Source organism: Burkholderia sp. Ax-1724, assembly GCF_011752995.1.
Classification (GTDB): Bacteria; Pseudomonadota; Gammaproteobacteria; order Burkholderiales; family Burkholderiaceae; genus Paraburkholderia.
The window spans coordinates 57,672-288,357 of record NZ_VWWL01000006.1; the positions used below are offsets into that span (position 1 = coordinate 57,672).

General features: G+C 65.4%; 191 protein-coding genes, 4 pseudogenes and 2 riboswitches (1 of these 197 running past the window's edge). Of the genes and pseudogenes, 71 read left to right on the forward strand and 124 right to left on the reverse strand.

All coding sequences use genetic code 11. The features are described from left to right. From F3J19_RS09330 to F3J19_RS09420, 19 genes and pseudogenes are all read right to left on the reverse strand, one after another. On the reverse strand, positions 1-32 hold the start of the coding sequence (locus F3J19_RS09330) for an altronate dehydratase family protein (RefSeq protein WP_167040025.1). It extends 1,516 nt beyond the left edge of the window; 32 of the gene's 1,548 nt are visible here — the first part of the coding sequence; its start codon is at positions 30-32; the stop codon falls past the left edge of the window. A 332-nt stretch (positions 33-364) separates the two neighbouring features. Beyond that, the gene (gene otnK, locus F3J19_RS09335) at positions 365-1,681 is read right to left on the reverse strand and encodes a 3-oxo-tetronate kinase (protein ID WP_167040027.1); all 1,317 of its coding nucleotides are present in this window, start codon (positions 1,679-1,681) and stop codon (positions 365-367) included. A gap of 91 nt (positions 1,682-1,772) precedes the next feature. Beyond that, a complete protein-coding gene (locus tag F3J19_RS09340) occupies positions 1,773-2,960 on the reverse strand; it encodes a porin (RefSeq protein WP_167040029.1) in 1,188 nt (395 codons plus the stop codon). Positions 2,961-3,154: 194 nt separating this feature from the next. Next, positions 3,155-3,436, reverse strand: a complete 282-nt coding sequence (locus F3J19_RS09345; RefSeq protein WP_167040031.1) for a putative quinol monooxygenase — start codon at positions 3,434-3,436, stop codon at positions 3,155-3,157. 12 nt (positions 3,437-3,448) lie between these two features. Continuing rightward, a complete protein-coding gene (locus F3J19_RS09350; protein ID WP_167040033.1) occupies positions 3,449-4,534 on the reverse strand; it encodes a Gfo/Idh/MocA family oxidoreductase in 1,086 nt (361 codons plus the stop codon). Between the two features lie 13 nt (positions 4,535-4,547). After that, positions 4,548-5,651, reverse strand: a complete 1,104-nt coding sequence (locus F3J19_RS09355) for an isocitrate/isopropylmalate dehydrogenase family protein (protein ID WP_167040035.1) — start codon at positions 5,649-5,651, stop codon at positions 4,548-4,550. After that, positions 5,648-6,715: a hypothetical protein gene (locus F3J19_RS09360; RefSeq protein ID WP_167040037.1), complete on the reverse strand. Its 1,068-nt coding sequence runs from the start codon at positions 6,713-6,715 to the stop codon at positions 5,648-5,650. Before F3J19_RS09360 ends, F3J19_RS09355 begins: the two co-directional genes overlap by 4 nt. Before the next feature lie 129 nt (positions 6,716-6,844). Further along, positions 6,845-7,534 (reverse strand): GntR family transcriptional regulator, encoded by a 690-nt coding sequence (locus F3J19_RS09365; protein WP_167040039.1) that lies wholly within the window; start codon positions 7,532-7,534, stop codon positions 6,845-6,847. After that, positions 7,531-8,496, reverse strand: coding sequence for an SMP-30/gluconolactonase/LRE family protein (locus tag F3J19_RS09370; protein WP_167040041.1), 966 nt, complete (start codon positions 8,494-8,496; stop codon positions 7,531-7,533). Before F3J19_RS09370 ends, F3J19_RS09365 begins: the two co-directional genes overlap by 4 nt. A gap of 104 nt (positions 8,497-8,600) precedes the next feature. Then, positions 8,601-9,677 carry a sn-glycerol-3-phosphate ABC transporter ATP-binding protein UgpC gene (gene ugpC / locus F3J19_RS09375; protein WP_167040043.1) on the reverse strand — a complete coding sequence of 359 codons (1,077 nt, stop codon included), beginning with the start codon at positions 9,675-9,677 and terminating at the stop codon, positions 8,601-8,603. A gap of 24 nt (positions 9,678-9,701) precedes the next feature. Further along, a complete protein-coding gene (locus F3J19_RS09380) occupies positions 9,702-10,598 on the reverse strand; it encodes a carbohydrate ABC transporter permease (protein WP_167040045.1) in 897 nt (298 codons plus the stop codon). Between the two features lie 7 nt (positions 10,599-10,605). Then, on the reverse strand, positions 10,606-11,478 hold the full coding sequence (locus tag F3J19_RS09385; RefSeq protein WP_167040047.1) for a sugar ABC transporter permease: 873 nt from the start codon (positions 11,476-11,478) through the stop codon (positions 10,606-10,608). Positions 11,479-11,514: 36 nt separating this feature from the next. Continuing rightward, the gene (locus F3J19_RS09390) at positions 11,515-12,879 is read right to left on the reverse strand and encodes an extracellular solute-binding protein (protein WP_167040049.1); all 1,365 of its coding nucleotides are present in this window, start codon (positions 12,877-12,879) and stop codon (positions 11,515-11,517) included. A gap of 168 nt (positions 12,880-13,047) precedes the next feature. Further along, positions 13,048-13,146: pseudogene (locus F3J19_RS32370) on the reverse strand (IS5/IS1182 family transposase); the annotation flags it as partial. A 219-nt stretch (positions 13,147-13,365) separates the two neighbouring features. After that, positions 13,366-13,797, reverse strand: coding sequence for a RidA family protein (locus tag F3J19_RS09400; protein ID WP_167040053.1), 432 nt, complete (start codon positions 13,795-13,797; stop codon positions 13,366-13,368). Between the two features lie 66 nt (positions 13,798-13,863). Continuing rightward, entirely contained in the window at positions 13,864-14,640 is a 777-nt protein-coding gene (benD, locus tag F3J19_RS09405) for a benzoate diol dehydrogenase BenD (protein WP_167040055.1), read from the reverse strand. Next, entirely contained in the window at positions 14,637-15,656 is a 1,020-nt protein-coding gene (benC, locus tag F3J19_RS09410) for a benzoate 1,2-dioxygenase electron transfer component BenC (protein ID WP_167040058.1), read from the reverse strand. Before benC ends, benD begins: the two co-directional genes overlap by 4 nt. A gap of 38 nt (positions 15,657-15,694) precedes the next feature. Beyond that, complete coding sequence (gene benB / locus F3J19_RS09415; RefSeq protein ID WP_167040060.1) at positions 15,695-16,183, reverse strand: benzoate 1,2-dioxygenase small subunit; 489 nt, start codon at positions 16,181-16,183, stop codon at positions 15,695-15,697. Further along, the gene (locus F3J19_RS09420; RefSeq protein WP_167040062.1) at positions 16,180-17,538 is read right to left on the reverse strand and encodes a Rieske 2Fe-2S domain-containing protein; all 1,359 of its coding nucleotides are present in this window, start codon (positions 17,536-17,538) and stop codon (positions 16,180-16,182) included. Before F3J19_RS09420 ends, benB begins: the two co-directional genes overlap by 4 nt. A 330-nt stretch (positions 17,539-17,868) precedes the next feature. Here F3J19_RS09420 and F3J19_RS09425 point away from each other — a divergent pair, with 330 nt between their 5' ends. Next, positions 17,869-18,804 carry a LysR family transcriptional regulator gene (locus tag F3J19_RS09425; protein ID WP_167040064.1) on the forward strand — a complete coding sequence of 312 codons (936 nt, stop codon included), beginning with the start codon at positions 17,869-17,871 and terminating at the stop codon, positions 18,802-18,804. Positions 18,805-18,843: 39 nt separating this feature from the next. On the opposite strand, the gene F3J19_RS09430 is transcribed toward F3J19_RS09425, so the two are convergent. After that, complete coding sequence (locus tag F3J19_RS09430; protein ID WP_167040066.1) at positions 18,844-19,167, reverse strand: multidrug efflux SMR transporter; 324 nt, start codon at positions 19,165-19,167, stop codon at positions 18,844-18,846. Between the two features lie 4 nt (positions 19,168-19,171). Continuing rightward, a complete protein-coding gene (locus tag F3J19_RS09435; protein WP_167040068.1) occupies positions 19,172-19,840 on the reverse strand; it encodes a glutathione S-transferase N-terminal domain-containing protein in 669 nt (222 codons plus the stop codon). Positions 19,841-20,270: 430 nt separating this feature from the next. On the opposite strand from F3J19_RS09435, the gene F3J19_RS09440 reads away from it, so the two are divergent. Further along, positions 20,271-21,089 carry a hypothetical protein gene (locus F3J19_RS09440; protein WP_240158857.1) on the forward strand — a complete coding sequence of 273 codons (819 nt, stop codon included), beginning with the start codon at positions 20,271-20,273 and terminating at the stop codon, positions 21,087-21,089. Between the two features lie 13 nt (positions 21,090-21,102). Here F3J19_RS09440 and F3J19_RS09445 read toward each other — a convergent pair whose 3' ends face one another. Next, a complete protein-coding gene (locus F3J19_RS09445) occupies positions 21,103-21,555 on the reverse strand; it encodes a MarR family transcriptional regulator (protein ID WP_167040072.1) in 453 nt (150 codons plus the stop codon). Positions 21,556-21,722: 167 nt separating this feature from the next. On the opposite strand from F3J19_RS09445, the gene aceE reads away from it, so the two are divergent. Both aceE and F3J19_RS09455 read left to right on the forward strand, forming a co-directional pair. Continuing rightward, positions 21,723-24,407 (forward strand): pyruvate dehydrogenase (acetyl-transferring), homodimeric type, encoded by a 2,685-nt coding sequence (gene aceE / locus F3J19_RS09450; RefSeq protein WP_167040074.1) that lies wholly within the window; start codon positions 21,723-21,725, stop codon positions 24,405-24,407. Between the two features lie 61 nt (positions 24,408-24,468). Then, positions 24,469-25,092, forward strand: coding sequence for an NAD(P)H-dependent oxidoreductase (locus F3J19_RS09455; protein ID WP_167040075.1), 624 nt, complete (start codon positions 24,469-24,471; stop codon positions 25,090-25,092). 24 nt (positions 25,093-25,116) lie between these two features. Here F3J19_RS09455 and glcC read toward each other — a convergent pair whose 3' ends face one another. After that, the gene (gene glcC, locus F3J19_RS09460; RefSeq protein WP_167040077.1) at positions 25,117-25,902 is read right to left on the reverse strand and encodes a transcriptional regulator GlcC; all 786 of its coding nucleotides are present in this window, start codon (positions 25,900-25,902) and stop codon (positions 25,117-25,119) included. 229 nt (positions 25,903-26,131) lie between these two features. On the opposite strand from glcC, the gene glcD reads away from it, so the two are divergent. From glcD to F3J19_RS09480, 4 genes are read left to right on the forward strand one after another with little or no spacing between them, the layout of a single operon-like run. Then, complete coding sequence (gene glcD / locus F3J19_RS09465; RefSeq protein ID WP_167040079.1) at positions 26,132-27,628, forward strand: glycolate oxidase subunit GlcD; 1,497 nt, start codon at positions 26,132-26,134, stop codon at positions 27,626-27,628. Then, entirely contained in the window at positions 27,628-28,743 is a 1,116-nt protein-coding gene (gene glcE, locus F3J19_RS09470) for a glycolate oxidase subunit GlcE (RefSeq protein ID WP_167040081.1), read from the forward strand. The genes glcD and glcE overlap by 1 nt, the downstream gene beginning before the upstream one ends. An 11-nt stretch (positions 28,744-28,754) precedes the next feature. Continuing rightward, a complete protein-coding gene (gene glcF, locus F3J19_RS09475; protein WP_167040083.1) occupies positions 28,755-29,972 on the forward strand; it encodes a glycolate oxidase subunit GlcF in 1,218 nt (405 codons plus the stop codon). Between the two features lie 18 nt (positions 29,973-29,990). Next, on the forward strand, positions 29,991-30,392 hold the full coding sequence (locus F3J19_RS09480) for a heme-binding protein (RefSeq protein WP_167040085.1): 402 nt from the start codon (positions 29,991-29,993) through the stop codon (positions 30,390-30,392). Between the two features lie 156 nt (positions 30,393-30,548). On the opposite strand, the gene F3J19_RS09485 is transcribed toward F3J19_RS09480, so the two are convergent. After that, the gene (locus tag F3J19_RS09485; protein WP_167040087.1) at positions 30,549-31,151 is read right to left on the reverse strand and encodes a TetR/AcrR family transcriptional regulator; all 603 of its coding nucleotides are present in this window, start codon (positions 31,149-31,151) and stop codon (positions 30,549-30,551) included. Between the two features lie 437 nt (positions 31,152-31,588). Between F3J19_RS09485 and F3J19_RS09490 the strand changes: the two genes are divergently transcribed. The 7 genes from F3J19_RS09490 (at position 31,589) to F3J19_RS09520 (ending at position 39,156) form a co-directional block, all read left to right on the forward strand. After that, on the forward strand, positions 31,589-32,347 hold the full coding sequence (locus F3J19_RS09490) for an enoyl-CoA hydratase/isomerase family protein (protein WP_167040089.1): 759 nt from the start codon (positions 31,589-31,591) through the stop codon (positions 32,345-32,347). Positions 32,348-32,421: 74 nt separating this feature from the next. Beyond that, positions 32,422-33,765 (forward strand): MFS transporter, encoded by a 1,344-nt coding sequence (locus F3J19_RS09495; protein WP_167040091.1) that lies wholly within the window; start codon positions 32,422-32,424, stop codon positions 33,763-33,765. A gap of 216 nt (positions 33,766-33,981) precedes the next feature. Further along, positions 33,982-35,586: a CoA-transferase gene (locus F3J19_RS09500; RefSeq protein WP_167040093.1), complete on the forward strand. Its 1,605-nt coding sequence runs from the start codon at positions 33,982-33,984 to the stop codon at positions 35,584-35,586. Continuing rightward, on the forward strand, positions 35,583-36,440 hold the full coding sequence (locus tag F3J19_RS09505; protein ID WP_345891016.1) for a shikimate dehydrogenase: 858 nt from the start codon (positions 35,583-35,585) through the stop codon (positions 36,438-36,440). Before F3J19_RS09500 ends, F3J19_RS09505 begins: the two co-directional genes overlap by 4 nt. A 40-nt stretch (positions 36,441-36,480) precedes the next feature. Beyond that, on the forward strand, positions 36,481-37,644 hold the full coding sequence (locus F3J19_RS09510) for a dihydrodipicolinate synthase family protein (RefSeq protein WP_167040095.1): 1,164 nt from the start codon (positions 36,481-36,483) through the stop codon (positions 37,642-37,644). 37 nt (positions 37,645-37,681) lie between these two features. Beyond that, a complete protein-coding gene (locus F3J19_RS09515; protein ID WP_167040097.1) occupies positions 37,682-38,560 on the forward strand; it encodes a sugar phosphate isomerase/epimerase family protein in 879 nt (292 codons plus the stop codon). Between the two features lie 86 nt (positions 38,561-38,646). Beyond that, entirely contained in the window at positions 38,647-39,156 is a 510-nt protein-coding gene (locus F3J19_RS09520; protein ID WP_167040099.1) for a MaoC/PaaZ C-terminal domain-containing protein, read from the forward strand. Positions 39,157-39,183: 27 nt separating this feature from the next. Here F3J19_RS09520 and F3J19_RS09525 read toward each other — a convergent pair whose 3' ends face one another. Together F3J19_RS09525 and F3J19_RS09530 are read right to left on the reverse strand one after the other, a co-directional pair. Beyond that, entirely contained in the window at positions 39,184-39,621 is a 438-nt protein-coding gene (locus F3J19_RS09525; RefSeq protein ID WP_167040101.1) for a MarR family transcriptional regulator, read from the reverse strand. Between the two features lie 20 nt (positions 39,622-39,641). Beyond that, positions 39,642-41,537, reverse strand: coding sequence for an FAD-binding monooxygenase (locus tag F3J19_RS09530; RefSeq protein ID WP_167040103.1), 1,896 nt, complete (start codon positions 41,535-41,537; stop codon positions 39,642-39,644). 583 nt (positions 41,538-42,120) lie between these two features. On the opposite strand from F3J19_RS09530, the gene F3J19_RS09535 reads away from it, so the two are divergent. The 8 genes from F3J19_RS09535 (at position 42,121) to F3J19_RS09570 (ending at position 54,732) form a co-directional block, all read left to right on the forward strand. Continuing rightward, positions 42,121-43,356: an MFS transporter gene (locus F3J19_RS09535; protein ID WP_167040105.1), complete on the forward strand. Its 1,236-nt coding sequence runs from the start codon at positions 42,121-42,123 to the stop codon at positions 43,354-43,356. Between the two features lie 407 nt (positions 43,357-43,763). Then, positions 43,764-44,636 carry a TetR/AcrR family transcriptional regulator gene (locus F3J19_RS09540; protein ID WP_167040107.1) on the forward strand — a complete coding sequence of 291 codons (873 nt, stop codon included), beginning with the start codon at positions 43,764-43,766 and terminating at the stop codon, positions 44,634-44,636. Between the two features lie 455 nt (positions 44,637-45,091). Then, positions 45,092-47,590, forward strand: coding sequence for an acyl-CoA dehydrogenase (locus F3J19_RS09545; protein WP_167040109.1), 2,499 nt, complete (start codon positions 45,092-45,094; stop codon positions 47,588-47,590). 159 nt (positions 47,591-47,749) lie between these two features. Then, positions 47,750-49,297 carry a 3-oxoacyl-ACP reductase gene (locus F3J19_RS09550; RefSeq protein ID WP_167040111.1) on the forward strand — a complete coding sequence of 516 codons (1,548 nt, stop codon included), beginning with the start codon at positions 47,750-47,752 and terminating at the stop codon, positions 49,295-49,297. 49 nt (positions 49,298-49,346) lie between these two features. Next, a complete protein-coding gene (locus tag F3J19_RS09555; RefSeq protein ID WP_167040113.1) occupies positions 49,347-50,309 on the forward strand; it encodes a MaoC/PaaZ C-terminal domain-containing protein in 963 nt (320 codons plus the stop codon). 84 nt (positions 50,310-50,393) lie between these two features. Further along, positions 50,394-51,695, forward strand: coding sequence for an acetyl-CoA C-acetyltransferase (locus F3J19_RS09560; protein ID WP_167040115.1), 1,302 nt, complete (start codon positions 50,394-50,396; stop codon positions 51,693-51,695). Between the two features lie 53 nt (positions 51,696-51,748). Continuing rightward, the gene (locus tag F3J19_RS09565) at positions 51,749-53,542 is read left to right on the forward strand and encodes an AMP-binding protein (protein ID WP_167040457.1); all 1,794 of its coding nucleotides are present in this window, start codon (positions 51,749-51,751) and stop codon (positions 53,540-53,542) included. Positions 53,543-53,655: 113 nt separating this feature from the next. Further along, a complete protein-coding gene (locus F3J19_RS09570) occupies positions 53,656-54,732 on the forward strand; it encodes a DUF1571 domain-containing protein (RefSeq protein ID WP_240158859.1) in 1,077 nt (358 codons plus the stop codon). Between the two features lie 184 nt (positions 54,733-54,916). Here the strand turns inward: F3J19_RS09570 and F3J19_RS09575 are convergent, their stop codons facing one another. The 5 genes from F3J19_RS09575 to F3J19_RS09595 all read right to left on the reverse strand — a co-directional run bounded on the left by F3J19_RS09575 (position 54,917) and on the right by F3J19_RS09595 (position 58,800). Further along, a complete protein-coding gene (locus tag F3J19_RS09575) occupies positions 54,917-55,339 on the reverse strand; it encodes a hypothetical protein (protein WP_167040116.1) in 423 nt (140 codons plus the stop codon). A gap of 70 nt (positions 55,340-55,409) precedes the next feature. Beyond that, positions 55,410-56,987: an FAD-binding oxidoreductase gene (locus F3J19_RS09580; protein WP_167040118.1), complete on the reverse strand. Its 1,578-nt coding sequence runs from the start codon at positions 56,985-56,987 to the stop codon at positions 55,410-55,412. Positions 56,988-57,131: 144 nt separating this feature from the next. Continuing rightward, positions 57,132-58,082 carry an anti-sigma factor gene (locus F3J19_RS09585; protein WP_167040120.1) on the reverse strand — a complete coding sequence of 317 codons (951 nt, stop codon included), beginning with the start codon at positions 58,080-58,082 and terminating at the stop codon, positions 57,132-57,134. After that, positions 58,082-58,633 (reverse strand): sigma-70 family RNA polymerase sigma factor, encoded by a 552-nt coding sequence (locus F3J19_RS09590; protein WP_167040122.1) that lies wholly within the window; start codon positions 58,631-58,633, stop codon positions 58,082-58,084. The genes F3J19_RS09585 and F3J19_RS09590 overlap by 1 nt, the downstream gene beginning before the upstream one ends. Positions 58,634-58,647: 14 nt before the next feature. After that, a complete protein-coding gene (locus F3J19_RS09595; protein ID WP_167039957.1) occupies positions 58,648-58,800 on the reverse strand; it encodes a hypothetical protein in 153 nt (50 codons plus the stop codon). A gap of 413 nt (positions 58,801-59,213) precedes the next feature. On the opposite strand from F3J19_RS09595, the gene hfq reads away from it, so the two are divergent. Beyond that, the gene (hfq, locus tag F3J19_RS09600) at positions 59,214-59,687 is read left to right on the forward strand and encodes an RNA chaperone Hfq (protein ID WP_167040124.1); all 474 of its coding nucleotides are present in this window, start codon (positions 59,214-59,216) and stop codon (positions 59,685-59,687) included. A 20-nt stretch (positions 59,688-59,707) separates the two neighbouring features. On the opposite strand, the gene F3J19_RS09605 is transcribed toward hfq, so the two are convergent. Further along, positions 59,708-59,935 carry a hypothetical protein gene (locus F3J19_RS09605; RefSeq protein WP_167040126.1) on the reverse strand — a complete coding sequence of 76 codons (228 nt, stop codon included), beginning with the start codon at positions 59,933-59,935 and terminating at the stop codon, positions 59,708-59,710. A 227-nt stretch (positions 59,936-60,162) separates the two neighbouring features. Here F3J19_RS09605 and F3J19_RS09610 point away from each other — a divergent pair, with 227 nt between their 5' ends. Further along, positions 60,163-60,366, forward strand: coding sequence for a hypothetical protein (locus F3J19_RS09610; protein ID WP_167040128.1), 204 nt, complete (start codon positions 60,163-60,165; stop codon positions 60,364-60,366). A gap of 279 nt (positions 60,367-60,645) precedes the next feature. Here F3J19_RS09610 and F3J19_RS09615 read toward each other — a convergent pair whose 3' ends face one another. The 14 genes from F3J19_RS09615 to F3J19_RS09680 form a co-directional block, all read right to left on the reverse strand. Then, complete coding sequence (locus tag F3J19_RS09615) at positions 60,646-61,365, reverse strand: DUF2968 domain-containing protein (RefSeq protein ID WP_167040130.1); 720 nt, start codon at positions 61,363-61,365, stop codon at positions 60,646-60,648. Positions 61,366-61,412: 47 nt separating this feature from the next. Then, the gene (locus tag F3J19_RS09620) at positions 61,413-62,804 is read right to left on the reverse strand and encodes a sigma-54 dependent transcriptional regulator (protein WP_167040132.1); all 1,392 of its coding nucleotides are present in this window, start codon (positions 62,802-62,804) and stop codon (positions 61,413-61,415) included. 10 nt (positions 62,805-62,814) lie between these two features. Continuing rightward, on the reverse strand, positions 62,815-64,656 hold the full coding sequence (locus F3J19_RS09625) for a TadG family pilus assembly protein (RefSeq protein ID WP_240158860.1): 1,842 nt from the start codon (positions 64,654-64,656) through the stop codon (positions 62,815-62,817). Position 64,657: 1 nt separating this feature from the next. Next, complete coding sequence (locus tag F3J19_RS09630) at positions 64,658-65,095, reverse strand: DUF3613 domain-containing protein (protein ID WP_167040134.1); 438 nt, start codon at positions 65,093-65,095, stop codon at positions 64,658-64,660. 34 nt (positions 65,096-65,129) lie between these two features. Then, the gene (locus tag F3J19_RS09635; RefSeq protein ID WP_240158861.1) at positions 65,130-66,119 is read right to left on the reverse strand and encodes a pilus assembly protein; all 990 of its coding nucleotides are present in this window, start codon (positions 66,117-66,119) and stop codon (positions 65,130-65,132) included. A 17-nt stretch (positions 66,120-66,136) separates the two neighbouring features. Further along, positions 66,137-67,150, reverse strand: a complete 1,014-nt coding sequence (locus tag F3J19_RS09640) for a type II secretion system F family protein (protein ID WP_167040136.1) — start codon at positions 67,148-67,150, stop codon at positions 66,137-66,139. Between the two features lie 2 nt (positions 67,151-67,152). Further along, positions 67,153-68,199, reverse strand: a complete 1,047-nt coding sequence (locus F3J19_RS09645; protein WP_167040138.1) for a type II secretion system F family protein — start codon at positions 68,197-68,199, stop codon at positions 67,153-67,155. After that, on the reverse strand, positions 68,192-69,592 hold the full coding sequence (locus F3J19_RS09650; protein WP_167040140.1) for a CpaF family protein: 1,401 nt from the start codon (positions 69,590-69,592) through the stop codon (positions 68,192-68,194). The genes F3J19_RS09645 and F3J19_RS09650 overlap by 8 nt, the downstream gene beginning before the upstream one ends. A gap of 3 nt (positions 69,593-69,595) precedes the next feature. After that, a complete protein-coding gene (locus F3J19_RS09655) occupies positions 69,596-70,837 on the reverse strand; it encodes a fimbrial protein (RefSeq protein ID WP_167040142.1) in 1,242 nt (413 codons plus the stop codon). Positions 70,838-70,960: 123 nt separating this feature from the next. Then, positions 70,961-72,397 carry a type II and III secretion system protein family protein gene (locus F3J19_RS09660; RefSeq protein WP_240158862.1) on the reverse strand — a complete coding sequence of 479 codons (1,437 nt, stop codon included), beginning with the start codon at positions 72,395-72,397 and terminating at the stop codon, positions 70,961-70,963. A 41-nt stretch (positions 72,398-72,438) separates the two neighbouring features. Then, complete coding sequence (cpaB, locus tag F3J19_RS09665; RefSeq protein WP_167040144.1) at positions 72,439-73,374, reverse strand: Flp pilus assembly protein CpaB; 936 nt, start codon at positions 73,372-73,374, stop codon at positions 72,439-72,441. A gap of 112 nt (positions 73,375-73,486) precedes the next feature. Further along, positions 73,487-73,948 carry a TadE/TadG family type IV pilus assembly protein gene (locus F3J19_RS09670; RefSeq protein WP_167040146.1) on the reverse strand — a complete coding sequence of 154 codons (462 nt, stop codon included), beginning with the start codon at positions 73,946-73,948 and terminating at the stop codon, positions 73,487-73,489. A gap of 44 nt (positions 73,949-73,992) precedes the next feature. Beyond that, positions 73,993-74,490, reverse strand: a complete 498-nt coding sequence (locus tag F3J19_RS09675) for a prepilin peptidase (protein WP_167040148.1) — start codon at positions 74,488-74,490, stop codon at positions 73,993-73,995. 135 nt (positions 74,491-74,625) lie between these two features. Further along, positions 74,626-74,805, reverse strand: coding sequence for a Flp family type IVb pilin (locus F3J19_RS09680; RefSeq protein WP_167040150.1), 180 nt, complete (start codon positions 74,803-74,805; stop codon positions 74,626-74,628). A 656-nt stretch (positions 74,806-75,461) separates the two neighbouring features. Between F3J19_RS09680 and F3J19_RS09685 the strand changes: the two genes are divergently transcribed. The 4 genes from F3J19_RS09685 (at position 75,462) to F3J19_RS09700 (ending at position 81,570) form a co-directional block, all read left to right on the forward strand. Next, positions 75,462-77,015 carry a collagen-like triple helix repeat-containing protein gene (locus tag F3J19_RS09685; RefSeq protein WP_167040151.1) on the forward strand — a complete coding sequence of 518 codons (1,554 nt, stop codon included), beginning with the start codon at positions 75,462-75,464 and terminating at the stop codon, positions 77,013-77,015. 390 nt (positions 77,016-77,405) lie between these two features. Beyond that, a complete protein-coding gene (locus F3J19_RS09690; RefSeq protein WP_167040153.1) occupies positions 77,406-78,797 on the forward strand; it encodes a collagen-like triple helix repeat-containing protein in 1,392 nt (463 codons plus the stop codon). Between the two features lie 367 nt (positions 78,798-79,164). After that, positions 79,165-80,871 carry a ShlB/FhaC/HecB family hemolysin secretion/activation protein gene (locus tag F3J19_RS09695; protein ID WP_167040155.1) on the forward strand — a complete coding sequence of 569 codons (1,707 nt, stop codon included), beginning with the start codon at positions 79,165-79,167 and terminating at the stop codon, positions 80,869-80,871. 213 nt (positions 80,872-81,084) lie between these two features. Further along, on the forward strand, positions 81,085-81,570 hold the full coding sequence (locus tag F3J19_RS09700; protein ID WP_167040157.1) for a DUF2147 domain-containing protein: 486 nt from the start codon (positions 81,085-81,087) through the stop codon (positions 81,568-81,570). 171 nt (positions 81,571-81,741) lie between these two features. On the opposite strand, the gene F3J19_RS09705 is transcribed toward F3J19_RS09700, so the two are convergent. From F3J19_RS09705 to typA, 6 genes are all read right to left on the reverse strand, one after another. After that, positions 81,742-82,200: a transposase gene (locus F3J19_RS09705; RefSeq protein WP_167040159.1), complete on the reverse strand. Its 459-nt coding sequence runs from the start codon at positions 82,198-82,200 to the stop codon at positions 81,742-81,744. A gap of 120 nt (positions 82,201-82,320) precedes the next feature. Then, a complete protein-coding gene (gene zapE / locus F3J19_RS09710) occupies positions 82,321-83,418 on the reverse strand; it encodes a cell division protein ZapE (RefSeq protein WP_167040161.1) in 1,098 nt (365 codons plus the stop codon). An 89-nt stretch (positions 83,419-83,507) separates the two neighbouring features. After that, on the reverse strand, positions 83,508-84,938 hold the full coding sequence (lpdA, locus tag F3J19_RS09715; RefSeq protein WP_167040163.1) for a dihydrolipoyl dehydrogenase: 1,431 nt from the start codon (positions 84,936-84,938) through the stop codon (positions 83,508-83,510). A gap of 135 nt (positions 84,939-85,073) precedes the next feature. Beyond that, positions 85,074-86,342 (reverse strand): 2-oxoglutarate dehydrogenase complex dihydrolipoyllysine-residue succinyltransferase, encoded by a 1,269-nt coding sequence (gene odhB, locus F3J19_RS09720; RefSeq protein WP_167040165.1) that lies wholly within the window; start codon positions 86,340-86,342, stop codon positions 85,074-85,076. 158 nt (positions 86,343-86,500) lie between these two features. Then, a complete protein-coding gene (locus F3J19_RS09725) occupies positions 86,501-89,362 on the reverse strand; it encodes a 2-oxoglutarate dehydrogenase E1 component (protein WP_167040167.1) in 2,862 nt (953 codons plus the stop codon). Between the two features lie 280 nt (positions 89,363-89,642). Further along, the gene (gene typA / locus F3J19_RS09730; RefSeq protein WP_167040169.1) at positions 89,643-91,469 is read right to left on the reverse strand and encodes a translational GTPase TypA; all 1,827 of its coding nucleotides are present in this window, start codon (positions 91,467-91,469) and stop codon (positions 89,643-89,645) included. 343 nt (positions 91,470-91,812) lie between these two features. On the opposite strand from typA, the gene F3J19_RS09735 reads away from it, so the two are divergent. The 4 genes from F3J19_RS09735 (at position 91,813) to F3J19_RS09750 (ending at position 96,832) form a co-directional block, all read left to right on the forward strand. Next, positions 91,813-92,328 carry a MarR family transcriptional regulator gene (locus F3J19_RS09735; RefSeq protein WP_167040171.1) on the forward strand — a complete coding sequence of 172 codons (516 nt, stop codon included), beginning with the start codon at positions 91,813-91,815 and terminating at the stop codon, positions 92,326-92,328. A 49-nt stretch (positions 92,329-92,377) separates the two neighbouring features. After that, positions 92,378-93,892: an efflux transporter outer membrane subunit gene (locus F3J19_RS09740; protein WP_167040173.1), complete on the forward strand. Its 1,515-nt coding sequence runs from the start codon at positions 92,378-92,380 to the stop codon at positions 93,890-93,892. Positions 93,893-93,982: 90 nt separating this feature from the next. Beyond that, a complete protein-coding gene (locus F3J19_RS09745) occupies positions 93,983-95,224 on the forward strand; it encodes an EmrA/EmrK family multidrug efflux transporter periplasmic adaptor subunit (protein ID WP_167040175.1) in 1,242 nt (413 codons plus the stop codon). A gap of 45 nt (positions 95,225-95,269) precedes the next feature. Further along, a complete protein-coding gene (locus tag F3J19_RS09750; protein WP_167040177.1) occupies positions 95,270-96,832 on the forward strand; it encodes a DHA2 family efflux MFS transporter permease subunit in 1,563 nt (520 codons plus the stop codon). Positions 96,833-96,972: 140 nt separating this feature from the next. Here F3J19_RS09750 and truB read toward each other — a convergent pair whose 3' ends face one another. The 9 genes from truB to F3J19_RS09795 all read right to left on the reverse strand — a co-directional run bounded on the left by truB (position 96,973) and on the right by F3J19_RS09795 (position 109,832). Beyond that, entirely contained in the window at positions 96,973-97,908 is a 936-nt protein-coding gene (truB, locus tag F3J19_RS09755) for a tRNA pseudouridine(55) synthase TruB (protein ID WP_167040179.1), read from the reverse strand. Between the two features lie 75 nt (positions 97,909-97,983). Continuing rightward, positions 97,984-98,349, reverse strand: coding sequence for a 30S ribosome-binding factor RbfA (gene rbfA, locus F3J19_RS09760; protein WP_167040181.1), 366 nt, complete (start codon positions 98,347-98,349; stop codon positions 97,984-97,986). Between the two features lie 125 nt (positions 98,350-98,474). Continuing rightward, positions 98,475-101,396, reverse strand: coding sequence for a translation initiation factor IF-2 (infB, locus tag F3J19_RS09765; protein WP_167040183.1), 2,922 nt, complete (start codon positions 101,394-101,396; stop codon positions 98,475-98,477). Positions 101,397-101,490: 94 nt separating this feature from the next. After that, positions 101,491-102,966: a transcription termination factor NusA gene (nusA, locus tag F3J19_RS09770; RefSeq protein ID WP_167040185.1), complete on the reverse strand. Its 1,476-nt coding sequence runs from the start codon at positions 102,964-102,966 to the stop codon at positions 101,491-101,493. Beyond that, the gene (rimP, locus tag F3J19_RS09775) at positions 102,963-103,421 is read right to left on the reverse strand and encodes a ribosome maturation factor RimP (protein ID WP_006052964.1); all 459 of its coding nucleotides are present in this window, start codon (positions 103,419-103,421) and stop codon (positions 102,963-102,965) included. The genes nusA and rimP overlap by 4 nt, the downstream gene beginning before the upstream one ends. Positions 103,422-104,075: 654 nt before the next feature. Next, complete coding sequence (gene rluB / locus F3J19_RS09780) at positions 104,076-105,860, reverse strand: 23S rRNA pseudouridine(2605) synthase RluB (protein WP_167040187.1); 1,785 nt, start codon at positions 105,858-105,860, stop codon at positions 104,076-104,078. A gap of 64 nt (positions 105,861-105,924) precedes the next feature. Then, a complete protein-coding gene (gene scpB / locus F3J19_RS09785; RefSeq protein ID WP_167040189.1) occupies positions 105,925-107,073 on the reverse strand; it encodes an SMC-Scp complex subunit ScpB in 1,149 nt (382 codons plus the stop codon). Positions 107,074-107,606: 533 nt separating this feature from the next. Beyond that, the gene (locus tag F3J19_RS09790; RefSeq protein WP_167040191.1) at positions 107,607-108,806 is read right to left on the reverse strand and encodes a pyridoxal phosphate-dependent aminotransferase; all 1,200 of its coding nucleotides are present in this window, start codon (positions 108,804-108,806) and stop codon (positions 107,607-107,609) included. 123 nt (positions 108,807-108,929) lie between these two features. Further along, a complete protein-coding gene (locus tag F3J19_RS09795) occupies positions 108,930-109,832 on the reverse strand; it encodes a LysR family transcriptional regulator (RefSeq protein ID WP_167040193.1) in 903 nt (300 codons plus the stop codon). 406 nt (positions 109,833-110,238) lie between these two features. Here F3J19_RS09795 and F3J19_RS09800 point away from each other — a divergent pair, with 406 nt between their 5' ends. Beyond that, positions 110,239-110,640: a transposase gene (locus F3J19_RS09800; RefSeq protein WP_167040195.1), complete on the forward strand. Its 402-nt coding sequence runs from the start codon at positions 110,239-110,241 to the stop codon at positions 110,638-110,640. A 381-nt stretch (positions 110,641-111,021) separates the two neighbouring features. Beyond that, the gene (locus F3J19_RS09805; protein WP_167040197.1) at positions 111,022-111,276 is read left to right on the forward strand and encodes a hypothetical protein; all 255 of its coding nucleotides are present in this window, start codon (positions 111,022-111,024) and stop codon (positions 111,274-111,276) included. A gap of 369 nt (positions 111,277-111,645) precedes the next feature. Here F3J19_RS09805 and F3J19_RS09810 read toward each other — a convergent pair whose 3' ends face one another. Next, the gene (locus F3J19_RS09810) at positions 111,646-111,969 is read right to left on the reverse strand and encodes a hypothetical protein (protein ID WP_167040199.1); all 324 of its coding nucleotides are present in this window, start codon (positions 111,967-111,969) and stop codon (positions 111,646-111,648) included. Between the two features lie 267 nt (positions 111,970-112,236). Between F3J19_RS09810 and F3J19_RS09815 the strand changes: the two genes are divergently transcribed. The 3 genes from F3J19_RS09815 (at position 112,237) to F3J19_RS09825 (ending at position 114,137) form a co-directional block, all read left to right on the forward strand. Further along, positions 112,237-112,956 (forward strand): YdcF family protein, encoded by a 720-nt coding sequence (locus F3J19_RS09815; RefSeq protein ID WP_240158863.1) that lies wholly within the window; start codon positions 112,237-112,239, stop codon positions 112,954-112,956. Between the two features lie 265 nt (positions 112,957-113,221). Continuing rightward, positions 113,222-113,464: a hypothetical protein gene (locus F3J19_RS09820; RefSeq protein WP_167040203.1), complete on the forward strand. Its 243-nt coding sequence runs from the start codon at positions 113,222-113,224 to the stop codon at positions 113,462-113,464. 415 nt (positions 113,465-113,879) lie between these two features. Beyond that, on the forward strand, positions 113,880-114,137 hold the full coding sequence (locus F3J19_RS09825) for a hypothetical protein (protein WP_008923870.1): 258 nt from the start codon (positions 113,880-113,882) through the stop codon (positions 114,135-114,137). A gap of 191 nt (positions 114,138-114,328) precedes the next feature. Here F3J19_RS09825 and F3J19_RS09830 read toward each other — a convergent pair whose 3' ends face one another. Then, positions 114,329-114,619, reverse strand: coding sequence for a putative quinol monooxygenase (locus tag F3J19_RS09830; RefSeq protein ID WP_167040205.1), 291 nt, complete (start codon positions 114,617-114,619; stop codon positions 114,329-114,331). Positions 114,620-115,184: 565 nt separating this feature from the next. On the opposite strand from F3J19_RS09830, the gene F3J19_RS09835 reads away from it, so the two are divergent. Further along, positions 115,185-116,507, forward strand: a complete 1,323-nt coding sequence (locus F3J19_RS09835) for an EAL domain-containing protein (protein ID WP_240158864.1) — start codon at positions 115,185-115,187, stop codon at positions 116,505-116,507. Between the two features lie 74 nt (positions 116,508-116,581). On the opposite strand, the gene arfB is transcribed toward F3J19_RS09835, so the two are convergent. Next, positions 116,582-116,986, reverse strand: coding sequence for an alternative ribosome rescue aminoacyl-tRNA hydrolase ArfB (gene arfB / locus F3J19_RS09840; protein ID WP_167040207.1), 405 nt, complete (start codon positions 116,984-116,986; stop codon positions 116,582-116,584). Positions 116,987-117,203: 217 nt separating this feature from the next. Here arfB and F3J19_RS09845 point away from each other — a divergent pair, with 217 nt between their 5' ends. Then, positions 117,204-117,845, forward strand: coding sequence for a VC0807 family protein (locus F3J19_RS09845; protein ID WP_167040209.1), 642 nt, complete (start codon positions 117,204-117,206; stop codon positions 117,843-117,845). A gap of 97 nt (positions 117,846-117,942) precedes the next feature. On the opposite strand, the gene F3J19_RS09850 is transcribed toward F3J19_RS09845, so the two are convergent. The 7 genes from F3J19_RS09850 to F3J19_RS09880 form a co-directional block, all read right to left on the reverse strand. Further along, on the reverse strand, positions 117,943-120,135 hold the full coding sequence (locus F3J19_RS09850) for an AAA family ATPase (protein WP_167040217.1): 2,193 nt from the start codon (positions 120,133-120,135) through the stop codon (positions 117,943-117,945). After that, positions 120,132-123,860, reverse strand: coding sequence for an exodeoxyribonuclease V subunit beta (gene recB / locus F3J19_RS09855; protein ID WP_167040219.1), 3,729 nt, complete (start codon positions 123,858-123,860; stop codon positions 120,132-120,134). The genes F3J19_RS09850 and recB overlap by 4 nt, the downstream gene beginning before the upstream one ends. After that, positions 123,857-127,261: an exodeoxyribonuclease V subunit gamma gene (recC, locus tag F3J19_RS09860; RefSeq protein ID WP_167040221.1), complete on the reverse strand. Its 3,405-nt coding sequence runs from the start codon at positions 127,259-127,261 to the stop codon at positions 123,857-123,859. Before recC ends, recB begins: the two co-directional genes overlap by 4 nt. A gap of 202 nt (positions 127,262-127,463) precedes the next feature. Beyond that, positions 127,464-127,838, reverse strand: coding sequence for a hypothetical protein (locus F3J19_RS09865; protein WP_167040223.1), 375 nt, complete (start codon positions 127,836-127,838; stop codon positions 127,464-127,466). Continuing rightward, positions 127,820-128,041, reverse strand: coding sequence for a hypothetical protein (locus tag F3J19_RS09870; RefSeq protein ID WP_167040225.1), 222 nt, complete (start codon positions 128,039-128,041; stop codon positions 127,820-127,822). The genes F3J19_RS09865 and F3J19_RS09870 overlap by 19 nt, the downstream gene beginning before the upstream one ends. After that, entirely contained in the window at positions 128,028-128,552 is a 525-nt protein-coding gene (locus F3J19_RS09875; RefSeq protein WP_345891017.1) for a DUF4279 domain-containing protein, read from the reverse strand. The genes F3J19_RS09870 and F3J19_RS09875 overlap by 14 nt, the downstream gene beginning before the upstream one ends. After that, positions 128,455-128,670, reverse strand: coding sequence for a hypothetical protein (locus tag F3J19_RS09880; RefSeq protein WP_167040229.1), 216 nt, complete (start codon positions 128,668-128,670; stop codon positions 128,455-128,457). The genes F3J19_RS09875 and F3J19_RS09880 overlap by 98 nt, the downstream gene beginning before the upstream one ends. 120 nt (positions 128,671-128,790) lie before the next feature. Here F3J19_RS09880 and F3J19_RS32580 point away from each other — a divergent pair, with 120 nt between their 5' ends. After that, positions 128,791-129,105, forward strand: a complete 315-nt coding sequence (locus tag F3J19_RS32580) for a D-Ala-D-Ala carboxypeptidase family metallohydrolase (RefSeq protein ID WP_345891018.1) — start codon at positions 128,791-128,793, stop codon at positions 129,103-129,105. Positions 129,106-129,245: 140 nt separating this feature from the next. Here F3J19_RS32580 and F3J19_RS09890 read toward each other — a convergent pair whose 3' ends face one another. The 4 genes from F3J19_RS09890 to F3J19_RS09905 all read right to left on the reverse strand — a co-directional run bounded on the left by F3J19_RS09890 (position 129,246) and on the right by F3J19_RS09905 (position 130,778). After that, entirely contained in the window at positions 129,246-129,500 is a 255-nt protein-coding gene (locus F3J19_RS09890) for a hypothetical protein (protein ID WP_167040231.1), read from the reverse strand. Further along, positions 129,497-129,988: a hypothetical protein gene (locus F3J19_RS09895; protein ID WP_240158865.1), complete on the reverse strand. Its 492-nt coding sequence runs from the start codon at positions 129,986-129,988 to the stop codon at positions 129,497-129,499. The genes F3J19_RS09890 and F3J19_RS09895 overlap by 4 nt, the downstream gene beginning before the upstream one ends. Before the next feature lie 16 nt (positions 129,989-130,004). Then, positions 130,005-130,199 (reverse strand): hypothetical protein, encoded by a 195-nt coding sequence (locus F3J19_RS09900; protein ID WP_167040233.1) that lies wholly within the window; start codon positions 130,197-130,199, stop codon positions 130,005-130,007. A gap of 186 nt (positions 130,200-130,385) precedes the next feature. Continuing rightward, entirely contained in the window at positions 130,386-130,778 is a 393-nt protein-coding gene (locus tag F3J19_RS09905; protein WP_167040235.1) for an Arm DNA-binding domain-containing protein, read from the reverse strand. Positions 130,779-130,909: 131 nt separating this feature from the next. Here F3J19_RS09905 and F3J19_RS09910 point away from each other — a divergent pair, with 131 nt between their 5' ends. Beyond that, on the forward strand, positions 130,910-133,456 hold the full coding sequence (locus F3J19_RS09910) for an FUSC family protein (RefSeq protein ID WP_167040237.1): 2,547 nt from the start codon (positions 130,910-130,912) through the stop codon (positions 133,454-133,456). A 58-nt stretch (positions 133,457-133,514) separates the two neighbouring features. Here the strand turns inward: F3J19_RS09910 and F3J19_RS09915 are convergent, their stop codons facing one another. Next, on the reverse strand, positions 133,515-133,727 hold the full coding sequence (locus F3J19_RS09915; protein WP_167040239.1) for a hypothetical protein: 213 nt from the start codon (positions 133,725-133,727) through the stop codon (positions 133,515-133,517). Positions 133,728-134,072: 345 nt separating this feature from the next. Here F3J19_RS09915 and F3J19_RS09920 point away from each other — a divergent pair. Together F3J19_RS09920 and F3J19_RS33060 are read left to right on the forward strand one after the other, a co-directional pair. Further along, positions 134,073-134,592 (forward strand): annotated as a pseudogene (locus F3J19_RS09920) (DUF2778 domain-containing protein). 100 nt (positions 134,593-134,692) lie between these two features. Then, on the forward strand, positions 134,693-134,833 hold the full coding sequence (locus F3J19_RS33060) for a hypothetical protein (RefSeq protein WP_345891019.1): 141 nt from the start codon (positions 134,693-134,695) through the stop codon (positions 134,831-134,833). Positions 134,834-134,878: 45 nt separating this feature from the next. On the opposite strand, the gene F3J19_RS09930 is transcribed toward F3J19_RS33060, so the two are convergent. Then, complete coding sequence (locus F3J19_RS09930; protein ID WP_167040243.1) at positions 134,879-135,361, reverse strand: Lrp/AsnC family transcriptional regulator; 483 nt, start codon at positions 135,359-135,361, stop codon at positions 134,879-134,881. A gap of 296 nt (positions 135,362-135,657) precedes the next feature. Here F3J19_RS09930 and F3J19_RS09935 point away from each other — a divergent pair, with 296 nt between their 5' ends. Further along, positions 135,658-136,167 (forward strand): cysteine dioxygenase family protein, encoded by a 510-nt coding sequence (locus F3J19_RS09935; protein WP_240158879.1) that lies wholly within the window; start codon positions 135,658-135,660, stop codon positions 136,165-136,167. A gap of 176 nt (positions 136,168-136,343) precedes the next feature. Here F3J19_RS09935 and F3J19_RS09940 read toward each other — a convergent pair whose 3' ends face one another. The 4 genes from F3J19_RS09940 to F3J19_RS09955 form a co-directional block, all read right to left on the reverse strand. Then, a complete protein-coding gene (locus F3J19_RS09940; RefSeq protein ID WP_167040247.1) occupies positions 136,344-139,004 on the reverse strand; it encodes a mechanosensitive ion channel domain-containing protein in 2,661 nt (886 codons plus the stop codon). Between the two features lie 110 nt (positions 139,005-139,114). Then, positions 139,115-139,762: an NAD(P)H-binding protein gene (locus F3J19_RS09945; protein WP_167040248.1), complete on the reverse strand. Its 648-nt coding sequence runs from the start codon at positions 139,760-139,762 to the stop codon at positions 139,115-139,117. A 207-nt stretch (positions 139,763-139,969) separates the two neighbouring features. Next, complete coding sequence (locus F3J19_RS09950; protein WP_167040250.1) at positions 139,970-140,425, reverse strand: Rrf2 family transcriptional regulator; 456 nt, start codon at positions 140,423-140,425, stop codon at positions 139,970-139,972. A 97-nt stretch (positions 140,426-140,522) separates the two neighbouring features. Further along, positions 140,523-140,999: a hypothetical protein gene (locus F3J19_RS09955; RefSeq protein WP_205192732.1), complete on the reverse strand. Its 477-nt coding sequence runs from the start codon at positions 140,997-140,999 to the stop codon at positions 140,523-140,525. Between the two features lie 256 nt (positions 141,000-141,255). Between F3J19_RS09955 and F3J19_RS09960 the strand changes: the two genes are divergently transcribed. Next, entirely contained in the window at positions 141,256-141,837 is a 582-nt protein-coding gene (locus F3J19_RS09960) for a DJ-1/PfpI family protein (protein ID WP_167040252.1), read from the forward strand. A 169-nt stretch (positions 141,838-142,006) separates the two neighbouring features. Next, the gene (locus F3J19_RS09965) at positions 142,007-142,333 is read left to right on the forward strand and encodes a hypothetical protein (protein WP_167040254.1); all 327 of its coding nucleotides are present in this window, start codon (positions 142,007-142,009) and stop codon (positions 142,331-142,333) included. Between the two features lie 126 nt (positions 142,334-142,459). On the opposite strand, the gene F3J19_RS09970 is transcribed toward F3J19_RS09965, so the two are convergent. Next, the gene (locus tag F3J19_RS09970; protein WP_167040256.1) at positions 142,460-144,226 is read right to left on the reverse strand and encodes a sensor histidine kinase; all 1,767 of its coding nucleotides are present in this window, start codon (positions 144,224-144,226) and stop codon (positions 142,460-142,462) included. A gap of 447 nt (positions 144,227-144,673) precedes the next feature. Here F3J19_RS09970 and F3J19_RS09975 point away from each other — a divergent pair, with 447 nt between their 5' ends. From F3J19_RS09975 to F3J19_RS10005, 7 genes are all read left to right on the forward strand, one after another. After that, on the forward strand, positions 144,674-145,861 hold the full coding sequence (locus tag F3J19_RS09975) for an ammonium transporter (protein WP_167040258.1): 1,188 nt from the start codon (positions 144,674-144,676) through the stop codon (positions 145,859-145,861). A gap of 39 nt (positions 145,862-145,900) precedes the next feature. Next, a riboswitch (Fluoride riboswitch) is annotated at positions 145,901-145,962 on the forward strand. A 75-nt stretch (positions 145,963-146,037) separates the two neighbouring features. After that, positions 146,038-146,418, forward strand: a complete 381-nt coding sequence (gene crcB, locus F3J19_RS09980; RefSeq protein ID WP_167040260.1) for a fluoride efflux transporter CrcB — start codon at positions 146,038-146,040, stop codon at positions 146,416-146,418. Positions 146,419-146,573: 155 nt separating this feature from the next. Next, a riboswitch (cobalamin riboswitch) is annotated at positions 146,574-146,712 on the forward strand. Positions 146,713-146,745: 33 nt separating this feature from the next. After that, positions 146,746-147,807 (forward strand): HoxN/HupN/NixA family nickel/cobalt transporter, encoded by a 1,062-nt coding sequence (locus tag F3J19_RS09985; RefSeq protein ID WP_167040262.1) that lies wholly within the window; start codon positions 146,746-146,748, stop codon positions 147,805-147,807. Positions 147,808-148,271: 464 nt separating this feature from the next. Then, a complete protein-coding gene (locus F3J19_RS09990) occupies positions 148,272-149,108 on the forward strand; it encodes an IclR family transcriptional regulator (RefSeq protein WP_167040264.1) in 837 nt (278 codons plus the stop codon). A 456-nt stretch (positions 149,109-149,564) separates the two neighbouring features. Next, entirely contained in the window at positions 149,565-150,953 is a 1,389-nt protein-coding gene (locus F3J19_RS09995; RefSeq protein ID WP_167040266.1) for an MdtA/MuxA family multidrug efflux RND transporter periplasmic adaptor subunit, read from the forward strand. Between the two features lie 24 nt (positions 150,954-150,977). Continuing rightward, positions 150,978-154,112: an MdtB/MuxB family multidrug efflux RND transporter permease subunit gene (locus F3J19_RS10000; RefSeq protein WP_167040268.1), complete on the forward strand. Its 3,135-nt coding sequence runs from the start codon at positions 150,978-150,980 to the stop codon at positions 154,110-154,112. A 3-nt stretch (positions 154,113-154,115) separates the two neighbouring features. Beyond that, entirely contained in the window at positions 154,116-157,454 is a 3,339-nt protein-coding gene (locus F3J19_RS10005; RefSeq protein WP_167040270.1) for an efflux RND transporter permease subunit, read from the forward strand. 213 nt (positions 157,455-157,667) lie between these two features. Here F3J19_RS10005 and F3J19_RS10010 read toward each other — a convergent pair whose 3' ends face one another. From F3J19_RS10010 to F3J19_RS10020, 3 genes are all read right to left on the reverse strand, one after another. Further along, the gene (locus tag F3J19_RS10010) at positions 157,668-158,132 is read right to left on the reverse strand and encodes a hypothetical protein (protein WP_167040272.1); all 465 of its coding nucleotides are present in this window, start codon (positions 158,130-158,132) and stop codon (positions 157,668-157,670) included. Between the two features lie 215 nt (positions 158,133-158,347). Next, the gene (locus F3J19_RS10015) at positions 158,348-158,911 is read right to left on the reverse strand and encodes a peroxiredoxin (protein ID WP_167040274.1); all 564 of its coding nucleotides are present in this window, start codon (positions 158,909-158,911) and stop codon (positions 158,348-158,350) included. A gap of 194 nt (positions 158,912-159,105) precedes the next feature. Beyond that, positions 159,106-160,389 (reverse strand): EAL domain-containing protein, encoded by a 1,284-nt coding sequence (locus tag F3J19_RS10020; protein ID WP_240158881.1) that lies wholly within the window; start codon positions 160,387-160,389, stop codon positions 159,106-159,108. A 421-nt stretch (positions 160,390-160,810) separates the two neighbouring features. Between F3J19_RS10020 and F3J19_RS10025 the strand changes: the two genes are divergently transcribed. Beyond that, complete coding sequence (locus F3J19_RS10025) at positions 160,811-162,625, forward strand: sensor domain-containing phosphodiesterase (protein ID WP_167040278.1); 1,815 nt, start codon at positions 160,811-160,813, stop codon at positions 162,623-162,625. A gap of 101 nt (positions 162,626-162,726) precedes the next feature. Next, entirely contained in the window at positions 162,727-164,184 is a 1,458-nt protein-coding gene (locus F3J19_RS10030) for an HDOD domain-containing protein (protein WP_167040280.1), read from the forward strand. Between the two features lie 98 nt (positions 164,185-164,282). Here F3J19_RS10030 and F3J19_RS10035 read toward each other — a convergent pair whose 3' ends face one another. The 12 genes from F3J19_RS10035 to hisQ form a co-directional block, all read right to left on the reverse strand. Beyond that, a complete protein-coding gene (locus F3J19_RS10035) occupies positions 164,283-165,668 on the reverse strand; it encodes an EAL domain-containing protein (RefSeq protein ID WP_167040282.1) in 1,386 nt (461 codons plus the stop codon). 367 nt (positions 165,669-166,035) lie between these two features. Continuing rightward, the gene (locus F3J19_RS10040) at positions 166,036-166,830 is read right to left on the reverse strand and encodes an ABC transporter substrate-binding protein (protein WP_167040284.1); all 795 of its coding nucleotides are present in this window, start codon (positions 166,828-166,830) and stop codon (positions 166,036-166,038) included. A gap of 139 nt (positions 166,831-166,969) precedes the next feature. Beyond that, positions 166,970-168,136 carry a succinylglutamate desuccinylase gene (gene astE, locus F3J19_RS10045; RefSeq protein ID WP_240158867.1) on the reverse strand — a complete coding sequence of 389 codons (1,167 nt, stop codon included), beginning with the start codon at positions 168,134-168,136 and terminating at the stop codon, positions 166,970-166,972. Beyond that, entirely contained in the window at positions 168,120-169,460 is a 1,341-nt protein-coding gene (gene astB / locus F3J19_RS10050) for an N-succinylarginine dihydrolase (protein ID WP_167040470.1), read from the reverse strand. The genes astE and astB overlap by 17 nt, the downstream gene beginning before the upstream one ends. 12 nt (positions 169,461-169,472) lie before the next feature. Next, the gene (gene astD / locus F3J19_RS10055; RefSeq protein ID WP_167040286.1) at positions 169,473-170,936 is read right to left on the reverse strand and encodes a succinylglutamate-semialdehyde dehydrogenase; all 1,464 of its coding nucleotides are present in this window, start codon (positions 170,934-170,936) and stop codon (positions 169,473-169,475) included. 2 nt (positions 170,937-170,938) lie between these two features. Further along, positions 170,939-171,976 carry an arginine N-succinyltransferase gene (gene astA / locus F3J19_RS10060; RefSeq protein WP_167040288.1) on the reverse strand — a complete coding sequence of 346 codons (1,038 nt, stop codon included), beginning with the start codon at positions 171,974-171,976 and terminating at the stop codon, positions 170,939-170,941. Continuing rightward, positions 171,973-173,025 carry an arginine/ornithine succinyltransferase subunit alpha gene (aruF, locus tag F3J19_RS10065; RefSeq protein ID WP_167040474.1) on the reverse strand — a complete coding sequence of 351 codons (1,053 nt, stop codon included), beginning with the start codon at positions 173,023-173,025 and terminating at the stop codon, positions 171,973-171,975. Before aruF ends, astA begins: the two co-directional genes overlap by 4 nt. Positions 173,026-173,128: 103 nt before the next feature. Then, on the reverse strand, positions 173,129-174,361 hold the full coding sequence (locus tag F3J19_RS10070) for an aspartate aminotransferase family protein (protein ID WP_167040290.1): 1,233 nt from the start codon (positions 174,359-174,361) through the stop codon (positions 173,129-173,131). Between the two features lie 163 nt (positions 174,362-174,524). After that, complete coding sequence (locus tag F3J19_RS10075; protein ID WP_167040292.1) at positions 174,525-175,571, reverse strand: GlxA family transcriptional regulator; 1,047 nt, start codon at positions 175,569-175,571, stop codon at positions 174,525-174,527. 28 nt (positions 175,572-175,599) lie between these two features. Continuing rightward, entirely contained in the window at positions 175,600-176,391 is a 792-nt protein-coding gene (locus F3J19_RS10080) for an ABC transporter ATP-binding protein (RefSeq protein ID WP_167040293.1), read from the reverse strand. A 91-nt stretch (positions 176,392-176,482) separates the two neighbouring features. After that, positions 176,483-177,196 carry an ABC transporter permease gene (locus F3J19_RS10085; RefSeq protein ID WP_167040295.1) on the reverse strand — a complete coding sequence of 238 codons (714 nt, stop codon included), beginning with the start codon at positions 177,194-177,196 and terminating at the stop codon, positions 176,483-176,485. Between the two features lie 5 nt (positions 177,197-177,201). Further along, positions 177,202-177,891 (reverse strand): histidine ABC transporter permease HisQ, encoded by a 690-nt coding sequence (gene hisQ, locus F3J19_RS10090; protein WP_167040298.1) that lies wholly within the window; start codon positions 177,889-177,891, stop codon positions 177,202-177,204. 459 nt (positions 177,892-178,350) lie between these two features. Between hisQ and F3J19_RS10095 the strand changes: the two genes are divergently transcribed. Next, complete coding sequence (locus F3J19_RS10095; protein ID WP_167040300.1) at positions 178,351-178,689, forward strand: helix-turn-helix transcriptional regulator; 339 nt, start codon at positions 178,351-178,353, stop codon at positions 178,687-178,689. Further along, positions 178,679-179,959: a HipA domain-containing protein gene (locus tag F3J19_RS10100; protein ID WP_167040302.1), complete on the forward strand. Its 1,281-nt coding sequence runs from the start codon at positions 178,679-178,681 to the stop codon at positions 179,957-179,959. Before F3J19_RS10095 ends, F3J19_RS10100 begins: the two co-directional genes overlap by 11 nt. Before the next feature lie 23 nt (positions 179,960-179,982). On the opposite strand, the gene F3J19_RS10105 is transcribed toward F3J19_RS10100, so the two are convergent. The 3 genes from F3J19_RS10105 to F3J19_RS10115 form a co-directional block, all read right to left on the reverse strand. Continuing rightward, a complete protein-coding gene (locus F3J19_RS10105) occupies positions 179,983-180,936 on the reverse strand; it encodes a patatin-like phospholipase family protein (protein WP_167040305.1) in 954 nt (317 codons plus the stop codon). A gap of 37 nt (positions 180,937-180,973) precedes the next feature. Next, positions 180,974-181,525: a hypothetical protein gene (locus tag F3J19_RS10110; protein ID WP_167040307.1), complete on the reverse strand. Its 552-nt coding sequence runs from the start codon at positions 181,523-181,525 to the stop codon at positions 180,974-180,976. Between the two features lie 614 nt (positions 181,526-182,139). Further along, entirely contained in the window at positions 182,140-183,741 is a 1,602-nt protein-coding gene (locus F3J19_RS10115) for a rhodanese homology domain-containing protein (RefSeq protein WP_167040309.1), read from the reverse strand. A 473-nt stretch (positions 183,742-184,214) separates the two neighbouring features. On the opposite strand from F3J19_RS10115, the gene F3J19_RS10120 reads away from it, so the two are divergent. Further along, a complete protein-coding gene (locus F3J19_RS10120) occupies positions 184,215-185,210 on the forward strand; it encodes an LLM class flavin-dependent oxidoreductase (protein WP_167040311.1) in 996 nt (331 codons plus the stop codon). 151 nt (positions 185,211-185,361) lie between these two features. Here F3J19_RS10120 and F3J19_RS10125 read toward each other — a convergent pair whose 3' ends face one another. Beyond that, a complete protein-coding gene (locus tag F3J19_RS10125; protein WP_167040313.1) occupies positions 185,362-186,480 on the reverse strand; it encodes an alpha/beta hydrolase in 1,119 nt (372 codons plus the stop codon). Positions 186,481-187,092: 612 nt separating this feature from the next. On the opposite strand from F3J19_RS10125, the gene glgC reads away from it, so the two are divergent. From glgC to F3J19_RS10145, 4 genes are all read left to right on the forward strand, one after another. Further along, entirely contained in the window at positions 187,093-188,358 is a 1,266-nt protein-coding gene (gene glgC / locus F3J19_RS10130; protein WP_167040315.1) for a glucose-1-phosphate adenylyltransferase, read from the forward strand. A gap of 84 nt (positions 188,359-188,442) precedes the next feature. Then, the gene (glgA, locus tag F3J19_RS10135) at positions 188,443-189,903 is read left to right on the forward strand and encodes a glycogen synthase GlgA (RefSeq protein ID WP_167040316.1); all 1,461 of its coding nucleotides are present in this window, start codon (positions 188,443-188,445) and stop codon (positions 189,901-189,903) included. Between the two features lie 326 nt (positions 189,904-190,229). Further along, positions 190,230-191,096, forward strand: a complete 867-nt coding sequence (gene pdxY / locus F3J19_RS10140) for a pyridoxal kinase PdxY (RefSeq protein ID WP_167040317.1) — start codon at positions 190,230-190,232, stop codon at positions 191,094-191,096. 227 nt (positions 191,097-191,323) lie between these two features. Continuing rightward, positions 191,324-191,785: a hypothetical protein gene (locus F3J19_RS10145; RefSeq protein ID WP_167040318.1), complete on the forward strand. Its 462-nt coding sequence runs from the start codon at positions 191,324-191,326 to the stop codon at positions 191,783-191,785. Positions 191,786-191,845: 60 nt separating this feature from the next. Here the strand turns inward: F3J19_RS10145 and F3J19_RS10150 are convergent, their stop codons facing one another. After that, entirely contained in the window at positions 191,846-193,717 is a 1,872-nt protein-coding gene (locus F3J19_RS10150; RefSeq protein WP_240158868.1) for a DUF3857 and transglutaminase domain-containing protein, read from the reverse strand. A 28-nt stretch (positions 193,718-193,745) separates the two neighbouring features. Beyond that, the gene (locus tag F3J19_RS10155; RefSeq protein ID WP_167040476.1) at positions 193,746-194,420 is read right to left on the reverse strand and encodes a hypothetical protein; all 675 of its coding nucleotides are present in this window, start codon (positions 194,418-194,420) and stop codon (positions 193,746-193,748) included. 323 nt (positions 194,421-194,743) lie between these two features. Between F3J19_RS10155 and F3J19_RS10160 the strand changes: the two genes are divergently transcribed. Continuing rightward, positions 194,744-194,881 carry a hypothetical protein gene (locus F3J19_RS10160; RefSeq protein ID WP_167040322.1) on the forward strand — a complete coding sequence of 46 codons (138 nt, stop codon included), beginning with the start codon at positions 194,744-194,746 and terminating at the stop codon, positions 194,879-194,881. 249 nt (positions 194,882-195,130) lie between these two features. On the opposite strand, the gene F3J19_RS10165 is transcribed toward F3J19_RS10160, so the two are convergent. The 7 genes from F3J19_RS10165 to F3J19_RS10195 form a co-directional block, all read right to left on the reverse strand. Then, positions 195,131-196,528: a formimidoylglutamate deiminase gene (locus tag F3J19_RS10165; RefSeq protein ID WP_167040324.1), complete on the reverse strand. Its 1,398-nt coding sequence runs from the start codon at positions 196,526-196,528 to the stop codon at positions 195,131-195,133. A 16-nt stretch (positions 196,529-196,544) separates the two neighbouring features. Then, the gene (gene hutI, locus F3J19_RS10170; protein ID WP_167040326.1) at positions 196,545-197,774 is read right to left on the reverse strand and encodes an imidazolonepropionase; all 1,230 of its coding nucleotides are present in this window, start codon (positions 197,772-197,774) and stop codon (positions 196,545-196,547) included. A 130-nt stretch (positions 197,775-197,904) separates the two neighbouring features. Then, positions 197,905-198,585, reverse strand: coding sequence for a HutD family protein (locus tag F3J19_RS10175; protein ID WP_167040328.1), 681 nt, complete (start codon positions 198,583-198,585; stop codon positions 197,905-197,907). A 1-nt stretch (position 198,586) separates the two neighbouring features. Then, on the reverse strand, positions 198,587-200,275 hold the full coding sequence (gene hutU / locus F3J19_RS10180; protein ID WP_167040330.1) for a urocanate hydratase: 1,689 nt from the start codon (positions 200,273-200,275) through the stop codon (positions 198,587-198,589). Positions 200,276-200,341: 66 nt separating this feature from the next. Beyond that, positions 200,342-201,037: a histidine utilization repressor gene (gene hutC, locus F3J19_RS10185; RefSeq protein ID WP_167040332.1), complete on the reverse strand. Its 696-nt coding sequence runs from the start codon at positions 201,035-201,037 to the stop codon at positions 200,342-200,344. 59 nt (positions 201,038-201,096) lie between these two features. Beyond that, on the reverse strand, positions 201,097-202,617 hold the full coding sequence (hutH, locus tag F3J19_RS10190) for a histidine ammonia-lyase (RefSeq protein WP_167040334.1): 1,521 nt from the start codon (positions 202,615-202,617) through the stop codon (positions 201,097-201,099). Positions 202,618-202,728: 111 nt separating this feature from the next. After that, complete coding sequence (locus tag F3J19_RS10195) at positions 202,729-203,652, reverse strand: LysR family transcriptional regulator (RefSeq protein WP_167040336.1); 924 nt, start codon at positions 203,650-203,652, stop codon at positions 202,729-202,731. Positions 203,653-203,757: 105 nt separating this feature from the next. Here F3J19_RS10195 and F3J19_RS10200 point away from each other — a divergent pair, with 105 nt between their 5' ends. Together F3J19_RS10200 and F3J19_RS10205 are read left to right on the forward strand one after the other, a co-directional pair. Beyond that, entirely contained in the window at positions 203,758-204,660 is a 903-nt protein-coding gene (locus F3J19_RS10200) for an NAD-dependent epimerase/dehydratase family protein (RefSeq protein ID WP_167040337.1), read from the forward strand. Positions 204,661-204,814: 154 nt separating this feature from the next. Next, complete coding sequence (locus tag F3J19_RS10205) at positions 204,815-204,997, forward strand: hypothetical protein (RefSeq protein WP_167040339.1); 183 nt, start codon at positions 204,815-204,817, stop codon at positions 204,995-204,997. Positions 204,998-205,141: 144 nt separating this feature from the next. Here the strand turns inward: F3J19_RS10205 and F3J19_RS10210 are convergent, their stop codons facing one another. Next, positions 205,142-205,879, reverse strand: coding sequence for a thioredoxin family protein (locus F3J19_RS10210; RefSeq protein WP_167040341.1), 738 nt, complete (start codon positions 205,877-205,879; stop codon positions 205,142-205,144). Positions 205,880-206,149: 270 nt separating this feature from the next. Next, positions 206,150-207,544, reverse strand: coding sequence for an NCS2 family permease (locus tag F3J19_RS10215; protein ID WP_205192734.1), 1,395 nt, complete (start codon positions 207,542-207,544; stop codon positions 206,150-206,152). 422 nt (positions 207,545-207,966) lie between these two features. Between F3J19_RS10215 and F3J19_RS10220 the strand changes: the two genes are divergently transcribed. Continuing rightward, positions 207,967-209,067: a PRC-barrel domain-containing protein gene (locus tag F3J19_RS10220; RefSeq protein ID WP_167040345.1), complete on the forward strand. Its 1,101-nt coding sequence runs from the start codon at positions 207,967-207,969 to the stop codon at positions 209,065-209,067. Further along, positions 209,064-210,332, forward strand: coding sequence for an MFS transporter (locus F3J19_RS10225; protein ID WP_167040347.1), 1,269 nt, complete (start codon positions 209,064-209,066; stop codon positions 210,330-210,332). The genes F3J19_RS10220 and F3J19_RS10225 overlap by 4 nt, the downstream gene beginning before the upstream one ends. Before the next feature lie 81 nt (positions 210,333-210,413). On the opposite strand, the gene F3J19_RS10230 is transcribed toward F3J19_RS10225, so the two are convergent. Then, positions 210,414-211,307: a LysR family transcriptional regulator ArgP gene (locus F3J19_RS10230; RefSeq protein ID WP_167040349.1), complete on the reverse strand. Its 894-nt coding sequence runs from the start codon at positions 211,305-211,307 to the stop codon at positions 210,414-210,416. 114 nt (positions 211,308-211,421) lie between these two features. On the opposite strand from F3J19_RS10230, the gene F3J19_RS10235 reads away from it, so the two are divergent. Continuing rightward, entirely contained in the window at positions 211,422-212,051 is a 630-nt protein-coding gene (locus F3J19_RS10235) for a LysE/ArgO family amino acid transporter (RefSeq protein WP_167040351.1), read from the forward strand. Positions 212,052-212,143: 92 nt separating this feature from the next. Here F3J19_RS10235 and rfbC read toward each other — a convergent pair whose 3' ends face one another. The 5 genes from rfbC to F3J19_RS10260 form a co-directional block, all read right to left on the reverse strand. Next, a complete protein-coding gene (gene rfbC / locus F3J19_RS10240; protein WP_167040478.1) occupies positions 212,144-212,695 on the reverse strand; it encodes a dTDP-4-dehydrorhamnose 3,5-epimerase in 552 nt (183 codons plus the stop codon). Positions 212,696-212,801: 106 nt separating this feature from the next. Then, a complete protein-coding gene (locus F3J19_RS10245; RefSeq protein ID WP_167040353.1) occupies positions 212,802-213,794 on the reverse strand; it encodes a helix-turn-helix domain-containing protein in 993 nt (330 codons plus the stop codon). A gap of 834 nt (positions 213,795-214,628) precedes the next feature. Beyond that, the gene (uvrA, locus tag F3J19_RS10250; RefSeq protein WP_167040480.1) at positions 214,629-220,514 is read right to left on the reverse strand and encodes an excinuclease ABC subunit UvrA; all 5,886 of its coding nucleotides are present in this window, start codon (positions 220,512-220,514) and stop codon (positions 214,629-214,631) included. Positions 220,515-220,960: 446 nt separating this feature from the next. Beyond that, entirely contained in the window at positions 220,961-221,878 is a 918-nt protein-coding gene (locus F3J19_RS10255; RefSeq protein WP_167040355.1) for a LysR family transcriptional regulator, read from the reverse strand. A gap of 50 nt (positions 221,879-221,928) precedes the next feature. Next, positions 221,929-222,819, reverse strand: coding sequence for a LysR family transcriptional regulator (locus F3J19_RS10260; RefSeq protein WP_167040357.1), 891 nt, complete (start codon positions 222,817-222,819; stop codon positions 221,929-221,931). Between the two features lie 121 nt (positions 222,820-222,940). Between F3J19_RS10260 and F3J19_RS10265 the strand changes: the two genes are divergently transcribed. Beyond that, positions 222,941-223,684 (forward strand): SDR family oxidoreductase, encoded by a 744-nt coding sequence (locus F3J19_RS10265; protein WP_167040359.1) that lies wholly within the window; start codon positions 222,941-222,943, stop codon positions 223,682-223,684. A gap of 76 nt (positions 223,685-223,760) precedes the next feature. Here the strand turns inward: F3J19_RS10265 and F3J19_RS10270 are convergent, their stop codons facing one another. The 4 genes and pseudogenes from F3J19_RS10270 to F3J19_RS32590 all read right to left on the reverse strand — a co-directional run. After that, positions 223,761-224,786, reverse strand: coding sequence for an aldo/keto reductase (locus tag F3J19_RS10270; protein WP_167040361.1), 1,026 nt, complete (start codon positions 224,784-224,786; stop codon positions 223,761-223,763). Between the two features lie 90 nt (positions 224,787-224,876). Then, the gene (locus F3J19_RS10275; protein WP_240158884.1) at positions 224,877-226,352 is read right to left on the reverse strand and encodes a tetratricopeptide repeat-containing glycosyltransferase family protein; all 1,476 of its coding nucleotides are present in this window, start codon (positions 226,350-226,352) and stop codon (positions 224,877-224,879) included. Then, a pseudogene (locus F3J19_RS32585) lies at positions 226,237-226,479 on the reverse strand (hypothetical protein); the annotation flags it as partial. The gene F3J19_RS10275 and the pseudogene F3J19_RS32585, both read right to left, overlap by 116 nt. Next, a pseudogene (locus F3J19_RS32590) lies at positions 226,437-226,625 on the reverse strand (tetratricopeptide repeat protein); the annotation flags it as partial. The pseudogenes F3J19_RS32590 and F3J19_RS32585, both read right to left, overlap by 43 nt. A 212-nt stretch (positions 226,626-226,837) precedes the next feature. Here F3J19_RS32590 and F3J19_RS10280 point away from each other — a divergent pair. Further along, positions 226,838-227,827: a chemotaxis protein gene (locus F3J19_RS10280; protein WP_167040365.1), complete on the forward strand. Its 990-nt coding sequence runs from the start codon at positions 226,838-226,840 to the stop codon at positions 227,825-227,827. 39 nt (positions 227,828-227,866) lie between these two features. Here the strand turns inward: F3J19_RS10280 and F3J19_RS10285 are convergent, their stop codons facing one another. Beyond that, positions 227,867-228,985, reverse strand: a complete 1,119-nt coding sequence (locus F3J19_RS10285) for an asparaginase (RefSeq protein WP_167040367.1) — start codon at positions 228,983-228,985, stop codon at positions 227,867-227,869. A gap of 142 nt (positions 228,986-229,127) precedes the next feature. Further along, positions 229,128-230,381 carry an MFS transporter gene (locus tag F3J19_RS10290; RefSeq protein WP_167040369.1) on the reverse strand — a complete coding sequence of 418 codons (1,254 nt, stop codon included), beginning with the start codon at positions 230,379-230,381 and terminating at the stop codon, positions 229,128-229,130. Positions 230,382-230,686 lie beyond the last annotated feature (305 nt).

Here is a 230,686-nt window from a genome sequence, read left to right on the forward strand (position 1 = left end):
CCGGCGACGGTCTTGTTCGAAGTGGAGATCATGGTCGGGGCAATCGGGAAGGAAGCGACGCGCGGGCGACGAGAGGATTGATGTTCGTCGCCCATGTTCGTCGCAATGGGCGATTAAAGAAAGTACGCTTTGCCTTCTTCAAAGCATAAAATTTTTATCGATGAGTTGCCGTTACCTGTGGCGCTTTGTCCGTGGGGTTGGACAGGGTGGTGTTGTCGAAGCGGCGTGGGCGTGCCATCAAGAAACTCTCTCCTCTCGGGACATCGGAAAAAGCTCTTTCGTCAGGCTGACGGGTGATGATACCCGTGGTATTGGCAGAAGAAGGTTGCTGGTCACGCCAATGCGGCCAATACCATTGCCGCATTCATGAAGCGTCTCCAGCCAGATAACGCAACGCCTTCGCAAAAAAGTCGACGCTGCCGAAATTCCCCGACTTGAGTGCGAGGGCAAGCGGATCGGCACCGACCGTCGCGGTCGCGGGCACGCCCGGATCGATCTGCCTGCCGATACGCAGCATCTGCACGCCGAGCGCCTGCACCACGGCACCAGACGTCTCGCCGCCCGCAACGACGAACCGGCGCACGCCGACGTCATGCAACCCGCGGGCAATCGCAGCGAGCGTACGTTCGACCAGATGCCCCGCTTCCATCACGCCCAACGCGCCTTGTGTTGCCTTCACTTCGTCGGGAGAAGCCGTTGCGTAGATCAACACCGGCTGAGGCTGGGCCGCGAGTATATGCTCGCGTGCAAACGCCAGCGCCTTATCGACGACGGACTCCCCGCGCGCGACGGCCATCGGATCAATACGGAATGCGGGCCGTGACTCGCGCCACGCGGCAACCTGTGCGTTCGTCGCCTTCGATGCGCTGCCCGCCAGAACAACGGCAGCGCCCTCGATAAGCGGCAATGCGGCTGCGTCCCCTGCGGCTTCGAGCAAACCCGCGCGGCGGAAATTCGCGGGCAGGCCGAGAGCAACACCCGAGCCGCCCGTAATCAGCGGCAGGTCCGCGCAGGCTTCGCCGAGCGTATGGAGATCGGCGTCCGATACCGCATCGGCAATCGCCATGCGTACGCCGTCGCGTTTGAGCGCCGCGATTGCCGCGCGCACCGCGTCGGCACCTTTCGCCACCGCGTCGTAACGCACGAGCCCGACCTTGTGCTTCGCCTGCGCCTGCAACACGCGTACGAGATTCGCGTCGGTCATGGGCGTGAGCGGATGGTTCTCCATGCCGGACTCGTTCAGCAGCACGTCGCCAACGAACAGATGTCCGCGATAAATCGTGCGGCCATTCTCCGGAAACGCGGGACATGCAATGGCAAACGGCGCTTCTCCATGCACAGACAGCGCATCGAGCAGCGCTTCGGCTACGGGACCGATGTTGCCCGTATCCGTCGAATCGAACGTGGAGCAATACTTGAAGAAGAACTGGCCACACCCTTGCGCCCGCAGCCATTCGAGCGCAGCGAGCGACTGCGCGAGCGCATCGCCGGCGGATACCGCGCGTGACTTGAGCGCCACGACCAGCGCGTCTGCTTCAATGTGCATGCCGGCGGCAGGCACACCGATCGTCTGCACCGTGCGCATGCCGCCGCGCACGAGCATGTTCGCAAGGTCCGTCGCGCCGGTGAAATCATCGGCAATACAGCCAAGCAGCGGTCCCGGTCGACTTTCAGTTGCCATCGTTGATCTCTATTGAATAAAGGGAATAGGTTGCCGTTCTCGCAAAGCCGGCGCTGGCTCAGCGGCGCCGATTCGTGCCTGTCCGCGCCTTTCAGAAGCGCTGCGTAAGCCCCATCGTGACAAGCGTCTGCGAACCCGTGGACGACTGGGTCGTCCCCTGGATAGCGGCTACCGCACGACCGCCCGTGGAATCCGTTCCGCTCGCGTTCTGGTGAACGAGTATCGCGTAGAGCGACGTACGCTTCGAAAGGCTGTACACGGCACCGACGTTTTCCTGCTGATAACGCGCACTGCCCAAACCGCTCGCGCCGCTGTTATGCGTATAGGCATAGGAGACGCCGAGCAGCAGAGCCGGTGTCACCTGGTACTTGAAGTTCACTTCGCCGATATTGAATATGGCATTGCCGTGGTAGCCGCTTGCGGCGGTGTTCAAACCGGCCACACTCACGCTGCCGAGATCGCGAAACTGGGTATTGCTATACACGGCGCCAAGCGTCGCGGAACCGATCGTATAACTGGCCCCCGCGGACAATATCCGCTGGGACGCGGCGGATGCATAGCCGCTAAAAATCGGGCTCGATATATTGTTTCCGGTTTTACTGTCGTTCGCCTTGTTTCCCCATAGCGAATAGTTCGGATCGTTGACATACAGATAACCGACCGCCACTCGCAACGACGCGTTCGTATACGACGCGCTCAGGTCCCAGATCTGGTTGCGGGAGAAATCGCCCGCCACGCCGCCGGGACTATAGACACCGCCGAAGCTGAAGCCGTTGTAGTTCCTGCTCAGAAACTTGATGGCGTTGTTGATGCGGCTATTGTTGTCGAGATTGTCGACGTCGCCCGGATGGGCGCCGTATTGCGCCCCAGGTGCCGCCCAGTCCTGCCCCGACTCGATCGGCCCAACAGCAATCGACGCACTGGAATACTGACGTCCGAACAGAACAGTTCCGTAATTCGAGTCGATACCCACGAATGCCTGCCGACCGAACAATGTCCCGTTCTGCCCCATGGTGCCGTTCACGAGGCTATACCCCGATTCGAGTGTGAACAGGGTCTTCAGTCCGCCACCGAGATCCTCGACGCCACGGAACCCCCATCGTCCTGCACCATAGTTCCCGCTCGTCAGCGAATACAGCGTTGATCCTTTCGAGTTCGAAACATAGGTCAGCCCCGCGTCCGCAATGCCGTAGAGCGTGACGCTGCTTTGCGCGAAAGCACCGCCCGACGAGATTGCGATGACGAGAGGAAGAAGTCTCCAATATTGTCTTTTTTTCATTTGCTTTGCGTTTCCGCTATTTCAGCTGGTTCACAGACAGAAAAATATCCTGATTCATTAAAAATCAAGACTCCAAAATACTTATTACGAGTAGCAATCCTATTCAATAGACATGCGATTGCCTGGCAGGCGCAGAACCCAGGTCAATATCAGTTGCGTGGAACTTCTACGGCGAAATCAGGCCGGACCGGCCATCAATCGCAAAGATGGAACCTGTTGACGACCTTCGAGGTAATCCAGTCCCTCGTTGCTTCGTCGAACCGGCGATAGTGTTCCATGCGAAGATGCGCTTCGAAATCGGCTTCGCTTTCATAGAGCTCGTAAAGGAAAACCGAGCATGTGTCGTCGACCGAAACAGCCACATCGAATCGGTGGCAACCCGGTTCGAGATCACGCGATTGCCGAGCGTTGAGCAGCATTTCGCGCAAAAACTCCGCGTGATGCATCTCTTTCACACTCAATGAAACTGTAATCACATACATCGCTCATTACCCGAAAAGAGAGGTGGACGCCAAATCCCGGCTCGGCCGGAACGTCGCCATGTCGACGCGACAGCCGTTTAGATGCGAGTGGTACACCGCCTCCTGAACCAGAAGATTGGCAAGGTAGTCCGATGCGGTATTTTCAGGTCGATGCCCCTTCTCGAGTGCATCGATGACATGTGCCTGCAGACGGCCGCATGCCCCTCCACCAAATTCGACCTCCGAGCCTCGATCATAGACGTGCTCGACCTCGGTCTGACCATGCGGCTTGAACCATAACCTCGCGTAGCCGTCCAACCGAAGCACTCCCGCGGAACCCTCCAGCCACATTTCCCCCAAGGTTCGCCGAGGGTTTTCGCAGACATGATCCACCAGACGGTTGCCGTCGAACTGTCCGATCGTGTTGTCCGGAAACTCCAGACAGATGATCGCGGCATCTTCCCCCTTGATAACCGGATTCAGACGCCTCAATCTGGCGTACACACCGGAGACTTCACCGAACAGGAAGCGGAACGTATCGATGAAATGCACGGCCGTTTCCTTGACCATGAACCGGGGCATCTGCTGAAAGTACGGTTGCCGCGCCATGTAGGCTATCGATCCTTGCCCGTCCCCGGGACGCAGGCGGAAATTCACGCTGTAGGGCTGGCCCAACATGCCTTGATCCAGAAGACGCTTTACTTCGCGGAACCACGGCATGAACCGGAAATTCTCGTGCACGACGACAGGTACACCGGCGCCCTGAGCCCGCTCGGCCATGTGCTCCGCCTGCCAGAAGTCGGTGCAGAACGGCTTCTGGCAGATCGTCGCCAGTCGGCGCTCCAGCGTCGCATCGAGTATCGCCGCGTGACTCGTGGGCGCCGTCACGATGTCGACGAGATCGGGGCGCGCTTTGTCCAGCAGTTCATCAATGCTCCCGAAGGTCTGCGCCACGTTATATCGCGCAGCCATCGCTTCGGCCTTTGCTGTGTCCATGTCGCAAATGCCGACGACTTCAACATTCGGGAGTGCGGTCCATCCAGCGAGATGAAACTGGCTGAAATAGCCTGCGCCGATAACGGCGACGCGCCAGGACGGTTTGGAGACTGACATGTCGGACCTGGCGTTACGCGGTGAGGAATGAAACGACTTCATCCGTGATCGCTTTCGTACCGTGCGAGCCACCGAATTCAAACGGCAGAATCTTTCCGCCCAAGAAAGTCTTTTCTACCGCGGCCTCGATAAGCGCCGCGCCATCGGCAAGACGTTGATCGCCCTGGCGGACTGCGAGCCACTGCAGCATCATGGCTGCGGAGAGAATCATGGCGGTGGGGTTCGCCTTCCCCTGCCCGGCGATGTCGGGTGCGGTGCCGTGAGCCGGCTGGAACAGGCCGTGTTTGTCGCCGATGTCCGCCGACGGCGCCATTCCCATTCCGCCGACCAGTCCCGCAATGAGGTCGGACAGAATGTCGCCGAACATGTTCTCGGTCACCAGAACATCGAACGTCCAGGGCTTCAGGACCAGATTCAACGCGACCGCATCGACGTAGGCGCTATCAGTGGCAACCCCGGCATGTCGCGCCGCAACGCTCTCGAAGACTTCGCGGAAGAACGCCATGGACTCGAATACATTGGCTTTGTCGACGTTGGTCACGCGCGAGGCGCGGCCGTTCTGCGCGGCCCGTTGTTCAGCCAGCGCAAAGGCGAATTCGCAGATTCGCTCCGTACCCTGGCGGGTAATCCGCATCGTGTCGAACACTTCGACTTTCTGGCCGTTCTCGTCCCGCTTCACGTCTCCCCGGCCGCGAGCATAGAAAAGGCCTTCGGTGTTTTCACGCACGAGAACCAGATCTATCTCGCGGCTCCTCGGATGAGCGAGGGGCAGCGGCAACCCGCCGAACGTTTTGACGGGCCGCACGCCCGCATAAAGATCGAAATGAAATCGAAGATCGAGCTGAGGAATAACTTCGGTGCCATCCTTGCCGCGAACGTGGGGCAAACCCATTGCACCGAAAAGAATGGCGTCGGCCCGATCGCAAACGGCGAGTGTTTCGTCGGGGAGCGCGACACCGCTCGCCAGGTAGTGCTGGGCTCCTGCCGGCTGGCTGTCCAGTTCGAACGCGACGCCGATTTTCTTGCCCACTTCGCCAAGGACATGGCACGCGGCTGCCATGACCTCTTCACCGATTCCGTCGCCCGGCAAAATGGCGATATGCCGACTGTTGCTCATGCCTTGCCTCCCGTGATTTCCTTGAGCTTCGAGAAAAAGCCCTTCTTGCGTTCGGAACCGATACGCCAGTCGACCGGCAACGACTGGAAGCCGCACGCCATCGATTCACGCGCGCCGCGGTAGTCGAAGAACCCCCAGCCGGCGTAACCTTCGACTGCCGCGACGAGATGGTTGTCGGGCTTGTCGAAATCGAAGTGATCGTCTTCGTTATAGAAAATCGGCTGGCCGCGATAAGCGGGCGAAGCCTTTGTACGCAGAAGCTGAAGGCGAATTCCATCGGGATTCGACTGTTGCCAGCCTTCCAGACCGGTGACGTGATTGCCGTGAACCAGAAGGAAATCGCTCGCACCGATGATGTTGTCCGCCACCGTATGGGGATTGAGGATGCTGGCGCTGACGAGCAGCCGTTTGGCCGGTGTGTTGAATTTTCCTTCGGAACGGCTCTTTGCCCGCTCGATCAGTTCGTGACAGCGAGCGACTTCGATAACAGGCTGATGGAACACCTTGTTGTCGATCTCGTTGCCGATTTCCAGCAGCACGTGATTGGCTGTGTGTTTTGCGAGCCAGTCGACCGTGTTATCGACAGCCCGCACGACAGCCGCTTCGTCGGCGAACAGACGGGTGGATGCGCCGTAAAAAAGACCCAGCACGACGACCATGCCGAGCTCGTCGGTCGCCTGGAGTACTTTCTCGAGACGCTTCATCCAGGGCTCTTTCAGCGAGCCGTCGGACTCGAAGGCCGAAATGATCCAGGGCTGAATCGGCGAGTATCCACGAGGACTGCCGCCCTGCAGGTTGATACATACGGCGTCGAGACCGTGCGTCTTGTAGTCGGCCAGCGCAGCACAGAATTCAGCGGTATTGCGATCCGGGTCCCACGGTCCGTCCGCGTAAGCCCACACGCCACGGGTCGTGGGGTTCTCGTCATCGGCAATCGCATTCGCCATGCGGCTGTTGAACAGCAAGCCTTCGATCCTGTTGCCGTTCCAGCTTCTGCCTTCCCATGTCGGGCGGCCGTTGATATGAAATTGATTTCCGGAAATGGAAACCACTGTCTTTCCCATTTTGTACTCCTTATAGTATTGACGATACCGATGCGCTTACGTCGTGATCCGACTGGCACAGTCATGACAATGGTGCGGCTGTCGAGCTAATCCCGTGTTCTGTGTTCGACAGCCGCCGTTATTCGGCTGTTACATGTGCTGGAACTTGTAGCGGTCGAAAATTTCCAGCAATTCCTTGCTCGCCCGGCGGCGATGCAACAGATTGTCGCGCGCCGCCCCTTCCGCATCGCCGTGGCGGATTTTCTCAACCAACGCCATATGTTCGTGCGTCGACGCGGTCGGGAACGGGCGTAGCCTGAGCGAAAAAAGCCGCGCCCGATGCGAGCGATCCCAGTAGTGAAAAACCGCTTCCGCGAGGAGCTTGTTTCCGGCGAGGGTCACGAGATACATGTGAAACTTTTCGTCGGCACGCGCCCAAGAATCGAGGTCGTTCTTCTCTAGTGCCTTCGCCATATCCGACGTCGCATCGATGAGAGGCTTCAACTCCTCCTCGGTGGGCCGCCGCCGCGTCAACATCTCGACCGCCGTGCTTTCGAGAGAGCCCAGAATTTCATAGATCTCGCGCATCATGACCGGCGACACCGGCAAAACGCGCATGCCACGACGCGGGACGACCTCGACGAGCCCTTCGTTGTGGAGACGCATCAGCGCCTCTCGCACGGGGGTGCGGCTCATACCGAGTTCCTGCGCGATCTCCTGCTCCATCGCGTTGTAGCCCGGCGTCCAGACGTTGTCGAGAATCCGGCGACGAATGGCCTTATAGGCACTGTCGGAAAGAGAGCCTGCTTCCTGATCCTGATCGACTGGGGAAGTACTCATGCAAAACTCCAATGAACGGGAGGGACGCCCGCGACAGGCATGCGGATCGTCGCGAGAGAGTCCCCGAGCAGACAACCCAGAAAACCTGTCTGCAGATCGTGCCCGCCGAATGCGAGGCTCGATATATTGCGAAGTACTTTGCTCCTGACGTTGTCGAGGTGGGGCCGATCCATACGCGAGTTGACGAATGCTTCTTCCACCCAGCCGAGATGCGAAGGCTCACAATCTTCCAGGTAGATTTCGCTGCGCCCGTTCCGGTCGACCCGCAGCACGCGATTGCTCACGATACTGGTAATCCAGAAGTTACCCTCGACGTCCTGCGCCAAACCGTCGGGATAAGTCCCCGCGCCAAATTCGGCGAATACTTCCTTCTGTCCAAGCGATCCATCTTCGGCAACGCGGAATCTCGAGAGCTTTCGGCCGAAGGTTTCGTTGACGTACAGATAATGATGGGTCGCGTCCAGCACGCACTCGTTGGTGTAACCCAAACCGTCCGCAACGATACGCGCTCCGCGCTCATCGATCAGCACCACGAAACCATCGGCAACATCGGGCCGATAGCCGGCCGCTCGCGGCACCTTGCGGGTACTGACCGTGACCCAAAGCCGTCCGAGATGATCGGCGACGACGAAGTTGGTCGGCGGAAGATCAAGCCCGTCGACTGTGCGAAGAACCGTACTGACGCTACCGTCGCGCTGCAATCTGAACAGACCGCCGCGCTCGGCCCCGAGATGGGCAATCAGGAAACTGCCGTCACGCTGAAGCGCAATCCCGTTCGGCTTTAATGTCTCGCCGTCTACAGCGTGACCCAGATAGGTGACCTGCTGCCCCGACGGACGGATTTCGGTGACGCCGCCACGCCAGTCCGCCACGAACAGCGCACCGGATTCGGTCGCAAGAACGCACTCAGGGCGCTGTAAGTCCTGCCCCGTAAAAGCGATTGCGCTAACGTCGCCACTCATCGATTGCTCCATGACCCTTCAATGCCAGATTGTATTCGTTAATGCATACGTTGAGATCAAGGTTAACCCTGAACCATTTCTCGCGTATTCCCCGCGCACTCGCCTCAATCCGCATTGAGGCGCTCTCCGCTATGGCTGTCGAAAATATGCAGCTGGTTGGAAGGCATCGCGATCTGCAGTGCCTGACCGACCGTGAAATCCAGCGCACCGTCGACGACGGCCGTGATCCGTTCGGATGCGACGTTCAGCAGCAAATGCGTTTGCGCACCGGTCGGCTCGATGATCTCCACGGTTGCCGCCATGCGATTCTCACTGCGCTCCAACGACAACGCCTCCGGCCGGATGCCGACCGTTACCGCCTGCCCTTCGCTCACACTCGCGGCAGGAAGCACAGCCCTTCCGCCTCCGGCGAAACGCGCCGCGAATCCATCGGCGATCTTCTCTACCGTCGCTTCGAGAAGGTTCATGGCAGGCGACCCGATAAAAGTCGCGACGAAGCGATTCGCGGGCCGTCGATAAAGCTCCATCGGAGAGCCCTGCTGAGCGATGCGGCCGCCGTTCAGCACGACGATCCGGTCGGCAAGCGTCATCGCCTCGATCTGGTCATGTGTGACGTAAATCGACGTGGTCCGCATTTTCTGATGCAAAGCCTTGATTTCCGCGCGCATCTGCACGCGAAGCTTTGCATCGAGATTGGACAGAGGCTCGTCGAAAAGAAACGCTTCCGGCTGACGCACAACGGCACGCCCCATGGCCACGCGCTGACGCTGACCACCCGAGAGTTGCGCGGGCCGCCGCTCGAGCAGCGCCGTCAGATCCATCATGCGCGCCGCCTCGGTGACACGCTCCTTGATACGCGCCTTCGACTCCCCTGCAAGCTTCAGGTTAAAGCTCATGTTCTCCGCCACGTTCATGTGCGGATAAAGCGCATACGACTGGAACACCATGGCGATATTGCGATCACGCGCGCTCAGTCGGGACACCGATTTGCCGCTGATCCTGACATCGCCCGAGGTAGCCTCTTCGAGCCCTGCGATGATTCGCAGAAGCGTCGACTTCCCGCAGCCGGACGGACCGACCAGCGCCACGAATTCTCCATCGGCAATATCAATGTCGATGTTCTGAATGACCTTCACGGACTCGAACGTCTTTTCCAGATTTTTTAGGGCGATTGCTCCCATCTCTCTCTCCAGTATGCGTCGGGTTCAGCCTTTAACGGCGCCGGCGGTGATACCCGTGGTCAATTGCTTCTTGAGCAGCAGATACCCCACGACCATGGGGGCAACCGCGAAGACGATGGAAGCCGCCATCATTCCGTAGTCCACCGAGTACTCCGTCTTTGCAAATGCCAGCGCGACGGACAGCGTACGGTTCTGCGCATCGGGCAACAGAAGAAGCGCCGTCATGTAATCGTTCCAGATTGAAACAAACGCGAGAATCATGATGGTGGCGATGCCGTTCCGGCTAAGCGGCAGAATGACCCTTGAAAAAAGCGCCCATACGCTCGCACCGTCGACCGTGGCCGCCTCGTCGATTTCCGCGGGAATCGCACGCATGAAACCCGTCAGGATGAAAATCGACACCGGAATCTGCTCGGTCGCATAGACAAGGGCAATGCCATACTTCGTTCCCATGAGCCCGAGTTTCGTGAAAAGCACATAGGTCATGGGCAGAACCGAAACATTCGGAACAAGTACCGCCACCGTAAAGAACAGCAGGATGTACTCCGCGAACTTGAACTTGAACCGCGTCAGGGCGAACGACAAAGGAACCACGACAACGAGAAGCAAGCCGAGGCTGACCGCCGTGATCGACACCGAGTTCCAGAAGCTCAAAGGGATATTGGTGCTGGTAAATAGCCGCTCGTAATTGCTGAAGTCGAGGTGCCGCGGCAACAGGGAGATCGACGTCAGGATCGAGTTGCTCGATCTGAACGAATTCCCGATGACCCAGATCAGCGGAAACAGCGTCAGCACGGCGTGCAGACAGAGCACGCCATAGACCAGAACCAACGAAACCGGAGAATGTTCCCTGACCCGACGCTCCGCCGGCGATTCATTCAAGGACGGGCGTCCCATGAGTGCCTTGATACGAACTTGCATTCTGACCTCAGTAACTGGAAGGTGCCATGACCTTGCGGGTCGCGAGCGTGGCGCACAAACCGATCAGGAAAATCGACGTTGCGATAGCAGTGCCGTAACCGAATTCCAGACTGCCGAAAATCGTCTGATACATCCACGTCGCGGGAACCTGCGTGGCGGTACCGGGTCCGCCGCGCGTCATCACGAACACGTAGTCGAACGACTTCAGCGCGCCCGATATCGCCAGTACGATGCAAACCTGCAATGCGGGCATGATGCTCGGCACCGTGATGCTCCTGAACAGGCGGAAACCGCGGGCTCCGTCGATCTTCGCCGCATCGTACAGATCCGGCGATACGCCGTGCATGGCCGCGAGGAGAATGACGAAGAAGTAGCCGATGGTGTGCCAGATCGGCACGGCGATAACGGCGAACAACGCAGTGTGACTATTGGAAAGCCAGCTGGTGGCCAGCTTGCCGAGCCCCACTCCTCTCAGCACTTCATTGATCAGCCCGGCGTCCTTGTCGTACAGCAACGTGAACAGCAGACTGATGGCCGCCGACGAAATAACCACCGGAATGAAGAACGCGGTCTCGAAGAACCCATGCCCTCGCAGCTTGCCGCGCAACAGGCTCGCCAGAACCAGCGCGATGCCAACCTTGAACACGATCGCAAGCACGGCCCATAGGCCAATACGGTAGAGCCCGGCCATGTATACGCCGTCGGTAAAAAGACGCGCATAGTTGGCAAGCCCGACGAATGCGGGATGACCGAAGAAGTTCCACGAAGTGAAGCTGAAAAAGATCGTCTGCGCAAATGGAAGAACGAAGAAAATTCCATATAGAAGAAGCGCAGGAATGATATACAGGACTACTTCCCATCTAAATTTCAATGAACCCATGCTCAATTCCTTCCTGGATCGTATGATGACGCCCAATCAGCTCCGCATGATTTCCGCGAACTTTGCCACGTACTCCTGCGGGGTGTACTTTCCTTCGATAAATTCCGACATCAGCGGTTCGTAGCGCGTGCGCTGCGCGGGCTTCATCAGCTTCGGCACCCATTTGTTGCCGGGAGCCGCAAGCGCCGCTTTCAGGGTTTCGACGGATAGCTGCCCTACCGCCGCGGGATCGACCTCGAGGTCGAGCTGCGGCATCTGTACCTTGGCGGTTTCGGTGAAATAGCGCGCGGTTTGCCGATTCGTCATCCGGCGAATGAATTCCTGTATGTACGGTCTGCGCGCCGCATCGGCATATTGCTTCGAACTCGCGTACCAGAGCGAAGTGAGATCGCGCTCGACCCGGAAGTCGTGCTGTACGCCATCGGGAATCGCCGGAAAGTTCAGTACCTGAAGGTCGCCCGCGATCTTCGGATCGATCTCGAAGAGACGGAACGACGCATCGATCAGGAACGCCGCTTTTTCGGTGTTGGTGTACTTCGCATAGACCAGATCGCTGGACAGGGTAATGCCGTCGCTTGGAATGTTCCCGCCAAGCAGTTGCTGCACGAGGGTCGATGCCCGGACCATATCGGGTGAATCGGCCGGCTCCAGGCCGCCGTGTATCCTGACCGCCCGCTCGTTGCCGAGACAGCGGCTCATGACGTAGTTGTAGACCCGCGCGGCCATACTGTCGTTGCCGTTATTGATCGACCACGGTATCTCTCCGGCGGCACGCAATCTGGGTCCTGCTGCGACCAGTTCGTCCCAGGTCGTCGGAACCGGGACTTTCGCCCGGTCGAGAATCTTTCTGTTGACGAGCAGCCAGATATAGAACATCTGGGCGGGAATGCCGTATACGACGCCCTTTCGCGTTGCCGTGTCCCACGAGCTGTCGTCGAAAAGACCCTTGAAAAAGGGATCGTTCTGGCTCCATGCGGTCAGGTCTGCCAGTCGTCCTGCCTCGGCGATCTGGTCGAGCCCATAACTCGGATCGAGCCGCCAGAAAGTAAACACGTCGGGTAACCGGTCGCTCAGCGCATCGAGCTTGATCTTTGTCTGATGATCGAATCCCGGCGTCGCTTCGTGAATAAGCTTGATGTTCGGATAGTCGCGCTGAAATTCATTCAGTACTTTCGTGAAAGGCTTTGCCAACGGCTCGGCGCCCGCATAAGTGGTCGCGACGCGCATCGAAAAGCCCGGACCATCCGAAGGCGGCGGTGCATAGGGCGACGCCGCCAAAGCCGTCTTCGCAGTCAGTCCTCCGCTAGCGATACTTATGGCCAACGCCGCAAGATGCCGCAACGCGTCACGCCTCGGCATCGCACGGTCGAGCTGAATCAGTGCACGTGTTGAACGGCTCACGATTTTCGTCTCCATCAGAAGTCTTATGCTTCGCTTCAAGTATGCACGATATTATTCGTTAACGTATACGTTGTGCGTCAGGATAAACCCCAGGACGGGCGACACGACCGGCATCTCAATCAAGGGACATAACCGCGCTCTGCCACGGACGACGGGCGTCCCGCCCGGAAAGCGGGAACGGATAATGGCGGTGGGAAGTTTGAGCCGTGCGATGTGAATGCCGAGCCGGCGTTGGAAGCGAATGCGCAGCTTGTCGAAGCCGGCAAACCGCGCATGGGGCGCTCGACTAAGGGGGGACTTGAAGCAGCCCGTTTCGCGACCATATCTGCCCGCGAAACGGGCAATGCTGAAATGGGAGTCTGGAGAAAACCGGCGTCGATGATGGAAGCGACCGGCTATATTCCGCCCGCTGAAACCGGGTAAAACTATTACGGGTAACTGAGCAATATCGCCGAATACCCGTATGCAACCTGAAACAGCGAACCTCTACGACTCCCGGTTCGGTACATGAATGAAATCCGACTCGGGCAGCACGGCAACCGCCTTGATCTCGACGATATACCCAGGCGCGCCACCAAGCATATGCGCCCCTACTGCCGTCCAGGCGGGAAGCGGATCGGTGTCGAGATAGCGATCGCGCACCTGCATGAACAAAGGCAGATCACGCATATCGGTATGAAACGTGGTCAAGTCCACGACATCTCGCAGCGATGCGCCGGCAGCAGCCAATACCGTCTTGAGATTGTCGAATGCCTGCACGATTTGCGCTTCGCGCCCTTCGACGAGCTGCATATTCCTGTCACGGCCAATCTGGCCCGACACGTAAATCGTATTGCCAACCTTGACCGCGGGTGCATAGCGAATCTTCTCGTACACTGCTTCCATTCCTTCGGGAACAATGGCCTTACGATCATTCATCAACGTCTCCTCAAACAGCCTCAAATGCTGCACCCTATCCGAATGTTGCCGCAAGCAAGTCATGGGTCAGCCGGTATCTCCGCCTGCAACCGGCAACACCGTGCCCGTGATATAACCCGCTTCATCCGACGCGAGAAACAGGATCGGCGCAACCTGCTCGTCGATACTGCCGTAGCGCTTCAGAAAGGTCGACCCGGTCACCTGCCGCACCGCTTCGCTCATCCAGACCCTTTCCTGTTCGCTGTCTCCTGCGGCGTTGCGCGGAACGCGTCGAGGTGGCGCATCGGTGCCGCCCGGTGCCGTGGCAACGACGCGAATGTTGTGCTCCGCGTACTCCATCGCCAGCGATTGCGTGATCGCGTTGACCCCGCCCTTGGCCGCCGAATACGGCACACGCCGGATACCGCGCGTCGCATTCGACGATACGTTGACGATGGTTCCGCCGCCTCGCGCGAGCAGATGAGGCAGTACTGCATGACAGGTGTACAGCGTCGGCATCAGCGAGCGGCGGATTTCCGCATCGATCTGCGCGGGCTCGAACTCAGCGAACGGACGCATGCGAATGGCGCCGCCGACACCGTTGATGAGGATGTCGATACCGCCGAACTTTTGCGCGGCGTAGGCCATCGACGCCTGAGCGCCCTCGTACGTTTCGAGGTCCGCAACGAAACCCGCCGTATCCGCACGGCCTGCTTCGGCGGCCACCTCGGCCACGAAGTCGGCGCGATCGACGAACAGCACACGGGCACCCTCGGCCGCCGCGCGCAGCGCCACGCCGCGGCCGATCCCTTGCGCCGCGCCGGTGACGACCATGACCTTGCCTGTGAATCGTTGCATGTTCATGCCTTTGGCGCCGCGTTGGGAGTGAACTTCTCGTAGTGGAAGCTGTTGGGCTTCACGCCGTTGTCGTCGAAATACTTGCGCACTGCGTCGACCATCGGCGGCGGGCCGCACAGGTACACGTCGACGTCGCCGTCGTTCAAGGACTCGGCCGGCATATGCTGCGTGACCCAGCCCTTGCGCGAATGACTGGACTCCGCGTCGGCGACGACCGTGGCGAAACTGAAATTCGGCAGCTTCGTCTGATACGCCTCGATCGCCTCGACCAGCACGAGATCGAGGTCGCGGGTCACGCCGTAAATCAGATGCACCTTCTGCTGCGAGTTCGTACGCGCCAAGACTTCGAGCATCGACAGGAACGGCGCGAGGCCCGTGCCGCCCGCGAGAAACAGCAATGGCCGCTGCACGTCGCGCAAATAGAAGCTGCCGAGCGGACCGGTCAAATCCAGTTTCGTGCCCGGCTCCGCGACTTCGAGCCAGGTACTCATGACGCCGCCCGGAATCTTCTTGATCAGGAAACTGATCTTCGCTTCGCCCGGCGCCGACGAGAAAGAGTACGAACGATGCTGGCCGCTGCCGGGCACGTCGATATTCACATACTGGCCCGGCAGGAACACGGGAGCGGCCGCGTCCACCTCCAGTTCGAGCACGACGGCTGCGTCGTTATGCTGCTCGATCTTCGCCACGGTCGCGGCCAATTTGCTTTGCCCGGTCTTGCACACGGAAGACGATGCCGGCACAGCAATCACGCAATCGCTTTGCGGAATCATCTGGCAAGTCAGAACGAGCCCACCGTCCTTTTCGTCTTCGGTCAGTGCGTCTTCGATGTAATCGTCGCCGAGGTCGTAACTGCCGCTTTCGGCGCGGCACTTGCAGGTGCCGCACACGCCGTCGGAACAATCCATCGGCAGATTGATCTTCGCGCGGAAGGCGGCATCGAGTACTTTCTCGCCCGCCTTGCATTCGATGAAACGGGTCACGCCGTCTTCGAAATTCAGTGCAATATTGAAGTTGGACATGGATCCTCCTGATCCCATGTTGATTCTGACGCCCGACATCAAACGTGATAGACGTCGAGTACCTGCCGGATATAGTCGTTCTTCAGCACGATCTTCTTGTTCGAAATCAGCAGGTCGTCGCCGGCCTCGCGCAAGGTGACGAACATCGTGCCGAAAATATGATCCGTGGACTTGTAGCGGTGACTCAGCGTGTGGAAGTTGTAGCGCACGTCCACTTCGTCGCCGCGCTCGGCCAGGACCTCCACGTTGGTGACGTTGTGCGCCGTACGCGGCTCCGGCGTCGAGGCACCGCTGCGCTCCGTCTTGATGCGGAATACGCGATCTTCGAGGCCACCCCGGTCCGGGTAGTACATCAACGAGATCTGGCTTTGCGGGTCGTCGGTGATCCGGTCATCGTCGTCCCAGGACGGCATCCAGTAGGTGACGTCCTCCGTATAACAGGCCAGCCACTCGTCCCACTGGCGATCGTCGAGCAGACGCGCTTCACGGTAGAGCACGCCGCAAATCTTCTGGTAGTCGAAGCTCATGCCACGGTCTCCTTGCCTTCCTTCTTCAGCGCATCGCGCATCACCTGCACCCAGTACTCGTGCTGGCACACGAACAGGCCTTCGTCTTCGCTGCGTTCGCCCGAAATGCGCGGCTTCAGACCCATCCGGCTCGCATTCTCGTCCGGCCCCTCGATCCACAGCGGCGCGCCGCGCGAAAGGTCGTTCCACATCGCCGTGATGCCGGCATAGCCCGCCTGGCAGGCGCGGAACTCTTCGAGATCGTCGGCAGTACCCATGCCCGACACGTTGAAGAAGTCTTCGTACTGGCGGATGCGAATGGCGCGATCCTCCGCGCTTTCGCCCTTCGGCGCGAAACAGAAGATGCTGACTTCGGTCTTGTCCACGCTGAGCGGACGAACCACGCGAATCTGCGTGCTGAACTGGTCCATCAGAAACACGTTCGGATACAGGCACAGGTTGCGCGTCTGATTGACGATGAAGTCCGCCTGCGTTTCGCCGACACGGTCCTTGATTTCTTCGCGATGCTTGTACACTGGCCGCACTTCCGGATTCATCGTCCGGGTCCACAACAGGATGTGGCCGTGGTCGAAACCGTAGACGCCCGCGACCGACTTGCTCCAGCTATTCGCATCGACGGCCTGCGTGCCGTCTTCCTTGCGCCGTCCCATCGTCGCCGCGTAGTTCCAGTGCACGGTGCTGACGTGATAGCCGTCGCAGCCGTTCTCCATCTGCATTTTCCAGTTGCCGTCGTAGACATACGTGGAATTGCCGCGCAGTACTTCAAGCCCGTTCGGACTCTGGTCGACGATCTGGTCGATGATGACGCGCGATTCGCCGAGGTACTCTTCGAGCGGCAACACGTCCGCATTGAGACTGCCGAACAGAAAGCCGCGATAGCTCTGGAAGCGCGCCACTTTACGCAGATCGTGCGAGCCGTTCGTGTTGAACTGCACCGGATACTCGGTGGTCTTCTCGTCCTTTACCTTGAGCAGCTTGCCCGTATTCGAGAACGTCCAGCCGTGGAACGGGCAAGTGAAGCTGCCCTTGTTGCCATGCTTGCGGCGGCACAGCATCGCCCCCTTGTGCGCGCAGGCGTTGATGACCGCATTCAATTGCCCCGTCTTGTCGCGAGTAATGACAATAGGCTGGCGGCCGATCCACGTGGTGTAGTAGTCGTTGTTGTCCGGAATCTGGCTCTCGTGCGCGAGGTACACCCAGTTGTTCTCGAAGATGTGCTTCATCTCGAGTTCGAACAGATCGGCATGGGTGAAGATATCGCGCCGGCAACGGAATATGCCGGCCTCCTTATCATCCTGCACCGCGGTGGCGAGCAGTTGATCCAGTTCATTGGCTTTGTCGACGATGGTGGACATGATTTCCTCTCCCTATGCGCGCTTCGACACGGCTTTCGGCAGGACCTGCGCTTTCTTGCCCGGGACTGCTTTGACGCTCATGATGACTGTCTCCGTTGGGTATCTGGGGAAATTGCCTGGTGCGGGTCCGCCCTGGCATGGCGAAAGATGCACTTCAGTTCATTTGATGGTTTTATACAGGTCACGCATTTCGACCGTCCAATACTTTCCCCATCCTCTTTGATACCTATAGAATATAAAGAGCGTGCAATCCACAATTTATATGGATTTTTTGCGACGCAATATACCTAAACATGCATCGAAAAATAGTTCATCTTTGAGGTAGCCATCATGGATCTGCGTCAGCTTCGCTACTTCGTCGCCGTGGCCCGCGAGCGCAATTTCACCCGCGCGGCCGAGCAGCTTCACATTGCTCAACCGCCGCTGAGCCGGCAGATTCAGTTGCTCGAAGAAGAGGTCGGCGTCCCCCTGCTGATTCGCAATACCCGCCCCGTGCGGATGACCGACGCGGGCCGTCTGTTTTACGAGCAGGCCATGCAGGTTCTTGCGCGAATAGATCAGATGAAAGCCGCCGCGAGGCGCGTGGGACTCCATCAGCGCAGCGTGTTGTCGATCGGATTCGTCGGTTCGGTTCTGTACGCGGGATTGCCGACGCTGATGCGCAAGCTGCGCGCGCATGCACCCGAACTGGACATTCAGATGGTCGAATTGATGTCGATGCAACAGATCGAGGCGCTGAAAGAAGGCCGTATCGACATCGGCTTCGGCCGCGTGCACCACGGCGATCCGAATATCGCCGCGATCGTCCTGCGCGAAGAGCGCCTTGCCGCGGTCGTGCCGGCCGGCTCGCCGATGGCGAGAGAATCGACGCCATTGCCCATCGAACAGCTGGCAGGACAAAAGTTGATTGTTTACCCCAAGGAGCCGCGCCCCAGCTTTGCCGATCAGGTCCTGAACGTCCTGTACGGCCACGGCGTGGAAGTGGGCGAGGTGCTGGAAGTGCGCGAGATCCAGACCGCACTGGGACTCGTCGCGGCCGAATTCGGCGTGTGCATCGTGCCCTCGTCGGCACGGCAATCGCGGCAGGACGTGCACTACCGGGTGCTGGACAGCGACCGCGCAACGTCGCCGGTCATTTTCAATCACCGTATCAACGACAATTCGATCTATATCGGCCTCGTCAAACGATTGATCGAAGAAATGTATGCGGAAAATCCATCGTGGCTGCACGCGCATAACCTGACAAGATTCGAGCCGCGCCAATAACCCGACGTCAGGAACGATGTTGCGCACAACGTCATTGCCTTACCCGGGCGCCTCGGCGAAGCGCAATCCGATGATGCCGATCAGCGCGAGGCCGAGAAAGAACAACCGCATCCAGCCCGTTCCTTCATGAAAGCAGACCATGCCGATCACCACGAGTCCGATCGTGCCTATGCCGGTCCAGATCGCATAAGCCGTGCCGATTGGCAAAGACGCAAGCGAGCGCGCCAATAGATAGATGCTGAGCAGTCCCGCGACTATCGCGAGAATACTCGGCACGGGCCGTGTCCAGCCGGCGTTCAGCTTGAGCGACACGCCCATCGCGATCTCCAGCATCGCGGCGAGAAACAGCGTTGCCCACGCCATACCGCTACTCCCGTGTCTCACCGGATTGCCCGTCGGCAGCCGGCGACAGCACCCTGTTCGCGGCGAGTCCTTCGATGACCGCCGGACGAGCCTCGATCACCGTCAGCCAACGCGCTACGTGCGGAAATGCCGACACGTCCAGCTCCAGTTCGCCGAAAGTGCGCAACCAGCTGAACGCGGCGATATCAGCAATCGTGTATTCGGGCAAGGCGAGGAATGCCGACTCGCCCAGGCGTCGATTCACGACGCCGTAAAGCCGCAACGCTTCCTTGCGATAGCGCGCGATCGCCTCATCGTTGGCAGTCTCGGCCCTATGCAGAAACCACCATAGCTGGCCGAGCATCGGACCGATGCTGCCGATCTGGAAATGCAGCCACTGCTGGACCGTGCTTTGCTCCCGTTGCCGGCCAGGCCATAGGCACCCGGTCTTCGACGAAAGATAGGTCAGGATCGCGCCGGACTCGAAGATCGTCAAGCCGGCTTCATGATCGACCACGGCGGGAATCTTCCCGTTCGGGTTGATCGCCAGATAGTCGGGACGGTGCTGATCGCCTCCCGACAGATCGAGATTCACCTGCCGGTAGGCGATGCCGGCTTCTTTCAGGAAGATGCTGATTTTCTGCCCGTTGGGCGTGTCCGCGGTGTAAAGCGTCATAGCGTCGGCGTTTGACATAGGGTTCCTTGCGGCCTCCATATTTTTGCAATTACAATAATTGCAATTGCAATCGTATGGCTGAAGATCGCTTTTGGCAAGCCGTCCAACAACCGTAGGTATCCGTATGACTTCAGCGCCACTGCGCCCTCCCGTTTTTTCAAACGCAACACGCGGTGCGGCACGTGCCTGTCTCGCTGCGTTCGACGCCATGGAGCGCAGCGTCCCACGCCATGCCACTTCTCCGCGACACGCCATCGATGCCATTGCGGATAGTCTCGGCGGCAACGGTTCGGTATCGCATCGAATCTCGATCGTCAGAGCGAACCGGCAGCGAGATTCGCACGGGGCGCTCCCCAGCGCATGGCCGCTCTGGTTTCAAAGCGGGCGTCATGCGTTCGAAAAGCCGCTGCTGTATCTATTCGGATCGGAAACACTCGACCGGCTGCGGATGCTGTCGTTCGAATCGGCGGGACGGGGCATTCTGTGCAACGATGCCGAAACGCGGCCATCGATCTGGTGCAAGGGCGTGCAACCCGCACTGCCGCTCTGGCTCGCCTCGCATCCGGACTGCACGCCGTACGACCCCGCTTCCGCCGATGAAGCACGCGCCATCCTGCGCTCGGCGCTGCAAGCGCTTTACGTGGACCATCAAGCCGGCTTCTACTATCTGGCGACGCATGACGATACGTGCGCCGACACCGGCCCCTTGCATCGTGCCGATGCGCAAGGCGCAATCAAGGGGATGTATCGGCTCAGGCTCACGCCCGAGGTAAGCACAGTGAGCACGGCAAGCACGAATGGAAATAGAAAAACGCCGCCGCAAATCCGCCTATGCGGCGCGGGCAAGGCGCTACAGCGCGTGCTCCATGCGGCACGCCTGCTCTCGCAGGATTGGGGAGTCGCGGCGGAAGTCTGGAGTTGTCCCAGCTATACGCGCCTTGCCCGCGAGGGACGCGCCGCCGCGCGATGGAACATGCTTCATCCGCAATCGCGGCCACGACGGCCTCATATCGCCCGATGCCTCGGCGACAGCACGGCGCCGGTGATCGCCGTCACCGGCTACGCACAGCATATTGCCGAGCAGATCGCTCCATTTGCACCCGGGCGATTCGTGGCGCTCGGCGCAACGCCGCAGCGCGGCACGGCCTACGCGGATTTCCCCGGTGCGCCATGGATCACCCTGATTGCCCTGAAAGCACTCGTCGACGAAGGCGCATTGTCCGCGCAAACGTTGGAAGCCGCGCTGCGCACTTATGCGCTGACCTAGCCGCGCCCTGCCCTTATTTGCCCGGCGCCGCTTCGCGCGCGGCCGCGCCGGCCTGATCGAGCGCGCTCGCGAACACGCGCTGTTCGTCCGCATCGAACTGGGCGAGAAACAACTCGGCCACCGCGGATTCGTAGACCTTCCACATTTTTTTGCGCAGCGCGCGCCCCTTGCTGGTAATCGACGCGTAGGCGGCCCGTCCGTCCTCGGCGGAACGGGCACGGGTAACGAGCCCTTCTTCCTCCAGGCGGTCAACCAGTCTCGTCAGGTTGTAGCGCTCGATCGCCAGCACGTCCGCCAGTTCGTGCATGCGCCGCGTGCCGCCGGGGCCGCTTTCCAGCCCCCACAGCAGGTCATACCACGCATAAGCGGGCAAGCCGCTCTCGGCCAGCCGCCGCTCGACCTCGCGAATCATCAAACGGTGCGCGCGGACGAATGAGAACCACAGGTCGGGCTCGTTTCTGGACATATCGGAAAACTCCATGAGGTAATTGCAGTTGCAATTCTACTCTACGGAGCTACAATGGCCGCCTTAACGATTGCAATTGCAATCGTAATGCGCTGTTTTTCGTGGACACCTTTTTTGCCGCGGTTCGTGCAAGCGATGCACCCGCCACTCATTCTGGAGATGTGCCAATGAATTCCGTCTTTGAATCCGTCGATGTCGATCCGCAGGAAACACGAGAATGGCTGGAAGCGATGGAAGCGGTCGTGGCCGTGGAAGGACGTCCACGCGCGCATTACCTGATCGATCGACTGGTCGACCGGGATGCTGCCCGACATGGCGATATGCATGGCCGCGTGACGAGCGCCTACGTCAACACGATCGGACTCGAACGGCAACCCGCCTACCCCGGCGACCTGAGACTCGAACGCCGCCTGAATGCCTATATCCGCTGGAATGCGATGATCATGGTTTTGCGCGCAGGCAAGCATTCGAATGTGGGCGGCCATATCGCGACGTACGCGTCCGCCGCGGTGCTCTACGACGTCGGGTTCGACCATTTCTTTCGCGGCCGCACCGGGAACTTCGCCGGAGACCTGGTCTATATTCAGGGGCATTCCGCACCGGGCATCTATGGCCGCGCCTACCTCGAAGGCCGCATAACGGAAGCGCAACTGGACAACTTCCGCCGCGAAGCGGGCCGCAATGGCCTCTCCTCTTATCCGCATCCACGCCTGATGCCAGATTTCTGGCAATTCCCCACGGTGTCCATGGGGCTCGGGCCGCTCACGGCGGCCTATCAGGCGCGCTTCATGCGCTACCTCGAATACCGTGGGCTCAAGGAACATCAGGGCCGTAAAGTGTGGGCCTTTCTCGGCGATGGCGAAATGGACCAGCCGGAATCGCTCGCGGCGATTTCGCTCGGCGGCCGCGAGCGGCTCGACAATCTGATCTTCGTGGTCAACTGCAACCTGCAACGTCTGGACGGCCCGGTGCGCGGCAACAGCAAGGTCATCCAGGAACTGGAAGGCACCTTCCGCGCGGCCGGCTGGAACGTCATCAAGGTCATCTGGGGAAGCGGATGGGACGCGCTGCTGCAACGCGATCACACCGGCCTGCTGCGCCGGCGCATGATGGAATGCGTGGACGGCGATTATCAAACCTTCAAGTCGCAGAACGGCGCTTATGTGCGCGAACATTTCTTCGGTAAGTATCCCGAACTGCTCGAACTGGTGGCCGATCTGTCCGACGACGAAATCTGGAAACTGGCGCGCGGCGGTCATGATCCGGAAAAGGTTCACGCGGCGTATGCGCAGGCCATGCGCACCGAGGGCCGGCCAACCGTCGTTCTCGCCAAGACGGTCAAAGGTTTCGGCATGGGCGAAGCCGGCGAAGGCCAGAACATCAACCATCAATTGAAGAAAATGAGCGCCGATGCGGTACGCGCTTTTCGCGATCGCTTCGATCTGCCGGTCAGCGACGCACAGCTCGACGAGATGCCCTATCTGAAGCCCGAGCCGAATAGCGACGAAGCACGCTATTTCGCGGCGTGCCGCACGCGGCTCGGCGGTCACGTTCCGGCCCGCTTCGCCGATGTTCCGCCATTGCCGATTCCGCCGCTCGAGGCATTCGCCGCGCAGCTGAAGGACAGCGGCGAACGGGGTGCGTCCACCACGATGGTTTTCGTGCGCATTCTGAGTACGCTGCTGAAGGACCCGAACCTGGGCAAGCTGGTCGTGCCGATCGTGCCGGACGAATCGCGCACCTTCGGCATGGAAGGGCTATTCCGTCAGATCGGCATTCATTCGCCGGTCGGGCAACTCTATACGCCGCAGGACGCGGGCCAGCTGAGTTACTACAAGGAAGCGAAGGACGGCCAGATTCTGCAGGAAGGGATCAACGAATCCGGTGCGTTCGCGTCGTGGATCGCCGCCGGCACCGCCTATGCCAATCATGCGTTGCCGACGATCCCGTTCTATATTTTCTATTCGATGTTCGGCTTGCAGCGCATTGGCGATCTCGCCTGGGCGGCAGGCGACGCACGCACGCGCGGGTTCCTGCTCGGCGCGACTTCCGGGCGCACCACGCTGATGGGCGAAGGCCTGCAACACGACGACGGTCACAGTCACGTGCTGTCATCGGTCATTCCCAATTGCGTCTCGTACGATCCGACCTTTTCGTATGAACTGGCCGTCATCGTTCAGGACGGCTTGCGCCGGATGTACGCGCAACAGGAAGACGTGTACTACTACATCACGCTGCTCAACGAGAACTACCCTCACCCGGCGCTGCCGCCCGATGCCGAAGCCAGCATTCTCAAGGGGCTATACAGGCTGCCCGGTGTGGCACCGGACGAAGCTCGCGACGATGCGCAGCGTCCTCATGTACAACTGATGGGCAGCGGCGCCATTCTGCGCGAAGTGATCGCCGCGGGTGAATTGCTGAAGCAGGACTTCGCGGTTTCCAGCGACATCTGGAGTGCCACGAGCCTGACCGAACTGCGCCGCGACGGTCTCGCCGCCGAGCGCTGGAACATCCTGCATCCACAGGACGAGCCGCGCATTCCGTACGTTCGGCAATGCCTACAGGGCCGGCCGGGTCCGGTCGTCGTGGCGACCGACTACATGAAGATCGTCGGCGACCAGATCCGCCCGTTCGTCGACGATCGCCGCTTCATCGCGCTCGGCACCGATGGATTCGGCCGCTCCGATACGCGGGAGTCGCTACGCAGGTTTTTCGAAGTGGACCGGCATTTCATCGTGCTCACAGCACTGAAAGCGCTCGCGGACGAAGGCACCATTGCGCGCCGGACAGTCAGCGAGGCGATTGCGCGCTACGGTATCGATATCGACAAGATGGACCCGGCCACGGTTTGAGTACCGGCGGCAGCATTCACCGGATACCTGACTAATCGCAATCCCATCTGGACCTGGCATCATGCGTCTATTGAATATCGTGTGTTCTCCTCGTGGCGACGCGTCAGCCTCGATCACCATCGCGAATGCGTTTCTCGACGCGTATCGCCAGCATTGCACGTCGATCGAGGTCGACACGTTGAACGTCTGGGAAGAAGACCTGCCCGACTTCGACAGCGAGGGCATTGGCGCGAAATATAAAGGGGTATCGAAAGAACCCTTGAACAGCGTCGAATCGTCGATCTGGAATCGCATACAGTCGCTCGTCAAGCGTTTCCAGGAAGCTGACCGGATCGTTCTCGGCGTGCCGATGTGGAATTTCGGCTACCCGTACAAGCTGAAACAACTGATCGATCTCGTCAGCCAGCGCAATATGCTGTTCACCTTCAATGGGAGCGCATACGGTCCGATGCTGAAGATTCCGCGCGCCCTCGTCATTCATGTGCGTGGACAGAGCCGCGAGGCAAGTGCCGGCAGCGGCCATCCCGGGTTTGAACATCAGGCCGACTATCTCGACTTCTGGCTCAAGTTCATTGGCGTGGCCGACGTTAAAAGCCTCATGGTGGAGCACACCTGGCATGCCGACCCTCGGCAGGCGATCGAGCAGGGAAAAGCCCGGGCGCTCGCCATGGCGGCGGATTTCTAGGTATCTCCAGGCATAAGCGGACGCTCAACTCCACCCTTCGAGCCGCAACGTCGCCCGCACCAGCCTCTGCTCTTCCTGCTCGATTTCACGCAGGCTCGCACAGACCCTGTCGATATGATCGGCGGCGGCCTTTCGCGCCTGCTCCGGCAGCTTGCCGACCACCGCGTTGTAAAGCCGCGCATGCTGACGATCGATCACCCGTTTGTGCTGTTCGCGGTGGTAAAGGTTATTGACCGACGCGAACACGGAACTGAGCAGCAGATCGGTCAATGATTGCAGGGTGTGGACCAGCACCGGATTGTGCGAAGCCTCGCAAATCGCCAGATGAAACGCGTGATCGAGGCGCGCGTGGACCGACGGATCAGCCTCGGTCTCCTGTGCCTCGATCATCTCCTGATAGCGCCGCGTAATCAGCACATGGTCAGCCGGCGTGCCGCGCAGTGCCGCCAGCCGCGCCGATTCCGCTTCCAGCATGCCGCGCACCTCGAACAGGTCGTAGAGCGTGCGCGGCTGCGAGCCGAGCAGGTGCATGAGCGGCGAGGTCTCCGTGTGCCCGGTCAGACTGGCGACATACGACCCGCGCCCATGCGAGGTCTCGATGATGCCGCGCGCGCGCAGCAGCTTGAGCCCTTCGCGCAGCGCCGTGCGCGACACGCCGAGCTTCTCGACAAGCCGCCGCTCCGAGGGCAGCGACTGCCCCGCTTTGAGCACGCCGTCGACGATCAGCCGTTCGATGCGTTCCGCCACGACGTCCGCGACCTGGCGGGCGGGGGCGACATCGGCGTTCTCGCGGGTATTCGTATCGTGCATTTTCAAGTGGTACGACCAGTTAGGACAAGGGCATGAATCAAATCGTTATCCAGCAGGATATCGCACGATATTAAAGCCAGTGCGGAAATTGCTCTGCGAAGCCCGATAAAAAACTGGTACGACCACTCGACCAGCTTATCGACAGACGCCGGCGGCGCGGCAACAATTCCGCCTGCAACGCCTGCCGGCCGGTCGCCCCGATCCGTCGCGCGAGGGCGAGGAGACATTCATGAGCTATCGCTATGACGAAGCGATCGACGGCCCGCTCGTTACGCACGACCGTGCCGCCGTCGTCGCGGAACTGCGCGCGCGCGTGCCTGGCCTGACGATCCTGCACGAAGCCGAGGAGCTGCGTCCGTTCGAATGCGACGGGCTCTCGGCCTATCGCACGACCCCGCTACTCGTCGCGCTGCCCGAAACCGTCGAGCAGATCGAAACGCTGCTGCGCTATGCGCACGAGGCGCGCATTCCCGTGGTGGCGCGCGGCGCCGGCACCGGTCTGTCGGGCGGCGCGCTGCCGCTCGAAAAAGGCATTCTGCTCGTGATGGCGCGCATGAACCGCATCGTCGCGATCGATCCCGAGGCCGGCATCGCGCGCGTTCAGCCGGGCGTGCGCAATCTCGCGATCTCGCAGGCCGCCGCGCCATACGGGCTTTACTATGCGCCCGATCCCTCGTCGCAGATCGCCTGCTCGATCGGCGGCAACGTCGCCGAGAACGCCGGCGGCGTGCACTGCCTCAAATACGGCCTGACGGTCCACAACATCCTCAAGCTCGAAGTCCTCACCATCGAGGGCGAACGCGTCACGCTCGGATCGGACGCGCTCGATTCGCCCGGCTTCGATCTGCTCGCGCTCTTCACCGGTTCGGAAGGCATGCTCGGCATCGTCGTCGAAGTCACGGTGAAGCTGCTCACCAAACCGCAGAGCGCCCGCGTGCTGCTCGCGAGCTTCGACGACGTCGAGCGGGCCGGCTCGGCGGTGGCCGAGATCATCGGCGCGGGGATCATTCCGGGCGGCCTGGAGATGATGGACAACCTCGCCATTCGCGCCGCCGAAGACTTTATCCACGCGGGCTATCCCGTGGATGCGGCAGCCATCCTGCTGTGCGAGGTGGACGGCGCCGAAAGCGACGTCCACGAGGATTGCGAGCGGGTGGAAGCGCTGCTGCGCGCGGCCGGCGCCACCGACGTGCGGCTCGCCCGCGACGAAGCCGAGCGCCAGAAATTCTGGGCTGGCCGCAAGAACGCGTTCCCGGCGGTCGGCCGCATCTCGCCCGACTACTACTGCATGGATGGCACGATCCCACGCCGCGAACTGCCGGGCGTGCTGGCCGGCATCGAGCGCCTGTCGCAGCAATACGGGCTGCGCGTCGCCAACGTTTTCCACGCGGGCGACGGCAATCTGCATCCGCTGATCCTGTTCGATGCGAACGCGGGCGAGACCGAGCGCGCCGAAGCGCTCGGCGGCGCGATCCTGGAGCTGTGCGTGAAGGTCGGCGGCAGCATCACAGGGGAACATGGCGTGGGCCGCGAGAAGATCAATCAGATGTGCGCGCAGTTCAATGCCGATGAATTGACCTTGTTTCATGCCCTGAAAGCCGCGTTCGATCCGCAAGGTCTGCTCAACCCCGGCAAGAACATCCCGACCCTGCACCGCTGCGCCGAATTCGGCGCGATGCACGTTCACCACGGCGCGTTGCCGTTCCCCGAACTGGAGCGATTCTGATGCGAGACGATCCGATCCCGCTGGACGACAGCCAGCGTCTCGTCGACGAAGTCGCTCGCGCCATCTCGACGCATACGCCGCTGAGCGTGCGCGGCGGCAACACCAAGGCGTTACTCGGCCGCGGTGTGCCTGATGGTGCACCCGACGGCGCACCCAACGGCGCGCGCGAACTCGACACGCGCAGCCACAGCGGCATCGTCCGCTACGAGCCGACCGAACTCGTTATCACGGCGCGTTGCGGCACCTCCGTCGCGGCGCTCTCGGCCGCACTCGATGCCGCCGGTCAGATGCTGCCCTGCGAGCCGCCCGAATTCGACGGCCGCGCGACGCTCGGCGGCGCGGTCGCGAGCGGGCTGTCGGGACCGCGCCGGCCGTGGGCAGGCTCCGTGCGCGACTTCGTGCTCGGTTGCCGCCTGATCACCGGCGAGGCGAAGCATCTGCGCTTCGGCGGCGAAGTGATGAAGAACGTCGCCGGTTACGACATGGCGCGGCTCGCGGCCGGCAGCTACGGATGCCTCGGCGTGATGACCGAGGTGTCGCTAAAGGTACTGCCCAAACCGCGCGCGACGCGCAGCGTCGTCCTTGAGATGAGCGCCGACAAAGCCATGACGGCGCTGACGAACTGGCGCCGCGGCGCGCTTCCCGTCACCGGCGCCTGTTACGAGGATGGCCTGTTGCACGTGCGGCTCGAAGGCGGCGAAGGCTCCGTGGAATCGGCCATCGGCCACATCGGCGGCGCGGACCTCGACATGGCGTTCTGGACCGACCTGCGCGAACACCGCCTGCCTTTCTTCGCCGATGCGCGTCCGCTCTGGCGTCTGTCGCTGCCGGTCGCCGCGCCGCTCATGGCACTGCCCGGTGACGTCATGCTCGACTGGGGCGGCGCGCAGCGCTGGCTCAAGAGCCATGCCGACGTTTCGTCGATACAGGCAATCGCCGCGGCCGCCGGCGGTCACGCGACTCGCTACAGCGCGGACGCAACGCCGGACCCGCGCGGCGCGGCAAGCCCGTTCATGCCGCTCACCGCGCCGCTGCTGCGCCTGCATCGCGCATTGAAGGCGCGGCTCGATCCGCATGGCCTGTTCAACCCCGGCCGCCTGTACGCCGACTTCTGACGCGAGACACCATGCAAACCAACCTCAGCGAACAGGCCCGAACTCTCGCGCGCGCCGACGAAGCGGAATCGATCCTGCGCAGTTGCGTCCATTGCGGCTTCTGCAACGCGACCTGCCCGACCTATCAGGTCCTCGGCAACGAGCTCGACGGCCCGCGCGGCCGCATTTATCTGATCAAGCAACTGCTCGAAGGCGAGGACGTCGGCGCGAAAACCCAGCAGCATCTCGACCGCTGCCTGAGTTGCCGCAATTGCGAAACGACCTGCCCTTCCGGCGTCACCTATCACGCGCTGCTCGATATCGGCCGCGCCGAACTCGAGCGACGGGTCGCGCGGCCGGCCGGCGAGCGCATGCTGCGCGAAGGTCTGCGACAGGTTATCCCGCGCCCAATGGTATTCAAGACGCTGCTGACAGCGGGCCGTCTCGCGCGGCCCTTCCTGCCCACATCGCTGCGGCAGAAAATCCCCGTCGACAAGGTCGCGGCCAAGCCGCGCCCGCCGGCAAGACACAGCCGTCGCATGCTGATACTCGAAGGCTGCGTGCAGCCCGCCTTGTCGCCGAACACGAACGCCGCGACGGCGCGCGTGCTCGACCGGCTCGGCATCAGCGTGATCGCGGCATCGCAGGCCGGCTGTTGCGGCGCGACCGACTACCACCTGAACGCGCAGGATGCGGGCCTCGCGCGCGCACGCCGCAATATCGACGCATGGTGGCCGGCCATCGAGGCGGGCGCCGAAGCGATCGTGCTGACCGCGAGCGGCTGCGGTGCATTCGTGAAGGAATACGGGCATCTGCTGCGCGACGATCCGCACTACGCGGCCAAGGCCGCGCGCACGAGCGAACTGGCCCGCGATCTCGTCGAAGTGCTCCGCGGCGAACCGCTCGACGCGTTGCAAACCGGCGAGCGCAAGCGCATCGCCTTTCATTGCCCGTGTACGCTGCAGCATGCGCAGAAGCTCGGCGGTGCGGTCGAGGCGATCCTGACGCGGCTCGGCTACGACCTGACCGACGTTCCCGACGCGCATCTATGCTGCGGCTCGGCGGGCACCTATTCGATCACGCAGCCGGAACTGGCGGCAACGCTGCGCGAGCGCAAGCTCGACGCGCTCGAAAGCGGCCAGCCCGACCTCATTGCGACGGCCAACATCGGCTGTCAGACTCACCTCGCCGGTGCCAATCGCACGCGCGTGCAGCACTGGATCGAACTTATCGAAGACGCGCTTCAATAACTCCGGGAATCGACCGACATGCAAACCAAATCTGTACTCACCCTCGCGGAAACCACGCGCATTCTCGACGCCGCTCGCGCCGAGGCGGAAAAAAACCACTGGCCCGTCGCCATCGCGGTGGTCGACGACGGCGGCCATCTGCTCGGCCTGCTGCGTCTGGATAACTGCGCGCCGATCGGCGCCGAGATGGCAATCGGCAAGGCGTGCACCTCGGCCTTGGGACGTCGCGAGTCGCGCCTCTACGAAGAAATGATCAATGGCGGCCGCACCGCTTTCGTGAGCGCACCGCTCGTCGCGACGCTGGAAGGCGGTGTTCCGCTTACCGTCGATGGGCAGGTGGTGGGCGCCGTCGGTGTGTCCGGCGTGAAGCCGGGTGAAGATGCGCAGGTCGCGAAAGCGGGAGCGCAGGCGCTGGCGTGAGGGAGTCAGTGTGTTCCCGATGTCCACGACGTCGGGTTCATCGAAGATCGCGCGACGTTGCATAGCTGCGGCCAATCCATCGCGAACTGACCGCAGCACCGCGTGCCGGACGACTCGGCACGCATTAGAAGTACCTCAATCAGGACCTCCGTCCTCTCAGCCTGAATTGCGCGTGTATTTCGTCAACACGACGCGCGAAAACGCATTCATGAATTGCTCGACCCGTTCGAATCCCCCCGCGTCCTGTGCGAATACCGAAAGGCTGTCGGCAAGATGAGTCAATAGAAGAATCAGGTCCTCCTTCGGCGTATCGCGTTTCAACTCACCGCTGCGGATCGCGAATCCGACCGCTGTCTCGATTGCGCCGTGAATTTCGGTCGTGAACCTGACGAGGGTCGCGCGCGCTTCGCCGCTGAGCACATCGCTTTCGAGCCGTAGACGTCCGATCAGACTCCAGGGATGATGGGTCTTTCCGCCCGGGTTGTATTTCCTGTACAGATTGCGGTTATAGGCGATCTCTCCCTGCACCTTTTCCTGTAGCGACTTCGTTTCATCGAGCCAGATGCTCTTTTGCCCGTGGATTGCCGCGTCGACATAATCCTTGACGACTTCTTCAACGAGACTGTTCTTGTTGCCGAAGTGATAGTGGATATTGGTCGTCGTGATACCTAACTGTTTGGCGATCACGCCGAACGTGGTCTTGTGATAACCGTGTGCAATGAGCAGCTTCTTTGCCAGTTCTTTAATGCTGTCGTACATCGAAGGCTTTTTGGGCCCGGAAGTTGTCTTGTCGTTCTGACTCAACGTCTCACCTCGGCGAAAAACGGTGTGATGAGAGCGGCCTCATGCGGAACACAGCAGCAGGCGTGACTCGTGTAATTGCGGGCAGCCGGCGCACAACGGTCCGGCACGATTGATGGCGCCGATTCTACACGACTCCCCCGCGCCCCAGCAGCGAAGCAGTCCATCCCCGAGCCCGGCCAGCCGGCCGGCAAAACACTTTCCCCACTTCCCGGCTCCCGTCGCAGACCCATTGCGGACGGCGCCAGGCGCTAGCCATGACGCTAGCAAAAATCCCCGTTGCCTGTCTCAAACAAAGCTGGTATCTTCACGAAAAAATACTTACTAGTAAGTAAGTATTTGGGTCGCGATCGAGGGAAACCGCGCTGCATGCAGCAGCAGAATCAGGAGACACAATGCAGGAGCACGTTCTACTCAGGCGCCACGGAGCCGTGGCCGAAATCGTCATCAACCGGCCGGAAAAAATGAATGCGATGACGCCGGAAATGACGCAAACGCTGGTTGGAATCAGGGAGGAACTGGAGCGGGATAACGACGTACGCGTCGTGCTGTTGCGCGGCGAAGGCGAACGCGCCTTCAGTGCCGGCAGCGATCTCCATACGTTGAAGACGTATCGGACTGCGTGGGAATTCCGCCGGCGCACGGACTACGCGATGGTCATTCGCGAATTCACCAAGCCGGTCGTCGCGGCGCTCAAAGGATGGGTGCTGGGCGGCGGACTCGAAATGATGCTGGGCGCCGACATCCGCGTGGCGGGACAAAGCGCGAAGTTCGGCGCGCCGGAAGTCTTGCGCGGCTGGGTCGGCGGCGGCGGCGCATCGCAAATGCTGCCGCGTCTGGTTGGCTACGGCCAGGCCATGCGGCTGCTGCTCACCGGCGACTCGATCGACGCACACGAGGCGCACAGCATCGGTCTGGTGGAGATCGTGGTCGAAGACACGGCCGTGGTCGATACCGCGATGGCGCTGTGCCGGAAGATGGCCGAATTCAGCCCGATTGCGACGCAGTCGGTCAAGGCGGCCGTGCGCGCGGCGCTGTCGATGTCCGTCGATCAGGGCATCCGCTACGAGAACGAGTTGACGTCGCTGTGCTTCGCCTCGGGCAACTACGAAGAAGGAGCCAACGCGTTCGGCGAGCGGCCGAAGCGTTCCTAGCGGGCAAACAGTGCGCCGCGCCGCCTCTCGGTGCGCCGCGGAACATCATTGACAAGAGAAACGGAGACAGCGCTATGCAGCATGCACATGCGCAGCAGGTTAGCCGAAAAAACATCCGACGTGCGGTATTCGCGTCGACGCTCGGCACCATCATCGAGTGGTATGACTACGGCCTCTACGCCGCGGCGTCGGGGCTCATCATCAACAAGCTTTTCTTTCCGCAACTGTCGCAACTGGCCGGCGTGCTCGCGGCCTTCGCTACGTTTGCCGTGGGCTTCGTGATCCGCCCTGTCGGCGGCATCGTGATCTCGCATATCGGCGACAAGTACGGGCGCAAACCGGCACTCGTGTTCTGCGTGACGATCATGGGCGCGGCGACCGTGGGCCTCGGCCTGCTGCCGACCTATCAGCAGGTGGGCATGCTCGCCCCGGCTCTGCTGGTGCTGCTGCGGTTGATGCAGGGCTTCGGCGCGGGCGCGGAACTGGCCGGCGCGATCACGTTGATCGCGGAGTACACGCCGCCGTCACGGCGCGCGTTCTTTACCTCGATTCCCAATGCCGCCACGAACTTCGGCGTGCTGATAGCGATCACGACGTTCCTCGTGATTTCATCGGTGCCCGAAAACATCCTGTATTCGTGGGCATGGCGCGTGCCGTTCCTGATTTCGCTGGTGCTGTTCGGAGTGGCGATCTATATCCGCTCGAAGCTCGACGAAACGCCCGAATATATCGCGGCGATGGAAAAGGCCAGTGAACGCGCGAGGAAGGAGAAAGTGCCCGTGGCCGAACTCTTCCGCAATAGCCGGCGCGAGGTTCTGTGCGGCTTCCTCGCGATGGGCGGCCATCAGGCGCTCAGCTATGTGCTGAACACGTTTGCCCTGAGCTACATGACCAACACGCTCGGGATGGCGAAGTCCGACAGTCTCATCGCCCTGATCATCGCGCTGGCTTTTTCGCTGCTGTGCGCGCCGGTGGGCGGCATGCTGGCCGACCGCTACGGCAGCGGCAACGTGTTCGCGGCCGGCGCACTGATCGCGCTGAGCCTCGTTTGGCCGCTCTTCCACATGATCGACTCGAAGGACGTCGTGCTCGCGACCATCGCGATGAGCGCGGTCTACGGCATCAGTTGGGGCTGCACCTGCGGCGCGCAGGGCTCCTTCCTGTCGAACCTGTTCCCGACGCAATACCGCTTCTCCGGCATCGCAATGTGCCGCGAGCTGTCGGGCGCAATCATTGGCGGCCCGACGCCGTTCATCGCCACGGCGCTCGTTGCGTACGCGAACGGCAAGCCGACCGGCGTGATGCTGTTCCTCGCCGTTTTCTGTCTGCTCACGCTGATCGCCGCGCTGTGGGGCAAGCGTCTGTCGCGTCATCAGGATGAACAGCAGGTGCTCCGGGAGTCGGGCTCGACGGCCTGATCCGTTGCGCCGCGAACACGCGGCCACGCGGTTCCCGGCGCAACGTCCGATCCAGGGCAGTTGTCGCTGCCCGGCGCGGAGGCCATTTTGAACGGCCCTTACCAAAGTAAGTTTTTGCGGTCCCGGCAGCGCTTCCTGCGAGGCGCTGCGGTTCGATACGAGGCACGGCGCGCGGCGCCCTGCGTGACCAGAACGCGACCCTACGGAGTAGAAGACATGCAGATTCTGAGCGCCGACGAAGCAGCCGGCATGCTGAAAGATGGCGATACCCTGATGATCGGCGGATCGGGCAGCGGCCATGCCGTGCCCGAAGCGCTGATCGAGGCGCTGGAGCGGCGCTTTCTCGCGCAAGGCGAGCCGCGCCGGCTCACCTCGGTACACCCGGTCGGACTCGGCGACCGCGGCGAACGGGGCGCTTCGCGACTCGCGCATGCCGGGCTGCTCAAGCGCGTCGTCTGCGGCACGCTCGTCGATTCACCGCCGCTTGCGCAGATGGCGCTGAACCAGGAGATCGAGGCGTGGACCTTGCCGCAAGGCGCGCTCTCGCAACTGACACGCGAAATCGCCGCGGGCCGTCCGGGCCTGATCAGCCACGTCGGCCTGCACACGTTCGTGGACCCGCGCAACGACGGCGGCCGGCAAGGTGCCGCCAGCGACGATACGCTCGTCAGCCTGATCGAGATCGAGGGACGCGAATGGCTTTTCTATAAACCGTTCGACATCGACGTGGCCTTTCTGCGCGGCACGACCGCCGACGAAGACGGCAACATTTCGATGGAGCAGGAAGCGATTTTCGGCGACATGCTGTCGATGGCACAGGCCACGAAGCGCAACGGCGGGCTTGTGATCGTGCAGGTCAAGCGGCTCGCGAAACGCGGCACCCTGCCGGCCAAGACGGTGAAGATCCCCGGCATGCTCGTCGATGTGGTCGTGGTCGAGGCCGATCAGCCGGTCACGTATCAGACGGCCTACGATCCGGCGTTCTCGGGCGAGATGCGCATTCCGCTCGGCGGTTTTCCACGTTTGCCGCTCGACGAACGCAAGATCATCGCGCGCCGGCTGGCGATGGAACTGCGCGTCGGCGCGGTATGCAACGTGGGCTCCGGCGTCTGCACCGGCATCGGACTCGTCGCGGCCGAGGAAGACGTGCTGCATCACATCGTGCTGACCAACGAACAGGGGCTGATCGGCGGTGCGCCGGCGGCCGGCCTCGATGCGGGCGCCGCGCGCAACTACAGCGCGATCATCGACATGCCGTACCAGTTCGACTTCTACGACGGCGGCGGAATCGACATCGCCTTTCTTTCGGCAGTCGAAATCGACTCGCAGGGCAGCGTCAACATCAGCCGGTTCGCGAACAAGCTGATCGGCGTGGGCGGCTTCATCAACATCAGCCAGAACGCACGCAAGATGGTGTTCGGCGGCACGTTCACAGCCGGCGGTCTCCAGGTGGCCTGCGAAGACGGCAAGCTGCGCATCCTGCGCGAAGGCGCGCACCGCAAGTTCGTGCCGAAGCTGCAGCAGGTGTCGTATAACGGACCGTTCGCCCGCGAGCGCAATCAGACGACACTGTTCGTCACCGAACGCGCCGTGTTCCGTACTATCGACGGCGGCCTGGAACTCATCGAGATCGCGCCGGGTATCGATCTGGAGCGTGACATCCTCACGCACATGGCATTCCGCCCCGCCATTTCGCCGGACCTCAAGCTGATGGACGAGCGTCTGTTCCGCCCGGAGCCGATGGGACTCGACGCCGCGATGTCGGAACAGGCGTGGCCGGAACATCCGCGCCTCGCCGCGCGCCGGGAGAACCGCTTGTGAGCGGCGCGACGCAGGCATCGCGCATCGACGGCTCGACGCGTCTGTTCGGCATTCTCGGCAGCCCGGTCACCCAGGTGAAGACGCCACAGCTCATGAACGCGCTTTTCGCCGCGGGCGGCATCAACGCCGTCTGTCTGCCGTTCGAAGCACCGGTTGCATCGTTCGCGCAGGTCGTGGTCGGTCTGAAATCGCTGGCCAATCTCGATGGCCTCGTCGTGACCGTGCCGCACAAGGTCAGCGCGATGGCGCTGGTCGATGCGGTATCGGCAACGGCGGCGCAGGTCGGCGCGATCAACGTGATGCGGCGGCAGCCGGACGGTAGCTGGTTCGGCGATATGTTCGACGGCACGGGGCTCGTCATTGGACTCGAGCGGATCGGTTTTGCGCTGCGCGGCAAGCGCGTCAAGCAGCTCGGTGCGGGCGGCTCGGGGGCGGCCGTCGCGTTCGCCCTTGCCGGTGCGGGTGTCGCGAGCCTCGCGCTGAGCGATCCCAACCGCGCGTTGCCCGATGAACTCGCCGGCCGCCTGAACCGCTTCCACCCCGCGTGTCAGGTCAGCGTCGATATCGATCCGGCCGACGTATCGGGCATCGATCTGCTGATCAACTGCTCGCCCGTGGGCATGCGGCCCGGCGACGGCATGCCCGCGTCATTCGGCGCGTTCCCTGCGTCGCTGCAGGTCGTGGACATCATCATGACGCCCGCCGTGACGCCGTTGCTCGCGCACGCGCAACAATGCGGCTGTCGAGCGACCAATGGGCGTCCGATGATCGAGGGACAACTGGCCGCATTCGCCACGTTCTTCGGCATCGACGTGCCCGCTTCATTTTCGTGTTTCTCCGACACACCCGCGTAAAGCCCGCCGCTTGCACGCTCCCAATCCATTCCTGATCATCATGCACATCGTTCTTCCTACATCCTCAGGCCGGCTCGAATCCTATACGCTCCAGGGCCAGCCGCTAGCGGTCAAACCCGCGACGGCGCCGTTCAGCCGGATTGCCTATTCCGCCGCGCACGTCGTCGCCGATCCGCTTCGAAGTGGCGAGCTGAACCAGCCGTGCGCGATCGACTGGACACGCACGATCGAATATCGCCGCTATCTGATCGGCCAGGGACTCGGCATCGCCGAGGCGATGGATACGGCCCAGCGCGGCATGGGCCTTACGTGGGAAACGGCGCTCGAACTGGTCGAGCGCACGATGAACGAAACCCGCGACCTGCCGGGCGCACTCATCGCGTCAGGCTGCGGCACAGACCATCTGCCCGCGCATCTTGCGACGTCGTGCGACGACGTGATTCGCGCCTATGCCACGCAGCTCGATGCAATCCAGCGCACCGGTAGCCGGGTGATCCTGATGGCGAGCCGCGCGCTCGCCCGCGTTGCGCGGCACCGCGACGATTACGCGCGGGTCTATCGCGAAGTGCTGGCCATGTGCGACCAGCCGGTGATACTGCACTGGCTCGGCGACATGTTCGATCCGGAACTGAAGGGCTACTGGGGCAGCGACGATCTCGACGAAGCCGCCGACGTATGCCTTGGCATCATCGCGCAGAACGCGCACAAGATAGACGGCATCAAAATTTCGCTGCTCGACGACAGCAAGGAAATTGCGTTCCGCCGCCGGCTGCCCAACGGCGTCAGGATGTACACCGGCGACGACTTCAACTATCCGGCGCTGATCAAGGGCGACGAACAGGGCTTCTCGCATGCGCTGCTCGGCATCTTCGATGCGATCGCACCCGCCGCGTCGCAGGCACTCGCCGCGCTGGCCGCAGGCGACGTGGCCCGTTACGACAGCCTGCTCGCCCCCACCGTCGCCCTATCGCGCCACATCTTCAGGATGCCGACGCAATACTACAAGACCGGCGTCGTCTTCCTCGCCTACCTGAACGGCTTCCAGCCGCATTTCTTCATGCTCGGCGGCCATCACGGCGCACGTCCGCCGCGCTATCTCGCGGACGTGTTCCGTTTCGCGGACACCGCGAATCTGCTGCGCGATCCGGAGCTGGCCGTCGAGCGCATGCGGCGCGTCATGGAAACGCTGGGCTGCGGCAATTGATGCGGCCACTGAAGCGGCAACCAGGGAGAAACGACGCATGGAATCGCTGAACAACCAGCTACACCGTTGTTCCATCAATACCGCGACGCTCGGGCATCGCGAGCCGATCGCGCTCACGCTGGACCGGATCGCCCGCGCGGGCTTCGGTGGCGTAGCGCCGTGGCGGCAGGAAGTCGAAGCGGCCGGCGCCCCGGCCGTCGCGCGCCAGCTTCGCGCCTTGCAACTGAGTGTGAGCGGCTATTGCCGCTCGGCCTATCTGACAGGCGCCACGCCGGCGGAGCGCCGCGCGGCTATCGAAAGCAACCGGCGCGCGTTGCACGATGCGGCGGAACTCGACGCACGATGCTTCGTGATGGTCGTGGGCGGCGTGAATGGAACAGGACCGGCGAATAGCGCCGGCACGGCACCGCGCGATCTTGCGGGAGCGCGCCAGCAGGTCGCAGACGGCATCGCGGAACTGTACGGCGAGGCACGCAAGCTGCGCGTGCCGCTCGCCATCGAGACTTTGCATCCGATGTATGCGGCGGACCGCTCGGTGGTCAACACGATCGCGCAGGCGCTCGCTCTGTGCGAGTCCATCGCGCCCGACGATCCGGCGCTACTCGGCGTCGCCATCGATGTCTACCACTGCTGGTGGGACCCGCTGCTGTCCGAATCGATCGCGGCGGCCGGACGCGCGCGGCGGATACTCGGGTATCACGTCTGCGACTGGCTCGCCGATACGCGGGACATGTTGATGGACCGCGGCATGATGGGCGACGGTGTCGTCGATCTGGCGGGTTTTCGTCGGCAGATCGAGGAAGCCGGCTACGACGGCATGGTGGAAGTGGAGATTTTTTCGCGCGATCGCTGGTGGACGGTCGAACCGGACAGCGTGCTCTCGACCTGCGCACAACGGCTGCAATCGGTGTGCTGATGTTTGCCGACGCTTGCTGTTACCCATCCACACTTCGCCGGCGGAGTGCCGCGCGGCGATGAAGGAACACAACAAGGAGAGACGACATGGTTACGGAAACCCATGAAACAACAACGCCGGCTCGTGAAGGGCGGCGACTGCAACCCGGCACCTACGCCGCGCAAGACATCCGGATTGGCGATCATTTCCTGACGTCGGGCATCACGGTCACGGAAACGCACGTCGTCAACTTCGCGGGCGTGTCGGGCGACCTCTACGACATCCATCTCGACGATGTCGCGGCACAGGAAGCCGGCTTTTCCGGCCGGATCGCGCATGGACTGCTCGGCCTGTCGTTGGCCGACGGCCTGAAGACACGTTGCCCCGTGCGGCTGATGGGCATCGCAACGCTCGGCTGGAACTGGGCGTTTCGCGCGCCGCTGCTGATAGGCGATCGCATTCACGTGGAAGTCGAAGTAAAAGCTCTGCGTCCGACCCGACGCGACGATCGCTCCATTGCGACGTTGTATCTGAAGGTGCTCAACCAGCGCGGCGAGACGGTGCAGGACGGCGAGACGCTGCTGATGATGAAGCAGGAGCCTGCTTTTGACCGGTAGGCAAGGGACATTGGCCTCGCCCCGCCCCTACCCCTTCGGCGGCAACAACGCCGACAACAGCCGCCGCAACTCCTCGCACTCCCGTTGCGTCAGCCTTGCGGTCAACACACGCTCGAGTTCCTCGACACGCGGCCGCAAGGCCGCAAGCTGCTTGTTGCCGGCCGTGGTCAGCGATAGCAGATAACTGCGCTTGTCGGCGGGATCGTCGGATCGCTTGACGAGCCCATTGCGCACCATGCGCGCCACGAGATCGGCAATCGTCGAGCGATCCACGTCGAGCCCTTCGCCGAGTTGCCGTTGATTGACGCCGGGCGTGTGCCGCAGGATTTCGAGCGCCGCGTACTGGACGCTCGTGATCTCGGTGGAAACTTCGCTGAGCCATACCGCCGCATGGCGTTGCTGGGCGCGGCGGACGAGGCTGCCCGTAAACTTCGAGAGCGCGTCGGGGTCGTGTTGGGTCGGCAATTTGGCAGTATCGGCGTGGTTTAGCGCAGGCGGAAAATCGGCCCGAAGAAGGCGTTCAGTTCCGCATAGGCATTCAGAGGAAGCACATGGGCGACGTATTGATCCGGACGGACCACGACGAGCGCGCCCCGTTCGCGATCGATACCGCGTTCGTCGAAGATATCAGTTGCCGCATCGCTCGTAAATGCCTTCTCATAGTCGACGAGACCATAGCGTCCCTTGCGCGGCAATAGCAACGCCGGCAGGTCTTCGAGACGAACGTCGCGATGCGGTTGCTGCAGCACCGCGCGCAGATCGAACACGCTGTCCACGTCGGCGCCTTCCGGCGTGGCGAGCCGCAACACCGAATCGGGTGACGTGGCAAGATGCTCGCACAGCGCGTGCAGCGCGCTGCGATTCGCATCCGCGAACGCATACAGGCGCCAGCGGCCGTCCGCGCGCGCCGCATGGCCGAGATGGACGGGCTTCGCATCGGCGAGCCGCACGACCGGCGACGAGTGAAAGCGCGTGCCGATCGAAAAGCCCTTCGCGAGCGCCTGATGCGTTGCCTCGCCGGTCAGCATGGCTGGCCGGTAACGGGTCGCGACACCCGCCGTATAGCGGCCGGCGCGCACGAAATACGCCTGCAATTCCGCGGGATCGACGCCGCCGGCTTCGGGCCGGTTGGGATCTTTCGGCGGCGCGGCCATCATCGCCGACCATTCCTTGTCGAAATCGATCAGCTCCTGCGCGATCGGCTGACGCTCGTCGGAATACGTGCGCAACAGCTCGACGCCGCTGCGACCTTCCAGCACCGCCGCAAGCTTCCAGCCCAGATTGAAGCCGTCCTGCATCGACACGTTCATGCCCTGCCCGGCCTTCGCGCTATGCGTGTGGCAGGCATCGCCGGCGATGAACACGCGCGGCTCGCGCGCTGTGCCTTCACTAGTCAACGCATCGTCGAAGCGGTCCGTCAGGCGCTGCCCCACCTCGTACACCGAGAACCATGCGACCTCCTTCACGTCGAGCGAATACGGATGCAGGATTTGCCGGGCCGTCTCGATGATGCGCTCGACGTTGGCCTGCTTGATGCTGTCGCGATTCTCCGGCGTGACTTCGCCGAGATCGACGTAGAAGCGGATCAGATACCCGCCTTCGCGCGGAATGAGCAGCAGATTGCCCTTGCCGGCGGACTGGATCGCGGCTTTCAGGCGAATGTCCGGGAAGTCGGTCACGGCGAGCGCGTCCATCACGCCCCAGGCATGATTGGCCGCGTCGCCGCGCAGCGTTTGTCCGATGGCCGTGCGCACGCGGCTGCGAGCGCCGTCGCAACCCACCACATAGCGCGCGCGCACCGTTATCGTCGCGTCGCCTTGCGCCGCATCGGTATGGCGCAACGTCACGCGCACCGGATAGTCGTGCGCATCGTCGCGTTGCACGTCGACGACTTCGAGACCGTAGTCCGGCTCGAGCCGCTGCGCGGAACGGCGCATCGAATCGAGCAGATAGTCCATCACGCGAGCCTGATTGACGATCACGTGCGGGAATTCCGACAGACCTGTTTCGGTATCCTGAACACGACCGGTACGCCTGATCGCGTTCCGATCATTCACGTCCGGACGCCAGAACACCGTTTCGTTGACCCAGTAGGCTTCGCGCAACAGGCGATCGCTGAGCCCGAATGCCTCGAACATTTCGACGGTACGGCAAGCGATGCCGTCCGCCTGCCCCATCTGCAACGCTTCGCCGCGACGCTCGACGATGCGTGTGCTGATCGACGGGAACTGCGACAGTTGCGCCGCCAGCACGAGCCCCGCGGGACCGCTGCCGACGATCAGCACGTCGACCGTCTCGGGCATGCCGGCGCGAGGCGCGCCTTGCGCGGCGGGTTCGATGGTCGGGTCGCCGACGCGAAAACCGTTGAGATGAAATTGCATGACTGTCTTCCTCCATTCCGTGTGGGTGGCACTGTGAAGACGAATATACTCCGTACACCAACTATTTTCCAAGCACTTCATGCACTCACTGATGTTTACCCTGGAATCTGGCATCGGAACCGGCCTGATGTGCGGCTTTCGCTCCGCAAGTCCCGCTTTGCCGCGCGACGGTTTTTGTCGCGATGGCCGGCAATCGGGCCATCACGCCTCGTGTCTTTGCATGCCGGTCTATCGGCACGCTCGCGCATGTCGGGCTATATGACTTCGAGTGAAGCAAGCCTGTCACCCCCTGTTTCATGGCTCTGCCTGAAGCCTAATAGGCACCCGATTGACATTACAAATAACAAACAATATTTATAACATCTTCAATACGATAATTACGATTAACCAACATAAAGCATGCATTGCAGATTCAGCATGAAATTTGCTCTCCGGATTAACACGGATAAAAGGGGCTTGAATCATGCAAGCGCTTAACGCTCGGCGTACACTCGCCGCAAGCGCTTGCAGCAAGGCGCAACGAGTACTGAAGCACCCGTCGTCAAAGGCGGGTTTCTGAAGACAGAAAAGAGGAGAACAATCAATGAGCTGGACTCGGGAACAGAGAAACGTCACGATTGCCGCCTATCTGGGCTGGACATTGGACGCATTCGATTTCTTTCTGATGGTGTTCGTGCTGAAAGATATCGCGCAGGAATTCAGCACCGATATTCCATCGGTCGCGTTTGCCATCATGCTGACCCTGATGATGCGTCCGCTCGGCGCATTGATTTTCGGCTGGCTCGCCGACAAATACGGCCGCCGTCCCACGCTGATGGTCAACATCGCGTGCTTCTCGCTGCTGGAGTTGCTGTCCGGCCTCTCGCCGAACCTGATGACGCTGCTCGTGCTGCGCGCGCTGTTCGGTATCGCGATGGGCGGCGAATGGGGCGTCGGCGGTGCGCTGACGATGGAAACCGTGCCGCCGAAATCGCGCGGCATCGTCTCGGGCCTGTTGCAGGCCGGCTACCCGAGCGGCTATCTGCTCGCCTCGATCGTGTTCGGCGTGTTCTATCAATACATCGGCTGGCGCGGCATGTTCTTCGTCGGCGTGCTGCCCGCACTGCTCGTGCTCTACGTCCGCGCGCACGTGCCGGAGTCGCCCGCCTTCAAGACGCTCGAAAAGAAGGCGCGCCCCGGCCTCGTCGCAACGCTCAAGCAGAACGTCGGCCTGTCGATCTACGCGATCATCCTGATGACCGCGTTCAACTTCTTCTCGCACGGCTCGCAGGATCTCTATCCGACCTTCCTGCGCGTGCAGCACCAGTTCGATGCGCATACGGTGTCGTGGATCACGATCACGCTGAACATCGGCGCGATCTGCGGCGGGCTGTTCTTCGGCTGGATATCGGAGAAGATCGGCCGCAAGCGCGCGATCTTCATCGCCTCGCTGATCGCCTTGCCGGTACTGCCGCTGTGGGCCTTCTCGAGCACGCCGATGCTGCTCGCGCTCGGCGCGTTCCTGATGCAGATCTCGGTGCAAGGCGCATGGGGCGTGATCCCGGTGCACCTGAACGAAATCTCGCCCGATGAGATTCGCGCGACCTTCCCCGGCCTCATGTATCAGCTCGGCAACCTGATCTCGTCGGTCAACGGTCCGCTGCAATCGAAGATCGCGGAGATTCACGGCAACAACTACGCGCTCGTGATGGCGGTCGTGATCGGCATCGTCGCAGTCGTAATCTGCGTGCTGATTCCGTTCAGCCGCGAGCGGCGCGGCATCGACATGACGCAGTCCGCGCGCGAAGTCGGCGCGCCTGCCACGGGAGGCGCCGTGTAGGCCGGCTCGCCCGCCGACCGCTTCAAATGCTTCAAGCGTTCGAACTAAACAGCTACTGCACCGGCGCGTTATAGGGCACAATAGCTGCAAAGGCGGTTCGAACCGCCACGACGCCAATGCGCGTCAGGCGCCTCGGGTTATCAGGATCGAGGCGCGGGGCCAGATACATCGCAGAGCAATACGAGGCCGTTCCGATTTCGTCGGAACGGCCTTTTTATTTTCCGCGCGATCTGACGCACCGCGCACAGGAAAGGCGACCCTCGTCAGGTCTTCTAGAGGAGTTAGTCGAACGGGACCCCTTGATCGCAGCCGTCATCCTTCTTTATCCTGAAAAAAACGATTGTTTCAAATGGCGATTTGAATCGCTTGTTTGCGAGCCGGCAGCCCCGGCAACTGGGAGACGCAACATGGCAGTTCGCACAACAGGCCGGCATGCCGGCGATACCAAGTCACGCATTCTCGACGCCGCGGAGACGCTCTTCATCGAATGCGGCTACGAGGCGATGTCGCTGCGGCAGATCACTTCGCGCGCCGAAGTCAATCTCGCGGCGGTCAACTATCACTTCGGCACCAAGGAGTCGCTGATCCACTCGATGCTGTCGCGCCGTCTCGATCAGCTCAACCAGGAGCGGCTCAAGCTGCTCGACCGCTTCGACGCCATGCTCGGCGCGCGGCTGACCTGCGAGCACGTGCTCGGCGCGATGTTCATTCCGGCGCTGCGGCTCTCGCGCGATCCGCGCATTGGCGGCAAGGCGTTCCTGCGCCTGCTCGGCCGCGCCTATACCGATCCGTCGTCGTTCATCCGCGATTTTCTGAACCAGCATTACGAGCCGGTGGCAGTGCGCTTTTTCGATGCGTTCCAGCGCGCGCTGCCGCATCTGCCGCGCGAGGAACTCGGCTGGCGGCTGCACTTCGCGATCGGCGCGCTGTCGGGCGTGCTCGCCGGCACCGATACCGACAGCCTGATTTCCGAGTTCTCGCAGGGCAAGTCGATGAACGATCTGCAGCTGATCGCGCGCCTTGCCTCGCTGATGGTCGCTGCGCTCAAGGCGCCGCTGCCGGACAGCTCTCAACTGGCGACGTTCGCCGCGGTGCTCGGCGATGCAACCGATGGCGCTCAGGAAGCGGCCAGCCGTGAGATGGTGCCGTCCGCGTCGCGCGAAAGCGCCGCATCGGCACAACCCGCTTATAGCGATACGGATGGTGGCGAACGCCGCGGCGGCGGTGGCATCGAAGCAGCGTCCGCATCGTTCGAGCACGTGTTGCACGGCACGGCTTGAGCATGCCTCGCCCGGGACGGCGCCCGCATAGGCCGTCCCCAGCGGGAAGCCTGCAGAATATGGCAAGCAGCCCGAAACATCGGGCCGACGGCAGGCAACGAAGAAGCAACGTACAAGTAACAAACCGGCAAAGGACAGGCGCCAGGCAACAAACAAGCAGGCAGCCCTCGGACAGCACGCAACCCGTACCGCACACGAGCCATGAAACCCGAAAACCTCGCCTATCCGGGCCGTACCTCTACGTTGCGCCGCTGAGCCGCACCGCGCTGTCGAGCCGATAGAAACATCGGCATCGGCGCGAGAACAGCGACAACGCCGCGAACCCAGCGCCGCATCAGAGGCGCGCTTCGCAGGTGGCGCCGCTTGCATCGTCATCAGAAAGAACAATGGAACGCGAACCGTCCGCGCCACGCGGAGGCGTTCGCTCGCGCTGTCAAAACCCAGGAGGAAACGTCATGCCGTGGTTCATCCTTGCGCTCGCCATCGTTGCGCTCGCGCTCGTCTACGTTCGGGCACGCGCCTCCTGGTGGCTCGCGGCCATGATCGTCTGGGTCGCGGCCGCGCATCTGGGCGGCGCGGCGGGTCCGGCGCTCACGACGTTCCTCGCGATCGTGTGCGTGCTCCCCGCCTTCGTGCTGACGTTCAGGCCGCTGCGCCGCGCATGGATCGCGAAACCGGTGCTCGACGCGTTCCGCAAGATCCTGCCGCAGATGTCGCCGACCGAGCGCGACGCGATCGAAGCCGGCACGGTCTGGTGGGATGCCGAACTGTTCTCGGGGCGCCCGCACTGGGACACGCTGCTCGGCTACGGTCCGGCGACGCTGACGCCCGAGGAGCAGGCGTTTCTCGACGTCGAATGCGAACAGCTCTGCGATCTCGCGAACGACTGGGACACCACGATGGTGTGGCAGGACCTCTCGCCGCAAGCGTGGCAGTTCGTGAAACAGCACGGCTTTCTCGGCATGATCATTCCGAAGCAGTACGGCGGCAAGCAGTTCTCCGCGTACGCGCATTCGCAGGTCATCATGAAGCTCGCGACGCGCTGCTCGGCCGCGGCCGTCTCGGTGATGGTGCCGAACTCGCTCGGCCCCGCCGAACTGCTGATGCACTACGGCACCGAGGCGCAGAAGAACCACTATCTGCCGCGTCTCGCGCGCGGCGAGGACATCCCCTGCTTCGCGCTGACGAGCCCCTACGCCGGTTCCGACGCGGCCGCGATTCCCGATGTCGGCATCGTCTGCAAGGGCCTGCACGAGGGCCGCGAGACGCTCGGCTTTCGCGTCACGTGGGACAAGCGCTACATCACGCTCGGGCCGATCGCGACCGTGCTCGGCCTTGCGTTCCGCGCGCTCGACCCCGACCATCTGCTCGGCGCTGACGACGAGCCCGGCATCACCTGCGCGCTGATTCCGACCGACCACCCCGGCGTCGAAATCGGCCGGCGGCACTGGCCGTTGAACGCGGTGTTCCAGAACGGTCCGAACTCGGGCAAGGACGTGTTCATTCCGCTCGACTGGGTGATCGGCGGACGCGCCCAGGTCGGCAACGGCTGGCGCATGCTGATGGAGTGCCTCGCGGCGGGCCGCGCGATCTCGCTGCCGTCGTCGAATGTCGGGATGGCGAAGATCGCCGTGCGCGGCACCGGCGCGTATGCCGCGATTCGCCGCCAGTTCCGCACCGCCGTCGGCAAGTTCGAGGGCGTGCAGGAAGCGCTCGGCCGCATGGGCGGCAACCTCTACGTGATGGATGCCGCGCGCCGCCTGTCCGCGCATGCGGTCGATCTCGGCGAGAAGCCTTCGGTCATTTCGGCGATCGCCAAGTATCACATCACCGAGCGTGCCCGCAAGGTCATCAACGACGGCATGGACGTGGCCGCCGGCAAGGGCATCTGCATGGGGCCGTCGAACTTTCTCGCGCGCGCCTATCAGCAGGTGCCGATCGCGATCACGGTCGAAGGCGCCAACATTCTGACGCGCTGCCTGATCATCTTCGGCCAGGGCGCGATCCGCTGCCATCCGTACGTGCTCAAGGAAATGAACGCGACGCGCGAGCCCGATCACGCGAAGGCGCTGCGCGATTTCGATGCCGCATTCTTCGGTCACCTGAGCTTCATGCTGTCGAACCTCGTGCGCAGTCTCGTGGATGGGCTCACGGGCGGCGCGCTGATCGGCAAGCCGCGCGCCGCCTATGCGCCGCTGCACGCGTATTACCGCGCGGCGACACGTCTCGCGACGGTGTTCGCGCTGCTCGCCGACGTGTCGATGTTCGTGCTCGGCGGCGACCTGAAACGCCGCGAGCGCATCTCGGGGCGCCTCGGCGATGTGCTCTCGCAGCTCTACCTGATCTCGGCAACGTTAAAGCGCTTCGAGGACGAAGGCCGCCAGCCCGATGACCTGCCGCTCGTGCGCTGGGGCGTCGAGGACGCGCTGTACCAGGCCCAGCATGCGCTCGACGGCGTGCTCGCGAACTATCCGAACCGCCTCGCCGCGACGCTCGTGCGCGGGCTCGCGTTCCCGTTCGGCCTGCCGCACCGCGAGCCGTCGGACCGGCTCGGCAGCGAGATCGCCGAGCTGATGCAGACGCCGGGCGCCGCGCGCGAGCGGCTCGTCGCCGGTTCGTACGTGCCGCACCCGGACGTCGATGCGCTCGGCTATGGCGAACTCGTGTTCGCGCTGAATCCGCGCTTCACGCAGATCGACCAGAAGCTGCGCGAGGCGGTCAAACAGGGCTCGCTCGAACCGATGCCGCAAAGTCTCGCGCAACTCGGCGCATGGACCGACACGGCAGAGCGGCAAGGCCTGATCGACGCCGACGAGCGCCGCGTGCTCGACGACTACGCGCGCTATGGCGCGCACGTCGTGAAGGTCGACGATTTTCCCGCCGACTTCGATATGCTCGCGAGTCTGCAAAAGCGCAAGGAAGCGCTCGAGCAGGCGTTGGAGGTGGCGGCTTGAGTGGCGCAGCCCAACCGGCACGCGAACGCGCAAAAAAATCCGCGCCGCATCACGGCAAAGCGCCCCCGGCGCCCCCAACTCAAGGCAAACTGGCACACGTCCGGCGTCCCCGCCACGGGGTTTCCCGGGGCGCGTCCAGCGGAGCAAGCTACGACATGAATGACTCCCTACCTGAAGTTCGTCAACTCGCCGTTCGGCGCGCGCCTCGCGCGTTCGCTCGGTTTGCCGAAGCCCGAGGTGCTGCGGCGCTATCGCGCGGACCGGCCCGAGTTCGACGGCCTGATTGCGATCGGCGCGGGCCGCGAGCCGCACCTGTTCGATGCGCTCGCGAGGCTCGTCGCGAGTATCGGCATGACGAGCGTCGCGCACGCAAGCGCCGGGCTCTGGGTGCCGCTCGCCAACCGCCACGGCCTGATGACCGGGCGCTTCGAGCCGGCCGAAGCGGGCTCGGCCGGCAAGCTCGCCGCGCTGCTGTTCGACGCGAGCGGCATCGAGGACAGCAGCCAGCTCGAACCGCTGCACCGCTTCTTTCACGACACGCTGCGCTCGCTCGGCAAATGCGGACGCATCGTCGTGCTGGGCCGGCCGCCCGAAGCCTGCGCGAATCCGCGTCAATGGACCGCGCAGCGCGCGCTCGAAGGCCTGACGCGCTCGCTCGGCAAGGAAGCGCGGCGCGGCATCACCGCGAATCTCGTGTATGTCGCGCAAGGCGTGGAAAACGCCCAAGGCGCAGCAAGCGGTATCGACGCGACGCTGCGCTTCTTTCTGTCGCCGCGCTCGGCGTATGTGTCGGGCCAGGTCGTGCGCATCGAGGCGAGCGATACCAGCGGCAAAACCGGCGTGAACAGCATGAGCGGCCTGCACGATTCGGGCAACTCGCTCGACGTAACCAACGCAACCAACGCAGCGAATACAGCCCACGCAGGCAGCCCCCACGACGCCAACCCCACGACGCCCGCCGCCTTCGACTGGCGGCAACCGCTTGCCGGCCGCCGCGCGCTCGTCACCGGCGCCGCGCGCGGCATCGGCGCGGCCATTGCGAGCGTGCTCGCGGCCGAAGGCGCGCACGTGATCGGCCTCGACATGCCGTCCGCGCGCGACGCGCTCGACGCGACGCTGCGCCCGCTCAACGGCACCGCACTGACGTTCGACATCGCCGAGCCCGAAGCGCCCGCCCAGCTCGCCGCCGCGCTCGACGAGCAAGGCGTCGACATCGTCGTGCACAACGCCGGCATCACCAAGGACAAGACCCTCGCGAAGATGACCGAAGCCGCATGGCAGAGCGTGATCGACATCAACCTGAGCGCGCAGGAGCGCATCGACGACGCGCTGCTCGCGGGCGGCATCCTGCGCGACGGCGGGCGCATTATCGCGGTGTCGTCGATCAGCGGCATCGCCGGCAATCTCGGCCAGACCAATTACGCGACCTCGAAGGCCGGCGTGATCGGCCGCGTCGCCAGCATGGCGGCGCCGCTACGCGCGCGCGGCATCACGATCAACGCGGTCGCGCCCGGCTTTATCGAAACGCAGATGACCGCGAAAATTCCGCTCGCGATCCGCGAGGCCGGCCGCCGCATGAACTCGATGAGCCAAGGCGGCCAGCCCGTCGACGTCGCGCAGACCATCGCATGGCTCGCGCATCCGGGCTCGGCGGGCGTGACGGGCCAGGTCGTGCGCGTCTGCGGCCAGAGCCTGATCGGAGCGTGAAAGTGGCGTACGGAATGGGACTACGCAGCATGAACCCTGGAGCATGAGCATGCGCGAGCCGGATGATCCGTTCGGGAACCGTCATGCCGCGTCCACGCCGGGCGACGGCGCGCGGCCGAAAACCGTGGTCGTCGACACCCTGCCTTCGACGGCGAAGCTCCATGCGCGCGCGCTGTCGGGCATCGTCAAGCGCGGCCGCGGCACACAACCCGGGCAGGCGCCGCAACTGCCGGCGCTGCGGCTCGTGCGCCCCGCCGTCGCGCTCGCCCCCGGCCCGGCGTGGCGCTATGCGCGCGTGTGCGGCTTCATCCCCGAGCATGGCGTGCCGCTCACCTATCCGCATCTGCTCGCGTTTCCGCTGCATCTGCTGATGCTGACCGACCCGGCGTTTCCGTGGTCCGCGCTCGGGCTCGTGCATCTGGCCAATCATGTGCGGCTGCGCCGGCCGCTCGCGTACAAGGACCTGCTGCGCATCGAGGTCGAATTCGGCGCGCTGCTGCGCCACGACAAAGGCCAGGCGTTCGTGGTGCGCACGCGCATCTACCGGCGCGGCGAAGCGGTCTGGGACGGCGACAGTGTCTATCTGAAGCGCGCGGCGTCCGCCGCGGTGTCCACCATCGGCAGCCCGCTCGAAGCGCTGACGCTCGGCCCCGAGCCGCTGCAACGCATCGCGCGCTGGCAACTCGCGCCGCAACTCGGCCGCGACTACGCGAGCGTATCCGGCGACTACAACCCGATCCACCTGAGCGCGCTATCGGCGAAGGTCTTCGGTTTTCCGCGCGCAATCGCGCATGGCATGTGGACGCTCGCGCGCGCCGCGTCGTCATTGCAGCCGCCGAAGCCGCTCGCCGAGGCGATGCTCGCCGCCGAATTCAAGGTGCCGATGCTGCTGCCCGGCGAGGCGTCGTTGTGGAGCGCGTCGCCGTCGCTGATCGAGCGCGATCTCGAAGTGCGCGACATCGCCGGCGACAAGCCGCATTTGCGTGCGCGCATGCAGTGGCGGCTGCAATGAGCCGGGCCCCCGCCATGCGCGTCATTTCAATCGTTCGCCTCATCCGATAACCGAATCGTCGGCCATAACCGCAAGGAGCCGAGCATGCCCCACCCGCCACCCGCCGTGCGCCGCGTCGCCATCGTCGGCGGCAACCGGATTCCGTTTGCCCGCTCGAACACCGCCTACGCGAACGCCTCGAACCAGGACATGCTGACCTTCACGCTGCAAGGCCTGATCGACCGCTACGACCTGCACGGCGTGCGTCTCGGCGAGGTGGCGGCGGGCGCGGTCATCAAGCATTCGCGCGATTTCAACCTGACACGCGAGTCCGTGCTCTCGACCACGCTGGCGAAAGAGACGCCCGCCTACGACGTGCAGCAGGCCTGCGGCACCGGCCTCGAAGCCGCGATCCTCGTCGCCAACAAGATCGCGCTCGGGCAGATCGAGGCGGGCATCGCGGGCGGGGTCGATACCACGTCCGACGCGCCGATCGGCGTCAACGAGCGCATGCGCAAGATCCTGCTCGAAGCGAATCGCGGCAGGAGCACCGGGCAGCGCGTGAGCGCGCTCGCGAAGCTGCGGCCCGGCATGTTCTTCAAGCCGCTCCTGCCGCGCAACGGCGAGCCGCGCACGGGGCTGTCGATGGGCGAGCACTGCGAGCTGATGGCCAAGCGCTGGAACATCTCGCGCGAGGCACAGGACGTGCTCGCCTGCGAGAGCCACCGCAAGCTCGCGGATGCGTATGCGCGCGGCTTCGTCAACGATCTGATGACGCCGTACAAGGGCCTCGCGCGCGACAACACTCTGCGCGCCGACCTCACACTCGAAAAGCTCGCGAACCTGAAGCCCGTGTTCGATCGCGATGCCGGCACGCTGACGGCCGGCAACTCGACGCCGCTGACCGACGGCGCCTCGGCCGTGCTGCTCGCGAGCGAGGCGTGGGCGGCCGAGCGCGGCTTGCCGGTGCTCGCGTACCTGAGCTGGTCGGAGACGGCCGCCGTCGACTTTTTCGACCAACAGGAAGGCCTGCTGATGGCGCCCGCGTACGCGGTGCCGCGCATGCTCGCGCGCGCCGGCCTCGCGTTGCAGGACTTCGACTTCTACGAAATCCACGAAGCATTCGCCGCCCAGGTGTTGTGCACGCTCGCGGCATGGCAGGATGACGAATATTGCCGCACGCAGCTTGGCCTCGCCGGTGCGCTCGGTGCGATCGATCGCACGCGGCTCAACGTGAACGGCGGCTCGCTCGCGACCGGCCATCCGTTCGCGGCGACGGGCGGGCGCATCGTCGCCGCGCTCGCAAAGCTGCTTGCGCAACTCGACAAGCCGGCCGGCAGCGCGCGCGGGCTGATCTCGATCTGCGCGGCGGGCGGCCAGGGCGTGGTCGCCATCGTGGAACGCTAACGCTACCGCCAGCACTCATACCGATCGACAGGAGACGACCGATGACCGAGCCGATGCCCCAGCCTATCCAGGCCCCGCCCCCGGCCGCTGCCGGGTCCGACGGGTCCGCCTCAGCGGCCGGGTCCACGCCGCCGCGCGCGCCGAATACCGACGGCATCTGGTACGCCTCGTATCCCGCGGACGTGCCGCATGACATCGACGTCACGCAATACGAGTCGGTCGGCCAGTTCTTCGACGAATGCATCGCGCAGTTCCGCGAGCGCGTCGCCTATGTGAGCGTCGGCGCGGAGCTGACCTACGGCGAACTGGGCCGCAAGGCGACCGCGTTCGCCGCGTATCTGCAAAGCGTCGGCGTGCAGCCGGGCGAGCGCGTCGCGATCATGCTGCCGAACACGTTCCAGTATCCGGTTGCGCTGTTCGGCACGATCAAGGCCGGCGCGGTGGTCGTCAACGTCAATCCGCTCTACACGGTGCGCGAACTCGCGCATCAGCTGAAGGACAGCGGCGCGCAGACGATCGTCGTCTTCGAGAATTTCGCGAAGACGCTCGAAGACGCGCTGCCGGGCACGAAGGTGCGCAACGTCATCGTGACCGGGCTCGGCGATCTGCTCGCGGACGGCCTCAACCTCAAGGGCCGTCTGCTCAATTTCATGCTGCGTCACGTCAAGAAGATGGTGCCCGCCTACTCGCTGCCGCAGGCGGTGCCGCTGCTGCAGGCGCTCGCGGCCGGCTATGCGCGCACGCTCGCGCCGGTGCGCGCAAGCCACGACGACATCGCGTTCCTGCAATACACGGGCGGCACCACCGGTGTTGCGAAAGGCGCGATGCTCACGCACCGCAATATCGTCGCCAATCTGCTGCAGGCGAAGGCGTGGGCCGCGGGGCAGTTGAGCGGCGAAGTCGAAACGGTGCTGACGCCGCTGCCGCTCTATCACATCTACTCGCTGACCGTGAACGCGCTGATCTTCATGGGACTCGGCGGACGCAACATCCTGATTGCGAATCCGCGCGACATGAAGCGCGTGATGATGATCATCCGTCACGAGAAGTTCACCGGCATGACCGCGGTCAACACGCTCTACAACGCGTTTCTCGACAACGAGGCATTCCGCAACCGCGACTTCTCGGACCTCAAGCTCGCGATGGCGGGCGGCATGGCGACGCAGAAGGCGGTCGCCGAACGCTTCAAGGCCGTGACCGGCAAGCCGATCGTCGAGGGCTACGGGCTCACCGAATGCTCGCCGATCGTCTCGATGAACCCGGTCGATCTGACCCACCTGCGCGACTTCGAAGGCTCGATCGGGCTGCCGGCGCCGTCCACCCAGGTGCGCTTTCGCCGCGACGACGGCAGTTGGGCCCACATCGGCGAGGCGGGCGAGCTATGCGTGCAGGGCCCGCAGGTGATGAAGGGTTACTGGAATCGTCCCGAGGAAACCGCGAAGGTGCTCGACGACGACGGCTGGCTCGCGACCGGCGACATCGGCGTGATGGATTCGCGCGGCTTTATCCGCCTGATCGACCGCAAGAAGGACATGATTCTCGTGTCGGGCTTCAACGTCTATCCGAACGAAATCGAGGACGTGATCGCCGCGCATCCGGAAGTGCGCGAAGTCGCGGCGATCGGCGTGCCCGATCCGGCGCAGGGCGAACGCGTGAAGGTGTTCATCGTGCGGCGCAATCAGACCCTGACCGCGGAACAGGTGATCGCCTATTGCCGCAAGAACCTGACCGGCTACAAGGTGCCGAAGCTCGTCGAGTTCCGCGACGAACTGCCGCAAACCAATGTCGGCAAGATTCTGCGCCGCGCATTGCGCGACGAGGAACTCGCGAAGCAGAAGTCGGCCTGACGGGAATATCCGCCGCGCGTGTTCGTTCATCATGACGGCCATGCGCCGGCGTCGTTGTATCGCTGTGTTGCTGTGTTGCCGCGTGGTTGCCCGCGCCATTTCTGGAGGGATTCATGAAACACGGCATATCCGCCCGTTCGCGCCGCCAGCGGGTTGCGTCGCGCATTGCCGCGAGTTCGCCGCACGACAGCGCGTACCCGCGTGAAGTACCGGCATATGGGCTCAGGGGCCGTCGGTTGATCGCCGCGCTGAAGCATTCGCTGCTCGCCTCGTTGCCTCGCGCGACGCTCGCCGCGGCCGCCCTGCTCGCACCGTTCACACCGTCCACGATACCCGCCGCGTTCGCGCAAAACGACGACCATCCGCCGCCGCTCGACAGCGCGAGCGCCGGCACCGTCAAGCCGCCCACCACGCCGCTCGCGCGGGTCGGCAAGCTCACGCTCGACAGGCAGGTCAAATGGCTGCGCGCCGCGCAGCAAAGCGGCGCACTCGAAAAGCTCGACGACGCGCAACTGATCGCGCTGTTCCAGTCGCTCGATCCGCTCGCGTTGCCGCGCTACATCAAGGAAGGACCGAACGGCTATCCGTCGTACGAGTTCGCGATGTCGCGCTCGGAGCGCATTCACGGCCAGTGGCCCGACAAGCCCGATCACATGCTGGTGCGGCTCGCGCACGATCCACTGCGGATCTACGCGAAGTGGCTGCCCGACGGCGCGCACGCGGGCCAGGAAATCATCTACGACGAATCGAAACGGACCGACGAAATGTACGGCCATCTCGGCGGCATCATGAACGTGCTGCCGGTGTGGACCTCGCTGACGGGCGCGCTCGCGCGCTCGCAATCGAACCACGAGGTGCGCGATCTCGGCACCGAGTACATCGCGGACCAGTACCTCGACGAAGGCCGGAAATACGCCGAGGCCGGCGTGCCCCGCTCGGCGCAGATCGACGTGAAGACGATCGACGGCGTGCGCGTCGTCACGTTCACGTTCGAAACGCCGACCGGCCAGCCGCAGTTCTATGCGAAGAAGGAAACGCTCGGGCTCGATCTGCGGCATCCGTTCTTCCGCACCGTCGAGTCTTACGACAACGAGGGCAAACTGTTCGAGCGGATCGTGTTCGAAAACATTACGCCGCAGACGTTCGACGATTCGACTTTTGATCCGAAGAACAAGGCTTATCGGTTTTAGCGGGTGGTGTGTGTCGAGGTCGGGGCCGTATCGATGCGGTGCGGTGCAGTGCTCATGTCCGGGCCGTGCTTGCTCGATGCCTGCTCGATACTTGCTCGATGCTTGCTCGATGCTTGTTCGGCCTCTGTCCGGCAGGTACCCGATGTTCGGCGGACAGGCGGCCAATCCGCGCGAGCGGCACGGCTCACGCATGGCGCGGCGTCAGCGCGAACGCCACATAGGCCGCTTGCGCGGGCTGCCCGACTCGCGGCTCATGACTGTGTTCCACGAAGCGTCCCGTGCGGATCGCGAGATGCCGCAGGACGAAGTAGTCGGAGGCACGCGTGAAGCCGATCAGCGACGGCGTCGCGCGCGAGGCCACGTCGCCCAGCCAGGGTGCCAGCGTGGTAAACCAGAGCGCGCCGGCATCGTCGCCGGTCTCGAAGACCGGCAGTTGCAGATGCGCGGCATAGCGCGCGAACGATGCGCCGCACACGAGCGTGGAATCGACGATCGCCAGCGTATGCATATCGTTGCCGCGTGCGACGGCCTGCGCGAACCACGGCCATGCGCCGCCGGCCATCGTCGACAGCCATGCACCCGTGAGCATGAAAGTGCGTCGGTCCATCTTGCCTCACGCCATCACATACCGCTCACGCGCTCGCACTCGTGCGCAGTCGCGCTCATTTACCGCACCGTCACGTATATCCCCGCCGGTCGCGCCACCCGGCCGGCCAGATTCCCTGCTTGCCCGGCGCGAGAATGCCGTTCGGATCGAGCGTGTCCTTGATCGTCTCCGCGAGCCGCAGCAATGCGCCGTCGTTGAAGCCGTACTGAGCCGCCGCGAAATCCATATACGCGAGATGCGCGCGATATTCGCCATAACCGGCCGCGCGCGCATCGCTCATCAGCGAGCGCAGCAATTCGCCGGCCCGCTCGACCTGGCTCGCGTCGTCGCGATCGAAAATCGCCGCGAAAATGTGATGCAGATGCCGCGCGCCCGCCGTAAAGCCGCCGTAGTAGTCGAAGCCGTATTCGGCGGCGCGCGTCTTCACCATCGTGTACTGGCGCAGCGCATCGCGCCCCGTCGCCGGACAGATCGGCGCGAAGTCGACGTGCGCGCCCGCGCCGCCGCGCCAGTCGAGCATGCGAAACGCGGTCATCGCGGGAATGCCGGCCATGTTGCGGTCGCCGCCGCCCGCCGGTTGCGCGTCGCCGGCATAGCGCGCCGCCGACAGGCGCGCCTCGGGCACCCGCGCGAACGCACGCTCGATCGACGCATAACGCGCATCGATCAGCTCGGGCGTGCCGTATAGCGCGAAATGCAGGTTCCAGCGCCCGACGCCGAGCGTGTCGAGCATCGCGGTCAGCGCGCTCTCGGGCATCGCGCCCGCGCCGTCGTACCACGGCCGCCGTGCCGACAGACCCGCCGCGCGGCGCAAACCGCCCTCGATCACCGCGTGATTGCGGATCGTTCCGTCAAGCCGCAGCGGCCGCAGAATCTCGACGATCGCTTCCAGATCGGCCTCGTGGCGAAACTGGATTTCGCCCAGCAGATACGCGGGCGGCGCGGGCATCAGCCACACACCGAGCTTCGTGACGATGCCGTAGTTCGACTGCATGAACATCGCGTCGAACGAGGGCCCGTAGCCCGGCTGATACAACTGCCACGCGGTGCCGATCTCGATGCCGCCCATGCCGGTGCGCAGCACGTCGCCGTTGGCGAGCACGACTTCCATGCCGCATTGCGCGGCTGCGTGATCGCCGTAGTCGGTGTAGCCGAAGCCGCGCTCGAGCGTATTGCCGACCACGCTGCCCCAGCCGGCCGCGGGCGGGTCGATCCACAGCCTGTAACCCTTTTCTCGCAGATGCGCGTACAGATCGAAGTAGCTGACGCCCGGCTCGACGAGCGCATAGGCGAGCGTCTCGTTGACGTCGAGGATGCGGTTCATCCGCTGCAGATCGAGCACGACCGAGCCGGCAAGGCGCGGCGCCGCGCCGCCATACGCGAAATTGCGTCCGGTCGACACGGTCCACAGCGGAATGCGATATCGATTCGCGATGCGCAGCAGCGCGCGAATTTCGTCGACCGAAGCCGGCAGCAGCGCGGCGCTCGCGGCGAAGGCGGCGCGCTCGCCGGGCGCGAACGGATCGAGATAGGCGGCGAGCCCGGCGTCGGACGTCACGACCTGCGCATCGCCGACGACCGCGCGCCAGGCGGCCAGCGCATGCTCGAACTGCGCGGCGGACACATTGGGCGGCAAGGTCTGGGGCACCGCGTCTCCTCATCCTCAAGATGCGAACGGCGGCGTGCGGGGTTCAACGCACCGCCGCGTCATCGCTGTACCGCGTACGCCACGGCAACCCGCGCCCGACACAGCACCACCATGCGACAGCGCCATGCAGCGCCTGCGCCGCCGCTACTGCTCGCCGCTCCAGGTCTCCGGCTTGCCGCCGAGCGCGCTGCATACGTCGATGGCGATCGTGCGCAGCTTGCCTTCCGCGATCGCGCCGGAGAGCGCGTAGCCCATGCCGTCGTTGACCCAGTAGAAGGTGCGCCGGTTGCCGTCGCGCAACAGCCGGAACGCGGTCTCGTTGCGCGCGATGCCGGTCACGTAGAGCGTGAGGCGCGCGCCGCCCGCGTTCTCGTACATGAACTGCGCGGCCGGCCCCGCCTCGCCGGGCAACAGCCGCCCGCCCACCAGCGCGTAACCGTACTCCTGCAGCGACGGCACCGAAAGCGGCCGGTTCAGCCGCTTCGACAGCCAGTTGATCAGATGCTCCTCTTCGCTCGCGGCGACCTCGACCGGATGACGCCGCTCCGGCGAATACACCGCATACGCGACGTCCGCGCGCTGCGCGAAGCCCGCCGGCTGGCCGCTCAACCTGTCCCATGCGTTGCCCCAGATACCGCCCCAGACGCCGCCCCACGCGTTGCCGGTCAGACGCGGCGCGAGCGGCCCCAACGCCAGCGCGAGCCCGGCACCGACGGCAAGCCAGCAGGCCGCGAGGCCCGCGCGCTGCCACCACGGCCGCGTACGCCGCAACACGATGAAGGCGGGCTCGTCCGCTACGCTACGGCGATTGTCCGCGTGATGCTTCGCGGCGCCGGCCGCGCTATGGCCTGTCTCGCCGGCCTCGCTTGCCTCGCCACCATCGTCCGCCGCGCGCCGCGGCGCGCCGCACAGTGCGCGCAACGCGGCGTTCTGCGCGCGCCATGCGCTCACGCGCGCGGCGGCCTGCGGATGCCGGCCCAGTTGCGTATCGAGCGCGGCGCGCTGCGCGTCCGGCAATTCGCCATCCACATACGCCGACAGCGTGCGCAGATCGAGCCCTTCGGGCAGGCCGGAACCGTAGTCGTCGTTGTTCATTATGGATTTCTCACCACTTTCAGCGGCGCCACGTTACGCGCCGCCGGTGCCGAACCCTGGCTCGGTCCCTCGGCGGGCCCTTGCGCGAGCAGCGCGCGCAGATGCTCGCGCGCCCGCGAAAGCCGCGACATCACCGTGCCGATCGGCACGCCCAACGCCGCCGCTGCCTCCTGATAAGTCAGTTCCTCGACGCCCACCAGCAGCAGCACCTCGCGCTGTTCGAGCGACAGGCCATACAGCGCGCGCTGCACGTCGCGCAGCACGAGACCGTCGACTTCGCCCTGCGGCGCTTCGAGATTGCGCCACGGCGCGCTTTCGTCGTCGACGGCGATCTCGCGACGGCCGCGCAACTGATCGATGTAGAGATGCCGCAGGATCGTCAGCAGCCATGCCCGCATGTTGCTGTTCGGCCGGAACGCCGACCAGCGCGCAAGCGCGCGCTCCGCCGTATCCTGCACGAGATCGTCGGCCCAGGCGTAGTCGCCCGTCAGCGCGCGCGCATAGCGGCGCAACTGCGGGAGCCACGCGATCACTTCCGCTTCGAACGTCACCCGGCGCGCGGCGCTCAGTAGCCGCCGCCGCTGCTATTGCTGTTGCTGCTCGAGCCCGACGCGGCGTTGTCGGTCGTCGCGGCGCAGGCGCCGCTCGCGAGCGTGCCGAAGGCGAGCGCGAGCAGCACGAAGAGCGAGGACAGAATACGGGATGCTTTCATCATCATGAGTCTCCTGACGATCGATCGCGCGAGCCGATCCGCGCACGCGATCCGGGCGGGCGGCCGCGGAGTGCGGCGTTGCCCTACACGACTGAACGCCGATGGCGCGCGGTTTATTCCACCGCGCGGCGGCGTCGGCGAACGCCGCGTTTCGGTGCGGGCCTGCCGCTTCGATGCGCGGCGATCCGGCGCGCCTCTTCCTTTTCCGCCAGGCGTGCCGGCCATGCCTGGAGAGGCAGCGAGAAGGCGCCATTGCCCAGCAGATTCGTAACTCAACGTTACAGTGCGCCGTTATCGGATGCTTATGTGCCCACAAGCCGTTATAGTGGATAAAGTTCGCCCCCGGCGCGTTCAGCCCTCGAATAGAGCAGAAAGGGTAGAATCGCGGCGAACAACCGTTTATCTAACCCGAATTGTCCATGGCTTCTGCAGAATCGCATCCGCAAAACGACTTCATGAACGCTGCGCGCAAGGAACGAAAGCGCGTCGAGATCTATCTGGTCAACGGCATTCGCCTGACCGGGTGCATCGAGTCGTTCGATCAGTATCTGGTGATGCTGCGCACGCCCGTCGGCCTGCAAGGCATCTACAAGCGCGCGATCTCCACGATCCAGCTCGACACCGGCACGCGTCCGGCGCCGCGCACGGGGCGCCCCTCGCACGGCGAGCACACCGGCGGGCGCGGCCCGCATGGCTCGCGCGAGCATCGTGAGCCGCGCGAGTCGTATGGCGCGCCGGCCTCCTCCGAGCGCCCCGTCGGCGAACGCAGCAGTTCGGACGGCCCGGTGGTCGTCACGCGTCGGCGCCGTCTGTTCGGCACCGGCGGCGGCGAAGGCGGCAATCACGGTGGCAACCATGGCGGCGCGGGCGGTGCCGGCAACGGCAACGAATAAGCGCGCGTCACAGCGCCCGGCTAGTCCGCGGACGGGCCGAGCCGCTGCAGAATTTTCTCCAGCCGCATCACCTGCTGATCCGTCAGCTCGAATCCTCCTTTGACCCCTAGCACGCGACGTCGCCAGTACACGGCGTCGAGCATGCGCAGCGCCGGTTGCTTCGTCGCCCAATTCAGGTGCTCCAGTTCCGCTTCCACGACGTGCGAGGCGAAGAAACGCCGCGCACAGGCAGGTTTTTTCCCGTTCATTTGATTCGCTGTCTTGTCGTTGAGTGAGGTCCGCGCGTCGTCGGCAGGACGCCGCGCGAAGACGCACGGAGAACGAATCGCCGCGGGCCGCTTTCAAACGGCGCGCCTATGCCGTTGGGTCTATGCCGTTGGGTCTATGCCGTTGGGTCTATGCCATCCGGCCGAGGTTCGGTCACGGCCGCCATGCGCTATGCTGAATAGTCGACTCTCTACTTGCGGAGCACGTCATGACCAGCAGGAACCAGCATGCCACTCACCCCGCGCGCACGCGGCGCGCACCGGCCAGTTCCGTCGCGAGTTCCATCGATAGCCGACTCGACGAAGCGCTGATGGAAAGTTTTCCCGCGAGCGACCCGATCGCCGTCGACATGGCGGAGCCGCATCGCGAACGGACGCGCAAACCACGGCCCGATAGCAGGAAGCGGCATTGATGCGAATAGCGGTATGAATGACGCGGCGATGAAACCTGCGCGGGTTTCTTTCGCTCTTTGCGTTTTGCGCGACGGGGACAACACAGCCTGCGTACGCCGTTGTGGACTGCGCAGGAATGCGAGATCGAGATGGAATCGAAGTGGGATTGAAATACCGCGAATCAGACCGCGGCGACACTGCCGCGAATCTAGCGCCATCACCCGCCGATGAACCGGGCGGCGCCGTCCTCCGCGCCCTGCCCGCCCCATCCGGCGATGACGATGTTCACGCCAGCGCGCTCAGTGCGGCGGCAAACCGCTTTCCAGCTCGCGCTGAAGTTCGCGCACCTGGCGCTGCGCGGCACGCAACTGGTCCTGTGCGGCCTGCTTCTGCTGTGCCAGCGCGGTGGCCTCGGCACGCTTCTGCTGCTGCTGGCTCGCAACGATGCTCTGCTGCTGACGCGCCACGTCGAGGTCGGCCTGCAGGCGGTTCGCGCGGTCCTGCGACAACGCGATCATGCGCTGCGTGAACGCCTTTTGCGCTTCGAGCTGCGTGCGGCGAATTTCGACATCGGAGAGCTGCACGGTCTGCCGCACGAAATCCTTGTAGATGAGTTCGGCGCGCGTCACGTCCTGCGTCTTGATCACGCGCCAGAAATTCTTCTGCTGGAACAGCGCGACGTAGTAAGTCATTTCCTTGCCGTAGAACAGCAGGCTCGCGCCGTACGTACCGTTGTAGGTGGTGCGTAATTCAGTCAGGTCCGAGCCGCGGATCATCTGCTGCAATTCCGCCACGTTGCCCGCAGCCGATTGCCGGTTTTCGTCCGGCGTCAATGCGGTGGTGTCCGCCTGTCCGGCTTGCGACGTATCCGGCAACGCGGCGCTCGTACCCGGCTGGGACACGACCGCGCTGCTTGCGCCACTGCTCTGCAGAGCCTGCGCATTCACGCCTTGCGCGGCGCCGCCCAACACGATGAATGCCGCCAGAGCCATCTCCCGCAGCGTCGACTTTCGGTCCATGTAGTTCCCGCTTCAACAGTTTTTGTTTTAGTGCAAACGGCGCATTATTACTCACTTTCGCGGGTTTCGGGCTCTTCGTCGAAAATTTGGTACTTGCGCATTTTTTCCCACAAAACCTTGCGGCTAATACCGAGATAAAGCGCCGTATCCTGACGCCGCCAGCTGTTCGCGTCGAGTGCGGCCAGCACGCGATTGCGCTCCGCCATGTCCCATTTGCTGCGGTCGACGAGCACCTCGGCTGCGCTCTCCACCGGCACCGGCTGGCTCGTGCGCGCGAGCGCGAGCAGACGCTGCAAACGCGCCGCATCCCACGCGCCGATCTGGCGCACCGTCACGCCGATCCGCTCGGCGAGGTTGCGCAGCTCGCGCACGTTGCCGGGGAAATAGGTGTCGGCCACCGCATCGGCGAGCCAGTACGGCAGATCGGGCAGCGCGGCGAGCCGCTCGGCGCCGACCACCTGCGCGATGAATGCCTTGAAGATCGCGATCTTGTCGACCGCGCCGCGCTCCTCGAGCGACGGAATCTTCAGCTCGATCACCGCGAGCCGATAGTAGAGATCGGCGCGGAACGTGCCTTCCTTGACCAGTTGCGGCAGGTTCTTGTTGGTCGCCGCGACGAGCCGGAAATCGAGCTTGACGGGGTTCGCCGAGCCGATGCGCGTCACCGCGCTGTCTTCGAGCACGCGCAGCAGCTTGACCTGCTGATAAAGCGGCAGATCGCCGATTTCGTCGAGAAACAGCGTGCCGCCGTCGGCCTGCTCGAAGTAACCCTTGTGCGCGACCACCGCGCCCGTGAACGACCCTTTGGAGTGGCCGAAAAACAGCGATTCGAACAGGCCGTCCGGAATCGCGCCGCAGTTCACCGCGATGAACGGGCCCTGGCCGTAGCGGCCGTGTTTTTCGTGCAGCAGTTGCGCGATGCGTTCCTTGCCGACGCCGGTCTCGCCGTGCACGAGCACGCTCGTGTCGCAATCGGCGAAGGTGTCGACTTCGTGCAGCAGCGCCTGCATGCACTCGGAGTTCGCGATCATCGCGTCGGACTCGTGCGTCTTCGCGCTGTGCGCGCGCATCTGCAGCACGAGCTTGGTGACCATGCCGCGCAATTCGGCGCAGGTGAAATCGAGCGGCAGGATGTGCGAGTACTCGGACGGATAGGCGGCCGGGTCGTGCTCGCGCGGCGCCGCGCCGACCCACACGACCGGGATGCCGTGCGCGGCCTGCCAGTCGCGCACGATCAGCGCGCCGCTGTCGATCACCGACACGCTGATGATCGCGAGCGACGGCCGCAGCGCGGTGCGCTCGGGCGAAATCGCGATATCGTCGGCGCGGATCACTTCGACGTCGAAGCTTGCCATGCAGCGCGCCACACGGTCGACGATATCGGCCTTGCCCTCCCAGACGTAAATATCGAGTTCCTCGATTTTTGTGGTGGTTCTCATCTTGGATAGGCTATTGGACCAGTTGCGGAACGCCGCACGTCAGCGATGTGTTATGGACCGTGGCGGCGCCGAGTTGGACGCCGAGCAGAGTCAGCGTCGGCACAATCAGGGTGTCGAGGAGACTGAAGACCGAACTCAGAACCGGACTCAGCGTAGTCGTCACCAGCGCGAGAACCGGATCCAGGATATACCCGATAAGCGCGCTAAGGGTTGGGTCAAGCAAATAAATCGACAACGCGCCAGGCAACTGCGAGAACAAGGTGCCGGTCAACGACGCGAGATCGCTGCCGACCGCGTTGGAGTCCGCGCCCTGAACTCCGTTGAAACTACCTGAAGAACCATTGAACACCAGCGTCGTCGGCTGAGGCGGGGATAACGACAAAAATCCGAGTCGTTTCAATTTGACGCTGATGACCGGGTTCGGGCCCGTCAGAATCGTGGTGGCGGAAGCTACATTGGCGGATTGAGTACATGCCGCATCACCCGCCACACAAACCGATGCGATGCCCGGTGTCGCCAGGATCGTAGCCTGGGTCGCCGCCTTGGTGCTTTCGCAATCGACGGAGCTCAAATCCGCCTTGCCCGGTGCGACCTGCAACGTCACCACCACCGGTGTACTGAGCACCGAAATCGTTGCAATGCCCAGATACAACGTCGGCAACGGCTGCAAAGTAAGGCTCAGGTTGATCGCTGCCGTGCGCGCCTCGGTTCGATAAACTCCGGGGCTGATAGTCCCGCCCTCTCCCATCGCCAGTACCGGCGGATTAACGACCTGCAACGAAACCGCGGCGATACCCGGAAGCCCCGCCGAGACGTTGAGCACTGGCCCCGGCGTGCCGTCCGGATTGCTCTGCGAAAGCTGCGCGGCGACCATCAGCGCATCGAACGCATTGATCGTCGCGGTCGCCGCCGAGTTCGGATTAGCCAACCCAAGCGCCAGCAACCCTGGGGCTGTCGTGCCGCCGTCACCGATCGTAATGTTCTGCCCGCCCGGCACGACGACCTCCAACGCTTGCAGAATGTTCGCGTTGACCGTATCGCCACCGGCCTGCAGGGCCTTGACCATCGCCACCATCAGATCGTGAAAGCTCACGTTGGTATTGAGCAGCCCCTGCATCGATGCTGCCCCGAGCGCTGCGCGCAGATCGTCGAGCTTGATATTCGCGCTCGCGAGACTCTGCGTGTCGGCAACACTCAGCGAAACACTGCTCTTCAGCAGTCCGCCGAGAATCGCATCGAGCAGCGCCGACTGCTGCGTATTCAGCGTTGCAACCGCCGTACCGAGCGAAAAGCTATCGATGTTCGTCGCCATCGCCGTCGACGTCGCCGTCACGTTGATCGGCGAACCGACGAGGAAAAACATCGGCAGCTTCTGCGTCACCTGCACCTGCACCGCATTGAGCGGATTGCCGTTCGAGTTGTTCGAGCCGAAATAGGTCTTGCTGCTCGTGTCCCAGCGGCCGCAGGTCGGGCTCAGCGTATAGGTCTGACCGTCGGCGTTAAAGCCGTTGCTCGAGGCATTCGAGAACGCGGTACTCTGCGCGGCCGTACAGCCGCCCTGCGAGCCGATCACCTGGGCAGCCGCCATTGCCGACATATCGGCCGTGCGCTGCAACTCGCGGCGCACGAAATACACGTTGCCGACGTCGATCGCGCCGAGCGCCGCGAGCGTCAAACCGAGCGCAATCGCCGCGACCATCGCGACCGAACCACGCTGACGGCGCATGCTGCCCGCGCGTCGCACCCGCGCGAGCCAGCGCACGCGCGGGCGGTGCGCGTCACCGGCTGCAGGGGCGTCATGCGCCGCGTCCACCGCGGGCTCGCGCGACGTCTGGACCGAAGCCTTGCTCATATCAGTTCCAGCCGCCCGAGCCCGAACCGGAGCCGCCGTTCGAGCCGCCGCCCGAACCACCCGAGCCGCTACTGGAGCCGAGCGTCGAGCCATACCACTCGGGAATCTTGTTGTTGAACGAATTCAGATAACGCTTGTACGCGAGCCCGGCTTCGGCGCCGAGCATCGGCAGCGCCGGTGCGGCCTGTTCGTTGCTGCGTTGCATGTCGACCCATGCGAGCGTCGAGTGGCCGACCTCGCTCGCACGCACCTTGGGCTGTGCGGCCTGCACCGCCGGCATCGGCCCGGCGGTCGGCGAGCCGGTCTGCGCGCTCGCCGGTTCGTTCGTCTGCGCGACAGCCGAAGCGGCACCGAACACCGTCATCGCGAACACGCCCGCGATGGCCCCCACGCAGCGCACCGATACGCGCCAACCCCGAGTTTCCGTTCTGTTTGTCATCTTCACTCCCTGAATCCGTGACGAGCGGGCGCGCTTACTGCGCGAACCGCTGCAACAGGCGCGGCGCGGGTTCGATGCCCATGCTCGCGACCGTGCGTGCATCCGCGGCCGGCGGCTGCGTCTGCCCCTGCTCTTTGGCCTGCTTCTGTGCCTCGCCCTGCTTCTGTGCCTCGCCCTGCTTCTGTGCCTCGCCCTGCCTCGACGCCGCGCCTTGCTGTGCCTGTGCCTGTGCCTGTGCCTGTGCCTGTGCCTGTGCCTGTGCCTGTGCCGCCTGCATGCGCGCACGCTCCGCCACGGCCACCTTCGCCGCATCGCCACGCAGCGCCGCGCGCACGTCCGGCGCGAACTGCTGCTGGTTCATCACCGCGAGCGCCTGCGCGTCGCCGCCGCTGACGAGCAGATACAGCACCACGTTGGCGACGATCTTCGGGTTCTTCTGATCGAGCTCGGCCGCCTTCATGAGCGGCACGCGCGCGCCCTCGACGTCGCCCTCGCGCAGCAGCGCATAGCCGAGGTCCGACAGGGTCGTGGCATCGGTCGGCGCAAGCAGCGCCGCCTGCTGCAACTGCTGCGCGGCGCGTCCGAATTCGCCGGCCGCGCCCTCGATCAGGCCCAGCCCGCGATAGCCGCGCGCCGCCAACGGCGTCTTCAGCAACTGTCCGTACACGGCCGCCGCGGCGGGCGCCTGGTCGGTCATGCGCAGCGCGTCGGCGCGCAGCAGGATCGTCTCGGGGCTCGTGCCGTACTGCTTTTCGTAGGCGTCGATATGCGCGAGCGATGCGAAGTACAGCCCCTGCGCCTGCATCTGGTCGATCAGGCCGAGGTACATGCCCGGCGTGTCGGGCGCCGGGTCCTTGTTGAGCTGCTGCGTCATCATCGCGCGCTCCGCCTGCGCGCCGACGCCGTAGCCGAGCGGCTCCTTCGACGCGCACGCGCCGAGCAGCGCCAGCACCGCGAGCGCCGCCGCTGCCGCAGCGGTACGCGCATGCCGCTTAGGGTTGTGCCGGGAAAAACGCTGAGTCATGGCCGATCCTTAGTGCCTTAGTGCCTGGCCGAGCGGAACGAATGCTGGACCGCCAGCACCCCCGGCCCGGCGGTCACGATCATCAGCGCGGGCAGCAGCGTGACGATCATCACCCCGGTCATCTTCACGGCGAGCCGGCCGATGCGTTCGCGCAGCATCGCGCGGCGCGCCTCGCGCAGACGGTCGCCGAACTGCTTGAGCGGTTCCTGCACCGCGCCGCCGTGCCGGTCCACCTGCACGAGCAGGCGCACCACCGCGCGCAGGTCCTCGTTGTCGTAGCTCGACGACAGCCGGTTCAGCGACTGCTCGCGCGTGCGGCCGGTCGCGAACTGGCGCTGCGCGATTTCGAGTTCGCCCGCGAGCACCGGCAACATGCCGCGAAAATCGTTGACCACCACCTGCAGCGCCTGATCGAGCGACAACCCCACGCCTTGCAGCAGGCGCAGCAGATCGACGAGCAGCGGCAATTCGTTGACCACGCCGGCGCGCCGCTTGCTCGCACGCCGGCCCAGCACGAACTTCGGCAGCATGAAGCCCAGCATCGCCGCGATAACGACGAGCGCGAGGTAACGGATGCCCGCGACGTGTCCGCGCGCCAGCACGCCGGCCAGCAGCGGCAGCACGATGCCGGCCGCGAGACGCGCAATCAGGAACAGGCCGCGCGTGCGCGTGTCGACGAAACCGCATTGTTCGAGCAGCCGGCGATCTTCCTCGGCGACGATCTGGCGGCCGAACGGCGTATCGAGCCAGCGCGCGCCGGTATGCGCGAAACGTTCGAGCAGCCCCTTGAAGCCGGCCGGCCGGGTGTTGCGCGGCGCCGGTTTCGCGTTCTGCGCGGCGGGCGTGGCGTCGCCGGCGCGCGCGGCCGCGGCGAGCGCCGCGCTTTGCAGCGCGCGCTGATCGAGCGCCTGTCTGAGCGTGCGCTCGCTGCGCCGCGCCGCCGCCACGCGCGCCAGCACGAGGCCCGCGAGCAGCAGCATGGCGAAGGCGGCGAAAGCCAGCGCGAGAACGGCAAGGTGTCGGGCTTGCATGGTCAGTCCTTCAGGCTCGCAAGCCGGTAAAGCAGATACGCGCCGACCAGCTGCAACGCGAACGCGAGATAGACGAGCTGCCGTCCGAACGGGTCGAACCACATCGACGCGAAATACTTCGGATTGGACATGATCAGGAAACCGCCGATGCCGATCGGCAGCATCGCGAGCACCCACGAGGACAGCCGCGTTTCCGAGGACATCGCGACGAGTTCGCGCTCGGCCTGTTCGAGATCGCGCATGAACGAGGACATGCGATCGAGCATCACGTCGGCACGGCCGCCGTACTTGACCGACAGACGCAGCACCGCGCCGACCAGTTCGAGTTCGCGCACGCCGTAGATCACCGCGACCTGCGAGAGCGCGCGATCGATCTCGATGCCGGTACGCAGCATCCGCGAGACATAGTCGAGACATTCGCGCATCGGCGCCTCGGTGTTTTGCAGCGCGGCCTGGAATGCGGCGGGCACGCTGTTGCCGAGCGTGATGAGCCGCACGATGCCGTCGAGAAAGAGCGGCAGCTGCCGCACGATCAGCTGGCGACGCTTGTTCGCGCGCATCGACAGCAGGAAATAGAAGAACATCGCGCACACGACGAGCGCGGCGCACACCGCGAGCAGGCCGCCGACGATGGCCGCCCACCCGCACAGCAGCAGCACGAGCACGCAGCAGATCGCGAGCGGCACTTTGGCGTCGGCGAGGCCCGCGCGCGTGAGCGCGTATTGCACGACGAAACGCACGCGCGCGCGCTGATACTGCCAGTGCGCCCGCCAGTCCGCGTTGGCGGGCGGCGCCTGCGGCGCGATCAGCGTCGCCTGGGTACGCGCGGCCGCCGTACGCGCTGCCGCCTGCGCGCCACTGCCGCCGGCGGCGCCTCCCATACCACCCGCCGACGCGCCGGCCGGCATCGCCGCCGACGCCATGCGGCTGTCGATATAACGTTCGACGCTCACCTGGCCTTTGCGTTGCGTGCCGCGCTGCCACAGCAGCAACGCCAGCGCCGCGCAGACGAGCGCGAGCGCCACGAAGACCAGTACCGCGCTAGACATTGAAGCCTCCGCCGAAGCCGCCGCCGTTGCCGCCGCCTCCGAAGCCACCGCCAAAACCGCCGCCGCCGAAGCCCGCATTGCCGAAGCCCTGCGCCTGCTCGCCGCCGCCGAGCACCTGGCGGAAGCGCGCGAGCTTCGGCGAATGCGGATGAATGCCGAGCGACACCCAGTTGTCGAGCTCCTCGCCCTCGGGCGTCACGATCGGCTCGTAGCGATACAGCTCCTGGGTCGCGATGATGTTGTCGGAGAGTCCCGTGACCTCGGTGACCGACAGGATGCGGCGGCGTCCGTTGGAGAGCCGACCGATCTGCACGATGAAGTCGATCGCGTTGGCGATCTGGCGGCGCAGGCTCGACTCGGTGCCCTGGAAGCCCGCGAAGCCCGCCAGCATCTCAAGGCGGTACAGACACTCGCGCGGCGAGCTCGCGTGCACGGTGCCCATCGAGCCGTCGTGGCCGGTGTTCATCGCCTGCAGCATTTCGAGCACTTCGCCGCCGCGCACTTCGCCGACGATGATGCGGTCCGGGCGCATGCGCAGCGTATTGCGCAGCAGGTCGCGAATCGTCACGACGCCCGCGCCGTCGAAGCCGCCCGGGCGGCTTTCGAGCCGCACCACGTGCGGGTGGTTCAGCGACAGTTCGGCCGTGTCCTCGATGGTCACGACGCGCTCCGGCTCGGGGATGTGAAACGCCAGCGCGTTGAGCAGCGAGGTCTTGCCCGAACTCGTGCCGCCCGCGACCAGCACGTTGCAGCGCGCGGCCACCGCCGCTTCGAGCAGCGCGCCGATCTCGGCGTTATAGGTGCCGTTGCCGAGCAGATCGTCGGGCCGCATCGGGTCCTTGCGGAACTTGCGGATCGACACGATCGGCCCGTCGATCGAGAGCGGCTCGATCACCACGTTCACGCGGCCGCCGTTCGGCAGACGCGCGTCGACCATCGGGTTCGATTCGTCGAGACGCCGGCCGATCGGCGCGAGAATGCGCCGCACGATCCGCAGCAGATGCGCGTTGTCGGCAAAGCGCACCTGGATGCGCGTGAGGATGCCGTGACGCGACACGTACACGTCGTTGTAGCCGTTGATCAGGATGTCTTCCACGGCCGGGTCGGCGAGCAGGTCCTCGATCGGCCCGAAGCCCGCGAGTTCCTTGGTCAGCGCCTCGGCAATCAGCCGCACTTCGCTCTCGTTGATCGGAATCCGGCGCAGCCTGACGAAGCTGTCCATCTCCAGATCGACGAACTGGTTGATCGCGTTACGCGACCAGCGGCCGAACTCGGAGCCGAGTTCCTCGATGCGCGTGAGCAGATGCTCGTGCGCCGCGTTCTTGATGTCCTGGAACTGCTGGCTATGCGCGAACGCAGGCGCGTCGTCGGCAAACTGGATCTCTTTTGCCATCGTTTATGACCGCTTTTGAGTAGTGGGAATGAAGCGCCTGAGCGCGCCGAGCGCCGACTTGCCGCGCGCCGGCGCCGCGCTGTGCTGCGCGCCGCCGAGCCGCTCGACGAGCGGTTCGAGCGCGCGCACGTAGGCGTCGCGCGGCGCGACGTCGACCAGCAGATGCCCCTGGTTGACCGCCTGGCCGAGCGCGATGCGCCGCTCGGGCAAGCTCGCGAGCAGCGGAATTTCGAGGCGCTGCGCGATCTGCGCGGCGGCGAGGCCGAGGTCGGCATCGAATTTGTTGACGACGAGCTGCACGTTCGAGGTGTCGAGGCCCTCTTCGCGCAAGCCGTCGAGCACGCTGACCGCCGAGACGATCGAGGCGACGCCCTGGTCGCACAGGAGCCAGGTTTCGTCGGCGGCCTGCACGACCTGCGCGATGAATTCGCTGTTGCCGAAGCCGCCGAGGTCGATGAGCTGCTGGTCGAAAAACGCGCGCAGCCGGTTCAGCAAGCCGATCGACGACGAATACGAGACCTCGCGCATGTCGGCGAGATTCGGCGGCAGCGTGGTCAGCGCGAGACCGCTCGCGTGATGCGACAGCGCCGTGTGCACGAAAGTCTGGTCGAAGCGGCGCAGGTTGCGCACGGCCTCGACGAAATTGAATTCGCTGCGCGTGTTGAGCAGCAGCGAGCCGTCCGCGGCGGGCAGGCCGAGATCGAGCAGCGCGGCCTGGCGCCCCTGCGCGACGTCGCGCCGCTGCAGCAGCACGCCGAGGTTGGCGGCGAGCGTGCTCACGCCCATGCCGATGCGCGCGCCGAGCAGCGCCGTAACACGGCCGTGGCGGCTCACCGGTTCGATCAGATTGTCGAGCACCTGGCGCGTGATGCGCAGCGCGTCCTCGGGCGGCCCCGACAGGTCGATGAAGTCGCGCACGCCGGCGCGCAGCGCGGCGAGCGCGCTCTCGGGCTCGGCGAGCGAGCCGAGCGCAACGATCTGCAGCGACGGATAGGCCGCGCGCACCGAGTTCGCGGCCGCGCTCGCCGCCGCGCCGCGGCCGCACGAAAAGTCGACAAACACCAGCGACGGATTGAGCGTCGCGATGCGCTGCATCAGCAGCGCCGGATCGAGCGTGGCCGCCTCGATCACGCCCGCACCGACGAGCGTATTGGCGAGCCAGTGCACGTGCTCGTCGGCGAGCGACGCGAACACGAAGTGATCGGTGATCGCCCGTTCAGTCAACGAATGCGTTCTCGCGTTCATGTTGGACATCCTCTTGCGGCATCGACCCTAAAGCCGCCGCCTCGTACTGTCTGCCGGCGCACGCGCGCCGGCTCGAAAACCTCGCCTGCTCCCTGCCGCCTGCCGCGCGGCGACACACCGGCTTCACTTGGAGAACCCCGGCACCGCGTCGCGCGCCGCGACGCCGCCCAGCAACGAGCGCCACACCGGTCCGTCGCGCTGCTCGGCCTGCTCGCCCGGCGTCGACGGCAAGTCCGCGCCCTTCGCGAGCGGCGAGACCAGATGTGGCGTCACGATGATGACGAGTTCCTTCTCGTTCTGCTGATAGTTGAGCTGCTTGAAGAACGTACCGAGAATCGGCAGATCGCCGAGCAGCGGCACCTTCGCGACGTTCGACGCGGTCTCGCGGTCGATCAGCCCGCCGATCATGAAGCTCTCGCCGTCGCCGAGCTCGACCGTCGTGTCGGCGCGGCGCGTGATGAACGCGGGTACCGACACGCCGCTGATCGTCACCGCGTTCGCGAAGTCGAGCTGGCTCGCCTCGGGCGCCACCTTCAGCGCGATGCGCTGCGGGCTCAGCACGGTCGGCGTCAGCGTGAGCCCGACGCCGTACTGCTTGTATTCGATCGAGGTCGTACCGAGCGCCTGCGGCACTGGCACCGGCACTTCGCCGCCGGCGAGGAAGCTCGCGCTTTGCCCGGACAGCGCGACGAGCGTCGGCTCGGCCAGCACGCGCGCGAGGTTGTTGCCTTCGAGCAGGCTCAGGTTCGCGAACAGCCCGTGCGTCGCCGAATTGAAGATCAGGTTGAACGCCGACGAGATCGGCTGCGTGCTCGTCACGCTGGGTGGCGAGGTGCCGCCGCCCGTCACCGAACTCAGGGACGACGGCGCGAACGAGCCGAACGTGAAGCCGTTGTTCTGCTTCAGGAAGTTGAAGCCGACTTCCTTCAGCACCGAACGGCTGAATTCGACCACCCGCACGTCGACCTGCACGACCGCACGGCTCGCCACCGTCGACGTGTCGAACACGGCGCCGTCCTTGCCGACCGCGCCTTGGGCCGCGACGACGGCACGCTGGTGCGACTCCATCGTCGCCGACGAACCGGACACCACCGCCGTGCCGCCGAGCACCTTGACGCTCGGCGTATCGGCGCCGAGCAGCGAGGCCGCGGCCGGCGTCGTCACGTTGACCGTGTAGCGCAGCGGCGCGTCGCGCTCGCGCACCCAGACCATCAGGCTCGTCGTACCCGCGGCCTTGCCGACCAGCAGCACGCCGCCGTTCTTGCCGCCCTTGACGATCAGCACGTCGGCGACGCCTGGATCGCCGATCGCCACGCGCTGCAGCGCATGGCCCGTCGCGATCTGCTGCTGGCTGCCGACCGTCAGCGTGATGGTCTGGCCGGCCGCGCCGGGCGCGAACTCGGGCGCCTGAGCCGCCTGCTGAGCGGCCTGGGCCGCTTGCGCCGCGCGCGGGTTGACCATCCGCTGTGCCGGACCGGCCGCATCGGTCACCGCCGATACGCCCAGCAAAGCCAACCCGAGCCACGCTGCTTTTCTGAAAGCAAAAATCCGTTGTGTCATGTAGTGATGGGGGCGACTGGCCGCCCGCTCCCTGAAGCTGCTTACCAGGCGACCGTTTCGGCGCGCCCACCCCGTATTACTTCGATACCGCCCCGCGTGCCGCCCGTATTGCCCGCGACGCGCGCGGGCGCCGGTGCCCGCGGCGCGAGCGGCCGCGCGGCTGGGCTTCCCGCGCCCGACAACGCATCGAGCGCGACGCCCGCCGCCGCGCGCGTCGAGTCCTGCAACGGCGCGTCGCCCGCCTTGGCCGTGGTCTTCAGCACGCCCGGATAAGCCGGCAGCTCGTTCTGATCGACCACTTCGGCATCCTTCGGATTGCGCAACGCGAACACGAGGCGCCCCGAGCTTTCGGCGAGCGTCAGACGGTCGATGTCGGCGAGCGGCACGGCGAGCACCGCAGTGCGCACGAGGCCGTTCGGGTCGCCACCGTTGTCGCCGGTCGTCGTTGCATTGCCGAATGCAAGCACGCGCACTTTCGAGAGCAGCAGACGCGCCTGCGTACGATCGATTTCGGCGCCGTTGCCGAGATTGCCGTTGCCGTCGCGCTTCAACGTGAAGAACACGTCGACGAAATTGCCCGGCCGCAAGCGATTGCCGACGGCATTGCCTTCGTCGACGCGCACCGCGAGCGCGCGCTCGCCCGGCTCGATGCGCTCGGCAAGTCCCGAGGACAACTGGGCTTCGAGCACCGGCGAATCGGCGCCGATGTCGGCGTTCGGCACGCGGCCCGCGAGTTGCGCCGGGTCGGTGAAGGCGCCGTTCGGGTTGATCGGCAGGTTCTGCACGCGCAGTTCGTCGACGGTGATCGGCTTGCCGCCCGGCAAGGTGCGGGTCGCGACGACCACCGGGAAGCTCGCCTGCGCCGCCGGCGCGGCCGCGACCGGTGCCGGACGGCGCGACAGCGTCCACGCGAAGATGCCGAGCACGAGCGCGAGCGCGATCAGGACACCGGCAAGAATTTTGGTCAGATTCGGCATGACGGGTAGTGCGATGGATTGCGTCGGTTGATGAAGGACGAACAGCGCGAGGCCATGCGGCGAACGCGTGCGCTCACGCGGCCGGCGACGGGAGAAAAGATCGGTGCCGGCGTCACTGGATGTTCTCCGGGTTGAGCTGGACCGTCGCGTTGCCGGACAACGTGGTGGGCATGGCGAGATTAAGCAGCGGCAGCGGCGGCACGAGCGGATTGCTCGTGTAGTTGTACGTCAGCGAAACGGTGATGCAGGTCATCGCATTGCCGGTTCCGCAGCTCGCATTCGTGGCCGCGCACTGCATCGCATTCACGAGCGGCTGGACCACGAGCTTCGCGGCGGCGCACGCGGCGTTGCCGCGGTTCGTGAGCGCGGTAGCCATCGACACGTTGGTCTGCCAGTTCAATGCGGCGCGCGCGCCTTCCGAGGCCGCGAGCGTGAGGTTCTGCTGCGCGACGAAGATCAGGCTGTATGTCACGATCGCGTAGAGGATCAGGAAGAACAGCGGGAACACGAGCGCGAACTCGACGGCCGTCGCGCCACGCTGCGCGCGTTGCCGGCTTGCGTTCGCTGCGTGCATGTGTGTCTGCGAGCGGCGGATGGGTTGCATGGCGCGGTGCCTCATCACAGCCCCCGGCCCGTTGCGCGCAGCACCAGCCACAGTGTCGCGGCCACACTCAGGCATGCGGCATAGGGCGTCGATGCCTTGCCGGCCAGTTCGAACGTCGCGCGACCGTTCCGGCCAAGCCCCGCGAGCCGCGTGCGCGTGACGATCAGTAGCCACAAAGCATGAATGCCGGCCGCGAGACTCGCGGCCATCCACAAACCGAGCAATGCGTGCATGCCGCACCAGGCGCCGAGCACGGCAAACACCTTGACGTCCGCGGCACCCATCAAACCGAATGCGAAAAAGGGCAATAACGAAAACAGGCCGACCAATGCGCCAATCCCTGCCTGAAGCAACGAAATGCCGAATGGTCCGCAGCCGAATAACGCGCAGCCGAATGCCGCCGCCAATCCCGCGACGATAATCGAATTGGAAATGCGCCTAGCACGGCAATCGCTTATAGCGACAACCGTGGCCCAGGCGATAAATAAACCGATCCCCGTTGCGAAGCTCATTTCAGACTCGACAGGCGTGACAATGCAATGCGAATTGCATTGCAATTCGCACTAACCCATAGCGCTATGCGTAAAAACACATGCAAAGTACTCAGCGTAATTGCGCCGAGTACTTTGCGATGCGTTTAAAGGCTGTCACCCAGCAGCAGGCGGCGAGATCTTATTAGAGATGTTCGTAAACACGGTGTTCAGATCGCCGCCGAGCGTACCTACCGCCCCCGCGATGACCAGCACGATCAACCCCGCGATCAGCCCGTATTCGATGGCGGTAACGCCTTTGTTGTCTCTCAGGAAGCGTTGTGTGAGCTTTTTCATTTTTACCCTCGGAACTTCATATATTTCGTTTGATTTAATGCTGCTGTACGACCGAACTCTGCCGATGCAGCGGACCGTTTCTCTCATTTCCGGTCCCGTCCGTTGCCTTGCAGTAGTCCTACCACGCAGCCGCCTTGCCTACAACGGTGTGTTGGAACTGTCTGTTCGATAACGTACCTCCCCACGTCAATCGCTGACGCTTGCGGGTTTTATAGCCGAACAATCTTATTTAAGCAATTGTCCGATGCCCTCGGCTTCACACGATCTTTACTTTTGGCCCATGTTCAGGTTAACGGCAGTCCGTGCGTTTGCGCACATAGGAATAACCATAGGTTAGATTCGGTCCACTAATTATCTGTTTGAACAGAGCGTTTCAAGCACACGAGGGTTCGATAAACGTTTGCGTTACGCCGTGCACCGTAACGGCGCGCACGGCTCGTTACGTTACGCAGCCCTTGCAAAAGACCCACGAAACGTTCCTCGCGACCGCTAACTGCCTTCGCCACAATTCTTTCGATATTCGGCAAAGCCTTATCGCATAAGGCTTTGCACCGTTTATTCAAAAAAATCCTCGCATCGCGCATTCGAAATGGCACGGCTCGTGCAGAGATAGCCGCGCGGCAAACATCCAACAACTGATGCGATACGAGGGCGACATGACCATTCAAACGACCAACACGACCATTCGGACAACACTGATCGCGGCGAGCATCGCGGCCATGCTTTCTCTTGGTGCTTGCGGAGGCTCCGGCAGCCTGAGCACGGGCACTGGCGGCAGCGGCAGCAACTCCGCCGGCGGCACGCTTTCGACGACCAACGGCAGCGGTTCGGCGGGCTCCGGCGGCTCCGGCACGACCCCGACGGGCAGCAACAGCAACCCGAACAACTCGTCCGGCACGAATCCGAGTGGTAACAATACAACGGTCGCGAATGCGCTCGGCACTGTCGCCGGCAATACCGGTGGCGTGGTCGGCGATGTCGGCGCCACGGTTGCGGGCGTCGGCTCGGTCATCGGTTCGCAGACGCTGCCCGGCGTCAGCCCGCAAACGACCAAGGCCGCCGGCGGTGTCGTGCAGGAAGCCGGCAACGCGATCTCGACGCTCGGCAACGGCGTGTCGCAAGGGCTCGGCCAGCTCGGCACCGGCAACGACGCGATCGGCATGACCGTCGCGAGCGTCGGCGGCGTGGTCGGTCATGTCGGCAACGCGGTCACCGATACGGGCGACCTCGTGACGAGTCTCGGCAGCGGCGCGCTCGCTCCGCTCGGCGCCGTCACCACCCCGCTCGGCAATACCGTCAGCACGCTCGGCAATGCGGTGTCGAGCGGCGCCGGCGTGCTCACGAACGCCCTGTCGACGGGGCCGGTTCAACAGGTCACGCAAACCCTCAGCACCGCGATTACGCCGATCACTTCGGTCGTCGCCTCGACCACGCAGACGGTCGGCAACGCAACCGGCCTCGGCGCGCCGGTCAACTCGCTGCTCGCGACGCTGGGCAGCGGCCTCGGCAAGGCCGGCACGCTGCTCTCGTCGACCGGCAACAACGCGGTCACGAGCGCGCTCGGCAAGACGGTCGTCGACACGGGCACCCTGGTCGCGTCAGTCGGTGGTCTCGTCAGCGGCGGCAGCGGCACGAATCCGCTCGGCGCCATCACGAGCGCGCTCGGTGGCCTGACGGGCGGCCTCACCGGCGGCAGCAGCACCGGCCCGCTCGGCGGCCTGACGGGCATCCTCGGCGGCACCTCGGGCAGCAGCGGCCCGCTCGGTCCGATCACGGGTCTGCTCTCCGGCCTGACGGGCACGCTCGGCGGCGCAACCGGCACCGGTGCCGGCGGTCCGCTCGCTCCGGTGACGGGCCTGCTGTCCAGCGTGACGGGCGCGCTCACGGGCGCAACCAGCGGCAGCGGCCCGCTTGCGCCGGTCACGGGCCTGCTCTCCAGCGTGACGGGCACGCTCACGAACACGACGGGCGGCAGCAGCGGCCTGCTCGCTCCGGTCACCGGCCTGCTCTCGAGCGTCACGAATACGCTGGGCGGTGCGACGTCGGGCGTCACGACGGCGACGAATTCGGCTGCGACCAGCTCGGCGACGAACCCGGCCGCCGGCATTTCGCTGTCGTCGACGACGGGCAAGGGCACGACGGGCAGCAATCCGCTCGCACCGGTGACGTCGCTGCTCGGCAGCGTGCTCGGCGGACTGGGGAAGAAGTAAGCCGCTTGCCTGAAGAAGGTGGCGCGGCGCACGGCGGTATCCATCGGACGTGATCGCGCCACGCCGTTCGCGACTCGGGCGACTCGGGCGGCGCCCACGGCACGCGCCGAGCCGTCTCAGAAGTGCGGCGCGAACCGCCGGCCGCATGACAGCCACACGACGACCGCCACGCAGAAACACCCGCGCTTCGGCATCAAGCTTTAACCCCAGGCTTCAACTCCGGGCCGCGCTTCAAGGCTCGACAAAAGATTCGCCGGGGCCGACCACGGCCCCCGCTTTGCCCGCACCGGGCCGCGCCACCCGGAATGCACGTTGTGACGGCGCAAGCAATCGCAAGGAATTGCACGAAATCGGCCGTACGCGGCACACGATGAACACGGAGGAGCACCCATGTCCACTCAACGTTTTTTTTCTCTCCATGCGGCATGCGCGACCGTCTCGTCGTTGCGCGCCCCGCTGATCGCCGTCGCGGTCGCCAGCCTGCTCGCGGCGTGCGGCGGCAGCACAGTCAGCGCGCCGCCGAGCGCTGCAAACCCCGGTAGCGGCGGCAACTCCGGCACCAATACGCCGGGCACGACCACGACGACGTCCAAAGGCACGAGCGGTCTCGCCACCGTTGCCGCGCAAACCACCAGCGATCTCGGCAACACGATCGCATCGCAGACGATCCCGGGCCTGAGCCCGCAGGTCACCCAGGGGGTCGGCAGCTCGGTGTCGAGCACGAGCGGCACGCTCAATTCGGTCGCCGACGCGCTCAGCAACGGCCTCGGACAGACCGGCACGACGAGCAATCCGGTCGGCACGACGGTCGGCGGCCTCGGTTCGGTGGTCAGTTCGACGAGCGGTGTCGTGCAAGGCCTGAGCACGGCGGTCAACGGACTCGGCTCCGGCACGCTCGCGCCGCTCTCGCCCGTGACGACGCCGCTCGCCAGCACGCTCTCGACGGCCGCCACCGCGTTGAACGCGGGCGGCGCGACGCTCGGCAACGTGCTCAACTCGGCGCCGGTGCAGCAGATCACCCAGCCGCTCAGCACGGCGATCACGCCGATCGTCACGAGCGCGGGTCTCATCACGCAGACGGTCGGCACGCAGACCGGCCTCGGCGCGCCGCTCGGCGGCGTGCTCGCGCAGGTCGGCGGCGCGCTCAACACGGCGGGCTCGAAAGTCGGCTCGACAACCGGCAACCCGCTCGGCGCCGACGTCGGCGCGCTCGTCAGCTCGCTCGGCAACACGGTGACGAACGCGGGCGGCCTCGTCAATCCGAACGGCCCGAACGGCGCGAATCCGATTCCCGGCTTGATCACGAGCCTCGTCGGCAGCACCAACGTGGTGGTCGCTGGCGGACCGCCCGCCAACGGCAATCCGCTGAGCCCGCTGCAAAGCTCGCTCGCGAGTCTCGGGCTCGGCAGCAATCCGCTCGGTTCGTTGACGACCCTGCTCGGCGGCTCGCCGCTCGGCTCCCTGACTTCGACGCTGAACGGCACGCCGCTCGGCTCGCTGACGTCGCTGCTCGGCGGCACGGCCAGCGGCTCGAATCCGCTGACGACGCTCACGGGCACGCTGAGCGGCCTCACGAATATCGGCTCGGGCAGCGGCGGCCAGGCGCTCGCGCCGGTGACGGCGCTCGTCGGTCAGTTGACCGCGACGCTGACGACCGTGACGAGCTCGGTCGGCGGCCTGAGCACGACGACGGGTTCGAGCAGCTCCACGGGTAGTTCGGGCAGTGCAACGGGCGGCGTGTCGACGTTGCTCGGCAGCCTGTTGCCGCTCAGCCATAAGTAAGCCGTTCATGCAGACGCTGCAACGGCGTTGCAGATGAACCGTCCGGCAAGATGCGCTCGCGCGCGCTTGCCGGACGACGCATGTCGGGGCGATGCATACGACATCCATATATCGCCATGCTGTGCCTACAGTAGCGGAATGCAGTAACGAGATGCACGAACGCAATGCAGCAAGCGAAACGCGGCGAAAAAGCATCGCGCGCAGACAGTCGAATTCATAACAGGCGTCACGCATGCTCAAGCTCGCCGGGCTCGTGTCGATATATACGTCAGCACGGCAATATGCGTCGAGCCACCTATAAGCGATCGAGACCCGCCCGGCCAGGCGGCACGCTCGCAACACAAAAATGGCATACGAGGAAAATCCGATGAGATTCGGGTATGGCAGTCAATGGAGTAGATGGACCATCGCGCTCGCGGCCATCGCGGCCAGCGCGACGCAGATGGAAGCCCATGCGCAATCCCGCCCGGTCGGCGGCAATCCGCTCGATTCTCTGCCGCAGATCAAGGCCCCTGACCGCGGTCCGAACGTGACCGTGCAGGTCGCGCCGCAAGCCCCTCAGCTTCAGGAGCTGCTCGCCCGCCATCTGACGCCTTCGAGCGTGAAAGTCGAAGGCGTGAAGTCGATTCCGTTCGACCTGGTCGCGCAGCGCTTCACACCGCTCGTCGGCAAGGACATCACGATCGGCGAGCTGATCGAAGTGGCCAACGGCGTCACGAAGCTCTATCAGGAACGCGGCTTCGCGCTCTCGTTCGCGTTCATCCCGGCGCAGACTTTCGCCGACGGCGTGGTGCGCGTGACGGTCGTCGAAGGTTATGTGTCGGCGGTCAAGGTCACGGGCAATCCGGGCCGGGCCGAAGACAGGATTCGCGCGATCGCCGATCACATCGTCGCCGACAAGCCGCTGCACCGCGCGACCTTCGAACGCTTTACCCAGGTGCTCGGCCTGTTGCCGGGCATCAAGGTCGCCGCCAACGTGCCGCCGCCGCAGAACACCGACGGCGCGACCACGCTCGAACTGAACGTAACGCGCAAGCCGATCGACTTCAGCGGCGGCCTGAACTTCAATCAGCCCGGCGTGCAGGGCCTGCTGACCGCCACCAGCAACGGGCTGACCGCGCTCGGCGAACAGCTGAGCGTATCGGCACTGCTGCCCAAGGGCCGCGACAACGTCACCTATCTGGCCGCGCACGCGGGCGTGCCGATCGGCAGCAACGGGCTGACCGGCAACATCGACGCGTCGCACTACCGCGGCAATCCCGTCGATACTCCCGGGCTCGCCTCCAACATCACGCGCACGGTCATCAACGACAAGATCGGCGGCTCGCTCGCCTACCCGCTCCTGCTGAGCAACACGCGCAGCGTGATCGGCACCGCGTCGGTCTATGCCTCGCACAACGAGGACCGCTATCACAACGACGACACCGGCGCGCAGATCGGCTTGCGCTCGCAGGTGCGCGTGATGCAGTTGCAGGCCGACTACATGGCCGTCGATCCGGGCCAGGTGCGGCGCGCGAGCATCAACGTCGCGAAGGCGTTCAACATTCTCGGCGCGTCGAAGTCCATCGACTCGAACGTGCCGGGCCCGACCGGCACGAACCCGGCGTCGCTCAACTTCGTGCGAACCGGCGCGAGCTTCTCGCAGACCAACGAGTGGCCGCTGAAGATCGGCACCTCGGTTTCGCTGACGGGCCAGTACAGCGCGGTATCGCTGCCGACCTCGGAGCAGATCTCGTTCGGCGCCCAACGTTTTGCGCAGGGCTACGAGCCGGGCGAGGCGGCGGGCGATTCGGGCTGGGGCGCGATCTTCGAAGTCAACCGGCCGATTGCGCTCGGTTTCACGTATCTGCAATCGTTCACGCCGTATGTGTCGTTCGACATGGCGCGCGTGTATCTGCACGCGGGCACGCCGGCACCGTCGCGCCTGTCGTCGATCGCGTTCGGCTTCCGCATTACCGATGCGCGCTTCTACAGCCTCGATCTGTCGGTCGCGAAGGCGGTCGGCGACGCGCCGGTGGAAAGCCCGTCGCGCAGTCCGCGCATCAATGCGACGTTCTCCTACCAGTTGAATTGACACGCCTGCGCAAGCATCGGGTACGCGTTGCCGATTAGAAGTCCTACTATCAAACGGCATGCGTACTTTCGCGTATTCTGCGCTGACGATGCCAACGGCAACGCGCCGGCATCGTCCCGCATCGCGCCGGCCGGTGGCGCATCAGCCGCCGGCAACGATGCTCATAACGCCGCGCGACCACGATCGCGCCGTCTCTCATCAAGGAGGAAGACAATGACGCAATTCACTCAACGCGCCCGCGCGATCGCGCTGCGCACCGCCCGGCACGCAGCGCTCGCCGGCGCCCTGCTCGCGAGCGCCGTGACGGCGATGGCGCAAACCGATACGCCGGTCGGCACCTGGCAAACGATCGACGATCACACCGGCCAGCCGAAGGCACTCGTGCAGATCACCCAGGACGGCAACGGCGAGTTGAGCGGCAAGGTCATCAAGGGGCTCGGCGCGAACGACCAGCCCGATCGCCGCTGCACCGAATGCACCGATGCGCGCAAGGACCAGTTGATTCTCGGCATGACGATCGTCGACAGCATGAAGAAGGATGGCGACAGCTGGGATCACGGGCAGATTCTCGACCCGGAGAACGGCAAGGTCTACAAGTGCAAGATGCATCTCGAAGACGGCGGCAACAAGCTCGTGGTGCGCGGCTATATTGGCGTCTCGCTGCTGGGCCGCTCGCAGACGTGGGTGCGCCAGCAGTAAGACACGACGCGTAAAGCGCGGCAGCCCGCCCGGCGCCTTGCCTGAACGAATGCGGAGCGGCAGCGCAGATCGATAGCGCGTTCGTGCGAAAGCGCGGCATACAAAAGAAGCGGCCGGCGATGAAAATCGCGCGGCCGTTTTTTATTGGCGGACGTCCCTGCGAAATAACAGCTATGCGGCCTGCCTGAGCGACGTGCCATAGACGAACGGCGACTCCGGCGACGGCGCGGCGATTGCGGGGCTGCACACGCCGGGCGTCACGTGCACCACCGCGGGCGCCTTTGCCGCGGCCTTGCCCTTCTGCGGCACGTTCGCATGCGTGCGCATGCGCGCTTCCATCAGGCGACAGAGTTCCTCGCTCGACGCACCGAGCAGCAGCCCGGTCACGCGCTTGAGCACGCCGGACTCATACCATGTTTTGAAGCGGCGGTGACAGGTTTGATACGACGGGTATTTGCGCGGCATCGCGGACCAGGTCGCACCGCTGTACATGACCCACAGCACGCCATTGAGCACCGCGCGCGTATTGGCAAGCGGCCGGCCGCGCAACTCGACGCGCGGACGCAGTTCGGGCAGTAGCGGCGCGACGCGGCGCCATTCTTCATCGGTAATATCGCGGTACGGATTCATGCTTCCTCCTTTGTCAGAACTACAACAAAAGATAGCCAGTCATCCGTTCGCGGAATATAAGACGACTCCGAATCTTGAAATGCGTTGTCCGATAAATCCGGATGCGCGACCGCAGCCGGCTTACGTCAGCGACGTATCGACGATCCGGCGCGGCGTATCGAGATATTCCTTCGACTGCATCTCGACGATGCGCGACACCGTGCGCGTGAATTCGTTAGCCATCGGCCCGTCGACGTACAACTGCTCCGGCGGCACCGCGGCCGACATCAGCAGCTTGACCTTGTGGTCGTAGAACACGTCGATGAGCCATGTGAAGCGGCGCGCTTCCGAGGCCATGCGCACCGTCATCTGCGGCACGCCGGAGAGAATCACCGCGTGAAAACGGCTCGCGAGCTCAAGGTAGTCGTTCTGCGAGCGCGGGCCGCCGCACAGCGTCGCGAAGTCGAACCAGACGACGCCGTCGGCGCGGCGCAGCGCCTTCAGCTCGCGCTTCTCGATATGCAGCAGCGGGCTTTCGTCGGGCACCGCGGCAAGCCGCGCGAAAGCGTCGCGCAGCGCCTTGTCGGCGGCGGCGCCGAGCGGCGAGTGATACATCTCGACCTGCGCCAGCGTGCGGCGCCGATAGTCGATGCCCGCATCGACGTTGAGCACGTCGAGCCTGTTCTTGATGAGCTCGATCGCGGGCAGCATGCGGTCGCGATGCAGACCGTCCGGATACAGCGTATCGGGATCGTAGTTGGACGTCATCACGAACTGCACGCCGTTCTCGAACAGCTTGTCGAGCAGACGGTACAGAATCATCGCGTCGGCGATGTCCGATACGTGGAATTCGTCGAAACAGATCAGCCGGTAGCGCTTCGCGATGCGGCGCGCGAGTTCGTCGAGCGGATCGGCCTGGCCTTTCAGTTCTTCGAGTTCGCGATGCACTTCGCGCATGAACTCGTGGAAATGCAGACGCGTCTTTCGCTGCACCGGCACGATCATGTAGAAACTGTCCATCAGGAAGCTCTTGCCGCGCCCGACGCCGCCCCACATGTACACGCCGCGCGGTAGATCCGGGTGATTGATCAGCTTCTTGAACGCATTCGAGCGGCGCGACTTGTATTCGACCCACTCTTCATAGCACCGCTGCAGGCGGTCGACCGCCGCGCGCTGCGCCGGGTCCGATTGATAACCGCGAGTCTGCAGTTCTTTTTCGTAGTATTCGGTGACGTTCATCGTGTTGCTGCAAAAAAGAAAGGCGGGAGGGAGTGAACCCGCCCGCCTTCGGCGATACCAGGATTGCGTTTCGGCTCAGGCGTGCGCGCTTACATGTTCAGCGCGCGCTTGTCCACGGCGAGTGCCGCTTCGCGCATGACTTCCGACAGCGACGGGTGCGGATGGCAAATGCGGCCGATGTCTTCCGAGGCTGCCTTGAATTCCATCGCCACCACGGCTTCCGCGATCAGGTCCGATGCGTTGGCCGAAATGATGTGCACGCCGAGCAGCTCGTCGGTCTTCGCGTCGGCGATCATCTTGACGAAACCGTCCGCCTTCGCAATGCCGAGCGCGCGGCCGTTCGCCATGAACGGGAACTGGCCCGTCTTGATCTCGCGGCCTTCGGCTTTCAGTTGCTGCTCGGTCTTGCCGACCCATGCGATTTCCGGCTCGGTGTAGATCACCCACGGAACGCAGTTGTAGTCGATGTGCGGCTTCTGGCCGTCGATCACTTCCGCGACCAGCACGCCTTCGTCTTCGGCCTTGTGCGCGAGCATCGGGCCGCGCACCACGTCGCCGATCGCATACACGTTCGGCACGGCCGTCGCGCAGTGGTCGTTCACGTCGATGAAGCCGCGCTCGTTGGCCTTCAGGCCGATCGCTTCGAGGCCGAGGTTGTCGGTGTTCGGCACGCGGCCGACCGACACGATCAGACGGTCGGCTTCGAGCGTCTGCGCGTTGCCGTCCTTATCCGTGTAGACGATCGTCACGCCGTTCGCGCTCGTCTTCACTTCGCCGACCTTCACGCCGACGTGAATGTCGAGACCCTGCTTCTTGAACTGCTTGGCCGCTTCTTTCGAGAGCGCCTGGTCAGCCGCGCCGAGGAATTCCGGCAGCGCTTCGAGCACGGTCACTTCCGCGCCGAGGCGGCGCCACACCGAGCCGAGTTCCAGACCGATCACGCCCGCGCCGATCACGGCCAGCTTCTTCGGTGCCGAGTCGAACGAGAGCGCGCCTTCGTTGTCGGCGATCAGCTTGTTGTCGACCGGAATGCCCGGCAGATGACGCGCCTTCGAACCCGTCGCGATGATCACGTTCTTCGCCGTGACGACTTCGGTTTCGCCTTCGCCGCTCACTTCGATCTGCACGCCGGCGTCGGTCTTGCCGGCGAACTTGCCATGGCCCTGGAGCCACGTGATCTTGTTCTTGCGGAACAGGAATTCGATGCCCTTGGTCATCTTCTCGACGATGCCGTCCTTGCGGGCCATCATCTTCGAGATATCGACCGTCACGTCGCCCACCGAAATACCGTGGTCAGCGAGGTGATGCGAAGCGTTTTCAAACTCTTCCGACGACGCGAGCAGCGCCTTCGACGGAATGCAGCCGACGTTCAGGCAGGTGCCGCCGAGCTTCAGCGCGCCGGCCGGATTCTTCCACTTTTCGATACATGCGACGGTCTTGCCGAGCTGCGCTGCGCGAATGGCGGCGATATAACCGCCGGGGCCCGCGCCGATCACGACGACGTCAAATTCTTTGGACATGACAATCCCTTTGATGACGGAACGGCGCCGGGCCACCTAAGGTGGCGCGCGCCGTTCCGGTACTGCTGAATGCTTGAAGACTTACTGCGGATGGCGCCGGCTGGCCACGCCGGCCGGCGCCAGTGGAACGTGCGCTTACAGGTCGAGCAGCAGGCGCGCCGGATCTTCCAGCGCGTCCTTCATCGCGACCAGCGACAGCACCGCTTCGCGGCCGTCGATGATACGGTGGTCGTACGAGAGCGCGAGGTAGTTCATCGGGCGGATCACGATCTGGCCGTTTTCGACCACAGCGCGTTCCTTGGTGGCGTGCACGCCGAGAATCGCGGACTGCGGCGGGTTGATGATCGGGGTCGACAGCATCGAGCCGAACACGCCGCCGTTCGAGATCGAGAACGTACCGCCCGTCATTTCTTCGATCGACAGCTTGCCGTCCTTCGCCTTCTGGCCGAATTCGGCGATCTTCTTCTCGATGTCGGCGAGGCTCATCTGATCCGCATTGCGCAGGATCGGCACCACCAGACCGCGCGGCGAACCGACCGCGATACCGATGTCGAAGTAGCCGTGATAGACGATGTCGTTACCGTCGATCGACGCGTTCACGAGCGGGAACTTCTTCAGCGCGTGAACAGCCGCCTTCACGAAGAACGACATGAAGCCGAGCTTCACGCCGTGTTCCTTCTCGAACTTGTCCTTGTACTTGTTGCGCAGGTCCATGACCGGCGCCATGTTCACTTCGTTGAACGTCGTGAGGATGGCGTTGGTTTGCTGCGACTCGAGCAGACGCTCGGCGATACGCGCACGCAGACGCGACATCGGCACGCGCTGTTCCGGACGGTCCTTGAGCCACTGGTCGGCCGATGCCGGAGCCTTGACGTCCGGCAGCGACGGCTTGGCGGCCTTCGGTGCGGCAGCCGGTGCCGGTGCAGCCTTGGCAGCCGGAGCGCCGGCGGCGAGCACGTCGCCCTTCGTGATGCGGCCATCGCGGCCCGTGCCGGCGACGTCGCCAGCGGCCAGGCCCTTCTCCGCCATCAGCTTGCCGGCAGCCGGCGAAGCCGCGGTGTTCGAACCCGTTGCGGCGGCAGCCTGAGCGGCCGGTGCCGCAGCAGCTTCGGCAACCGGAGCCGGCTTCACTTCGGCTTCGACGGCAGCGGCGCCTGCCTTGCCTTCGGTGTCGATCTTCGCGATCACCTGGTCGGCCACGACGGTGTCGCCGTCGTTCGAGATGACTTGCGCGAGCACGCCCGCAGCCGGAGCCGGCACTTCGAGCACGACCTTGTCGGTCTCGATTTCGATGAGGATTTCGTCCTGGGCGACAGCCTCGCCCGGCTTCTTCTTCCACTGCAGCATGGTGGCTTCCGAGACCGACTCGGAGAGCTGGGGAACCTTGACTTCAACAATAGCCATTATGAGTATCCTGAATACGTATCGGGTGACGGCGCTTCTTCACGACCGCCTGCGAACCTCGGGCGCCGCGCCTGAACCTCATGGGAACCGTTCGACGCGGTTCGGCGCGGCGCGGGAAAAATGCACTACGGTGCACCTTTCCCGGCTCGACTGTTTCCTTATTTAGCGATCGACGCGCTCTTGAGGCGGCCGAAAGCGCCTTCGACCAGCGCCTTCTGCTGCTCGTAGTGCTTCGCGTAGTAACCGACTGCCGGCGAGGCCGAAGCCGGACGGCCGCTGTACGCCAGCTTCTGCCCGTCCTTCATGCCTTCCTTCAGGTGGTGCTCGATGTAGAACCACGGGCCCTGATTCTGCGGCTCGTCCTGCACCCAGACCACTTCGGTCGCGTTGTCGTACTTCTTCATTTCCGCTTCGAACTGCTTGTGCGCGAACGGATAGAGCTGTTCGATACGGACGATCGCGACGTCGTTCGCCTTCGCTTCGCGGCGATGCGCGACGAGGTCGTAGTACACGCGGCCCGAGCAGGCGATCACGCGCTTGACCTTCTTCGCGTCGATCGACTCGTCGGTTTCGCCGAGCACCGGCTGGAACGAACCCTTCGCGAGTTCCGACAGATCCGACACGGCTTCCTTGTGACGCAGCAGCGACTTCGGCGTGAAGACGATGAGCGGCTTGCGGAACAGGCGGATCATCTGGCGACGCAGCAGGTGGAAAATCTGCGCCGGCGTGGTCGGCTGAACGACCTGCATGTTGTGGTCCGCGCACAGTTGCAGGAAACGCTCGATACGTGCCGACGAGTGCTCCGGACCCTGGCCTTCGTAGCCGTGCGGCAGCATCATGGTCAGGCCCGAGACGCGGCCCCACTTCACTTCGCCCGACGAGATGAACTGGTCGATCACGACCTGCGCGCCGTTCACGAAGTCGCCGAACTGCGCTTCCCATGCGACGAACGTGTTCGGTTCAGCGGTCGAGTAGCCGTATTCGAAGCCGAGCACCGCTTCTTCCGACAGCACCGAGTCGATCACCGTGAACTTCGCCTGACCTTCGGCGATGTTCTGCAGCGGCACGTAGGTGCCGTCGTTCCAGCGCTCGCGGTTCTGGTCGTGCAGCACCGCGTGACGGTGCGTGAACGTGCCGCGGCCCGAATCCTGACCGGTCAGGCGCACCGCGTAACCCGATGCGACCAGCGACGCGAACGCGAGGTGCTCGCCCATGCCCCAGTCGAGCTTCGCTTCGCCGCGGCCCATGGCGCGACGGTCGTTGATCACGCGCTCGACGAGCGGGTGCACCTTGAAGTTTTCGGGAATCGTGGTGATGCGCTCGGCGAGGCGCTTCAGTTCCGCGAGCGGCACGGCCGTGTCGGCCGCGTCGGTCCACTTGCGGTTCAGGAACGGCACCCAGTCCACCGCGTACTTGCTCTTGTAGTTCGAGAGCACCGGGTCGACCGTGTGGTGGCCTTCGTCCATCGCCTTGCGGTAGGCCTTGACGAATTCGTCGCCTTCGTCGGCCGAGATCACGCCTTGCTGCACGAGCTTTTCAGCGTACAGCGCGCGCGTGCCCGGATGCTTCGCGATCGTCTTGTACATGAGCGGCTGCGTGACCGCCGGGGTGTCCTGCTCGTTGTGGCCGAGCTTGCGGAAGCAGACGATGTCGACGACGACGTCCTTGTGGAACTGGATCCGGAAATCGATCGCGAGCTGGATCGCCAGCACGACCGCCTCGGGATCGTCGCCGTTCACGTGCAGCACCGGCGCCTCGATCATCTTGACGACGTCCGAGCAGTACAGCGTCGAGCGCGAATCGCGCGGGTCCGACGTCGTGAAGCCGATCTGGTTGTTGATGACGATGTGCAGCGTGCCGTGCGTGCCGTAACCGCGCGTTTGCGCGAGGTTCAGCGTTTCCATCACGACGCCCTGGCCCGCGAAAGCCGCGTCGCCGTGGATCTGCACCGGCAGCACCTGCAGGCCGGTTTCGTCGCCGCGACGGTCCATACGGGCCTTCGCCGAACCCTCGACCACCGGGTTGACGATTTCGAGGTGCGACGGGTTGAACGCGAGCGACAGGTGAACCGGGCCGCCTTCCGTTGCGACGTCCGACGAGAAGCCCTTGTGGTACTTCACGTCGCCGGCCGGCAGATCGTCGACGTGTTTGCCTTCGAATTCGGCGAACAGGTCGGCCGGCATCTTGCCGAGCGTGTTGACCAGCACGTTCAGACGGCCGCGGTGCGCCATGCCGATGACGATTTCCTGGACGCCGTTCGCGCCGCCGTGGCGCACGACTTCGTCCATCGCCGCGATGAAGCTCTCGCCGCCTTCGAGCGAGAAGCGCTTCTGGCCGACGTACTTGGTGTGCAGGAAACGCTCGAGGCCTTCAGCGGCCGTCAGGCGGTTCAGGATGTGCTTCTTCTTGTCGTTGCTGAAGTTCGGCGTCGAGCGGATCGATTCGAGCCGTTCCTTCCACCAGCGCTTCTGCTCCGGATCGCTGATGTACATATACTCGGCGCCGATCGTGCCGCAGTACGTGTCGCGCAGCGCCTTGACGATGTCGCGCAGCGTCGCCCGCTCGAACCCGAAGTACAGGTTCGTTGCACTGAACTCCTGGTCCATGTCGGCTTCGGTGAAGTCGTAGAACGCGGGTTCAAGTTCGGGGATTGCGGGACGTTCGCGGCGCTTCAGAGGATCGAGATTGGCCCATTGCGAGCCGAGGAAGCGATATGCGCCGATGAGGGACTGGACGTAGACCTGTTTGCGGGAAGTGGCGAGGTCTTCGCCGCCGGCCGTTGCGCGCGGCAGGAAGGCATTGGCCTTGGCGCGCTGGGCAAACGACTCGACGATCGGGCCGTGGGCCACGTCGTTGGCGTTGCTGCCGTCCGATGCGGGCACGTTTTGCAACGCATCGAAATAGCTGCGCCAGGTCTCGGGCACTGACGCCGGATTATCGAGATACGCTTCGTACATTTCTTCGACGTACGGAGCATTGCCGCCGAACAGATAAGAGTTCGACTGGAATTGCTTCATCATTTTTACGCTCACCTTTCTTCGAGCTTCTCGAGAAATAGCGGGTTACAGAACCTTCCGCGACACGGCCTGACCGTTTAGCGGATTGCGCGAATCAAGTCTTGCTTGGAAGGACCTAAAACAGTGCACCCGGGAGCATAGCACAGAACGAATAGCCCAGATAGCGAACCGCATAGGGGCAAACGCCCGTGACGGCGGGCGTTTCACGGATGGGCCGAAAACAGCGAAGCCACCCGAAGGTGGCTTCCATTACTGCTATCCGGTCACGCCGGCTTGCGGTCGCTTACTCGGCAACCTTGTTGCGGCTCGCGCTGCGGCGCTCGTGTTCCTTCAGGTAGCGCTTACGCAGACGGATCGACTTCGGCGTGACTTCGACGAGTTCGTCGTCGTCGATGAATTCGACCGCGTATTCGAGCGACAGCTGGACCGGCGGCACGAGACGCACGGCCTCGTCGGTGCCCGAGGCGCGCACGTTGGTGAGCTGCTTGCCCTTGATCGGATTCACGACGAGGTCGTTGTCGCGGCTGTGAATGCCGATGATCATGCCTTCGTACAGCGCCTCGCCCGGCGACACGAACATGCGGCCGCGGTCCTGCAGCTTCCACAGTGCGTACGCAACGGCCGCGCCGTCGTCCTGCGAGATCAGCACGCCGTTGCGGCGCTCGCCGACCGCGCCGTCCTTGACCGGCTGGTACGAATCGAACGTGTGGCTCATCAGGCCCGTGCCGCGCGTGAGCGTGAGGAATTCCGACTGGAAGCCGATCAGGCCGCGCGCCGAAATGCGGTACTCGAGACGCGTGCGGCCACGGCCGTCCGATGCCATGTCGAGCATTTCGCCCTTGCGGCGGCCGAGTTCTTCCATCACGCCCCCCTGGTGGGTGTCTTCCATGTCGACGGTCAGGTTTTCGTACGGCTCGTGCTTGACGCCTTCGACTTCCTGCATCACGACGCGCGGACGCGACACGGCCAGCTCGTAGCCTTCGCGGCGCATGTTTTCGACCAGAATGGTCAGGTGCAGCTCGCCGCGGCCCGCCACTTCGAACGTGGTTTCGTCGCCGGTATCGCGCACGCGCAGCGCGACGTTGTGATTCAGTTCCTTCATCAGGCGGTCGCGAATCTGGCGGCTCGTGACGAACTTGCCCTCGCGGCCCGCGAGCGGCGACGAGTTGACGAGGAAGTTCATCGTCAGCGTGGGTTCGTCGACCGTGATCATCGGCAGCGCTTCCGGCTGTTCCGGCGAACAGATCGTCACGCCGATGCCGACTTCCTCGATACCGTTGATCAGCACGATGTCGCCCGCTTCAGCCGAGTCGACCTGCACGCGGTCGAGCCCCTTGAACGACAGCACCTGGTTGATCTTGCGATTGAGGATTTCGCCTTCCGGACCCGAGCGCACTGCAACGGCCATGCCCGGCTTGATGCGGCCGCGCGTGATACGACCGATACCGATACGGCCGACGTACGACGAATAGTCGAGCGAGGTGATCTGCAGTTGCAGCGGACCTTCCGGGTCGGCCGGGCGCACCGGCACGTGCTTGAGGATCGCCTCGAACAGCGGCCGCATGTCGCCGTCGCGCACGTCCGCCGTGAGGCCGGCATAACCATTGAGACCCGATGCGTAGACGATCGGGAAATCGAGCTGCTCTTCGCTTGCGCCGAGCTTGTCGAACAGGTCGAAAGTCTGGTTGATGACCCAGTCGACGCGTGCACCCGGGCGGTCGACCTTGTTGACCACGACGATCGGCTTCAGGCCGAGCGCGAGCGCCTTCTTCGTGACGAAGCGGGTTTGCGGCATCGGGCCTTCCACCGCGTCGACGAGCAGCAGCACCGAGTCGACCATCGACAGCACGCGCTCCACTTCGCCGCCGAAGTCGGCGTGCCCCGGCGTGTCGACGATGTTGATGTGCGTGCCTTCGTACTCCACCGCGCAGTTCTTCGACAGGATCGTGATGCCGCGCTCCTTTTCGATGTCGTTCGAGTCCATCACGCGCTCGGCGATCTGCTGGTTCTCGCGGAACGTGGCGGTCTGGCGGAGGAGCTGGTCGACGAGCGTGGTCTTGCCGTGGTCGACGTGAGCAATGATGGCGATGTTGCGTAGGGCGCGGGTCATAGGAAACCTGGAGACAGTTGGAGTGCGCCGCTTGCTTATGCTGCTGGTTGGGGAGATCACCCCGACAACAAGCCCAAAGCGCACTTTTGGGAACCCAACATTATAGCATGGCGAAATGATGCTCTCTGGTATTCCCCGATAGACCGCTCTCTTTTCCTCTTCCCCAGTGCGCGCCGATCCGCAGCCCGGCCCGATGCCGCCGCCACGACGAACCATCTCCCTTGGCGCCCAACCGGAAAACAATCGGGGAAAAATCCTTGCCTAAGCTGTAATAACGCTTGTCGCGTCAATCAACAGCCGACTATACTAATGCCTAGTCAACCATTGCATTCGCACGAGAATCATGTCGGAGCCGTCCACCGAATCCATGCCGGACCTTAGCGAGTATCAACTCGGCGAAAGCGTCGGCTATCTCCTCTCGCGGGTGAAATCGACCATGTCCAACCTGATCACGCAGCGCAGCATGGCCGAGTTGGGCATCACCAGCCAGCAGGGCAGCATCCTGTTCATGGTGGCGAGCGGCAAATGCCTGCTGGCCGCCGAACTGGCCCGCGAATACGGCATCGACGCCAGCGCCGTCACCCGCCTGATCGACCGGCTCGAAAAGCGCGGCCTGCTCACCCGGGTGCGCAGCAACGAAGACCGGCGCGTCGTGCGCCTCGCGCTGACACCCGAAGGCCACGCAATCGCCGCCCGCATGCCGGGCATTTTTAATAGTGTGCTCGACAGCCTGCTGAACGGTTTCACCGCCGAGGAAGTGGGTTTCCTGAAGAGCATGCTGCGCCGGGTGCTCGTCAATTCCGGCGAACAGACGGGACTGACCCGCGAGGCCGCCGGCAATCCCGACGGCAAATCCTGAGAAATTGCTTGCTGCGTCCATCATTACCTTCCACTCAAAGAGTCGAGCGATGAAATCCCTTTTCCTGTCCGCGCCCGCGCTTCCGAGCCGGGCTGCCGTCGCCGCCGCGGTGACGGCGCTCGCCCTCACGGGGTGCGCGAACTACATCGGCGTGAAGAGCGACAAGCAGATCGCGTCGCCGGCGCAGTATGAGTCGACGCAGAGCCTGCCCAGCGAAGGTGGCCAGTGGCCCTCGCTCGACTGGGCCAACCAGTTCGGCGACCCGCAACTGCCGAAGCTGATCGCGGAAGCGCTCGAGGGCAGCCCGTCGATCGCCCAGGCGCAGGCGCGTCTCGCGAAAGCTTCGTCGTATATCGAAAGCTCGCGCTCGGCGCTGTTCCCGAAGGTCAACGGCAGCTATTCGTGGACGCGCGAACTGTTCTCGGCGAACGGTCTCTACCCGCCCCCGTACGGCGGCACGTGGTTTAGCGAAAACAACGTGCTCGCGAGCGCGTCGTGGGACCTCGACCTGTGGGGCAAGAACCGCCAGCGTCTCGGCCAGGCCGTGTCGCAGCAGAAAGCCGCCGAAGCGGACGTACAGCAGGCGCGCGTGACGCTCGCCGCGTCGGTGGCGAGTACCTACAACCAACTCGCGCAGCTGTATGCGTTCCGCGATATCGCCGCGCGCGAGATCGCCAACCGCCAGGATGTCGGCCGCATCACCAACGGCCGCGTGGCCGCCGGTCTCGACTCCAACGTCGAGAAGCAAACGGCCGTCGGCAACATCGCGACCAGCCAGTCGAACCTGACCGACCTCGACGGCCAGATCACGGTCGTGCGCTATCAGCTCGGCGCGCTGCTCGGCAAGGGCCCGGACCGCGGCATGCAGATCGCCAAACCCGCGCTCACGGGCGGCGACACGGTCGCGCTGCCGGACAACATCCCGGCCGATCTGGTGGCGCGCCGCGCGGACATCGTCGCCGCGCGCTGGCAGGTCGAAGCCGCGATGCACGACGTCAAGGAAGCGAAAGCCGAGTTTTTCCCGGACGTGAACCTCGCGGCCGGTTTCGGTTTCGACGCGCTCGGCTGGGGGCGCTTTCTGACCGCGGCGAGCCGTCAGACCCAGTTCGGCCCGGCCATCCATCTACCGATCTTCGACGCCGGCGCGCTGCGCGCGCAGCTGAAGGGCCGCTATGCCGACTTCGACCTCGACGTCGCGAACTACAACCAGACGCTGATCAACGCGCTGCAGGACGTGTCGACGCAGGTATCGTCGATCCGCTCGATCGACCAGCAGTCGGGCGACGCCCAGCGCGCGCTCGACGCGTCGAGCAAAGCGTATCAGCTCGCCGTGGTGCGCTACAAGGCGGGCCTGTCGCCGCAGTTGCAGGTACTGACCGCCGACGAGAACAGGCTCGCCGCCGAGCAGACGGTGACGGGACTGAAGATGCGCCGCCGCGATCTGCAGATCGGCCTCATCAAGGCGCTGGGCGGCGGCTTCGACGCAACCCGGAGCGGTCTCGTGGTGCCGACCGACGCCCCGGCATCGGCAACCGGCACCGATACGAGTGCCGCCGCGAAATAAGCCGCCCACCGCCACGCCGACGCCAACGCCAACGCATCCGCACGAATCAACGAGTCAACGACGCCGTACAAAAGAACCCGGAGCACATCAATGAGCACTCCCCAACAGCCCGCCACCCCGCCGCAAACGGCGAACAACGGCAAACGCAAGCGCATGATGACGCTGCTCGTCATCGTGATCCTGATTGCCGCGGTCGCGTACGGCCTGTACTACTTCCTCGTCGCGCGCTTTCATGAAGACACCGACGACGCTTACGTGAGCGGCAACGTCGTGCAGATCACGCCGCAGGTCACGGGCACCGTGATCGCGGTGAACGCCGACGACACACAGGTCGTCAAGGCCGGCGACCCGCTCGTCGTGCTCGATCCGGCCGACGCGCGCGTCGCGCTCGAACAGGCCGAGGCCAATCTCGCGCAGGTGGTGCGCCAGGTGCGCGGCCTGTTCGCCGACGACAGCCAGTACGAAGCGCAGGTCGCGGCGCGCCAGGCCGATCTGTCGCGCGCCGAGGACGACCTCAAGCGCCGTCTGGCCGTCGCGCAAACCGGCGCGGTGTCGCAGGAAGAAATCTCGCATGCCCGCGATTCCGTGAAAACCGCCCAGGCCGCGCTCGACGCCGCCAAACAGCAACTGGCGGCAAACCACGCGCTGACCGCGAACACCACGATCACCGATCACCCGAACGTGCAGGCCGCCGCCGCGAAGGTTCGCGACGCGTATCTGAACAACGCGCGCAACACGCTGCCGGCGCCGGTCACGGGCTACGTCGCGAAGCGCTCGGTGCAGGTCGGCCAGCGCGTCTCGCCGGGCACGCCGCTGATGGCGATCGTGCCGCTGCACGACGTGTGGGTCGACGCGAACTTCAAGGAAGTGCAGCTCAAGCATATGCGCATCGGCCAGCCGGTCGAACTGACGGCCGACGTGTACGGTTCGTCGGTGCCGTATCACGGCAAGGTGGTCGGCTTCTCGGCCGGCACGGGTTCGGCGTTCTCGCTGCTGCCGGCGCAGAATGCGACCGGCAACTGGATCAAGGTCGTGCAGCGTCTGCCGGTGCGTATCGCGCTCGATCCGCAGGAACTCGAAAAGCACCCGCTGCGCATCGGTCTGTCGATGCAGGCTGACGTCGACATCAAGGACGAGACCGGCGGCCAGCTCGGCCAGGCACCGACCACGGCCTACCAGACCAATGTCTTCGACAAGTACGGCGACGAAGCCGATGCGGTCATCGCACGCATCATCGCGGAAAACGCGGGGCCGAATGCGAACGGCGGTGCGCAGAAGTCGACGGTGCAAAACGGCGGCGCGGCCGCCCAGCCGACGGCGAAGAAGGGCTAAGGAACAGCTAAAACTCCGCGCGACGATTCATAGAAGGCTTTTTCAATGGCTCAGGCTCAGGCGCAAGTCCCTCACCCGCCGCTCGAGGGCGCGCAACTGGTGATCGGCACCATCGCGGTGTCGCTCGCCGTGTTCATGAACGTGCTCGACACGTCGATCGCGAACGTGTCGATCCCGTCGATTTCCGGCGACCTCGGCGTATCGTCGGACCAGGGCACGTGGGTCATCACGTCGTTCGCGGTCGCCAACGCGATCTCGGTGCCGCTGACTGGCTGGCTCACCGACCGCATCGGCCAGGTGCGCCTCTTCATGGCGTCGATCGTGCTGTTCGTGATCTCGTCATGGATGTGCGGACTCTCGCCGAACCTGCCGTTCCTGCTCGCCTCGCGCGTCTTGCAAGGCGCGGTGGCCGGTCCGATGATTCCGCTGTCGCAAACGCTGCTGCTCGCGAGCTATCCGCGCGCGAAGGCGCCGATGGCGTTGTCGATGTGGGCCATGACCACGCTGATCGCGCCGGTCGCCGGCCCGATTCTCGGCGGCTGGATTTCCGACAACATCTCATGGCCGTGGATCTTCTACGTCAACATTCCGGTCGGCGCGATCGCGGCCGCCGCGACATGGATGATCTTCCGCAACCGCGATTCGGTCATCAGGAAGGCGCCGATCGACGGCGTCGGCCTCGGCCTGCTGATCGTCTGGGTCGGCTCGCTGCAGGTGATGCTCGACAAGGGCAAGGACCTCGACTGGTTCTCGTCGACGACGATCGTCGTGCTCGCGCTCGTTGCCGTGATCGCGCTCGCGTTCTTCATCGTATGGGAGTTGACGGCCGAGCATCCGGTCGTCGACCTGTCGCTCTTCAGCCGGCGTAATTTCACGGGCGGCACGGTCGCGCTGTCGATCGGCTACGGGCTCTACTTCGGCAATCTCGTGCTGCTGCCGCTGTGGCTGCAAACCGATCTCGGCTACACCGCAACCGAGGCCGGACTCGTGATGGCGCCCGTCGGACTGTTCGCGATCCTGCTCTCGCCGATCACCGGCAAGGTTCTGCCGCGCACCGATCCGCGCTATATCGCGACGCTGTCGTTCCTGATATTCGCGCTGTGCTTCTGGATGCGCTCGCGTTATACGACCGGCGTCGATACGTGGTCGCTGACACTGCCGACGCTGATTCAAGGCATCGGCATGGCCGGCTTCTTCATCCCGCTCGTGTCGATCACGCTGTCGGGTCTGCCGGGCCATCGCATTCCGGCGGCATCGGGTCTGTCGAACTTCGTGCGGATCATGTGCGGCGGCATCGGCACCTCGATCTTCCAGACCGCGTGGGATCACCGCACGATCACGCATCACGCGCGGCTGACCGCGCAGGCGAACGTGTACAACCCGGTGTTCGATCAGTCGATGCAGCAGATGGGTAGCGCGGGCTTCAGCCAGGCGCAGACCTACGGCCTCTTCAACAACATGGTCTCGCAGCAGGCCGCGCAACTCGGCGTGAACGATCTGTTCTTCACTTCAGCCGGCATTTTCGTCGCACTGATCGCGCTGATCTGGATCACACGGCCGGAGCGGGCGGGCGGCGATGCCGGCGCGGCAGCGGCCGCGGCGCACTGAGGTTTCGTAACGGTTCGGCAACGTAAGCAGGACGGCATGAAAAAAGCGGGATCGCCTGATGGCGATCCCGCTTTTTTTATCTGCGCGGCGGCCAGAGAAGTCGCTGCGCTTCCGGATCAGACATCACGCGTTACGCGAGCCTAGCTCCCGGTCGTCACCACCAGGCGTTCGGGCGCCAGCACGCCTTCGCCCTGTTTCGCGACGCCGAGGAGCCGCCCCTGTGCCGCGTACACCCTCACGCGCGGCGCGTTCGCGGCGTCGGCGCCAATCGTCAACGACGACAGCTTCAGGCGCTGGCCGTGCAGAAAGCGACGCGTGTCGTCTTCGTTCAGGTGGACCTCGGGAAACGTCGACAGCAACGCATCGACCGGTTGCAGCCATCCGTCTCGCTCGGCTTGCGTCGCGTCGGACAAGGCATCGAGCGTAACCGCGTGTTCGAGCGTCAGCGCGCCGACGCCCGTGCGCCGCAGCGCAACCAGATGCGCGCCACAACCGAGCGCTTCGCCGATATCCTCGGCCAGCGTGCGCACATAGGTGCCCTTGCTGCACGTCACGCGAAACGTCACGTCGGGCAGCGCGCACGCGATCAGTTCGAGCGCATGGATCATCACCTGACGCCCTTCGCGCGCGACCGTCTGCCCGGCCCGCGCGTATTCGTAGAGCGGCTTGCCGTCGCGTTTGAGCGCCGAATACATCGGCGGCACCTGGACGATATCGCCAATAAAGCGCGCCAAGGCCACCCGCACTGCCGCTTCGTCGCAGGTCACGGCGCGCGTGTCGAGCGCTTCGCCTTCAGCGTCGCCGGTGGTCGTGCGAATGCCGAGGCGCATCGTGGCCTCGTAGGTTTTGTCGGCTTCGAGCAGGTCTTGCGAAAACTTGGTGGCCTCGCCGAAACACAGCGGCAGCAGACCGGTCGCGAGCGGGTCGAGCGTGCCGGTATGGCCCGCCTTTTTCGCCAGATAGAGACGCTTCGCGCGAATCAGGGCGTCGTTGCTCGACAGCCCGATCGGCTTGTCGAGCAGCAGCACGCCGTCGAGCGCGCGACGCGGCACGCGGGGGCGTTGAGGTGCAGTCATGTCAGTGAGGCAAAGACTTCGAGGAATACGAAACGGCGCCGGGCGCTACGGCGAACACCGCGGCACGGGACACGCTCAGTCGTCTTTCGCGCGCGTGGCGTTCGCCTCGTCGATCAGACGCGACATCTCGACGGCGCGCTCGATCGTTTTGTCGTAATGGAAATGCAGCGTCGGCACCGTATGGATATGCAGGCGCTTGAACAGCATGTTGTGCAGATGGCCCGCCGCATGACTGAGCGCTTCGAGCGTCTGCTGCGGGTCACCGGTCAGCGTCGTGAAGTAGACCTTCGCGTGCGCATAGTCTGGCGTCAGCTCGACGCTCTGAATCGTGACGATGCCGATGCGCGGGTCCTTGACCTCGCGCAGCAACTCCGACAGGTCGCGCTGGATCTGGTCGGCGATCTGCACGTTGCGATTGGGAGAAGAACGTTTTTTAGGCATGGTGTTGATGATCCGCGTTGACGGATACAAAAAATGGTTCGCGCGGTCGCGCAACGGCGGCCTCAAAAACAACGGGCGGAGCGGGCGTTAAAGCCCGCTCCGCCCGTTGTGCCGTGTCGCGTGAATTACAGCGTACGCGCGACTTCGGTGACCTCGAACACTTCGAACTGATCGCCTTCGACGATATCGTTGAAGTTCTTGATCGACATACCGCACTCGAAGCCCTGACGGACTTCCTTGACGTCGTCCTTGAAGCGCTTGAGCGAATCGAGCTCGCCCGTGAAGATGACGACGTTGTTGCGCAGCACGCGCACCGACGACGAGCGCTTGACGAAACCGTCCGTGACCATACAGCCGGCCACCGCGCCGACCTTTGGCACCTTGAAGACCTGGCGCACTTCGACCGTGCCCGTCACGACTTCGCGCTTCTCCGGCGCCAGCATGCCCGACATGGCCGCCTTCACCTCATCCACTGCGTCGTAGATGATGTTGTAGTAGCGGATGTCGACGCCGTTGGATTCCGCGAGCTTGCGAGCCTGCGCATCCGCACGGGTGTTGAAGCCGATGATGACCGCCTTCGACGCCGTTGCCAGGTTGACGTCCGACTCGCTGATGCCGCCGACCGCGCCGTGCACGATCTGCACGCGCACTTCGTCGGTGGAGAGCTTCTGCAGCGACTGGACCAGCGCTTCCTGCGAGCCCTGCACGTCGGCCTTGACGATGAGCGGCATGTACTGCACTTCGCCTTCGCCCATCTGCTCGAGCATGTTTTCGAGCTTCGCGGCCTGCTGCTTCGCGAGCTTGACGTCGCGGAACTTGCCCTGACGGAACAGCGCGACTTCACGCGCCTTGCGATCGTCCGGCATGACGATGACTTCTTCCCCGGCCTGCGGCACTTCCGACAGACCCTGGATTTCGACCGGGATCGACGGGCCAGCGGACTTGGTCGGCTTGCCGGTTTCGTCGAGCATGGCACGCACGCGGCCGTAGGCACTGCCCGCGAGCACGACGTCGCCACGGTTCAGCGTACCCGACTGCACGAGGATCGTGGCCACCGGGCCCTTACCCTTGTCGAGCTTCGCTTCGATGACGAGACCCTTGGCCGGTGCTTCGACCGGTGCCTTCAGTTCCAGCACTTCGGCCTGCAGCAGCACGTTTTCGAGCAGATCGTCGATGCCCGCGCCGGTTTTCGCCGACACCGGCACGAACGGCGAATCGCCGCCGTATTCTTCCGGCACGACACCTTCCGCGACGAGCTCCTGCTTCACGCGCTCGAGGTTCGCATCCGGCTTGTCGATCTTGTTGATCGCGACGACGAGCGGCACGCCGCCGGCCTTCGCGTGGGAAATCGCTTCCTTCGTCTGCGGCATCACGCCGTCGTCGGCGGCCACGACCAGAATCACGATGTCGGTGGCCTTCGCACCGCGTGCACGCATTGCCGTAAAAGCTTCGTGACCTGGCGTGTCGAGGAACGTGATGACGCCGCGCGGCGTTTCGACGTGGTAAGCGCCGATGTGCTGCGTAATGCCGCCCGCTTCGCCCGCCGCCACCTTCGCGCGGCGGATGTAGTCGAGCAGCGAGGTCTTGCCGTGGTCGACGTGACCCATCACGGTGACGACCGGCGGACGCGGCAGCGCTTCGGCATCGCTCACTTCGCCTTCGACCAGCATCGCTTCCGGATCGTCCAGCTTCGCCGCGACCGCGTGGTGGCCCAGTTCCTCGACGATGATCATCGCCGTTTCCTGGTCCAGCATCTGGTTGATCGTGACCATCTGGCCGAGCTTCATCATCACCTTGATGACTTCCGACGCCTTCACCGCCATCTTGTGCGCGAGATCGGCAACGGTGATGGTTTCCGGCACGTGCACTTCACGCACGATCGGCTCGGTCGGCGCCTGGAACGTGGTGGACTGTTCCTGATGCTTGCCGCGGCCCTTCGGACCGCCGCGCCAGCCGCGATCGACGCCACCGCTCGAATCGCCGCGCGTCTTGATGCCGCGGCGCTTCGCTGCGTCGTCCTGCCAGCTGCCGCTCTTGCCGCCGCCGGGTTTTTTCTTGTCGCCGGCGGACGGAGCGCTCGTGGTCGAGGCCGGCGCCGCGGCTGCCGGCTTTTTCGCAGCCGGACGGGCCGGCGCTTCGCCTGCCGGACGGGCCGGCTTGTGCAGCGTGCCCTTCGCTTCGGCGGCCTTGGCCGGCTCGACGGGCTTCGGTGCCGGTTCCGGCGCCTTCACCTGCGCCTTGCGCGGCGTGTTCATCATTTCGCGAATCGCGCGCGCTTCGGCTTCCGCCGCCGCGCGGCGCTTGGCGATTTCTTCCTGCTCGGCACGCGCTTTCTCGGCGGCCTGACGCGCGGCGTCTTCCGCTTTTTTCGCGGCTTCGCGTTGCGCAGCACGTTCCGCCGCCGCGCGTTCGTCGTCCTGCTCGCTGCCCTTCGCGGCAACCGGCTCCGCAGCCTGTGCCGCCTGCTGGGCCTTCTCGCGAGCCGCCGCTTCGGCCACAGCCGCCGCGCGCTTCTTCGCCTCTTCTTCCGCGCGCTGACGCTCGGCTTCTGCAGCCTGCTCGCGCGCCTGGCGCTCGGCCTCTTCGCGTTCGAGCTGTTCCTGGCGAGCTTTCAGTTCCTGCGCCTGCTTTTCGAGCAGTTCGGCCTCGTGACGCGCTTCCTCTTCACGACGCTGAAGTTCGAGATCTTCGGCATCCGAACTCTCGGCCACATGATTCGATGCATCCCCGCCTTCCGCGACGGTCTCGTCGCGGCGGACGAACGTGCGCTTCTTGCGCACCTCGACCTGAATGGTGCGAGCTTTGCCCGTCGCATCGGACTGCTTGATCTCCGACGTATGCCGGCGCGTCAGCGTGATCTTGCGCTTGTCGGCATCGTTCGAGCCATGCGACTTGCGCAAGTGATCGAGCAGACGCGCCTTGTCCGCCTCGGACAGGTTGTCGTCTTCGCTCGCCTTCTGGACGCCCGCTGCCTGCAGCTGCTCGAGCAGCACGCCAGCAGGCATTTTCAGTTCCGCGGCAAATTGGGCTACGTTGTTACTCGCCATTCATTCCTCTTAATGCAAGGACCGATTCCTTGCGGTTAGCATCGGGTCATGCGGCCTCGCGGCCGCGTTCAATTCAGTGCGCCATGGTCATTTCTCACTGGAACCAGTGTTCACGTGCTTTCATGATCAACGCCTTAGCGGCATCCTCTTCCATTCCGGTCATCTCGACCAGTTCATCCACGGCCAGCTCGGCGAGTTCGTCGCGCGTCTGAACCTGATGTTCGGCCAGCTTCGCGAGCAGGTCGGCGTCCATGCCGTCCAGGCTCTTCAGGTCGAGCGCTACATTTTCGACCTTTTCTTCGTTCGCGATCGCCTGCGTCAGCAATGCGTCGCGCGAGCGGTTACGGAGTTCGTGAACGGTGTCTTCGTCGAATGCCTCGATTTCGAGCATTTCGTTGAGCGGCACGTAGGCGATCTCTTCGAGGCTCGTGAAGCCTTCGTCGATCAGGATGTCGGCGACTTCCTCGTCGACATCGAGACGCGCCATGAACAGGTCGCGCAGAACGCCGCGCTCCTGATTCTGCTTCTGCGCAGATTCGTCCGGCGTCATGATGTTGATCTGCCAGCCGGTGAGTTCGCTGGCAAGACGCACGTTCTGGCCGCTGCGGCCGATCGCGACCGCGAGTTCGTTCTCGTCGACGACGACGTCCATCGAATGTTTTTCTTCATCGACGACGATCGACTGCACGGCTGCCGGCGCGAGAGCGCCGATCACGAACTGGGCGGGGTCTTCCGACCATAGCACGATGTCGACGTTTTCGCCACCGAGCTCATTACGGACGGCCTGCACGCGCGAGCCGCGAATGCCGACACAGGTGCCGATCGGATCGATGCGCTTGTCATAGGCGACCACGCCGATCTTCGCGCGCACGCCCGGATCGCGAGCGGCGGCCTTGATCTCGAGCAAACCCTGCTCGATTTCCGGCACTTCCATCTCGAACAGCTTCATCAGGAATTCGGGCGCCGTGCGCGACAGCTCGATCTGCGGACCACGCGCGGTGCGGTCGACCTTGGCGATATAGGCGCGCACGCGGTCGCCCACGCGCAGGTTTTCCTTCGGAATCAGCTGGTCGCGGCGCAGCAACGCTTCGACACGGCCCGATTCGACGATGAAGTTGCCCTTGTCGAGGCGCTTCACCGAGCCGGTCATGATGTGCTCACCGCGCTCGAGGAAGTCGTTCAGGATCTGCTCGCGTTCGGCGTCGCGCACCTTCTGCAGGATCACCTGCTTGGCGGCCTGCGCACCGATACGGCCGAATTCGATCGACGGCACCGGTTCTTCGATGAACTCGTCGAGCTGGATATTGGGCTGCTGCTCGCGAGCCTCGAACAGCAGGATTTCCTGATCCGGCTCCTGCAGCCCGGCTTCGTCCGGCACCACCTTCCAGCGGCGAAACGTTTCGTGCTCGCCGCTTTCACGGTCGATATGGACGCGAATATCCGCATCTTCTTCGAAGAGTTTCTTGGAGGCCGAAGCGAGAGCCGCTTCGAGCGCGGCAAATACCACGTCCTTATCGACATTCTTCTCGCGTGCCAGCGCATCCACCAGCATCAACACTTCGCGACTCATTGTTTGCGGCTCCTAAAGTCAACTTTCGGAACAAGGCGCGCCTTGTCCATGTCCGCGAGCGTGAAATCGAGCATCGCGGCGCCTTCTTTTCCTTCAAATTCCAGACCGATCGTCTCGCCTTGCGGAGCATGCAGAATGCCCCGGTACGATTTCCGTCCGTCCAATGGCTTTTTCAGTGTGATTACCGCCTCGCTGCCCGCGAAGCGCTCAAAATCCGCCAGTTTTTTCAGCGGGCGGTCGAGACCCGGCGACGACACTTCAAGCCGCTCATAATCGATATTTTCGACCGTCAGAACGTGCTGGAGCTGACGCGTGACCTTCTCGCAGTCTTCGATCGCGATGCCGGCCGGCTGGTCGATATAGATACACAACATGCCGCGCCCGGTGCGCTCGAGATCGACGAGCTCGTAGCCGAGTCCCACGACCGTGGTTTCAATCAGTTCCGTCAGTTGCACAATGCCCTCTTAGATGTTCGCGCAGCGAGCCTCGCGCCTCTTCAGCAAACAACCAATGCGGGCCGCGCGCCAAGCCGGCGCACGTTCGTGCGAACCCGAGATGCCGAACCACGCTGAAGTAAGCGGCAAAAAAAAATGGGCTGAACGCCCATCATCTTGTTGCCGGTGGTCGCACCTGAGCCGCACATGAAAAACCGTACGCCCAGCGACTCCGCGATTGTAGCCATTTTTCGGCCCAAACGCAATCCGCCGAACGCTGCACGGCGCGCATTTCCGCTTGATTTAATAGGAATCTTTGGGAAAAGCGGCGGCAAGATCGGGCTTTTACGGAACGGCCCGTATTGCCTCAAACAGCACCCGGACGAATCTCGCCGTTGAGTTTGGGCGACTCGTCCCGCATTGATTCGCGCCGCGGTTTCGCGCGCATTCCCAAATCCGAAAGACCTGCTGAGCGCGGCCAATGGCGAGCCGGAAAAACCGCTAAAAACGAGTCACGGCTCGCTGTCGTGCGCAAACGGCGTCGCTTGCCGAAGGGATCGATCAAGCGCCCGACGCCGTCGATGGCAGCATGACCGCCATCCGCTGATTACCTGGGGACAGCCGCCTTGCCTCGTTCAAGCAGGCGGCCGCCCCAACCACCACGAGAAACTCCGCTTAGCGGCCGCGCGAACGGCCGCGTGCCGTACCGCCACCGTTGCCACGATTTGCGCCGCCCGCCCCTGTGTTGCCGCCGCCGCGATTGGCGTTACCGCCACGATTGCCGCCCGGTGCGCGATTGCCCGTGTTACCGGGAGCGGCACGCTTGCCGCCCGGGCGGGCGCGATTGCCGTTGGGCGACGGCGCACGATTGCCGTCGACATCGCGGCCGCGCTGACCGCCGGCACCGCGGTTGCCGTAGCCGGTACCGGCACCGCCGCCCATACCCGTACCGAAGCCGCCGCCCGCCGCACCCCGGCGGCCCTGACCGCGCGGCTGCTGCTCGAAGCGGCTATGCGACATCAGCACCGGCTCGCGGTTGATGAAGCCCATCGACGTCTGCATCGGGTCCGGCTGCCGGCGCTCCGGCGCCGCATTGCGGCCACCGCGCTCCTCGCTCGGCGCCTTCAGGCCGACCGACGCCATCAGCGCGCGCACCTGGTTGTCGTCGAGTTCCTCCCAGCGGCCGCGTTTCAGCCCCTTCGGCAGCGAGATCGGGCCGTGGCGCGTGCGGATCAGCCGGCTGACCATCAGCCCGGCTGCCTCGAACATACGGCGCACCTCGCGGTTACGCCCTTCGGCAAGCGCGACGTGATACCAGTGATTGGTGCCTTCGCCGCCGCCATCGCGGATGCGCAGGAAATTCGCCGGACCGTCCTCGAGCTCGACGCCGTGCAGCAGCTTCTGGCGCATGCCTTCCGCGAGTTCGCCGACCACCCGCACCGCGTACTCGCGCTCGACGCTGTAGCGCGGATGCATGAAGCGGTTCGCGAGATCGCCCGAGGTGGTCAGCATCAGCAGACCTTCGGTGTTGAAGTCGAGACGGCCGACGGCGACCCACTTGGCGGTCTTCATCGGCGGGAGTTTGTCGAACACCGACGGACGGCCTTCCGGGTCCGCGTGGCTGACGATTTCGCCGGTCGGTTTGTGGTACAGCAGCACGCGCGGCGGCTTGCTCGCCAGCTTGCGCTTGACCGGCTTGCCGTTGATGCGAACCTGGTCGGTCGGCATGATGCGCTGGCCGATGTGCGCCGGCTCGCCGTTCACCGACACGCGGCCGGCGATGATCAGCTCTTCCATGTCGCGGCGCGAGCCCATGCCCGCTTCGGCGAGCACCTTGTGCAGCTTCGGCGCGTCGTCGTCCGGCGACAGCACGCGCTTCGGACCGGCCGCCTTGCCTCGGCGCAGCATCGGCGCGCGCACGCCGCCGGTCGTGCTGTTGTCGGCGTCGAACGCCGGCGACGTCACGTACGAGAACAGATCGTCTTGAGCGGAATCCGCAGCCACGCTTGCGTCGGCGCCGCGACGGTTCTGGCGCTGCCCCTCGCGTTGACCCTCACGCGGCTGACGCTCGCGCTGGCCTTGCTGACCCTCGCGTTGCCCCTCTCGTTTCGCGCCGCCCGCATTGCGCCGCGCGCCCTGCTTCGCGCCCGCGTCCTTGCGCGGCATGCGCACCTGCGCGACGACCTCGCCATCCGGCGGCGCCTCGGTAACGACCGGCGCGGCCTGCATGGACGCGTTTTCGGCAGCCTTCGTCTTCGCCCCGGCGCGGCGGCGCGCGATCAGGCTGCGCGGCCCGCGACGCAGACCGCGGCGCGGACGCTCTTCGCCGTCGGCTTCCGCGCTCTGTGCCGGGCGCTCGCCCTCGCCTGCCGGCGCTTGCGGGTTGCGCGCTTCGTCGGCCCGCGCCGACGGCACGGCGCGCTCGGATTCGGACGAATCGGTGTCGTGGGTATGTGTCAAAACAACCTCAAAATGTCAGGTCGCGCGCGCCCGTTGCGGGCGCGGCAAAAAAAGTTCGGTTACGTCAGGCGCTGCGCGACTCGGTTTCGTCGTCGGTCAGAAAGCCTGCGTCCTGTGCGGCCTCACGGCGATCCTCGGAATCGTCGTGCGCCGCCTCGATCGGGTTCGGCCCGGCCGCATGCTCCGTGTTGCGAGACATGCCCGAGTCGTGCGCGAGTGCTGCCGAATCGGTCTGGGAGACCGGATCGTGATGCTGTGCAGTCCCGGCGACGCCGCTCCGCGGTACTGCGTTTGCCGTTTCGGCGTGTTCTTGAGCGGCGTTTGTGGCGTCGCTTGCTGCGGGGTTGGTTGCGTCTGTCGCGTCGTTTGTAACTTTGTTCGTGACTTCGCGTATTGCTTCGTGCGCCGCGCCAGTCTCGCCGACGGCGCCGCCCGGCCCGGCCATATCCGGACGCTGTGGCGCTTCGAATGCCGGCCCGGTCTGTGCTGCCTGGCCGGCCGGTTCCGTTTGCGCCGACTTCTGCGCCGCTTCCGGTTCGCCCGTCACGCCAGTCGCCACGGCCATTTCAACGGGCATTGCCGACTCCGACGATGGCTCGTCGCCCTCGCTCTGCGCATCGCCCGCTCCCTGCGCGGCCTCAGCCTCGCCCTCAGCGAACTCGATGGCGTGCTGGCCCAGCAGATCCGCATTCAGTTGCGCCGACGGATCGGCAAGCGGCGGCAATTCGTCGAGCGCCGTGAGTCCGAGGTCGTCGAGAAACTGGCGCGTGGTCGCGTAGAGCGCCGGACGTCCCGGCACGTCGCGATGACCGATCACCTCGATCCAGCCGCGATCCTCCAGTTGCTTGACGACCTGCGTATTCACCGTCACACCGCGAATTTCTTCGATATCGCCCCGCGTGACCGGTTGCCGGTAGGCAATGATCGCGAGCGTTTCGAGTACCGCACGCGAATATTTCGGCGGTTTTTCCGGATGCAGACGATCCAGATACGAACGCATCGCGGGCTTGCTTTGAAACCGCCAGCCCGACGCCAGCCCGACCAGCTCCACACCGCGCCCGGACCAGTCCCGCTTGAGGTCTTCGAGCAACGTCCGAACGGTGTCTGCCGACACGCCGTCGGCAAAGAGCTTGCGCAAATCGCCGAGCTTTAACGGCTCCTGCGCGCAGATCAAGGCAGTCTCGAGGACGATCTTCGCCTCTTGGGTATTCATGCAGCTAGGTCAGACCCTGTGGTCAAAGAACCGGATCAAACAGACGATGTGGAACTGAAGACGCGCTCGCCCGATTCTGATCGGTCATATTGATGGGAGCACGCACCGGGGGGCGGCGAACAGACTTATCGAACCTGACCCAGCCGGACGGAGCAGCGATATTCCTGAAGGGAATCGCGTGACTGAGCGCCATATTACGCAAAAACGACCGGGGCGTAAAGCCGGAATCCCCCACGTACCGTCTCGTGGCGCGCCGACGGACACGCCCGGGCGCCAAACGGATGAACGGAAACAGAAAATCCGCCGAGGCCATTTTTTTGCCGTTCGCGAGGCGTAGGCCACCGGCCGGGGGGCGGGTCTGCTGCCTACGCATTTCCGGCAGCGACCGAGGCAAAGTTCGCCGGAAGCCTCATCGATTTCCGCCCAGCTTCAGCCGCGCGCTATCCGAGCCTCAGCCCCCATTCGGCCCGGGCTTCGGGCTCAGTCGCGAAATCCCGCTCGACGCCGGAATCCGCGCCGCCAAGCCTCCGCGCTCAGGCGCCCGCGGGGCGCGCCAGAAACTTTCTCAGCCGCTCGACGCCCGCATCCAGCCGCGCCGTATCGCACGCATAGCACCAGCGCACGAAGCCCTCGCCCTGCGGCCCGAACGCGCTACCCGGCGCAATACCGAGCCCCGCCTCGCGCACCATCGCCTTGCACAGTTCGAGGCTGTGCGCCGCGCCCGGCATCGAGAAGAACAGATACATCGCGCCCAACGGCGCCTTCACGTCGACACCCGGCACCGTCGATAACGCCTGCACCAGATGATCGCGCGACGCCTTCAGGTCGCGCACCAGCTCCTGCGTGAACCGCTCGCCCTGCTCGAGCGCGGCAATGCCCGCCTGCTGGACGAACGAGGGTGCGCACGACGTGTTGTACTCGACGAGCTTGGCCAGATCGTCCATCAACGCGGCCGGCGCGACGATCCAGCCGAGCCGCCAGCCCGTCATCAGCCATGCCTTCGAGAACGAATTCACGCAGATCACACGTTCGTCGCGCGTGGCCAGATCGAGAAACGACGGCGCGGTGCGCGCGCCGTCCGCGTAATAGAGCCGCTCGTAGACCTCGTCCGCGACGATCCAGATGCCATGACGACGGCAATGCTCGAGCACGCTGCGCTGATCGTCGCGGCTCATCACCCAGCCGGTCGGATTGTTCGGCGAGTTGATCATCAGCATCTTCGTGCCGGGCGTCAGCGCGGCCAGCAATTGGCCGACGTCGAGTTGCCAGCCGCGCTCGCCATAGCCGAGCGAAACGGTTTCGACATGCGCGCCGAGAATCTTCGGAATCTCGACCAGGTTGGGCCACAGCGGCGTCACCGCGACCACGCGATCGCCGGCGCCGACCACCAGTTGCGCGGCCAGCATCAGCGCGTTGACGCCGGCGCTCGTCACCGCGACGTGATCGGCCGACGTCGCACCGTGCAGCTCGCTCACATAGCGGGCCAGCGCCGCGCGCAACGGCGCGATGCCGAGGTTATGCGTGTAGAACGTGGCACCGGCGGCCAGCGCGGCACTGGCGGCGTCGCGGATAAACGCGGGCGTGACCCGGTCGGACTCGCCGAACCAGAACGGCAGCACGTTCTCGACACCGAAACCGGCATTGGCGACTTCGCGGATTTGCGACGGACGCAGCGCGCGCACGGCGTCGCGCGCATTCGGGGTGGAGGGCACGGGCAGGTCCAATTCGCTCATCGAGGCTTCCGGATGGATGAAAGATAGCGGCTCGGGGCGCACGCGCGACAGGCGTGCCCGGCCAAGGCGGTAGTTTAGCGCGCCGTGTGGCCGGGCAGCGGCGCGGTGGCTGCGGATTGCCCGCTAGGGCAACTCCTCGGCCCGTCCCGGCAACTGCCGGATCAGGTTCCACACGGCCTCGGCCGCCGGCGACAGCGATCGATCGCGCCGCCGCACGAGTTCCACCCGGCGCTCCGCGCGCGGCACGAGCGCTCGCGCGACCAGCGACGCGCCCGCCGGCAACGGCAACGCGAGCCACGGCAACACGCTGATGCCGACGCCCGCCTCGACAAGCCCGAAGACGGTCGCGGAATGCCCGAGCTCCTGCACGACGCTGGCGTTCACGCCCTGCTCCTGCATCACGGCGTCGATGATCGGCCGGCTGCCCGAGGCATAGTCGAGCATCACGAGCCGCTCGCCGTCGAGATCCCGCCACGCGACCTGGTTGCGCGCGGCGAGCCGATGATCGTTGCGCGAGACGACGCAGAACGAATCGGTCATCAGCGTTTCGCTGAGCAGATCGTCGTCGGTGAAAGGACCGATGATCACGCCGAAATCGACCTCGCCCGACTTCACCTTGCGCATTACGTCGCTCTGCACGTCGTCGCGCAAGCCCAGCGTGACGTACGGAAACTGCTGCACGCACGACGCCACCACGCGCGGCATCAGCCGGCACGCGACGGTCGGGCTCGCCGCCACCACCACGCGGCCGCGCCGCTGCTCGCCGATTTCGCGGATTTCGCGCAAGGCGTCGTCGAGATCCGCGAGCAGCCGCGACACGCTCGACACGAGGTTGCCGCCGACGTCGGTCAGCTGCACCTCGCGCGTCGTACGGTCGATCAGTTTCAGGCCGATCTCGCTCTCGAGTTCGCGCACGCAGCGACTGACCGCCGACTGCGTCAGGCCGATTTCATCGCCCGCCCGGCTGAAGCTTTGCAAGCGGGCCACCTCGATGAAAACCCTGAGTTGCCGCAGCGTCACATTCATTTATCCACCTCATCAATAGCGCGATTTGATGCGCATTCTAAGGCCAAATGCAGGCGTATCGCGCCTTCGGCGGGATTCGCTGCAATGCGGCAAAAAAGGCGCAAACGCACGCTGGCCGGGCTTGACTGCACAAGATTGGTGATTGTCCCGATTTGCGAAATGGTTTTTTTGGATTCTCATACGGCCCTGGCTGGCGCCCGCACTGGCCCGCTGCCACGGGGTTTTCAGGCGATCTGAACCAGATTGGCACACTTCGTGCGTGAGGAGACGCACAGGGTCGGCGCCATGACTTCTGGCCGATTAGCGGATCGTGGCGAGCCGTCCCCTTTGGCACTCGCCCTGTCGAGTGCGGAAAGAGTGCGCGGCGCGGGGCAGCGCACCGGAGTTAGCTTCGCTGAGGTGAAACATGATGCTGTTCGACGATTTGAGAGACAACGAGTGGGCGCTGGTCGAAGCTTTGTTCTGCGCCGAACCGGCGCGCAGTGAACGGCGCGGCCGGCCGCGCGTGGAAGCGCGCGCGGTGGTCAATGCCGTGCTTTGGGTGCTGTCGACGGGCGAAGGCTGGTCCAAGTTGCCGGGCCGTTATCCGTCCCCGCCGACTTGCCGCCGGCGCTTCGACGAGTGGCAGGCCGATGGCACGCTCGCGGAAATAGTCAAGCTGCTTGGCACGAGCGGCCGTGAAATTTCGCTGCGCGGCCGGATCGGGGCAACCGCCGCGAAACCGCCGGTGCCGCCGAGCCGCGATCGTCTGCGCGGCGCGTTCTGGACCAATCCGGAATCGTGGCGCGCGCCGGCCAAGATGGCCTGACGCGACACTGCCGAAACTGCCTTAATTGCCTTGCCACCGGGCGCCTGCGGGCGCCCGGTTTTTATCCGGCCGCGATCCGCATCGTGGTTCGTACGCGAGCCCGCGGCAAGCCCGCGACTTGCCGCGGGCGCCCCGCTTCCCGCGCTCCCCTTCCTGTCTTCCTGTATCCGCTCGCGCTTACGCATAGGGAGCCTGCTTTTCCTTTCCGTCCACCGCCAGGCGCGCCTCGTCCCGCGCCGTCTCCGGCAGATACGCCGGGCCACGAACGGCTCCGGGTGAAACATCCATTTACTATTAATTACAGCGCGCTTTCGCGACCCGGCCTACCTTTGTAGCTATGCAAACAGGCCTTGATTCCAGGGGCTTGAGGGGGACCTCAGCATGAAACCAATGTCCGTGCTTGTGTGTGGCATTGTGATTTCAGCGATGGCCGCACCAGCAGTCGCTCAACAGCATCCGCAGGGATGGAACTGGCGGCCGGACCGGCCGGCCACGCTCGAAGCATGGCAGCACGGCGATGCGCGCAACCGCGACTTCACACCGCCCGTGCCGCGCGGCGACTTGCGCGGCGATATCGCCAGCAATGTGCGGGCGCGGCCCGATGCTCAACGCGACGATCAATCGCGACGTCGTTAGTCGTGCATGGATCGGCGTCCGGCCCGTGGGCGGCGGGGCCGATCGCATGAAGTCGTATCCCGATCGAATCATCGGGGAACCACCGGGCGCCGGGCGCAGTCTGATTCAACGCCATTAGCACAGCGTGGCAGTAGTAATTCCGGTACGCCCGTATCTTCGCGATACGGGCTTTTTTTCGCGCACGCGCAACGGCATCGCGCAAGCGCGCCGGAGGTTCATCGAGGAATGGAAGCAGCGGATCACCACCTGCCGTGCGATGCGGCCGGTCAGCGGAAGAAACCGCCCGCCGAGGAAACGATGGACCTATGCGGACGTTACACGAGCAATGGCAAACAACCGGCGCACATTGCGCCTGAGGGAACGATGAACCTAATTCCGGGCTTCGAGCGTCGCGGCGGACTGCGGTTCGGCCGCGGCGAGCACATAGTCGTTCATGCGCTGCGCGGTCCACGTGAGCATCCGCTCGTCGTGCTCGAGCCTTGCGAATTCGGCTCTGCCCCGCTCGGTGAGCACGGCGATGTCGACGGGGGCATGAAACCCCGGCGCCGGCGCGACGGTGCGCTGTCGAACGGTATCCATCAGACCCAGCGCGCGAAGATACTGGAAAACACCAGGCCTTCTGGCCCAGGGAACCTGACGATATTGCGCTCGCCGCAGCGCTTCAAGTACAGCTTCGTTGGAATACGTTGTCATCTCACTTCTTTCTTAAAGTGCAGCCATGACACATCCATGCCAACACGTCACCGCGCCACTGGTCACGCGTGTGGCACCCGCCTCTCTGGCCCGCGGCTCGGCCTAGGCCGGCTCGCGGATTTCCGCCAGGTGCTGCCTGGTCTCGTTTTCGGAACCCCCGTCCGAACGGCATGTTAGCGTTCTGTCTACGAACCGACGATGCAACCGCCGCGGCGCGATGGCAAGCCCGTAGATTTGTCCCGAAAGATATACGTTACCGCATTTAAATTGATTCTATTCACTTTATTGACGCTTTTTTTTGCAGCAATCGTGTTATGGAAACGCGTGCGCCGCCCTCTGGCCGTTTGCGCGATCGTCCTGTTCTGGCTGCTCGCGGCCGGCTGGCTGACCGTGCCGCTGCTCGATCTCGCGCAGCCCGACCGGCATAGCGCGGCGCCCGCGGCGTTTGCGCCGCGCACCGCGATCATCCTGCTCGGCGGCGGCACGATCTACGACGACAACGACGTGCTCGTGCCACCGCGCGACGCGCTCAGGCGCATCGAGGTGAGTGCGCAGAACTACGCGGCCTGCAAGCAGACGGCGGCGACCTGCGCGGTGATCGTGAGCGGCGGCAACCCGCAGCGGCACAGCGCGACCGAAGCCGACACCTACCTGCCCTATCTGCTGCGCCGGCAGGTGCCGCGCGCGGACATCGTGCTCGAGAAAGACAGCCGCACGACATACGAAAACGCGCGCAACGTCTCGGCCATTGTGGGCCATTCACATTACGACACGTTGATACTGGTCACGTCGGCGTATCAGATGCCGCGCGCGCTGCTCGACTTTCATCACTTCGGGATCACGCCGCAGCCGCAGATTTCGAGCGCCCGGCATGTGCGGCTTGGGATGCTGCCGCATTACGACAATCTCGTGGCCGCCGAAATCGCGCTGCATGAGCTGATCGGGATTGCGCAATTTCACGTGTATCGGGCACTGGGCTGGTTCTGACGGCCTACGGCCCGACGCCGTGATGCCGCATGTCATCTAACAATGCGAAATACTCTCCCGGCTGCGCGCCAAACCGGCGCGGCATGCCCGATGCCGATTTGAAGCGGCTTGCAATCGATGGGAAAAACGACTAATTACAAGGTGTAACAAATGTTCATAGCGGTTACAAAGGTATCCGCTGGAGCGAAGATTGCTCGATAGAATGCATTGTCTTTCTCAATAGACATGCAATACTCGGGTCCACCACCACTCTACGGAGGTAACGATGAAGAAAGTGTCCCTGGCGATCCTGGTTTCCCTCTGTGCCGTAACGGGCGCGGCTTATGCGCAAGACAACGGCATCGTGACGAGCACCGATCCGGCCAAGGTGGCCGAGTTCGAGCAGCATGCGCAAGATCTGCAAAACCGCCAGCAAACAATGGGAGGCGCTCCCGCCATGCCGGCCAGGCATCACAAGATGGCACCGCATCACCACCACAAGAAGGCTCCCGACGCTTCGAGCTCCTGAGCGAGCCTGAAGTCCCGCTTCGCGGCCATGCCGTGAAGTGAAAAGCCGAAGCTGGCGCCGCCGGTTTCGGCTTTTTTGTTGTCCGCCCGGTGTCGACCATAGATTTCGGATACGGCGCGTAAAGCGCGTGAGGCGGGGCCTGTGTCGCCAGTGCGTGGCGGCATGGCGGTGGTGATCCGGCATGCTCGATACCTGTTCGATGCACGCACCCAAACGCTCGGCGGAAACAGGCTTGCGACATCCCTTCGAGCCCCGCCCGGGCGGGCCCGGTTCGCGCGCTTGCTGGCATCCGCCCGCCATCGCCCGTTCGCCGCGGCATGCCGTCGGGCCGCCGCTTTCGGTATGCTAAAGTCGCGCACCGGCCGGCGCCCTGCCGGCATCCCTAACCCGTGCGCACCCCGGTGCGGAGGACAGCATGAGCAACATCCAGCTAGATATCGAATGGACGGAAGCAGCATCTCGCAAAATCGAAAAACTGATGCCGCGTGGCGGTCAGGAAGCGTACCTCGCGCTGCCGCCCGTCGAATGCCTGCCGATGGAAGGCGACGTGCTGTTTCTCGGCCCGGCTGGCAAGCAGCAGCCGTTCATCGTCGCGGAACGCCAGTATCACCATGACGGCGACGCGGACTGGACCATCATCCTGATCCTCGACGTACCGCAAGCAACGCATTGATGCCCGGCGGCGCGGCGCAGGATTGCTGCTCGCGCCACCGACCCTACGCCCGGCGGCAAACCGCGGCGCGACGGATCGGCCGCCTTACCGCCTGGCCGATCCAGCCGGACCAACGCGCCGCCTCGTGCCCGGTGCGCGCCGGGCTCTTCACCCGGCACCTGCCCGCTTGCGGCGCTTCAACCCACAGACACTCAGACGATCTTCGACACGACGCGAATTTCCGAGTGCTCGACCCAGTCGGCGACCGCTTTCCGGTACGCCAGGATATGCGCCGACTTCGCATGCGCAGCAAGCGCTTCCTGGCTCTCCCAACGTTCGACGAACACGAACCGGCGCGGCTCCTGCACATCGCGATGCAGGTCGTACTGAAGCACCCCCTGCTCATTGCGCGTCGGCCCGACGATGCCTTCCAGTACCGTGCGCAGTTGCTCCTCGTACCCCGGCTTTGCCACCGAAATTGCGACCACCGCGATTTCCGACATGCGTCTCTCCTTTCGACAAAAAGCAGCAGCATACCTGCCGCTCGCCGACTCTGCCCGCGATGCGGTCCACGCTCCGCGCTCCGCGAACGACACCGCCGTGCCGCCTCGACCAACCCCAGCGCCCTGAACCGAACGCGTCGAACACGTCAGGAAAAGACACAATCCCGGCCATCGCCCCCGAGCACCGTCCGCGCCTGGAATTTGGCGGGCGGCCACTGACCACCCTGCTACCCTCGGCTGATACAGCAGGCGATTGAGCATCGGTTTCGCGCGAGACAAGCGCGCAAGACAAGCCGGCACATTGTTTGAAACGCATGATCGGATGGCCGTGAGCAGCCGGTTTGCTGACCGCCAGGGTGCTCGGGCGTCTGTGATAACCCGCACATTCTTGCCCCCTGCAAACTGCTAGACTCGTTTTGACCAATTCGCCGGAGTCCAGCATGGCTGGCATCGCGCTTCGCGTTTGCGGGCAGTATCCGTCGTGCCCCGTCGACGCTTCGGGCGTGCAACCGTTGCGCGCCGAATGGGTTTGCGCGCCCCCTCACCCGCTTGCCGCAAGATTCCCATGTCAGCTCTCATGCCCGCTTCCATGCCATCCGTCAGCGAATTGACCGTCAGCGGCCTGCTCCCGCATCTGGTCCGCGGCGAATCAGGCTGGACCGCGACATGGCGCGCGCTGACGCTGCACAGCGTGTTCCAGCCGGTGCTGTCGGTGACGCATCAATGCGTGGTCGGCTACGAAGGGCTCTTGCGCGCGTTCGACCCGGTCGGCCTGCCCGTTTCGCCCGACGTGCTGTTCTCCGGCACGCGTTCGGCCACCGAGGCGCGCGAACTGGACCGCATCGCGCGCTGTCTGCACGTCGCCAATTTCATGGAGCAAGGCATCAGCACGGGGTGGCTGTTTCTGAACACGCGCCCGCAGGTATTCGAAACCGGCTGGCCGCAGCGCGCGTTCATCGACGAGCTGTCTGCGCATTTCGGGCTACCGCAGGAGCGCATCGTGATCGAAGTGCTCGAGCAGCCCGCCGACGATGAATCCGCGGTCGCGAGCATGCTCGCGGCGTCGCAACCGCGCGACTTCCTGATCGCCATCGACGACTTCGGCACCGGCTTTTCGAACTTCGACCGCGTCTGGCGCTTCCGTCCCGACATCGTCAAGCTCGACCGCTCGCTCGTCGCGCGGGCCGGCAAGCACGAAGGCGACGATTCGATGATCAGCCACCTGATCGCGATGCTCCATCAATCCGGCACGCTCGTGCTGGCCGAAGGCGTCGAAACCGACGAGGAGCTGATGCTCCTGATGCAGGCCGACGTCGATTTCGTGCAGGGTTTCTGGTTCGGCCAGCCGAAGGGCTCGGTGCAGGCAGCCTGCACGAAAGTGCCAAAGCTCGTCGAATCGATCTGGAGCAAGTTCGCCGACTACGAACGCGCGCACGACGCTCACCCGCGGCTCGGCTTCGAAGGATTCGCCGAAGCGCTGCTCGCCGCCGCCGACCTCTACAAGGCAACCGGCGACCTCGAACAGGCGGCGCAAAAAATCCTGCATCTGCCCGAAGCGCGCCGCGTATTTCTCACCGACGGCCAGGGCGAGCAGACCCGGCCGTCCGTGACGGCCGCCTCGGTGCCGCCGCCTCCGCAGCGGCTCGCGCCGCTCTATGCCGAAACGCGCAGCAACTGGTCGCGGCGCGCGTATTTCCGGCACGCGCTCGCCGCGCCCGGACGCGTCGCGATGATGGGCCCGCACTATTCGCTCGCGGACGGTCAGGACTGCTACACCGCGGCAATCGCGTTCGAGCATGACGGCATGCATGTGCTGTGCGTCGATTTCGTGCCGGCGACGGCAAACGCGGACGCGCGCCCAGGACAGCGCGGAGCCCGGCGCTCCTGAGCGAGCGCCGGCGGTTCGCGCCGTTATTCGCCGTTATTCGCTGCTATGCGTTGCGATTCGTTGTTGATGCGCCGTTATTCGTGGACCCGACCGCGGCCCGATTTGACTTCGCCGCGTTTCGCCTTGCTGTCGAGGCGCCGCAGATTCGATGCACGCGTCGGCCGGGTCGCGACGCGCGGTTTGCGCGTGACGCTGACGCTTTCGATCAGCTCGTCGAGCCGCGCAAGCGCCGCCGCGCGATTCATCTCCTGAGTCCGATGCTCCTGTGCCTTGATAATCACCACGCCGTCGCGCGTGAGCCGGTGATCGGACAGCGCGAGCAGGCGCATTTTCAGCACCTCGGGCAATGACGAAGCCCGCACGTCGAAGCGCAGATGAATGGCGCTCGACACCTTGTTGACGTTCTGGCCGCCCGCGCCCTGCGCACGCACGGCGGTCAATTCGATTTCGTTCGACGGGATCGGATAGCGGGATGTCATGGGCGGGATCGGGCAAAGGTCGGTCAGTGTACAAGCGGCAGCGGCAATGCGTGTGGCGCGGGTTGGACAGCGCGGCCCCCCGCTAGTAGCCGGTCATGTGAAACACCCACACCCGCGTGAAGCGACGGACCACCGGCCGCGAACATGACGAAAAACTATTTGCGTCGACGTGGCCTGTTCATCGATACTGCCTTTTTCGCTTACAGCGTAAATTAACATGAAGATTCGTCCCGGTTTTGTGCTCGAACTGGCCGTCAACTTCCTGCTGCCGTGGCTCGCCTACCGCCTCGCCTTGCCGCGCCTCGGCGAAACCGGCGCGCTGATCGCGTCCGCGGTGCCGCCGCTCGTCTGGAGCGCGATCGAGCTGGCGCGCTTTCGCCGCGTCGATGCGCTCAGCGCCATGGTCATCGCGGGCATCGTGCTGTCCGTCGCGGCCATGGCGCTCGGCGGCAGCCCGCGCATGCTGCTGCTGCGCGAATCGCTCGTGTCCGGTGCCGTTGGCGTGGCGTTTCTCCTATCGCTGCCGATGCGCCGCCCGCTGATCTTCTATCTCGCCCGCGCGACGGTCGCGCGCGAAATGGAAGGCGGCGCCGCGCGCTTCGAGGCACTGTGGCGCGAGCGTCCGGGTCTCGCACCGGCCATACGAACGATGACGCTGGTCTGGGGCCTCGGCCTGACCGGCGAAACCGCGCTGCGCGCCTGGATGGCGCTGACATGGCCGATCGGGCGCTTCCTGATCGTGTCGCCGTTCATCGGCTATGGCATCTACGGCGCGCTCGCACTGTGGACGCTCTGGTATCGAAAGACGATGCGCAGCCGTGTCGAGGCGAGTGCGCGCGCGAGCGGGATCGCAGGCTGAAGGGTGGCGCGCGAAAGAGAAGGCCACCGTGCCTCGCGCCAGCCGCGTCGTCCGACGTGTCGCCGCCCCTTGCTGCCCTTCACCGCCCTTCACTACGTTAGCTCTGCGCGTCTCCCTTCATTGCCACATTCGCACCGGCAATCCGCGCGGCCAGCCCCGAATCGCGCTGTGTCGGCGTCGCGATCGCCTGCGCGAGCACGGCCCGCGCGCCGATCACCTCGACCCGCTCGCGCGCACGCGTAATCGCCGTATACACGAGTTCACGCGACAACACGCGGCTAAACACCGACGGCAACACCAGCACCGCGTGCTCGAACTCGGAGCCTTGCGACTTGTGGACCGTCAGCGCAAACGCGGTGTCGTGCGGCGGCAGCGCGGCCGGCGAAACCGCCCGCACGGAACCGTCGCCGGTACGGAAATACACGCGCAACGCGCCGCCCGCGCCCGGCAGCGCAATGCCGATGTCGCCGTTGAAGAGGCCTAGCGCATAGTCGTTGCGCGTCACCATCACCGGCCGCCCGGCGAACCACTGCGCGCCGACCGCGAGCGTGACGCCCGCGGCACGGCGCACCTGAGCCGCCATCGCCGCATTGACCTGATCGACACCGCGCGGCCCGAGACGGGTCGCGCACAGAATACGGAAGCGGTTCAACGCCTCGAAAAGCGGCAACGGATCGGGCGTATCGCCGGCGAGTGCCACGGCGAGGGCCTCCGCGTACGGAGCGAAGCCGGCGGCGAGCCGTGCGACGGTGCGCTCGGCAAGCGTCGCGTGCGCGTCTTCGCGCAGCGCCGCCGCGCAGGGTTCGGCGGGATCGATCCGCAGCACGTCGAGCGCGGCGCTGGCCGAGCCGTTGCGGATTGCGAGCGACAGCCGGCCGATCGGCGATTCGAGGCCGAACCGGTAATTGCGTTCGAGCCAGATGACACAATCGGCAAGCGGGCTGGCGTCGTGCGCCGGTAGCGACTCCGCGATTGGCTCAGCGTTGGCTGGCGCGGGCGCGTCGAACAGATCCAGATTCGCCGGCGGCGCTGAGTCGAAACCCTCGAACCTGTCAGGCGGGGCAAAAAAATCGTCGGCGGGTATCTCACCGAGATCGCGCGATTCACGCGGCAATGCGCTCTCGAACCGTGCCTCGCCGATACCGAGCGCCTGCGCCACGCGCCGCACGCCACGCGGCGTCAGCGCCGGCCGCGCGCTCAGTTCGGCGAACACCGCACCGGCTTCGACGGCAGCCAACTGATCCTTGTCGCCGAGCATGACGAGACGCGTGCGCGGCGCAATCGCATCGAGCAGATGCGTCGCCATCGCGACGTCGATCATCGACGCCTCGTCGATCACCACCACGTCGTACGGCAGCGGATTGTCGCGATGATGGCGGAAGCGCCCGCCCGGCCCCGACCCGAGCAGGCGATGCAGCGTGTACGACGTCTGCGGCAAACGCGCGGCGAGTTCGGGCGGCAGATCGCCGGCCCGCGCGAGCAGCGCTTCCTGCATGCGCTGCGCCGCCTTGCCGGTCGGCGCGGCGAGCGCGATGCGCAGATCGGCGCGCGCATCGAGCAGGCACGCGAGCACACCGACCACGGTGGTCGTCTTGCCGGTGCCCGGCCCGCCGCTGACGATCGTCAGCCGCCCCGACAGCGCCATCACGGCCGCGACGCGTTGCCAGTCGATCTCTTCGTCTTGCGGCGGCCCGAAGTAGCGCAGCAGACGCTCGCGCAACGCGGCAAGGCCCGCGTCGGGCTGAACCGAAGACTCGGCGGCAAACTCCGTTGCAGATTCCGCGGCGACATGAACCGCGCGATCGGCCACGGCATCCGATGCGTGTCCTTCGCCCGTTGCATGCGCGACCAGCGCGCGCGCGAGGCGCCGCTCGTAATCGTAGTAGCGCGCCAGATACAGCCGGCCCTGCTCATCGATCACGAGCGGCCGCAATGCCGCCGCGCTTTGCGCGCCGTTGTCCGTCATGCTGCTTGCCATGCCGCTCGCAAGCAGCGCTGCGCGCACCTCGGCGCTCGATGCCTCGAAGCGGCGCGCAAGCGTCGCGAGCGGCACGCATACGTGGCCTTCGGCGGTCGCGCGGCTCGCCGCGAACGCCGCGCGCGCGGCCCACCTGAGCGCCTCGCCCGATGCGCCGCCGCGCCGCGCGAGCATGCCGATACGGCGCGCGAAACCCTCGGCGAGCGCAATGCTGAAATCGGCCGGCGCAGGCAGATTGACGCCGATGTCCTCGAGCCCGAGCGGCCCGGCCGCGCGTTCTTCGAGTGTGCCAGGCGTGCCGGGCGTGCTCATGCGCTACCTCCGATCATCGCCGCGTCGAGCAGCGCCACCAGTTCGAACGGCGCGCGCCGCCGATGCACGCCGGCTGGCCCACCGGCATCGCGCCACTCGGGTCGCACGCCGCGCAGGAACAGGTACAGATAACCGCCGATATGCGTGTCGTACGCGTAGTCGCGCACCCGCGTTTTCAGATAGCGATGCAGCGCGACCGTATAGAGCAGCGCCTGCAGGTGATACGCGTGGCTCGCCATCGCCGCGTCGAGCGGCGCGGCCGCGTAGTCGGCGGCGGTATCGCCGAGGTGATTCGATTTCCAGTCGACGATCCAGAAGCGGCCGTCGTGCTCGACGATCATGTCGATAAATCCTTTGACGAACCCACGCAACACGCCGGACTCCAGCGCGACATCGGGATAACCGTACTCGATCAGCAGTTCGCGCAGCCCCGGAAAATCGAGCGACGGCGCAGCGAACAGAAACTCGAGTTCATTCAGACGCCGGTGCGGATTCAGCTTCGCGAGCGCCATGCCCGGCACGAGTTCGGTCGTGACGACGTCGCCGATCAGCCGGTGCATCATCGCGGGCAAACGCGCGGCGAGTTCGGGCACGGCCGGCGCCGGGCGCTCGCGCAGCGCACCGCGAATCGCCTCGGGCCACGTGCTCGCGTCGGTGAAATCGGCGAGTTCGAACATGCGATGCAGGCAGTCGCCAGCCGCCGCGCCGCGCGGAAACGCGAGAATGTCGTCGGCGGCATAGGCAGGTGTTGGCGGAGCAGCAGCCGGCGCGAGCAACAGCGCGAACTCGGGCGCCTCGGCAATTTCATCGTGATCGGGCCGCACGTCCTCCGGCAGCGCATGCAGGTCCGCGGCCTTGCTCCCCGCCGCGATCAGGCCGCTGAAACTCGCCATGCGCCACTGATCGCGCAGCGGCCGGCGATAGGCTCGCGCAAGCCATTGCGCGTCATGATCCTGCAGACTTTCGAGCGGCGTACGACGCGCCACTTCCGGCAAGGCCTGCAACGCGACAGGTCCACCCGCGAGCGCCTGCCAGCTTGCCGCGAGCGCGGCTTCGTCGGGCGGCTCGGCGAGCCACGCGTCGAACGCATGGCCTGCACCGCCGACGAGCCAGTTCAGCACGCTGCGGCGCGACTCTTTCGTCGAGCGCGACGACAGGTAGGTGCCCGCAACCAGATAGCAGCGATACACCGCGCGCGTGAGCGCCACATAGACGAGCCGCGCCCGCTCGGCCGCCTGCTCGCGCACCGCGTAACGCGACGCGCGTTCGGCCTCCTCGTCGTCGCAACCGTAGTGCAGCACCGCATCGCCGCTGTCGTCGTGATATTCGCGCGCATCGGGCAAGCCGGACGAAGGCGGCTCGCGCAAGCCGCCGTCATTGAGAAACGGACAGAACACGACCGCGTATTCGAGCCCCTTCGACTTGTGGACCGTGACGATCTGCACGAGATTGCGATCCGATTCGAGCCGCAACTGCGCCTCTTCGCCGCCGCCCTGCTCGCGCTGCGCGGCGAGCCAGCGCAAGGTCGGCGCGATGCCGGGCTGCGTGGCCGCACGCGCCTGCACGAGTTCGGCGAGATGGCTCACGTTGGTCAGACGGCGCTCGCCATCAGGACCGGCGACGAGCCGTTGCGCGACGCGCAACTCGCGCATCAGCGTGCGCCACATCACCGCGAAACCGCGTTCGTGCCACAACACGCGGTAACGCGAAAAGCGCTCGACCCAGCCCATCGCGTCGGCCGCATCGAATGCTTGCGCGGCTGCGTCGACGGCGGCGGGCGTGTCGGCCACCTGCGCGAGCCGCCATAGCGCGGCGGCATCGAGCCGGAGCCAGTCGGTCGCGAGCGCGGCGCGCAGCCGGCGCAGATCGCCGGGCGTGTCGATCGCGGCGAGCACGCGCTCGATCTGCTCGGCATCGAGCGTCGCGAACACCGACGCCTGCGCCAGCTCCACGCTGCCGACGCCCCATGCCGCGAGCACGCGTTTGACGAGGCTGCCCTGCTTGTGCGTTTGCACGAGCACGGCGACGTCGCCCGGCGCAAGCGGCCTGTCGCCGATCGTCACCGTGCCTTCGCGCGCGCCGCGCAGCAATCGCACGATCTCGGCCGCGCACGCTTCGCTTGCGGCGCGTTGCGCATCGCGTTTGCTCAATGCGGCCTCGCCTTGCGGCAAGGTCCAGATGCGGAAATCGCCGCCGCTTGCAGCAGGGCCGGCAGCAGCAGCGGTATCGGCAAACGGCGCGCGCCGCCGCGCGCCCGCGCGCACCGGCTGATAGTCGAGCCCGTCAAGCACGAACGCCTGCGGGTTCGCTTCGAAGATCCGGTTGCACGCCTCGACGATCGGCGCAGTCGAGCGCTGGTTGACCGCGAGCGTGTAGCACGCGGACGCCGAGGCGCGCGCCGCGAGGTACGTATGCAGATCGGCCGCGCGGAAACTGTAGATCGCCTGCTTCGGATCGCCGACCAGGAACAGCGGCCCGGCCGGCGCGAAAATGCGGCTGAAGATCGCGAATTGCAGCGGATCGGTGTCCTGGAACTCGTCGATCAAGGCGGCCGGATAACGGCTGCGCAACGCATCGGCGAGCCACGGATGCGCGGCCAGCGCGCGATACAGGTTCGCGAGCAGATCGTCGAACGAGACGACGCGGCGCGTGCGCTTGCGCGCGACCAGTTCGGCGGGCGCGTAGTCGAGCCACGTCTGGACCAGCGCAAGCCAGCGCGCGCGTTGCGCGGCCTCGGCCGCGACAACGGCAGCGGCCAGCGTTTCGGCGTGCTCGAAGAACGGATGCGCGGGCGGCTCGAACTTGACCTTGGTCGCCTTCTTCAACGCCGACACGGTCAGCTTCAACGCGGCGCGTGGCGGCGGTGCATGGCAATCGCCCTGCGCGAAGTAGTCGTTCCACGCGGCAATCGCGGCGCTCACGTGATCGGGCTTGTGCGTGGTCTTGCTCAGGCGCTCCTGCGCCTCGGCGAGCAGCGCGACGATCGCCTCGCGCTCCGCCTGCCAGATCGCGCGGGCGGCATCGAAACCGGCTTGAGGATCGGCGCTCGCACCGTCATCCACCTTGCCCCAGCGCAGTTGCGCGAGCGGCTTTTTCAGACGCCGTGCAAGCTGCTCGTCGAGCGACGCGGGGCCCGCGCGTTTCGCCACGAGCCATGCGGCAAACGCGGGATGCGCATGCGCCTCGGGCTCGACCTGCTCGCGCCAGAAATCGGCGGCGAGTTCGAAACGCAGGGCTGCGTCGTCGGCTTCCATCTCGAACGCGAACGGCATCGCGGCGGCGAACGGCGCTTCCTGCAAGGCGCGCTGACAGAACGCGTGAATCGTGTGAATCGCGGCCTGGTCGAACGTGCGCAGCGCACGGCGCACGACCTTCAAGGCGACCTCGCGCTCGATGCCGCGCTCCGGCGCGAGCGTCGTTTCGAAGAGCCGCCGGATGAACGGATCGCCACCGTCGTCATCCATGTCGATCGCGCGATGGAGTTCCGCGAGACGGCCGCGAATCCGTTCGTGCAGTTCCGCTGTCGCCGCCTTCGTAAAGGTAACGACGAGAATCTGATCCGCGTTCAGATTCTTTTCGAGCAGCAGCCGCACATAGAGCGCGCAGATGTTCCATGTCTTGCCGGTGCCCGCCGACGCCTCGATCTGGTTGACGCCGTCGAGCGAACAGGCGAACACGTCGAGTTCTTCGGCCACCAGCGTGTGATCGCGCAAGGTACCGCTCATGAGGCGCTCCGCAGATGTGCGAGAAGCGGCTTGAAGACGATCGCGGCAAGGCTGCCGAACGGCTCGTCGAGCGTGAGCGGCGTGCCGCGCAACGCGATGCGCAGTGCCGGGTCGTCGGACTCGCCGCGCACGCGGTCGTTGATCCACACGCCCTGCGCCGCCGCATCGCTTTCGCTGATTTTCGTCCACGCGCTCTTCGGGAAAAAGCGTAGCGGCAAGCGGCGCCCGGCCTTGAAGAGCGCGGCCAACGGCGCGAGTTCGTCGAGCGGCGCTGTGACCGGCGCGAGCTCGAAGCTCTCGCCGCTGCCGTGCCATACGGTGCGGCGCGGGCCATCCGGGCGCACCGCGCAATAAACCAGATGCGCGAGCCACGCGGACAGATAGTCTCGCGCGGTGGCCTTGGCATAACGAAACATCACTTGCCCCGTTCCGGTCAGCAGATTCAAGGTGCCGCGCAATTGCAGCGGCGTTTCGGCGGCTTCGCGCAGCAGCGCATCGTGCGGGCCGAACAGCGCGCCGACGATATCGGCGCCGGCGGGCCAGCGCGGCGCCACGTCGAGCACGAAGGGCAAGCGCTCGATGCCCGAGGCCACTTCGCGGCGCACGCTTGTCGCGAGTTGCTGCAACGCGCTCAATTCGCGCGCGCGCCATACCGCGCCGGTCGCGCCGCCCGGCAACTCGGGGCTCGCCTCGGCGACGCGGCGCACGCGGCTGAACATCGCGTCGTCGTCCGTGCCTGCATCGAGCAGCACCGGCAGCAGGCGCTCGGCGAGCGCGTCGCGCCCCGCGTAATCGAGATCGAACGGCTCGGTGTCGAGCAACTCGCCCTGCGCATCCGACAACGCGACGCCGAGGCGGTCGCGCAACAGCGAACGCGCCGGATGACGCCAGAAGCGCACGAAATCGTCGAACCCGACTTCATGCGTCTCCTCGGCCGGCAGCGGCTGATCGAAGAACGGCGCGGCGGCTGGGTGCCGCGGCGCGGCGAGCAAGGTGGCAAGCTCGGCGCGATCGGCGTCGTAGGTGAACAGGTCCGGTTGAGCCGCGAAATAGTTCGAGGCGAACGCCTGCAACGGATGCTCGACGATGAACGCGTGGCGCGCTGCATCGACCTCCGCGGGACTCGCGCCCTCGCCCGCCGACACCTGCGCGAGATGATCGAGCAGTTCGTCGACGAGCGCGGCCGGCGGCAGCGGCGCGTTGTCGCGAATGCTGCGCCCCGTGTAGGCGATGAAAAGCCGCTCGCGTGCGGCGAGCAGCAGATCGAGGAACAGATTGCGCTCGTCGTCGCGGCGCTGACGGTCGCCGGCCTTGCCGAACGCGGCCATCAGATCGAACTCGTCGGCCCGCGCGAGACTCGGCAGCACGCCGTCGTCCATGCCGACGAGGCACACGACGCGAAACGGCAGGCCGCGCAGACTCGTGAGCGACGAGAACGTCACGCTGCCCCACGGCACGCCGCCGCGCGCGGGGTCGTCGAGCGCTTCGGTGAGCGCGCCGCGGATCACCGAGGCGGGCAGCGGCACGTCGTGCGCGCCGGCCTGCATCGCGTCGCTCATCGTGTCGAGCGCATCGCGCACGGCCGCGAGCGAATCGGCGAAATCGACGCCGCCGTCGAAGCACTGCGCGAGCGTTTCGAGCAGCTGTTGCGACCATTCGGCCGGCGTGCGCTCGATCGCGCACTGCGCCGCGAAGCTGTCGATGTCGTCGACGAAACGCGACAGGCGGCCGAGCAGTTCGGCGTCCGAGCCGTCCGCGCCGTCCACCGGCAACCACGCGTCGACCGGCTCGCCGCCGGCCGGCATCGCGTAGCCGAGGTAAAGACGCGTAAGCGCATCGGCAAATGTGTGGCGCGCGACCGGCACGTTTTCGCCGGCTGGTTCGAGCGGCGCGAGCCCACGCCGCGCGCCGGCCGCCGCGAGCCATTCCTGCGCGGTTTCGAGCGAATTCGCGTCGATGCCGTAGCGCACCGCGACCGCGTCCACGCGCAGCCATTCGATCAGGTCCGGCGCGCCGACACTGCGCTCGGGCAGCGCGAGCCAGTCGAGCAGCAGCCGCGCAACCGGGTTCGCCTGCGACGGCGGCAAGCCGGTGATCCGATACGGAATGCGGCGCGTGTCGCCGGCGGGCGTGGTGCCGAACACGGCGTCGATCAACGGGCCGGCCGCCGCGAGATCGGACACGGCGACGAGCACGTCGGACGGCTGCAGATCGTCGAATTCGTCGAACCAGCCGAGCAAGCGGTCGTGCAGCACTTCGAGCTGCCGCGACAGGCTGTGGCAAACATGGACCTCGATACCGCGTTCGAGCGGCAACTCGTCGGCATCGGCTTCGTTGCGCAGATCGAGAATGCCGTTCTGCACGGCCGCGAGCCAGCTCGGCTCTGAATTTTCCGTGAAGTCGCCGGTCTCGGCCGAGGCCGCGCTCTCGGTCAGCTCGTGCAGCATATGCAGCTGCGCCTGCGTCTGACGCCCCCATTCGGCGAGCAGCGGATGACCGACTTCCTGATAGTCGAGTTGCCCCGCCGCGTCGAGCGCCTGTACGCGCCCTTCGCTGACCACGTCGAACCAGAACTCGCGGCACGGGTTCATCACGTACAGGCGCACGTCGATCCAGCGCGACAGCGCGCGCAGCAACGCGATATGCAGCGGCGGCATGGTCGGCAAGGCGAACACGCTGACCGCTTCGGGCCATTGCGCGTTCGAGATCGCTTCGAGGTCGAGCGTGCCGATTTCGTCGAGGAAACGATACGCGGGCGGCAACGCGGCCGCGGACGTTTGCGCATGACCGTGGGCCTGCGCGAGTTCGGCGAGCAGCGCGCGCCACAGCGCGGCCTGCCAGCGCTCGTCCTCGCGCGCCGAGTCGCTCGCGCCGCTCAGACGCGGGCCGGTCTCGTCGGTGCCGTTGCCTGGCATGCCGCCCGCGAATATCGAACCGCCCTTCTGCCATTGCAGCAGCCATTCGGGGCGATAGGTCAGATAGTGGTCGAGCACGGTCGCGACGCGCCGCGCGAGTTCGTAGCGCATCGACGCGTCGGCCGCATCGAGATAGGTGCGCAGACGCGGCGACGCGTTCCACGGAAGCGACGCGTCCGCCTCATGGCCGTTCTCGAGCAGCCGGTAGCAGCGCCACACGAGCCGGTCCGGCGCGAACGGCGACTGCCTCGGCACCTCGATCACGCCGCCGATCCGCGCCCACAGCCATTGCGCGAGATAACAGAAATCAACATTCGCGCAGATGCCCTGGCGCGCGGCGATATCGAGCTCGAGCCGCCTGCGCACGGCCGCGCTCGGCACGATCACGGGCCGCGCGGTCCACGGGTCGGCGGGCGCTTGCGCGAGGTCGTCGAGCAGCGCGCCGACCAGCGTTTCATAGCGGTTCGAGTAGAAGAGCTGGAGCATGGATTCCGGGTGAGGCGCAGCTCGCAGGCGGCGCATGAGCGGCGCGCAAGCCACGGCGGGCATTGAAGCGACAGCATAACAAACACGCTCCCCAGGGCATAACCTGGCCGAACGGACGAGGTCAGAACGCGCGCAAAATCAGTTAGACTCGACGGCAGTTTTCGAGCTGTCTCTTCAACTGCGGTTTTCTCGGTGAACGGATTCAGGTAGTCGATGCGCTATTCGGTCGAAATCGACATATCAGCCTGAAACCCTTGTAATACGGGGTTTTCATCAAAAAACACCCCCACCAACCCCCAATATAATTCTTTGAAAAATTCCGACGCACGGATTCTTTAAAATTCGCCTGACGGCTTCGTGCCCCCGCCCTTCCCGACACACGTACCGACCTTGACGAACGGCACAGCGGCCCGGATTTCAGGTCACGCCCCCCTTCCGCCTGACCGGTTTCCCACACGCCGCTGGCTTCTTCGCCGACCGCCTGCACTTCGGCTTCGGTCAGATCGGTAAAGCGGTGCAGTTCGCCCCCGGCGCGCACCAGCAGATAGACCGCGATCATCAGCAGCGTCCCGACCACGGGCGGGTCATCCGGTCGACAGTAAGTTCGGTCATCCGCTCCGGGCTCGCGTGACGCACGATCAGGCTTGACACGCTCGTATGCACCTGCGCGCAAAGCACCCGATACCACGTATAGGCTTCGCCCAAGCCCGCCCGCTTCAGCGGCCATGGCGGCGGCGTGGATCGGCTTGTGTATTCGAGCGATGCTCTATCGATGTTCATCAATCTCGACCGTGCCACCCATCGCTCCCATCATCGTGCGGATATCGTCGGGCACATCAGGTACGCGGTCGCCTCTTTCGTTGTACCAGTAGCAGAAGAAGCGCATTCGAGCGCCATTGTCTACAAGTATCTGCCGAAGATCGGCACGCGGCAGACCAAGACGCTCAACGAGGTAGCGCAAATGCGGCTCTAGCGAGTTGCTACGGACGGCGACTTCACTGCCTATCCTCCAAAGACCAACGCGTCCGGGAATGCGGCTCGGCCGTCCCGACGGTGTAATGAACGGCTGGCCCCTGGTAATCGCCAAATCTGGCTTGACGTTAAAGTACGCCGACCAGAAAGCTGGCTCCAATGAGTCTCCAGAAATGTAAAAGGTCGCGTGCGCAAGTTGGTGGTCTTTCATTGGAGTTATCTCAGTCCGCCCAGCCATGAAAATTTCCGATGTAGCTACCCTTAAAATACACGTCACCGTTGTCATGCCAGATGACGTTATCGGCTGGACCCAAACCATTGTCTGGCTTGAAAATGTGCAAGATTTTTCCGAACGTCTTGCGGTCATACCCAAGCATCTTCGCTGCGTAGTCCGGATCGTTCGTGCTCGCGGCAAGTTCTTCGGTATCGGCGCTCATCGCGTCCGGCTGATACGTAAATCCACGCGTCCACCTCGTTCTCCGACCAGCGCACAGCACGCGACTCGATGACGGGCACATTGTGGATGCAGCGAGTACCGACCGACTGGAATTTCTCAAGTGCGGTCTTCTGGCAGTGCGGCGCGGCTCGGGCTGCGCAACGTACCGGACGCGACCGAACTGAAGAACCTGCACGCACTCACCGCTGCACTTGAAGACGTGCGCACGGTGCCCGGCAATAAACCGATCCTGATTTCGTCGGGCTTTCGATCCGACGCGGTGAATCGCACCGTGGATGGTGTGTCGAACAGCGCGCACCGCTCGGGCCTTGCTGCTGATTTCATCTGCCCGGGGTTCGGCACGCCGCTCCAGATTTGCCGCGAGGTGGAGTCGAGCGACATCGACTTCGATCAGGTTATTCAGGAGGGGACGTGAGTGCATTTTGCGATTCCCGCACCGGGCAAGAGCGGTCGGCGGCAGGTGTTGACCGCGCACTTTTCGGGCTCGGGTGGTGCCACCTACACCAGCGGCCTTTAACTCGCTCTATCGATATTCTTGTATCCCTCAATGAAATATTAAATCGATACCTTGTTACCCTTTCCATCTGTGACTTCGAGAAAATCACGAAGCTCCGGGTATTGCGTCGCAAACCAGAGAAGCGCCGCACCGCCCAAGCGACGGGCAAATTCATCATCAATCGGATGGTCTTTGCCTACCTCGTGGGACATTGTCATGTTTATTCGTGCGTTTTTGAATAGCCGCGAGTCGACAAATCCTGTCTTGATAGTGCCGGATTCCGGGTCGTAGTAAGACACAAAATATTCAGTCATCGATATCCCCTGCACGCTTGATAGTCCTGGAAGGCTTGATCCTTACACGCCAGATAAGTGCGCATGTCACCACCATACATTTTGCTGAGCGCACTGCAATAGGTCATCCGTGCTTCGTACATCGCATCGCACTCCTCTTCCTCGGCTGCGCTGACTCCGCGCGCCGCGATGTCATGCACATCGTCGCTGATCGCACCCGGTTGGTAGCTGAACGGCTGTGCATTGCCGAGGTTCTGCGGCGGGGTTCGTGAGCGTCCGCGACAATTGCACGTCCATGCGAGCCCCTGTGCTTCGAGCATAGCGAAACCGGTTGGTAGCGAGCGCATCCGGTCAAACGGAAAGAACTCGCCGGTCTCGACGTTATAAGCCCGTGCCGATGATGGCATCGGCGGGAAGCTGGAATAGATCGAATAGGTAATGCGACAACTCTGGCACTCTTTCTGGTCCAACCAATCCGCCCAACCGTTTTCCTGTTTCATTTGCTCCATTTTCAGACACCTGGCATCAGTCAGGGACTCCGCTATGCAGCGGGTTCCCTGTGCCGGTGAGCACCACCCCGCGCCGATCAAGCAGGCCTTCGCAAGCCTGCTCAACAAACTCCCTCACTTCGTCGTGCTTCACCAGCACGTGCGACGCGGCCAGCGCGTTGACGGCATTGTTCCACGCGGTGCAGATTTGCCTGCGTTCGGTGAAGGTCATTGCGTGCCTCATGGGTTCCTCCCGTGGGTGAAACCTTCACCGTAGGAGCGCGGGCCGCTCGCGCGCTATCAGATAACTCCGAATTTGCCCGCTGAAGGGCTAACCCCTGATGGAGAACATGCAAATCAACGTATACAACGATGGCCGCGCGCCGCCTTCTTCCGCGAAAAACTACTGTCGGCGGCGTCAGTCGTTTTCTGGCGACCGCCGACGCCTGGCGGCACGTTCTTCAACAGTTCGTCGCAACGGCGAACGGCTCGCGCCGCCGTCTTCGCTTCGGATAGCGAGCGGCCCGGTTCGACAATCGTGTGTGCGCAACAGACCGAAAAAAAGCCCGCGCAGGGCGGGCAAAGTCCCGATGCGGGCACCGGAGGCTTGCCACGGTGCCCGAAGCCAGCGGCCAAGCCCAAGTTCACGGCTCCGATTGTGTAGTTGATACTTCAAAACCCAACTTGCCACGCCGGTCGGCGTAATCTGGATGTTCAGTCCGTCGCCGTCCAGGTAATATCGTGCTTTCTTAGGCGAGTTGCTGATTAGTCGCTTGATGGTGGCGGCGGTCAGACGGTTGATGGTTCGCATTGCGGTACGCTCCGAGCCCTCAATCCACCCCCCAGTTTTACCCCCAACATTGGGCGCAATGCTTTGCGTTAGATTGAACTGATTTAGACCGGATTGTTATACCAAATCCCTTTGCTGACAAGGATTTGCAGGTGTCCAGAACCGCTCAACTCGACTCAAGAAATAACCCATTTTTCTATTCGGTCGAAATAAGAAAATTCCTTTATAGCCAGTACTTTTATGGCGGCCTGCGCATCGCGGTTGGCGTGTCGTTACCGGCCATCCTGTGCCTGATCGTGTTTCACGATCGCGAGCTCGGCTTCACCATCGCGACCGGCGCGCTCGGCGCCTGCGTCGTCGACATGCCGGGCCCGCTCAAGTACAAGCACAACGAGATGCTGGCCTGCACGGTGATCGGCTTTCTGTCCGCGCTCGCCACCGGCCTCGCCACCGTCAATCCGGTCGCGTTGTGGTGCACCGTCGTGCCGCTCACGTTCGTGCTGTCGCTGATCGTCGTGTATGGCAACCGCTGGCCGCAGATCAGCTTCGCGACGCTGTTCATGATGATCATGACGCTCGAGGATCACTTCACGCCGCAGCAGGCGCTCGTCAACGCTTCGTGGATTCTGCTCGGCGGCCTCTGGTACACGTACTGGTCGACCTTCGTGAGCCGCTGGATGCTGAATCGGATCGAGCAGCAGGCGCTCGCCGAAAGCGTGTTCGCATGTTCCGACTACCTGCTCGCGCGCGCCGCGTTCTACGATCTCGACAACGATCTCGACGAGTGCTACCGCAAGCTCGTCGCCATGCAGATCGCCGCGGTCGAGCGCCAGGACGCCGCGCGCGACATCGTGCTGCGCAACCTGCCCAGGTTCCGGCGCGGCAAGCTCGAACCGCGCCGCGCGATGCTCTACAACCTGTTCATCAATACCGTCGATCTGCACGAGCTGTTCGTCGGCGCGCAAATCGATTACACGCTCGTGCGCAGCACGTTCGGCGGCTCCGATCTGCTCGTGTTCTACCGCGACCTGATCCGCAAGGCGGCCGAAGACCTCGAGGACATCGGCCTCGCGGTGCTGCAAAACCAGGCGCCGCGCCAGCGCGTGAACGTCAAGGCGGAACTGCGCGCGATCGAGTATGAAATCGAACTGATGCGCAAGCAGGGGCTGCCGGCGCGGGACCCCGAGGCCTATTCGGCGGTGTCGTCGAATTTCCGGCGCATCTGGAGCGCCACGCGGCTCATCGACAAGATGCGCAAGAGCCTGTCGACCGAACCGAGCCCGACCGAAACCGAACTGCGTATCGACCAGGCGCTGAGCCGCTTCGTATCGAGCCGCCGCGTGCCGTTCGGGCAGATCTTCTCGAATCTGACGATGGCCTCGCCGAGCTTTCGCCACGCGTTGCGCGTGACGATCGCGGTCGCCGTCGGCTTCTGGCTCGGCCGCCTGCTGCCGCTCACGAACGCCTACTGGATCGTGATGACCTCGGTCATCATCCTGAAGCCCGGCTATTCGCTGACCAAGCAGCGCAACGGGCAGCGGATCATCGGCACGCTGATCGGCTGCGCGGCGAGCATCGCGCTGATCGTCTTCGTAAAGGAGCCGCACATCCTGATGGTCGTGATGTTCGCGTCGATGGTGATGAGCTACAGCCTGCTGCTGTTCAATTACACGGCAAGCGTGGTGTTCACGTCGTCGTACGTGCTGCTGATGTTCCATCTGCTCGCGCCCGGCAGCATGCGCATCATCGGCGAGCGCGCGATCGACACCGTGGTCGGCTGCGCGATCGCGATCGCCGCGAGCCATCTGTTCCCGTACTGGGAATACCGGCTCATGGGCAAGCTCGTCAACACGATGATCGGCGCGACGCGGCAGTATCTCGAAGCAAGCTGGTGGTGGAGCGGCAAGCCCGCCGCCGCGGTCGTCGCCACGGTGACCGAAGCCGGCGCGCGCGCACCGGCGATGGCCATGGCCGATCCGGGGATCGGCTTCGCCGGCCCGGTGCTCGCGGGCGCGGGGGTCGAGGGTGAGGCCGGGGTCGGCATGGGAGCCGCTACAGCGGCACCGCCCGTCGCGCAAGCGGAAGCAAAAGCGGAAGCGAAAACAGCCGATGCCTCCACGGGCACCCCCACGGCCGGCAACCCGGGCACGCGGCCCGCCCATGGCGCATCGGCCGCGGCGGCTGCGGCCGCTACCGCGCTCGATCGCGATTACCGTTACCGGCTCGCGCGCAAGAACGTGCACGTCGCGTTCGCGAATCTCGGCCAGGCATTCCAGCGCATGATGCTCGAACCGAAGTCCGCGCAGAAGTTCGTGCCGGAACTGAACGGCCTGCTCGTGCGCAGCCACGTGCTCGCCTCGCAGATCACGGCCGCCGCGCCGCTGCTGCGCACGTCCGCGCAACAACAGCAGCAGGTCGAGGACATCTCGCTACAGCCTCTGCAGCGCGCCCTTTCGCTCGTGCGCGACAACCTCACCGAAGCCGAGGCGGGCACTGCCCTGCCCGCCGAGCAGAGCGAGCAGATCAAGCTGATGAACCGCGAACTCGATGCGATGGTCGTCGAAACGGAAAAATCGCCGGACTACACGGCCGATGCCGTGCACGACATGAAACTGCTCGCGCATCAATGCAAGCAGATGCTCGCGGCGTCGGCGCAGATTCGCAAGGATGCGAGCGTGATCCGCCTGCCGGACGAATGAAGGTGTACGCGCCGCGGCGTTACCGTGCGGCGTTACCGTGCGGCGTTACTGCACGACGTTACTGCGCAGCGCCGCTCGCGGGCTTCGTTGCATCGGTTGACGCGGCCGCTGGCGACGAGGCCGACGCCCCCTGCGCATTCTGGCTCTCGTCGAACTCGTGCTTCTCGTGGATCGCGTTGTAGAACAGCGTGGCAATCACGAGCAGGATCGCCACCACGATAAAGACGGCAACGCCAAAGGTCGGATTCTTCTTGCGCGGCGGTTTGTTCATGAAGCGGGCTCGGTTCGCGAAGCAATCGCGGATGATGTGAGGAAAGGCGGCATTCTACGCCCACTGAGCTTGCACACGGCTTGCAGCCGACATGACTGGCGGGCTTTTTTTGCGATGACGTTAATTCTCGTCAATTTGCATTTTTCTTTGCTCTGGGTCGCTTCCCGATTCTCCGCCATTGATGCAGTGTAGCGAAGGCGCCACTCAAACAAGGCGCGTCTTTGTTGAAACGCTTCTCTCAATATCAGGAAATCTTCTTTGTATGGTCGTATCACGTGGCATTACCTTGACGGTAATATCAAATACACAGACTCTCAAAATGATCACGAATAAGGGGGCATAAAAATGGCATATACGGGAAAGTTTTTGGTCAATAACGAGCCTCTATCACCACTTACCATTTTGGGCATTGGCACATTTAAAGCGTATTCGGGAAACGGCCCATACCGTAACAAGGGTGGATGCACAGCTATTCCCGATAACGGCCCGATTCCTGCCGGTAAATACTGGTCGTGGATCGTCCTACAGGCGGCATCCGCTCCAGGACTATTGCAGGCGCAAAAGACGCCTGGAACACGTTCCTCGGCAGCTCCTCTCACCATGACGAATGGTTCGCGCTGTATCGCGATGATGGCAGCATTGACGATATAACCTGGATCAATGGTGTCAAGCGCGGACAGAGTTCCGCCTGCATCCGTCAGGCGGGCGCGGTCTTTCACTCGGCTGCATTACCCTGCCGAGCCATGTCGATTTCAAAATAATCCGCCAGGCCCTTCTGCGTACCGCCGCGGTCCCCGTGCGCAATTCAGGGCTTCATGCATATGGAAGCATCGAGGTCGTCACGTATGGTAATACTTGTCCGTAGGCTTTTCAAAATCGCTCTGTTTATTGGGCTATTCCTTCTGTCCGTCCGCTATGTCCACACCTACCCCTGGCCGATGCCTGAGAGCCAGGCACTGAGATGGTTGAGCATCGCTAACGGGTTTGGCCTGCATGACCCCGATGATGTCTATATTCCGGTCATGGTGGCGATTGAATTGATCGTCGCTGTTGTGGTGTATATGGCGATCATGAGGCTATGGCGGCACTATCGCACGAAGCAGTAAATGAAAGCCCCGGCAACGGGGCTTTTTATGGATCGCGGACTCTTACTAGCTATTGGACACCGTTATATGAGGCCGCACCGGCAGCGCCGTCGAATACTTGATCTGCTCCATCGCGAAGCTCGAACTCACGTCGTACAGCGGCACGGACGTAATCAGTTGCTTGTAGATCCGGTCGTAGTCGTCGATATCGGACACCACTACGCGCAGCAGATAATCGGTCTCGCCGCTCATCCGATAAACCTCGACCACCTCGGGAATGTCCCGCACCGCCTGCGTGAACGCGGCGGCCCATGCCTCGGTATGCTGATTCGTGCGCACCGCGACGAACACCGTGGTGCCGACGCCGAGTTTGCGCGCGTCGCACAGCGCCACCTGCGCGCGGATCACGCCCGCGTCCTTCAGGCGCTGCAGCCGCTTCCAGCACGGCGTCTGCGACAGATTCACGCGCTGCGCGAGTTCCGCGATCGGCATGGTTGCGTCTTCCTGCAGCAATTCGAGCAGTTTCCGGTCGATGATATCCATACCCATACGGCACTCCCGATAGGAAATTATTCTACTTTTAAGAGCCTCGGAGGAATTATATGGAAACTCTTTCTCCGGTCAAACCGGTATAAATATCGATACCGAAAATAGCCGACAAGCAGTGCATGCGCTGCATCACGACCATGAGCGACGACCTCCGCGCCCGCGCTTTCGAGCGCCTTTCCGAACCCCCGGCGCCACTGCCGGCATCGACCCGGCCCTACGCCGCCGGGCAATCCGCCGCCGCGTCGAACCCGCGGCAGCGCACGCCGCTCGAACGGCTCCGCGATACGCTCGACGCCATGTTCGAGGCCTGCGCGACTTTCCGCGAGCCGTCGCATTCGAGCTTCTTCGCGCGCAACATGCGCCTCGCGCTCGCCGAGGCGGCCGCCGATCCGGCCTTGCTCACGGCGGCGCAACGCGAGGGCTCGCCCGAGAGCTACCGGCGTCATCTGCTCGCCGCCGATCCGCGCGAACGCTATGCGATTGCCGCGCTGGTCTGGCAGCCGGGCCAGGCGAGTCCCGTCCATGCGCATCACACGTGGTGCGGTTACGCGGTGCTCGACGGCACGCTCAGCGAAACGATTTTCGAATGGGATGGCGCACGGCACTGCGCCAGCGCGACGCGCATGCAGGCACGCCCAAGCGGCGCGGTGTCGTTCGTGCGCAGCGGACGCGGCGCGATTCATCGGCTCGGCAATCGCAGCGAGGCACCCGCTATTTCGCTGCATATTTACGGCGTGGCCGGCACGCAGCTCGGCACGCACGTGAACGACGTCGTGCGCGTCGCCGATGCGGCGGCGCTGGTCTAGCCGCCGGTCCAGCGGGCAAACCAGCAAGGCAGCCAGCCGTCACGAGAAAAGTCTTCGCAACGCTCACCTCATAACCTCATAACCTCATAGCAGGTTCACGCCACGGGCAGGCGAGCAAGCATACCTGCCCACATGAGACACACGCCCTCCCTCAAATCCGCCGAAAGCTCGTACCCTCAACGATTCCCGCCCGTATCGCCGGCCGTGGGAATCTGCGGCGGAATCGGCGCGGTCTGTCCGGTCGGCGGCGGCGCGGGTCGCGGTTCGTGCGATACGTCGCGGGCCGGCGCGAGCGGCGCATGCGCGCGCTCATCGGCCTCATCGGCCCCATCCGCCCCTTCGCGCGCGACAAAGCCCGTCATCTCGTCATCGCGCAAAGGCTCGCCCTCGCTATCCTTCGACGACGTATACACGCGCATCTGCGCTACCGGAATCTCGATTCCCGCCTGATCCATCCGGCGCTTGAGCCGCAGATTGAACGCGCGCGCGACGCTCCATTGCTGCAGCGGCCGCGTCTTGATCTGCCCTTTGACGACCATCCAGTTCGGATCGAAGCGGTCGAGCCCCCACACCTCGATCGGCCCGAGCATCTCGCGCCGGTAGCGGAAGTCGGCCATCAGCTCGGCACCGACCTCGCGAATCAGTTGCATGATCTCGTCGACGTCGGTCGAGAACGACATGCGCACCTCGAACACCGCGTACGCGAAATCGCGCGACAGGTTCTTCACGATCTTGATCTGCGAGAACGGAATCGCGTGGATCGCGCCCTGCCCGTCGCGCAGCCGCACGGTGCGGATCGACAGATGCTCGACGGTGCCCGCGTGGCCGCCGTCGACGTCGATCCAGTCGCCGACCGACACCGTGTCCTCGATGATGATGAACAGCCCCGTAATCAGGTCGGTCACGAGCGACTGCGCGCCGAAGCCGATCGCGAGGCCGATCACGCCGGCGCCCGCGAGCAGCGGCGTCACGTTGATGCCGAGATTGGCGGCCGTCACGATGCCCGCGATCGTCGCGATCGTGACGAGCAGCACGTTGCGCACGAGCGGCAGCATCGTGCGCGCGCGCATGCTCGGGCTGCGCGCCTTGTTGCGCAGACTGCCGGGATTGAGCGCCTCGGTGATCGCCGTATCGACGAGAATCCACAGCAGCCATGCGATGAACACGGTCGCGACGATCGCCGTCGCCGCATGCGCGATGCCGCGCGCCGCGACGCTGCGCTCGATCACCGCGGCCAGCGACACGCCCCACAGACGCGCCGCGGATTCGAAGCAGAACAACCAGACGAACAGCGTCGCGAGCGTGCCGGCAAAGCGCAGCAGCCGCGTCAGATACGGCGAGCGGCGCCGCGCGCGCGCACTGCGCGGACGCGTCATGCGCAGCACGATCGCCGAGAGGAAAAACGCCAGCACGAGCAGGAGCGCCGTGACGATCGAAATCTGCAGCACGTTCTCGCTGGAACCCGTGCCGCCGAGCGTGGCGACGATCGACGCGCTCGCGAGCACGAGCACCGGCACGTGCCAGAGCGCGGCGAGCACCTCGAAGGCGTCGGTCGCGGCCTTGTGATCGTTGCGCTGCTCATAGGGCCGGTTGCGGATCAGATGCGCGACGGGCCGCCGGAACGCGAGCGCGAAATAGCCGGTCAGCACGGCGGCCGTCATGTTGGCGGCGGTGGAAATCAGCGCGGCGAGGTTCGTGCCGAGCTGATGGGCGACGTCGTAATTGACGGCCGCGTCGCCGAGCGCGCCGCAAATACCGATCGCGAACAGTACGTGCCGCGCCTGCTCGATCAGCAGGCGCACCGCGACGCGCCGGTGCCCCGAGCCGAACAGCGAAAACATGATCAGACAGATCGCCGAAAACACCGCGCCCGTGACGATCGCATAGGCGACCACCATGCCGAGCGTGCGGCCGAGCGCATCGGGCATCGCGCGTACGAACAGGAGCGCCGCGAGGAACGCGATGATCCACGGACCGACGCGGCGCAGCGCGAAGATCAGCAATTCGCGGGTGGTCGGATTCGGCCGTAGTCGAACGTCGATGCGAAAGCGCCGCCGGAACCGGTGTTGCAGATAGATCAGCAGTCCGGCGCACGCGCCCCAGCCGGCCAGCATCCCGAGCATCGACAGCAGGATATGGCCGAGGCTCTCGCGCCCCTGGCCCGAGACGATCGTGTAGAGCTCGTTGGCCGCCGCGTTGATGCGTCCGCTCCAGTAACGCGCGGGCGTGCGCCCCTGGCGCACGTCGGATTCGAACGACGCGATGCCCGAAGCGATCGCGCCGAGCAGACCCGGACTCGGCTGCGCGGTCGCGGCGGGGCCGGCGGTTTGCGCGACGCTGCGCGAGGCGTCGCGCAGACTCTTCAACTGGGCGACCAGCGCGGCACGCTGACGGTCGTTGTCGAGCGTCGCGATCACGCTGTCGAGCGAGCGCGCGAGTTCCGCCTGGCTGGCCGGCGACGGCGCCGAAGCCGCGTCGGCAGCCGAGGCGCCCGACGCCGCGGACGCGGGCGCCGCCGGTGCCACCGTCGCGCTGTTGATGAGGCTCTGCAAGGCCGGGATCACCGGCGTGCCGCCGCCGGCAGCGGCGGCAACGGCAGCCGGGCCCGCCGCTTCGGCCTTGAGCGGCATCACGCCGAGGCACAGGATTAGCGCGGCGCAAAACAGCGCGGCCATCCATGCGCCGAGCGATGCCGCCGCTCGCGCTCGTGCAAGCGGGCGGCCCGGCGGCTCGCCGGCAATCGGGTCGGTGGAAAAAGGAATGACGGCGTGTGTCATCGGTGGGCCGCCACTAAACGGCGCAGCCTCGAACTCACGCCGCAAGGGACATGACTGCATGGCAATCCGCAAAAAAACGGCAGATGCCAGTGTAGCCGCAGTTCCGGCCCACGCGCCCGCGCATGCGTAACTGAATGTTAGGGCGCTTGCACGGGCGGCCACCCAGGGCCTCAGTAAGCGGCCGTCGCGAGTTGGCGGATGAAACGGCCCTGCTCCAGTTCGTCGACGAACGCGATGGCGTAGTCTTCGGCGGAAATGCGGCTATTGCCTTCGGTGTCGGCGATCAGCGTTTTCGCGCCCGTGCGGAACTTGCCCGTGCGCTCGCCCGGCGCGATCAGCGCGGCTGGGGCGAAGCACGTCCAGTCGAGATCGCTCACGCCGCGGTAGTAGTCGAATGCGTCGCGATGCGCAAGCGCAATGCCCTTGTAGGCGTCCGGGAAACCGGCGGTGTCGACCAGTTGCTTGCCCGGCGCGACTTCGAGCGAACCCGCGCCGCCCACCACCACGAGGCGCTTGATCCCCGCCGCGCGCACGCCCTCGACAAGCGCATGGGCCGCCTTCGACAGCACCGCGAGATCGCCTTGCGGCGGCGCATACGCGCTCGCGACGACGTCGTGATCGCGCACCGCCGCGCCGACGCTCGCGGCGTCGAGCAGATCGGCCTTCGCCGCGCGCAGATTCGCGACGCGATCCGGCACACGTGCCGGATCGCGCGCGAGCGCCGTCACCTGATGCCCGCGCCGCGTGGCTTCCACGGCGATCCGCGAACCGATCATGCCGGTCGCGCCGAACAATGCGATCTTTAGTTGCTTGCTCATGTTGTTGACTCCTGATCCGTTATATGTAACTACTATAGTTACATATTGAGTGAAAAAAAGCGGGGTGCTCACCCCGTTCCACCTCATTCGACTTCGTTCGTCTTTTCAGGCGTGCGTGCGTCACGTGTGCCGCAACACCCCTACACGCGTGCTGCGATGCTGCTTTTACCGCTGTCATGGCATGGCTTCGCCGGCCATGCCGCAACGTCATCCCCCCGCGCGCCGCTTGCGCGCCCGCTGCTTTTCCGTGCGCACGACGTCGGCGGTCGCGTCGGCGAGCGTGCGGCCGGCAAGCGCGCTCTCCATGGCCTGCTGCGCTTCGTCGACGATACCGTGCAGCACGCCCTGAATATTGCGCCCCACCATGCACGCCGGGTTCGGCGCCTCGCGATGCAGCGAAAATAGCGGCGCCTCTTCGACCGCGCGATACACGTCGAGCAGCGTGATCTGCCCGGGTGCCCGCGCGAGCAAGGCGCCGCCGCCCGCGCCCAGCTGCGAGGTGGTGAGCCCCGCTTCCGCGAGCATGCTCAGAAGCCGGCGAATCAGCGCGGGATTCGTATTGACGCTGCCCGCGATCATGTCCGAGGACAGCGGCACGCCCCCCTGCAACGACAACAGCGCAAGCACGTGCACAGCAAACGCAAACCGGCTACTCGTGTTCACAGCGAACCTGCCTCGCGGCGACAATGTGTAACCATGATAATTACACTTATCGCCTTCGTCAAACGAGGCGAGCCGATGCGGGCGACCCGCACGCGGCTCATTTATCCATCTGCTTCTGCGCGTCGGACGACTCGCCCGATGCCGCCGACGCAGCGGACGCCGCCGCGTTCTGCGCCGACCACGCCTGCAGCTTGCGCCCCGCCGCCTCGAGTCCCTGCCCCGTTAGCGACGCGGCCTTGCCCAACTGCGCGTTGGCCGCGCTCGCCGCGTTCTGCAGATTGGCCTGCGCGCTCGACGCCAGCGATGCGGGGTCGATCCTGAGCGACGGCGCGGATGCGGCATCGAGCGTCTGCTGCGCGGCGGCCTTGCTCGCATCGACCTGCTGACCGACATAGCTCGCCGCCTGATCAAGCTTCTGGCCGGCGGCCTGAGCCGCGTCGTCGAGCTTGCTCGTCACCTGGCCGGCCGACGCGTCGTTCTTCTGGCACGCGGCCAGGCCACCGAAGATCAGGACCACGAACGCCGCGCGGCGCAACAGCGAAGAAAACCGCGAAGAAGAAAGAGAGGAAATCATAGGTGCCATGAACCGCCGCGAGGCGGCCCGTGCTTGCGAAGACGCGCCCATGATACCGCCTTGCCCCGCGCGCTCCGTTTTTACGCGCCATGCGCAACACCTGGCGCACGGCGCACGGCCCGAGGATCGTCGCGGTTCTGTCAACGATGATGGAGTAGACTGCCGGAGCATTGAGCAGCATCTGTCAGCATCTCCTCGCGCCGATACACGCGAGTGAACCCGGCGCGGTATTCCGTTGATCAACCGGAGGCATACGATGGCGGCAAAGAAGATCCTGTTCCTGACCGGCGATTTCGCCGAGGATTACGAAACGATGGTGCCGTTTCAGGCGCTGCAGGCAGTCGGCCATATCGTCGACGCGGTCTGCCCGAACAAGAAGGCGGGCGATCGCGTGAAAACCGCGATCCACGATTTCGAAGGCGACCAGACCTATACCGAGAAGCCGGGCCACCAGTTCACGCTGAACGCCTCGTTCGACGACACCGATCCGCACCAGTACGACGCGCTCGCGATCGCCGGCGGCCGCGCGCCCGAGTATCTGCGGCTCAATCCGAAGGTGATCGACGTCGTGCGGCAATTCGCCGAGGCGGGCAAGCCGATCGCCGCGATCTGCCACGCCGCGCAGCTGCTCGCGGCCGCCGACGTGATCCGCGGCAAGCGCATTTCCGCCTACCCGGCCTGCGCGCCCGAAGTGAAGCTGGCGGGCGGCGAATACGCCGACATTCCCGTCGACGCGGCGATCACCGATGCCAACTTCGTCACCGCGCCCGCATGGCCCGCGCATCCCGAGTGGCTGCGTCAATTCCTCGTGCTGCTCGGCACGCGTATCGAGCATTGAGGTATCGCGTTCGACCGCTGGCGCGCCTGCGCGCCAGCACATGCGGCAAGCGCGGACGCAACGCCGCGCTCGCCGCCAGATCAAGCGGCCCCCTCATTTAAGATTTGTCCGATAGTTCTCGAAGCAAAGCTCCCCCATAGTCGCGGCTGCCCTGGGGAGTGCCGCTTCGATGAAACTGACCGACTGGATCGTCCTGCTTGCCGTCATCCTGATAGCAATCGCTTTTTTCTGCGCGCGCCGGCCCGGCGCCTGGTCGCGCAACACCCGCTCGCGGCAAATAAAGGGCACGCGCCTGCTGCTACAGGCCGCGTGCTCGCTGTGGGCAGCGAGCCTGATCGTCGCGCAAGGCTTTTTCAGCGTCGATGGCTTCGCCGGCCTGCGGCCCGCGCCGATCGAGGCGCTCGCGGGTGGCGCGGTACTACTCGCCTGCGGCTGTTACTGGTCGATACGCGGCACGAGGCTGCTCAAACCGCGGCGCATCTTCGCGGGCTGCTGAACGGGCACTGGGTGGACGATCGGACGAGCACCGCGCGGGCCGCAGGGCCGCCGGCAGCCTCGCGCCGCGTTCCTGACGCTCTTCTCCTGCCGCTCTCCCGCCTCTCCCTCACGCCGCTCTCGCGCCCTACCGGGTCCCGATCCCCCGCTGCACATCGATCGCGGACGCAGGCGCGGACAGCCTCGCATCGCCGCCACCGTCGCCGGCCTTCGCCCACTCGCGCGTCTCCCTCTGCGCGAGACTGCCCGGCGAATCGCGGCTCGCGAGAATCCCGGCCGCATCGGCAAGCACCCGCGCACCGGCTGCCCCAGCCCCCGCTTCGGGCAGCGACAGATAAAACGTCGTCCCGGTTCCTTCCTTCGACTCCGCCCATACGCGGCCGCCGTGCCGCTCGACCATGCGCCGCACGAGCGCGAGGCCGATGCCCTCGCCGGCCGTCGCGTTGCCGTGCAGACGCTGGAACGCGTTGAACAGACGCGGCAGCGCGACCGCCGGAATCCCGAGGCCGTTGTCGCGCACGTAGAAGATACGCAGCGACTGCACGCCGGGCGGCGCCGGCGTCGTGCCGATTTCGATGCGGCCTTCGCGCGCCGGCGCCAGATAGTTGACCGCATTGCCGACGAGGTTCGCGAAAATCTGTTCGAGCGCGGTCGGATCGCCCCACACCGCCGGCAATTCGCCGAGCGTCACGCGCGCGCGCCGCGCGCGGATCGAGCCCTGCATCGCATCGACGACGCGCTGCACGATGTCGCGCACGTCGACCTTCTGGCGCCGGTATTCGACGCGGCCGACGCGCGAGAGCCGCAGCAGCGCGTCGATGATGTGCGACGAGCGCAGCACGGCCGTCTGCAGATAATGCAGCGCCTCGCCGACGTCCTCGTCGATCACGCGCTCGATGCGTTGCCGCGCGCCGGCCGTGAGCGTCGATTCGCGCACCGCCGCGCGCAGTTCGTCGCAGGCGCGGATCAGTTCCTTCGAAAAGCCCTGCAGGTTCACGAGCGGCGCGCGCAGATCGTGCGACACGCTGTAGATGAACATCTCGTTTTCCTGGGTCTGCTGCCGCAGCGTCTCGTTGATGCGCGCGAGTTCGGCCGCGCGGCGCTCGAGGTCCGCATGAAAGCGCGCCTCGATGCGCTCGGCTTCGAGCAGACGGCGGCTCGTCTCGTGCAAGGTCAGGTCGAGCCGCGCGATCTCGTCGCGGCCTGCGCCGATCGGCGCAAGCGGCTCGTTGCTGGCGAGGCGCCCGGCGTTGTCGGAAAGCTGCGCAAGCCGGCCGCGCACGCCGCGCGTGAACAGCCACACGGCCATCGCGACGAACAGCAGCGAGCCGAACGCGGCCGCGACGATCAGCGATTGCTGACGGTCGCGCGCGGCGTCGGCGGCATTCGAGCGCAGCATGTCGAGGCGCCGCTCCTCGGCCTGGAACGCGGTCACCTGCAGACGAAAATGGTCGAGCACGTCGGCCTGGGCGAGATCGTGGAAGCGCGCGAGAATGTCGGCGCGGCGCCCCGCGTGCATCAGGTCCTCGATCCGGTCCGACCATTGGCGATACGCCTGCACCGCCTGGCGCACCTCGACCACGCGCTCGACCTGCGCCGGATTGTCGGCGACCAGCTCGGCCAGTTGATCGATGCGCCGGTCCACGTCGACCCATACCGCGACCGGCGTCGTGAAGCGGACGTCGTTGGCAAGCACGGCGCCGCGCAGCGCGACCGATTCCGACAGCACCGGGTCGAGAATCGCGGTGCTCTGGCGCAGCACTTCCTCGCTGTGCATTGCCCAGCGCTCGGCTCGCGCCGTATCGGCCTGCGCCTTCACGAGTCCGGAGAGCAGCGCCAGTTCGAGAACGGCGGGAATCGCGATCAGCAACAGGCCTTTAGTGGTCAGTCTCATGCGTACGCATTGGTGGGAATGGCCGGCGGATCGTGCACGGAATCGGCACATTATGTCGGCGTTTGCGCGGGAAGACAAAGCGGGCCGCAGGCCGGGCCGCACGGGAAGCCGGCGCGAACGCGACGCGAGACACGCCGCCCGGCTGTCGGGCGCCGTATGCGCCGCATACACCGCAGGCGCCTCATGCGTCAGGAATCCAGATAAAACTGTAATAGAAATCGAAGATTATGCCCCCGGCTGGATCATTCCCGCCGCCATCCGGCGCGCATGCACTTTTTTTGTGCCTGTTGTCGCTATTCAGGTGCAAAGTCCAGCCCACGCGGCACGGTGCGAAATCGTGTGCAAGTCCATCCCGGTGCCTGCTTGCACCGCACCGGCGCCGCCGGCACAACTTTGGCCCACTTCTTGCTCACATAGCGCACTTTTTGGCATAAGCGGGACACATCGATGGAAAGTCTGAAATACGGCGCCGACACCGAGTTTCTTCTGCTCGGCGCCGCCATGGTGCTGGCGATGCACGCGGGCTTCGCGTTCCTGGAACTCGGCACGGTGCGCAAGAAGAATCAGGTCAATGCGCTCGTCAAGATCCTCGTGGATTTCGCCGTCTCGACGATCGCGTATTTCTTCATCGGCTACACGATCGCGTACGGCGTGCAGTTTTTCGGCAGCGCCGCGTCGCTCGCCGAGCACAACGGCTACGGGCTCGTGCGCTTCTTCTTCCTGCTGACGTTCGCCGCCGCGATTCCGGCGATCGTCTCGGGCGGCATCGCCGAGCGCTCGAAATTCAACCCGCAGCTGTTCGCGACGTTCGTGCTGGTCGGCTTCGTCTATCCGTTCTTCGAAGGCATCGCGTGGAATAACCGCTTCGGCATTCAGGACTGGCTCACGCAGGCGTTCGGCGCACCGTTCCACGACTTCGCGGGCTCGGTCGTCGTGCACGCGTTCGGCGGCTGGGTCGCGTTGCCGGCCGTGCTGCTGCTCGGCGCGCGCCACGGCCGTTATCACCGCGACGGCGGCATCGCCGCGCATCCGCCCTCGAACATTCCGTTTCTCGCGCTCGGCGCATGGGTGCTGACGGTCGGCTGGTTCGGCTTTAACGTGATGAGCGCGCAGACGCTCGACAAGATCAGCGGCCTCGTCGCGGTCAACTCGCTGATGGCGATGGTCGGCGGCACGCTGAGCGCCTGGTTCGCCGGCCGCAACGACCCCGGCTTCACGTACAACGGCCCGCTCGCCGGACTCGTCGCGGTATGCGCGGGCTCCGACCTCATGCACCCGCTCGGCGCGCTGGTGACGGGCGGCATCGCCGGCGTGCTGTTCGTCTATATGTTCACCTGCGTGCAGAACCGCTGGCGCATCGACGACGTACTCGGCGTATGGCCGCTGCACGGCCTGTGCGGCGCGTGGGGCGGCATCGCGGCCGGCATCTTCGGGATGCGCGCGCTGGGCGGCATGGGTGGCGTGTCGCTCGGCGCGCAGGTGCTCGGCACGCTCGGCGGCATCGTCGTGGCGGTGCTCGGCGGCACGCTCGTGTATGGCGTGATCCGCATGACCGTGGGCCTGAGGCTCGATCAGGAAGAGGAATACAACGGCGCGGATCTGTCGATCCACAAGATTTCGGCGACGCCGGAGTGAGCCGGGGTGCGCGTACAAATGCGCACACCGATGTTAGACTGCGCGGCTGGAGATGGCATTCTCCCTTAACCGCCCTTGGGGCTGATGATGCCTGCTACGCCCGGTCATGCGGACGCGGCATCGTCTCGCCCGCATGAACCGGTTTGTCGACACACTCCGGTTTCCGATCCTCTTCCATGTATTGGTCCTTTCTCGCTGTCGCCATCGGCGGCGCACTCGGCTCGCTGTTTCGCTGGTTCCTCGGCATTCGCCTGAACGGCCTGTTTAGCGGACTGCCGCTCGGCACGCTGGCCGCCAACGTGATCGCCGGCTACATCATCGGCGTGGCGGTCGCGGGCTTCGCGCGCGTGCCGCAACTCGCGCCGGAATGGCGGCTCTTCGTCATCACCGGTTTGATGGGTGGTCTCTCAACGTTCTCGACCTTCTCCGCCGAAGTCGTGCAACGCCTGCAGGACGGACGGCTCGGCTGGGCGGCCGGCGAAGTCGCGATTCACGTCAGCGCCTCGCTCGCGATGACGATCCTCGGCATCGCAACGGTGTCGCTGCTGTCGCGCTGAGCAGCCGGCTCGACACTCGCTCGGCACCCGCGCAGTACTCGCGTGCGGACATGCGTGCCGCCGCCCGAAAAACCCAACCGGGAGCGAAACCGGAACCCGTTCGACGGTCTCGCCGACTCTCGCGGCCGGCGCAGAAATCGACTTTTCAGTATCGGCGATGTATAAGCCCACAGGGCCTACGCCTCAACACGGACACAGCGGGAAGCCGGTGAGATTCCGGCGCGGTCGCGCCACTGTATCGGGGGAACCTGTTTCACCCCGGAGTCAGACCTCGCTATGTCGTCTTTTCCCAACCTGCACGGAACGCGCAATTCCTGGAGATTCAACATGCTTGATCGACTCGTCGAGATTTTCAACGATTCGGATTCGAGAGTCCGCAGCAAATTATTCGGCATCTACGGCGTGCTGATCGCCATCAACCTGCTCGCGTGGCTGTGGGCGATCGTGGCGTTCCACCACTATCCGGTGCTGCTCGGCACCGCGCTGCTCGCGTACGGATTCGGCCTGCGCCATGCCGTCGACGCCGACCACATCGCCGCCATCGACAACGTGACGCGCAAGCTCATGCAGGAACGCAAGCGGCCCGTTGCCGTGGGCTTCTTTTTCTCGCTCGGCCATTCGAGCGTGGTCGTGCTCGCGTCGGTCGCGGTGGCGCTCGCGACCACCGCGATCCAGGGCCGCTTCGACAACTATAGGGAGATCGGCGGCATCGTCAGCACGGCCGTGTCGTCCTTTTTCCTGTTCGCGCTCGCGCTGATGAACTTCCTGATTCTGCGCGGCATCTACCGCGCGTGGCGCCACGTGCGCAATGGCGGCGCCTATGTCGACGACGACTTCGACATGCTGCTCGCGAATCGAGGCTTCATCGCGCGCCTGTTCCGGCCGCTCTTCCGGCTCGTGACGCGTAGCTGGCACATGTATCCGATCGGCTTTCTGTTCGGCCTCGGCTTCGACACCGCCACGGAAATCGGCCTGCTCGGCATCGCGGCGACGCAGGCGGCCAAGGGGCTCTCGCCGTGGGCGATCATGGTGTTTCCGGTGCTGTTCAGTGCGGGCATGTCGCTCGTCGACACGCTCGACGGCCACCTGATGCTCGGCGCCTACGGCTGGGCGTACGAAAGGCCGCTGCGCAAGATCTACTACAACATGACGATCACGCTCGTCTCGATCGCGGTCGCGCTCGTGATCGGCGGCATCGAGGCGCTCGGCCTTCTCGCGGATCAGCTGAACCTGAAAGGCGGCATCTGGGACGCGATCGGCGCGCTCAACGATAACTTCGGCATGCTCGGCTACATCATCATCGGCATCTTCGCGCTCAGCTGGCTCGTGTCGGCGGTGATCTATCGCGTGAAGCGTTTCGACGAGGTGCAGACCAACCCGCAGGTCTGAGCGTACGAGAGCGGAAAGAAAGCGGAAAAGAAAAAAAGGCGTCACGTTGCCGTGACGCCTTAAAAGTTCTAGCCATTCCGAGGGCCGTGCTAGAACCTGAGAGACGGTATTAAAGCAAAAGCAGCGGGGGTTAAAAGCGGTGCCGCAGTGCCTGAAAGCAGACTTCGAAAGCATTCGCCGCCGAGCCCCTTGCATTCCCGCGCGATACGGGCAACGGGAACGATACGGCCGGCAACCTTTCTGGAAGATTCCATCTTTCGAAATAATGTTCCATTTTTTATGATTATGCTGACTAAGTCAAGCAAAATCCGAATCCAGGTCGTTCCGGCAACTTTTTCCGATAGAATCGATTTGTCACAAACAAAACTGAACTGGTGCCACGGCTGGAAGATGCCCGCCGTCTTCCGTAGACCGGCCGTCGACGGGGGACGAACTCAGAATCTGAAATACAGTTCCAAAAAACCATGAAACGACCTACTCCGATCCCGAGCGCAGCGGTCGTCGCCAAAGACCGGGACGGCTCGGGCGACGAAGTCACCGCCCTCGCTCGCGGCCTGACCGTGCTGCGCTCGATTGCCGCCGCGAACGCGCCGCTGAGCAATCGCGAACTCGCCGAACTCACCGGCATTCCGAAGCCGACGGTCTCGCGCATCACGGCGACGCTGGTCAGCGTCGGCTTCCTGCTGCGGCTGCCCGACAGCGAACGCTTCGTGCTGACTTCGTCGGTGCTGGAGCTGAGCAACGGCTTTCTGCGCAATTTCGACATCCGCGCCCGCGCACGGCCTTTCCTGATCGAACTCGCCGAGCGCACCGCCCTCTCGGTGCATCTGGCCGTGCGCGACCGCTTCGACATGGTCGTGATCGACACGATCCGGCCGCGCTCGGCGGTGCTCGTGTCGCGGCTCGAAATCGGCTCGCGCATGAGCCTGACGCGCACCGCGGTCGGCCGCGCCTATCTGGTGGCGCTCGAGCAGCCGGAACGCGAAGCGTTGCTTGCCGGTCTGCAGACGGCCGAAGGCAACGAATGGGGCTACATCGGCGGACGGCTCGAAAGCGCGATCGAGGACACGCTGGAGCGCGGCTTCGCGATCGCCACCGGCGAGTGGTACGACGGCCTCAATGCGATCGCGCTCGGCTTCGTCGGGCCGTCGGGCGAGCGCTATGCGGTCAATTGCGGCGGCGCGGCCGACCAGTGCCCGCGCGACTGGCTCATCTCGCATGCCGCGCCCGCGCTGCTCGAATGCATCGGCAAGATCGTGCTCGAAGTCGGCGGCACGCCGGCGCGCCGGCTCGACACCTGAGGCACCGAGACAGACACCGCGACAGGCACGGCGAAAAGCACCGCAGCCGGATGCGCCACCAGCCGGCGCACGCGGCCGACGGCGCCCGGCGAGGCGCCCCTTCACACCAGGCCAACAATTTCCCAACATCCTGTAACCTTCGTAATTAAACGAAAAATAGGCGGCTGGACTGTTACAGAGACCGCAACGTACGATCACGCATCCCGTCGCGGGATACACGCGCATCTGGCCGTTTTTGCCGTCGAAAACGGCGCCGCGCGCGCCGTGGTGATTCCGCATTGCGTTAACATCTCTGTCCCGCGCCTCGGGTAGCATCGCGTTGCGCGACGCACCCGCAACCGAACGCAACCTGACGCAACCGCAGCCGCCTGTCATGCCGTCCACGTGTCGCCGCCCTGCGGGCGCGGCAAACGCGCGAGCGGCGCACATCAAAAAGCCAGCCACCCGACCGAACCGATGGACGAACAACAAAAGCACCCGGAAAACCAGCGCCCCACCGCTTCCCAACCGTCGGCAAGCGGCGCGCAACATGGCGCGCCCGGCGCGGTAAAGCGGCATCGCGGCCGCACCATCGCACTGATCGTCGCGGTTCTGGTCATTCTCGGAGTGGTGCTATGGCGCTGGCATCCGTGGGGCGGCGCGAGCGGCGCCAGCGCCCCGACCGGCGCAAGCGGTGCGCGGGGCGGTGGCCGCTTCGGCCGCGGCGGTCCGAACGCGATGGCGAACATGGCGCAGCCGGTACACGTCGCCACCGCCACGCAAGGCGAGATGCCGGTCGTGCTGACCGCGCTCGGCACGGTCACGCCGCTGGCTACCGTGACCGTGCTGCCGCAGCTGAGCGGCGTCCTGCAGGACGTCTATTTCAAGGAAGGCCAGATGGTCAGGAAGGGCGACGTGCTGGCCCAGATCGACCCGCGCCCGTACGAGATTTCGCTGCGCAACGCCGAGGGCACACTGGTGCGCGACGAGGCGCTGCTCGCCACCGCGCGCCTCGACCTCAAGCGCTACCAGACACTGCTCGCGCAGGACTCGATCGCGAGCCAGCAGGTCGACACGCAGGCATCGCTCGTGCGCCAGTACGAAGGCACCGTTAAGTCCGACCAGGCGAATGTCGACAATTTCAAGCTCGACCTCATCTACGCGCGCATCACCGCGCCGGTGTCGGGCCGCGTCGGCCTGCGCCAGGTCGATCCGGGCAACTACGTGACCTCGGGCCTCGCGAACGGCATCGCGGTCATCACGCAGTTACAGCCGATCAGCGTGATCTTCACGACTTCGGAAGACAACCTGCAGCAGATCATCCAGCACACGCAGAACGGCGAACAGCTCTCGGCCACCGCCTACGACCGCAGCAACACGCGGCCGCTCGAAGTCGGCTCGCTGAAGACGATGGACAACCAGATCGACACGACCACCGGCACGGTGCGTCTGCGCGCGCTCTTCGATAACAAGGACAACGGGCTGTTCCCGAACCAGTTCGTCAACACGCGCCTGCTCGTCGACACGATCAAGGACGCCGTCATCGTGCCGACCTCGGCGGTGCTCAACGGCTCGATGGGTCCGTTCGTCTACGTCGTGAAGGACGACAACACGGTCACGGTCCGGCCGGTCAAGCCCGGTCCCGTGGACGGCGAGCGCACCAGCATCAAGTCGGGCCTCGCGCTCGGCGAGCGCGTCGTGATCGACGGTTCGGACCGTCTGCGCGAAGGCTCGAAGATCACGATTCCGGCCGAGCGGCCCAGTGGTGCATCGGGCGCATCGGGCGCGCACGCTGCGGTCGGCGCCTCGGGTGCTTCCGCCGCGCATGCGCATCGCGGCAGACACGCGTCGCAGGCTGCGCAATAAAGTAAAAGGCACGGCACTTACCGCATGAATCCATCCCGCGCTTTTATTCTGCGTCCCGTCGGCACCGCGCTGCTCATGGCGGCGATCATGCTGGTCGGCCTCGTGGCGCTGCGCTTTCTGCCGCTCTCCGCGCTACCCGAGGTCGACTATCCGACGATCCAGGTGCAGACCTTCTATCCGGGCGCGAGTCCGGACGTGATGACGTCGTCGGTGACGGCGCCGCTCGAGCGGCAGTTCGGACAGATGCCGTCGCTCAATCAGATGTCGTCGCAAAGCTCGGCAGGCTCGTCGATCATCACGCTGCAGTTCAGCCTCGACTTGCCGCTCGACATCGCCGAACAGGAAGTGCAGGCCGCCATCAATGCGGCCGGCAACCTGCTGCCGTCCGACCTGCCCGCACCGCCGATCTACGCGAAGGTCAATCCGGCCGACGCGCCGATCATCACGCTCGCGATCACCTCGAAAACGCTGCCGCTCACCCAGGTGCAGGACCTCGCCGACACGCGCCTCGCGCAGAAAATCTCGCAGGTGGCGGGCGTGGGTCTCGTCAGCCTGTCGGGCGGCCAGCGCCCGGCCGTGCGGATTCAGGCGAACCCGCGCGCGCTCGCCGCGTACGGCCTGAATCTCGACGATCTGCGCACCACGATCTCGAACCTCAACGTCAACACGCCGAAGGGCAACTTCGACGGCCCGACGCGCAACTACACGATCAACTCGAACGACCAGCTGACCGATCCCGACCAGTACAAGAGCGCGGTGATCGCCTACAAGAACGGCCGGCCGGTCATGCTGACCGACGTCGCGAACATCGTCGCGGGCGCGGAGAACACCAAGCTCGGCGCGTGGGTCGACAACACGCCGGCGATCATCCTGAACGTGCAGCGCCAGCCGGGCGCGAACGTGATCCAGGTGGTCGACAGCATCAAGGCGCTGCTGCCGCAACTGCAGCAGGCGCTGCCCGCCGCGCTCGACGTGCAGGTCGTCACCGACCGCACCACGACGATCCGCGCGTCGGTGCGCGACGTGCAGTTCGAACTGGCGATGTCGGTCGTGCTGGTCGTGCTGGTGATGTACCTGTTCCTCGCCAACGTCTACGCGACGATCATCCCGAGCCTCTCGGTGCCGCTCTCGCTGATCGGCACGCTCGCCGTGATGTACCTGTGCGGCTTCTCGCTCGACAACCTCTCGCTGATGGCGCTGACCATCGCGACCGGCTTCGTGGTCGACGACGCGATCGTGATGATCGAGAACATCGCGCGCTACGTCGAGGAAGGCGACACGGCGCTCGAAGCCGCGCTGAAGGGCTCCAAGCAGATCGGCTTCACGATCATCTCGCTGACGGTCTCGCTGATCGCGGTGCTGATTCCGCTGCTGTTCATGGGCGACGTGGTCGGCCGGCTGTTCCACGAATTCGCGATCACGCTCGCGGTGACGATCGTGATCTCGGCGGTCGTCTCGCTCACGCTCGTGCCGATGATGTGCGCGAAGCTGCTGCGCCACACGCCACCGCACGAAAGCCACCGCTTCGAGGCGAAGGCACACCGCTTCATCGACTGGGTGATCGCGCGCTACGCGGTCGCGCTCACGTGGGTGCTGAACCGGCAGCGCTCGACGCTCGTCGTCGCCGTGCTCACGCTCGTGCTGACCGGGCTGCTCTACGTGTTCGTGCCGAAGGGCTTCTTCCCCGTGCAGGACACCGGCGTAATCCAGGCGATCACGCAGATGCCGCAGTCGGTCTCGTTCGCGTCGATGGCCGAGCGTCAGCAGGCGCTCGCCGCGCAAATTCTGAAGAACCCGGACGTCGACAGCCTCACGTCGTTCATCGGCGTGGACGGCAGCAACATCACGCTGAACAGCGGCCGCATGCTCATCAACCTGAAGCCGCGCGACGACCGCAGCCATACCGCGAGCGACGTGATCCGCCAGTTGCAGAAGGACGTCGCGCACATTCCGGGCGCCTCGCTTTTCATGCAGCCGGTGCAGGACCTGACGATCGACTCGACCGTGAGCCCGACGCAATACCAGTTCATGCTGACCGATCCGAACATCAGCGAATTCACGACGTGGGTGCCGAAGCTGGTCGACCGCCTGAAGCAGTCGCCCGAACTCGCCGACGTCGCGACCGATCTGCAGGACAACGGCCGCTCGGTGTTCATCGAGATCGACCGTGCGACCGCCGCGCGCTTCGGCATCACGCCGGCCACGATCGACAGTGCGCTTTACGACGCGTTCGGCCAGCGCATCATCTCGACGATCTTCACGCAGTCGAACCAGTACCGCGTGATTCTCGAAGCGCAGCCGACGATGCAGCAATACACCGATTCGCTGAATTCGATCTACCTGCCCTCTTCCACCTCGACGGGCGGCCAGGTGCCGCTGTCGTCGATCGCGAAGTTCATCGAGCGGCCCGCGCCGCTGCTCGTCACGCACCTGAGCCAGTTCCCGGCCACCACGGTGTCGTTCAACCTCGCGCCCGGTTCGTCGCTCGGCGCGGCCGTGCAGGCGATTCAGCAGGCCGAGCAGGACATCGGCCTGCCCGCCTCGTTCCAGACGCGCTTCCAGGGCGCGGCGCTCGCGTTCCAGGCCTCGCTCGCCAACGAGCTGTTCCTGATCCTCGCGGCGATCGTCACGATGTACATCGTGCTCGGCGTGCTGTACGAGAGCTTCATCCATCCGATCACGATTCTCTCCACGCTGCCGTCGGCCGGCGTCGGCGCGCTGCTCGCGCTGCTCATGACCGGCCACGATCTCGACATCATCGGCATCATCGGCATCGTGCTGCTGATCGGCATCGTGAAGAAGAACGCGATCATGATGATCGACTTCGCGCTCTACGCCGAGCGCGAGGAAGGCAAGCCGCCGCGCGAGGCGATCTACCAGGCGTGTCTCTTGCGCTTCCGGCCGATCCTGATGACCACGTTGGCCGCCCTGCTCGGCGCGCTGCCGCTGATGCTCGGCACCGGCGCGGGCTCGGAGCTGCGCCGCCCGCTCGGCATCGCGATCGCGGGCGGCCTGATCGTGAGCCAGCTGCTGACGCTGTTCACGACGCCGGTGATCTACCTCGCGTTCGATTCGCTCGGCCGCCGCCTGCGCGAGCGCTTCAACCGTAGCGACTCGTCCGGCAGCGCCACGCCGCCCGCCGCCGATGCAGGGAACTAGGCGATGAACCTGTCGCGTCCGTTCATTTCCCGCCCGGTCGCCACCACGCTGCTGGCGATCGGCATCGCGCTGTCGGGCGTGTTCGCGTTCACGAAGCTGCCGGTCGCGCCCTTGCCGCAGGTCGATTTCCCGACCATCTCGATCCAGGCGTCGCTGCCGGGCGCGAGCCCCGAGACCGTGGCGACGAGCGTCGCGAGTCCGCTCGAACGGCATCTGGGCTCGATCGCCGACGTCACCGAAATGACCTCGTCGAGTTCGGTCGGCGCGGCGCGCATCACGATGCAGTTCGGCCTGAACCGCGACATCGACGGCGCCGCGCGCGACGTGCAGGCCGCCATCAACGCGGCGCGCGCCGACCTGCCCGCGAGCCTGCGCAGCAACCCGACCTACCACAAGGTCAACCCCGCCGACGCGCCGATCCTGATTCTCGCGCTCACCTCGCACACGCTGACGGCCGGCCAGTTGTACGACTCGGCCGCCACGGTGCTGCAGCAGTCGCTCTCGCAGGTGGACGGCATCGGCGAAGTGGACGTGAACGGCTCGGCGAACCCGGCCGTGCGCGTCGAACTGGAGCCGCATGCGCTGTCGCACTACGGCATCGGTCTCGAAGACGTGCGCGCGGCGCTCGCCTCGGCCAACGCGAACAGCCCGAAAGGCTCGATCGAGTTCGGCGAGAACCGCGTGCAGCTCTACACCAACGACCAGGCGAGCAAGGCATCGCAGTACAAGGACCTCGTGATCGCCTATCGCAACGGCGCGCCGGTCAAGCTCTCGGACATGGGCGAGGTTGTCGATTCGGTCGAAGACCTGCGCAACCTCGGCCTCTTCAACGGCAAGCGCTCGGTGCTCGTGATCCTGTACCGGCAGCCCGGCGCGAACATCATCGAGACCGTCGACCGCGTCAAGGCCATGCTGCCGCAACTGCACGCGTCGCTGCCCGCCGACGTCGACATCGAGCCGACCTCGGACCGCTCCACGACGATCCGCGCCTCGCTGAAGGACACCGAGCGCACGCTCGTGATCGCGGTCGCGCTCGTCGTGATGGTGGTGTTCCTGTTCCTGCGCAACTGGCGCGCCACGCTGATTCCGAGCGTGGCCGTGCCGATCTCGATCATCGGCACGTTCGGCGCGATGTATCTGATGGGCTTCTCGATCGACAACCTCTCGCTGATGGCGCTGACCATCGCGACCGGCTTCGTCGTCGACGACGCGATCGTCGTGCTCGAAAACATCTCGCGGCACATCGAGAACGGCGTGCCGCGCAGGAAGGCCGCGTTCCGCGGCGCGCGCGAGGTCGGCTTCACGGTGATGTCGATCAGCATCTCGCTCGTCGCGGTGTTCCTGCCGATTCTGCTGATGGGCGGCATCGTCGGGCGCCTGTTCCGCGAGTTCGCGCTGACGCTGTCGCTCGCGATCGCGGTGTCGCTCCTCGTCTCGCTCACGCTCACGCCGATGATGTGCTCGCGCCTGCTGCGCGAGCCGCATGAAAAGCGCGAGGAGAGCCGCTTCGGCCAGTGGCTCGAGCGCGGCTTCATGTCGATGCAGCACGGCTACGAGCGCACGCTCGGCTGGGCGCTGCGCCATCCGCTCCTGATCGTCACCATCCTGCTGCTGACGATCGCGCTGAACGTCGCGCTCTACATCATCGTGCCGAAGGGCTTCTTTCCGCAGCAGGACACCGGGCGGCTCGTCGGCGGCATCCAGGCCGACCAGAGCACCTCGTTCCAGGCGATGAAGGGCAAGTTCGCGCAGATGATGGACATCGTCGGCAAAAACCCGGCCGTCGACAGCGTGGTCGGCTTCACGGGCGGCCGGCAGACCAACTCGGGCTTCATGTTCGTGTCGCTCAAGTCGAAGAGCGAGCGCAAGCTCTCCGCCGATCAGGTGATCCAGCAGCTGCGCGCACCGCTTGGCGACGTGGCCGGCGCGCGCACGTTCCTGCAATCGGTGCAGGACATCCGCGTGGGCGGCCGGCAATCGAACGCGCAGTATCAGTTCACGCTGCTCGCCGACTCGACGCCCGACCTCTACAAGTGGGGACCGAAGCTGACCGAAGCGCTGCAGGCGCGCAAGGAACTCGCGGACGTCAACTCCGACCAGCAGCAAGGCGGCCTCGAAGCGATGGTGACGATCGACCGCGCGACCGCGTCGCGCGTCGGCATCAAGCCCGCGCAGATCGACAACACGCTCTACGACGCGTTCGGCCAGCGCCAGGTGTCGACGATCTACAACCCGCTGAACCAGTATCACGTCGTGATGGAAGTCGCGCCGCGCTACTGGCAGAGCCCGGAGATGCTGAATGAAATCTTCGTCAGCACCTCGGGCGGCAGCGCGAGCGGCGCGCAAACCACCAACGCGCCGGCCGGCACGGTGACCGCGCACGCGGCGGCGAGTACGACCAGCACAACCAGCACGACCAGTGCGGCCACGGGCGGCGCGGCGGGCACCACCGCCACGAGCGCGGCCAGCATCGCCGCCGACTCCGCGCGCAACCAGGCGATCAACTCGATCGCGGCGAGCGGCAAGTCGAGCGCGTCGTCGGGCTCGCCGGTCTCGACCGCGAAGGAAACGATGGTGCCGCTCTCGGCCATCGCGAGCTTCGGGCCGGGCACCACGCCGCTGTCGGTCAATCACCAGAGCCAGTTCGTGGCCTCGACGATTTCGTTCAACCTGCCGCCGGGCGTGTCGCTCTCCACCGCCACCCAGGCGATCTACGACACGATGGCCGAAATCGGCATGCCGGGCACGATCCACGGCAGCTTCCAGGGCACCGCGCAGGCGTTCCAGCAGTCGATGTCCGACCAGCCGATCCTGATCCTCGCGGCGCTCGCGGCCGTCTACATCGTGCTCGGCATCCTGTACGAAAGCTACATCCATCCGCTGACGATTCTCTCGACGCTGCCGTCGGCCGGCGTCGGCGCCCTGCTCGCGCTGCTGCTCTTCAAGACCGAGTTCAGCATCATCGCGCTGATCGGCGTGATCCTGCTGATCGGCATCGTGAAGAAGAACGCGATCATGATGGTGGACTTCGCGATCGAGGCCTCGCGCCACGGGCTGTCGTCGCGCGATGCGATCTACCAGGCGTGTCTGCTGCGCTTCCGGCCGATCATGATGACCACGTTCGCGGCGCTGCTCGGCGCGTTGCCGCTCGCGTTCGGACGCGGCGAAGGCGCGGAGATGCGCGCGCCGCTCGGTATTTCGATCGTCGGCGGGCTGATCGTGAGCCAGATGCTCACGCTCTATACGACGCCGGTCGTGTATCTCTACATGGACCGCATCCGCGTGCGCTGGGAAGCGCGAAAGGCGCGCCGCTCGGGTGGCGCCACGCCGACGTCGTCGTAACGTTCAATGGCAACGCGGCGGGTTGGCATGCCCGATAAATTCGATGCATGCGAACCCGCCGCGTGAGCCGGCGCGACCAACCAGCAGAAGACTTTTAAAGCGAGAGCTTCGGCGTTTTCCCGTGGCGTTTCGTTGAAAACTTTTGCTCCGCGTTGCCGTTCTTAAGCCGGCTCGGCGTTTCTGTTCAGGGTTTTTGCTCAGAGTTTCTGTGCCTCAGAGTTTCTGTGCAATAGCCAGCGCAAAAATCCGCTGCCATTGGCGCGCCTCGCGCTCGCCCGACATCGGCACGATCCACTCGGCGTGCCGCGGGTCCTTCACCTCGAGCGCAAGTTGTGCCTGCGCGCCGCCGCCCCGCACTTCGGCGCCGAGCAGATCGGCGAAGATATACGCGCCCTTTTCGTCGCCGACGCGAATCTCGCAGAGCCGCTTGGCCGCCGCGAGTCGCAGCGCACCCCAGTTGCCCTTCAGCTCATGCGTCCAGTCGCCGTCGCGCACGTTCGGCGCGACTTCGCGGCGCCGCCGCAACCAGTGCGCCAGCGCGCCGATCAACAGCAGCGCGACCAGCACGGCGACGCCGACCGCGACGGCCAGGCCGAACGCGGCCTGCAACGCATAAAAGGCCCGCACCGCACCGTACACCAGCGCGATCAGCGCAATCAACGCAACGAGAATCGGCATCGCTCACTCACCCGGCAAAAGGCTTGAGCCTAGCACGAGCGCGCGCCGGTCCGCGATGCAACCCGTCGTTGCGCCAATCGCGGTGCCGCGCGCAAGAGGCCGGCGGGCCGACGCGCCACGGCTTGCCTGCCGCTACGGCGCTGCGTAGCCGACTATGCGGCGTGCCCTGGCGGGCACCAGGCACACCAGCGGGCACCACCGCACCCCGCTCCGCCTCACTGCGCCTTATGCGCCGCCGTCCAGTCCTTGAGCGCCTTCAGCGTGTTCTCGACATGCTTCTCGGGCGACAGGCTCGTGTATTCGTAGATGATCTTGCCGTCCGGCGCGATCACGTACGACACGCGATTGGCCATGCCGCTATGCAGCGGCATGCTGGCGTCGTATGCGCCGATCACCTTCGAATCGGCATCGGCCGCGACCGGGAATTTGCTGCGGCACTCGCTGACCGAGAACTTCGTCAGCGTATCGATGTTGTCGTGCGACACACCGATCACCGTCGCACCGTACTTCCTGTATTCGTCGACCGCATCGGCGAACTCGTGCGCCTCGATCGTGCAGCCCTTCGTGAACGCGGCCGGATAGAAGTACAGCACGACCGGGCCCTTCTTCAGTTCGTCGGCGAGCGAGTAGGTGTAGGTCTTGCCGCCGAGCGAGGCTTCGGTCGTGAAGGTCGGCGCGGTGTCGCCCGGCTTCAGCGTCGCCGATGCGAGCGGCGAATGCATGGCGAATCCGAGCGCCATGACGGCGGCGAACGCCGCCGGTAGGTGTTTGATCTTCATCTGCGTCTCCCTGCGTGAGCACACGCGTTGTCATCCAGTCCGGGGCATCGGGGACGGCCTCGGCCATCCCTGCATCGGCTATTGGAACACGGATGCGCAACGCGCGTAAGCGGCGCGGCATGACGATAAGCGGATCGAAAGCATGCGAGGCCAACGAGGCGAGACCAGCGCGTCGGGCGGCCGGCCCCGGCCGCTCAGACCGCCGACTCGGCGACATGCACCCCGAACCACGCCGCCGCCGACAGATTCAGCTCCGACAGCACGCCGGGCGTGAGCGCCGCGAAGCCGGCCGCCGCGGCAAGCGGCGCGGCGTCGCCGCCCTCGCCCGCCACTTCGGCGATGCCAAGCAGCGCGCCGAGCTCGCCCGCGCGCGACACGATCGCCTCGCGAATCTGCGGCGCGAGCGCGAGCTTTTCGAGCACCGCGCGCGGCGTGCTGCCAAGCACCACGTGCACGAGCGAAAAAATTCCGGTCATGAACGCGGCGTCGGCGAAATCGCCGTCGGCCGGGTACAGCCAGCTCGCGGCCAGTTCCATGAAGCGCGAGCGCGTCGCGGCCAGTTGCACGAGCGGATCGGTGCGCCACGACCGGTCGCCGGTGTCCGCGTAGAGCAGCAGTTGCGCCCAGCGCGCGATCTGCCGCGTGCCGGTCGCGATGATCGCCTCGCGCAGCGACGAGATGGGGCGTCCGAGTCCGAACGCGCTCGAATTGACGAGGCGCAGCAGCTGCACGACCACGCTCGGGTTCAGCTTCAGTTCCGCTTCGAGCTCGAAGATGCCGGCGTCGCGCGAGAGCAGCGCGAGCAGCCGCAGCAGGCCCGGGCGCAACGAGCGGTTGCGCGGCGCGGCCAGCACCTGCGGCCGCGCGAAGAAATAGCCCTGGAACAGCTGGAAGCCGAGTTCCTGCGCGAGCGCAAAGTCCTCGCGCGTCTCGACTTTCTCGGCGAGCAGCGTCTTGCCGTGTCCGCGCAATATCGACGCAAGCTTGGCGAGCTTGTCGCGCGGGGTCTGCAACAGGTCGATCTTGACGATGTCGGCGTACGGCAGCATCGCGAACAGTTCGTCCGAGAGGTCCCTGACGTCGTCGAGCGCGATCTGGAAGCCCGCCTGACGCAATTCGACGAGACGGCGCGCAAGCGGCATGTCGAAGCGCACGGTTTCGAGAATTTCGAGCACGAAGCGCTCGGGCGGCATCAGATGGACGATGTCGCTAAAGAGCAGCCGGCGCTCGATATTGACGAAGCCGCGGTGCTGCCCGAGCACGGCCGGCACGCCGATCCCGCCGATCGTGCGCACCACCACCTGCGCGGTCATCTGGGTGTCGTCGCTGATTTCGGCGTAGTTGTGCGCGCCGGCGCGAAACAGCAGTTCGTAGGCGTGGAGCGCGCCGTGGCGGTCGAGAATCGGCTGGCGGCCCAGATAGACGTACTGCGCGTCATCCTGCGCAGCGGCCGCCGGCGTCGCGTCGCCAACAGGCAAGACCCCGGCGGAGCGGGCAAACGGCTCACTCACCTCGGCGTGCCGTGAGGCAGCTCCGGCGGCTCCGGCGGCCGCCCCGGAAGCGCGGCTGGCATCGGGCCCGGCAAGCGGCCTGGCCACAGGGCGTTCGAACATGATTCATCGGTGCAAGGTTCGGAAACTATGCAGCGGCGACGCCACGGCCGGCACTGCACAACGGGATTCCTCGTATTAACGGATGTAAAGCGGCCCCACTTTAGCCGAATCGTCCACGCGGCGGCATGAGGCAATCCGATACCGGGTGTTTTCCACGAGGGCCGCTAAAGATTTCGCGGCGCGGGTCGTTATCTCGTTCTGATGCGGCGGCCTGCTACTTTGCCGGCCGCCCGAGCCGGCGGACCCGCAGTTGCGCCGGCGGACGAACTCAGGTTGCCAGCGACACATGGAAGCGAACACGATCACCGCGCCCCGCCGGGGCTCCCTGCGCACGGTCATCGACCGGCTTCGCGCATTCGGCCGGCGCGCGGACGGCACACGGCAGAGCCCCCCCCACCGTGCCGTGCCACTGGAACAGGTGGTCGGCGCGGTCGACCTGCTCGCGCATGTCGACGACGCGCAGCGCTTCCTTTACGTTTCCGATGCGAGCCTGCGCTTTATCGGCTATCACCGCGAGTATCTGGAGACGATCACGCTGCACGAGCTCGTCGCGCCAGCCGACGTGCCGCGCCTCGACGCGCTGCTCGCGCGCGCGGCGGCTTCGGGCAACGTCGAGAAGGCGACGCTCGGGCTCATCAAGTCGCTGACCTATCCGATCACGGTCGAGTTGCGCGTCATGCGCAGCAGCCACGACGGCGTCGACGGCTTTGCGATCGCCGGCTTCGACGTCTCGGCCTGGCGCGCCACCGAGGAACGTCTGACCCAGGCGCTGCATCTGGACCGCCTGACGAGCCTGCCCAACCAGTCGGGCCTGCTACACGCGCTGATCGACGCGCAGCAGCAGGCCGACGCGCACGGCACGCCGGTCGCGCTGCTGCTGCTCGATCTCGACGACTATCAGCGCGTGAACCGCGCGCTCGGCTACGATGCCGGCGACGAGATGCTGCGCGACACCGCGCGGCGTCTCGTCAACATGACGAGCCCGAACGAATTGCTCGCACGCGTCGCGAGCGACGAGTTCGCGATCCTCGTCAAGCCGGCCGCGAACCGCACCGACGCGGCGGCCGCCGCCGAAGCGCTGGCGCGGCGCCTGTTGACCGCGATCCAGCAACCGTACGTGTTCAAGGGCCAGCAGGTGCATCTGTCGGCGAGCATCGGCATCGCGCTGTATCCGGACGTGCGGCACGCGAACGACACCGCGCTGCACGACACCCATCTGCTGCGCTGGGCCGACCACGCGCTCCTGCAGGCGAAAGCCGCGGGCGGCAACACGCTCGCGTTCTACGTGCCCGACGACAACCCGGCCGACGCCGAGCGCCTGAAACTCGAAGCCGATCTCTACGACGGCGTGCGCAACGGCGAGTTCTCGCTGCACTTCCAGCCGATCACGAGCAGCCGCTCGCACGGCGTGGTCGGCGTCGAGGCGCTGATCCGCTGGACTCATCCGGTGCATGGACTCGTGCCGCCGTCGATGTTCATTCCGCTCGCCGAGTCGATCGGTCTCATCAACTTCCTCGGCAACTGGGTGCTGAAGGTCGCCTGCATGCAGCTGATCCAGTGGGATGCGAAAGGCATCGCGCTGCAATACGTGGCCGTCAACGTGTCGCCGCAGCAGTTCCGCGACCCGCGCTTCAAGGACTCGGTGCGCGAGGCGCTGGAGCTGACCGGCATCGATCCGCGCCGGGTCGTCTTCGAGATCACCGAGAGTCTGCTGATGCACGACCCCGCGCACGCGACGGCGCTGCTCGAAGACCTCACCGCGATGGGTATCCGCTTCGCCGTCGACGACTTCGGCACCGGCTATTCGAGCCTCGCCTACCTGCAGCGTTTTCCGCTCGCCAAGCTCAAGATCGACCGGAGTTTCGTCGAGAATCTGCTAACCTCGCGAAACGATCAGGCCATCGTGAGCGCCGTCGTCGGGCTCGCGCAGACGCTCGATCTCGAACTCGTCGCCGAGGGCGTCGAAACGGAAGCGCAACGCACGCTGCTCACCGAGATGGGCTGCGATCACATCCAGGGCTGGCTCGTCTGCAAGGCGTTGCCGTCCGACGAACTCGCGCAGCGCTTCGAGGCGCGCACGCTTCGTCTGCACGGCACATAACGGACCATGCGGGCGCGGCACGCAGGCAACGCAAGCGCAACAGGCCGGCTTCACGCCGGCGCGGTACTCATTGGAACACGTATGGCTTTTGCGGGACTCACATGCTAAAGGCGGCAGTGCTCGACCGTCTCTGGACGCGAATGAGCGAGCGCGGCGATTTCCCGATGCTGTCGCAATCGCTGCGCACCACGATGGCGGCGATGAACAACGACGACCTCGACTTCACTGGCCTCGTGCAGGTGGTGCTGTCGGATTTCGCGCTGACGCAGAAAGTGCTGCGACTTGCGAACTCGGCCATGTACATGGCGTTCGGCGGCAACATCACGACGGTGTCGCGCGCGCTGATGGTGCTCGGCATGGATGCGGTCGGCCATCTCGTCGTCGGCCTGAAGATCGTCGATCACTTTCATCACAGCGCGCCGCGCCGCATCGACGCGAAACTCGAACTGAACCGCACGCTGCTGTCGGGCTGCGTCGCGCGCAAGCTGACCGAGCGCGGCGATCTGCGCGCCGGCGAGGAAGCGGTGGTCTGCACGCTGATGCGGCAGATCGGCAAGCTGCTGGTGGTGTTCTATCTCGACGCGGAGTGGGACCAGATTCGCCGCCACATCGACGGCGGCGCGCTCGAAACCGATGCGTGCGTGCTCGTGCTCGGCGTCACGTTCGAGGAAATCGGCGCGGAAGCCGCGGTGCGCTGGCGCCTGCCCGACATGATCCGTTCGGGCATGGGCGAATTCGATCCGCAGGACGTGACGCAGCCGCGCCAGGTGCAATGGCTGCGCGCCATCACGAACTACTCGACCGCGGTCGCCGACGTGCTCACGCAGCAGAACATGCCGGACTGGGAGCGCGAGGCGCGCATCGCCGAACTCGCGCAAAGCTATAGCGGTGCGCTGAACACGGACCCCGACGTACTGCAGCAGATGAGCATCGCGCTCGCGCGCGAGGAAGGCGGCGACGGCGTGATGCGCGAGATCGTCGAGCTGCGCGCGAATGCCGATGCGATCGCGCGCGAAGCCCTGACGCCGGAGGCCCGCATCGCAGTCGGCGTGAAGGATCTGCGCGATCTGCCCGCGGGCAGCCCGCTTGCGCCGGCGCTCGCGATGGCCGCGGAAACCGTGCTCGCCGGCCTCGGCTTTGCGCGCACGGTGGTATTCGTCAAGCACAGCAACGGCACGTTCAAGGCGCGCCTCGGTCTCGGACCGATGATCGACGCGGCCTTGCCGAAGCTCACGTTCAACGCCGCGTTCGAGCCCGACGTCTTTCATCTCGCGATTGCCAATTCGGTCGGCATCTTCATCGAGAACGCGCGCGATCCGAAGATGGTCGCGCGGCTGCCCGAATGGTTCCGCCGCTCGTTCGACGACACGCGCGCGTTCGTGCTGCTGCCGGTTGTCGACGAAACCGATCAGACCGTCGCCCTGCTCTACGGCGACTGGTCGCATACGCAGGAAGCACGCCGAATATCGCAGAAGGAAATGAGCGTGCTCAACGAACTGGCCCAGGAGTTAGGCCGTTTTTTCGGCCAGGGGCAGATGCGGGAAATGGAGACGATGTGAAGACGTGGCGCGATCGTTGAGCGCCTGCTTCGTTTCAAGCCGTTCCGGTGTTTGCCCGAAAACAGTTCCGCTGATGCAGGTGGCCTGAGCAGGCCCGCTCAGTCCTCGATCCGTTCGAGCCCTTGCGCGCTGCGATCCGCGACGCCGGCCCAGGCGGCGGCCGCGAGACCCATCTGCGCGATGTCTTCGAGTGCCAATGGCTGTAGACGCTCGCACAGTTCGGCGACGCGCTCCCATGCGCCGCTTTCGAGCGCTTCGATCGCGCTCAGCAACAGCCCCAGCGTCCCTTCGCGATGCAGGATCGCCGCCTGGATCGGCCGCGAAAGCGTGAGGACGTTCAGCGTCTTTTCGAGCGAGCCGCCGAACACCGCGTCGACGAACGAAAACACGCCGGTCAGGAATGCCGCGTCGGCTTCGTCGCGCCCTGCCTCGGGCATGCGCGCGATCGCCAGTTCCATGAAACGCGCGCGCGTCGCCGCGAGTTGCAGCAGCGGATCGTCTTCGAGCGCGACCTTGCGGCCGTCCGCGTAGAGCAGCAGTTGCGTCCAGCGCGCGATGCGATCGGTGCCGGTCGCGTTGATCGCTTCGCGCAGCGTCGTCACCTTGTGGCCGACCGCGAAGCCGCTCGAATTCGCGAGCTTCATCAGATGCATCACGAGCACCGGGTTCAGCTTCAGTTCGGCTTCGAGCTGCGCGACGCTCGGGTCGCCGCCGAGCAGTTGCAGCAGATTGAGCAGCGCGTGACGCGGCGCGCTGACACGGCGCGTGTCCGAACTCTGCGCACGCGCGAAGTAATAGCCCTGGAAGCGGTCGAAGCCGAGCCCGTGCGCCATATCGAAATCGGCCTGCGCGTCGAGACCCGACGCGAGCAGCAGCTTGCCCGCCGACTTCAGCACGCTCGCGAGCTTCGGCAGCAGCGCACGCGGCGCGCGCGCCACGTCGATCTTGACGACCTCGGCGTACGGCAGCAGCTTCGCGAAGGTTTCGTTGGGCTGCGTGACGTCGTCGAGCGCGAAGCGATAGCGGCGGCCATGCAGATAGACGAGGCGCGCGATCAACTCGGCGTCGACGTCCAGCGACGGCGGCAATTCGAGCATGAAGCGCTCGGCGGGCAATCTGAGGATCGCGTCGTCGAGCAGCAGTTCGCGGCTCACGTCGACATAGGCGGGATGGCCGGTCAGCGCGCCGCGCACCTCGCCTTGCACGAGGCCGCGAGCGATCGCGCGGGCGACACGTTGCGCGGGCGTCGGCGCGCGGCCGGGCAAGGTGTCGGCGTCCTGCGCTTTGTCCGTGGCTTTGTCCGCTTCTTCGTGTGCTGCTTCGTTTATTGCTTCGAGCGGCACTTCAGGCGCCCGCACCTTGATCTCGTAACCGCACAGCATGCCGTCCCGGTTCAGAATGGGCTGCCGCGCGAAGCTGGCGCTCAACGATGCGTCGTCGGTCGCGCCGCTCGGGCTATGAGTCTCGATTGCGATGATGGTCATTCCGGTCCCCGCTCGACGCCGCTGGCGCCTGGCCGCTGTTGTCCGGCGCTGTATGTGCGCCGTATTGTGTTTTGTGTTTTCGCCGTACTGTGCGCGTTTTTTATGACGCTCATGAGAGCCGCCGCGCGTGGCGTTATGCCCCGTGATTTTATCGCAGCCGTTCAGATGCCAGCATGCTTGCGAAGCCATTACCCGAAATATTAATCGACGGTCTTTCATTATTTCCACGCGGGCGACGAGCCTGATCGGCACGCCACGCAGCCGTGCGGAAACGCCAATGCAAACGGCCGCACATCGCTGTGCGGCCGTTCCTGGCGATGCTCGTCGCAGCCCCGCGCGTCGCGACTCCCGCGATGCGCAACGCCGCTTACTTCAGCACGACGTTCACGTCGAAGTACTTCGCGGCGAGGCGGTCGATCGTGCCGTCCGCCTTCAGTTCCTTCAGCGCGCCGTTCAGCGCGTCCTTCAGCGCCTTGTCGTTCTTGCGCACGCCGTAGCCGACGCCCGCGCCGAGCAGCTTCTCGTCGCTGACGGCCGGACCGGCGAACTCGAAGCCCGCGCCCTGCGGCTTCTTCAGAAAGCCCTTCGAAGCCGCTTCGGCATCCTGGAACGACGCATCGAGACGGCCCGAGACGAGGTCCGCGTAGATCTGGTCCTGCGTCTGATACGGCACGACGTCGACACCGGCCGGCGCCCAGCGCGCCTTCGCATAGGTTTCCTGGATCGTGCCCTGCAGCACGCCGACGTGCTTGCCCTTCAGCGATGCCGGCGTCGGCTGCAGACCGCTGCCCTTCTTCGCAATCATCTGGTTCGGGATCGTATAGATCGGATCGGTGAAGTCGATCGCCTGGCGACGCTGGTCGGTGATCGTCATGTCCGAGTTGATCGCGTTGAACTTGCGCGCTTCGAGTGCCGGGATCAGGCCGTCGAACGAGTTCTCGACCCACACGCATCTGGCCTTCAGCTTCGCGCACACGGCATTGCCGACGTCGATGTCGAAGCCCTGCAATTCACCGCTCGGCGACTTCGATTCGAACGGCGTATACGACGCCTCGACACCGAAGCGCACTTCCTTGATATCCGCCGCCGACGCGCTGCCTGCCGTCAGCGCCGCCGCCGCGAACAGCGCGAGCGCGGCCATGTTGGGCCAATTCATCTTCATTACGGGGGTTCCTCTACGGGGTTGACCAGGACGGAGCCTGACCGGCGCGGACAGCTTCGCCGCACGGAATGCGGCCGGCTCGCGCGGCCGGCGTGATGGTGCGAGCGCCGCGACGCCCGCGATTGTACACGGAACCTGTCTAGACAAGTCTGGACAGCGTGTCGGCGGTGGTTTCGATCACGAGCAGCCCGGCGCGCAAGCCGGGCTTGACGGTTGCGTTCGGAAACACGATGCGCTCTTCGTCGTGCCGAACCGTATAGCGATACTCGCCGTCGCGCGCGAGCAAGGTGCCCTGCGTGAACGGTGTGAAGTTCGGCACGTCGGGCGCTAGCAGCAGCTCGAAGGCATCGCTTTGCTTGGTCAGTTGATCGATCACGGTGAAGACGCGCGGCATGGCCGCGGGTGCGTCGGATTCCGTATCGGATTCCGCATCGGTTCGCTGATTCGTTGGCTGATGCGCTTGCGCGCCGACCCGCGTTCCGGCGAGCAGCGCGCGCACTGCGAGGTCGGCGCCCGCGAAACGCGTGAGGTCGTTCTCGCCGAACGGACGCACCTTGCCCAGTTCGAGTGTGCAAGCCTCGGCGCCGCACGCCTGCGCGGTGAAATGCGAATACGTGTTGCCCTTCGTCGTATGCAGCAGCACCGCGTCGATGCGCGCCTCGCCGAGCCATTCGAACATCGCACGCGAAAACGGCTTGCCGGTATGCGGCAGCAGCGCGAAACGCTCGAACGCGGAGGCGCGAATCGCCGTATGCATGTCGATGTGCCAGCGCGCGCCGGGCGCCTCGGACGCCGCCGCGAAGAAGCGCGTCGCGGCCGCTTCGAGCGCCGCCGCGCGCGGCGCTTCGTGGCTGTGCGGCAATTGCAGATGACGGCCGCTGAAGAGACGGTTCAGATCGTCGTCGCGATAACGAGAGCCGTCACGCATCGCATCGACGTTGCCGAGAATCACGAGCAGGCGGCACGCGAGCGCGGCACGGCCCCGCGCGAGATCGGCGATCATGCGCGAAAGCAGTTCGATCGGCGCGGTTTCGTCGCCGTGGACGCCGGCCGAGACCAGCACGCTGCGCGGGATGGCGGGTTTTCCGATGGAGCCGTGCGTGGCGGCTTGAGTCGACCTCTGCATTGGTGCCTGCGTCGGCTCCATCATGAGCACACCCTCGTCGAGCCATGACCAGTGCACGCCATTCGCGCACACGCCCTGCGCTTCATGCGCGGCAGGCCGCCTGCCCGCGAGCGTCCATGCGAGGAAATCGTCGAGCATCGGGATCGCGGCCGGCATCGTATGCTCAGCGCTGGAAGTCATAGAGCGAACCGAGGTCGAGAATCTGCGTCAGTTCATCGAGCGCGGTGCGCGATTCGACGAGCAGTTGCGGATCGGTCAGATCGGCCGGCGCGAGACGGTCGCGATAGTGCTTCTCGATCCACGCATCGAGGCGGCCGAACAGCGTGTCGTCGATCCATACGCCCGGCGCGACGGCCGCACGTTCGGTGTCGTCGAGCACGACGCGCAGACGCAAACACGCCGGACCACCGCCGTTCTTCATGCTCTCGCGCAGATCGAACACGAGCACTTCGTCGATCGGCCCGCGATGCGACGTCAGTTCGTCGAGATACGCGGCCACGCGCAGATTCTCGCGGCACTCCTGCGGCACCACGAGCACCTGCTTGCCGTCGGGACGCGTCAGCAACTGGCTGTTGAACAGATACGACGTCACGGCATCGGCAACGCCGACCTGCGCATCGGGCACTTCGATCACGTTGAAGCCCGCATGCAGGTGCGCGAGCTTCGAGCGCAGTTCGTCGTACACCGCGCTCTGTTCGACGAACGCGAGTTGATGGCAGAACAACGTGTTGCGATTGCCGACCGCGATCACGTCGTTATGAAACACGCCCGCGTCGATCACGTCCGGGTTCTGCTGCGCATAGACGGTCGCGGCTTCCTGCAAGCCATGACGATGCGCGACGGCGCGGCTCGCCTCGAAGGTCTGACGCGCCGGATAACGCTTCGGCTCCGGCCCGCGACGATACTCGCTGCGGCCGTACACAAAGAATTCGACGCCGCGCGCGCTGTATTGCTCGCAAAAGCGCGTGTGGTTCGCGGCACCTTCATCGCCAAGCGCGGGCGTGCCGGGCAGCGCCTCGTGCACGACGAAACGGTCGGTATCGCTAAACATCGCGCGCAGCGTGCGGCGCGTCGACTCGTGCTCGATCGCGCGATGCAGCTTGCTGCACAGATTGGCCGGCGTGAAATGCACGCGGCCGTCGTGCGTATCGGCCGACGGGCTCACGGTCGCCGCGTTGGCGGTCCACATCGCCGAGGCCGAACTCGCGGCGGCCAGCAACTCGGGCGCGTTCTGCGCGACACGGGCGATGACCGAAGCGTCGTCGCCGGAAAAGCCGAGTTCGCGCAACAGCCGCATCGAGGGACGCTCCTGCGGCGGCAACACGCCCTGATGAAAACCGAGGTCGGCCAACTGCTTCATCTTGCGCAGACCCTGGCGCGCGGCGGCCTTCGGATTCGCGACCGACTTCTCGTTGTTCTGCGACGCGACATTGCCGAACGAGAGCCCCGCATAGTTGTGAGTCGGGCCGACCAGGCCGTCGAAATTGGCTTCAGTGGCTTGCAGCATCGTCGATCCTTAGAATTGAAGGCCCGGCGAGACGCTCGCGGGCATATGCAGTTGCGCGCTCTCGACCGAGGCCATCGGGTAGGCGCAGTAGTCGGCCGCATAGTACGCGCTCGGCCGGTGATTGCCCGAGCGGCCCGGACCGCCGAACGGCGCACCCGACGAAGCGCCGTTGGTCGGCCGGTTCCAGTTGACGATGCCCGCGCGGATCGTGCGCTGGAAATGCGTCCACAGGGCTTCGTCGTCGGCGAGCAGGCCCGCCGAGAGACCGAATTCGGTATCGTTCGCCTGTTCGAGCGCGGCGTCGAAGTCGCGGTAGCGGATGATCTGCGCGAGCGGGCCGAAGTGCTCCTCGTCGGGCAGATCCTGCACGCCGGTCACGTCGAGAATCGCGGGCGTGACGAAGCCGAGCTGCGGATCGCGTTGCGCCATTTTCAGCAGCGCCTTCGCGCCGCGCGCAAGCAGATTTTCCTGCGCGCTCATCAAACGCGAGGCCGCGCGCGCCGACACGACAGCCCCCATGAACGGCTGCGGCTCGGCATCGTATTCGCCGACGCCAATGCGCGCGCTCACTTCAGTCAGGCGCGCGAGGAAGCGCTCACCGAACGCATCGTCGGGCACGAAGATGCGGCGCGCGCAGGTGCAGCGCTGCCCCGCCGACAGAAACGCCGATTGAATCGTGTGATGCACGGCGGCGTCGAGGTCCGCCACGGGCCCGATCACGAGCGGATTGTTGCCGCCCATCTCGAGCGCAAGCACGATCTCGGGCCGGCCGCCGAACTGTTTGTGCAGCAATGTTCCGGTATCCGAACTACCGGTGAAGAACAAGCCGTCGATCTGCCGGTGATTCGCCAGCGCGATGCCGGTGTCTTTCTCGCCCTGCACGAGATTGAGCACGCCGGCGGGCAAGCCCGCGTCGCGCCAGATCTGCACGGTGAGCGCGGCAACGCCGGGTGCGAGTTCGGACGGCTTGAACACGACCGCGTTACCCGCGATCAACGCAGGCACGATATGCCCGTTCGGCAGATGGCCCGGGAAGTTATACGGGCCGAACACGGCCACCACGCCATGCGGACGATGCCGCAGCACCGCGGTGCCATCGGCCATCGCCGAGCGTTTTTCGCCGGTGCGTTCGTTGTACGACTGGATCGAGATCTCGACCTTCGCGGCCATCGAGGCCGCTTCGGTACGCGCTTCCCAGAGCGGCTTGCCGGTCTCGCGGCCGATCGCTGCGGCGAGCGCTTCCTTGCGCTCGGTCACGAGCGCGGCGAAGCGGCGCACCACCGCGCAGCGCTCGTCGAGCGTCAGCGCCGACCATGCCGCGAATGCGCGCCGCGCGCTGCGTACCGCGCGATCGACGTCGTCCGCCGAGGCGCTGTTGCCTTGCCACACCACCGCGCCCGTGCCGGGGTTGCGCGATGCGAATGCGGGTCCGATGCCGGCAGCCCAGCCGCCGTCGATAAAAAGCTCGCTCATAATCATCCCTGTTTGTGTTTCGACGGCAGCACCCGCAGCGGATCGCCGGCCTTGACGCCGAGCGCGGCGGCCTCGGCGGCGCTCAGGCGGAACCCGCCTGCGTGCGGCACGCCCGCCACCACGCCGACGCGAAAATCGCCGAGCGACGTATTCGATACCATCGACTTCGCTCCGTCCTGCGCGGCGGGTTCCGCAGCCTCGCCGATTTCGGCCGCGACCACCACGCTCTCGCGCACGGTGCGCAGATCGGCAATATGGCATTCGAGCACCGGGCCCGCGTCGAAGATATCGACGTGATTCTCGTAGCGCAGCCCTTCCGCTTCGAGCATGCGGCGCGCGGGAATCGTGTCGCTATGCGTGAGGCCGACGCAGCGCTGCGCCTCTTCGGACAGCAACTCGACGTACACCGGATAACGCGGCATCAGCTCGGCGAGAAACGCCTTGCGGCCATGCGAACTCAGATAATCGGCCGCGTTGAAATCGATCTGGTAGAAATGCGAGCCGACCGCGCGCCAGAACGGCGAGGTGCCTTCCGCGTCGAAATGGCCGCGCATCTCCGCGCATAGACGCTGCGGAAAACGCTCGCGAAACTGCGCGAAAAACATGAAGCGCGAGCGCGACAGCAGACCGCCGACGCCGCTCGCGCGATAACGCGGGCTCAGAAACAGCGAGCACACCTCCGCATAGCCGGTGAGGTCATGAGAAATGTTCAGCGCATGCATGCGCGTCCAGATGCCGAGGTCCTGGCTCGCATGCACGACCGTGCTCACGCGATAGTTGTAGAACGGCTGCCGCAGCCCCACCGCCGTTTCGATGCCGCACACGCCGGCTATGTCGCCGGTCGCCGTGTCTTCCATCACGAAGAAGTAGCCGGCCTCGTGCGGCTCGGCCCGGTCTTCCAGCGTGCGGCGCGCGCGTTCGACGCGTGCCGCGAGCGCATCGCGGTCCGGCTTGAAGGTGGTCAGGCCCGGCCCGGTTTCCTGCGCGAGCCGCATCAGCGCATCCACATCGCCTCGTTGCACCACGCGAACGACGATCATTGCGCTTCTCCCGAATGTTCATCCTGCGGCTGATGCAGCGGCACGCAGCGCACCGCGTCGCCTTCGCGCACGCCGAGCGCGGCGCGCGCCGCCTGCGACAAGGCGGCGCCCGACGCCTTGCCCGGCGCGAGTTCGCCGAGCACGCAGCGGAACGCGCCGTCGGCGCCGTTGTGCGCGATCAGGTACGTTTCGCCGCGCGGCGCGGGCGCCTCGCGCACGACGCGCGTTTCGTTGTGCTTCACGCTGACACTGCGATCGACCTGCGCGGTCAGGACCGGACCCGCGTCGAAAATGTCGACGTAGCGATCGGTCTCGAAGCCTTCCTCGAGATGAATCTCGTAGGCGAGCAGCGCGTTCGCATCGGGCTCGCCGAGCACGCGCTGCGCCGCTTCGGGCAACAGCGGCACATAGATCGGATAGGTCGGCATCACTTCGGCAATGAACGTGCGGCTGCGGCCGCCCGATTCGATTTCGATGTCGGCGAAATCGCGGCCGAAGAACTTGCGCCCCACCGCTTCCCAGAACGGCGACACGCCGTTCTCGTCGGTGACGCCGAGCAGTAGCGAGAACACCTCGGGCGTGAAGCGCTTGCGATTCGCGGCGATGTACATCATGCGCGCACGCGACATCAGCTGCGCGGCGGCATCGCCGCGCAGCGACGGGTCGATGTAGTAGCCCGCGAGCCGGCTCTTGCCGGTCAGCTCGTGCGACATCGTCAGCGCGTGAATCTTGCGGTTCACGTGCAGTTCGCGCGACGCATGAATCAGCGCGTCGTTGCGAAACGCGTAGAACGGGTCCGCATAACCGGCCGCCGCGACGATGCTCGCGGTGCCCATGAGCTTGCCGCTCGCCGGGTCTTCGAGCACGAACAGATAGAACTCCTCGCCCGGAAAATCGACTTCCGCGCGAAACGAGTCTTCCGACAGCGCGACGCGCGCTTCGAGCGCGCGCCGGTCGTGCGGCAGCGAATGCAGCACCGGCTGCGCGGTGCGCGCCATATGTTCGAGCGCATCGAGATCGGCGAGGCGGCCTGGACGTACGAATAGCATCATCGTTCCTGTTGAATGTGACGCATGATCCGCTGCGGGTGCATGTGCATGTGCGTGTGCGTGTCCGAGAGCGTGTCGTTATGCATGAACGCGTGGCCGTGGATCAGTGCGAGGCGGCCTGGGCCGTGCCGACGAGTTCGCCGAACGCCTTCTCGAGACGCGCGAAGCCTTCGGCCATGTCGTCGAGCGGCATGATCAGCGACGGCACGAAGCGCAGCACGTCCGGCCCCGCCATCAGCATGATGACGCCATGCTGGCCGGCCGCGGTGACGAAATCCTTCGCGCGCCCCCTGTACGTGTCGTTCAGTTCGGCGCCGATCAGCAGCCCCTTGCCGCGCACTTCGGTGAAAAGCCCGAAGCGCTCGTTGAGCTTCGCGAGGTGGCCCTTCAGCGTCGCGCCGCGCGAGCGCACGCCTTCGAGCAGCTTCGGGTCGCTGACGAGCTCGACCACTTTTTCCGCGATCGCCGAGCCGAGCGGATTGCCGCCGTAAGTCGTGCCATGCACGCCGACCTTGAAATGCGCGGCGAGCTCCTGGGTGGTCAGCATCGCGCCGATCGGGAAGCCGTTGCCGAGCGCCTTCGCGGTGGTCAGGATATCCGGCGTCACGCCCGTGTCCTGGTACGCATAGAAGTAGCCGCTACGGCCCACCCCGGTTTGCACTTCGTCGAAAATCAGCAGCGCGTCGTGCTGGTCGCATGCTTCGCGCAGTACCTTGAGGAACGCCGGGTCGGCCGGGATCACGCCGCCTTCGCCCTGGATCGGCTCGACGATCACCGCACAGGTCTGTGCGCCGATTGCCTTCTTCGCCGCCTCGATGTCGTTGTACGGCAGATGCGTGATGCCGGCCGGCACCGGGCCGAAGCCTTCCGAGTACTTCGGCTGGCCGCCGACACTGACCGTGAACAGCGTGCGGCCATGGAACGACTGCGCAAACGAGATAATTTCGGCTTTCTGCGCGCCGTGGCGGTCGAACGCGACGCGGCGCGCGAGCTTGAGCGCCGCCTCGTTCGCCTCGGCGCCCGAGTTGGCGAAGAACGCGCGGTCGGCGAAGGTCAGGTTTTCGAGGCGCTTCGCAAGGCGCAGCACCGGCTCGTTCGTGTAGCCATTGCCGATGTGCCAGAGCTTGCCGCCCTGCTCGTGCAGCACCTTCAGCAGCTCGGGATGCGCATGACCGAGCGCGGTCACGGCGATGCCGCCGGCGAAGTCGATATAGTCGCGGCCTTGCGTGTCCCAGACGCGCGAGCCGAGACCGCGATCCGGTACGAAGGCGGCGGGGGAAAACACCGGCACCATGACTTCGTCGAAGGTCTGTCGTGTCACAGTCAGGTCGTTCATGGCAAATCCTCTCACGGGTAACGGGTAACGGGTAACGGGTAATACAGCTAGTGTAGGAAACCACGCGCGATACGTCTTGCGCATACGCGACGCTTTCCATGCGGTTCCACGCGCGGCGGCCGCTGCCGGGAATCTGCCTCGCCGCCGCCGCGGCCGGCCGCGCTCAATCCGCCTCGGGCCGCTCGATCATCGCGGCCGGCCGCGGCTCGCTGCCCGCGCCGCCGTGCGCGCCGGTCTGCCGGTCGATCCAGTTGCGGCGATCCTCGCGCGGCGTGACGCCGAAACGCTCGCGATACGCGTTCGAAAAATGCGCCGCCGACGCAAACCCGCACGCGAGGCTGATCTGCACGACCGATTTGCTGGTGCGCTGCAATTGCGTACGCGCCTTCGACAGCCGCAGCCCCAGATAGTATTTGGACGGCATCGCGCCGAGATACTGGCGAAACAGCCGCTCCAGTTGCCGCCGCGAGACGCCGACGAGGCCGGCGATTTCATCGGTCGTGAGCGGGTCCTCGATGTTCGCCTCCATCAGCAGCAACGCGTCGTTCAGGCGCGGATGGCGCTCGCCCGGCGCGGTCACGAACGGAATGCGCTGACGCACCTCGCCGTTGCGCAACACTCCGACGCCGAGCGTATCGGCAATGCGTTCCGCGAGTTCGGGACCATGCTCGCGGCCGATCATCGCGAGCATGAAATCGACGCTCGCCTGGCCGCCCGCGCAGGTCGCGCGATCGCGGTCGATCTCGAAGATCTGCTGCGTGACGATCGAGCGCTCGAATTGTTCGGAGAACTGCTGATAGGTTTCCCAGTTCACGCTGACGCGATAGCCGGACAACTGCCCCGCCATGGCGAGCCACCACACGCCATGATGAATGCCAGTGACGAGCGGCGTGCGCCGGCCGACGCGCGCGAGGCTCGCGAGAAACAGACGATAGTCGGCGAACTGCTGAAAGCGCTCGCTGACGACGATGAGCCAGTCGCACGCGATCGCGTCGCCGAACGCGGCATCGGCGGGCCATTGCGCGCCGCCCGCGAGCGGCACCGCGCGGCCGTCCCACGAACAGACCTGCACGCGGTACAGCGCGCGGCCGTCGATTTCGTTGGCGAGATTGAGCACGTCGACAATAGGCCCGACGCCCGACATCGACACGGGCGGCAATGCGACGATCGCGACCTGCGTCGTGCGAGCCGGGCTGGACGGGCGGGCCATCGGTTACCGCTGCAAAGCGCGCGGCACGTTACTTCAGGCTGCCGGAGAGGAACTGCCTGAGGCGCTCGCTGCACGGCGCGCTCAGCACCTCGGCGGGATCGCCCTCTTCCTCGGTGCGGCCCTGGTGCAGAAACATCACATGGTTCGAGACGTTGCGCGCGAAGCCCATTTCGTGCGTGACGACGACCATCGTGCGGCCTTCCTCGGCGAGCTTCTGCATGACCTTCAGCACTTCGCCGACGAGTTCGGGGTCGAGCGCGGAAGTCGGCTCGTCGAACAGCATCACGTCCGGGTCCATCGCGAGCGCGCGCGCAATCGCAACGCGCTGCTGCTGGCCGCCCGACAGATGCGACGGGTACTGCTTCTCGACGCGTGGCGCAAGCCCGACCTTCTCGAGATATTCGCGCGCCCGCTCCTCGGCGTCCTTGCGCTTCAGACCGAGCACATGAATCGGCGCTTCGATCACGTTCTCGAGCACGTTCATGTGCGCCCACAGGTTGAAGTGCTGGAACACCATCGCGAGCTTCGTGCGGATGCGCTGCAACTGCCTGTGATCGGCGACTTCGAGATTGCCGGCGCGATCGGTCTTCGTCTTCACCGCCTCGCCGTCGACGATGATCTGCCCGGCGTTCGGCCGCTCCAGAAAGTTGATGCAACGCAGGAAGGTGCTCTTGCCCGAACCGCTCGCGCCGATGATGCTGATTACGTCGCCCTTGTTCGCGTTGAGCGAGACGCCCTTGAGCACTTCGTTGTCGCCGTAGCGCTTGTGGATGTCCTGCGCGGCGAGCTTGCAAGCTTCGGTTTGGGTGGTATGGAGCAAGATGCTCTCCCAGTGAAAATACGGATCAGTCTGGTGCGAACGCCGCCTTGCCGAAGCGCGCGGCGCCCGATGCCATAGCGTCAACGCGCGCTCAATGCGTACGCACCGCGAGATACGCAAGCCAGCGCCGCTCGGCGCGCCGGAACAGCGCCACCAGCGCGAACGACACGACGAGATAAATCAGCGCCGCGAGCCCGAATGCGTTGAACGACTGGTAGGTCGCCGAGTTCGCGTCGCGCGCGACCTTCAGGAGGTCGGGCACCGTGGCCGTGAACGCGACCGTGGTCGCGTGCAGCATCAGGATCACCTCGTTACTGTACAACGGCAGGGCCCGGCGCAGCGCGGACGGTATCACAATGCGCCGGTACATCGTGAACCCGCTCATGCCGTAGGCGCGCGCCGCTTCCACTTCGCCGTGCGAGGTCGAGCGGATCGCGCCGGCGAAAATCTCGGTCGTGTACGCGCAGGTGTTCAGTGCGAACGCGAGGATCGCGCAGTGAAAGCCGCTGCGAAAGAACGCGTCGAGCAGACTGTGCGCGCGCACGAACGCGAGACTGTACACGCCGGTGTAGATCAACAGCAGTTGCACGTAGAGCGGCGTGCCGCGAAACACGTAGGTGTAGAGACGCACCGGCGTCGAGAGCCAGCGCTTCTTCGAGACGCGCGCGACCGCGAGCGGCACCGCGCACACGAAACCGATCGCGATCGACGCGACCAGCAGCCACAGCGTGACCGCGAGACCCGAGATGCGCTGGCCGTCCCAGAACAGGTACGCCTGCCAGAATTGCGTGAGGATGTCGAGCATGGCGTTCAAAGCTCCGCGTGCCGCACGCCGGTCGAATAGCGGCGGTTCAGCCAGATCAGTACGAGGTTCGAGACCGTGGTGATCGCCAGATAGATCAGCGCGGCGACGAGGATGAAGAAAAACATGTTGAAGGTGCTCTTGCCCGCGTCCTGCGCAGCCTTGACGACGTCGGCGAGACCGATGATCGAGACGAGCGCGGTGGCCTTCACGAGCACCTGCCAGTTGTTGCCGATGCCGGGCAGCGCGAAGCGCATCATCTGCGGGAACAGGATCCGCGTGAATACGCGCACGCCGCTCATGCCGTACGCGCTGCCCGCTTCGAGCTGGCCGCGCGGCACCGCGAGAAACGCGCCGCGAAAAGTCTCGGTGAAGTACGCGCCGTAGATGAAGCCGAGCGTCAGCACGCCGGCCACGAACGGATCGATGTCGAACTGCGGCAGATCGAGCGCGTCGGTGACGTCGTTGACGGCCATCTGGATGCTGTAGAACAGCAGCAGCATCAGCACGAGGTCGGGCACCGAGCGGATCAGCGTCGTGTAGCCGGTCGCGATGGCCCGCAAGGGCCGGTTGAACGAAAGTTTCGCCGCCGCGCCCGCGAGACCGAGCAGCACGGCGGCCGCCAGCGACAGAACGGACAGCTCGATCGTCTGGAGCGTGCCGGCGAGCAGCACGGGACCAAAGCCGTATAGGAACACGCGTGTCTCCATCGAGGTTTTGTTGAATTGGCACGGCTCGCGGCGGCTTCGTGGCCTGCGCGTTGCTCCGGCATGGCGCGCAGTCTCGCAAGCGAAAATCAATTTCTCAAACAGAGGGCCGGCGTCCTGCTGCGTCGCAGCATTGCACGAATCGGCGCCTCGCACCGCCCGGGGCGCCCGGTTTTACAAGGGATGGGGTTTTGTCAGGCGCGGCGCATGCGTTGAGCCGTGCTGCGATTTCGCAAGTTTGGGGTCGCTTTTTCGATAGCCCGCGCGAGGGTCGCCACCTCGCCCATTCCAGGCGATACCGGCAGAGATGACCCATATATGAGCCATAAAGGGCCTTTGCGACTCATATACGAGTCATTCATTGTTTTTTCTCGGATAAGAACCCATAATGGCTCACAGATGAGTCACGAAGGCCCTTTACGACTCATATATGAACCACTTCACGTTTCCATGGCCACTCCCGCCACCCGTGCCGCCTCGCGTTACAGCCTCGACGCCGCGCGTCTGCTCGGCCAGCTGATCCGCCGCGCGCGGCTCGAGCGCAAGATCACCGCGGCGCAACTGGCCGAGCGCGCCGGGCTGTCGCGCAGCCTCGTCCAACGCATCGAGAAAGGCGACCCGCGCTGCTCGATCGGTGCGGTGTTCGAAGCCGCGGCGGTCGTCGGCGTCCGTCTGTTCGACGCCGACCCGTCGGGTCTCAGCGCCGCCCTGCGCGCCAACGCCGAACTGTTGACGCTGCTGCCACGCGCTGTGCGCGCACCTCGCATCGAAGCCCGAGATGACTTCTGATTCCGCCTACAACGAAGCCTTCGTGTGGACCTGGCTGCCCGGCGCGACCGAGCCGGTGGTGGCCGGGCGCCTCGTCGCGGCCGGCGAGCAGATGCTGTTCAACTACGGCCAGAGCTACCTCGCGCGCGAACATGCGATCCCGCTCTACGATCCCGAGCTGCCGCTGCGGCGCGGCACGCTGCCACTGCTCAACGGCCTGACGATGCCCGGCTGCATCCGCGACGCGGCGCCGGACGCGTGGGGCCGGCGCGTCATCATCAATCGCAAGCTCGGCACGCGTGGCGCGCAGATCGATACCGGCGAGTTCGACGAGATGACCTATCTGCTGGAATCGGGCTCGGACCGCATCGGCGCGCTCGATTTCCAGCTCTCGCCCACCGAATACGTGCCGCGCGAAACCGCCACCGCCTCGCTCAGCGATCTGCAGAACGCGGTGGCGAGCGTCGAGCGCGGCGTGAAGCTGAGCCCCGATCTCGAGCGCGCCCTGTTTCACGGCAGCTCGATCGGCGGCGCGCGGCCGAAGGCGATGATCACGACGCCCGAGCGCAAGTTCATCGCGAAGTTTTCCTCGCAGGGCGACGTGTACAGCGTCGTGAAGGCCGAATACATCGCGATGCGCCTCGCGGCCGCGGCCGGCATCGACGCCGCGCCGGTCACGCTCGAACACGTCGGCGGTAAGGACGTGCTGCTCATCGAGCGCTTCGACCGCGCGCTCGGCGAGCACGGCTGGCAGCGCCGCGCCATGGTGTCGGCGCTCACGCTGTTCGAACTCGACGAAATGATGGCGCGCTATGCGAGCTACGAGGAATTCGCGACGCTGATCCGTCATCGCTTCACGAATCCGGCCGCGACGCTCAGACAGCTCTTCGCGCGCCTCGTCTTCAACGTGCTGTGCGGCAATACCGACGATCACGCGCGCAATCACGCCGCCTACTGGAACGGCCGCGAGCTGACACTCACGCCGGCCTACGACATCTGCCCGCAGGCGCGCGCGGGCAACGAAGCGACCCAGGCGATGCTGATCGTCGGCGACGACCGTTTCAGCCGCATCGACACCTGCCTGAAGGCCGCGCCGCTCTTCCTGCTCGCGCACGACGAAGCCGTGGCGCTCGTGCGCCGGCACATCGAGGTGATTCTCGAACACTGGGACGCAGTGTGCGCCGACGCGCAACTGAGCGAGGTCGAACGCGAATTGATGTGGCGGCGCCAGTTTCTCAATCCGTTCGCTCTCGAAAGCGCGCCGCCCGCGCTCGCAGCGCTGCTGGACTAAACGCGCCGGCCCGGCGGCCAACGTCAGTCGAGCGCGAGCCGCGCGCGGATCGCCGGCAGCATGTATTCGACTGCCGCGCGCCCTTCCTCGATGGCCGGCGCCGCGCGATGGAAATCGAAAATACCCATGCCGCCGAGACGCGGCTGGATCAGGATGTCGGCCGGTTCGCCGGCAAGCCGGCTGCGCGTGATCCGCACCTGCATGATGTCGATGCTTTGCGCGATCGAACTGAGCATCGACGGCACATGCGCGCTCGGCTTCGGCGGCACGCGCACATCGCTGGCGACGCTCGTCTCGGCAGGCGCGAGCCAGCGCGGCCAGGGCTTGCCGTTGCGGCGCAGCGAGACGGGCGGCGGCGCATCGGGATCGAGCGCGGGCGTTTCGACCACCGCGCCGCCGAAGTCGCGGCCGTTCAGGATGTCGTTGTTCAGATCGATGGCGATCACGCAGTCCGCGCGCATGCCGCGCGCGACCGACACCGGCACCGGATTGCTCAGGCCGCCGTCGACGAGCCATACGCCGTTGTGCCACACCGGCGCGAAAATCCCCGGAATCGCAATCGATGCGCGCACCGCGTCGATCGTGCTGCCATCCTGCAACCAGATTTCGCGGCCCGTATCGAGTTCGGTCGCGACCGCCGCGAACGGCATCTGCAACTGCGCGATCGAGCAGCCGTTGAATTTGTCGGCAAAAAGCTGGACCACCTTGCGGCCGCCGAGCAGGCCGCCCGAGATACGCAGATCGAGCAGACGCACCACCGTCTGCCATGTGAGCCGCGAGACCCACTCCTCGAGCCAGTCGAGGTCGCCGTTCGCATAGACGGCGCCGACCAGCGCGCCGATCGACGTGCCGCACACGACGTCGGGCTTGATGCCCGCCTCGTGCAGCGCGCGGATCGCGCCGATATGCGCCCAGCCACGCGCCGCGCCGCCTCCCAACACCAGGCCGATCCGGTTGTATCGACGTCGACGTATCATGCCGCTCCCCGTTCTTTCCGCCCTGCTCTCACGTTGCCTAGCGCCCCCGTACCACGTCCGAGCGCGACGTGGTGTAGACCCGCAGATTGCGGTCGAAGTGAACATTGAAGATGCCCTCTTCGGTCACGCCGCCTTCGCGCCACTTCCAGCTCCACACGGTCTCCGGCTTGAGCGGATACACCGCGATCTCGCCGGGCTTGCCGAGCAGACGGCGCACTTCGTCTTCGCTCATGCCCGCGTGGATCTTCGCGAAGTTCGCGGCGGTCAGCACCTGCGTGATGGCTTGCAGCTTGCCGTCCCGATCGATGTCGACCATGTACGTGTTGAGACCTTGCGGACCACGCGGATATTCGAAGCGCTTCGAGCCGTCGGTGAAGGTGCGCTCGGTTTCGGGCTTGCCCATCTGCGAGCGGATCTGCGCTTCGGTCGTGACGCCCGGCGTCATGTCCTTGAGCAATAGCGCATCGGGCTTGATGGCGTTGAAGAAGTCCTTGAGTTTTTGCACGGCTTGATCGCTCTGCTGTTGGTCGCAGCCGGCCAGCGCGAAGCACGCTGCCAGCCATGCGATACCAAGCGGTTTGAGGCTCACGGGCAATTCCTGTCCGGTTGCGCGCCATCTCAGGCTCAGGCGCGCGAGGCCGGTCTGTAATGTGTACTACAAGGATAACTGGGCAAGCGGAAAACCGCGAGCGATGCGGGTGCGATGCGTGCGGCGGGATACGGAAGCAGGGACGGAACCGGCGGGCGAAATCAGCGGCAAAGCCGGCCGCGCCCAGCCCGTGAAGAACGAAGAAGCGGGAAGAAACCCACAGGAGCGGCACGCGAGACAACCGCCGGCCGCCTCACCGAAAACCCGCGCCCAGAAGCAAAAAGGCGACGCTGTACAACGCGTCGCCCGTTCGGTCGATAGGGTCAACCGGAAAGTGACGGCGGCCTGAGCCGCCTCGCGCGAAGCACCGCGGACGACGCGCAGCGGTCTGGTTCCGGCGAAGCGATGAGCAACCTTGGCGGCTCACCTCGCGCCATCGCCGGAATGACAAACCGCTGCCTTGTATGGCCGCCCTGGTCCCTCGATAAGCCTTCCAGATGCCGCTAATCTAAACGCATTGGCGGTTTTAGACGAGAGCGCGTTTACACCGAATCGGCAGAGGATTCGCACGGCTTTCGCCGAGGTGCGTCTTGCTCGCGCTTGAGTCGCTACACTCAAATCACCCTGAACCCATGCGTGCCGTCGCGTGCAAGTTGCGCAACGAGCCCCTGCTCCCACTCCAGATACGCGCTCATCGCTTCGCGCGCGTTGTCGGTGCCTTCATAGGGACGCTGATAACGGTCGATGCGCGGCGACGCCATGCGCGTGCCGCCCGCTTCCACCGGCAAGCCCGCCTCGATCCACGCCGCGGTGCCGCCCGCGAGCACCTGCACCGGACGCTGCGTCAAGGCCGCGAGTTCCGGCGCAACGAAACGCGCGAGCAGGCTGCTGCCGCTGGTCATCACATAGCGCCTCGCGTCGGGCAGCGTGCGCACCGCGTCGGCGAGCTGGCTGCGGATCACGAACCACGCGCCCGGAATATGCCGCTGCAGATAGTTCGCGCTGCTCGTGAAATCGAGCACCGCGGTGCCCGGCGCCTGCAGCAGCGCGGCGAGATCGGCCGGCGCGATTTCGTCGGCCGCGGGCGGCGCCACCGCATAACGCGGGGGCGGCGCCGCGCCCTTCTCGGCGAAGTCGGCGGCCGTCAGCCCATCGACCACGTAGACCTCGACGTTCATCTGCGCAAGCCACGACGCGCTCATGTTCGCGCGCACGCCGTCGCTGTCCGCGAGGATCACGCGCGCGCCGCGCACCGGCGCGAACATGTCGGTTTCCTGCACGAGCTGGCCGCCCGGCGCGCTGCGAAAACCGGGCACGTGGCCGGCCTCGTATTCTTCGGGCGTGCGCACGTCGAAGCGATACACAGTGCGCACCGCCTCGCCGGCCCAGCGGCGCGCCTCGTCACGCGAGGTGCGGCCCACCCGGGCGCGATCGGCGACCGCGCGGGCACCGTCGGCAGTGGCGAGGCGCAGCGCGTTGTCGACGGCGCCTTCGACGCGCCGCGTGCTGCCGTGCGCGAGCGGCTGGCCCGCGAGCGACCAGCCCATCGTGCCATTGCGCAGCGCCGCGACCGGATTCGGCACGCCGGCATTGATGAGCGACTGCGCACCGATGATGCTGCGCGTGCGCCCCGCGCAATTGACGACGATCCGCGTGGCCGGGTTCGGCGCGAGCTGCCGGGCGCGCAGCACGAGTTCCGCGCCCGGCACGCTGATGCTGCCGGGAATGTTCATCGCCTGAAATTCGTCGAAACGGCGCGCGTCGAGCACGACGACGTCGGCCTCGCGATCGAGCAGCGCCTGCACTTCGTGAGCGGACAGCGACGGCGTATGACGCACGCTGTCCACGAGTTCGCCGAACGCCTTGCTCGGCACGTTGACGTCCCTGAACAGTTCGCCGCCCGCTTCGCGCCAGCCTTGCAGACCGCCTTCGAGCAAGGCGACGCCGGTATAGCCGAGTTCGGCGAGACGTTCGGCCGCGCGCTTCGCGAGCCCCTCGCCCGCATCGAACACGACGACCGGCACCGCGAGGCGCGGCAGACGCAGCGGCGCGTCGAGTTCGAGCCGCGAGAGCGGCAGATTGGCGGCAAACAACGGATGACCGCGCGCATGGGCATCTTCCTCGCGCACGTCGACGAGCGCGATTTCCTCGCGACCGATCAAGGCGCGGCACACGTCTTCGAATGATCGGGTGCGAAACTCTTTGACGACATTCATGGGATCGGGGACTCCTTCGCAACATGGCAGATATCCGGCAACGCGCGATACGCCGCATCGGCTCACATCACGTCACCGCACCGACAGTTCCACCGTACACTCGAATGCCGTCCGGCGCACGGTCGCGCCGCGTCATTCGATCGAACGTCCTGATGCTCGTATGGCGCGTACCAGAAGTACGCTCGCGGGCTCGTACGTGCATGGACTCATGCGGCCACTCATGCAAGCACTCATGCAGCCGACTCCTGCACTCGCGCATGCCTCGGCACATGACAGCGGCGCAATTTCCGCGCCACGCAAGCCGCCACCCTGCAAGCACGGCGACACCTCGGCAACACTGTATCGCCCTCTCAGCGACACCCCGACAAACCCTTCGGCCGACGTGGGCATCCGCGCGCCGTCTGCAGAAAAATGCGGGCTTTGCCACAATGCCGCATCGCGCGAAAGCGCCGCAAACCGTCAATCAACAGACAATGATCCCCTTCTCGGTCCTCGATCTCTCGCCGGTCACCGCGGGCGCCACGCCGGCGGACGCGTTCAGGAACACGCTCGAACTCGCCCAGCACGCGGAAAAACTGAATTACCGGCGCTTCTGGCTCGCCGAGCATCACAACATGCCCGGCATCGCGAGCGCCGCCACCTCGGTCGTGATCGGCCACGTGGCCGGCGGCACGAAGACGATTCGCGTCGGCTCGGGCGGCATCATGCTGCCGAACCACGCGCCGCTCGTGATCGCGGAACAGTTCGGCACGCTCGCCTCGCTCTATCCCGACCGTATCGATCTCGGCCTCGGCCGCGCGCCCGGCACCGATCAGACCACGGCCCGCGCGCTGCGCCGCGATCTGCAGACTAGCGCCGATTCGTTTCCCGATGATGTCGTCGAGTTGCAGCGCTATTTCGCCGATCCGGTGGCGGGCCAGCGCATACGCGCGGTGCCCGGCGCGGGCCTCAACGTACCGCTGTGGCTGCTCGGCTCGTCGCTCTACAGCGCGCAACTGGCGGCGGCGCTCGGCCTGCCGTTCGCCTTCGCGTCGCACTTCGCGCCCGATTACATGATGACCGCGCTACAGATGTATCGCGCGCAGTTCCGGCCGTCCGCGACGCTCGACAAGCCGTATGCGATGGTCGGCGTCAATCTGTTCGCGGCCGATACCAACGAGGAAGCCGCGCGTCTTTTCACGTCGCTGCAGCAGCAGTTCATCAATTTGCGGCGCGGTACGCCGGGGCTGTTGCAGCCGCCGGTCGAGCGGCTCGCAGCGTCGGAGATGGAGTTGAGCAACGTCGCGCATTCGCTCGCCTGCACGGTGCTCGGCGATCGCGACGCGATCCGCGAAGGTCTGCAATCGATCATCGAGCAGACCGGCGCGAACGAGTTGATGCTGACCGCGCAGATCTACGATCACAAGGCGCGGCTGCGCTCGTTCGAGATCGGCGCGCAGGTGCGCGATGAGTTGATGGCGATGAGGTAGTCGAAGGACGAACCGGCCTGTGTAGGGGAAAGGCGGTTCGTACCGGGGTGCCGTTCAGTCAGGCAACTGAACGGCACCCTCTTGAGGGAACGGCTTTCTTTACGTTTCGCGGAACCTGCCGGCCCGGTTAGCTGAGCGTGAGGCCGCGCGCTCAGCGATTCGTCGGCACCGCCGCGAGCCCATTGAGCAGCGCCTTATGAAACGCGTCTGGATCCTGCATCTGCGGCGCGTGGCCGGCATCGGCAAACTCGACCAGCGTCGCATGCGGAATCGCCTTCGCGGCCGCCCGGCCAAGCTCAGGGTAATGACCGAGCTTCGCGCGCACCTCGGGCGGCGCGGCGTCTTTGCCGATCGCGGTGGTGTCCTTCTGGCCGATCAGCAGCAACGTCGGCATGCTCAGATCACCAAGCTCATAGACCACCGGCTGCGTGTAAATCATGTCGTACAGCAGTGCGGAATTCCACGCGACGATCTGCTTGCCCGGTCCGCGATACATGCCCGCGAGCATCTGCACCCACGGTTCGTAGTCCGCGCGCCATTGGCCCGCGTAATAGGTGCTCTGCTCGTAGCGGCGGATGCCGTCGGCGGTCGTCTTCAGTTCGCGCTGATACCACTGGTCCACCGATAGCGAGGGCACGCCCTTCGCCTTCCAGTCCTCCAGACCGATCGGGTTCACGAGCACCAGTTGCTGCGTTTCACGCGGATACATCAGCGCATAGCGGATCGCGAGCATGCCGCCCGTCGAGTGGCCGGCGATGGTCGCCTCGCGCACGCCGAGCGATTCGAGCAGCGCATGCGTATTGCGCGCGAGCTGCTGGAAGCTGTACTGGTAGTGCTCGGGCTTGCTCGACTTGCAAAAGCCGATCTGGTCCGGCGCGATCACGCGATAGCCGGCATCGGCGAGCCGATGAATCGTCGCGTCCCACGTCGCCGAGCAGAAGTTCTTGCCGTGCAGCAACACGACCGTGCGGCCGTTCGCATGCGCGGGCCTGACGTCCATGTAAGCCATCGAGAGCGGCACGCCCTGCGAGGTGAATTCGAAACGCTGCACCGGCGCGGGATAGTTGAAGCCTTGCAACTCGGGGCCGTAGGCCGGGCCGGAATCGGCGACGGACGCAGCCGCGGCGCTCGCGGCGACCGGGCTCGCCTGACTGACGGCGGCAGCGGCGCTGGCCGGCGTGGAAGCCGCCGCGCTTGAAGCAGCGGACACCGTGAATACCGCGGCACAAACACTCAGCAGGGCAAGCAGGGGTGGGCGGCGAAGACTCATGGGGATTTTTCTGGAAAAACGCAAAGAGTGAACAGACGAGAATCGCGTACGAGGCTCGGGCGCCAGCGCTCGATTCTACGATGCCCCGCTGGAACATGGCGGCAAGCGCGCATGAGCGGCGCGGCCCGCGTCGCACGGCCTGCGTTATACGGCCCGTGTCGCACGACCCGCACCGCACGATCTCGTCGCGCGATCTCATCCACGCACTCAGCGGCGACGCGCCCGACACACGCCGACACGGATCGACACGGGCCGATACGAGGAGTAACGGACATTGGCACGCATATTGCCGCCCATCCGGCCACGCAGCGTCCCGCACACGGCCTCGCGCTATGTGACGCGCCGCACGGATAGGCGCGCGGCAAGCGCCGATCGTACAAGGATCACGGGAACCACGGCCCGCTCAATTTGCACTACTCGCTCGCCTCGAATCGGTGCTAGAACTAGCTGACGGGCCCGCAAAAAACAACGCGATAAAACCAGGCGACCAGGCCATGCCGGCTGGCCGCACGATTCATCGGCACAGCGATCGGCACAGCGCGGACGGCCAGCTCAGAATCATCCGGGGGAACAGACACATACGGCACATACCAATCCAATCGGGAGACAGACATGAACACTCCGGCACGGCTGAACGACCTACAACGCACCACCCTCGCGATCGTCCTCGCGGGCGGACGCGGCACCCGCCTCGGGCCGCTCACCAACAAGCGCGTGAAGCCCGCGGTGCACTTCGGCGGCAAATACCGGATCATCGACTTCGCGCTGTCCAACTGCCTGAACTCGGGCATTCGCCGCATCGCGGTCGTCACGCAGTACAAGGCGCATTCGCTGCTGCGCCATCTGCAGCGCGGCTGGAGCTTCCTGCGCGGCGAGATGGGCGAGTTCATCGACCTGTGGCCCGCGCAGCAGCGCGTCGAAGGCGCGCACTGGTATCGCGGCACCGCCGACGCGGTGTTCCAGAACCTCGACATCATCCGCTCGATCCGCCCGAAGTACGTGGTCGTGCTGGCGGGCGACCACATCTACAAGATGGACTACACGCGCATGATCGCCGATCACGCGGACAGCGGCTGCGATTGCACGGTCGGCTGCATCGAGGTGCCGCGCATGGACGCGGTCGCGTTCGGCGTGATGGCGGTCGACGAGAACCGCCGCGTGACCGGCTTCGTCGAAAAACCGGCCGACCCGCCCGCGATGCCGGGCCGCCCCGACACCGCGCTCGCCAGCATGGGCATCTACGTGTTCAACGCCGACTACCTGTACACGCTGCTCGAAGAGAACATCGCCTCGATCGACACCGACCACGACTTCGGCAAGGACATCCTGCCGCGCGTCGTCACCGAGGGCATGGCGATCGCGCACCCGTTCAGCATGTCGTGCGTCTCCTCGGACCCGAACGTCGAGCCGTACTGGCGCGATGTCGGCACGATCGACGCATACTGGGCCGCGAACCTCGACCTCGCCTCGACGATCCCGACGCTCGACCTCTACGACCGCAGCTGGCCGATCTGGACGTATCAGGAACAGTTGCCGCCCGCGAAGTTCGTGCGCGACATGAAGGGCTTGCAGGGCTCGGGCAACAACCTGATCGTATGCGGCGGCTGCGTGATCTCGGGCTCGCAGATTTCGCGCTCGGTGCTGTCGTCGAACGTGAAAGTGCATTCGTTCTGTAATATCAATGAGGCAGTCTTGTTGCCGCAGGTCACGGTCGGCCCGAGCTGCCGCCTGCAGAAGGTGGTGATCGACCGCGGCTGCACGATTCCGGAAGGCACGGTGATCGGCGAGGACCCGGCGCGCGACGCCGCGCGCTTCTATCGCACCGACGACGGCGTCGTGCTTGTCACGCAGGAAGCGTTGCTCAAGCGGCCGGCTTAAGCGCCGGGCCGCTTGCGGCCGCGCGATCGCAACCGCACGAGCCCAACCCCGAACAAGCCTCGCAACCCGAAAGAGACCTGGCCTATGACGATTCGCGCCCTGCATGTCGCAAGCGAGTTGTATCCCCTTCTCAAAACGGGCGGTCTCGCCGACGTCGTGGGCGCGCTGCCGTCCGCGCTGATCGAGCGCGGCGCCGACGTGCGAGCGCTACTGCCGGGGTTTCCGGCCGTGCTCGCCGGTTTGCGGGACCTGCAGCCGGTGGCACGGCTCGGGCGCCGCTTCGACACGCCGGAAGCGCTGCTCGAACGCGGCACCCTGCCCGCCAACGGCCTCGCCGTCTACGTGATCCGCGCGGCGACGCTCTACGACCGGCCCGGCAATCCGTATCTGAACGACGAGCACGTGCCCTACGGCGACAACGCCCAGCGTTTCGCGCTGCTCGGCTGGGTCGCCGCGCAGCTCGCGCAACAGCTGGACCCGGCGTGGTCGCCGCAGATCGTCCATGCGCACGACTGGCACGCGGGGCTCGCATCCGCGTATCTGAAGGCGGCCGAGCGCCAGCAAGGCCGCGTGCTCGCGCGCAGCGTGTTTACGATCCACAACCTCGCCTACCAGGGGATTTTCCCCGCGCAGCAGTTCGGCATGCTCGGCCTGCCCGACGATTTCTTCAGCATGCACGGCGTCGAATTCTACGGACAACTGTCGTTCCTGAAGGCGGGCCTCTACTACGGCGACCGCATCACGACCGTCAGCCCGACCTACGCGCGCGAGATCCAGACGCTCGCGCACGGCGGCGGGCTCGACGCGCTGCTGCGTCATCGCGCGCACGATCTGAGCGGCATCCTGAACGGCGTCGATTACACGGTGTGGAATCCCGCCGGCGACGCGCTGCTCGCGACGCACTACAGCGCCTCGCGCCTCGCCGGCAAGCTCGCCTGCAAGGAAGCGCTGCAGAAGCGCTTCGGCCTCGCGCAGAAAAGCGACGCGCTGCTGTTCGGCGTCGTGAGCCGCCTGACCGAGCAGAAGGGCCTCGACCTGCTGCTCGAAGCCGTGCCCGAAATCGTCAGACGTGGCGGCCAGCTCGTCGTGTTCGGCACCGGCGACCCGGCGCTCGAGAACGGCCTGAAGCGCGTCGCGCAGACACATCCGGAGTCGGTGGCCGTGGAGCTCGGCTTCGACGAAGCGCTCGCGCATACGATCATCGCGGGCAGCGACGTGGTCGCGGTGCCGTCGCGCTTCGAGCCGTGCGGGCTCACGCAGCTCTACGCGCTCGCCTACGGCTCGCTGCCGCTCGTGCATGGCGTCGGCGGTCTCGCGGACACGGTCGCCGACGCATCGCTCGAAAATCTCGCCGACGATCTCGCGACCGGCTTCGTCTTCGAACGCTTCGAGCCGAAGGGCATCGCCGCGGCAATCCGGCGCGCGTTCGCGCTCTACGAGCGCCGCACCGAATGGAAGGCCGCGCAACGCCGCGCGATGCGCCAGGACTTCGGCTGGGGCGCATCGGCCGAGCGTTATCTGGCCTTGTATCGGGAACTGGTCTGAGGAGAGCGTGGCCCGGCGTGGTGCGGCTCGGTCGGCTTTCGTCAAGCTTGCGGCTTCATGCGCGGATCGGCGCGCGAGTTCTTGCCTGGCCCCATACCCCGCCCCGCGCGCCGGCTCGTTTGATGGTTCGGCGCAACAACACGGGGCCGGATCAACTCGCGTCCGCGAAACTCCTGTATTGTTTGCTGACGATGCAGACCGTGCACTTTTCTTGCACCCTCTGAAGCAGGCAGGCATGCCGCACCACGGCGAGACCATTCGAAGCGCCGGCACGGCGCGCCTTCCCGTTTCCTTGATCGCGCCCGCCCCGTTGCGCGAGCCTCACCATGACCAAAAACGTTTTGAGCATCCAGTCCCATGTCGTGTTCGGTCACGCCGGCAATAGCGCAGCCGTGTTTCCGATGAGCCGGCTCGGCGTCAATGTCTGGCCGCTCAACACCGTGCAGTTCTCGAACCATACGCAGTACGGGCACTGGAGCGGCAGCGCGATCGACGCGTCGCAGATGGAAGAACTCGTCGAGGGCATCGGCGCGATCGGCATGCTGCCGCGCTGCGACGCCGTGCTGTCCGGCTATCTCGGCACGCCGGAGCAGGCCCGCTCGGTGATCGAAATCGTCAAGGCCGTGAAGGCGGCCAATCCGCGCGCGTGGTACTTCTGCGATCCGGTGATGGGCGTGGCAAGCGGCTGCAAGGTCGAGCCCGGCATCCAGGCGTTTCTCGTGAGCGCGATGCCGGAAGTCGCCGACGCGATGGCGCCGAACCATACCGAGTTGCAACGCCTCGTCGGCCGCGAGATCGAGACGCTCGAGGAAGCGGTGAGCGCGTGCCGCGAAGTGATCGCGCGCGGGCCGAAGCTCGTGCTCGTCAAGCATCTGCTCGACCGCAACAGTCCCGCCGACCGCTTCAACATGCTCGTCGTCACGGCGCGCGAAGCCTGGATGGGACAACGTCCGCTCTATCCGTTCGCGCGCCAGCCGGTCGGTGTCGGCGATCTGACCAGCGCGGTGTTCGTCGCGCGCACGCTGCTCGGCGATTCCGTGCGCTCCGCGTTCGAGCACACGCTCGCGGCGGTCAACGCGGTGGTCAAGGCGACGTGGCAGGCCGGCCGCTACGAACTCGAACTCGTGGCGACGCAAAACGAAATCGCCCAGCCGCGCGAGTGGTTCGATGCCTGGGTGGCCGAGACGGCTTGAGCCGGTTGCCGCGGCCATCCGTGGCCGCAGGGCGGCGGTGGTGGGAACGGGAGGCCGCTTGCAGTGCCGCTTGCAGTGCCGCTTGTAATACCGCTTGCAGTGCCGGCTGAAGCCCCCGGCCACGCCCCGACGACGGCCGCCCTATAATGCGTGCCGCGTGGACCGAGGCAACACCCCAGCGTCCACGGTATTTTTCAGGCATCCGGCATTCAGCAGACGAGGCATCGATGGACGGTCATATCCGCAGCGAGCGGGAAGAATTTTTTGAGCAGTTGTGCATGAGCGTCGACGCGGACGAAGCGCACGAACAGGAAGCGATCGAGTTCTTCGAGAACCAGTTCGACCAGCCCGATTTCGATCCCGCGCAATGGCTCGACATCGCGCTCTACTACTCGCCGGCCGTCGCGCGCGGCATCGTCGACATGGTGACGGCCGACGACAAGGCACGCAGCAACATCGCCGACGTCATCGCCGACAATCTCGACATCTCCTACGGCGAGGACGAGTGCCAGCAGTTCGCGGAAACAATCGAATTCGCGCTGAACAACGGCGTGCCGGTCGATCTCGACGTCGTGCTCGACGGCTGCCAGCGCGCGATCGACGACCTCGACACCTGGGCCGACGAAGACACCAAGGCGCCGCTCCTGCGTCTGCGCGAAGAACTGCTGCGCCAGCAGGGCGAGCGCTAGGCCCGCACGCGAAACCGCCCGGGACTACCCGGGCCTCCCCCTTTTTCTTCGCCGCAGCCGCTATCTCGTCCCCGCCGCCCTGACCACGACCTCGGCGTCGAGATCGCGCTCGATGCGCACGAGGTCGTCTTTCAGCGCGGCGAATTCGTCGGCCGAACACATCTGATGGCCGAACGCGGCGCGCAGATGCCGCCGCACCTGCAAGGTGCGCGTCGCGGAATCGAACACATAGCGCGAAGAAAACGCGAGCATGCGATCCTCGACCGTGCTGTCGCCCGGCAAGTCGGTCACGCGCGCGAAACGCGGCAGCGTCATCTCCAACGTCTCGTCGAACTCGCCGCCGATGCAGACCCACGGCTGCGTTCTAAGCGGCTCGGCCAGCCACGCCTCGACCTGCGAGCCCATCCCGCCCGCGAGGCTCGTCAACGCCGGCACCGCGCTCGTGCCGTCCGGCCAGATCAGATGCGGCACACTGCCCTGCATCGAGGCCGCGAACGGTCCGCCCGTTGCGGCCACGTCGCCGGTACGCAATTGCGCGCTGCCGTGCAAACCCGTTTGCAACAGACGGCTCGCCGCGATCTGCTGCGCGCGCTGCCGCGTCGCGCGCCGGAACATGTTGCGCTCGACCTCGGCCGTAAAACCCGCGTCCTCGACGCGGTACGCGTAATGCGCAGTGCCGTTTTCGTCGACGTCGATCTGCATGCGCGCGGTGCGCTCGCGCAGCTGCGTGGCCGGCGTGCGCGCGAGCACGCCATCGTCGACGAGCAGCGCCGGCCGGTCCATCACGCCGGACGGCAGATAGCCGAATTCGGTGCCGCCCGCGGTCGCATCCGCGAATTGCGAGAGCTCAGGAATCCAGATGATCGCGTGATTGATCGCGCTCGCGCCGTAACCGGGCACGTCCGGCAAGCTGTAGTACGGCCCGAGATCGAGCAGCACCGGCTCGCTGCGAATGCCGACCGCCGCAAGCAGCGCGCCGTAGAGCGCGACGTCGTCCTTGCAATCGCCGTAGCGGTTGCGCAGGATATCGGCCGCCTTGTGCGGAATCGCCGCGGTCTCGCCGAGAAAAAGCGCCACGTAGCGGATATTCAGGCGCACCCAGTCGTAGAGCGCGCGGGCTTTCGCGCGTGGATCGGCGAGGCCCGCCGTCAGGCTCTGCGCGAGCCGAGTAATCGCGGGATCATCGCGCGTCGCGTCGTCGCTGGCGGGCTCGCGATAGCGCGCGGCGAAGCTCGCGAAGTCCGGCACCGTCGACACCATCAGCCGGTCGCCCCAGTTCGCGTAGCCGACCGCGCCCGCTTCGAGCCGCGCATACGGGCCGTGCCGGTAGTCGAATTCGTAGCGGGTGCGGCCGTTTTCGCTCACCGGCGGCAGCGCGACATAGCCGCGCGCGTCGGCATGGAGCGGCACGTCGGCGGGCAGATCGAAGATGAGCCGCTGCGACTCCACGGGAACCCGCGCCGGCTCGACGAGGTACGCGAACGTGCCGGCCTGCAGCGGCTTCGCGCGCGTCTTGCGAAACGCCAGGTGTACGCGCGCGCCCGACTCCACAGCGGGGAAAATCACCGTGCGCAACACGCCGTCCTCGAAACTCGGCGCGCCGGCCGAGCGCGGCTCCTGCACGTCGCGGATCGCCTCGGGGCCGACCGGATGCACGCTGCCGTCGGGCGCGATGGTTTCGGCGCTCAGCAGTTGCACCTGCTCGATGTCCCTGTTGAACCACACGTAGCGCTGCGCAATATCGTCGACGCCGCTCGCGGTGTCGGCGCGCAACACCGTGTCGTCGTATTCCTCGACGGAGCCATCCTTGCCGATCTTGAAGAGATGGACGTCGCGCTCGATCGTCGCGGGCGCGCGTTCGTCGCTGGCGGTGGTGATTTCGTCGGCGAACGCTAGGAGTGGCAAGGCCACGACGCAGGCGGTGAACAGCATAGCCAGCCAGGCCGCAACCCCGACCGCCTCACTCTCCCCGGTCGCCATCGCCAAGCTGGCCGAGCAGTTCCTGGAGCTTTTCCACGTGCCTGAGCAGCATGTGGCGATGCTTCTCGATCTGTTCGAGCCGTCCCGCGAGATCAGCCTGAATGCGATCGTCGAGTTCGGTCGCGGCGATCACGTCCTCGACCTTCGCGCGCATCGAGGCGAGCTCCACCGGCGCGTGCAGCAGATGCCGCTCGAAACGCCGCACGTCCTGCGTCGCCAGATCGCGCACCTTGCGAAAATGCGCCTGCCGCCGATGCGCTTCCACGTCGAGCGTGTCTTCCTCGATGCGCCGGGTCGCGCCCGGCTGCCCGAAAATCGGCTCGGGCGGCCGCAGCACCGTCTTCTTGCGCACCGGATGCGCGGTGCCGCGAAAACGCGCAAGCGGCTGCTCGTTGTCGATCGCCTCGCGCGCGTTCGACGGTATCTCGGGTTCGCTGTGCGGCACGTTCATCCAGCCGCCCGGCAGACCGGTGACCGCTTCGACGCCGCGCACGAATTCCTCGCTGAATTCGCGCTGGCCCGCCAGCATCAGCTTCAGATAGCTCGCGGAGAACGTCATCATGCGCGCGAGCCGGCTCGCGGCGCCAACCTCGCGGGTTAGCAGCACCAGGTTCGCGCGCCAGATCGGCAGCAGCAATTCGTCGGAATCTTCCATCGCTGGGTCTTCCATCTTGTTGCCCGATGAACCGATGACCGCATCGCGCATGTCATCGTTCTGAAAGCTTAGTCGCTGCGGTGCGCTGCGTGCAATCAGGGCTTGCCGAGGCGTGCACCGGCGTCGCTTTCATGCCGACGTTACGCGCGAATGCACACCGATACCTATGACAATGCGTTGACAACATGCCGCGTGTTGCATCGACACACGAATTCGCACGGCGTTCCGCCGTTTGGCTACAGAAATGTGGCATGCTTACGCGCCGAGACGGCACGTGCCGTGCTGTACCGGTCGCTCCACAACATCGACTTAAGGGTTCTGTAATGAAGAAAATCGTTCTCGCCATTGCCGCGGCTGTCGCCACCCTGAGCGCGATCGCTCCTGCTCAAGCCGCCCCGCATCATCATCGCGAATGCCACAAGGAGCGCGTTCACCACCATTTGGTAACGCGCTGCCACTGATCCGCGATGCCGCGTCGATGAGACAAGGCTCGCATCGGAAAGCCCCGTTTTCACGGGGCTTTTCTTATGGCGAGCCGCACTCGCGGCGACCGGCGAGCGCCGCGCGACCTCACGCCGGCGCACGACGCCCCCTACATTCCACGCGAAAACGCCAGCGCGCAATCATGGACACATGCTGTTACACGTCTGATCTTCGAGGTTTGCGAAGCAGCGCCGACGCATGATCGCATTGGGCGAATGCGGCGCCGCCTAGGCGAGCAGGTCCGCGAGCGCCACGCGATAGCGCGCATAAGCGCCCTCTTCGTCGCGATGCCTGCGGTTGTCGACGACCTTGACGCCGCCCGTGTAGACATCGCGAATCGGCGTCTCGCCGTGCTCGCAGAACACGACGCCCGACAGCCACGTGTGCGGCGCATGCCCGGCGATGCTCGAATGATCGGCATCGAGCACGAGCCAGTCCGCGCGATGGCCGGCCCGCAACGCGCCGACCGCACGGCCGGTGGCCCGCGCGCCGCCGTCGAGCGCCGCATCGAACAAACGGTCCGCGACGTGCGTGGCCTGCGCCGACGCCAGCACGTTGCGCTGCCGGTGCATGAGACGCTGGCCGTATTCGAGCAGCCGCAATTCCGCGCGCCAGTCGACGCCGATATGGCTATCCGAACCGACACCGATACGGCCTTGCGCGTCGAGATAGTCGCGCGCCGGAAAAATGCCATCGCCGAGATTGGCCTCGGTGGTCAGGCACAGCCCCGCGACCGCGCCGCTGTTCGCGAGTGCGAGCGTTTCGTTCCCGTCGACGTGGGTCGCATGCACGAGGCACCAGCGGCCGTCCACCTCGAAGCGGTCGAGCAGCCATTGCACCGGACGCGCGCCTTCGGTTGCGAGGCACGCCTCGACCTCGGCGGTCTGTTCGGCGATATGGATATGCACGGGCGCCGTCGCGTCGATGCCGCCGAGCAGCGCGCGCAACGACGCTTCCGACACCGCGCGCAGCGAATGCGGCGCAACGCCGTAACGCAGCGCGGCGTGTTCAGGACGCGCCGTGCGCAGCGTGCCGAGCAGATCGAGCAAGCTCTCCGGCGTATTGATGAAGCGGCGCTGATCGTCGCGCGGCGCGCGCGCGCCAAAACCGCTGTACTGATAGAGCACCGGCAGCATCGTCATGCCGATGCCGCTCTCCGCCGCCGCCTCGACCACGCGTTGCGCGAGTTCGGCCTGATTCGCGTAACGGCCGCCGTCCTGCGCGTGATGCACGTAGTGGAATTCGCACACCGAGGTATAGCCGGCCTTCAGCATTTCGATGTAGAGCCACTGCGCGACGCTCGCGAGCCCTTCGGGCGTGATGCGCGCCGCGAAGCGATACATGAGGTCGCGCCAGGACCAGAAGTTATCGGCGGCGCCGGTGCCCGATGCCGCGCGATATTCGGTCAGCCCCGCCATCGCGCGCTGGAACGCGTGCGAATGAAGATTCGGCATGCCTGGCATTACGGGCCCTTGGGCCCGCAGCACGCCGGCGGGTGCCTCCGCATGATCGGGCGTGACCGCGCTCAGCGTGCCGTTCGCGTCCCATTCGAGCAGCACGTCGCGGTGCCAGCCATCGGGCAGGTACGCGTGAGCGGCGAACAGCGATTGCCTGGATTGCGTCATCTCTCGGACCTTTAGCTCAAGCCGCACTCGACTCACGCCGCGTATAAACCGTTTCGCCCGCGCGCACGACTCGCTCGCACAAGGGACGCCCGATCCAGTAAGCCAGCTCGGCCAGCGAATCGACCGGCCATACCGCGAAATCGGCCGCGCGTCCCGCCTGCAACGCGCCGTGCGTGTCGCTCCTGCCGAGCGCGCGCGCCGCATGCGCGGTCACACCTTGCAGCACCTCGGGCACGGTCATGCGAAACAGCGTGCACGCCATGTTCATCATCAGCAGCAACGAGGTGACCGGCGAGGTGCCGGGGTTGCTGTCGGTCGAAATCGCAATCGGCACCTCGTAGCGCCGCAGCAGATCGAGCGGCGGCAACTGCGTCTCGCGGATGAAGTAGTACGCGCCCGGCAACAGCACGGCCACCGTGCCCGCTTCCTTCATCGCGGCAACGCCGGCTTCGTCGAGAAATTCGAGGTGATCCGCGGACAGCGCGCGATGCCGCGCCGCAAGCACGGTGCCGCCGCCGTTCGACAACTGCTCGGCGTGCATCTTGACGGGCAGCCCGTAGCGCGCGGCCGCGTTGAACACGCGCTCGCTCTGTTCGAGCGAAAAACCGATGCGCTCGCAGAACACGTCGACCGCGTCGACGAGCCCTTCGTCTGCGAGCGCGGGCAGCATCGTGTTGCAGACTTCGTCGATATACGCATCGGCGCGGCCCGCGAATTCGGGCGGCAGCGCATGCGCGCCGAGAAACGTCGTATAGACCGTGACCGGATAGCGCTCGCCGAGTTGCCGCGCGACACGCAGCATCTTGCGCTCGCTCGCGAGATCGAGGCCGTAGCCGGATTTGATTTCGATGGCCGTCACGCCTTCGGCGAGCAGCGGTTCGAGCCGCGCGGCCGCCTGGCTAAACAGCGAGGCTTCGCTTGCAGCACGTGTCGCGCGCACGGTCGAGACGATACCGCCACCCTGCCGCGCGATTTCTTCGTAGCTGACGCCCGCGAGCCGCTGCGCGAATTCATCGGCGCGCTGGCCGCCGTACACGAGGTGCGTATGACAATCGACGAGGCCAGGCGTCACCCACGCGCCGCGCAAATCTTCGCGCGGCCAGGCGGCGTAGGACGCGGGCAACTCGGCCGCGGCGCCGAGCCACGCGATGCGGCCGTCTTCGACGGCGATCGCGGCATCGGCGAGCGTATGGCGAGGGTCGCCCTGCGGGCACAGTTTGAGGTGATGCCAAACGGTTTGCTTCATCGCATGCTCTTTGCTGCGCGGTGCAGCTGGTTGCGTGTTCGTGTGCGTTCGTGTCTGTTCGCGTGGGTCGGCTCGTCTGAGCCCGCCCTGCCATCCCTGTGCCTGCAGGCGAGTTGAAGTCAGTGCGCGATCACCGCCGCGTATAGCGGATGCTAATCGCGAGCACGGCGCCCGTGCCTTCGAGCGTGCAGGTCAGCGCCCTCGGTATGTCGATGCGCAGCGTGTCTCCTGTTTCGAGTTGCAGTTGCGTCACTTCTCTTTCCGCTTCTGCTTCCACCCCGCTTGCGAGCCCCAGCGCCACCGACCCGCTTGTGCAATAGAGCAGCACCACGTCGCCCTCGATCATGTGCGACACAGCCCGCTTCGCCTCGCATCGCCACACGTCGAGCACGCCCAGCGCGAGGTCGCGCCGCACCATGAGGTTGAAGTCGCGCGTCGCGCCATCGACAAGCCGCGCCTCGATACGCGCCTCGCCGTCGAAACGCGCGACGTCGAGCGGCTGCTTCAATGCATGCGACTTCACGACCTCTGCATCATCCAGTTCGTCGAGCAACATGCCCGCGCCCGACAACAGCACGAGCGTGCGGTCCACGCCCTCGAAGCGCGAAAACGGCCCGGCCTGCGCGACCTCGGCGACGCTCACACGCCACACGAAATCGCCCGGCGCCTCGCGCTGTCCGCTGCTGCGCGACGGAAACGCGGCCACCTCGCGCGTCATGCCGCCGCCGTTTTTCCACGGCGCCGCCACGAGGTCGGCGCCGCGAATCAGCGTAACGCGTGCCGTGCCGCCCGCACCATGGGCCACGGTCATGTCAGCGGCCGAGCATCGGCAGATCGAGGCCCGCCTCGCGCGCGGTCTGCTGCGCGAGTTCATAGCCCGCATCCGCGTGACGCATCACGCCGGTGGCCGGATCGTTGAACAGCACGCGGCCGAGGCGCTGGTGCGCGGCATCGGTGCCGTCCGCGACGATCACGACGCCCGCGTGCTGCGAGAAGCCCATGCCGACGCCGCCGCCATGATGCAGCGAGACCCACGACGCCCCGCCCGCCGTATTGAGCAGCGCGTTGAGCAGCGGCCAGTCGCTGACCGCGTCCGAGCCGTCCTTCATCGATTCGGTTTCGCGGTTCGGGCTCGCCACCGAACCGGTGTCGAGGTGATCGCGGCCGATCACGATCGGTGCCTTCAGTTCGCCGTTGCGGACCATTTCGTTGAACGCCTGGCCGAGCCGATATCGATCCTTCACGCCGACCCAGCAGATCCGCGCCGGCAGCCCCTGAAACGCGATGCGTTCACGCGCCATGTCGAGCCAGTTATGCAGATGCGGGTCGTCGGGAATCAGCTCCTTGACCTTCGCATCGGTCTTGTAGATGTCTTCCGGATCGCCCGACAGCGCGACCCAGCGGAACGGGCCCTTGCCCTCGCAGAACAGCGGGCGGATATACGCCGGCACGAAGCCCGGAAAATCGAAGGCGTTGTCGACGCCCATTTCGAGCGCCATCTGGCGGATGTTGTTGCCGTAGTCGAGCGTCGCCGCGCCGCGTTCCTCCAGCGTCAGCATCGCCTGCACCTGCTTCGCCATCGACTGCTTGGCCGGCGTGACGATACTCTCGGGCGCGGTCTTCTGACGCTCGCGCCAGTCCTCGACGGTCCAGCCCTGCGGCAGATAGCCGTGAATCGGATCGTGCGCGCTGGTTTGATCGGTCACGCAGTCCGGCGTGATGCCGCGCGCGACGCACTCGGCGAACACGTCGGCCGCATTGCCGAGCAGCCCGACCGATACCGGCGTGCCGCTCCGCTTCGCTTCGTCTAGCATGGCGAGCGCTTCGTCGAGCGTCTTCGCTTTCCTGTCGACGTAGCGCGTCTTCAGACGGAAGTCGATGCGCGTCTCGTCGCATTCGACCGCGATCATCGAGAAGCCCGCCATCGTTGCCGCGAGCGGCTGCGCGCCGCCCATGCCGCCGAGACCGCCAGTGAGAATCCAGCGGCCTTGCGGGGCGCCGTTGAAGTGCTGGTTCGCGACCGCGAAGAAGGTCTCGTAGGTGCCCTGCACGATGCCCTGGCTGCCGATGTAGATCCAGCTGCCTGCGGTCATCTGGCCGTACATCATCAAACCCTTGCGGTCGAGTTCGTGGAAGTGTTCCCACGTCGCCCAGTGCGGCACGAGGTTCGAGTTCGCGAGCAGCACGCGCGGCGCGTCGGCATGCGTGCGGAACACGCCGACCGGCTTGCCCGATTGAATCAGCAGCGTTTCGTCTTCGTTCAGGTCCTTCAGCGACGCGAGAATCTGGTCGAAGCAATCCCAGTTGCGCGCGGCGCGGCCGATGCCGCCGTACACGACGAGCGCGTGCGGATGCTCGGCGACTTCGGGGTCCAGATTGTTCTGGATCATCCGGTACGCGGCTTCCGCGATCCACGTCTTGCAGGTCTTTTCCGCGCCGCGCGGTGCGCGGATCGTGCGGGTCGGGTCGAGACGCGGATCGATATGCTTCGGATTGTTCATGATGTCCCTCGGATGCTTGAAGCTGTTCGATAACGAATTCGGCGATGGTAAAAAAACGCAATCGGATCAGAAATGCCCGGTAAAGCGGTAGCGGCTGCCCGGATGCCACAGATTGGCGATCGAGGCGACCTGGCTTTGCGACCACGTACGACGATGCAGCACGAGGCACGGCTCGCGTTCATCCATGTTCAGCAACTGGCGCGTGCCGTCGTCGGCCGCCAGCGCCTCGATGCGGTACTCGACCCGCTGCAGCGGCGCGACGCGCACGAGATACTGGTTCGGCGTCGTGTTCGTGAAGTCCTGCAACGCATACTCGGGCGCGACGGCCGGATTGACCCAGCGCGCTTCGAGCTGCACCGGCTCGTCGTTTTCGAAATGCAGCAGGCGCGAATGAAACACGGGGCTGCCCGCGCTCACCTGCATTTCGTCGGCAAGCTCCGCATCGGCGATGCTCGCGCCGATGTCGAGCACCCGGGCGTGATAGCGATGGCCGCGCGCGACGATTTCATCGGAGATGCTGCGGATCGCGACCAGCGTCGATTCGTACTTGGGACGGGCGACGAACGTGCCCGAACCTTGCACGCGCGTGAGCACCTGCTCCGAGGTCAACTCGCGCAATGCGCGGTTGACCGTCATGCGCGCGACGTTGAACTCGCGCGCCAGTTCGTTTTCGGACGGCACCTGGTCGCCTTCGGCCCATTCGCCCGCATGAATGCGCGCGAGGATGAAGTCCTTGATGCCCTGATAAGCGGGTGCGTTCATTGGCGTGATCCGCGTGCCGGATAGTAGCGGTGACGGCCGGGTTGGCCTACCGGGTTGGCTTACTGCTCGGAGACGAACGAGAACGGGCTCAGCTTGGCGATCGTGCCGTCCTGCACGAGCTTCGTGACGGCCGCGATGTCCGGCGCGAAGTAGTGATCGAGTTCGTAGTGCGGCACGTTCTTGCGCACCACGTCCATCACTTTCTGCAAACTCGGGCTGGTGCGGTGCGGCGCGCGCAGATCGACGCCTTGCGCCGCGGCCAGCAGTTCGATCGAGAGAATGTTGGCGGTGTTGTCGGCGATGTCGCCGAGCTTGCGCGCCGCGAACGTCGCCATCGACACATGGTCTTCCTGGTTCGCGGACGTCGGCAGCGAATCGACCGAGGCCGGATGCGCGAGCGTCTTGTTTTCCGAGGCGAGCGCAGCGGCCGTGACGTGCGCGATCATGAAGCCCGAGTTCACGCCGCCGTCTTTCACGAGGAACGGCGGCAGGCCCGACAGCGTCGCGTCGATCAGCAAGGCGATGCGGCGCTCGGCGAGCGCGCCGATTTCCGCAGCGGCCAGCGCGAGATTATCGGCCGCGAACGCGACCGGTTCGGCGTGAAAATTGCCGCCCGACAGCACTTCGCCGGTGTCCGGGAAAATCAGCGGGTTGTCGGAGACCGCGTTCGCTTCGGTCAGCAGCGTTGCGGCAGCCTGGCGCATCTGGTCGAGACAGGCGCCCATCACCTGCGGCTGGCAGCGCAGGCTGTACGGGTCCTGCACCTTGTCGCAGTCGGCGTGCGAGACGTTGATGCCCGAGCCTTGCAGCAGCGACCGGTAAGCCGCCGCCGCGTCGATCTGGCCGTGATGGCCGCGCAGTTCGTGAATGCGCGCATCGAACGGCTTGACCGAGCCCATCGCCGCATCCACCGACAGCGCGCCGGCCACGAGCGCCGTGCGGTAGAGGTCTTCGATCGCGAACAGGTTGTAGAGCGCGAGCGCGGCCGACGCCTGCGTGCCGTTGAGTAGCGCGAGGCCTTCCTTCGCCTGCAGCGTGAGCGGCTTCAGGCCGACGAGCGCAAGACCTTCGGTGGCCGGCAGGCGCTCGCCCTTCGCGAACACTTCGCCGACGCCGAGCAGCACCGCCGACATATGCGCGAGCGGCGCGAGGTCGCCCGATGCGCCGACCGAGCCCTTGACCGGAATCACCGGCAGCACGTCGGCGTTGAACAGCGCGAGCAGCGCTTCCATGACTTCGCGGCGAATGCCCGAGTGGCCGCGGCCGAGGCTCGACAGCTTCAGCGCCATCAACAGGCGCACGACCGGGCGCGACATCGGCTCGCCGACGCCGACCGCATGCGACAGTACCAGATTGCGTTGCAGCAGTTCGAGTTGTTCGCGCGGGATATGCGTGCTGGCGAGGCGGCCGAAACCGGTGTTGATGCCGTAGGCCGGCTCGCCCTTCGCGGTGATGTCGGCGACGGCCTGCGCGCAGGCGTCGATGGCGGCGTGGCTCGCGGGATCGAGTTGCAGCGTGACCGGCTCGCGGGCGATCCGGCGCAGTTGCGGGAGAGTCAGGTGGCCGGGCTTCAGCATCATGGTGGTGTAGTCCTGTCTATACAAGTTCAAATAAGTCTAGCTCGGCGAACTTGTATATACAACTTCTTTTTCAAGCTTTCCCGCCTGGGGATTTCCATGATTCGCGCCCCGCTACAGCCTCACCTTGCCCGCCATGAAATCCAGAAAGCACTGCACGCGCTCCGCGAGCGACGCGCTCTGGTAGTACACCGCGTTCACCGGCTGCCGCTCGTCGACGAGCAGGTTGCCGAGAATCGGCACGAGGCGGTTCTCGCGCACGTCGGCGGCGGTCATGAAATCGGCGAGACAGGCGATGCCCCAGCCCGACAGCGCCAGTTGCCGCAGCGTCTCGCCGCTCGACGCGGTGATCGACGGCTCGATCTTCAGCCGTGGCGCCGCGTCGTCGTGAGCCTGGCCGCGCTTGCGCCCCTTGCCGCCCTCGCGCAGCGGCCAGCGGTTCAGGTGCTCGGGCGCGGTAAAGCCGATCAGCCGATGCGCGCGCAACGCGTCGAGCGTGGCCGGTTCGCCGTATTCGGCGAGATACGCCGGGCTCGCGAGCACGCGCAGTTTGCTGCTGCCGAGCGCGCGCGCATGCAGCGTCGAGTCCTGCAATGCGCCGATGCGGATCGCGATGTCGACCTTCTGTTCGAGCAGATCGACGATGCGCTCGTTGCTCGTCAGTTCGAGCCGGATCTCCGGGTACAGCGCAGAAAACGCCGTCATATGCGGCGCGATGCAATGAAGCATGAACGGCGACGCCGCATCGACGCGCAAGCGCCCCGACGGCCGCTCGCGGCCGCGCGCGACCGACTCCTCGGCTTCTTCGAGCGCGTCGAGAATCGCGCGGGCGCGCCGCAGAAATGCCTCGCCCTCTTCGGTCAAATGCAGGCGGCGCGTCGTGCGCCGCACGAGCGCGGTATCGAGCTTCTGTTCGAGGCGCGTGAGCGCGCGGCTCACGCCGGAGACAGTCTGCCCCAGCTTCTCGGCCGCCGCCGTGATCGAGCCGCAGTCGATCACGGTGACGAACACGAGCAATTCGTCGGTGGACGTTTTCATTATTGACTCGAAATCAAGATTGATTTGAGACTAACACGCTTTTTGCGAAAATCGATGCGGGCGATACTGCGTGCCTGTCCCCGTCATTGCATCAAGGAGAATGTCTTGAAGATTTTCGTTACAGGCGCAAGCGGTTTTATCGGCGGCTCGATCGCGGCGCATCTGGTGCGCGCCGGCCATCACGTGCGCGGTCTGATCCGCAATCCCGAACAGAGCGCGGAGTTGCAGCGGCTCGGCATCGAGCCCGTCATCGGCACGCTCGACAACAGCGCGTTGCTGAGCGCCGAAGCGCAAGCGGCCGACGCCGTCATCAACACCGCGAGCAGCGACCACGAAGGCGCGGTGCGCGCGCTGATCGACGGGCTCGCCGGCTCCGGCAAGGTGTTCCTGCATACGAGCGGTTCGAGCATCGTCGGCGATGCCTCGGGCGGCGAAGCCGGTGAAGCTAGCGTCTATCACGAAGACGCGCTGCCCACGCCGACCGCCGACAAGGCCCCGCGCGTCGCGATCGACCGGCTCGTGCTCGACGCGGCACAGCGCAACATCCGCTCGGCCGTGCTGTGCAACACGCTGATCTACGGCCACGGCGCGGTGGCCGGCAGCGCCAGCGTGCAGCTGCCGCGGCTCGTGCGCCAGGCGCAGAAGAGCGGCGTGGTGCGGCACGTGGGCAGCGGCGGCAACGTCTGGTCGAACGTGCATATCGACGACGTCGCCGAGCTGTATCGCCTCGCGCTCGACAAGACGCCGGCCGGCACGTTCTATTTCGTCGAAAGCGGCGAAGCGTCGTTCCGCGACATGAGCGCCGCGATCGCGCGCGCGATGAAGCTCGGCGCGCCGCAGGACTGGCCGCTCGAAGACGCGAAGCAGGAATGGGGCTACGAAATGGCGTCGTACGGCCTCGGCTCGAACAGCCGCGTACGCGGCGGGCGCGCGCGCACGCTGCTCGGCTGGCAGCCGCGCCGCACCTCGGTGATCGAGTGGATCGAGCACGACATGATGGCGGCGTAACCGGACGCCGGACGGGGCGCCGCGCCGGGCGTGGCGCCCCGTAATCTGTGTAAGCGCAGCCGTTGCGAATCCGTAAGCTCGTTTCGATAGAATCGCGCTCGATTTGACCGTGCGATTCGACCGTCCGCATCGCACACGAGCCCGGACCCAATCGATGACCCTCGCGCTGAATTTCGACTGGCTGACCAACCTGCTGGCGATTCTGTTCGTTATCGCATGTCTCTACGATGCGCGCTACGACGAATACGGCGTCTTGACCCTCGCCGCTGCCGCGATGAGCCTCGCCGTGATGGCAATGGAGCTGTTCCTCAAGCCCGCTTTCGACATGGCGTTATAACGTCGCCGATAGCGCGTCGATACTGCACTGACGCATCGGTGGCACGCGCGGCACAGCGGCCGCGTACACGCCCATCTCCAGCCGCTTTTTCGCAACGCCAACGCACAGGCCACGCAGCAGCCGCGCCTCACCTCATCGCATCGCTCACGAACCACACGCGAGACACGCGCCGCCCGCCTTGTCCTCGTAGCGATCGTGATGCCTGACCCAGTCGGTCAGATTGCTCGCCTCGTTGCGGCCTTTCGGTGCGATGTCGAGATGCGCGTAGACGCCGACGAAACGCTCGTCGCCGCGTCCGTAGCATGAGTACGTGTGATACACGTCGCCGTTTTCGTCCTTGTAGAACACGCTATGGCCGTGTTGCTCGTCGATGCCGACGTCCTGCTCGACGAAGTTGTAGAACGCCTTCCTGCTCGCCAGCTGCTCGGGCGTGAACGACACGTGGTAGTCGAAATTGAACTCGCTGCCGTTCGACGATACCCACGGAAACGTCCAGCCCATGCGCCGCCTGAACGCCTCGATTTTCGCGAGCGGCGCGTGCGACACCGTCACGTAGCTCACGTCGTGATGTTCGAGATGCGTGACGATGCCGGTCATATGATCCGAGAGGAACGAGCAGCCGACGCAGCCCTCTTCCCAATCCTCGCCCAGCATGAAGTGATAGACGATCAGCTGGCTGCGGCCGTCGAATAGCTCCGCGAGTGTCCGGCGCCCTTGCGGCGTGTCGAACGTATAGGTCTGGTCGACCTTGACCCACGGCAACGCGCGACGCTTGCGCGCGAGTTCGTCGCCGGCGCGCATATGCGCTTTTTCCTCGGCGAGCAGCGCGCGGCTCGCGGCCAGCCACTCGTCTCGCGTGCCGATACGGTGTTGCGGTTCCATTTGCGTCTCCTTTCCCGCGCGATGCGGGCCCTGACCATGAACTTATGGTTTAGAAACGCTAGCGCGAAAGTCAAGGACAGGTCGGCGCACTCGCACGGCATGCCATGTGCGGCAAGGAATGCGAGCGAAAAAGACACGCGGTACGCCGCGGCTCAAAGCATCGAACCGCGACGTACCGCGTGAAAGTGGAAAACAGCGGGTGGAGAACAGCCGGTGAAGAACTGCTGGTGAAAACAGCCGTTGAAAAACAACGACTCCCTGCAACGCAACTCAGATCGCCCAGCCGCCCAGATAGAACCCGACCAGCACGACCGCGATCACCACCGTGCCGATATTGAGCTTGCGATATTCGCCGCTCACGACACGTCCGATCACGAGCGTCGCGAAGCCGAGCATGATGCCGGTCACGATATTCGCGGTCAGCACGATGAACACCGCGCACACGAGCCCGGCCATCGCGTCGACCATGTCATCCATATGCAGCTTGCTCACGTTCGACAGCATCAGCAGACCCACGTACATCAGCGCGGGCGCCGTCGCATACGAAGGCACCAGACCCGCGAGCGGCGAGAAGAACATCACGACCAGAAACAGCAGGCCGACCACCGCCGCCGCCATGCCGGTCTTCGCGCCCGCCGCCACGCCGACCGTCGACTCGATATACGCAGCCGCCGGCGCGCCGCCGAGCAGGCCCGAGAAAATCGAGCTGAGCGAATCGGCGGTCAGCGCGCGGCCGCCGTTGATGATCCGGCCGTTCGCGTCGAGCTGCCCGGCCTGGCCCGCGACCGCGCGGATCGTGCCGGTCGCGTCGAACACGGCGGTCATCACGAGCGCGAGCACGCTCGGCAGCACCGCCATCGACAGCGCGCCCTTCACGTCCATCGCGCCGATCAGCGAGGCATGGCCCGGCGCGCTCAGCGACGGCACCGCGAACACGCCGTGAAACGCGACGGCCGGATCGATCGCGAGCCCGAGCGCCGAAATCGCAACGATCACGATCAGGATCGAGCCGGGCACGCGCCGCCGCACGAGCCCGAAAATCGCCGCGAGCCCCACCACCGACATCAGCGCGGGCAACGCCGTGATATGCCCAAGCGACACCGGCAAGCCGGCGCCCGGATTCTTGACGACGAGCCCAACGTCGTTCGCGGCGATCAGGAGCAGAAAGAGCCCGATGCCGATGCCGGTGCCGTGCGCGATGCCGGTCGGCAGGTTGCGCAGAATCCACGAGCGCACGCCCGTCACCGAGATCGCGGTAAACACGACGCCCATCAGGAACACCGCGCCGAGCGCGACGGTCGGATGCAGGCCCTTGCCGAGCACGAGGCCGAATGCGGTGAACGCGGTCAGCGAGATCGCGCAGCCGATCGCGATCGGCAGGCGCGCCCACACGCCCATCAAGAGCGAGCCGAATGCCGTCGTCAAACAGACGGCGACGAACACCGCGCTGGTGTCGAAGCCCGCCTTGCCGAACATGCCCGGCACGACGAACACGGAATAGACCATCGCGAGGAAGGTCGTGATGCCCGCAACGATCTCCTGGCGCTGCGAACTGCCGCGCGCGGAGATTTCGAAATAGCGGTCGAGAAAGCCCTTTGCGCCGAACGATTCGGCGTCGAACGATTCGCTCGCGACTTCGGGATTCGCGAGAGCCTGGGGTTCCATCATGGTGAGTGCCTCCTTTATCAGCGCGCTGAAACGGCCGCTTGCCGCAGCCATCATCAGGTTCGTCTCGTGGATTGATTTAATGGGGTGACGCTTTTTCTGTCTCGCAATGTAGGCGAAGACAAATATGTGTCCAATCGCATGAATGGCATGCCGGACATGTCGCGCGGCTTATATCTTTGACGCGACGGCGGCTCGTACGCGGGCGCCGCGCGTTTACACCTACGGCCCGGCCCCCCGAATCCGCTGGGTTCGCGCGGCACGCCGCATGCGTCGAAACGCCGCGCGACGGCCCGCGGACGCCCGCGCCCGGTCCCCGGAAAGCGGCCGGCGCGGCCGCACAGGTTAAACTCTGGCCCGTACCTGTCCCAACCGCGGCGGCTTATCGCGCCCGTCCGCACTGGCCCATGGAGTTTTTCCTGATGACTGGCGGTTTTCCGCGCCCTGCCTCGCGTGCCTGGCGTCTGCCGATTCACTCGCCCGAGCGGCCTGGTTCGCTTCGTTCGCTTCTTCGTTCGCTTCTTCGTTCATTCCGCCCGCTCCGCTCGCTCATCGCCGTGTTCTCGCTGCTCGCGCTCGCCGCGCTGTCGGGCTGCGGCAGCCTGCTGTGGGGGACGCAGCAGGCACCGATCGTCGATGCGACCGTGATGCCGGTCGAACCCGCGAGCGCGCCGGTCGAGGCCTCCGCGCCCGAGCCGGTCGAGCCCGAGGTGCCCGAAGGCCCCGAGCAGCCGAAAAAGCCGAAGAGGCCGGTCGTGCGGCCGCACAAGGTCGAACCGCCGCCGCCCGTCGTGCAGCCCGCGCCGCCGCCGCCCGCGCCGCCGCCGCTGATCGTGCTGCGCACCATCGAGCGCAGCGACGCGCGCGCGCTGCTCGACAGCAAGGTGCAGAAGCCCGACGGCAAGGTGGTCGGCCGCGCGGTCGACCTGATCGCCGACGCCGCCGGCAAGCCGCGCGAGATGGTCGTCAATCTGCAGGGCTTTCTCGGCGTCGGCGACCGCAAGGTCAACTTCCCGTGGGGCGCGTTCCACTTCACGCCGACCGCCAAGGGTCCGCCGATCACGCTGAACCCGACGGCCGCGCCGAGCACCGTGACGGTCGGCAAGCCCAGCGCGCCGCAACTACCGCTGCTCGACGCGACCGTCGAGCGCGCGAACGGCGCGAAGGTCGGCCGCGTGGTCGACGTGCTGATCGACGCCAACGCCCAGCCTCAGGCGGTCGTGCTCGACGTGAGCGGGATGGTCAGCGCCGACCGTCGCACGATCGCCGCGAACTGGTCGGCGCTGCGCTTCGTCACGCACGACAAGGAACTGCGGCCGGAACTCGATCTGAGCGATGCGCAGATCAACGCGACGCCGCCGTATGCGAGCGACAAGCCGATCCGCGCGGTATCGCCGGCGCCGCCGCCCGCCGCGCCGGCAGCGCCCCCGGTCGCGAGCCGGCCGGCCGGAATCAGCGGACCGGGCGCGCCCGCCGCCGCGTCAGGAGCGGTGGCGGTTTCCAGCGCGCGGGCGGTCCGATGACCGGCCGCACTCTGGTCACGGCGCGCAGTCTGCGCGCGCTCGATTGGCTCAACTTTTTCGTCGCCAACGTGCAGACGGGCTTCGGGCCGTTCATCGCCTCGTATCTCGCGTCGCATAAGTGGACCCAGGGCGAAATCGGCATGGTGCTGTCGGTCGGAACCATCAGCGCGATGGTGAGCCAGGTGCCGGGCGGCGCCGCAGTCGACGCGCTGCGCAACAAGAAGGCCGCCGCCGCCTGGGCGATCTTCGCGATCATCCTGAGCGCGGTGCTGCTCGCGGTCAGCCCGACCGTGCTGCCGGTGATCGCCGCCGAAGTGTTCCACGGCTTCGCGAGCTGCATGCTGACGCCGGCGCTCGCGGCGATCTCGTTCGCGCTCGTGGGCCGCGCGAATCTCGGCGACCGGCTCGGGCGCAACGCGCGCTGGGCGTCGATCGGCAGCGCGGTCGCAGCCGGCCTGATGGGCCTGTTCGGCGAGTACTATTCGCCGCGCGCGGTGTTCTGGCTGACCGCCGGGCTCGCGCTGCCGGCGCTGCTCGCGCTCTCGATGATCCAGCGCACCGATACGATCGAACTGCCTCAAGCCGCGCCGACGCCGCAGCAGCTCGCACGCCGCGATAGCCTGCGCGCGCTGCTGCGCGACCGGCGCATGCTGCTGTTCGCAGCGTGCATCGTGCTGTTCCATCTGTCGAATGCGGCGATGCTGAACCTCGCCGCCGGCGAGGTGACGGCCGGCATGGGCGACAACGTGCAGCTCGTGATCGCGGCCTGCATCATCGTGCCGCAGGCGATCGTCGCGATGATGTCGCCGTGGGTCGGGCGCTCGGCCGAACGCTGGGGACGCCGGCCGATCCTGCTGCTCGGCTTCTCGGCGCTGCCGATCCGCGCGCTGCTGTTCGCGGGCATCAGCAGTCCGTATCTACTCGTGCCGGTGCAGGTGCTCGACGGTTTGAGCGCCGCCGTATTCGGCGTGATGCTGCCGCTGATCGCCGCCGACGTCGCCGGCGACAAGGGCCGCTACAACCTCTGTATCGGTCTCTTCGGGCTCGCGGCCGGCATCGGCGCGACGCTGAGCACGACGGCCGCGGGCTTCGTCGCCGATCATTTCGGCAACGCGGTGAGCTTCTTCTGCCTCGCGGCGGCGGGCGCGCTGGCGGTGTTCCTCGTGTGGGCGGCGATGCCCGAAACGCGCGACACCACGGCGTCCGATCATGACGACGGCGGCGATGCGCCGCTCGGCGATGGCGGGGAGCCGGCGGCCCGGTAATGTCGGTTCGCTAATGTCGGTTCAGCGACGGCGGCCCGGCGACATCGTTTCAGTCACGCCGAACCGGCCGGGCACCCCGCATCAATCGAGAAACTCCCCCGCGCGCTTTCTGAGCATCGCGCTGAAGTCGTCGAGCCAGCCGATCGACAGACGCCAGCTCTGCCAGTACAGGTCGACGTCGATATGCTTGCCGGGCGCGATCTCGACGAGTTCGCCGCTCGCGAGATGCCCCGCGATCATCCGCTCGGGGCACATGCCCCAGCCGAGGCTCATCACGCACGCACGCAGAAAACCGGCGACATGCGGAATCCAGTGCAGCGGCGGATCGAGGTCCGCGCGCGTGATGCGCCGCATGAAGCGTTTCTGCAACTGGTCCTTCGGATTGAAGTCGACGCACGGCGTGCGCCGCAGGCTCTCGCGCGTGACGCCGTCGGCGAAATAGCGCTCGTGAAACGCGGGCGAGCACACCGCGAGATAACGCATGCGGCCGAGGCGCGTCGAGCGGCAGCCTTGCACCGGCTCGGCCTGGGTCGTGATCGCGCCCTGCACGCTGCCGTCGCGAATCCGCTGCGCGGTGTAATCCTGATCGTCGATCACGAGATCGAGCAGCATCTGGCGCTCGACGCAGAACGGCGCGACCGCGTCCATGAACCACGTGCCGACGCTATCGTCGTTGACGGCCACGCGCAGCGCCGGCCACGCCTCGACGAGCGCGCCGGGCTGCGCCGGCAGACGGCCGTTCAACTCCGCTTCGAGCAGTTGCACGCGCTCGGTATGACGGCACAGCAGCGCGCCCGAGGTCGTCGCCACGCACGGCTGGCCGCGCTTGACGAGCACGCTGCCGACCCGCTCCTCGAGCAGCTTGACCCGCTGCGACACCGCCGACGGCGTGATGTTGAGCTCGCTCGCGGCGCGGTCGAACGAGCCGTGGCGCACCACGGCGGCGAGCGCATCGAGCAGCGCATAGTCCAGCATTAGCGTTCCTTAATCGACATTAAGTAAATTAGCTTCTCTTATGAGACGCGAAACCGCAGACTAGCGCGGTTCGGATTTTCCGTCCATTCCGTCTCTTCGTTTTCTGGATCGTTTATGAACTGGCTGTCTTTTTCTCATGGCGTTGCCCTGTGCGCCTCGCTGATCGTGACGATCGGCGCGCAGAACGCCTTCGTGCTGCGTCAGGGCATCATGCGCTCGCACATCGGCAAGATCGTGCTGCTGTGCACGCTGTCGGATTTCATTCTGATCGGCGCGGGTGTCGGCGGCGCCTCCGCGCTGATGGAGCGCTACCCGGTATTCGTTCACGCGATGCTCTATGTCGGGCTCGCGTATCTCGCGTGGTTCGGCATCAGCGCGCTGCGCCGCGCGCTGCGGCCCGGCCATGCGGTGCTCGACGGCGCGGCGGCTGACGGCGCGAACGGCGCAACGCCCGCCCAAGGCGCGCTGCCGATCGTCCTGATGACGCTCGCATTCACGTGGCTCAATCCGCACGTGTATCTGGACACCTTCCTGCTGATCGGCACGGCCGGCGCGCGCGAACCGGAAGGTGCGCGAGTCGCGTTCGCGATCGGCGCGATGACGGTCAGCGCGGTCTGGTTCCTTGCGCTCGGCTACGGTGCGCGGATGCTCGCGCCGCTGTTTCGCCGCGCGACCGCATGGCGCGTGCTCGATGGCGCGATCGGCAGCATGGTGCTGCTGCTGGCGGTGACGCAGTTGCGTTGAGCGTCGGTGCGCCGTAGGTGCGCCGTCGGTACACATTACGCGCTGCGCGCGGGTGCATGGGGGGCACGTCGAACCGCGCTGCGGTTCTCCCCTCACGCGATGTTTTCCGCCTCGTAGAGACGCCGGCCCGCGGCGTCCTTGCTGCCGAGGATCGGCTTGAAGTCGATCGGCCACTTGATGCCGATGTCGGGATCGGACCACAGCAGGCAGCGCTCGAGTTCGGGAAACCAGTACTCGGTGGTCTTCCACACGCACTCGGCAACCTCCGACAGCACGACGAAACCCTGCGCGAAGCCGGGCGGCACCCAGATCTGCCGCTGGTTGGCGTCGCTCAGATATTCGCCGCTCCATTTGCCGAAGTTCGGCGAATTGAGGCGCACGTCGACCGCGACGTCGAATACCTCGCCGCGCACCACGCGCAACAGCCGCCCCTGCGGGCGCTGCACCTGGTAATGCAAGCCGCGCAGGACGCGGTAGACCGCGCGCAAGTGGCGGTCCTGCACGAAGTTGAAACCTTGCGCGACGTCGTCCGCAAATTCGTCGGCGCTGAAGCTCTCGAAGCAGAAGCCGAGTTCGTCGCCGAACACCTCCGGCTCGATGAGCTTCACCTCCGGCAATGCCGTCGACATGACCCTGTTGCCCATCGCCACTGTGCTCGCAAAAACGCTGGCTAGCGAAGACGCGGCCGCGCTCGACAGACGAAGCGCGGCCGCGTCGCGGGCGTGCGCGCCGGCACGCCAGGCAGTCATGTTACGCCTCGGTGGCGGCCCGGCTGCGGGCGCGATACTCGGTGGGCGACAGCGCCATGCGTTTGCGGAAAATCTTTGCGAGACGGTCGCCGTTGCCGGTGCCGCTGCGCCGCGCGATCTTGTCGACCGGCAATTCGGTCTCGGTCAGGAAGTTGCACGCAATGCGCAGCCGCACCTGCAGCAGATAATCCGACGGCGTGACCTGCATCTCGTGCTTGAAGCGGCGCAGGAAATTGCGCTCGCTCATCGCGGCGACCTGGGCGGCGTCGGCCACCGACACCGGGCGATCGCAGTTCGCCTCCATCCAGCGCGCGGCCGCGCGAATTTTTTCGGCGACGCTGAGCGTGCCGCCCTCGGCCGGCAGCGGCACCCACGTCGCGGCCATGCCGGGCATCACGCGGTCGGCGACGCTGCGCGCGAGTTCGGCGCCGAGATCGCGCTTGATGAACATCAGCGCACTGCGCGCGCAGTCGTTGCGGTCGTCGGCGGCGCTGAACGCGGCTTCGCCCGCGGCGGCGGCCGGATAACGGCCCATCATGCCGTCGTGCTCGGTCGGCCCGGCGGCTTCGAGCACGAGGCGGCCCTCGCCGATCGTCTCGATCGCCCGCGTGCGCGACTGCACCGCGCGCAACCAGTTGAGCAGGCGCTCGTCGCGCGCGGCCGCATGCGCGCCGTAGCCGCCCGCGATGAACAGCACGTCGAAGCCGCTGCCGAAGCGCGTGTCGATGCGGTCGGTCCAGATTCGCGCCGACGAGGAACTCGCGACGTTGCCGCCCTCCATCGACAGAAACTGCACTTCGTAGGGCGGGTCTTCGCCGCTGCGCGTATCCGCCAGTTCATTCGCGCTCTGGAACATCTCGACCACGGTGCCGGGCCCGAGCAGCCAGAAACCGTCGAACAGCAGAATGCCGATTCGCCGCGCTGCAGTACGGACATTCAAGGCCGGCGTGTGAAGCCATGTAATTCTCGTTGTATCAAGGTGCATTTGCGGCATGATCTTTCCCTAAACGGTCATACGTGGTGGACCCCGATGCCCCGTAACCGGACGGAACGAGAGAATGAATTATCACGGCCCGAATCAGCAACGATGCCGCTTAAACGATTAGGGTAATGTTAGCGGAATAGACCGCTATAGTAAATTTGAAAAATCTAATTTCCTCATGAAAGGCAATGTATGAGGAAATACGCTATTGATCGTTCGATATGAGTACGCCGCGCAGCCGCGCCGCCACGGCCAGCCAGCCTGATCGAGGCATTGCAGCACCGTGACGGATTCCCATATTCTGGCGTAAAGCCTTTACACAAGGCATTTTCTCGGATTCGGACAAACTTGCCGATAATGCGAAGCCGGCCGATTCGCGCACGGTCGCCCTCTTACCGAACGGTGCAAAATTGTTTCAAACATGAATCGAAAAATGACTCGATAATGACTGTCTAATCTGCATTTTTATTCGCAAATCGGGAATTAATAGCCCGAGCAATGGGCCGTATCGCTGATATATCCGCTCATCGTCAATTGGCATTTCAATTCGGATTTATTAGATGCCTGGAAATGTTTCAATTCTGAAACATCATGGTGCTTTTTCGTCTGATCTGAACGGATGAATACACTAACATACTTAATAATCAGATGATTAGCTGCAATGCAGCAAAAGAAGCCGGTTGACGCGTGAAAAAGTGCGGTTGCAACCTCGAAACTTGCAACCGCACACAGCATGACCGCCGGAAAAACCAGGGGCGCCGCCGCAAAAAACGGCTTAGGCCGCGGGCGGGCGAGACCATCCCGGCCGCCTGCCCACGAACCGCGCCACCCCGCCCGGCTTCGGGATCAGCCGTTCGTCCCTTCGCCGGCCAGTTCCGCTGCGCTTCGCGTGCGCGCCAGCACAGGCCTGAGCGCGGCGCCCGTGTGACTCGCCGCAATGCGCGACAGGCCTTCGGGGTCCGTCGCGGCGACGATCGTTCCGCCGCCCACGCCGCCTTCCGGGCCCAGATCGATGATCCAGTCCGCTTCGGCAATCACGTCGAGATCGTGCTCGATGACGACGACGCTATGCCCGCCGTCGACGAGACGATGCAGCACGCGGATCAGCTTCGCGACGTCGGCCATATGCAGACCGACCGTGGGCTCGTCGAGCACGTACAGCGTGTGCGGCGGCTTCTGGCCGCGCCGCGTGATGTCGTCGCGTACCTTGCTCAACTCGGTGACGAGCTTGATGCGCTGCGCCTCGCCGCCCGACAAGGTGGGCGACGGCTGGCCGAGCGTCAGATAGCCGAGCCCGACGTCTTTCATCAGTTGCAGCGGATGCCCAATGCTCGTGATCGACGCGAAGAACTCGACCGCTTCGTCGATTTCCATCGTCAGCACGTCGCCGATATTCTTGCCGCGCCACGTAACCGCGAGCGTCTCGGGATTGAAGCGCTGCCCATGACAGACGTCGCACGGCACCTTCACGTCGGGCAGGAAGCTCATGCCGATCGTGCGCACGCCCTGCCCCTCGCACGCGGGACAACGCCCCTCGCCGGTATTGAACGAGAAGCGCGACGCCGTATAGCCCCGCGCGCGCGCCTCGAGCGTGCCCGCGAACAGCTTGCGGATCGCGTCCCACACGCCGATGTAGGTCGCGGGACACGAGCGCGGCGTCTTGCCAATCGGCGTCTGATCGACTTCGAGCACGCGGTCGATGCTCTCCCAGCCGGTGACCGAATCGCAGCCCTGCCACGTATGCGTGACGTCGAGCGGCGCGCGCGGCGCCGAGCGCGCAAGCACGCTCGAACGCCGGTTCGCGGCGGGCTTCTGCTCGGCCGCAGCGCGCGCCCGGCGCGTAGCCGGCGACGACAGCACCGAACGCCCCACTGCGTCGAGCAGATTGGTCATCAGCACATCGCGCGCGAGCGTCGATTTGCCGGAGCCGCTGACGCCCGTCACCGCGACGAGCCGCGCAAGCGGAATGCCGACCGTGATGTCGCGCAGGTTGTGCAGCTTGCCGCCGTGCACGGTCAGCCAGCTCCCGGGCACGGCCGCCGCGCGCTTGCCCGGCGCAACGACTTCGCGGCGCGGCTGCAACGGATGCACGATCGGCTGCGCGAGGAAACGCCCGGTCAGCGAATCGGCTTGCGCGGACAGGTCCGCGACGCTGCCCTGCGCGATCAGCGACCCGCCGCGCTTGCCCGCGCCCGGCCCGATATCGATGATGTGATCGGCGCGCCGGATCGTGTCCTCGTCATGCTCGACGACGACGAGCGTATTGCCCTTGTCGCCGAGCTTGCGCAGCGCGTTGAGCAGAATCTGGTTGTCGCGCGGATGCAGGCCGATGGTCGGCTCGTCGAGCACATAGCAGACGCCCTGCAGGTTGCTGCCGAGCTGCGCGGCGAGCCGGATGCGCTGCGCTTCGCCGCCCGACAGGCTCGGCGCCGCGCGGTCGAGGCTCAGATAGCCGAGCCCGACCTCTTCGAGAAACTGCAGACGGCTGCCGATTTCGCTGACCACGTCGCGCGCGATTTCCGCGTCGCGCCCCGTCATTTCGAGCGTGCCGATCCACGCGCGCGTGTCGGACACGGTCCATTGCGCGACGTCGACGATCGCATGCGAGTCGAACGTGACCGCGCGCGCGACCGGGTTCAGACGCGTGCCCGCGCAATCCGGACACGGTTCGTCGGCGAGCCCTTCCGGCTCCTGCTCCTCGGACGGCAAGCTCTGCTCGCGGCCGCGATTGTCGTCGACGACGATCGTGTCGTCGTAGGCGGCACGCTGCTCGCGCGTGAGCGACAGGCCCGTGCCGACACAGCTCGTGCACCAGCCATGCTTGCTGTTATACGAGAACATGCGCGGATCGAGTTCGGGGTAGCTCGTGCCGCACACCGGGCACGCGCGCCTGGTGGACAGCACCTTCACGTCGCCGAGCTTCGCGGTGGAGCGGCCGCCGGCGATCGCATCGTGCAAGCCGTCGAGCGGCGCAAGCAGATGCATGACGCCCTTGCCGATGTCGAGCGTCTGGTCGAGCGCCGCGCGCAGTTCGGCTTCGTGATCGGCCGACACGACGAGATCGGTCACCGGCAATTCGATCGTATGCTCGCGGAAGCGGTCGAGCTTCGGCCACGGATCGACCGGCACGAACTCGCCGTCGACACGCAAATGCGTATTGCCGCGCGCCTTCGCCCACTTGGCGAGATCGGTATAGACGCCCTTGCGGTTCACGACGAGCGGCGCAAGGAAACCGACGTGCTGCCCCTTGTGATCGCGCAGCAACTGCGCGGCAATCGACTCGACGCTTTGCGACGTGACCGGCGTGCCGTCGTGCACACAGTGCTGCAAGCCGAGCTTCACATACAGGAGACGCAGGAAGTGCCACACCTCCGAGGTCGTCGCAACGGTACTCTTGCGCCCGCCGCGCGAGAGGCGCTGCTCGATCGCGACGGTCGGCGGAATGCCGTACACGGCATCGACCTCGGGCCGCCCGGCCGGCTGCACGATCGAGCGGGCATAGGCGTTGAGCGATTCGAGATAACGCCGCTGGCCTTCATGGAACAGGATGTCGAACGCGAGCGTCGATTTGCCCGACCCCGACACGCCGGTGATTACGTTGAACTTGCCGTGCGGAATGTCGACGTCGAGCGCCTTGAGGTTGTGCTCGCGCGCATTGACGATGCGCACCACGTCCTCGCCTTCCACGGCCCGGCGCGCGCGCGCCGCGCTCAGTGCCTTCTGTAGCGGCACGCCGTGCGAACCGGCTTCGTCCGCCGTGCTGCCCGCGGCGCTCATTGCGTCCATCGCGCGGTCGTATTGCAGCAGCGCCTCGCCGGTATGCGATTCCGCGCAGGCCTTGGCCTCGTCCGGCGTGCCCGCGCACAGCACGCGGCCGCCGCCGTCGCCGCCTTCGGGACCGAGGTCGATGATCCAGTCGGCCGCGCGGATCACGTCGAGATTGTGCTCGATCACGATCAGCGAATGGCCGCTCGCGAGCAGCTTGCCGAACGCCTGCATCAGCTTCGCGATGTCGTCGAAATGCAGGCCCGTGGTCGGCTCGTCGAACATGAAGAGGCGCTTCGGCAGCGCCTGCTTCGCGCCGCGCGCACTACGCACCTGCGCCGATTCCGCGAGAAAGCCCGCCAGCTTGAGGCGCTGCGCCTCGCCGCCCGACAAGGTGGGCACCGGCTGGCCGAGCTTCACGTATTCGAGGCCCACGTCGACGATCGGCTGCAGCACGCGCAATACTTCGGCATCTCTCGCGAAGTAAGCGGCGGCCTCGCTGACGGTCAACTCCAGCACGTCGGCAATGCTCAGCGCACGCGCCGGCTCCCCTCGCTCGATCTTCACTTCGAGCAGTTCTGCGCGATAACGCCGGCCGTCGCAATCGGGGCAGCGCAGATACACGTCGGAGAGGAACTGCATTTCGATATGCTCGAAGCCCGAGCCGCCGCAGGTCGGGCAGCGGCCGTCGCCCGAGTTGAAGCTGAACATGCCGGGGCCGTAGCCGCGCTGCTGCGCGAGCGGCGCCTTCGAGAACAGCTTGCGAATTTCGTCGAACGCGCCGACGTAGCTGGCCGGATTCGAGCGCGCGGTTTTGCCGATCGGCGACTGGTCGACGAACACGACGTCGGTGACCTGGTCCGCGCCCTTGAGCGCCTTGAACGCGCCCGGCGCTTCGGTGGCGAGGCCGAAATGCCGCGCCATGGCCGGATACAGCACGTCCTGCAGCAGCGTCGATTTGCCGGAGCCCGACACGCCCGTCACGCAAACGAGCCGCTCCAGCGGAATCTCCACGGTGACGTCGCGCAGATTGTGCTCGCGCGCGCCTTCGAGCACGATGCGCGGCGTGCCGGCCTCGACCGGACGGCGCGACCAGTGCGCGGCGTCCGCAACATGCCGGCGGCCGCCGAGGTATTCGCCCGTGAGCGTGCCCGACGAGCGGATGGCCTGCGGCGCGCCGTCGAAGATGATCGAGCCGCCGCGCTCGCCCGGCCCCGGCCCCATGTCGATCAGCCGGTCGGCCGCGAGCATCACCGACGGATCATGCTCGACCACGACGAGCGTATTACCCGCGTCGCGCAGCCGGTGCATCGCCTCGACGATGCGGTTCAGGTCGCGCGGATGCAGGCCGATGCTCGGCTCGTCGAGCACGAACAGCGTCTTGGTGAGCGAGGTGCCGAGCGCCGTGGTCAGGTTGATGCGCTGCACCTCGCCACCCGACAGCGTGCGACTTTGCCGGTCGAGCGTCAGATAGCCGAGGCCGACGTCGCACAGATACTTCAGGCGCGTGCGCACTTCGGCGAGCAGCAGCTTCAGCGCGTCGTCGAGCAGCGCGCTCGGCAAGGTGATGTCGTCGAAGAAGCGGCGGATGCGCTCGATCGGCATCAGCATGAGGTCGTGCACGGTCAGGCCCGGCAGCGCTTCGAGCTGGGCGCGCGACCAGTGCACGCCGTGCGGCATGAAACGCCGCGCGGGCGCGAGCACGTCGTTGGCATTCGCCTTGCTGCCGAGACGCCACAGCAGCGACTCGGTTTTCAGACGCGCGCCGCCGCAGGTTTCGCATGGCGTGTAGCTGCGGTACTTCGACAACAGCACGCGGATATGCATCTTGTACGCCTTCGATTCGAGATACTCGAAGAAGCGTTTGACGCCGTACCAGTGGCTCTGCCATTTGCCGTTCCAGTCCGGCGAACCGTTGATGACCCAGTGGCGCTCGGCGTCGGTCAGCTCGCCCCATGGCGTGTCGCGGCGGATGTCGGCCTTCGCCGCATAGCGCATCAGATCGTCCTGGCACTCCTTCCATGCGGGCGTCTGCATCGGCTTGATCGCGCCTTCGCGCAGCGTCTTGCGCGCGTCGGGAATCACGAGCCCGAGGTCGACGCCGATCACGCGGCCAAAGCCGCGGCAGACGTCGCACGCGCCATAGGCCGAGTTGAACGAGAACAGCGCCGGCTGCGGGTCCGCATAACGCAGATCGCTTTCGGGGCTGTGCAGGCCGGTCGAGAAGCGCCAGATATGCGGCTCGGCGGCCTGCCCCAGCGGCTCGTCCGGCGCGGCCGGCAGCACGTAGATATTGACGCGCCCGCCGCCGCGCTTGAGCGACGCCTCGATCGCCTCGACCACGCGCGCCTTGTCGACCGAGCGCAGCCGGAAGCGGTCGGCCACCACGTCGAGCAGCTTGCGCCGGCCGGTGGGCGACTCGATTTCGCGCTGCGCCTGCACGCGCGTATAGCCGCTCGCCGACAGCCATTGCTCGACTTCCTGCTCGGACGCCGATTCCGGCAGCTCGACCGGAAACGTGACGACGAGCCGCGGCTCGTCTTGCGCGGTGCGTTCGAGCAGTTCCGCGTAGATCGTCTCCGGCGTGTCGTGTCGCACCGGCAGCGCGGTCTGCCGGTCGAACAGCTCGGCCGCGCGCGCGTAGAGCAGCTTCAGATGGTCGTTGAGTTCCGTCATCGTGCCGACCGTGGAGCGCGAACTGCGCACCGGGTTGGTCTGGTCGATCGCAATCGCGGGCGGCACGCCGTCCACGCGATCGACCTGCGGCCGGTCCATGCGGTCGAGGAACTGCCGCGCGTAGGCGCTGAAGGTTTCGACGTAGCGGCGCTGGCCTTCCGCGTACAGCGTGTCGAACACGAGGCTCGACTTGCCCGAGCCGGACGGCCCGGTGACGACTGTCATTTCGCCGGTGCGCACGTCGAGATCGACGTTCTTGAGATTGTGCTGGCGCGCGCCGCGAATCCGGATGGTGCCCTGGGGTTTGCCGTGCGTGCCGCCGGTGGTGCCGTGGCTTGCGCCGACGCCTGATTCCTGAGCTGTGTCGTTAGATGACAATTTTTCCGACCGTCTGAATGAGTGGAATGGGTGGGCCACCTCTCACGGCCCTATTGCAGCCTTCTCGCAACCGTCTCGCAGCCTTCTCGCGGCCACGTCAGTCCGGTGCGGCCCCGGTCACGCGCCGGGCAGTCCCGCGCCGAACGCGGGAGCCTGTGCGGCGCACCGCAAGCCTGGTTGCAACGGGATACTATACTGTATGTTTATACAGTTTTCCATGACGCGGCCCGGCCCGCTTGCGAGCCTTGCCGGATCGGGATGGCGGGCGGGCAAAACCCTGCCCGCGGCACGGGCACGACACGACGCCGCTTCCAGCCAACCGCGCACGCCATCCGCGCGCAACCGGTCCCGCGCGCCGCCTAAGCCGTCAGATCGAGCCCCCGCACGAGCCGTTCGGCAAGCCGCGGCTGCCGCAACTGGTCGAGCCACCACGTCAGCGCGCGCCCCTCGTGGTCGCCGCGCCACGCGACATAGAGCACGTTCGGCTCACGCGGATCGGCGGTCTCCTTTTCGATCAGCTCGCCGCGTTGCAACAGCGACGCCACGCGCTCGCGCGGCAGCCAGCCGACGCCGAGGCCGTCGCGCTGCGCGAGAATCTTCGCGCGCATGCCCGGCAACGCGAGCGAGGCCTGGCCGCCGATCACGCCATACGCGCGGCCCGCGCCCGCGCGCGACGAATCGGCCACCACCACCGCGCGATGCGCGCTGATCCGCTCGCGGCTGAGCGGCTCCTCGGCGGCCGCGAGCGGATGACGCGGCGACACCGCGAACACCCACTCCATCACGCCGAGTTCGAACCAGCGCAGGCCGGCAATCGCGGGCGGCTCGTTGGTCGCGCCGACGATCAGGTCGGCGCGGCCGTCGCGCAGCGCCTCCCATGTGCCGCCGAGCACTTCGTGCGTGAAGCGCAGCCGCACGCCGGAGCCGAGCGCATCGAACGCGCGCACCACCGGCATCAGCAGCTCGAATTCGAGGACTTCGTCCGTCACGACCCACAGCCGGTCTTCCCAGCCGCTCGCGATCTGCTTCACGCGCTGCGTCATGCGCGCCATGTCGAGCAGCAGACGCGCGGCTTCGTCGGCGAGCAGCTGGCCGGCCGGCGTCAGTTGCAGCCGGTAGCGGCGCCGGTCGAACAGCAGCGCGTCGAAACGCGCTTCCAGTTGCCGCGCGGCATGCGAAACCGTCGAGGGCGCCTTGCCCAGCCGCGCCGCCGCGCGCGACAGGCTGCCGGTCGCGCGGATCGCGTCGAGCAGGGCCAGTTCGTCTTCCGACAGCATGTGCGATTCCCTCGAATGAGTGCGCCGCCGACGATGGTAGCGCGAGCCGCTCAGCCCACCGCCTCGAAAATATCCCTGAGCCACTGCGCGAACGCGCGCACCCGCGACGACAACTGCCGGCTCTGCGGATACAGCACCGACACCGGCAACGTCGGCGGCGGAAACTCGGCGAGCAGGATGCGCAGACGCCCCGCCGCGAGGTCCGCCTCGACGCGATAGCGCGGCACCTGGACGATGCCGAGCCCGGCGAGCGCGGCGCCCGCGTAGAGATCGGCGCCCGTCACCGAGACCGCCGACGGCAGCATGATCGCGCGGTCGTGTCCGTCGACGCGGAATTCGAGCGGCACCGGCTTGCCGGTCGCGCTCGACACGTAGTTGACCGCGCGATGCGCGGACAGCGCCGCGAGGTCCGCCGGCTCGCCGTACGCGGCAAGGTAGGCCGGACTCGCGACCGTGACCTGCTGCAGCTGCGCGACGCGCCGCCCGACCATCGACGAATCTTGCAGATTGCCCGCGCGCAGCACGCAATCGACGCCCTCGCGCACCAGATCGACGAAGCGATCGTCCTCGCCGATCACGAGCTCGATGCCGGGAAAGCGTTCGAGAAACGCGGGCAGCGCCGGCACCACGAAGTGCCGCGCGAGCGTGCCCTGCACGTTCACGCGCAACAGCCCCTTCGGCGCGAGATTCGAAAACGAGCCCTCGGCCTCCTCCATGTCGGCGATCAGGCGCACGCAGCGCTCGTAGTACGCCGCGCCGTCGGGTGTGAGCCGCACCGTGCGCGTGGTACGCTCCAGCAGCCGCGCGCCGAGCCGCTCCTCCATGCGCTGCATCAGATTGGTGACGGTCGCGCGCGGAATGCGCAGGTCGTCGGCCGCGCGCGTGAAGCTCTGCCGCTCGGCAATCCGCACGAACACCCGCATTTCCTCGAAACGATCCATAATCGACGCTCACCAATTATTAAAGCAAATGGAATGATGATGGCGAGTCTAGCGCGATTATCTACGCGCCGAAAGCGCTCATGATTCCCTCTCCATCACCCCTACTGTGAGGACACGCATCATGAACACGAGCAACACGAGCCGGGTCGCCATCGTCACGGGCGCCTCGCGCGGCATCGGCAGCGCGATTGCGCAGCGGCTTGCGAAGGACGGCTTTGCGGTCGCCGTCAATTACGCGTCGAGCGCGGGCGAAGCCGAGGCGCTCGTCGCCGCGATCAGGGACGCGGGCGGCAAGGCGGCCGCAGTGAAGGCGGATGTCTCGAACCCCGACGACGTGCGCCGCATGTTCGAGCACACCGAGCAGCAGCTCGGCAAGGTGGACGTGCTCGTCAACAACGCGGGCGTGATGAAGCTCGCGCCGATCGCCGAGGCTCAGGACGCGATGTTCGAGCAGACTTTCGACATCAACGTGCGCGGCACCTTCAACACGCTGCGCGAAGCGGCCGCGCGCCTGAACGACGGCGGCCGCGTGATCAATTTCTCGACCAGCGTGCTGGCGCTGAACCTGCCGGGCTACGGGGTCTACGTCGCGACGAAAGCGGCCGTCGAGGCGTTCACGCGCGTGTTCGCGAAGGAACTGCGCGGGCGCAACATCACGGTGAACGCGGTCGCGCCGGGTCCGATCGCGACCGCGCTGTTCCTCGAAGGCAAAACCGAGGAGCAGATCGCCAACTTCGCGAAGATGCCGCCGCTGCAACGGCTCGGCGAGCCGGACGACATTGCGTCGGTGGTGGCGTTTCTGGCCGGGCCCGATGCGGCGTGGGTCAACGGCCAGGTGTTGCGGGCGAACGGCGGGCTGGTTTGATAGCTGAGTTGATAGCGGTTTTTTGATAACGGGTTTGACGGCGCGGTGCCTCCGGTTCGAGCGCCGCGCCCCTCGCTCAAACCGCCTTCGGATTGCGCTCCGCGAATCCTTCCTGATGCCAGTACGGATAGGCGGGCCGCACGGCGCTCGCCGCGTCGAGCCTCGCGACCTGCTCCGGCGTCAGATTCCAGCCGACCGCGCCGAGGTTCTGCCGCAACTGTTCCTCGTTGCGCGCGCCGATCAGCACCGTCGCGACGGTCGGCCGTTGCAGCAGCCAGTTCAGCGCGATCTGCGGCACGGTCTTGCCGGTCTCGGCGGCGACTTCGTCGAGCGCATCGAGCACGCGGAACAGATAGTCTTCCGGCACCGGCGGCCCCATGTCGGCGGTCTTGTGCAGCCGGCTCGTTTCCGGCAGCGGCTGGCCGCGCCTGAGCTTGCCGGTCAGGCGCCCCCAGCCGAGCGGGCTCCACACGACCGCGCCAACGCCCTGATCGGCGCCGAGCGGCATCAGCTCCCACTCGTAATCGCGGCCGATCAGCGAGTAGTAGGTCTGATTCGCAACGTAGCGCGGATAGCCGTAGCGGTCCGCGAGATCGAGCGACTTCATCAGATGCCAGCCGGAAAAATTCGACACGCCGGTATAGCGGATCTTGCCCGCGCGCACGAGGTCGTCGAGCGTGGACAGCACTTCGGCGATCGGCGTTTTCGCGTCGAAGCCGTGCAACTGGAACAGGTCGATGTAATCGGTTTGCAGGCGCCTGAGCGCCGCGTCGACGGCCTCGATCAGATGGAAGCGCGACGAGCCGACGCTGTTCGGCCCGTCGTCGATACGGAAGGTCGCTTTCGTCGAGATGATAGCCTTGTCGCGCTTGCCCTTCAGCGCCTCGCCGAGCACCGATTCGGACACGCCCCTCGAATAGCTGTCGGCGCTGTCGAACATCGTGACACCCGCGTCGAAGCAGATGTCGATCAGACGCCGCGCTTCGGCGACGTCGGTCGCGCCCCACGCCTGAAAAAATTCGCCCTTGCCGCCGAACGTACCCGTGCCGAAACTCAACACCGGCACCTTGAAACCCGATGCACCCAGATGTCTGTATTCCATTGAAGAATCTCCGTGGCATTGCCGTCGATGAACGGAGGTTCAGTCTACGCGCTGCGTGGCAACGCTGCGCCCAACGGGCATACGCTGCAACTACGCGCCGCGCCCCGCTCCGCTTACCCCGGCCAGCGCCTCGCGCACCGCGTCGATCACGCTGTCCCAGTCGCCGAGCGCCGGCTGCCTGAAGAGGCGCGCGTGCGGATACCACGGCGTGTCGCTGCGTTCGAGCAGCCAGCGCCAGCAGGTGTCGAAGCGGTTCAGAATCCACACGGGCCGGCCGAGCGCGCCGGCCAGATGCGCGGTGGACGTGTCGACCGAGATCACGAGATCGAGATTGGCGACGAGCGCGGCCGTGTCGGCGAAATCGTGCAGCAGGCCCGTGTAATCGGCGACACGGTCGCGAAGCGCGCTCTCTGCGAGTTGCTGGGCGGACGCGCCCTTCTGCACGCTGAAGAAGCGCACGTTCGGCACATCGAGAAGCGGCGCGAAACGCTCGAACGCGAGCGAACGGCGCGCGTCGATCTTGCGCAGTTCCGCGACGTGCGCGCGGTTTTCGCCAGCCCAGACGAGGCCGACCTTCAGGTGCTTCAGTTGCGTCTCTGGTTGCTCCGCCGCATCGGCACCGGCATCGATGCGTTCGCGCCATGCGCTCACCGCCGCGGCATCGGCGAACAGATAAGGTGTGGCCGATGGAATGCTCGTCTCGTCGGTGCGCAGCGCAAGCGGCAGGCTCAGCAGCGGACAATGACAATCGAACGGCGGCAACGGCTGCCCCGCTTCGATCAACTGGTCGACACCGTCGAGCGTCGACAGAAGCCGTAGCAACGGCGCCGGCACTTCGAGCACGACCTTCGCGCCGAGCCGCGCGACGCTCGACGCATAGCGGCAGAACTGCAGCGTATCGCCGAGACCCTGCTCCGCGTGCAGCAGAATCGTCTTGCCGTCGAGCGGAAAATCGCCGAGCCATAGCGGCTGCGCGAACTCGCGCTTGCCGGCCTGGATGCGGCGACGCTCCCAGCGCCATTCGTAGGCCCGCCAGCCCGCCTCGAAGCGCCCCATCTGCAACAGACACAGCGCCTGATTCCAGTGCGTTTCCGCCGCGGCGGGATTCAGCGCGAGCGCGCGCTCATAACTTGCCAGCGCGTCTTCGTGACGATTCAGATCGATCTGCGCGAGACCGAGGTTGTTCCATGCATCGACGAAACCCGGCGCCAGTTCCAGTGCGCGCCGGTAGCTATGCTCCGCTTCGAGAGGCCGGTTCAGATCGCCGAGCGCATTGCCGCGATTGCTCCACGCGTCGGGATAATCGGGCTGCAAGGCAAGCGCGCGTTCGCAGCTGTCGAGCGCGTCGGCCGCGCGGCCGAGATCGCGCAGCACGCACGCGCGATTGTTCCAGGCCACCGCGAAATCCGGCGCGAGCGCGAGCGCGCGCTCGAAGCTCGCCAGCGCATCGAGCGGCCGGTTCAGCGCGGCGAGCGCATTGCCGCGCTGATTCAGCGCATCGGCGAACTTCGGCTGCAAGGCGAGCGCGCGTTCGGCGCTCGCGAGCGCTTCGTCGTGACGCTGCAAGGCATTCAGCGCGTAGGCAAGATTCGAATGCACGGGCGCCTGCTTCGGGTTGACGGCCAGCGCCTTGCCGAGCAGATCGGCGCCTTCCTGCACGCGGCCCGTCTGCAACGCAAGCTCGCCGAGCCAGCGCAACGCGTCGCCATGTTTAGGCTTGAGTTCGAGGATCTCGCGATAGAGCTCTTCCGCTTCGACGAGCGCGCCATTGCGCTGAAGCGCGACGGCTTGCCGAAGCATGTGATCCAACTGTTGCGGCAGACTGGCGGGCTTGCTCATGCGGGACGGGAATCGAAAGTTCGCAATATCGTGAAGCGGTATCGCGACGCAAGCGTCTTGCTGGACGCGGCGCACGGCAAGACCGCGAGAAGCGCCCGATTATCGCTGAATTTTCCGCAAGCGCCGCCGATAACCCGTAGACAAGCCAGGCGCCAGGGCACCCCGACGACAACATGGCGCACGACTCGCACCGCAACCCTGGAGAGAATCCGATGGCAGACGAACACCGTGCCAACCACGAGCGCAACACCGAACGCAGCAACCTGACGAGTTCGAACAAGTTCGAACTGCTGCTGTACCGCCTCGGCTGCGTGCCGGGCAGCGACGCGCACGAGCTATATGGCATCAACGTCTTCAAGGTGCGCGAAATCTCGACGATGCCGCCCGTCACGCCGATCGCGGGCGCCTCGCCGTTCGTGATGGGCGCGGTCGACATTCGCGGGCAGATCATTCCGGTGATCGACCTGCCGCGCCTGATGGGCTGCGAACCGACGCGCGGCCTGAACATCCTGCTCGTGACCGAGTTCGCGCGCTCGACCCAGGCGTTCGCGGTCGAGGAAGTCGACGACATCGTGCGGCTCGAATGGAACCAGGTGCTGTCCGCCGACGGCGCGGCGAGCGGCAAGCTCGTCACGAGCATCGCGCGCATCGACGGCAATACCGGCGATTCGCGGCTCGCCCAGGTGATCGACGTCGAGCAGGTGTTGCGCGACGTGTTTCCGTCGCAACACCCGAGCGTCGATCCGAAATCGGTCGGCGAAGTGCTCGGCATTCGCCGCGGCGCGAAGATTCTCGCCGCCGACGACTCCGGCTTCGCGCGCAAGCTGATCGAGCAGGCGCTCAGCGCGATCGGCGCGGACTACATCATGACGAAGACCGGCGAGGAAGCGTGGGCCGCGTTGCAGCAGGTCGCGCGCGAGGCGCAACAGAACGGCACGCGCGCGAAGGACAGCATCGCGCTCGTGCTGACCGATCTGGAGATGCCGGAAATGGACGGCTTCATGCTCACGCGACAGATCAAGGCCGACGAGCGCACGCGCGATATTCCGGTCATCATCCACTCCTCGCTGACGGGCGCGGCCAATGAAGCGCACGTGAAGAACGCGGGCGCCAACGGTTATGTCGCGAAATTCGCGGCGGCCGAACTGGCCGATGCGATCCGTCATGCGCTGGGCGGCGCGGCCGCGAAAGCGGCAGCTTGACCACCTCCGCCGCGCGCACCGCCGCGTGCCCTGGTGCACTTACCGGTGCGCGGTCAGCCCGACCGACAACACCATGCGGCCGATCTCGACACCCATCGTATTGAGCCGCTTCGGCGCATGAAAACCGTCGAGCTTCGCGCGCTGCTCCGCCGTCCCGAGATCGAGCAGCGCGAGGAGTTCGGCGCTCACCGCATAGAGCGCGGCGACGTTGCCGTCCTCGATTTTCACGGCGATACCGAGCGCGCCGTTCGCGCCGAGGCGCGCGGTCTGCGGCGACGCGCGCACGCCGATCGCATAGCTGCCGTCGGCGCCGAGCTTGCCGACCAGCGCGCCGCCGAAGGCCTGCATCAGCAACGTGCAGAAACGGCCCTCGCCGCCCACCAGTTCCGGGTATGACGTCATCGCGCGATAAATGCGCGCGAGCGCGACCGTGCGCGGCGTCACGTCAGTTGCCCCCGAGGCTGCCCCTGCGGTTGCCCCCGAGGCGACTTCGTCTTCGGCCGCGGCGAGCTTCGCGAACAGACGCGCGAGCCGGTCGAGCGGAAAGGCCGGCGTCGGCAGATTGCAGCCGTCGATCGCCCATTGCACGCCGTCGTCGGGCAGATCGCAGACGCTCGCGACCGTCTGCTTCACGCGCACCTGCAACGGATGCCCGGGTAGTTCGTACCCCGCGAGCGCCGCACCGATCGAACGCGCGCCGGCCAGCATGCCCGCGTGCTTGCCGGAGCAGTTGCTGCACACGCCGCTGGGCGTGAAGCCACGCCGCAGCCAGTCGGCGTACACCGCTTCCGACAGCGGCGGATGACCGCCGCAGCGCAGGTCCGCCTCGCTCGCGCGCGCCTTCGCGAGCATGCTGCGCGCGCGGTCGATATGGCGCGGCTCGCTGCTGTGCGATGCGCACATCAGCGCGAGATCGGCGTCATCGAAACCGCAGTGCTCGAGCGCGCCGGTCTCGACGACCGCGAGCGCCTGTGCCGGTTTCGCCGCCGAGCGCGCGAGCGTCATACGCGCGGGATCGCCGAACGAGTACAGCAGGCGGCCGCTCGCATCGACGACGGCGACATGCGCGAGATGCGTGTTCTCGACCGACGCGCCGCGATAGATCGTCGCCGCGACCGGCGCAGCATGTGCAACGGGATGCCCCTCGGACAGGCTCATGCGTGGTCTCCTCCTGTTGGCTCACCCGGTGCGTCGGCACGATGGATGAACTCGCGGTTTTATCGATGTTTCGCTCGACACGCGGCGCAAGCCCGACGCCCGGGCAGCAATACTCAACAGCACGCGGCGCACGCCGCAACACTCAGGCGCTCGCCGCCAGTTCCTCTTCGCGCTCCAGCTTCCGCGTGCGCCGCAGTTCCGGAAAAAGCCGCATCCACAGCAACGCGATCGCGATCGTCGCGACGCCGCCGACCAGCACGGCCGGTTGCGCGCCCCACCAGCCCGCGGTCAGGCCCGATTCGAATTCGCCCAATTGATTCGAGGTCCCGATGAACAGCGAATTGACCGCGTTGACGCGGCCGAGCATTTCATCGGGCGTGCGCAACTGCACGAGCGAAAGCCGCACGACGACGCTGATCGTGTCCGATGCGCCGAGTATCATCAGCGCGATCAGCGACACGATGAACTGATGCGAGAGCCCGAACATGATCGTCGCGATGCCGAACGCGATCACGCCGCCGAACATCGCCGCGCCGGGCCGCTCGCGCAGCGGGAAATGCGCGAGCCAGATCGTGCCCGCGAGCGCGCCGATCGCGGTGCCCGAGCGCAGCAGGCCGAGGCCGATCGGCCCCGCGTGCAGCACGTCGCGCGCGAAGATCGGCAAAAGCGCGGTCGCGCCGCCGAACAGCACTGCGAACAGATCGAGCGAGAGAGCGCCGAGAATCACGGGCTCCTTGCGAATGAACGCGATGCCCGAGAAGATCGATTCCAGCGTGACGGGCGCGCGGCTCGCCGGCTTGAGCTGCAGCGGAATGGTCCACACCGCGACGGCGGCGGCCGCGAACGACAGCGTGCAGGCGAGATAGGCCGCGCCCGGTCCGACGCCGTACAGCAGGCCGCCGAGCGCGGGGCCGGCGATCTGCGCGGTCTGATTCGCGGAGGTGGACCACGCGGTGGCCTTCGGCAACTGGCCGCGCGGCACCACGGCCGGCAGCAGCGACGACACCGCCGGCGATTCGAACGCGCGCGCCGCTCCCGCGCAGGCGGCCAGCACGTAGATGACCGGCGCGCTGATCCAGCCGCCGAACGTGCCGAGCGCGAACAGCAAGGCGGCGACGCCTTCGAGGCTCTGGCAGACGGCGGCGATGCGGCGGCGATCGTAGCGATCGGCGACGTGGCCGACGACGAGCGTCAGCAGGAACATCGGCAGGAATTGCGCGAGGCCGACGAGGCCGAGCGCGAATGCGCTATGGGTCAGCGCATAGACGTGCCAGCCCATCGCGACGGCGAGCATCTGGAACGACAGCGAGGACAGGATGCGGGTGCACCAGAAACGCTGGAAAGGCGGGTGTTTCGGCAGGCTGAAAGACGGGGGATCGACGGGGGCGGGTGACATCGGTGACTGGTTCGTTACGTGATGCGCGGTAGGTAGCTCGCGATGGCTCGCGGTGGCCTGAATGGGGCGGCGCTAGTTTAGAGCAAGACGACATGACGTGCCGGAAGCGGGATCGGGCGGGGCCCGCCGGACTGGCGTTCCGCTCCGCTTCCTGCCCCGCCGGCGCCGCGCGCGGAACTCAGGTGCGCCGATTATGGCACGGCCGAAAACGGGCGCGCGCAACGAGGCTGCGCGGATTCACGAAGTCCTCATTCAATCTCGGGTACGCTGCGGGATGCGGCTTGTGCAATAGCCGCCTCGCAGTA

Excerpts from the sequence above, each read along its gene's own strand:
- scpB (WP_167040189.1), bottom strand. The coding sequence starts at position 107,073 with ATGAATACCCAAGAGGCGAAGATCGTCCTCGAGACTGCCTTGATCTGC.
- F3J19_RS09545 (WP_167040109.1), top strand. The coding sequence starts at position 45,092 with ATGCCGTGGTTCATCCTTGCGCTCGCCATCGTTGCGCTCGCGCTCGTC.
- F3J19_RS09960 (WP_167040252.1), top strand. The coding sequence starts at position 141,256 with ATGGCGGCAAAGAAGATCCTGTTCCTGACCGGCGATTTCGCCGAGGAT.
- F3J19_RS10280 (WP_167040365.1), top strand. The coding sequence starts at position 226,838 with ATGGCAGACGAACACCGTGCCAACCACGAGCGCAACACCGAACGCAGC.
- F3J19_RS10030 (WP_167040280.1), top strand. The coding sequence starts at position 162,727 with ATGCTAAAGGCGGCAGTGCTCGACCGTCTCTGGACGCGAATGAGCGAG.
- F3J19_RS10095 (WP_167040300.1), top strand. The coding sequence starts at position 178,351 with ATGGCCACTCCCGCCACCCGTGCCGCCTCGCGTTACAGCCTCGACGCC.
- F3J19_RS10145 (WP_167040318.1), top strand. The coding sequence starts at position 191,324 with ATGGACGGTCATATCCGCAGCGAGCGGGAAGAATTTTTTGAGCAGTTG.
- glcD (WP_167040079.1), top strand. The coding sequence starts at position 26,132 with ATGAGCTATCGCTATGACGAAGCGATCGACGGCCCGCTCGTTACGCAC.
- truB (WP_167040179.1), bottom strand. The coding sequence starts at position 97,908 with ATGACTGCACCTCAACGCCCCCGCGTGCCGCGTCGCGCGCTCGACGGC.
- pdxY (WP_167040317.1), top strand. The coding sequence starts at position 190,230 with ATGACCAAAAACGTTTTGAGCATCCAGTCCCATGTCGTGTTCGGTCAC.
- benD (WP_167040055.1), bottom strand. The coding sequence starts at position 14,640 with ATGAACATGCAACGATTCACAGGCAAGGTCATGGTCGTCACCGGCGCG.
- recB (WP_167040219.1), bottom strand. The coding sequence starts at position 123,860 with ATGAGCGGTACCTTGCGCGATCACACGCTGGTGGCCGAAGAACTCGAC.
- F3J19_RS10165 (WP_167040324.1), bottom strand. The coding sequence starts at position 196,528 with ATGACGCAATCCAGGCAATCGCTGTTCGCCGCTCACGCGTACCTGCCC.
- F3J19_RS09695 (WP_167040155.1), top strand. The coding sequence starts at position 79,165 with ATGAGATTCGGGTATGGCAGTCAATGGAGTAGATGGACCATCGCGCTC.
- F3J19_RS09440 (WP_240158857.1), top strand. The coding sequence starts at position 20,271 with ATGCTGTCGTTCGAATCGGCGGGACGGGGCATTCTGTGCAACGATGCC.
- F3J19_RS09535 (WP_167040105.1), top strand. The coding sequence starts at position 42,121 with ATGAGCTGGACTCGGGAACAGAGAAACGTCACGATTGCCGCCTATCTG.
- F3J19_RS10285 (WP_167040367.1), bottom strand. The coding sequence starts at position 228,985 with ATGAGCCTGTCCGAGGGGCATCCCGTTGCACATGCTGCGCCGGTCGCG.
- F3J19_RS09905 (WP_167040235.1), bottom strand. The coding sequence starts at position 130,778 with ATGCGAACCATCAACCGTCTGACCGCCGCCACCATCAAGCGACTAATC.
- F3J19_RS10235 (WP_167040351.1), top strand. The coding sequence starts at position 211,422 with ATGAACTGGCTGTCTTTTTCTCATGGCGTTGCCCTGTGCGCCTCGCTG.
- F3J19_RS10210 (WP_167040341.1), bottom strand. The coding sequence starts at position 205,879 with ATGGAACCGCAACACCGTATCGGCACGCGAGACGAGTGGCTGGCCGCG.
- F3J19_RS09575 (WP_167040116.1), bottom strand. The coding sequence starts at position 55,339 with ATGGACCGACGCACTTTCATGCTCACGGGTGCATGGCTGTCGACGATG.
- F3J19_RS09745 (WP_167040175.1), top strand. The coding sequence starts at position 93,983 with ATGAGCACTCCCCAACAGCCCGCCACCCCGCCGCAAACGGCGAACAAC.
- F3J19_RS10005 (WP_167040270.1), top strand. The coding sequence starts at position 154,116 with ATGAACCTGTCGCGTCCGTTCATTTCCCGCCCGGTCGCCACCACGCTG.
- F3J19_RS10155 (WP_167040476.1), bottom strand. The coding sequence starts at position 194,420 with ATGGAAGATTCCGACGAATTGCTGCTGCCGATCTGGCGCGCGAACCTG.
- ugpC (WP_167040043.1), bottom strand. The coding sequence starts at position 9,677 with ATGGGAGCAATCGCCCTAAAAAATCTGGAAAAGACGTTCGAGTCCGTG.
- F3J19_RS09420 (WP_167040062.1), bottom strand. The coding sequence starts at position 17,538 with ATGTCCACCATCGTCGACAAAGCCAATGAACTGGATCAACTGCTCGCC.
- F3J19_RS10035 (WP_167040282.1), bottom strand. The coding sequence starts at position 165,668 with ATGACCATCATCGCAATCGAGACTCATAGCCCGAGCGGCGCGACCGAC.
- F3J19_RS09630 (WP_167040134.1), bottom strand. The coding sequence starts at position 65,095 with ATGACAAACAGAACGGAAACTCGGGGTTGGCGCGTATCGGTGCGCTGC.
- F3J19_RS09975 (WP_167040258.1), top strand. The coding sequence starts at position 144,674 with ATGGAAAGTCTGAAATACGGCGCCGACACCGAGTTTCTTCTGCTCGGC.
- F3J19_RS09400 (WP_167040053.1), bottom strand. The coding sequence starts at position 13,797 with ATGAATGATCGTAAGGCCATTGTTCCCGAAGGAATGGAAGCAGTGTAC.
- recC (WP_167040221.1), bottom strand. The coding sequence starts at position 127,261 with ATGCTCCAGCTCTTCTACTCGAACCGCTATGAAACGCTGGTCGGCGCG.
- F3J19_RS09740 (WP_167040173.1), top strand. The coding sequence starts at position 92,378 with ATGAAATCCCTTTTCCTGTCCGCGCCCGCGCTTCCGAGCCGGGCTGCC.
- F3J19_RS10175 (WP_167040328.1), bottom strand. The coding sequence starts at position 198,585 with ATGACCGTGGCCCATGGTGCGGGCGGCACGGCACGCGTTACGCTGATT.
- F3J19_RS09875 (WP_345891017.1), bottom strand. The coding sequence starts at position 128,552 with ATGGTTTGGGTCCAGCCGATAACGTCATCTGGCATGACAACGGTGACG.
- F3J19_RS10260 (WP_167040357.1), bottom strand. The coding sequence starts at position 222,819 with ATGGATCGTTTCGAGGAAATGCGGGTGTTCGTGCGGATTGCCGAGCGG.
- F3J19_RS09550 (WP_167040111.1), top strand. The coding sequence starts at position 47,750 with ATGACTCCCTACCTGAAGTTCGTCAACTCGCCGTTCGGCGCGCGCCTC.
- F3J19_RS09365 (WP_167040039.1), bottom strand. The coding sequence starts at position 7,534 with ATGAGTACTTCCCCAGTCGATCAGGATCAGGAAGCAGGCTCTCTTTCC.
- hutU (WP_167040330.1), bottom strand. The coding sequence starts at position 200,275 with ATGAACAATCCGAAGCATATCGATCCGCGTCTCGACCCGACCCGCACG.
- F3J19_RS10040 (WP_167040284.1), bottom strand. The coding sequence starts at position 166,830 with ATGAAGATGAATTGGCCCAACATGGCCGCGCTCGCGCTGTTCGCGGCG.
- F3J19_RS09370 (WP_167040041.1), bottom strand. The coding sequence starts at position 8,496 with ATGAGTGGCGACGTTAGCGCAATCGCTTTTACGGGGCAGGACTTACAG.
- F3J19_RS09750 (WP_167040177.1), top strand. The coding sequence starts at position 95,270 with ATGGCTCAGGCTCAGGCGCAAGTCCCTCACCCGCCGCTCGAGGGCGCG.
- F3J19_RS10225 (WP_167040347.1), top strand. The coding sequence starts at position 209,064 with ATGACCGGCCGCACTCTGGTCACGGCGCGCAGTCTGCGCGCGCTCGAT.
- nusA (WP_167040185.1), bottom strand. The coding sequence starts at position 102,966 with ATGAGTCGCGAAGTGTTGATGCTGGTGGATGCGCTGGCACGCGAGAAG.
- F3J19_RS09915 (WP_167040239.1), bottom strand. The coding sequence starts at position 133,727 with ATGAACAAACCGCCGCGCAAGAAGAATCCGACCTTTGGCGTTGCCGTC.
- F3J19_RS09810 (WP_167040199.1), bottom strand. The coding sequence starts at position 111,969 with ATGACAACGTATTCCAACGAAGCTGTACTTGAAGCGCTGCGGCGAGCG.
- F3J19_RS10270 (WP_167040361.1), bottom strand. The coding sequence starts at position 224,786 with ATGGAATACAGACATCTGGGTGCATCGGGTTTCAAGGTGCCGGTGTTG.
- hutH (WP_167040334.1), bottom strand. The coding sequence starts at position 202,617 with ATGATGCTGAAGCCCGGCCACCTGACTCTCCCGCAACTGCGCCGGATC.
- F3J19_RS10100 (WP_167040302.1), top strand. The coding sequence starts at position 178,679 with ATGACTTCTGATTCCGCCTACAACGAAGCCTTCGTGTGGACCTGGCTG.
- F3J19_RS09605 (WP_167040126.1), bottom strand. The coding sequence starts at position 59,935 with ATGAACGGGAAAAAACCTGCCTGTGCGCGGCGTTTCTTCGCCTCGCAC.
- F3J19_RS10070 (WP_167040290.1), bottom strand. The coding sequence starts at position 174,361 with ATGAACGACCTGACTGTGACACGACAGACCTTCGACGAAGTCATGGTG.
- F3J19_RS10290 (WP_167040369.1), bottom strand. The coding sequence starts at position 230,381 with ATGTCACCCGCCCCCGTCGATCCCCCGTCTTTCAGCCTGCCGAAACAC.
- F3J19_RS09645 (WP_167040138.1), bottom strand. The coding sequence starts at position 68,199 with ATGTCTAGCGCGGTACTGGTCTTCGTGGCGCTCGCGCTCGTCTGCGCG.
- F3J19_RS09930 (WP_167040243.1), bottom strand. The coding sequence starts at position 135,361 with ATGGGTATGGATATCATCGACCGGAAACTGCTCGAATTGCTGCAGGAA.
- odhB (WP_167040165.1), bottom strand. The coding sequence starts at position 86,342 with ATGGCTATTGTTGAAGTCAAGGTTCCCCAGCTCTCCGAGTCGGTCTCG.
- F3J19_RS10105 (WP_167040305.1), bottom strand. The coding sequence starts at position 180,936 with ATGATACGTCGACGTCGATACAACCGGATCGGCCTGGTGTTGGGAGGC.
- F3J19_RS09895 (WP_240158865.1), bottom strand. The coding sequence starts at position 129,988 with ATGGAGCAAATGAAACAGGAAAACGGTTGGGCGGATTGGTTGGACCAG.
- F3J19_RS10205 (WP_167040339.1), top strand. The coding sequence starts at position 204,815 with ATGACCCTCGCGCTGAATTTCGACTGGCTGACCAACCTGCTGGCGATT.
- F3J19_RS09360 (WP_167040037.1), bottom strand. The coding sequence starts at position 6,715 with ATGGGAAAGACAGTGGTTTCCATTTCCGGAAATCAATTTCATATCAAC.
- F3J19_RS09650 (WP_167040140.1), bottom strand. The coding sequence starts at position 69,592 with ATGGCAAAAGAGATCCAGTTTGCCGACGACGCGCCTGCGTTCGCGCAT.
- F3J19_RS09490 (WP_167040089.1), top strand. The coding sequence starts at position 31,589 with ATGCAGGAGCACGTTCTACTCAGGCGCCACGGAGCCGTGGCCGAAATC.
- F3J19_RS09610 (WP_167040128.1), top strand. The coding sequence starts at position 60,163 with ATGACCAGCAGGAACCAGCATGCCACTCACCCCGCGCGCACGCGGCGC.
- F3J19_RS09540 (WP_167040107.1), top strand. The coding sequence starts at position 43,764 with ATGGCAGTTCGCACAACAGGCCGGCATGCCGGCGATACCAAGTCACGC.
- F3J19_RS10265 (WP_167040359.1), top strand. The coding sequence starts at position 222,941 with ATGAACACGAGCAACACGAGCCGGGTCGCCATCGTCACGGGCGCCTCG.
- glcF (WP_167040083.1), top strand. The coding sequence starts at position 28,755 with ATGCAAACCAACCTCAGCGAACAGGCCCGAACTCTCGCGCGCGCCGAC.
- F3J19_RS09985 (WP_167040262.1), top strand. The coding sequence starts at position 146,746 with ATGCTTGATCGACTCGTCGAGATTTTCAACGATTCGGATTCGAGAGTC.
- F3J19_RS09380 (WP_167040045.1), bottom strand. The coding sequence starts at position 10,598 with ATGCAAGTTCGTATCAAGGCACTCATGGGACGCCCGTCCTTGAATGAA.
- F3J19_RS09965 (WP_167040254.1), top strand. The coding sequence starts at position 142,007 with ATGAAACTGACCGACTGGATCGTCCTGCTTGCCGTCATCCTGATAGCA.
- F3J19_RS09500 (WP_167040093.1), top strand. The coding sequence starts at position 33,982 with ATGCAGATTCTGAGCGCCGACGAAGCAGCCGGCATGCTGAAAGATGGC.
- F3J19_RS09480 (WP_167040085.1), top strand. The coding sequence starts at position 29,991 with ATGCAAACCAAATCTGTACTCACCCTCGCGGAAACCACGCGCATTCTC.
- F3J19_RS09625 (WP_240158860.1), bottom strand. The coding sequence starts at position 64,656 with ATGAGCAAGGCTTCGGTCCAGACGTCGCGCGAGCCCGCGGTGGACGCG.
- F3J19_RS10215 (WP_205192734.1), bottom strand. The coding sequence starts at position 207,544 with ATGGAACCCCAGGCTCTCGCGAATCCCGAAGTCGCGAGCGAATCGTTC.
- typA (WP_167040169.1), bottom strand. The coding sequence starts at position 91,469 with ATGACCCGCGCCCTACGCAACATCGCCATCATTGCTCACGTCGACCAC.
- F3J19_RS09795 (WP_167040193.1), bottom strand. The coding sequence starts at position 109,832 with ATGAATGTGACGCTGCGGCAACTCAGGGTTTTCATCGAGGTGGCCCGC.
- astE (WP_240158867.1), bottom strand. The coding sequence starts at position 168,136 with ATGACTTCCAGCGCTGAGCATACGATGCCGGCCGCGATCCCGATGCTC.
- otnK (WP_167040027.1), bottom strand. The coding sequence starts at position 1,681 with ATGGCAACTGAAAGTCGACCGGGACCGCTGCTTGGCTGTATTGCCGAT.
- hfq (WP_167040124.1), top strand. The coding sequence starts at position 59,214 with ATGGCTTCTGCAGAATCGCATCCGCAAAACGACTTCATGAACGCTGCG.
- F3J19_RS09825 (WP_008923870.1), top strand. The coding sequence starts at position 113,880 with ATGAGCAACATCCAGCTAGATATCGAATGGACGGAAGCAGCATCTCGC.
- F3J19_RS09350 (WP_167040033.1), bottom strand. The coding sequence starts at position 4,534 with ATGTCAGTCTCCAAACCGTCCTGGCGCGTCGCCGTTATCGGCGCAGGC.
- F3J19_RS09595 (WP_167039957.1), bottom strand. The coding sequence starts at position 58,800 with ATGATGATGAAAGCATCCCGTATTCTGTCCTCGCTCTTCGTGCTGCTC.
- astA (WP_167040288.1), bottom strand. The coding sequence starts at position 171,976 with ATGATCGTCGTTCGCGTGGTGCAACGAGGCGATGTGGATGCGCTGATG.
- F3J19_RS09900 (WP_167040233.1), bottom strand. The coding sequence starts at position 130,199 with ATGACCTTCACCGAACGCAGGCAAATCTGCACCGCGTGGAACAATGCC.
- hutI (WP_167040326.1), bottom strand. The coding sequence starts at position 197,774 with ATGAAGCAAACCGTTTGGCATCACCTCAAACTGTGCCCGCAGGGCGAC.
- F3J19_RS09530 (WP_167040103.1), bottom strand. The coding sequence starts at position 41,537 with ATGCAATTTCATCTCAACGGTTTTCGCGTCGGCGACCCGACCATCGAA.
- F3J19_RS09555 (WP_167040113.1), top strand. The coding sequence starts at position 49,347 with ATGCGCGAGCCGGATGATCCGTTCGGGAACCGTCATGCCGCGTCCACG.
- F3J19_RS09690 (WP_167040153.1), top strand. The coding sequence starts at position 77,406 with ATGTCCACTCAACGTTTTTTTTCTCTCCATGCGGCATGCGCGACCGTC.
- F3J19_RS09620 (WP_167040132.1), bottom strand. The coding sequence starts at position 62,804 with ATGAGAACCACCACAAAAATCGAGGAACTCGATATTTACGTCTGGGAG.
- F3J19_RS09495 (WP_167040091.1), top strand. The coding sequence starts at position 32,422 with ATGCAGCATGCACATGCGCAGCAGGTTAGCCGAAAAAACATCCGACGT.
- F3J19_RS09560 (WP_167040115.1), top strand. The coding sequence starts at position 50,394 with ATGCCCCACCCGCCACCCGCCGTGCGCCGCGTCGCCATCGTCGGCGGC.
- F3J19_RS09455 (WP_167040075.1), top strand. The coding sequence starts at position 24,469 with ATGCGTCTATTGAATATCGTGTGTTCTCCTCGTGGCGACGCGTCAGCC.
- F3J19_RS09940 (WP_167040247.1), bottom strand. The coding sequence starts at position 139,004 with ATGCAGTCATGTCCCTTGCGGCGTGAGTTCGAGGCTGCGCCGTTTAGT.
- glgA (WP_167040316.1), top strand. The coding sequence starts at position 188,443 with ATGACGATTCGCGCCCTGCATGTCGCAAGCGAGTTGTATCCCCTTCTC.
- aruF (WP_167040474.1), bottom strand. The coding sequence starts at position 173,025 with ATGCTATTCGTACGTCCAGGCCGCCTCGCCGATCTCGATGCGCTCGAA.
- F3J19_RS09805 (WP_167040197.1), top strand. The coding sequence starts at position 111,022 with ATGAAACCAATGTCCGTGCTTGTGTGTGGCATTGTGATTTCAGCGATG.
- F3J19_RS09340 (WP_167040029.1), bottom strand. The coding sequence starts at position 2,960 with ATGAAAAAAAGACAATATTGGAGACTTCTTCCTCTCGTCATCGCAATC.
- F3J19_RS09515 (WP_167040097.1), top strand. The coding sequence starts at position 37,682 with ATGGAATCGCTGAACAACCAGCTACACCGTTGTTCCATCAATACCGCG.
- F3J19_RS09850 (WP_167040217.1), bottom strand. The coding sequence starts at position 120,135 with ATGAGCACGCCCGGCACGCCTGGCACACTCGAAGAACGCGCGGCCGGG.
- F3J19_RS09705 (WP_167040159.1), bottom strand. The coding sequence starts at position 82,200 with ATGAATCCGTACCGCGATATTACCGATGAAGAATGGCGCCGCGTCGCG.
- F3J19_RS09890 (WP_167040231.1), bottom strand. The coding sequence starts at position 129,500 with ATGACTGAATATTTTGTGTCTTACTACGACCCGGAATCCGGCACTATC.
- F3J19_RS10015 (WP_167040274.1), bottom strand. The coding sequence starts at position 158,911 with ATGAAGATCAAACACCTACCGGCGGCGTTCGCCGCCGTCATGGCGCTC.
- cpaB (WP_167040144.1), bottom strand. The coding sequence starts at position 73,374 with ATGCCGAATCTGACCAAAATTCTTGCCGGTGTCCTGATCGCGCTCGCG.
- crcB (WP_167040260.1), top strand. The coding sequence starts at position 146,038 with ATGTATTGGTCCTTTCTCGCTGTCGCCATCGGCGGCGCACTCGGCTCG.
- F3J19_RS10000 (WP_167040268.1), top strand. The coding sequence starts at position 150,978 with ATGAATCCATCCCGCGCTTTTATTCTGCGTCCCGTCGGCACCGCGCTG.
- F3J19_RS10150 (WP_240158868.1), bottom strand. The coding sequence starts at position 193,717 with ATGCTGTTCACCGCCTGCGTCGTGGCCTTGCCACTCCTAGCGTTCGCC.
- F3J19_RS09635 (WP_240158861.1), bottom strand. The coding sequence starts at position 66,119 with ATGACTCAGCGTTTTTCCCGGCACAACCCTAAGCGGCATGCGCGTACC.
- F3J19_RS09880 (WP_167040229.1), bottom strand. The coding sequence starts at position 128,670 with ATGAGCGCCGATACCGAAGAACTTGCCGCGAGCACGAACGATCCGGAC.
- F3J19_RS10195 (WP_167040336.1), bottom strand. The coding sequence starts at position 203,652 with ATGAAAACGTCCACCGACGAATTGCTCGTGTTCGTCACCGTGATCGAC.
- F3J19_RS09735 (WP_167040171.1), top strand. The coding sequence starts at position 91,813 with ATGTCGGAGCCGTCCACCGAATCCATGCCGGACCTTAGCGAGTATCAA.
- F3J19_RS09355 (WP_167040035.1), bottom strand. The coding sequence starts at position 5,651 with ATGAGCAACAGTCGGCATATCGCCATTTTGCCGGGCGACGGAATCGGT.
- F3J19_RS10255 (WP_167040355.1), bottom strand. The coding sequence starts at position 221,878 with ATGCTGTCGGAAGACGAACTGGCCCTGCTCGACGCGATCCGCGCGACC.
- rbfA (WP_167040181.1), bottom strand. The coding sequence starts at position 98,349 with ATGCCTAAAAAACGTTCTTCTCCCAATCGCAACGTGCAGATCGCCGAC.
- F3J19_RS09385 (WP_167040047.1), bottom strand. The coding sequence starts at position 11,478 with ATGGGTTCATTGAAATTTAGATGGGAAGTAGTCCTGTATATCATTCCT.
- F3J19_RS09830 (WP_167040205.1), bottom strand. The coding sequence starts at position 114,619 with ATGTCGGAAATCGCGGTGGTCGCAATTTCGGTGGCAAAGCCGGGGTAC.
- F3J19_RS09640 (WP_167040136.1), bottom strand. The coding sequence starts at position 67,150 with ATGCAAGCCCGACACCTTGCCGTTCTCGCGCTGGCTTTCGCCGCCTTC.
- benB (WP_167040060.1), bottom strand. The coding sequence starts at position 16,183 with ATGAGCTTCGACTACCAGAAGATTTGCGGCGTGCTCTACCGTGAAGCG.
- F3J19_RS09615 (WP_167040130.1), bottom strand. The coding sequence starts at position 61,365 with ATGGACCGAAAGTCGACGCTGCGGGAGATGGCTCTGGCGGCATTCATC.
- F3J19_RS09700 (WP_167040157.1), top strand. The coding sequence starts at position 81,085 with ATGACGCAATTCACTCAACGCGCCCGCGCGATCGCGCTGCGCACCGCC.
- F3J19_RS10115 (WP_167040309.1), bottom strand. The coding sequence starts at position 183,741 with ATGAATGTCGTCAAAGAGTTTCGCACCCGATCATTCGAAGACGTGTGC.
- F3J19_RS09680 (WP_167040150.1), bottom strand. The coding sequence starts at position 74,805 with ATGAAAAAGCTCACACAACGCTTCCTGAGAGACAACAAAGGCGTTACC.
- glcC (WP_167040077.1), bottom strand. The coding sequence starts at position 25,902 with ATGCACGATACGAATACCCGCGAGAACGCCGATGTCGCCCCCGCCCGC.
- astD (WP_167040286.1), bottom strand. The coding sequence starts at position 170,936 with ATGAGCGAGCTTTTTATCGACGGCGGCTGGGCTGCCGGCATCGGACCC.
- F3J19_RS09520 (WP_167040099.1), top strand. The coding sequence starts at position 38,647 with ATGGTTACGGAAACCCATGAAACAACAACGCCGGCTCGTGAAGGGCGG.
- benC (WP_167040058.1), bottom strand. The coding sequence starts at position 15,656 with ATGTCCAACTTCAATATTGCACTGAATTTCGAAGACGGCGTGACCCGT.
- F3J19_RS09845 (WP_167040209.1), top strand. The coding sequence starts at position 117,204 with ATGAAGATTCGTCCCGGTTTTGTGCTCGAACTGGCCGTCAACTTCCTG.
- F3J19_RS09510 (WP_167040095.1), top strand. The coding sequence starts at position 36,481 with ATGCACATCGTTCTTCCTACATCCTCAGGCCGGCTCGAATCCTATACG.
- F3J19_RS09685 (WP_167040151.1), top strand. The coding sequence starts at position 75,462 with ATGACCATTCAAACGACCAACACGACCATTCGGACAACACTGATCGCG.
- F3J19_RS10245 (WP_167040353.1), bottom strand. The coding sequence starts at position 213,794 with ATGCCGCAAATGCACCTTGATACAACGAGAATTACATGGCTTCACACG.
- aceE (WP_167040074.1), top strand. The coding sequence starts at position 21,723 with ATGAATTCCGTCTTTGAATCCGTCGATGTCGATCCGCAGGAAACACGA.
- F3J19_RS10220 (WP_167040345.1), top strand. The coding sequence starts at position 207,967 with ATGACTGGCGGTTTTCCGCGCCCTGCCTCGCGTGCCTGGCGTCTGCCG.
- F3J19_RS09585 (WP_167040120.1), bottom strand. The coding sequence starts at position 58,082 with ATGAACAACGACGACTACGGTTCCGGCCTGCCCGAAGGGCTCGATCTG.
- F3J19_RS09955 (WP_205192732.1), bottom strand. The coding sequence starts at position 140,999 with ATGATTTCCTCTCTTTCTTCTTCGCGGTTTTCTTCGCTGTTGCGCCGC.
- F3J19_RS09425 (WP_167040064.1), top strand. The coding sequence starts at position 17,869 with ATGGATCTGCGTCAGCTTCGCTACTTCGTCGCCGTGGCCCGCGAGCGC.
- F3J19_RS09670 (WP_167040146.1), bottom strand. The coding sequence starts at position 73,948 with ATGCACGCAGCGAACGCAAGCCGGCAACGCGCGCAGCGTGGCGCGACG.
- F3J19_RS09790 (WP_167040191.1), bottom strand. The coding sequence starts at position 108,806 with ATGAGCGAATTGGACCTGCCCGTGCCCTCCACCCCGAATGCGCGCGAC.
- F3J19_RS09660 (WP_240158862.1), bottom strand. The coding sequence starts at position 72,397 with ATGACACAACGGATTTTTGCTTTCAGAAAAGCAGCGTGGCTCGGGTTG.
- F3J19_RS10120 (WP_167040311.1), top strand. The coding sequence starts at position 184,215 with ATGATCCCCTTCTCGGTCCTCGATCTCTCGCCGGTCACCGCGGGCGCC.
- F3J19_RS09870 (WP_167040225.1), bottom strand. The coding sequence starts at position 128,041 with ATGAACATCGATAGAGCATCGCTCGAATACACAAGCCGATCCACGCCG.
- F3J19_RS09675 (WP_167040148.1), bottom strand. The coding sequence starts at position 74,490 with ATGAGCTTCGCAACGGGGATCGGTTTATTTATCGCCTGGGCCACGGTT.
- F3J19_RS09655 (WP_167040142.1), bottom strand. The coding sequence starts at position 70,837 with ATGAACGCGAGAACGCATTCGTTGACTGAACGGGCGATCACCGATCAC.
- F3J19_RS09835 (WP_240158864.1), top strand. The coding sequence starts at position 115,185 with ATGTCAGCTCTCATGCCCGCTTCCATGCCATCCGTCAGCGAATTGACC.
- F3J19_RS09935 (WP_240158879.1), top strand. The coding sequence starts at position 135,658 with ATGTTCGAGGCCTGCGCGACTTTCCGCGAGCCGTCGCATTCGAGCTTC.
- F3J19_RS09725 (WP_167040167.1), bottom strand. The coding sequence starts at position 89,362 with ATGATGAAGCAATTCCAGTCGAACTCTTATCTGTTCGGCGGCAATGCT.
- arfB (WP_167040207.1), bottom strand. The coding sequence starts at position 116,986 with ATGACATCCCGCTATCCGATCCCGTCGAACGAAATCGAATTGACCGCC.
- F3J19_RS09945 (WP_167040248.1), bottom strand. The coding sequence starts at position 139,762 with ATGAGCAAGCAACTAAAGATCGCATTGTTCGGCGCGACCGGCATGATC.
- F3J19_RS09485 (WP_167040087.1), bottom strand. The coding sequence starts at position 31,151 with ATGTACGACAGCATTAAAGAACTGGCAAAGAAGCTGCTCATTGCACAC.
- F3J19_RS09995 (WP_167040266.1), top strand. The coding sequence starts at position 149,565 with ATGGACGAACAACAAAAGCACCCGGAAAACCAGCGCCCCACCGCTTCC.
- F3J19_RS09445 (WP_167040072.1), bottom strand. The coding sequence starts at position 21,555 with ATGTCCAGAAACGAGCCCGACCTGTGGTTCTCATTCGTCCGCGCGCAC.
- F3J19_RS09430 (WP_167040066.1), bottom strand. The coding sequence starts at position 19,167 with ATGGCGTGGGCAACGCTGTTTCTCGCCGCGATGCTGGAGATCGCGATG.
- F3J19_RS09565 (WP_167040457.1), top strand. The coding sequence starts at position 51,749 with ATGCCCCAGCCTATCCAGGCCCCGCCCCCGGCCGCTGCCGGGTCCGAC.
- F3J19_RS10025 (WP_167040278.1), top strand. The coding sequence starts at position 160,811 with ATGGAAGCGAACACGATCACCGCGCCCCGCCGGGGCTCCCTGCGCACG.
- F3J19_RS09435 (WP_167040068.1), bottom strand. The coding sequence starts at position 19,840 with ATGTCAAACGCCGACGCTATGACGCTTTACACCGCGGACACGCCCAAC.
- F3J19_RS10085 (WP_167040295.1), bottom strand. The coding sequence starts at position 177,196 with ATGCTCGACATCCTCACGCAATTCTGGCAGGCGTACCTGTTCTGGGAC.
- F3J19_RS09820 (WP_167040203.1), top strand. The coding sequence starts at position 113,222 with ATGAAGAAAGTGTCCCTGGCGATCCTGGTTTCCCTCTGTGCCGTAACG.
- glcE (WP_167040081.1), top strand. The coding sequence starts at position 27,628 with ATGCGAGACGATCCGATCCCGCTGGACGACAGCCAGCGTCTCGTCGAC.
- F3J19_RS10125 (WP_167040313.1), bottom strand. The coding sequence starts at position 186,480 with ATGAGTCTTCGCCGCCCACCCCTGCTTGCCCTGCTGAGTGTTTGTGCC.
- infB (WP_167040183.1), bottom strand. The coding sequence starts at position 101,396 with ATGGCGAGTAACAACGTAGCCCAATTTGCCGCGGAACTGAAAATGCCT.
- F3J19_RS10010 (WP_167040272.1), bottom strand. The coding sequence starts at position 158,132 with ATGCCGATTCTCGTTGCGTTGATTGCGCTGATCGCGCTGGTGTACGGT.
- glgC (WP_167040315.1), top strand. The coding sequence starts at position 187,093 with ATGAACACTCCGGCACGGCTGAACGACCTACAACGCACCACCCTCGCG.
- F3J19_RS10075 (WP_167040292.1), bottom strand. The coding sequence starts at position 175,571 with ATGGCCCGCCCGTCCAGCCCGGCTCGCACGACGCAGGTCGCGATCGTC.
- F3J19_RS09800 (WP_167040195.1), top strand. The coding sequence starts at position 110,239 with ATGATGCTGTTCGACGATTTGAGAGACAACGAGTGGGCGCTGGTCGAA.
- F3J19_RS09570 (WP_240158859.1), top strand. The coding sequence starts at position 53,656 with ATGAAACACGGCATATCCGCCCGTTCGCGCCGCCAGCGGGTTGCGTCG.
- F3J19_RS09970 (WP_167040256.1), bottom strand. The coding sequence starts at position 144,226 with ATGAGACTGACCACTAAAGGCCTGTTGCTGATCGCGATTCCCGCCGTT.
- lpdA (WP_167040163.1), bottom strand. The coding sequence starts at position 84,938 with ATGTCCAAAGAATTTGACGTCGTCGTGATCGGCGCGGGCCCCGGCGGT.
- hutC (WP_167040332.1), bottom strand. The coding sequence starts at position 201,037 with ATGAACGCACCCGCTTATCAGGGCATCAAGGACTTCATCCTCGCGCGC.
- zapE (WP_167040161.1), bottom strand. The coding sequence starts at position 83,418 with ATGAACGTCACCGAATACTACGAAAAAGAACTGCAGACTCGCGGTTAT.
- rfbC (WP_167040478.1), bottom strand. The coding sequence starts at position 212,695 with ATGGGCAACAGGGTCATGTCGACGGCATTGCCGGAGGTGAAGCTCATC.
- F3J19_RS09990 (WP_167040264.1), top strand. The coding sequence starts at position 148,272 with ATGAAACGACCTACTCCGATCCCGAGCGCAGCGGTCGTCGCCAAAGAC.
- F3J19_RS10230 (WP_167040349.1), bottom strand. The coding sequence starts at position 211,307 with ATGCTGGACTATGCGCTGCTCGATGCGCTCGCCGCCGTGGTGCGCCAC.
- F3J19_RS10160 (WP_167040322.1), top strand. The coding sequence starts at position 194,744 with ATGAAGAAAATCGTTCTCGCCATTGCCGCGGCTGTCGCCACCCTGAGC.